222 protein-coding genes, 1 other RNA gene and 1 pseudogene (2 of these 224 cut by a window edge) are annotated in these 230686 nt (G+C 33.9%); 121 read left to right on the top strand and 103 right to left on the bottom strand.

All coding sequences use genetic code 11. The features are described 5' to 3' along the window. Together U6A24_RS14685 and U6A24_RS14680 are read right to left on the bottom strand one after the other, a co-directional pair. On the bottom strand, positions 1-981 hold the 5' portion of the coding sequence (locus U6A24_RS14685) for a TonB-dependent receptor (protein WP_324180747.1). 1641 nt of this gene lie to the left of the window's left edge; the window shows 981 of its 2622 coding nt (coding positions 1-981); the start codon lies at positions 979-981; its stop codon lies off the left edge, out of view. A 280-nt stretch (positions 982-1261) separates the two neighbouring features. Continuing rightward, entirely contained in the window at positions 1262-1780 is a 519-nt protein-coding gene (locus U6A24_RS14680) for a hypothetical protein (protein WP_324180746.1), read from the bottom strand. A 201-nt stretch (positions 1781-1981) separates the two neighbouring features. On the opposite strand from U6A24_RS14680, the gene ychF reads away from it, so the two are divergent. The 3 genes from ychF to U6A24_RS14665 all read left to right on the top strand — a co-directional run bounded on the left by ychF (position 1982) and on the right by U6A24_RS14665 (position 6468). After that, entirely contained in the window at positions 1982-3076 is a 1095-nt protein-coding gene (gene ychF / locus U6A24_RS14675; RefSeq protein ID WP_324180745.1) for a redox-regulated ATPase YchF, read from the top strand. Between the two features lie 128 nt (positions 3077-3204). After that, positions 3205-4101, top strand: a complete 897-nt coding sequence (locus U6A24_RS14670) for a DMT family transporter (RefSeq protein ID WP_324180744.1) — start codon at positions 3205-3207, stop codon at positions 4099-4101. Between the two features lie 165 nt (positions 4102-4266). Then, positions 4267-6468 carry a tetratricopeptide repeat-containing hybrid sensor histidine kinase/response regulator gene (locus U6A24_RS14665; protein WP_324180743.1) on the top strand — a complete coding sequence of 734 codons (2202 nt, stop codon included), beginning with the start codon at positions 4267-4269 and terminating at the stop codon, positions 6466-6468. Between the two features lie 50 nt (positions 6469-6518). On the opposite strand, the gene U6A24_RS14660 is transcribed toward U6A24_RS14665, so the two are convergent. Continuing rightward, entirely contained in the window at positions 6519-8963 is a 2445-nt protein-coding gene (locus U6A24_RS14660) for an alpha/beta hydrolase family protein (protein ID WP_324180742.1), read from the bottom strand. Positions 8964-9095: 132 nt separating this feature from the next. After that, on the bottom strand, positions 9096-9866 hold the full coding sequence (locus U6A24_RS14655) for an alpha/beta fold hydrolase (protein ID WP_324180741.1): 771 nt from the start codon (positions 9864-9866) through the stop codon (positions 9096-9098). 131 nt (positions 9867-9997) lie between these two features. On the opposite strand from U6A24_RS14655, the gene U6A24_RS14650 reads away from it, so the two are divergent. Beyond that, the gene (locus tag U6A24_RS14650; protein WP_324180740.1) at positions 9998-11875 is read left to right on the top strand and encodes a M61 family metallopeptidase; all 1878 of its coding nucleotides are present in this window, start codon (positions 9998-10000) and stop codon (positions 11873-11875) included. Between the two features lie 67 nt (positions 11876-11942). Here the strand turns inward: U6A24_RS14650 and U6A24_RS14645 are convergent, their stop codons facing one another. From U6A24_RS14645 to U6A24_RS14610, 8 genes are all read right to left on the bottom strand, one after another. Continuing rightward, entirely contained in the window at positions 11943-12335 is a 393-nt protein-coding gene (locus U6A24_RS14645) for a Dabb family protein (protein WP_324180739.1), read from the bottom strand. A 33-nt stretch (positions 12336-12368) separates the two neighbouring features. After that, positions 12369-14987: a TIM-barrel domain-containing protein gene (locus tag U6A24_RS14640; RefSeq protein WP_324180738.1), complete on the bottom strand. Its 2619-nt coding sequence runs from the start codon at positions 14985-14987 to the stop codon at positions 12369-12371. A gap of 3 nt (positions 14988-14990) precedes the next feature. Next, positions 14991-16097: a Gfo/Idh/MocA family protein gene (locus U6A24_RS14635; protein WP_324180737.1), complete on the bottom strand. Its 1107-nt coding sequence runs from the start codon at positions 16095-16097 to the stop codon at positions 14991-14993. A 232-nt stretch (positions 16098-16329) separates the two neighbouring features. Further along, on the bottom strand, positions 16330-17124 hold the full coding sequence (gene ppk2 / locus U6A24_RS14630; protein ID WP_324180736.1) for a polyphosphate kinase 2: 795 nt from the start codon (positions 17122-17124) through the stop codon (positions 16330-16332). A 1-nt stretch (position 17125) separates the two neighbouring features. Beyond that, positions 17126-17971 (bottom strand): polyphosphate kinase 2, encoded by an 846-nt coding sequence (ppk2, locus tag U6A24_RS14625; protein ID WP_324180735.1) that lies wholly within the window; start codon positions 17969-17971, stop codon positions 17126-17128. Positions 17972-18049: 78 nt separating this feature from the next. After that, positions 18050-19060 carry an NADPH-dependent aldehyde reductase Ahr gene (gene ahr, locus U6A24_RS14620; RefSeq protein WP_324180734.1) on the bottom strand — a complete coding sequence of 337 codons (1011 nt, stop codon included), beginning with the start codon at positions 19058-19060 and terminating at the stop codon, positions 18050-18052. Positions 19061-19167: 107 nt separating this feature from the next. Further along, positions 19168-20037, bottom strand: coding sequence for a hypothetical protein (locus tag U6A24_RS14615; RefSeq protein ID WP_324180733.1), 870 nt, complete (start codon positions 20035-20037; stop codon positions 19168-19170). A gap of 167 nt (positions 20038-20204) precedes the next feature. Further along, positions 20205-20597: a rhodanese-like domain-containing protein gene (locus U6A24_RS14610; protein WP_324180732.1), complete on the bottom strand. Its 393-nt coding sequence runs from the start codon at positions 20595-20597 to the stop codon at positions 20205-20207. Between the two features lie 133 nt (positions 20598-20730). On the opposite strand from U6A24_RS14610, the gene U6A24_RS14605 reads away from it, so the two are divergent. Continuing rightward, a complete protein-coding gene (locus tag U6A24_RS14605; RefSeq protein ID WP_324180731.1) occupies positions 20731-21621 on the top strand; it encodes a LysR family transcriptional regulator in 891 nt (296 codons plus the stop codon). A 48-nt stretch (positions 21622-21669) separates the two neighbouring features. Here U6A24_RS14605 and U6A24_RS14600 read toward each other — a convergent pair whose 3' ends face one another. The 12 genes from U6A24_RS14600 to U6A24_RS14545 form a co-directional block, all read right to left on the bottom strand. Further along, entirely contained in the window at positions 21670-22425 is a 756-nt protein-coding gene (locus tag U6A24_RS14600) for an SDR family NAD(P)-dependent oxidoreductase (RefSeq protein ID WP_324180730.1), read from the bottom strand. 87 nt (positions 22426-22512) lie between these two features. Next, the gene (locus tag U6A24_RS14595) at positions 22513-23394 is read right to left on the bottom strand and encodes an AraC family transcriptional regulator (RefSeq protein WP_324180729.1); all 882 of its coding nucleotides are present in this window, start codon (positions 23392-23394) and stop codon (positions 22513-22515) included. Between the two features lie 68 nt (positions 23395-23462). Continuing rightward, entirely contained in the window at positions 23463-23918 is a 456-nt protein-coding gene (locus U6A24_RS14590) for an SRPBCC domain-containing protein (RefSeq protein WP_324180728.1), read from the bottom strand. Then, positions 23911-24249, bottom strand: coding sequence for an ArsR/SmtB family transcription factor (locus tag U6A24_RS14585; RefSeq protein WP_324180727.1), 339 nt, complete (start codon positions 24247-24249; stop codon positions 23911-23913). Before U6A24_RS14585 ends, U6A24_RS14590 begins: the two co-directional genes overlap by 8 nt. 173 nt (positions 24250-24422) lie before the next feature. After that, complete coding sequence (locus U6A24_RS14580) at positions 24423-24977, bottom strand: dihydrofolate reductase family protein (RefSeq protein WP_324180726.1); 555 nt, start codon at positions 24975-24977, stop codon at positions 24423-24425. A 142-nt stretch (positions 24978-25119) separates the two neighbouring features. Continuing rightward, the gene (locus tag U6A24_RS14575; RefSeq protein WP_324180725.1) at positions 25120-25701 is read right to left on the bottom strand and encodes a TetR/AcrR family transcriptional regulator; all 582 of its coding nucleotides are present in this window, start codon (positions 25699-25701) and stop codon (positions 25120-25122) included. A gap of 68 nt (positions 25702-25769) precedes the next feature. Then, the gene (locus tag U6A24_RS14570; protein ID WP_324180724.1) at positions 25770-26234 is read right to left on the bottom strand and encodes an antibiotic biosynthesis monooxygenase family protein; all 465 of its coding nucleotides are present in this window, start codon (positions 26232-26234) and stop codon (positions 25770-25772) included. Positions 26235-26443: 209 nt separating this feature from the next. Continuing rightward, a complete protein-coding gene (locus tag U6A24_RS14565; RefSeq protein ID WP_324180723.1) occupies positions 26444-27283 on the bottom strand; it encodes a cupin domain-containing protein in 840 nt (279 codons plus the stop codon). A gap of 95 nt (positions 27284-27378) precedes the next feature. After that, positions 27379-28101 (bottom strand): LytR/AlgR family response regulator transcription factor, encoded by a 723-nt coding sequence (locus U6A24_RS14560; protein WP_324180722.1) that lies wholly within the window; start codon positions 28099-28101, stop codon positions 27379-27381. A gap of 209 nt (positions 28102-28310) precedes the next feature. After that, positions 28311-28652, bottom strand: coding sequence for a hypothetical protein (locus U6A24_RS14555; protein WP_324180721.1), 342 nt, complete (start codon positions 28650-28652; stop codon positions 28311-28313). A 7-nt stretch (positions 28653-28659) separates the two neighbouring features. After that, positions 28660-29073: a VOC family protein gene (locus U6A24_RS14550; RefSeq protein WP_324180720.1), complete on the bottom strand. Its 414-nt coding sequence runs from the start codon at positions 29071-29073 to the stop codon at positions 28660-28662. Positions 29074-29203: 130 nt separating this feature from the next. Further along, on the bottom strand, positions 29204-30112 hold the full coding sequence (locus tag U6A24_RS14545) for an NAD(P)/FAD-dependent oxidoreductase (RefSeq protein ID WP_324180719.1): 909 nt from the start codon (positions 30110-30112) through the stop codon (positions 29204-29206). Positions 30113-30226: 114 nt separating this feature from the next. Between U6A24_RS14545 and U6A24_RS14540 the strand changes: the two genes are divergently transcribed. Then, a complete protein-coding gene (locus tag U6A24_RS14540; protein WP_324180718.1) occupies positions 30227-30601 on the top strand; it encodes a Fur family transcriptional regulator in 375 nt (124 codons plus the stop codon). 41 nt (positions 30602-30642) lie between these two features. Here U6A24_RS14540 and U6A24_RS14535 read toward each other — a convergent pair whose 3' ends face one another. The 9 genes from U6A24_RS14535 to U6A24_RS14495 all read right to left on the bottom strand — a co-directional run bounded on the left by U6A24_RS14535 (position 30643) and on the right by U6A24_RS14495 (position 37594). Next, positions 30643-31476 carry a GNAT family N-acetyltransferase gene (locus tag U6A24_RS14535; protein WP_324180717.1) on the bottom strand — a complete coding sequence of 278 codons (834 nt, stop codon included), beginning with the start codon at positions 31474-31476 and terminating at the stop codon, positions 30643-30645. A 26-nt stretch (positions 31477-31502) separates the two neighbouring features. Further along, a complete protein-coding gene (locus tag U6A24_RS14530) occupies positions 31503-31943 on the bottom strand; it encodes a hypothetical protein (protein WP_324180716.1) in 441 nt (146 codons plus the stop codon). Positions 31944-32167: 224 nt separating this feature from the next. Then, positions 32168-33214, bottom strand: a complete 1047-nt coding sequence (locus U6A24_RS14525) for a S41 family peptidase (RefSeq protein WP_324180715.1) — start codon at positions 33212-33214, stop codon at positions 32168-32170. Positions 33215-33315: 101 nt separating this feature from the next. Further along, entirely contained in the window at positions 33316-34422 is a 1107-nt protein-coding gene (locus tag U6A24_RS14520) for a helix-turn-helix domain-containing protein (RefSeq protein ID WP_324180714.1), read from the bottom strand. A 137-nt stretch (positions 34423-34559) separates the two neighbouring features. Beyond that, entirely contained in the window at positions 34560-35417 is an 858-nt protein-coding gene (locus U6A24_RS14515; RefSeq protein WP_324180713.1) for a tetratricopeptide repeat protein, read from the bottom strand. Continuing rightward, positions 35407-36288, bottom strand: a complete 882-nt coding sequence (locus tag U6A24_RS14510; RefSeq protein WP_324180712.1) for a hypothetical protein — start codon at positions 36286-36288, stop codon at positions 35407-35409. Before U6A24_RS14510 ends, U6A24_RS14515 begins: the two co-directional genes overlap by 11 nt. Before the next feature lie 65 nt (positions 36289-36353). Next, on the bottom strand, positions 36354-36731 hold the full coding sequence (locus tag U6A24_RS14505) for a DUF2200 domain-containing protein (protein ID WP_324180711.1): 378 nt from the start codon (positions 36729-36731) through the stop codon (positions 36354-36356). A gap of 108 nt (positions 36732-36839) precedes the next feature. After that, entirely contained in the window at positions 36840-37046 is a 207-nt protein-coding gene (locus U6A24_RS14500; protein WP_324180710.1) for a helix-turn-helix domain-containing protein, read from the bottom strand. A 2-nt stretch (positions 37047-37048) separates the two neighbouring features. Beyond that, positions 37049-37594 (bottom strand): DUF2975 domain-containing protein, encoded by a 546-nt coding sequence (locus tag U6A24_RS14495; protein WP_324180709.1) that lies wholly within the window; start codon positions 37592-37594, stop codon positions 37049-37051. 824 nt (positions 37595-38418) lie between these two features. On the opposite strand from U6A24_RS14495, the gene U6A24_RS14490 reads away from it, so the two are divergent. From U6A24_RS14490 to U6A24_RS14480, 3 genes are read left to right on the top strand one after another with little or no spacing between them, the layout of a single operon-like run. Next, on the top strand, positions 38419-40278 hold the full coding sequence (locus U6A24_RS14490) for a DNA topoisomerase IV subunit B (RefSeq protein WP_324180708.1): 1860 nt from the start codon (positions 38419-38421) through the stop codon (positions 40276-40278). A 25-nt stretch (positions 40279-40303) separates the two neighbouring features. Further along, positions 40304-42952, top strand: coding sequence for a DNA gyrase/topoisomerase IV subunit A (locus tag U6A24_RS14485; protein WP_324180707.1), 2649 nt, complete (start codon positions 40304-40306; stop codon positions 42950-42952). A 30-nt stretch (positions 42953-42982) separates the two neighbouring features. After that, positions 42983-43567, top strand: coding sequence for a M23 family metallopeptidase (locus U6A24_RS14480; RefSeq protein WP_324180706.1), 585 nt, complete (start codon positions 42983-42985; stop codon positions 43565-43567). A gap of 19 nt (positions 43568-43586) precedes the next feature. On the opposite strand, the pseudogene U6A24_RS14475 reads toward U6A24_RS14480, so the two are convergent. The 10 genes and pseudogenes from U6A24_RS14475 to U6A24_RS14430 all read right to left on the bottom strand — a co-directional run bounded on the left by U6A24_RS14475 (position 43587) and on the right by U6A24_RS14430 (position 50297). Further along, a pseudogene (locus tag U6A24_RS14475) lies at positions 43587-44164 on the bottom strand (PhnA domain-containing protein). 37 nt (positions 44165-44201) lie between these two features. After that, positions 44202-44591: a lipocalin-like domain-containing protein gene (locus U6A24_RS14470; RefSeq protein ID WP_324180705.1), complete on the bottom strand. Its 390-nt coding sequence runs from the start codon at positions 44589-44591 to the stop codon at positions 44202-44204. Between the two features lie 62 nt (positions 44592-44653). After that, entirely contained in the window at positions 44654-45643 is a 990-nt protein-coding gene (locus U6A24_RS14465; protein ID WP_407654049.1) for an FAD:protein FMN transferase, read from the bottom strand. A gap of 156 nt (positions 45644-45799) precedes the next feature. Next, entirely contained in the window at positions 45800-46246 is a 447-nt protein-coding gene (locus U6A24_RS14460) for a hypothetical protein (protein ID WP_324180704.1), read from the bottom strand. A 271-nt stretch (positions 46247-46517) separates the two neighbouring features. Beyond that, positions 46518-46964, bottom strand: a complete 447-nt coding sequence (locus U6A24_RS14455; protein WP_324180703.1) for a GNAT family N-acetyltransferase — start codon at positions 46962-46964, stop codon at positions 46518-46520. A 75-nt stretch (positions 46965-47039) separates the two neighbouring features. Next, complete coding sequence (locus tag U6A24_RS14450) at positions 47040-47933, bottom strand: AraC family transcriptional regulator (RefSeq protein WP_324180702.1); 894 nt, start codon at positions 47931-47933, stop codon at positions 47040-47042. A 105-nt stretch (positions 47934-48038) separates the two neighbouring features. After that, positions 48039-48551: a GTP cyclohydrolase gene (locus U6A24_RS14445; protein WP_324180701.1), complete on the bottom strand. Its 513-nt coding sequence runs from the start codon at positions 48549-48551 to the stop codon at positions 48039-48041. Between the two features lie 18 nt (positions 48552-48569). Then, positions 48570-49376 carry a TerC family protein gene (locus U6A24_RS14440; protein WP_324180700.1) on the bottom strand — a complete coding sequence of 269 codons (807 nt, stop codon included), beginning with the start codon at positions 49374-49376 and terminating at the stop codon, positions 48570-48572. Further along, positions 49376-49750, bottom strand: a complete 375-nt coding sequence (locus tag U6A24_RS14435) for a DNA topoisomerase IV (RefSeq protein WP_324180699.1) — start codon at positions 49748-49750, stop codon at positions 49376-49378. The genes U6A24_RS14440 and U6A24_RS14435 overlap by 1 nt, the downstream gene beginning before the upstream one ends. Positions 49751-49820: 70 nt before the next feature. Further along, positions 49821-50297, bottom strand: coding sequence for a helix-turn-helix domain-containing protein (locus tag U6A24_RS14430; protein WP_324180698.1), 477 nt, complete (start codon positions 50295-50297; stop codon positions 49821-49823). Between the two features lie 370 nt (positions 50298-50667). Between U6A24_RS14430 and U6A24_RS14425 the strand changes: the two genes are divergently transcribed. The 4 genes from U6A24_RS14425 (at position 50668) to U6A24_RS14410 (ending at position 55702) form a co-directional block, all read left to right on the top strand. Further along, positions 50668-51825 carry a M14 family metallopeptidase gene (locus U6A24_RS14425; protein ID WP_324180697.1) on the top strand — a complete coding sequence of 386 codons (1158 nt, stop codon included), beginning with the start codon at positions 50668-50670 and terminating at the stop codon, positions 51823-51825. 76 nt (positions 51826-51901) lie between these two features. Then, the gene (locus tag U6A24_RS14420; RefSeq protein ID WP_211073164.1) at positions 51902-52381 is read left to right on the top strand and encodes an Lrp/AsnC family transcriptional regulator; all 480 of its coding nucleotides are present in this window, start codon (positions 51902-51904) and stop codon (positions 52379-52381) included. Between the two features lie 142 nt (positions 52382-52523). Next, positions 52524-55109 (top strand): phosphoenolpyruvate carboxylase, encoded by a 2586-nt coding sequence (locus U6A24_RS14415; RefSeq protein WP_324180696.1) that lies wholly within the window; start codon positions 52524-52526, stop codon positions 55107-55109. A gap of 80 nt (positions 55110-55189) precedes the next feature. Then, positions 55190-55702: a DinB family protein gene (locus tag U6A24_RS14410; protein ID WP_324180695.1), complete on the top strand. Its 513-nt coding sequence runs from the start codon at positions 55190-55192 to the stop codon at positions 55700-55702. A 32-nt stretch (positions 55703-55734) separates the two neighbouring features. Here the strand turns inward: U6A24_RS14410 and U6A24_RS14405 are convergent, their stop codons facing one another. Genes U6A24_RS14405 through U6A24_RS14395 form a run of 3 tightly spaced genes read right to left on the bottom strand, consistent with a single transcriptional unit; the run spans position 55735 to position 57849 of the window. Beyond that, positions 55735-56415: an alpha/beta hydrolase gene (locus tag U6A24_RS14405; protein WP_324180694.1), complete on the bottom strand. Its 681-nt coding sequence runs from the start codon at positions 56413-56415 to the stop codon at positions 55735-55737. Between the two features lie 13 nt (positions 56416-56428). Further along, a complete protein-coding gene (locus U6A24_RS14400; RefSeq protein ID WP_324180693.1) occupies positions 56429-57280 on the bottom strand; it encodes an alpha/beta hydrolase family protein in 852 nt (283 codons plus the stop codon). An 8-nt stretch (positions 57281-57288) separates the two neighbouring features. Then, a complete protein-coding gene (locus U6A24_RS14395; protein WP_324180692.1) occupies positions 57289-57849 on the bottom strand; it encodes a TetR/AcrR family transcriptional regulator in 561 nt (186 codons plus the stop codon). A gap of 89 nt (positions 57850-57938) precedes the next feature. Here U6A24_RS14395 and U6A24_RS14390 point away from each other — a divergent pair, with 89 nt between their 5' ends. From U6A24_RS14390 to U6A24_RS14365, 6 genes are all read left to right on the top strand, one after another. Further along, on the top strand, positions 57939-58361 hold the full coding sequence (locus U6A24_RS14390) for a PaaI family thioesterase (protein WP_324180691.1): 423 nt from the start codon (positions 57939-57941) through the stop codon (positions 58359-58361). A 5-nt stretch (positions 58362-58366) separates the two neighbouring features. Then, positions 58367-59455 carry a chorismate-binding protein gene (locus U6A24_RS14385; protein WP_324180690.1) on the top strand — a complete coding sequence of 363 codons (1089 nt, stop codon included), beginning with the start codon at positions 58367-58369 and terminating at the stop codon, positions 59453-59455. A gap of 55 nt (positions 59456-59510) precedes the next feature. Then, on the top strand, positions 59511-61235 hold the full coding sequence (gene menD, locus U6A24_RS14380; RefSeq protein ID WP_324180689.1) for a 2-succinyl-5-enolpyruvyl-6-hydroxy-3-cyclohexene-1-carboxylic-acid synthase: 1725 nt from the start codon (positions 59511-59513) through the stop codon (positions 61233-61235). A 106-nt stretch (positions 61236-61341) separates the two neighbouring features. Beyond that, entirely contained in the window at positions 61342-61683 is a 342-nt protein-coding gene (locus U6A24_RS14375) for a DUF2853 family protein (RefSeq protein WP_324180688.1), read from the top strand. 118 nt (positions 61684-61801) lie between these two features. Continuing rightward, positions 61802-62635 (top strand): CvfB family protein, encoded by an 834-nt coding sequence (locus U6A24_RS14370; RefSeq protein WP_324180687.1) that lies wholly within the window; start codon positions 61802-61804, stop codon positions 62633-62635. A gap of 126 nt (positions 62636-62761) precedes the next feature. Then, complete coding sequence (locus tag U6A24_RS14365; protein WP_324180686.1) at positions 62762-63739, top strand: ion transporter; 978 nt, start codon at positions 62762-62764, stop codon at positions 63737-63739. Here U6A24_RS14365 and U6A24_RS14360 read toward each other — a convergent pair. Continuing rightward, a complete protein-coding gene (locus tag U6A24_RS14360) occupies positions 63720-64145 on the bottom strand; it encodes a hypothetical protein (RefSeq protein WP_324180685.1) in 426 nt (141 codons plus the stop codon). The two genes, U6A24_RS14365 and U6A24_RS14360, sit on opposite strands and share 20 nt — an antisense overlap. Positions 64146-64294: 149 nt before the next feature. On the opposite strand from U6A24_RS14360, the gene U6A24_RS14355 reads away from it, so the two are divergent. Genes U6A24_RS14355 through U6A24_RS14345 form a run of 3 tightly spaced genes read left to right on the top strand, consistent with a single transcriptional unit; the run spans position 64295 to position 66625 of the window. Continuing rightward, the gene (locus tag U6A24_RS14355) at positions 64295-65137 is read left to right on the top strand and encodes a 1,4-dihydroxy-2-naphthoyl-CoA synthase (RefSeq protein WP_324180684.1); all 843 of its coding nucleotides are present in this window, start codon (positions 64295-64297) and stop codon (positions 65135-65137) included. 53 nt (positions 65138-65190) lie between these two features. Further along, entirely contained in the window at positions 65191-65952 is a 762-nt protein-coding gene (locus tag U6A24_RS14350) for a hypothetical protein (protein WP_324180683.1), read from the top strand. Positions 65953-66004: 52 nt separating this feature from the next. After that, positions 66005-66625, top strand: coding sequence for a hypothetical protein (locus U6A24_RS14345; RefSeq protein WP_324180682.1), 621 nt, complete (start codon positions 66005-66007; stop codon positions 66623-66625). Between the two features lie 4 nt (positions 66626-66629). On the opposite strand, the gene U6A24_RS14340 is transcribed toward U6A24_RS14345, so the two are convergent. From U6A24_RS14340 to uvrA, 4 genes are all read right to left on the bottom strand, one after another. After that, entirely contained in the window at positions 66630-69044 is a 2415-nt protein-coding gene (locus U6A24_RS14340) for an alpha-ketoacid dehydrogenase subunit alpha/beta (RefSeq protein ID WP_324180681.1), read from the bottom strand. Between the two features lie 200 nt (positions 69045-69244). Beyond that, positions 69245-72073 carry a gluzincin family metallopeptidase gene (locus tag U6A24_RS14335; protein ID WP_324180680.1) on the bottom strand — a complete coding sequence of 943 codons (2829 nt, stop codon included), beginning with the start codon at positions 72071-72073 and terminating at the stop codon, positions 69245-69247. 73 nt (positions 72074-72146) lie between these two features. After that, positions 72147-72833 (bottom strand): LOG family protein, encoded by a 687-nt coding sequence (locus U6A24_RS14330; protein WP_324180679.1) that lies wholly within the window; start codon positions 72831-72833, stop codon positions 72147-72149. A gap of 12 nt (positions 72834-72845) precedes the next feature. Then, positions 72846-75680: an excinuclease ABC subunit UvrA gene (uvrA, locus tag U6A24_RS14325; protein WP_324180678.1), complete on the bottom strand. Its 2835-nt coding sequence runs from the start codon at positions 75678-75680 to the stop codon at positions 72846-72848. A 295-nt stretch (positions 75681-75975) separates the two neighbouring features. On the opposite strand from uvrA, the gene U6A24_RS14320 reads away from it, so the two are divergent. Further along, positions 75976-76500, top strand: a complete 525-nt coding sequence (locus U6A24_RS14320; RefSeq protein WP_324180677.1) for a hypothetical protein — start codon at positions 75976-75978, stop codon at positions 76498-76500. Positions 76501-76507: 7 nt separating this feature from the next. Here the strand turns inward: U6A24_RS14320 and U6A24_RS14315 are convergent, their stop codons facing one another. Together U6A24_RS14315 and aroB are read right to left on the bottom strand one after the other, a co-directional pair. Continuing rightward, on the bottom strand, positions 76508-77221 hold the full coding sequence (locus U6A24_RS14315) for a hypothetical protein (RefSeq protein ID WP_324180676.1): 714 nt from the start codon (positions 77219-77221) through the stop codon (positions 76508-76510). A 46-nt stretch (positions 77222-77267) separates the two neighbouring features. Then, a complete protein-coding gene (gene aroB, locus U6A24_RS14310) occupies positions 77268-78338 on the bottom strand; it encodes a 3-dehydroquinate synthase (protein WP_324180675.1) in 1071 nt (356 codons plus the stop codon). Positions 78339-78506: 168 nt separating this feature from the next. Here aroB and U6A24_RS14305 point away from each other — a divergent pair, with 168 nt between their 5' ends. From U6A24_RS14305 to U6A24_RS14295, 3 genes are read left to right on the top strand one after another with little or no spacing between them, the layout of a single operon-like run. Beyond that, a complete protein-coding gene (locus U6A24_RS14305) occupies positions 78507-79679 on the top strand; it encodes a proline dehydrogenase family protein (RefSeq protein ID WP_324180674.1) in 1173 nt (390 codons plus the stop codon). Between the two features lies 1 nt (position 79680). Then, positions 79681-80061, top strand: a complete 381-nt coding sequence (locus tag U6A24_RS14300) for a VOC family protein (protein ID WP_324180673.1) — start codon at positions 79681-79683, stop codon at positions 80059-80061. Positions 80062-80080: 19 nt separating this feature from the next. Then, positions 80081-80650 (top strand): pentapeptide repeat-containing protein, encoded by a 570-nt coding sequence (locus U6A24_RS14295; protein ID WP_324180672.1) that lies wholly within the window; start codon positions 80081-80083, stop codon positions 80648-80650. A gap of 71 nt (positions 80651-80721) precedes the next feature. Here the strand turns inward: U6A24_RS14295 and pdxR are convergent, their stop codons facing one another. After that, positions 80722-82206, bottom strand: coding sequence for a MocR-like pyridoxine biosynthesis transcription factor PdxR (gene pdxR / locus U6A24_RS14290; RefSeq protein ID WP_324180671.1), 1485 nt, complete (start codon positions 82204-82206; stop codon positions 80722-80724). Between the two features lie 121 nt (positions 82207-82327). Here pdxR and U6A24_RS14285 point away from each other — a divergent pair, with 121 nt between their 5' ends. The 4 genes from U6A24_RS14285 to U6A24_RS14270 are packed head-to-tail and all read left to right on the top strand — an operon-like array spanning position 82328 to position 84295. Next, positions 82328-82771: a GNAT family N-acetyltransferase gene (locus tag U6A24_RS14285; protein ID WP_324180670.1), complete on the top strand. Its 444-nt coding sequence runs from the start codon at positions 82328-82330 to the stop codon at positions 82769-82771. 28 nt (positions 82772-82799) lie between these two features. After that, positions 82800-83459 carry a pyridoxamine 5'-phosphate oxidase family protein gene (locus U6A24_RS14280; RefSeq protein WP_324180669.1) on the top strand — a complete coding sequence of 220 codons (660 nt, stop codon included), beginning with the start codon at positions 82800-82802 and terminating at the stop codon, positions 83457-83459. 10 nt (positions 83460-83469) lie between these two features. Then, entirely contained in the window at positions 83470-83775 is a 306-nt protein-coding gene (locus tag U6A24_RS14275) for a DUF1272 domain-containing protein (protein ID WP_324180668.1), read from the top strand. 1 nt (position 83776) lies between these two features. Next, the gene (locus U6A24_RS14270) at positions 83777-84295 is read left to right on the top strand and encodes a GNAT family N-acetyltransferase (protein ID WP_324180667.1); all 519 of its coding nucleotides are present in this window, start codon (positions 83777-83779) and stop codon (positions 84293-84295) included. Here U6A24_RS14270 and U6A24_RS14265 read toward each other — a convergent pair whose 3' ends face one another. The 4 genes from U6A24_RS14265 to porX form a co-directional block, all read right to left on the bottom strand. Further along, positions 84296-84670 carry a hypothetical protein gene (locus U6A24_RS14265; protein WP_324180666.1) on the bottom strand — a complete coding sequence of 125 codons (375 nt, stop codon included), beginning with the start codon at positions 84668-84670 and terminating at the stop codon, positions 84296-84298. It abuts the gene before it with no gap. A gap of 119 nt (positions 84671-84789) precedes the next feature. Continuing rightward, entirely contained in the window at positions 84790-85995 is a 1206-nt protein-coding gene (locus U6A24_RS14260) for an alanine dehydrogenase (protein ID WP_324180665.1), read from the bottom strand. An 83-nt stretch (positions 85996-86078) separates the two neighbouring features. Then, positions 86079-86489, bottom strand: coding sequence for a tRNA (adenosine(37)-N6)-threonylcarbamoyltransferase complex ATPase subunit type 1 TsaE (tsaE, locus tag U6A24_RS14255; protein WP_324180664.1), 411 nt, complete (start codon positions 86487-86489; stop codon positions 86079-86081). 23 nt (positions 86490-86512) lie between these two features. Next, the gene (porX, locus tag U6A24_RS14250) at positions 86513-88063 is read right to left on the bottom strand and encodes a T9SS response regulator signal transducer PorX (RefSeq protein WP_324180663.1); all 1551 of its coding nucleotides are present in this window, start codon (positions 88061-88063) and stop codon (positions 86513-86515) included. A 141-nt stretch (positions 88064-88204) separates the two neighbouring features. On the opposite strand from porX, the gene U6A24_RS14245 reads away from it, so the two are divergent. From U6A24_RS14245 to U6A24_RS14190, 12 genes are all read left to right on the top strand, one after another. Further along, complete coding sequence (locus U6A24_RS14245; protein ID WP_324180662.1) at positions 88205-89434, top strand: HD domain-containing protein; 1230 nt, start codon at positions 88205-88207, stop codon at positions 89432-89434. A 24-nt stretch (positions 89435-89458) separates the two neighbouring features. Beyond that, positions 89459-90487 carry a UDP-3-O-(3-hydroxymyristoyl)glucosamine N-acyltransferase gene (lpxD, locus tag U6A24_RS14240; protein WP_324180661.1) on the top strand — a complete coding sequence of 343 codons (1029 nt, stop codon included), beginning with the start codon at positions 89459-89461 and terminating at the stop codon, positions 90485-90487. After that, the gene (locus tag U6A24_RS14235) at positions 90480-91883 is read left to right on the top strand and encodes a bifunctional UDP-3-O-[3-hydroxymyristoyl] N-acetylglucosamine deacetylase/3-hydroxyacyl-ACP dehydratase (protein ID WP_324180660.1); all 1404 of its coding nucleotides are present in this window, start codon (positions 90480-90482) and stop codon (positions 91881-91883) included. Before lpxD ends, U6A24_RS14235 begins: the two co-directional genes overlap by 8 nt. Positions 91884-91896: 13 nt before the next feature. Next, positions 91897-92679 carry an acyl-ACP--UDP-N-acetylglucosamine O-acyltransferase gene (lpxA, locus tag U6A24_RS14230; protein WP_324180659.1) on the top strand — a complete coding sequence of 261 codons (783 nt, stop codon included), beginning with the start codon at positions 91897-91899 and terminating at the stop codon, positions 92677-92679. A 27-nt stretch (positions 92680-92706) separates the two neighbouring features. Beyond that, positions 92707-93273, top strand: coding sequence for an elongation factor P (gene efp, locus U6A24_RS14225; RefSeq protein ID WP_324180658.1), 567 nt, complete (start codon positions 92707-92709; stop codon positions 93271-93273). Positions 93274-93293: 20 nt separating this feature from the next. Beyond that, complete coding sequence (locus tag U6A24_RS14220; RefSeq protein WP_324180657.1) at positions 93294-94232, top strand: UDP-3-O-(3-hydroxymyristoyl)glucosamine N-acyltransferase; 939 nt, start codon at positions 93294-93296, stop codon at positions 94230-94232. Further along, positions 94225-94632 (top strand): nuclear transport factor 2 family protein, encoded by a 408-nt coding sequence (locus U6A24_RS14215; RefSeq protein WP_324180656.1) that lies wholly within the window; start codon positions 94225-94227, stop codon positions 94630-94632. The genes U6A24_RS14220 and U6A24_RS14215 overlap by 8 nt, the downstream gene beginning before the upstream one ends. Positions 94633-94709: 77 nt before the next feature. Next, positions 94710-95582, top strand: coding sequence for a succinate--CoA ligase subunit alpha (sucD, locus tag U6A24_RS14210; protein WP_324180655.1), 873 nt, complete (start codon positions 94710-94712; stop codon positions 95580-95582). Positions 95583-95731: 149 nt separating this feature from the next. Next, positions 95732-98713, top strand: coding sequence for a M16 family metallopeptidase (locus U6A24_RS14205; protein WP_324180654.1), 2982 nt, complete (start codon positions 95732-95734; stop codon positions 98711-98713). 120 nt (positions 98714-98833) lie between these two features. After that, positions 98834-99580 (top strand): 3-oxoacyl-[acyl-carrier-protein] reductase, encoded by a 747-nt coding sequence (fabG, locus tag U6A24_RS14200; protein WP_324180653.1) that lies wholly within the window; start codon positions 98834-98836, stop codon positions 99578-99580. A gap of 144 nt (positions 99581-99724) precedes the next feature. Next, positions 99725-101755: a VWA domain-containing protein gene (locus tag U6A24_RS14195; RefSeq protein ID WP_324180652.1), complete on the top strand. Its 2031-nt coding sequence runs from the start codon at positions 99725-99727 to the stop codon at positions 101753-101755. 23 nt (positions 101756-101778) lie between these two features. After that, complete coding sequence (locus U6A24_RS14190) at positions 101779-102594, top strand: prohibitin family protein (protein WP_324180651.1); 816 nt, start codon at positions 101779-101781, stop codon at positions 102592-102594. Between the two features lie 94 nt (positions 102595-102688). On the opposite strand, the gene U6A24_RS14185 is transcribed toward U6A24_RS14190, so the two are convergent. Together U6A24_RS14185 and U6A24_RS14180 are read right to left on the bottom strand one after the other, a co-directional pair. Next, a complete protein-coding gene (locus tag U6A24_RS14185) occupies positions 102689-103231 on the bottom strand; it encodes a hypothetical protein (protein ID WP_324180650.1) in 543 nt (180 codons plus the stop codon). A gap of 13 nt (positions 103232-103244) precedes the next feature. After that, a complete protein-coding gene (locus U6A24_RS14180; RefSeq protein ID WP_324180649.1) occupies positions 103245-104171 on the bottom strand; it encodes an OmpA family protein in 927 nt (308 codons plus the stop codon). A gap of 343 nt (positions 104172-104514) precedes the next feature. On the opposite strand from U6A24_RS14180, the gene hisG reads away from it, so the two are divergent. The 20 genes from hisG to pdxH all read left to right on the top strand — a co-directional run bounded on the left by hisG (position 104515) and on the right by pdxH (position 124712). Then, positions 104515-105372, top strand: a complete 858-nt coding sequence (hisG, locus tag U6A24_RS14175; protein ID WP_324180648.1) for an ATP phosphoribosyltransferase — start codon at positions 104515-104517, stop codon at positions 105370-105372. Positions 105373-105381: 9 nt separating this feature from the next. Further along, complete coding sequence (locus tag U6A24_RS14170; RefSeq protein WP_324180647.1) at positions 105382-105801, top strand: GNAT family N-acetyltransferase; 420 nt, start codon at positions 105382-105384, stop codon at positions 105799-105801. Then, positions 105798-107087, top strand: a complete 1290-nt coding sequence (gene hisD, locus U6A24_RS14165) for a histidinol dehydrogenase (protein ID WP_324180646.1) — start codon at positions 105798-105800, stop codon at positions 107085-107087. The genes U6A24_RS14170 and hisD overlap by 4 nt, the downstream gene beginning before the upstream one ends. Next, entirely contained in the window at positions 107080-108129 is a 1050-nt protein-coding gene (hisC, locus tag U6A24_RS14160; RefSeq protein WP_324180645.1) for a histidinol-phosphate transaminase, read from the top strand. Before hisD ends, hisC begins: the two co-directional genes overlap by 8 nt. An 82-nt stretch (positions 108130-108211) precedes the next feature. Continuing rightward, the gene (hisB, locus tag U6A24_RS14155) at positions 108212-109348 is read left to right on the top strand and encodes a bifunctional histidinol-phosphatase/imidazoleglycerol-phosphate dehydratase HisB (protein ID WP_324180644.1); all 1137 of its coding nucleotides are present in this window, start codon (positions 108212-108214) and stop codon (positions 109346-109348) included. A gap of 73 nt (positions 109349-109421) precedes the next feature. Then, positions 109422-110015, top strand: a complete 594-nt coding sequence (gene hisH, locus U6A24_RS14150; RefSeq protein ID WP_324180643.1) for an imidazole glycerol phosphate synthase subunit HisH — start codon at positions 109422-109424, stop codon at positions 110013-110015. Positions 110016-110031: 16 nt separating this feature from the next. Next, positions 110032-110760: a 1-(5-phosphoribosyl)-5-[(5-phosphoribosylamino)methylideneamino]imidazole-4-carboxamide isomerase gene (hisA, locus tag U6A24_RS14145; RefSeq protein WP_324180642.1), complete on the top strand. Its 729-nt coding sequence runs from the start codon at positions 110032-110034 to the stop codon at positions 110758-110760. Between the two features lie 3 nt (positions 110761-110763). Then, complete coding sequence (locus U6A24_RS14140) at positions 110764-111282, top strand: DUF1572 family protein (protein ID WP_324180641.1); 519 nt, start codon at positions 110764-110766, stop codon at positions 111280-111282. After that, positions 111282-112037 (top strand): imidazole glycerol phosphate synthase subunit HisF, encoded by a 756-nt coding sequence (gene hisF, locus U6A24_RS14135; protein ID WP_324180640.1) that lies wholly within the window; start codon positions 111282-111284, stop codon positions 112035-112037. The genes U6A24_RS14140 and hisF overlap by 1 nt, the downstream gene beginning before the upstream one ends. Before the next feature lie 12 nt (positions 112038-112049). Beyond that, the gene (gene hisIE / locus U6A24_RS14130; protein ID WP_324180639.1) at positions 112050-112646 is read left to right on the top strand and encodes a bifunctional phosphoribosyl-AMP cyclohydrolase/phosphoribosyl-ATP diphosphatase HisIE; all 597 of its coding nucleotides are present in this window, start codon (positions 112050-112052) and stop codon (positions 112644-112646) included. 92 nt (positions 112647-112738) lie between these two features. Further along, positions 112739-115540: a gliding motility-associated C-terminal domain-containing protein gene (locus U6A24_RS14125; protein ID WP_324180638.1), complete on the top strand. Its 2802-nt coding sequence runs from the start codon at positions 112739-112741 to the stop codon at positions 115538-115540. 3 nt (positions 115541-115543) lie between these two features. Then, the gene (locus tag U6A24_RS14120) at positions 115544-116461 is read left to right on the top strand and encodes a PorP/SprF family type IX secretion system membrane protein (protein WP_324180637.1); all 918 of its coding nucleotides are present in this window, start codon (positions 115544-115546) and stop codon (positions 116459-116461) included. Continuing rightward, complete coding sequence (locus U6A24_RS14115; RefSeq protein WP_324180636.1) at positions 116462-118564, top strand: OmpA family protein; 2103 nt, start codon at positions 116462-116464, stop codon at positions 118562-118564. Between the two features lie 164 nt (positions 118565-118728). Then, positions 118729-120528 (top strand): 30S ribosomal protein S1, encoded by a 1800-nt coding sequence (rpsA, locus tag U6A24_RS14110; RefSeq protein WP_324180635.1) that lies wholly within the window; start codon positions 118729-118731, stop codon positions 120526-120528. Positions 120529-120674: 146 nt separating this feature from the next. Next, positions 120675-121214 (top strand): bifunctional pyr operon transcriptional regulator/uracil phosphoribosyltransferase PyrR, encoded by a 540-nt coding sequence (pyrR, locus tag U6A24_RS14105; RefSeq protein WP_324180634.1) that lies wholly within the window; start codon positions 120675-120677, stop codon positions 121212-121214. 41 nt (positions 121215-121255) lie between these two features. Then, the gene (locus tag U6A24_RS14100; RefSeq protein WP_324180633.1) at positions 121256-122185 is read left to right on the top strand and encodes an aspartate carbamoyltransferase catalytic subunit; all 930 of its coding nucleotides are present in this window, start codon (positions 121256-121258) and stop codon (positions 122183-122185) included. 3 nt (positions 122186-122188) lie between these two features. Then, positions 122189-122521, top strand: a complete 333-nt coding sequence (locus tag U6A24_RS14095) for a ribonuclease Z (protein ID WP_324180632.1) — start codon at positions 122189-122191, stop codon at positions 122519-122521. Between the two features lie 46 nt (positions 122522-122567). Beyond that, positions 122568-123026, top strand: coding sequence for a thioredoxin family protein (locus tag U6A24_RS14090; protein ID WP_324180631.1), 459 nt, complete (start codon positions 122568-122570; stop codon positions 123024-123026). A gap of 58 nt (positions 123027-123084) precedes the next feature. Beyond that, on the top strand, positions 123085-123990 hold the full coding sequence (locus tag U6A24_RS14085; protein ID WP_324180630.1) for a ribonuclease Z: 906 nt from the start codon (positions 123085-123087) through the stop codon (positions 123988-123990). 74 nt (positions 123991-124064) lie between these two features. Further along, the gene (gene pdxH / locus U6A24_RS14080; RefSeq protein WP_324180629.1) at positions 124065-124712 is read left to right on the top strand and encodes a pyridoxamine 5'-phosphate oxidase; all 648 of its coding nucleotides are present in this window, start codon (positions 124065-124067) and stop codon (positions 124710-124712) included. Between the two features lie 23 nt (positions 124713-124735). On the opposite strand, the gene U6A24_RS14075 is transcribed toward pdxH, so the two are convergent. Then, positions 124736-126928: an OmpA family protein gene (locus U6A24_RS14075; protein ID WP_324180628.1), complete on the bottom strand. Its 2193-nt coding sequence runs from the start codon at positions 126926-126928 to the stop codon at positions 124736-124738. 385 nt (positions 126929-127313) lie between these two features. On the opposite strand from U6A24_RS14075, the gene U6A24_RS14070 reads away from it, so the two are divergent. The 4 genes from U6A24_RS14070 to U6A24_RS14055 all read left to right on the top strand — a co-directional run bounded on the left by U6A24_RS14070 (position 127314) and on the right by U6A24_RS14055 (position 131451). Then, positions 127314-127799, top strand: coding sequence for a SixA phosphatase family protein (locus U6A24_RS14070; protein WP_324180627.1), 486 nt, complete (start codon positions 127314-127316; stop codon positions 127797-127799). Further along, on the top strand, positions 127799-129904 hold the full coding sequence (gene ppk1, locus U6A24_RS14065; protein WP_324180626.1) for a polyphosphate kinase 1: 2106 nt from the start codon (positions 127799-127801) through the stop codon (positions 129902-129904). The genes U6A24_RS14070 and ppk1 overlap by 1 nt, the downstream gene beginning before the upstream one ends. Before the next feature lie 5 nt (positions 129905-129909). Continuing rightward, positions 129910-130812, top strand: coding sequence for a Ppx/GppA phosphatase family protein (locus tag U6A24_RS14060; RefSeq protein ID WP_324180625.1), 903 nt, complete (start codon positions 129910-129912; stop codon positions 130810-130812). Positions 130813-130890: 78 nt separating this feature from the next. Further along, positions 130891-131451: a porin family protein gene (locus U6A24_RS14055; RefSeq protein WP_324180624.1), complete on the top strand. Its 561-nt coding sequence runs from the start codon at positions 130891-130893 to the stop codon at positions 131449-131451. A gap of 77 nt (positions 131452-131528) precedes the next feature. Here the strand turns inward: U6A24_RS14055 and miaE are convergent, their stop codons facing one another. After that, positions 131529-132110, bottom strand: a complete 582-nt coding sequence (gene miaE, locus U6A24_RS14050; RefSeq protein ID WP_324180623.1) for a tRNA-(ms[2]io[6]A)-hydroxylase — start codon at positions 132108-132110, stop codon at positions 131529-131531. A gap of 113 nt (positions 132111-132223) precedes the next feature. Then, positions 132224-134044 carry a DNA polymerase III subunit gamma/tau gene (locus U6A24_RS14045; protein ID WP_324180622.1) on the bottom strand — a complete coding sequence of 607 codons (1821 nt, stop codon included), beginning with the start codon at positions 134042-134044 and terminating at the stop codon, positions 132224-132226. 126 nt (positions 134045-134170) lie between these two features. Here U6A24_RS14045 and rnpB point away from each other — a divergent pair. Both rnpB and bshA read left to right on the top strand, forming a co-directional pair. Then, an RNA gene (gene rnpB / locus U6A24_RS14040) (RNase P RNA component class A) lies at positions 134171-134474 on the top strand. A gap of 65 nt (positions 134475-134539) precedes the next feature. Further along, on the top strand, positions 134540-135667 hold the full coding sequence (bshA, locus tag U6A24_RS14035) for an N-acetyl-alpha-D-glucosaminyl L-malate synthase BshA (RefSeq protein ID WP_324180621.1): 1128 nt from the start codon (positions 134540-134542) through the stop codon (positions 135665-135667). Positions 135668-135703: 36 nt separating this feature from the next. Here the strand turns inward: bshA and U6A24_RS14030 are convergent, their stop codons facing one another. After that, positions 135704-136216 (bottom strand): outer membrane beta-barrel protein, encoded by a 513-nt coding sequence (locus U6A24_RS14030; RefSeq protein WP_324180620.1) that lies wholly within the window; start codon positions 136214-136216, stop codon positions 135704-135706. A 73-nt stretch (positions 136217-136289) separates the two neighbouring features. Further along, entirely contained in the window at positions 136290-137105 is an 816-nt protein-coding gene (locus U6A24_RS14025; protein ID WP_324180619.1) for a DUF1338 domain-containing protein, read from the bottom strand. A 160-nt stretch (positions 137106-137265) separates the two neighbouring features. On the opposite strand from U6A24_RS14025, the gene U6A24_RS14020 reads away from it, so the two are divergent. Next, positions 137266-137748 (top strand): Lrp/AsnC family transcriptional regulator, encoded by a 483-nt coding sequence (locus tag U6A24_RS14020; RefSeq protein ID WP_324180618.1) that lies wholly within the window; start codon positions 137266-137268, stop codon positions 137746-137748. Then, the gene (locus U6A24_RS14015) at positions 137741-140665 is read left to right on the top strand and encodes an FAD-binding and (Fe-S)-binding domain-containing protein (protein WP_324180617.1); all 2925 of its coding nucleotides are present in this window, start codon (positions 137741-137743) and stop codon (positions 140663-140665) included. The genes U6A24_RS14020 and U6A24_RS14015 overlap by 8 nt, the downstream gene beginning before the upstream one ends. Here the strand turns inward: U6A24_RS14015 and U6A24_RS14010 are convergent, their stop codons facing one another. Next, a complete protein-coding gene (locus tag U6A24_RS14010) occupies positions 140666-141505 on the bottom strand; it encodes a UDP-2,3-diacylglucosamine diphosphatase (RefSeq protein WP_324180616.1) in 840 nt (279 codons plus the stop codon). It lies immediately after the preceding gene. A 350-nt stretch (positions 141506-141855) separates the two neighbouring features. On the opposite strand from U6A24_RS14010, the gene gndA reads away from it, so the two are divergent. Together gndA and U6A24_RS14000 are read left to right on the top strand one after the other, a co-directional pair. Continuing rightward, positions 141856-143766: an NADP-dependent phosphogluconate dehydrogenase gene (gene gndA / locus U6A24_RS14005; protein ID WP_324180615.1), complete on the top strand. Its 1911-nt coding sequence runs from the start codon at positions 141856-141858 to the stop codon at positions 143764-143766. A 3-nt stretch (positions 143767-143769) separates the two neighbouring features. Continuing rightward, positions 143770-145116, top strand: coding sequence for a GntP family permease (locus tag U6A24_RS14000; RefSeq protein ID WP_324180614.1), 1347 nt, complete (start codon positions 143770-143772; stop codon positions 145114-145116). 144 nt (positions 145117-145260) lie between these two features. On the opposite strand, the gene U6A24_RS13995 is transcribed toward U6A24_RS14000, so the two are convergent. Both U6A24_RS13995 and U6A24_RS13990 read right to left on the bottom strand, forming a co-directional pair. Continuing rightward, positions 145261-145392 carry a hypothetical protein gene (locus tag U6A24_RS13995; RefSeq protein ID WP_324180613.1) on the bottom strand — a complete coding sequence of 44 codons (132 nt, stop codon included), beginning with the start codon at positions 145390-145392 and terminating at the stop codon, positions 145261-145263. A gap of 114 nt (positions 145393-145506) precedes the next feature. Then, positions 145507-146613: a DNA alkylation repair protein gene (locus tag U6A24_RS13990; protein WP_324180612.1), complete on the bottom strand. Its 1107-nt coding sequence runs from the start codon at positions 146611-146613 to the stop codon at positions 145507-145509. 262 nt (positions 146614-146875) lie between these two features. Between U6A24_RS13990 and aroC the strand changes: the two genes are divergently transcribed. Then, positions 146876-147940 carry a chorismate synthase gene (gene aroC / locus U6A24_RS13985; protein ID WP_324180611.1) on the top strand — a complete coding sequence of 355 codons (1065 nt, stop codon included), beginning with the start codon at positions 146876-146878 and terminating at the stop codon, positions 147938-147940. A 108-nt stretch (positions 147941-148048) separates the two neighbouring features. Next, positions 148049-149377 carry a dicarboxylate/amino acid:cation symporter gene (locus tag U6A24_RS13980; protein ID WP_324180610.1) on the top strand — a complete coding sequence of 443 codons (1329 nt, stop codon included), beginning with the start codon at positions 148049-148051 and terminating at the stop codon, positions 149375-149377. Here U6A24_RS13980 and U6A24_RS13975 read toward each other — a convergent pair whose 3' ends face one another. Further along, on the bottom strand, positions 149378-150259 hold the full coding sequence (locus U6A24_RS13975; protein ID WP_324180609.1) for a LysR family transcriptional regulator: 882 nt from the start codon (positions 150257-150259) through the stop codon (positions 149378-149380). A 230-nt stretch (positions 150260-150489) separates the two neighbouring features. Between U6A24_RS13975 and U6A24_RS13970 the strand changes: the two genes are divergently transcribed. The 3 genes from U6A24_RS13970 to U6A24_RS13960 all read left to right on the top strand — a co-directional run bounded on the left by U6A24_RS13970 (position 150490) and on the right by U6A24_RS13960 (position 152746). Further along, positions 150490-151926 carry a pyridoxal phosphate-dependent decarboxylase family protein gene (locus tag U6A24_RS13970; protein WP_324180608.1) on the top strand — a complete coding sequence of 479 codons (1437 nt, stop codon included), beginning with the start codon at positions 150490-150492 and terminating at the stop codon, positions 151924-151926. 86 nt (positions 151927-152012) lie between these two features. Further along, positions 152013-152408 (top strand): hypothetical protein, encoded by a 396-nt coding sequence (locus tag U6A24_RS13965; protein WP_324180607.1) that lies wholly within the window; start codon positions 152013-152015, stop codon positions 152406-152408. A gap of 152 nt (positions 152409-152560) precedes the next feature. After that, complete coding sequence (locus U6A24_RS13960) at positions 152561-152746, top strand: hypothetical protein (RefSeq protein WP_324180606.1); 186 nt, start codon at positions 152561-152563, stop codon at positions 152744-152746. A 330-nt stretch (positions 152747-153076) separates the two neighbouring features. Here the strand turns inward: U6A24_RS13960 and U6A24_RS13955 are convergent, their stop codons facing one another. The 3 genes from U6A24_RS13955 to gcvT all read right to left on the bottom strand — a co-directional run bounded on the left by U6A24_RS13955 (position 153077) and on the right by gcvT (position 155528). Then, positions 153077-153490 (bottom strand): thiol-disulfide oxidoreductase DCC family protein, encoded by a 414-nt coding sequence (locus U6A24_RS13955; RefSeq protein WP_324180605.1) that lies wholly within the window; start codon positions 153488-153490, stop codon positions 153077-153079. A gap of 58 nt (positions 153491-153548) precedes the next feature. Then, the gene (locus tag U6A24_RS13950) at positions 153549-154364 is read right to left on the bottom strand and encodes a sugar nucleotide-binding protein (RefSeq protein WP_324180604.1); all 816 of its coding nucleotides are present in this window, start codon (positions 154362-154364) and stop codon (positions 153549-153551) included. Between the two features lie 81 nt (positions 154365-154445). Then, positions 154446-155528: a glycine cleavage system aminomethyltransferase GcvT gene (gcvT, locus tag U6A24_RS13945; RefSeq protein WP_324180603.1), complete on the bottom strand. Its 1083-nt coding sequence runs from the start codon at positions 155526-155528 to the stop codon at positions 154446-154448. 182 nt (positions 155529-155710) lie between these two features. On the opposite strand from gcvT, the gene U6A24_RS13940 reads away from it, so the two are divergent. From U6A24_RS13940 to U6A24_RS13915, 6 genes are all read left to right on the top strand, one after another. After that, on the top strand, positions 155711-156166 hold the full coding sequence (locus U6A24_RS13940; RefSeq protein ID WP_324180602.1) for a DUF3052 domain-containing protein: 456 nt from the start codon (positions 155711-155713) through the stop codon (positions 156164-156166). Between the two features lie 194 nt (positions 156167-156360). After that, positions 156361-156933 carry an RNA polymerase sigma-70 factor gene (locus U6A24_RS13935; protein ID WP_324180601.1) on the top strand — a complete coding sequence of 191 codons (573 nt, stop codon included), beginning with the start codon at positions 156361-156363 and terminating at the stop codon, positions 156931-156933. A gap of 68 nt (positions 156934-157001) precedes the next feature. Continuing rightward, on the top strand, positions 157002-157973 hold the full coding sequence (locus U6A24_RS13930; protein WP_324180600.1) for a FecR family protein: 972 nt from the start codon (positions 157002-157004) through the stop codon (positions 157971-157973). Between the two features lie 86 nt (positions 157974-158059). Beyond that, complete coding sequence (locus U6A24_RS13925; RefSeq protein WP_324180599.1) at positions 158060-161449, top strand: TonB-dependent receptor; 3390 nt, start codon at positions 158060-158062, stop codon at positions 161447-161449. A 14-nt stretch (positions 161450-161463) separates the two neighbouring features. Beyond that, positions 161464-162864 carry a RagB/SusD family nutrient uptake outer membrane protein gene (locus U6A24_RS13920; RefSeq protein ID WP_324180598.1) on the top strand — a complete coding sequence of 467 codons (1401 nt, stop codon included), beginning with the start codon at positions 161464-161466 and terminating at the stop codon, positions 162862-162864. Between the two features lie 231 nt (positions 162865-163095). Next, a complete protein-coding gene (locus U6A24_RS13915; protein ID WP_324180597.1) occupies positions 163096-165933 on the top strand; it encodes an alpha/beta hydrolase family protein in 2838 nt (945 codons plus the stop codon). A gap of 50 nt (positions 165934-165983) precedes the next feature. On the opposite strand, the gene U6A24_RS13910 is transcribed toward U6A24_RS13915, so the two are convergent. From U6A24_RS13910 to U6A24_RS13895, 4 genes are all read right to left on the bottom strand, one after another. After that, a complete protein-coding gene (locus U6A24_RS13910) occupies positions 165984-167141 on the bottom strand; it encodes a flavohemoglobin expression-modulating QEGLA motif protein (protein WP_324180596.1) in 1158 nt (385 codons plus the stop codon). Positions 167142-167225: 84 nt separating this feature from the next. Beyond that, positions 167226-168056 carry an N-formylglutamate amidohydrolase gene (locus tag U6A24_RS13905; protein WP_324180772.1) on the bottom strand — a complete coding sequence of 277 codons (831 nt, stop codon included), beginning with the start codon at positions 168054-168056 and terminating at the stop codon, positions 167226-167228. After that, positions 168049-169080: a glutathione synthase gene (gshB, locus tag U6A24_RS13900; RefSeq protein ID WP_324180595.1), complete on the bottom strand. Its 1032-nt coding sequence runs from the start codon at positions 169078-169080 to the stop codon at positions 168049-168051. Before gshB ends, U6A24_RS13905 begins: the two co-directional genes overlap by 8 nt. Before the next feature lie 92 nt (positions 169081-169172). Then, positions 169173-169745, bottom strand: a complete 573-nt coding sequence (locus U6A24_RS13895) for a hypothetical protein (RefSeq protein ID WP_324180594.1) — start codon at positions 169743-169745, stop codon at positions 169173-169175. 97 nt (positions 169746-169842) lie between these two features. Here U6A24_RS13895 and U6A24_RS13890 point away from each other — a divergent pair, with 97 nt between their 5' ends. Then, complete coding sequence (locus tag U6A24_RS13890) at positions 169843-170727, top strand: M28 family metallopeptidase (protein ID WP_324180593.1); 885 nt, start codon at positions 169843-169845, stop codon at positions 170725-170727. Between the two features lie 31 nt (positions 170728-170758). Here the strand turns inward: U6A24_RS13890 and thrC are convergent, their stop codons facing one another. Genes thrC through thrA form a run of 4 tightly spaced genes read right to left on the bottom strand, consistent with a single transcriptional unit; the run spans position 170759 to position 175816 of the window. Next, on the bottom strand, positions 170759-172048 hold the full coding sequence (thrC, locus tag U6A24_RS13885; protein ID WP_324180592.1) for a threonine synthase: 1290 nt from the start codon (positions 172046-172048) through the stop codon (positions 170759-170761). A gap of 20 nt (positions 172049-172068) precedes the next feature. Beyond that, a complete protein-coding gene (locus U6A24_RS13880; RefSeq protein WP_324180591.1) occupies positions 172069-172431 on the bottom strand; it encodes a RidA family protein in 363 nt (120 codons plus the stop codon). Between the two features lie 10 nt (positions 172432-172441). Then, a complete protein-coding gene (locus U6A24_RS13875; protein WP_324180590.1) occupies positions 172442-173365 on the bottom strand; it encodes a homoserine kinase in 924 nt (307 codons plus the stop codon). Positions 173366-173371: 6 nt separating this feature from the next. Next, entirely contained in the window at positions 173372-175816 is a 2445-nt protein-coding gene (gene thrA / locus U6A24_RS13870; RefSeq protein ID WP_324180589.1) for a bifunctional aspartate kinase/homoserine dehydrogenase I, read from the bottom strand. A gap of 338 nt (positions 175817-176154) precedes the next feature. Between thrA and U6A24_RS13865 the strand changes: the two genes are divergently transcribed. Both U6A24_RS13865 and U6A24_RS13860 read left to right on the top strand, forming a co-directional pair. Continuing rightward, on the top strand, positions 176155-177687 hold the full coding sequence (locus U6A24_RS13865; RefSeq protein WP_324180588.1) for an NAD(P)H-hydrate dehydratase: 1533 nt from the start codon (positions 176155-176157) through the stop codon (positions 177685-177687). A gap of 116 nt (positions 177688-177803) precedes the next feature. Beyond that, a complete protein-coding gene (locus tag U6A24_RS13860) occupies positions 177804-178664 on the top strand; it encodes an anti-sigma factor (RefSeq protein WP_324180587.1) in 861 nt (286 codons plus the stop codon). Between the two features lie 68 nt (positions 178665-178732). Here U6A24_RS13860 and U6A24_RS13855 read toward each other — a convergent pair whose 3' ends face one another. The 4 genes from U6A24_RS13855 to U6A24_RS13840 all read right to left on the bottom strand — a co-directional run bounded on the left by U6A24_RS13855 (position 178733) and on the right by U6A24_RS13840 (position 182119). Further along, complete coding sequence (locus tag U6A24_RS13855; RefSeq protein WP_324180586.1) at positions 178733-179671, bottom strand: leucine-rich repeat domain-containing protein; 939 nt, start codon at positions 179669-179671, stop codon at positions 178733-178735. Continuing rightward, a complete protein-coding gene (locus U6A24_RS13850) occupies positions 179664-180620 on the bottom strand; it encodes a hypothetical protein (RefSeq protein ID WP_324180585.1) in 957 nt (318 codons plus the stop codon). The genes U6A24_RS13855 and U6A24_RS13850 overlap by 8 nt, the downstream gene beginning before the upstream one ends. Then, positions 180620-181516, bottom strand: coding sequence for a site-specific tyrosine recombinase XerD (xerD, locus tag U6A24_RS13845; RefSeq protein ID WP_324180584.1), 897 nt, complete (start codon positions 181514-181516; stop codon positions 180620-180622). Before xerD ends, U6A24_RS13850 begins: the two co-directional genes overlap by 1 nt. Positions 181517-181588: 72 nt before the next feature. Continuing rightward, positions 181589-182119 carry a hypothetical protein gene (locus U6A24_RS13840; RefSeq protein ID WP_324180583.1) on the bottom strand — a complete coding sequence of 177 codons (531 nt, stop codon included), beginning with the start codon at positions 182117-182119 and terminating at the stop codon, positions 181589-181591. A gap of 223 nt (positions 182120-182342) precedes the next feature. On the opposite strand from U6A24_RS13840, the gene U6A24_RS13835 reads away from it, so the two are divergent. The 3 genes from U6A24_RS13835 to U6A24_RS13825 are packed head-to-tail and all read left to right on the top strand — an operon-like array spanning position 182343 to position 184170. After that, the gene (locus tag U6A24_RS13835; RefSeq protein ID WP_324180582.1) at positions 182343-182972 is read left to right on the top strand and encodes a porin family protein; all 630 of its coding nucleotides are present in this window, start codon (positions 182343-182345) and stop codon (positions 182970-182972) included. Between the two features lie 53 nt (positions 182973-183025). Next, positions 183026-183445 carry a type II 3-dehydroquinate dehydratase gene (gene aroQ / locus U6A24_RS13830; RefSeq protein ID WP_324180581.1) on the top strand — a complete coding sequence of 140 codons (420 nt, stop codon included), beginning with the start codon at positions 183026-183028 and terminating at the stop codon, positions 183443-183445. Then, the gene (locus tag U6A24_RS13825) at positions 183445-184170 is read left to right on the top strand and encodes a Dph6-related ATP pyrophosphatase (RefSeq protein WP_324180580.1); all 726 of its coding nucleotides are present in this window, start codon (positions 183445-183447) and stop codon (positions 184168-184170) included. The genes aroQ and U6A24_RS13825 overlap by 1 nt, the downstream gene beginning before the upstream one ends. Before the next feature lie 89 nt (positions 184171-184259). Here the strand turns inward: U6A24_RS13825 and lpdA are convergent, their stop codons facing one another. The 5 genes from lpdA to U6A24_RS13800 all read right to left on the bottom strand — a co-directional run bounded on the left by lpdA (position 184260) and on the right by U6A24_RS13800 (position 188193). Then, positions 184260-185651, bottom strand: coding sequence for a dihydrolipoyl dehydrogenase (gene lpdA, locus U6A24_RS13820; protein ID WP_324180579.1), 1392 nt, complete (start codon positions 185649-185651; stop codon positions 184260-184262). A gap of 192 nt (positions 185652-185843) precedes the next feature. After that, complete coding sequence (locus U6A24_RS13815) at positions 185844-186344, bottom strand: hypothetical protein (protein ID WP_324180578.1); 501 nt, start codon at positions 186342-186344, stop codon at positions 185844-185846. A 23-nt stretch (positions 186345-186367) separates the two neighbouring features. Next, the gene (msrB, locus tag U6A24_RS13810; protein ID WP_324180577.1) at positions 186368-186763 is read right to left on the bottom strand and encodes a peptide-methionine (R)-S-oxide reductase MsrB; all 396 of its coding nucleotides are present in this window, start codon (positions 186761-186763) and stop codon (positions 186368-186370) included. After that, the gene (gene msrB / locus U6A24_RS13805; RefSeq protein WP_324180576.1) at positions 186756-187250 is read right to left on the bottom strand and encodes a peptide-methionine (R)-S-oxide reductase MsrB; all 495 of its coding nucleotides are present in this window, start codon (positions 187248-187250) and stop codon (positions 186756-186758) included. Before msrB (U6A24_RS13805) ends, msrB (U6A24_RS13810) begins: the two co-directional genes overlap by 8 nt. A 73-nt stretch (positions 187251-187323) precedes the next feature. Further along, positions 187324-188193, bottom strand: coding sequence for an alpha/beta hydrolase (locus U6A24_RS13800; RefSeq protein WP_324180575.1), 870 nt, complete (start codon positions 188191-188193; stop codon positions 187324-187326). 175 nt (positions 188194-188368) lie between these two features. Here U6A24_RS13800 and U6A24_RS13795 point away from each other — a divergent pair, with 175 nt between their 5' ends. Further along, positions 188369-189883 carry a DEAD/DEAH box helicase gene (locus tag U6A24_RS13795; RefSeq protein ID WP_324180574.1) on the top strand — a complete coding sequence of 505 codons (1515 nt, stop codon included), beginning with the start codon at positions 188369-188371 and terminating at the stop codon, positions 189881-189883. Here the strand turns inward: U6A24_RS13795 and U6A24_RS13790 are convergent, their stop codons facing one another. The 5 genes from U6A24_RS13790 to U6A24_RS13770 are packed head-to-tail and all read right to left on the bottom strand — an operon-like array spanning position 189884 to position 193391. Next, positions 189884-190918, bottom strand: a complete 1035-nt coding sequence (locus tag U6A24_RS13790) for an NADP-dependent oxidoreductase (protein ID WP_324180573.1) — start codon at positions 190916-190918, stop codon at positions 189884-189886. An 8-nt stretch (positions 190919-190926) separates the two neighbouring features. After that, positions 190927-191634, bottom strand: a complete 708-nt coding sequence (locus U6A24_RS13785) for an aspartate/glutamate racemase family protein (RefSeq protein WP_324180572.1) — start codon at positions 191632-191634, stop codon at positions 190927-190929. Positions 191635-191652: 18 nt separating this feature from the next. Then, a complete protein-coding gene (locus U6A24_RS13780; RefSeq protein WP_324180571.1) occupies positions 191653-192438 on the bottom strand; it encodes a PhzF family phenazine biosynthesis protein in 786 nt (261 codons plus the stop codon). 1 nt (position 192439) lies between these two features. Further along, positions 192440-193039: a short chain dehydrogenase gene (locus U6A24_RS13775; protein ID WP_324180570.1), complete on the bottom strand. Its 600-nt coding sequence runs from the start codon at positions 193037-193039 to the stop codon at positions 192440-192442. Between the two features lie 40 nt (positions 193040-193079). Further along, positions 193080-193391, bottom strand: a complete 312-nt coding sequence (locus tag U6A24_RS13770; RefSeq protein WP_324180569.1) for an ArsR/SmtB family transcription factor — start codon at positions 193389-193391, stop codon at positions 193080-193082. A 259-nt stretch (positions 193392-193650) separates the two neighbouring features. Between U6A24_RS13770 and U6A24_RS13765 the strand changes: the two genes are divergently transcribed. Further along, positions 193651-194484, top strand: coding sequence for a M57 family metalloprotease (locus U6A24_RS13765; protein ID WP_324180568.1), 834 nt, complete (start codon positions 193651-193653; stop codon positions 194482-194484). A 295-nt stretch (positions 194485-194779) separates the two neighbouring features. Then, entirely contained in the window at positions 194780-195994 is a 1215-nt protein-coding gene (locus tag U6A24_RS13760) for a class I SAM-dependent rRNA methyltransferase (protein ID WP_324180567.1), read from the top strand. Positions 195995-196041: 47 nt separating this feature from the next. Here the strand turns inward: U6A24_RS13760 and U6A24_RS13755 are convergent, their stop codons facing one another. Together U6A24_RS13755 and U6A24_RS13750 are read right to left on the bottom strand one after the other, a co-directional pair. Beyond that, positions 196042-196452 carry a DUF2541 family protein gene (locus tag U6A24_RS13755; RefSeq protein ID WP_324180566.1) on the bottom strand — a complete coding sequence of 137 codons (411 nt, stop codon included), beginning with the start codon at positions 196450-196452 and terminating at the stop codon, positions 196042-196044. Positions 196453-196572: 120 nt separating this feature from the next. Next, positions 196573-197409, bottom strand: coding sequence for an OmpA/MotB family protein (locus tag U6A24_RS13750; RefSeq protein WP_324180565.1), 837 nt, complete (start codon positions 197407-197409; stop codon positions 196573-196575). Positions 197410-197734: 325 nt separating this feature from the next. Here U6A24_RS13750 and U6A24_RS13745 point away from each other — a divergent pair, with 325 nt between their 5' ends. Beyond that, on the top strand, positions 197735-198706 hold the full coding sequence (locus U6A24_RS13745; protein WP_324180564.1) for a M23 family metallopeptidase: 972 nt from the start codon (positions 197735-197737) through the stop codon (positions 198704-198706). A gap of 3 nt (positions 198707-198709) precedes the next feature. Here U6A24_RS13745 and U6A24_RS13740 read toward each other — a convergent pair whose 3' ends face one another. Then, positions 198710-199966, bottom strand: a complete 1257-nt coding sequence (locus U6A24_RS13740; RefSeq protein WP_324180563.1) for a response regulator — start codon at positions 199964-199966, stop codon at positions 198710-198712. Positions 199967-200127: 161 nt separating this feature from the next. On the opposite strand from U6A24_RS13740, the gene U6A24_RS13735 reads away from it, so the two are divergent. From U6A24_RS13735 to U6A24_RS13725, 3 genes are all read left to right on the top strand, one after another. Next, on the top strand, positions 200128-200775 hold the full coding sequence (locus U6A24_RS13735; protein WP_324180562.1) for a hypothetical protein: 648 nt from the start codon (positions 200128-200130) through the stop codon (positions 200773-200775). Positions 200776-200919: 144 nt separating this feature from the next. Next, positions 200920-201408, top strand: coding sequence for an RNA polymerase sigma factor (locus U6A24_RS13730; protein ID WP_324180561.1), 489 nt, complete (start codon positions 200920-200922; stop codon positions 201406-201408). A 4-nt stretch (positions 201409-201412) separates the two neighbouring features. Continuing rightward, positions 201413-202027 (top strand): hypothetical protein, encoded by a 615-nt coding sequence (locus U6A24_RS13725; protein ID WP_324180560.1) that lies wholly within the window; start codon positions 201413-201415, stop codon positions 202025-202027. 83 nt (positions 202028-202110) lie between these two features. On the opposite strand, the gene U6A24_RS13720 is transcribed toward U6A24_RS13725, so the two are convergent. Both U6A24_RS13720 and U6A24_RS13715 read right to left on the bottom strand, forming a co-directional pair. Beyond that, a complete protein-coding gene (locus U6A24_RS13720) occupies positions 202111-202539 on the bottom strand; it encodes a hypothetical protein (protein WP_324180559.1) in 429 nt (142 codons plus the stop codon). 110 nt (positions 202540-202649) lie between these two features. Continuing rightward, positions 202650-203012, bottom strand: coding sequence for a helix-turn-helix domain-containing protein (locus U6A24_RS13715; RefSeq protein WP_324180558.1), 363 nt, complete (start codon positions 203010-203012; stop codon positions 202650-202652). A gap of 222 nt (positions 203013-203234) precedes the next feature. On the opposite strand from U6A24_RS13715, the gene U6A24_RS13710 reads away from it, so the two are divergent. The 8 genes from U6A24_RS13710 (at position 203235) to U6A24_RS13675 (ending at position 210054) form a co-directional block, all read left to right on the top strand. Further along, complete coding sequence (locus tag U6A24_RS13710; RefSeq protein ID WP_324180557.1) at positions 203235-203957, top strand: hypothetical protein; 723 nt, start codon at positions 203235-203237, stop codon at positions 203955-203957. Between the two features lie 30 nt (positions 203958-203987). Then, positions 203988-204167: a hypothetical protein gene (locus U6A24_RS13705; RefSeq protein WP_324180556.1), complete on the top strand. Its 180-nt coding sequence runs from the start codon at positions 203988-203990 to the stop codon at positions 204165-204167. Positions 204168-204282: 115 nt separating this feature from the next. Beyond that, positions 204283-205461 (top strand): DUF2586 domain-containing protein, encoded by a 1179-nt coding sequence (locus U6A24_RS13700; RefSeq protein ID WP_324180555.1) that lies wholly within the window; start codon positions 204283-204285, stop codon positions 205459-205461. Positions 205462-205483: 22 nt separating this feature from the next. Next, a complete protein-coding gene (locus tag U6A24_RS13695) occupies positions 205484-205912 on the top strand; it encodes a hypothetical protein (RefSeq protein ID WP_324180554.1) in 429 nt (142 codons plus the stop codon). Positions 205913-205964: 52 nt separating this feature from the next. Continuing rightward, positions 205965-206315, top strand: a complete 351-nt coding sequence (locus U6A24_RS13690; protein WP_324180553.1) for a hypothetical protein — start codon at positions 205965-205967, stop codon at positions 206313-206315. 226 nt (positions 206316-206541) lie between these two features. Continuing rightward, positions 206542-207768, top strand: a complete 1227-nt coding sequence (locus U6A24_RS13685; protein ID WP_324180552.1) for a phage tail tape measure protein — start codon at positions 206542-206544, stop codon at positions 207766-207768. Positions 207769-207806: 38 nt separating this feature from the next. Continuing rightward, positions 207807-208562 carry a DUF6046 domain-containing protein gene (locus U6A24_RS13680; RefSeq protein WP_324180551.1) on the top strand — a complete coding sequence of 252 codons (756 nt, stop codon included), beginning with the start codon at positions 207807-207809 and terminating at the stop codon, positions 208560-208562. Between the two features lie 10 nt (positions 208563-208572). Continuing rightward, positions 208573-210054, top strand: coding sequence for a hypothetical protein (locus U6A24_RS13675; protein WP_324180550.1), 1482 nt, complete (start codon positions 208573-208575; stop codon positions 210052-210054). Here U6A24_RS13675 and U6A24_RS13670 read toward each other — a convergent pair. Next, positions 210051-210854 carry a hypothetical protein gene (locus tag U6A24_RS13670; protein WP_324180549.1) on the bottom strand — a complete coding sequence of 268 codons (804 nt, stop codon included), beginning with the start codon at positions 210852-210854 and terminating at the stop codon, positions 210051-210053. The genes U6A24_RS13675 and U6A24_RS13670 overlap by 4 nt on opposite strands. A 295-nt stretch (positions 210855-211149) precedes the next feature. Here U6A24_RS13670 and U6A24_RS13665 point away from each other — a divergent pair, with 295 nt between their 5' ends. The 14 genes from U6A24_RS13665 to U6A24_RS13600 all read left to right on the top strand — a co-directional run bounded on the left by U6A24_RS13665 (position 211150) and on the right by U6A24_RS13600 (position 223848). After that, complete coding sequence (locus U6A24_RS13665; RefSeq protein WP_324180548.1) at positions 211150-211866, top strand: hypothetical protein; 717 nt, start codon at positions 211150-211152, stop codon at positions 211864-211866. A gap of 7 nt (positions 211867-211873) precedes the next feature. After that, entirely contained in the window at positions 211874-212119 is a 246-nt protein-coding gene (locus U6A24_RS13660; protein ID WP_324180547.1) for a hypothetical protein, read from the top strand. A 14-nt stretch (positions 212120-212133) separates the two neighbouring features. Beyond that, positions 212134-212427 (top strand): hypothetical protein, encoded by a 294-nt coding sequence (locus U6A24_RS13655; RefSeq protein WP_324180546.1) that lies wholly within the window; start codon positions 212134-212136, stop codon positions 212425-212427. An 18-nt stretch (positions 212428-212445) separates the two neighbouring features. After that, positions 212446-212811 carry a hypothetical protein gene (locus U6A24_RS13650; protein WP_324180545.1) on the top strand — a complete coding sequence of 122 codons (366 nt, stop codon included), beginning with the start codon at positions 212446-212448 and terminating at the stop codon, positions 212809-212811. 35 nt (positions 212812-212846) lie between these two features. Beyond that, complete coding sequence (locus U6A24_RS13645) at positions 212847-213464, top strand: hypothetical protein (protein ID WP_324180544.1); 618 nt, start codon at positions 212847-212849, stop codon at positions 213462-213464. A gap of 55 nt (positions 213465-213519) precedes the next feature. Then, complete coding sequence (locus U6A24_RS13640) at positions 213520-214407, top strand: nucleotidyltransferase (RefSeq protein ID WP_324180543.1); 888 nt, start codon at positions 213520-213522, stop codon at positions 214405-214407. Beyond that, a complete protein-coding gene (locus U6A24_RS13635) occupies positions 214391-214915 on the top strand; it encodes a hypothetical protein (protein WP_324180542.1) in 525 nt (174 codons plus the stop codon). Before U6A24_RS13640 ends, U6A24_RS13635 begins: the two co-directional genes overlap by 17 nt. Further along, complete coding sequence (locus tag U6A24_RS13630) at positions 214903-215793, top strand: hypothetical protein (RefSeq protein ID WP_324180541.1); 891 nt, start codon at positions 214903-214905, stop codon at positions 215791-215793. Before U6A24_RS13635 ends, U6A24_RS13630 begins: the two co-directional genes overlap by 13 nt. 47 nt (positions 215794-215840) lie before the next feature. Beyond that, positions 215841-216989 (top strand): hypothetical protein, encoded by a 1149-nt coding sequence (locus U6A24_RS13625; protein WP_324180540.1) that lies wholly within the window; start codon positions 215841-215843, stop codon positions 216987-216989. Further along, positions 216986-218899 carry a leucine-rich repeat domain-containing protein gene (locus tag U6A24_RS13620; protein ID WP_324180539.1) on the top strand — a complete coding sequence of 638 codons (1914 nt, stop codon included), beginning with the start codon at positions 216986-216988 and terminating at the stop codon, positions 218897-218899. The genes U6A24_RS13625 and U6A24_RS13620 overlap by 4 nt, the downstream gene beginning before the upstream one ends. Before the next feature lie 33 nt (positions 218900-218932). Continuing rightward, positions 218933-220846, top strand: coding sequence for a hypothetical protein (locus U6A24_RS13615; protein ID WP_324180538.1), 1914 nt, complete (start codon positions 218933-218935; stop codon positions 220844-220846). Positions 220847-221027: 181 nt separating this feature from the next. Beyond that, positions 221028-221423, top strand: coding sequence for a hypothetical protein (locus tag U6A24_RS13610; RefSeq protein WP_324180537.1), 396 nt, complete (start codon positions 221028-221030; stop codon positions 221421-221423). A 154-nt stretch (positions 221424-221577) separates the two neighbouring features. Then, positions 221578-222432 carry a sterol desaturase family protein gene (locus U6A24_RS13605; protein ID WP_324180536.1) on the top strand — a complete coding sequence of 285 codons (855 nt, stop codon included), beginning with the start codon at positions 221578-221580 and terminating at the stop codon, positions 222430-222432. A 762-nt stretch (positions 222433-223194) separates the two neighbouring features. Further along, the gene (locus tag U6A24_RS13600) at positions 223195-223848 is read left to right on the top strand and encodes a class I SAM-dependent methyltransferase (protein WP_324180535.1); all 654 of its coding nucleotides are present in this window, start codon (positions 223195-223197) and stop codon (positions 223846-223848) included. A 21-nt stretch (positions 223849-223869) separates the two neighbouring features. Here U6A24_RS13600 and U6A24_RS13595 read toward each other — a convergent pair whose 3' ends face one another. Continuing rightward, complete coding sequence (locus tag U6A24_RS13595) at positions 223870-224745, bottom strand: winged helix-turn-helix domain-containing protein (RefSeq protein ID WP_324180534.1); 876 nt, start codon at positions 224743-224745, stop codon at positions 223870-223872. Positions 224746-224867: 122 nt separating this feature from the next. Between U6A24_RS13595 and U6A24_RS13590 the strand changes: the two genes are divergently transcribed. After that, positions 224868-225860: a YceI family protein gene (locus U6A24_RS13590; RefSeq protein ID WP_324180533.1), complete on the top strand. Its 993-nt coding sequence runs from the start codon at positions 224868-224870 to the stop codon at positions 225858-225860. A gap of 3 nt (positions 225861-225863) precedes the next feature. On the opposite strand, the gene U6A24_RS13585 is transcribed toward U6A24_RS13590, so the two are convergent. Next, positions 225864-226250, bottom strand: coding sequence for a DUF779 domain-containing protein (locus tag U6A24_RS13585; RefSeq protein ID WP_324180532.1), 387 nt, complete (start codon positions 226248-226250; stop codon positions 225864-225866). A 10-nt stretch (positions 226251-226260) separates the two neighbouring features. Beyond that, a complete protein-coding gene (locus U6A24_RS13580) occupies positions 226261-227784 on the bottom strand; it encodes an aldehyde dehydrogenase family protein (RefSeq protein WP_324180531.1) in 1524 nt (507 codons plus the stop codon). Positions 227785-228028: 244 nt separating this feature from the next. Here U6A24_RS13580 and U6A24_RS13575 point away from each other — a divergent pair, with 244 nt between their 5' ends. Next, on the top strand, positions 228029-228793 hold the full coding sequence (locus tag U6A24_RS13575) for an SDR family NAD(P)-dependent oxidoreductase (RefSeq protein WP_324180530.1): 765 nt from the start codon (positions 228029-228031) through the stop codon (positions 228791-228793). Between the two features lie 156 nt (positions 228794-228949). Further along, positions 228950-230686: the 5' portion of a M14 family zinc carboxypeptidase gene (locus U6A24_RS13570; RefSeq protein WP_324180529.1), read on the top strand. Its footprint extends 1512 nt past the window's final position; only the first 1737 of its 3249 coding nucleotides appear in the window; its start codon is at positions 228950-228952; its stop codon lies off the right edge, out of view.

The raw sequence follows: 230686 nt of genomic DNA, 5'->3' as shown, positions 1-230686 counted from the left end.
AAACCCAGGTCTAAGTGTTTTGTTTTTACTAAGGAACTCAGTCGTAAGATTGGCATAGCCTTCTTCTCCAATTTCAACTCCATAATTGGCAGTAACTTTTACAGAACCACCATCAAAATTTTGGTCATCGGCAATACGGTTGCCATCATTTTCGGTATCCAATCTATTTCCATCTGTATTAGGAGTCCCGGCAGGAAAATCTCCTTTGGCATTAGTATTATAAGCGCCATAACTAATACCTCCTGAAAATTTATTAACATTATCTTTTAAGACAATATTAATTACACCCGCAATAGCATCAGAACCATATTGTGCCGCTGCACCATCTCTTAGGACTTCTATTCTTTTAATTGCAGTTGCTGGAATAGCATTAAGATCTGTTCCCGAATTTCCTCTTCCTCGAGTACCAAAAATATTTATTAATGAAGAAGAATGTCTTCTTTTACCATTTATTAGAACCAAAGTCTGATCTGGTCCAAGACCTCTTAATGAAGCAGGGTCTATATGGTCTGCACCGTCAGATCCAGATTGTTTGTTTGCATTAAAAGAAGGAGCTGTATATTGCAAGAGCTCATTAATCTCAATTTTACCACTTTTGGTTATTACTTCCTGCATATCTATGATATCTATGGCTACAGGAGTATCAGTTTCCGTTCTTTTTGCGCTTCTGGATCCTACTAATACAATCTCTTCAAGCTGTGCACCGCTAGTTAGTTTTACATCAATAGTTACCTGCCCTTGTACAAGTATTTCTTTGTTGTTAAACCCAATATAGCTATAGACTAAAGTATTTTCAGGAGAGACCACGATACTGTATTTACCATCAAAATCTGTAGTTGTCCCTTCGTTAGTTCCTTTAATAACAATATTAACCCCTGGTAATGGAGAGCCATCTGGGTCTTTAACTACACCCGTTACGGTCTGTTGTGCATAGCATACACCCGTAATTAATACGAATAAGATTAATGTGAGTTTTTTCATGTAAAGAATGTTTATTTAAGATGATTAATACCTTAAATATATTTAAAAAGGACTTTTGTCTCATTATATTTTAACAAACTCTTTTGATTTTTTTTAAATTTTATGTAAAAAAACTAAAGGTTCTCGGTGTGTTTTTAATATTTATCTGATATTCTTAAGTAATTGATATTTATATGTAATTATACATGTAATAAAGAAGAAATGTTATGAACGAGATTTTGTTAAAAGAAAAAACCAGGCAAAATACCTGGTTCTTAGATTTTTAATTATTTCTGTCAGTTTAGTTGGCTTTATATACTGTAGTAATCACTTTGTCTGTTTTGGAGTCATATCTTTCCAAAACGAAATTTTTTTCTTTATCAAAATGACCAAGACAATTATCTTTTTCGCCCAGATTAACAATATAGTAGCCACTGCTTACGGGTCTTGCTTTTGAAGTTTTGTTTCCAGATTTACTAAGAAACGTAATTCGATACCCTTTACCATCTGATATCAATGTATATGAATCACCTGCAGTTGAAGAATGTGATTTTTGAACTTGCACCTCGGCATCAGTATAAGTAGCCGATTGATTTGTTTTATCCTCATCGCCGGGATTTAGTTCAATCTTACTTTTTTTGGTAATTACTTCTTGTTTTTTGATCACTTTTTCTTCACCATTAGCTCCTTTGATTCTAATAATCTTGGTAACCGTTTCTTTAGAAGAATTTTCTTTTGAATTCACTTCATCAGATTGGGCCAATGCAACAGTAGCATAACCCAAGCAAAGTACTGTAGTTAGAATTTTACTAGTTCTCATTGTGTTTATTTATTGAGGTGTAAAATTACAAAAAAATGAAAAAACAACTAAAGTGATTGATTTTTAGAAATGTAAGATCTTGTTGTTTTTGTTCAATCTTAATGGATATCCATTTGTATTGTACAAGTTAATACCATTATCTTTGCACTCTTAAAATTGAGCCCCGTTTATTTCGGTCTCGAAAACTTTATTGCAATTATTATGAAAGCAGGAATCGTAGGATTACCTAATGTAGGGAAATCAACCTTATTCAATTGTTTGTCTAATGCTAAGGCACAAAGTGCAAACTTTCCGTTCTGTACAATTGAACCAAATATTGGCGTTGTAAATGTTCCGGATCCAAGACTTGAAAAGCTAGAAGAGTTAGTTAATCCGGAGCGTGTAATCCCAGCCACGGTAGAAATTGTAGATATAGCCGGATTGGTTAAAGGAGCTAGTAAAGGTGAAGGACTTGGAAATCAGTTTTTGGGGAATATTCGAGAAACTGATGCTATAATACATGTGCTGCGTTGTTTTGATAATGATAATGTTGTTCATGTTGATGGCTCTGTAGATCCTATACGGGATAAAGAAACTATTGATATCGAACTGCAATTAAAGGATCTTGAAAGTGTAGAGAAAAAACTTGATAAAGTTAAAAGGGCCGCAAAAACAGGAAACAAAGAGGCACAAAAAGAAGAAGCTATTCTATTGAAATTGAAAGAAGGTCTTGAGGCCGGGGTTTCTATAAGAGCGATAGATTTTTCAGAAGACGATCATTTTGCATATGTTAAACCATTGCAACTTATTACCGATAAACCTGTATTATACGTTTGTAACGTAGATGAAGGATCTGCGGTAAACGGAAATGACTATGTAACCAAGGTCAAAGAAACTGTGGCTTCTGAAAATGCAGAGGTTATAGTTTTGGCAGTTGGAACAGAAGCAGATATTACAGAGTTGGATGATTATGAAGAACGTCAAATGTTTTTGCAAGATATGGGGTTAGAAGAACCTGGAGCTTCTGTATTGATACGTGCCGCTTATAAACTATTAAACCAGCAGACTTATTTCACGGCAGGCGAGAAAGAAGTAAGAGCATGGACTGTTACTATTGGGGCCACAGCACCTCAAGCAGCAGGCGTGATACACACAGATTTTGAAAAAGGATTTATTAGGGCAGAAGTGATAAAATACAACGATTTTATAACATATGGTAGTGAGTCTAAGGCAAGAGAAGCTGGAAAACTTGGTGTAGAAGGTAAAGGATACATTGTTAATGATGGTGATGTAATGCACTTCTTATTTAACGTATAAAGTAATAAGATTATTAATTTATTTAAATGACCTCCTTATTGATTTATTTAAGGAGGTTTTTTTATTGGGTGTCGTAATTTGGATTGGCGTAACGTGTTTCAAAAAATACGAATATCTATTTTCGGGATATGCAGAATAAAAAATTATCCACTTACGGAATTATTTTTGCCATAACAGGTATAGTTTTATTTTCAGCAAAAGCTGTTTTAGTAAAGTTAGCATACAGGTATACTATCAGTTCTGAACATTTGTTGTTATTTAGGATGTTATTTTCATTACCTTTTTATCTTGTAATAGCTGTATTTAGTAAACGAGATACCACTGTAAAGACAACTTATAGAGACTACTTGTGGATAGTTTTTTTTGGATTTATTGGGTATTACCTGGCAAGCTATTTTGATTTTTTAGGCTTACAGTATATTAAGGCAGGATTAGAACGAATTATTTTGTTTTTGTACCCAACCTTAGTTATCATAATTTCAAGAATTTTTCTTAAAGATAAGATTTCTCAACGTCAACTCATGGCTATGATGTTAACATATATTGGGGTGGTTATTACCTTTTGGGGAGAGGTAAGGTTAGATTCTCAAAACCTCTATTTAGGTGGTTTCCTAATCTTCTTAAGTGCTTTAACGTATGCTATTTATATCGTAGGAAGTGGTTGGCTAATTCCGAAATTTGGGGTAGTTGTATTTACATCTTATGCTATGATTGTCTCTTCAATGTGCATAATCCTGCAATATTTGATTTTTGATAGGGGTGATATTCTGGGATATCCTTTAGAGCTTTATATAATTTGCCTGGTAATGGCAGTTTTCTCTACGATAATACCATCTTATCTTGTATCTGCATCTATTGCCAAAATTGGGGCGTCTAATTTTTCAATTATTGCTAGTTTGGGACCCTTTTCAACAATTATACTAGCTTATTTATTTTTGGATGAGAATTTATCGCTCATTCAAATAACTGGTGCGGGGATTGTAATCCTTGGAATTTATATTGTTTCTTCTAAACCAAAATCATAAAGTAAGTATAACACTATAAGAGATATCGATATAGTTTTAAATGCTTTTTTATTATTTTTTCCCTATTTTAATCCCTTGATTACAAGTTCTCATGTATTTGGGGGTATAAATTTTTAGTAATAGAATATTCGATTTTTTTATCGAATATAGATACAGATTTATAATTTGAGGGCCTTACATATAATATTATTTTTATTCTCTTTTCTGTTTTCAGGATTCTTCATTAATGGACAAGAACAGTTGACAAAACATGCTACAGACAGCATCGAGGAACTCGTTCAAAAGTCCAGGAAACTACTTGCAGATTTTAATATTAAGGAATCTTTGGACCATACCACCAAAGTAATCAAATATGCTCATGAGATAAATAGTAACGTCGATATAAGTCGAGGACATTACTTTATGGCTTGTAATTATGAAGTAATACAAGACTTTAGTAATTCTGAATTTCACTATAACGAAGCGCTTAAATATGCTGAATTAGCAAAGGATTCGCTTTGGATAATAAGAAGTTTAAATGGATTAGGAAATGTATATTCTGAAGGTTATAAGAACCTAGAAAAAGGTACATTTTATTATAATAAGTCCCTGGAAATTGTAGAAAAAAGCAATATAAAAACTGAAAAACTGGGGCCTATATTGAACTTAGGTTGGACATATATAGACGAAGAAAAGTATGATTTGGCTTACCCTTATTTATTAGAGGCTCAAAAGTTGGCTCAAGAGTTAGAAGAAATAGGGAGAATAGTAGCAATAAATGATATCAAATATTTGCTGGGACGATATTATGCAGGAAAAAATGAAATTGAAAAAGCGAATCAACTGTTTAATGAGGTTATTAAAGCGGTAGAAAGTTTAGAAATAATATCTGTGCTTACCGACACCTACAAAGCCAAATCTGAAGCTTTTCAAAAAGTAGGCAATACAGATTCTGCTTTTTATAGTATAAAAAAGTATCTGTTTTATCGAGATAAGCTTTTAGATGAAGAAAAGATAAAACAGGTCGAGATTGCAAAAGCTAATTTCAGCCTGGATGATTTTCAACGACAATTGGATGCTACTAAAAAGGAAAAAGAGTATCTAGCCAAAATTGCCAGAAGTAATATGGTGATCAATATTATTTCCATTAGTTTGGTTTTATTATTGGCAGGCATATTTTTCTTTTATAGGGGGTATCAATCAAAGAAAAAGTTAAGTGCTGTTTTAAAAGAAAAAAATGAAGAATTACAAGAAGCAAAGACCGAAGCAGAAAAGCTTACTAATATTAAGTCGCAATTTATTTCTACTGTTAGTCATGAGCTTAGAACTCCACTGTATGGTGTAGTAGGAATAACAACATTATTGTTAGAAGAGCAAGATATTCAAGAAAAACATAAGAAACTACTTAACTCTCTTAAGTTTTCTGGTGATTATTTGCTCGATCTTATTAATAAAGTTTTGAAAATAAGCAAGATAGAATCTAATACCGAGAAATTAACAAAAACACCTACCAACTTAATTGAGCTTTCGCGCAATCTTTTACATTCCTTTGAGTATCAGGCAAAGAGCAAGAGCAACGAGCTTATACTAGATATTCAAAAAGAGCTTCCCGGAGTACTTAGTGTTGATTCACTTAAGTTATCCGAAGTTTTGATCAATTTGATAGGTAACTCTACAAAGTTTACAGAAAACGGAAAAATTTGGCTTAGGATAAAGATCCTTTCCTTAGAAAAAGATGAAATAACAATTAGATATGAAGTTGAAGATAATGGAGTAGGAATACCAGAGGATAAAAAAGAATTCGTTTTTGAAAAGTTCTCTCAGGTTGGTAGAGAATTTAATAAGTCCGAGGGTACTGGTTTAGGATTATCGATTGTAAAAAACCTTCTCGAAATGATGGATAGTGAAATCCACCTAGATAGTAAAGAAGGTAGAGGAACAAAGTTCCATTTTGATCTTACCCTAGAAATAATTGATGAAAAGGGAGAAAACGAGTTAAATCCTGAAAATAGTGGTATCAATCAAAAATTTAGAAGAATTTTGGTTGCCGAGGATAATAAGATAAATCAGATCGTTACCAAAAATCTTTTAGACCTAATAGGATACGAGTGTACTATAGTAGAGAATGGCTTTAACGCTTTGCAAATGGTTCAAAAAGAAGACTTTGATCTTATTCTTATGGATCTTAATATGCCCTATCTTAATGGAGTAGAAGCAACAAAGAGAATACGAGAATTTGATCAAACTACTCCTATTATTGCTCTTACGGCCTCAGAGCTAAGCGAAGTGAAGGAAGAATGTATGTCTATAGGGATGAATGACATAATAAATAAACCTCTGGATAAGAATGATTTAAGAAATATTATTTCCAAAAACCTATTGGGATAAAAAAAACAGGCTTAGATCAGACTGTTTTTTACTGGTAGTTAACAACCTCTTTAATGAGTTCCTTGTTGTTGAACTTTTTTCTTATTTTTTACATATTTTTCTAACCACTGATCTTGTTCCCATAATAAATGAAGTATAGATTCTTTGGCACGATACCCATGACTTTCTTTTGGAAGCATAACCAATCGCGTCGTTGCTCCTAATCCTTTTAAGGCATTAAAATATCGTTCACTTTGAAGAGGATAAGTACCTGAATTGTTATCGGCATTACCATGAATAAGTAGTAAAGGTGTTTTCATTTTATCGGCGTGCATAAACGGAGACATCGAATAATAAATGTTGGGCGCTTCCCAATAACTTCTTTCTTCACTTTGAAAGCCGAAAGGGGTTAAGGTTCTATTGTAGGCTCCACTTCTTGCAATACCAGCAGCAAACAAATTTGAATGAGATAGCAGATTAGCTGTCATAAAAGCTCCATAAGAATGCCCTCCTACAGCTACACGATCCCTGTCAATATAGCCTAACTTATCAACAGCATCGATAGCAGCTTTACCATTTGCAACTAATTGTTTCCTGAAAGAATCATTTGGTTCTTCATCTCCTTCGCCTACAATTGGAAATGAAGCATCATCTAATACAACGTATCCTTTTGTTACCCAATATAGCATAGAACCCCAAAACGGATAGGTAAACTCATTTGGGTTTGAAGTAGATTGAGAAGCACTATTTTTATCTTTGAATTCTACAGGATACGCCCAAATAATCATCGGCATTTTTTCTTTTTTTACTTTATCATAACCAACGGGTAAATAAAGTGTGCCCGATAATTCTAAACCATCCTCTCTAGTATACTTGATTACTTCTTTATGCACATTCTGAAGGCTGGTAAAAGGATTTTTGAAAGCAGTTATTTGTTTTAAACTTTGTTCTTTGTTAATATTTCTAAGGTAATAATTGGGATACTCTGTTGGAGATTCTATTCTTACTAAAAATTCTCCCTTTTTAATATCGATGGCTTTATAAATGTTTTCCACTTTGTCGGTATATTTTGACTGGTAAAGACGAGTAGTTTTATTTGACTCGATATCAAACTTATCTATAAAAGGAAATTGTCCATCTTTGGTATGCCCATCACCAATTAGATACATATTGTTATTTTCTATATTGATAACAGAATAACCATACGAATTTTTTGTAGCAACTGGTTCCCCAGGGTCATTATATCTGTCTTGATAGTTTCTGTCATAAATAATGTTTGGTTTTTGATCTGGTTTGGAAGGGTTAAAAGCATAAGCTTTAGTATTCCTTGTATTCCACCAATAGTCATATGCAATCGCAAGATTACTTTCGCTTGTCCAATCAATTCCACCAAAACGATTTATGGTTTTTAGAATAGGTACTGGATTGCTATTAAAAGGAGCTTTGAGCTGAAAGATTTCATCCCTGTAGTCTACTTTAACGCTTGGATCTCCTTTGTCTAAGGCCTCTGCCCATATTAATGTCGCTGGTTGATCTTCGCGCCATGTCATAGAACGCTTACCCGTTCTGGTGGACATGAAACCTTTTGGAAGAACCTCGATAAGAGGCATTTTGTTTATTGTTTTTATAACTTCTCCTGTATTTTTGTAAAGCTTTGTTTCTTGAGGAAATCTTCTGTATGGAACTAAATAAGAAAAAGGTTTCTGTACTTCCGTGACTAGCACATATTCACCATTAGGAGAAAAAGAAAAGTCACTATACATAGCTGTTTCTCCCCAGTCTTCTATCGTTCCATTTAGACTTACTTTTTTAATTTCGGAATTAGCTAGTTGTTCGAAATTAAACTCATCATTTGTGTTTTTTAGTAAATCTTGATATGTTCTATTTTGTGCCTTCTTTCCGTCACTAACAGTAATAGTAGGGCCTTTCGGAACCACATTATCTGTATTTATTAAAGGCTTTTTAGAAGAAGGAATAAATTTTACCAATAAAGCAGAGTTGTCTCTAAACCATTTAAATGGAGAACGCATGTTGGCATTTAAATTTGCATCTGTAATTTTATTTACCTCTCTTTTTAAAACATCCAAAATCCATAATTGAACTCCATTTTCTGTCGTATTGGTAAATGCAATTTTAGTTTGATCAGGAGACCAGTTGAAATTAGTAATTCTTGGATTTTGAGGTAACCCTTTAACTTGTACGGCTTCTTTATCAGAAAGTTTTTTAACTTTTATATTATTTACATAATTAGCACGACTAGAGATATTAGTCTTTGGATTAATTCGCAATCCAGCCAAACGCATTTCTTTTTCTGATAACTCAGAGATAGTTTTGTAATTGTCCCTATACAGAAAAATAAAGTTTTCTCCTTTTGAGTCTGTTCTAACTATTGGAGCTAAAGATACATCTACCAATTCTAGAATTTCTTTACTCGGCTTTTGGTATTCTAATTTTTCTTGTGCTTTACTCACAAATGTAGTTAGAAATAATACAAAAAGTATTTTAATGAATTTCATATTTATGCTTTAGATTTAATAGATACGAGCCTTAATCTCCTTGATTCAATATTATCAAAAAGCTATATACGATAGACCAACTTTACAAGTTTCTGAATATTTTAGGAGTTAAGGATGTATTTTATCATTTTTTTAACTCGAAACACTGTTAATAAATTTTAATGAGTTTTCAATAATCAATTCTGGTATCTCTTTGTGCGGAGTATGTCCTACATCTTTGATTAATAAAGCTGTAGACTTTCCGGTAGATTTTGATACAATTGAAGTTACTTGGTCCAAGGTGCCATATTCATCTTTTTCTCCCTGAATGATCAAAGAAGGGCATTTCACCAAGGGGAGGTATTCTTCAATATTCCATGATCGATATGATGAAGAAAGCCACGTTTCGGTCCATAATCTAAATACATCATCAGTTTTATCTCCATGATATTTGGTTAATCTTTCTCTTAAGTTTGTGACATTATATGCTTTTTTTGCTTCTTTGATTCCCCGAATAGTTACTTTTTCAACAAAAACATGTGCCCCTTCGGTAATAATCCCAAGTATCTTTTCAGGGAACAAAGCGGCAGCAAGTAAGGCAATACTTCCTCCGTCGCTGTGTCCAAAAAGTATTACTTTATTAAGGTTTAATTTTTCAAGTATTTGACCAAGAATTTCGGCTTCTTTTTGTAAATAGTTGTTATCTCTATGGTTTACTGTAAAGGGAGCGGATTTTCCGTAACCTTGTCTGTCATAGGCTATTGCATTACAGTTTGCAAATGATGCTAATTCTTTTGGGAAATCTCTCCAAAGTTCAACACATCCAAGAGAGTCGTGCAAAAATAATACACTATTCTTTTCTTTTGAAAATGTTTTAGGGTCACAAGAAAAATGTATCCTTTGGTTGTCGATTGTTAAATCCAAAAATCTTGTTTTAGAAATTAAAAAGTGCTAAAAATAAGCTAAAGTAGTTACAAAATGCATATTTTGCGCTTTCAAAATTGTAACACGCCCCCTTTTTAAGAGTTTAGAATAATAACACATAATTTGAGTACATGAAAAATACATTGGCCAAGATTTCTATTGGTTTATTGTTAGTTGGATGTGGAGTTAAGAATCCTTCAAATGATATTGCTACAAGTCTTCCTATAAAGTCCAGTATGGATTTAACCCAAGCTGAAGAAGATAAAGTTCCTGTTGTCATTAACCCTGGACGGTTTGTTCAGGACTCTGTAACGTACTTTCTTCCTAAAGTTGTTCAGGGAACCTATTCTGTCAGTGATTTCGGTAAATACATAGAGGATTTTAAAGCCTATGATTATGAAGGCAATGAGATCGCAGTAAATAATTTGGACAATAATTCATGGTTAATTCCCAATGCTACTCAACTCGATAAAATAGCGTATAAGGTTAATGATACTTATGACATTGAAAACGTAACAATTGGAACGCCATTTTCGCCCTCTGGAACAAATATTGAACCAGAGAACTTCGTGCTTAACCTTCATGGTTTTATTGGTTATTTTGATGTTTTGAAGAATAATCAATATTCACTTGAGGTAAAAGCACCTACTGCGATGAAACGAACATCGGCATTGCAGAAAGTAGCTACTGAAACCAGCGAAGACGGACTTAATACCACAGACAAATACTTTGCATCAAGGTATTTTGAAATAACCGATAATCCTATGATGTATGGTGATCTTGATGTTGAAGAGTTTCAGGTTGGAGATATTAAAATCGTTTTAAGTGTTTATTCTCCAAATAAAATACACAAAGCTTCAAAAATTAAAGAGACCGTTTATAAAATGATGGAGGCACAAAAAGAATATTTGGGAGATATTAATAGCACTCTCAGGTATGATATTTACTTGTATTTAGCTCCTTCAACAGAAAAGTCACCTACAGGTTTTGGGGCATTAGAACATCATACCTCTACAGTTGTTGTATTACCAGAACAAATGCCAGATGAAGCATTAGCTTCAGCCATGATAGACGTTGTGTCTCATGAGTTTTTTCATATTGTAACACCGCTTAGTGTACATTCTGAAGATGTGCATTACTTTGACTATAATGCGCCTACGTTTTCAAAACATTTATGGATGTATGAAGGTGTTACCGAATATTTTGCTACACTTTTTCAGGTGAATCGGGGATTAGTTGATGAAGACGAATTTTATAGTAAAATAAGAGATAAGATTCAAAATGCTAGTGAATTTGATGATTCTATGAGTTTTACTGTAATGAGCGAGAATATCATAGAAAAACAGTATGAGTCTAATTATGCTAATGTATACGAAAAAGGAGCATTAATAGGGATGTGTATCGATATTCTGATGAGAGAGGCAAGTGAAGGTAAGCGCGGGATTTTATCATTAATGAAAGAATTATCTCTGAAATATGGGAAAGACAAACCTTTTGAAGATGATAAAATTATAGAAGAGATTATAGCTATGACATATCCTTCTGTGGGGGAGTTTTTACATACTCATGTGATAGGAACAACACCTATTAATTATGATACTTTTTTCAACAAAGTTGGTTTGGCCGTTAAAGAAGAAAAAATAGAGACAAGTTATATTCAGAATGGGCGAGAACTAATATTTGCAGGAAACATGGCTACAGGAAGTATTTTCTTTACCGAACAAGTAGTGGACAATAGTTTTTGGCATGAAAATGGCGTGAAACCAAATGATGATGTATTAGAAATTAATGGAGAGAAATTAACCATTCAAAATGTAAATAAAATTTTGGGAGCTACATTAGAATGGGAAGAAGGAGATGATCTTGAAATAAAACTAAATAGAGCGGGAGAGGATGTAGTAATCAAAACAAAAATTACACAATCCTACACCTATGGAAAAAAGTTAACTGTAATCGAGAACCCGACAGAAAAGCAACTTGAGCTAAGAAAAGCGTGGTTAAAAGGTTAAAAGAGTCGTTTTTGTTTATAAAAAAGCTACCTAAATAAGGTAGCTTTCTTTTTATAGATATACTTTTTCATAATTGTTTCGAATCGTATACGAGTACTTTCCTCCACAAATTTTTATTTTCTTCAATAAATTTTTTGTGTAATGGGTCTATCTGGTACTTATCATGAGCTTCTTTGGATTCAAAAGTAATGACTACGCAATATGTGTATGAAGCATCAACTACCTCTCTTTTAGCTGTATTTGCAGGAGTCCCTAAATGGGCTGAGGTGATAAATTTGCACTGTTCGAGGAGCTCTTTTACCCCTTTTTCAAAAGTTTTTCTTTCGTCAACGTTATCGGGATTGTTAAGCCAAAAGAAAACCGTGTGCACCAGATTCCCTTGTATTTTTTTCGTTTGCGCAAAAGATGATGAGCAAAGGCTCATAAGTACAACTAGTAATAATAGATTTTTAAGTTTCATTTTCCTGTTTTTTTAAAACGTTTAAGCTACTTATTAATATTCCAGATACCCTACCATTTTTTTGGCAACCTCCTTGCGTGCATCGGGATGTTCAAGGATAAGCTTTTTCATTTCTTCAAAGTTCCTTTCAAAATCTTCAAGAAAAGATACAATATTGTTTGGGTTGTATTGAATTCTGGTAGGAGTTTGTTCTGCTGCCAAAACAGGGTTTGGTAGGGAGGACCACCAGTTTTTTCTCGCCACTTCGATTTTCATATCACCCACCATTTTTGAAACCCTTCTGAAAAGTAACTGTTTTTCATTCAAAAGCATATCTTTCTCATGTTTGTTTTCATCATAGATGATATTGATTTTTACCTCTTCATTAGTAGAAGAAAGAGGAACTTTAATCATAGTAGTAAGTTTTTGTCCGTCATAGCTCCAATAATTTTCTTTTGCCTCTTTACTATAAGGATATAAAACCCCATCAACATGTACTGATTTTGGAGGAAAAGATCGTAGTAGTTTTAGGGTATAAGTTCTTTTGTCATACATGTCAGAATATGTTCCTTTACGTTTAGAAATAATAATTTCTGTACTGTTTTTTGAGGTTTTCTGACTTACTTTGGTTGTGGCATATTTATCCTTGGTGTATTCATTTGTGGATCCATCATCTTCATAGACTATAGCTTGTCCTTGATCTCCGGGAACAACATTTAAAATCCAATCTGATACTTGTTGTTGTAAATGGGCAATTTTTGGGTACATAGGAATAATACTACCTGCTTTTACATATATTGGAATTTCATCGACAGCAAAATTTCGAGATAATACTTTATCTCCTTCAATAAGGCTCCCTGAATGCCATTCGTACCATGTCCCTTTGGGTAGCCATATATCTTTTTTTGCCAAAGAATTTATACTAGAGACGCTATCAGAAACTGGAGAAATAATCATATCATCTCCAAACAGGTATTGATATTTATAGGTATATGCTTCTTCTTTTTCAGGATAATTATAATACACGGGCCTAATAATAGAAAGCCCTGTGTCATAAGCCATTCTTGAAGCAGTATATATGTAAGGAGCCAATTGATATCGTAGTTGTACCAATTCTTTCATGATTTTAAAGTGATCTGGGTATTTCCAGAACCTACGCTCAATACTAGAAATTTTGGCACTATGGGTTCTTAAAATAGGACTAAAAACGCCAAACTGTAGCCAACGAACATATAATTCGGCATTTCGATCTAATTCACTAGATGCATGCCCACCAATATCATGACTCCACCAACCATAACCTACATTTGCGGCTGTAGCCGTAAAATATGTTTGATACTTGAGAGATCCCCAACTTATTTTATCATCCCCAGAAAAACCAATGGGGTATCTGTGATTTCCCATACCTCCCCAACGATGAAAAATCATAGGGCGATTATTACTTTGTTGTTCCATATCGGTGAAAAAAGTATAATTGAGCCACCAGGTATTACTCAATCCTGGAACTATTTTACTCTCTGGATATTGCTGCCAATCCAACCACCAAAAATCAATTCCATTCTTTTCAAAAGGTCGTAGTAAGGTATTAAAATAAGTTTCGGCCCATTTTTTATCGGCCATTTGATAATGAATGTATTTCTTACTCTCAGTATCAAAATTATATGCTTTTGCAAAATCTTGATAGGCGTCTTCCACGGGGGCTATTCCAGAAGCGGGATGTAAGTTTAAAGCAGTTTTAAGATTATTTTCATTGGTCCAATCAAGAAATTTTTCGGGATTTGGAAATAAGGAACGATTCCAACTATATCCTGTCCAGCCCAACCAATTACCAGTTTCATCCATTTTCGGGTTTTTAGTATTCTTTAACCCTCCAAAGGTTTCATGCCAGTCCATATCGATAATCAATACATCAATTGGAATATCGTACGTTCTAAAATCGGATACCAAATCTTTTAGCTCCTGATCGGAATATACCCAATATCTTGACCACCAATACCCGAGCGCATATTTTGGCAACATTGGGATTTTTCCAGCAATAGCAATGTAGTCCTTTAAAGCTTGTTTGTAATTATGCCCATGACCAAAAAAATACCAATCCTGATGTTTGTCTTCTTTTCTTTTTTGAACCCAATTCCAGTCAGATTCATCAAAGAGGAAAGAATTAGAATCATCTAGAAGCGCAAACCCATTTCTGGAAATGATTCCGTCTTCGAGCTCAATATCCTTACCGTTCCACCATTTTCCACCATTAGCGCCATCGAGTGTTCTTGTCGTTCCTTTTAAGTTTTGATTGTCAATAACCTCGGGATTCCAAGTTTTTGATTCATCATTCAGAATATATGAAATAGTTAAATTGTCTTTTGAAAAAGCTTCTGTGCCTTTTTTATACGTGAGTGTTAATGCCTTGGTAGTAATAGTGAGTGTACTTTCTGTTTCGTTTTTATCAAAAGAAGGAACTTCCAAATTTCGATTAATCACCACAAAAGATGCCTTATCTTCAAAATTAGCATTCTCACTCCATTCCATCCGTATCAGATGAGGCGTAAGCACCGTAAACCTAGCATTTCCTGCTGTTGTTATAGCTTCTGGATTTGCCACAGGATTATTCTCTTGTGAAAAACCATAACATAGATTGAAGACCAAAATGGTACTTAGGATAATTTTATTAAGCATTTCTTATTGTTTTAATGGAACAACTCTACCAGTTTTTGCACTCTCTTTAGCAGCTTCAAGGATCTCTACTACAATCATGTTATTTTCTAAGGAAGACAGGTCATAAGGAGGAAGTTCGATTTCACCTTTGACTACCGCAGCTAATAGGGCGAAAGGATCGTCCAAAGGTGTTGGACGTTCTTCAAGTTTTTCTTTTATTTCTTTATCGTCTTCGCTTAAACGATAGCGTAAATCAGATCTGTTATCACTAAAGATGTATCCTTTTTTACCATAGATTTCCATATCTTTTCTTGCAATTGGCCAGTTCCAGGAAGCCTGAATGATTCCTTGCATTTTGGGGTATTTTAAAATGACAGTAGCTTCATCATCAACTTTAGGATAAAGATCAGGTTTAAAAGTCTGGGTAATTGCAAAAACTGATTCAGGTTTTTTTCCATTGTTTAGCCAAACGATGATATTGGCACCATAACATCCAAAATCAGGTAGAGCACCACCACCATTGGCAACAGGATCTGTAAGCCAATCCAAGAATTCTTTATTGATACCTAATTCTATTGGTCCTTTATGACCGTCATGAACCACAACTTTACTCAGATCACCTATATCTCCATTTTTAACCATATCATAGGCCTTATGGTTGGTAGCGTACCAAGTAGTTTCGTAATTGGTTAATAAATGAATATTATGTTTTTCTGCAAGGGATTTCATTTTTTTGGCATGTTCTATATTTACTGCCAGGGGTTTTTCTACCATGATATGTATTCCAAGAGGAGCAAAGGTTTCAACAACTTCGAGATGGTCATAGATGGTTCCAAAAGCAGTTACTGCCTCTGGTTTAACGGCCTTTATCATTTCTTCCATGGTACTGTAGACAATATCCATAGGATATCCATGTTGTTTGGAGTATCGCTTTGCTAAATCGGTATTGGGCTCCACAATTCCAACAATTTTAATGTCTCCTCGATCGGGTCTTCCTAAGATCCAATGTACGTGAGTATGTGTTAAACCAATTACACCAACTTTCAAAGGTTCTTTTTTTGCCTGACTTTTTGATAACTGTGGAACCATGAATAATATACAGAGAATAAACAGAAGAACAATTTTTCTCATTCGATAGCTTTTTAGAGTATGATTAAGTGAAAATTACCATATACGAATACATAGATGTTTTAAAAGTAGAAAAAAATTGAAATAAGATATGTTACAATCTTAGATAAGTAAAAAGATAAGGTCAGTTTTTCTAAATTCTTAATAAAAACTGTAATACATTGAGGTTTTGTGAATACTCATTCTAGTTATGATACCTGCAATAAGGTGTTTTTCTAAGTTGAATGAAATCCCTTTATTTTTGAAAAGGAATAGTATTTAAAATATAACGTATTGCCTCAATTCTAGCCTTTGTTTTCTTATTGGCTTCAAGAATTATCCAAGGAGAATGCTTTGTATTGGTATGTTCAAACATTTTAACTTTATACTTGGTATATTCATCCCATAACTCTTGTGCTTTTTCATCTACACGGGTCATTTTCCATCTTTTCAAAGGGCTGGTTTTGATATCTCTAAACCTATATTCCTGTTCTTCTTTGGTTATAGAAAAATAGAATTTTATGAGATAGGTATCCGATTCCAGTATCATTCTTTCAAAATCATTTACTTGCCCCATAAAAGTATTGTATTGTTTTTGTGTACAAAACTTGTTTACAGGTTCAACTACTGCCCGGTTGTACCAACTACGATCAAAGAAAACCATTTCCCCGGGTTTGGGGAGTTGGTTCACATACCTTTGAAAATACCATTGTCCTTCTTCTTCTTCAGTTGGTTTAGGGAGTGCAACAATTCTGTAATACCGTGGATTAATATGGGCAGCAATTCGTCGTATAGCACCTCCTTTACCGGCAGCATCTCTACCTTCAAAAAGTATAACTATTTTTTTTCCTTTATCAATAACCCAACTTTGTAGTTTAACTAATTCTGCCTGAAGTTCTTTAAGTTCAATTTCATACTTCGCCATTCTTAGCGCTTTCTGGACATCGGTTTTTTTATCGGCAAAGAGATATTTCAAGCCGGTAGGAGAGTTAAGTATTTCCAAATCTTGTTCAGAAAAATCTATATGCGGTTTTTTTTGAACTGTTGCCATATTAAATATCTATTTGTTCGATGTATCTGTAATAACGCACAATTACATTTGGATCGGGTAACAATGTAGTTTTTGCTTGTGATTTCCCAACATAATCAAATTGAGATAATACATAACGCATGCTTTCTATACGTGCAGTCTTTTTATCATTGGTTTTAACAATGATCCAGGGACTAAATGTAATATGAGTTTTGGAAAACATTTGTTCTTTGTAATGTGTATATTTTTTCCATAATTGTTGCCCTTTCATATCGACGGGGCTAAACTTCCATATTTTTAAAGGGTTTTCCAACCTGGCATCAAACCGTTTTTTTTGTTCTTCCTTTGAAATTGAAAACCAAAATTTAATAACCTTTATTCCATCTTCATATAACATATGTTCAAATTCTGGAACTTGAACCATAAACTTCTTGTACTGATTCTTATTACAAAAGCCCATAACAGGCTCCACTACTGCGCGGTTATACCAACTGCGGTCAAAAAAAACAATCTCACCCGGGTTAGGCAATTCTTTTATGTATCTTCTAAAGTACCATTGCCCTTTTTCTTCTTCAGTTGGTTTAGAAAGAGCAACAATTCGCATCGACCTGGGATTTAAATGCTCTGTAAATCGTTTTATAGATCCACCTTTGCCGGCGGCGTCTCTACCTTCAAAAATAATAGCTACTCTTAATTTCTTTTTGGCGATCCATTGTTGAAGATTTACCATCTCGGCTTGTAAAGCTCTAAGTTCATCTTCGTATCTGAGTCGTCTTTGAATCTTAGAAATATCAATATTTCTTTGACTTGCAATATCGATTAATTGCTTTCGTTTTTTGGCATGTGTGAGATCTTCGCGGGTAAACATGAAGAAGTAGTGTTTAATGTTTTAACAGATATTAAAGTTAAAAAAAAGGAAATTAACAAATATGACATTTGTCCTTTACTATGAAATCTTTAATACTATACGATATCTTGCTTTACCGTTTTTAAGATGATCAAAAGCTTCATTCACCTTTGCTAGAGGAAACTCTTCTATAATTGGATAAATGTTATGACGAACGCAAAACTCCAGCATTTTTCTTGTAAGAGCAGGGCTTCCCAAAGGACTTCCCGAAACAGTTTTTTCTCCACCAATTAAACTAAACGCCGGAATTGCCATGGGTTCTAATACCGCTCCAACATTGTGAAAAGTTCCTTTTGGTGACAAAACATTTAAATATCCAGGCCAGTCTAAGGTCACATTTGTTGTGTTCAAGATGAAATCCAAGGAGCCATTTATTTCTTCCATTGCCCTAGTGTCTCTTGAGTTTACTACCTTATGTGCACCCATATTAAAGATTTCTTCTTTTTTTGATGGACTAGAGCTAAAAGCGACGACTTCGCAACCCCATTTGTTTAAAAATTGAACTGCCATATGGCCAAGACCACCAATACCTATCACGCCCACCTTATCGGTTGGTTTTACACCAGCCATGATTATTGGGTTGAAAACTGTAATTCCGCCACAAAATAATGGCCCTGCTTTACTCAGGTCTATATCCTTTGGTAACGGTATGGCCCAGGACCAATGACAACGCACATGATCGGCAAACCCGCCATGGCGACCTACAATAACTTCTTCTTTAGTTGGACATAGGTTATGACTCCCGCTCATACATTGATCGCAATGCATACAGGATTCAGAAAACCACCCTAATCCAACGAGATCTCCATTTTTTATGTTTTTTACATTAGGCCCAATATCAACAACTTCTCCTACAATCTCATGACCGGGAACTATTGGAAACTGCGCATTTCCCCAGTCATTATTAACCATACTAATATCAGAATGACATATCCCACAATAATGAACTTTAATATCTACTTGTTCTTTGCCTATATCTCCTAATTCATATTGAAAAGGTTCGAGTCGAGCTCCAGCTTCTTTTGCTGCATACGCATGTATAGTTGTCATAATTTCGTGATTTTAAGTTAATTTTTGTGTACAAGAAAATTACGAAATTTACATCTGTTGGAGTAGCCGTAAGGATATAAATAGTGTTAAGTATTTTTCTTAAGCAACTATTGAAACGATGGTACTAACCCTCTAAGTCCCATATCTACAATATTTTCACCAGAATCGGGATCAACATCCCATTTTCCATTTTGATTTACATCAACCCATTCAAAACTATTATTTATAGATAAAGAAAGTGTAACCGTTATGTCTTCAGACTCATTACCAGTAATCACCAGGTTTTGGTCAAAATTTCCAGTGACAACACACGAACCCTGAGGGATAGGAGAGGTAGTAAACAAAGGATTAGGGACGGTAGTTGCTCCCTCTGGAGCTTGACCGGTTTGTACACCAGTAATAGTTTCAAAACCCCAATATCCTTGAGATCTGTTGCCATTTACCGTTACAGTTTCGTTTTTTATAGTGTATTCGGTTAGGTAGTTATTAAATCCAACAAAACTAGCTACAGTACCTGTAAATGGAGCGTCATTAAAATAAAATTGCACATCATAGTTTTGATAAGACAATGAAAGCCGTACCCATTCATAGGATCCAGGAGTTATGTCCTTAAGAGATACTTCTAAAAAGACATCACCAGGAGCTACTACATTTGATCTGTTAAAGTCTATAGCACCAGCACCTCCTTTATCAGTTTCGGGAGCTTGATATACTATAGCGCCATCTCCAAGCAATGTCGTTGCATTTGATGTAAACTCTAAATAATGAGCAGAGATTGAGTTAAAAACAGGACTTTGCCCAGCATTACCCGCTGGGATATTAGCAGGAGTCCCAGTATTTCCCAAACGAACTTGTGTTGGGTCTACTTCTAATTTTATAATTAATTTGGGATCGTTATTCGATGTGTTGTCATCTTTATTACAGGATAGGAAAAGAAGTATACTTGCAAAAGCAAGTAAAAAGTAGAGTTTTTTCATGATTTCGGGTTTGGGGTTATTTAGCATCAAATCATGTTGATGAACCTCTAATATAAAAATATTTTTTAATACTACCCGATTAGTTATAATCTATGATCTGATTTTATGATCAAATACCGATTATCTCAAGACGGTATTTGATCATAAAAAGGGTTAAAGGTTAACACCTAACAAGCACATTTGATTAAAGAACCTCCCGTAGGATTTGTACCTTGGGTTGCATACCCGTCAAATTTCCACCACTCGATACCACCTATTAATTCCTTGACCTTAAAACCAAGTTTAGCCATTTTTAGAGCGCCTTTGGTGGACGCATTACACCCAATACCATCACAATAACAGATATAGGTTTTTTCTTTATCCAAATGTTGTGTGCTTTCTGTTGTCATTTCTCTATGCGGAAAATTAATAGCAGTTGGAATATGTTCTTTTTCATATCCAAAAGACTGTCTTGCATCTATAACTACAATATTTTCTTGATTTTCGAGGGCGTCAAATAAATCCGCCGGATCCATTTCATATGCCAGTTTGCTTTCATAAAATTTCGTTTGATCGTTCATAATTATTGTGTTTTATTTGGCTCAAAATTATAGGCTGAGTACTTCATGTTCCTAATTATATAGCTGAATGATTTGATGGTATAGTTGAAATATTTTCATATTCGAAATTCCCACATTATCGTAGCTTTGTGGTATGGATATCAAATATTTCAGGTTAATAAAAACAATAGCTGAAGAAGGAAATATTGCCAATTCTTCTGAAAAATTGTTTCTTACGCAATCGGCTTTAAGTCATCAATTGCGTGAATTAGAGGGGCGTTTAGAGTTTAGAGTGTTTCATCGAACCAGAAATAAGTGGAAACTAACCGAAGAAGGGCAGGAGCTATACAAAATGGCTAATGAAGTATTGAATACTATTGAACTTGGGTTTAATAGTATAAAAAAGATCACAACGGGTTCCAAAGGTACAATTAGGGTTAGTACAGAATGTTATTCTTTTTATCAGGGATTGCCAAAGTTTATTCAGAAAATGGGAGTTTTATACCCCGATATTGATGTCGATTTGGTATTAGAGGCTACGCATCAACCCATTTCAAAATTATTATTAAAAGAGATCGATATGGCTTTGGTTACTTCAAAACCGGTAAATGAGGAGTTGATAGAGATTCCACTTTTTGAAGATGAAATTTTTGCTGTTTTACACAAAGAGCATACCTATAGCAAGACTGCATATTTAGAGGCTGGTAATTTTTTAAAACTTCATTTAATTATTCACTCATTTCCATTGGAAACTGTTTCTGTATACAAGCAGTTTTTAAAACCAAACAAAATAACTCCCTTAAAGATTTCTGCCATTCCTCTTACCGAAGTCGCTCTCGAGATGGTAAATGCAAATATGGGGGTAATGTGTATGCCAAAGTGGGCCTTGCAATCTCTTAATATCTCTGACGACATTGTATTAAAAAGAATTGGAAAACACGGTTTAAAAAGAACTCATTATTTGGTGGCAAGAAAAGAAGATCAATATAAAAAGTATATTCATGACTTTATTTCCAGTTTTGAAGAAGACTTTTTAGATGTATAAAATAAAAAGGATTCATAACTTAATATAAATCCTTTTGTGTGATAATTTTTAGTTTCTACCTGCCATTACACCGCCATCAATATCCCAAATGGCCCCAGTTACCCATGAACTGTTATCGGTAAGCAGGAAATGAATCGTTTTTGCTATATCTTCAGCTCTTCCAACACGTCCAATAGGATGAAAATCATTAAAGCTTTGTAAGGTTTCTTCGATTTTGGTTTCTTCTATAAAAGCTCCGTAAATAGGAGTGACAACTACAGCTGGTGATACGGCATTTACTCGAATGTTATACTGGGCCAATTCCATTGCCAAATGTTGTGTTAACGAATGCAATCCTGCTTTGGCCATAGAGTATGCCGATGAGGGAGTAGCTTTAATAGCCTGCTTTGCCCACATAGACCCTATATTAACTATAGCGCCGCCTTCATTTTTAATTAAAATCTTAGATGCTTCTTGTGTAATAAAAAAGAACGCGCGGTTAAAGTTATGGTAGAGATCATACTCCTCTTCGGTATGCTCTAAAAAAGGTTTCGGACTAAAATACCCTGCAGCATTTACCAAATATTTTAATCTAGGTGCAAGTTCACTTAATTGTAATGTAAAATCTTTTATGGCAGTAGTGTCGTTAAGATCAAGTGCAATGGTAACTACTTTACCTAATTCAGATAGGTTTTTTTGTGCCTTAGTAAGTTTGGGAGTGTCTCTTCCGATTAAAATAACTTCAATCCCATCTTTTAATAAAAGTTCTGCCGTGGCTTTTCCCATTCCGGTAGTACCACCTATGATTAAGGCTTGATTACTCATTTTTTATTGTTTTAAGAATTAATACTGAAGCAAATTTCGGTGCATTTTCTTTTTAGAAATGGTAATCCAGAAACTGAAAATGGTAATCTAGAGATGCGTTTTCTGAAACGCTTTTGGAGTAAGTCCGGTTCCCTTTTTAAAATACTTTGTAAAATATGTAGGGTCTTCAAATCCTAGACTGTATGCAATCTCTTTGATGGATATTTTTTGATTCGACAATAAACGTTTTGCTTCCAAAATCTTACTCTCTTTTATAATGTTTGCTGGGGTGTCAAGAAGAATGTTTTTACTTATTGTAGTTAATGTTTTTGCATTAGTACCCAGTTTATGCGCATAGTCATCAATACTATAAAATGCATCTATCTGATCAAAAATCAATTTTTTAAAATTCACGGCAAGCTTATAATCTTTGGCTACATTGAAATCAATATTTGCCTCTTTTTGGCGCAGTCTTTCGATTTGAAATAAGATATTTTGAAAGTAGTGATACACTTGCTCTTTGTAATAGAGATCTTTAAATCGGATTTCAGATTCTATAAAAGAAGTAAGCAATCTAACCTTGTTGGTATCTGCTGTAGAAAGTTTGATATACCGGCTACCAATTTCATTAAAAATAGAAGCCAAAAAGCGTTCCATAATACCTTGTTGGTATTTATTAATAAATACATCGTTAAAATGAAATAGGTGCCCCTCATTGGCGGCATTATTGCAGAAATAATGGATTTGATTTTTATTTATGAAGAAAATAGAATTTTCGGGATGATCCAGTATTTCATAATCTACATAATGTCGACCTGCTTTTTTGAACCATATAATTTGGTAAAAGCTATGACGATGCGGTACCGATGCATGTTTTTGATTTTTTTCAAAGTAGGGTTTGGCATCATTGATCTCAAAATGCAATTTTGAGTAGTCATCTTTATGCAAATCATACCTTTTTATAGTTTCCATATAAGTGGGTGCTGCCATTATGTAATAAATCTAATGTACTATAAATGTTACCTTATGTTATTAAAGTCGTTTTCCTTCTTAACTATTTACAAGGTCTTTTCAACGAGATACTCGTTTAATCTTTCAAAAGTTGATCCCCAGCCATTATAGAACCCCATTTCTTCTTGCTGTTTGCAATATTCCTCGGTTGCATGCACTACATGAAAAGTAAAATTGGTTTTATTACCATTTTTTTTCAGTAGTATCTGTAATTCTACTCCTTCTGTCATAGGTTTAAAATCTGCTGATGTACGAATTTTTTCGAATTCAATGATTTCAAGATAGACTCCATTGGCAATAAAATCACTACCATCTGGCATTTTCATTGAATACTTCCAGCTACCTCCAACTTCAAAATTATGGGCTATCACTTCTGTTTTCATCCCTTTTGGGCCCCACCATTGGGCAATATGCTCAGGTTGTGTCCAGGCTTCCCAAACAAGTTCTATTGGGGCATCAAATGTTCTTTCCAGAGTCAAAGTTCGGTTGTTAAGATTACTCATTTTTGTCTCGTTTTTTGTGTTGTAATTGTAATTGATTTAAATAAACTTCAAAGGAATCTAATTTATCTTCCCAAAGTGTTTGATATTGTTCTATCCATAAGAAAGCGGGTATAAGGCTTTTGGGACGAATCAAGCAATATCGTTCTCTTCCTTTTTGGTGAATATCGATGATACCACATTCTTTCAAAATTTTTAAATGTTTTGAAATAGCAGGACGACTCACTTCAAATTTTTTGGCCACTTCATTTACAGATAATGCTTGTGCCGATAAAAGTTTGATAATATCCCTGCGAACAGGGTCTGCTATTGCCTGAAAAACATCTCTTCGCATGTTTATATGTTACCGATTGGTTACTAATTTAAGTGTAATCATTTGGTTACGCAAGGTTGTGTCGATTTTTAACAAAACTTTTTAGAATATACTTGTGGATATGAGAGCTATTTTTCTCTACTTTCTTTATTGATAATAGTGCTTCATATTTTACCGTCGTAGTTCATTCTTTCCTATTCCTTTTTTACTTCATACCATAATTCTACCATACCATCTTTATAAGCCGTAACATCTTTTAGATGTAATCTACTTTCTTGTTCAACGTAGTCAAAAAATAATATTCCATCTCCCAAAATAACCGGCATAATAGATACAATGATTTCATCAACCAATTTGGCGCGAATAAAATCTTTGGCAAGTATTGCACCGCCTACCATCCATATACTTTTGTACTTTGGTTTAAGTTGATGGTTTATAAGTTCATCAAGGTCTCCAGAATAGAATTCGACGTTTTTTTTATCTGCTTTTAGATTTCTGTGAGTTAATACAATTACAGGCATACTGCCATAGGGCCAACCTAGTTTTAGAGCATGTTCGTATGTTTTCGATCCCATGACATAACAATCGATGGTCGCAATAAATTTTTCTATATCTTCCTGACTTAATGTTACCCCTTTGCCATAATTATCAGTAGATTGAAGCCATGAAACATCATCGTCTTTTTTGGCTATAAAACCATCAAGACTAGAAACCATATGTAGGGTAACTTTAGAAGCGCTTGTTGTCATTTTATAAGTAGAATAATGAGTTATGATTCAGTTATAATTCACATACACATGAGTTGTTTGTGTATAAGATACCAAAAAATCATCTTACACTGCAACTATAGGGTGTATGAATGGTGTTTTAGGTTTTTGTAATAATAAAGACTTAATCCAAAATCGTAAGGGCACTTAGTACCATTTCTTTTAACTCTTTGCTAGAACCGCTAGTACGATTTAATACTTTGATGTCATTATTTAAGGTGAAAAGAAATAGGGCTAGTGATCTTAGATCCTTTTTATTTGATATTTCTCCATTTTCAACGCCTGTTTTTAGATGATCATAAAAAAGATCAACAAACATTTTTTGATTTTCCTGGATAATAGATGTAATTACTTCGTGGTGTGCAGTAAGTTCGGTGGTCGTATTTACTACAAAACAACCTTTTTTGTTTTTATCGGATACTGACTCTTCGGTAATAGAAAGAAAAAGCTTTTTGAATCCTTCTTTTACCGAATTTTGACTATATAGAAATGTTTTTAAACTGTTTAAAGATGTTTTTCTATACTGAGCAAAGGCTTTTAAAAAAAGCTGCATTTTATCGCCATAAGTATCATAAATACTAGCTCTATTAATCCCAAGATTCGTAACGAGATCTTGCATAGAAGTCGCATAAAATCCTTTTTCCCAAAAAAGAAACATTGCTTTTTCCAGAATTTCATTTTCGTCGAATGACTTGATTCTTGGCATAATCTTATATACAGAGCAGGTCGACATATTAGTGGAACCTGCTCTTTTTAAATATCGAATTGTTTATCTTACTTTTTATTACTTGCCAAATTTACCGAAGTTACATCATACGGGTGATAATCCGGTGTTGAATTACTAAATACTTCTAGCATATTCGGAGCTTTACCCGTTTCTATAAGTTTTACAGCTTCTTGCAAAGAAACACTGTCCTTCCATTGTGCATAGACGATGACATGCTCGCTATCAAGGCTTTTGTGGATATTGGCAGAAATGAAACCTTTTTGGTAACGCATGGTTTCAGTCATTCCTTTATTAAGTAATTTTATTATTTTTTCTTGTTGACCTTCTTTGGGTGTGATTACATTAATTACGGTTAGAATTTCGTGATCTGCATTGATAATAGCGTTAGATTCTTTGTGATTAAACGCTGTGATAGTTTCATTTTTGTTTTTGATACCAAAGCTCACAATGGTAGCGGTAATGATTATTGCGGTTAGGCTGAATAAAGCTTTTTGGATTACAATAGTTTTCATTTTTCTTATTGTTTAAATTAATATTTATATTGGAACGATTGTTCTGATATAGATCAAAAAAAATTGAATTCGATTACAGATGTATTATAGTAGAACAATCGTTCCAAAATATTGACTTGTAATTAACATATGCTTGTGGTTTATAAGTTTTTCTATTTAAATGTAACAACGAACCTTTCTCAAAAGAAAGGTTCGTTGTTACAAATCTATTATGCCCCTTTACCAAACATGATGAGGACTACTTCTACAACTTCGTCCTTATCGTTCCACCATTTATGGGCTACATTTGCAGGAATAAATACTGTATTTCCTTCTGCAACTGTGATTCTTTTACCGTCTACTTTACCTTCGATCGTCCCTTTTATCGTTACGCCTAACATTGGAAAAGGTGCGGCTTGTTCTCTAGCATCATCACGGACCTTTTCTCCTGGTAATATTCGGTACCAGGCAGTGCGCAGCCCTTTCTCATAATAGAAAACAGTAAAATTTGAGCCATGTGCCTTTCTCGTGGTTCCTTCACGAAATGGAATTATCTCTGGGAACCCTTTGGTCCAAAAATGAAATGAGAAAGCATTCAACTTACTATCATCATCTGGGGAAGGAGTAAAACCTTCCATTTCCCAAACGCTCATAGGAGTATAATCACCAGAAAATGCCTTACCTTGTGCAGTTAGAGCGTTAATTTCACGATTATAAATTGCTTTTAAAGTTTCGAACTCAATTTTGTAAACATAGGTTGGATTGGTTGGAAGTCCTTTTTTAAGAACTACTTCCCATTCATTTGACAATTTCTTTCCGGTCACTATTACAGACCAAGTACCATAATCAGGCACTTCTATTCCTACGGTACGAACTTCAGATGCGAAACGATCACTTTTATAATCATTTACATAGGATACAATAATCTCCTCAGCTTCATTATACGAAACATATTCTATTTGATTGGATAGTTTCTTTTTATTAAAGTCTCTAGAGGTTACTCCAGCAATTATATTACTTGTAAGTAAGCAATGTATTACAATTACAATTGTGTTTTTGAATGTTTTCATTTGATTAATGATTTTAAATTTTTAGTAAACAAATGAATTCATTAAAAACCATAAAACTTAGATTTTATGTGGGCTTTGTGGAGAAAATGTAAATTTTAGTGGTGAATATGCAGGAGTTCATTAATTTGCTCCGCATATTTTTTGGATACAGGGATTTCATCAAGGTATTTTTGAAGTAAGATACTCATGCTTCGACTATTTATTTTATGGATTTCAAAGTACTGGATATTGATTAGGTATTTTCTATGACACCTATATATTGGGGATACCGGATTCACAATTTGTGATTCTATGTTTTTTAAACTCGACCGAAATACTTTCTTTTTTCTCTTTCCTTCTTTTTCTAGATGTATATCTACATAATTGTCATCGCTTACAATGTACATGATTTCATTTAAGTTAAGTTGAAGAGGTTTTGCATTGGGCGCAGAAATGGAATATCTTTCATTAGAGGATAAAAGGGAAAACTGCTTGCGATTGAAATAGCTAAAAACTCCTAATGCGAAAAATGATACGGTCACAGCTATCACTAAAACTCGACCAATTACAAAAAAATACTCTGTCCAGGTAAAATCCTTAAAGCCACCTAAAAAGCTTTTATACAAAAAGATAACAGCACCAACAAACAAAATGACCCACGTGTACCATATAATTGCTTTTCCTAAGGTCCAATTTGTAAAACATCTTGGTGCGATATATGGAATAAGAAACTCAATAAAGAAAATAGATAAGAAAAAAACAATACCTAGACTAAATAAGATAAGATCAACGTACCATTCTCCTGTCTGGTTTTCGATATTAAAAGGTTTAAATAGCAAAATAAAAACACTACAAACCACACTAATCAAAAATAGCCAAAATACACTTTTGCGTTTCCTTTTAGGTCTGGGGAATGGTGTACGTAAAAAAATGTTGTTTTTTATATAACGTTGTAAGCCACACATATTACAGGAATTCTTATCTAATTTTATACTAAAGTAAAAAGTTATTATTAGTATAAGCGAAATGACTTTTGCACATTTCTCTTTTATTCTTTACCTGACAGTGGAGCAATAGTAGTAATACAGCTTGCTACTTTATTGTCGACAACTGTAATGATTTTTGAGATTCTAGTTTTAACGTTGGTTACCGAATCAATTCCTTCATATACGAGAGCTCCTTTATTATTGGTTACCACAAAATCGAGTAAATTGATTTCTTTCCAGGGGTTTCCTTTTTTCATCATTTCAATTAATTGATCTGCAGATTCTGTCTTAAAAATTCCTGCATCTAATTTAAAATAATCTTTCATATACCTTCTTGTAACGTCCCAATCAGAATGACTTTGCCAGGATTTCCAATAACTCATTATAATTTCTTCTATACTCATTTGTGTTTTATTTGTAAAACTCTTTTTTATTTACCTTCAGGGTTGTTAATTCGACAGTGTGACCATCCGGATCTTTGGTATATATAGAGTCAAAATAGTGATGGTTCTGGATCTGAAATTCCAGCCCTAATTCGATATACTTGTTTTTGACTTTTTCAAAGTTTTCATTGGTTACATTAAATGCAAAATGATCAATTTTTATGTTTTTTGAATTAAGATTAATAGGTTCATCATTTTGATTTGCAGGAAACAAAGCAACTCCACTTTTTTCAGACAACATAAAAACCGGAAATTCGCCCCATTCTTTTAATTTATATTTTCTTAAACCTAATACTTTTTGGTACCAATTTGCAGATAGTTCTATATCCTTTACCCGAATAGCCACATGATCCAAAAAATCTATTTTAAAATCATTTTTCATCTAGTACATTGCTTAGTTTTTTGTGTATACAATATACTGAATCGGAAAGGAAAAGATTAAAATTTTCTCTTTAATTCTGCTGTATCAATCACTAATACGTATTCCTATTTAATCCTTTTCTAGGTTTATTCTAAAAGTTTTCGTTGGTAAGTTCCATATTGATCGTGGCACCTACCATGTTTCCAGAAGCGACAGCATTGGCTACAGAACGCATCCTTGAGCAATTGTCTCCACAAGCATATACACCATTGACAGTCGTTTTGTATGTCATATCGGTTTGTATGTAGCCATGTTCTGTTAATGCGCAACCCAATAATTGAGGTATCTCAGAATTCTGCTCAAATGTAAGAGCGGCATAGGCGGCATCGTAATTTTCTCTACTGTTATCTTTGAAAACTATGTTTTCAATGTTCCCGTTTACATGTTCTATTTCTGAAATTTCTTTTTCAATAACTTTTATATTATGTTTCTTAAGTTTTGAAATTTGTTCTTCGGTAAAATCTGCTTCCCCTGAAGTTAAGATAGTGAGATTGTCAGTTAGGTTGTTGATTAATGAGGCTAAGTGAAACGCTTTTTCTCCGTTGGCAATGATTCCCGTTTTTTTCTTTCGTATTTCGTAGCCATGACAATAGGGACAATGGACAACAGAAATACCCCAACAATCTGAAAAGCCCCTAATTTCTGGCATGATATCCTTTATTCCTGTAGCAAAAATTATTTTTTTTGCAGTATACTCTTTTCCGGATTTTGTGAGGATAAGAAAACTTTCATCCATTTTCTGCCCCTTAATTACAGCATCTTTAAGAAATTGGATAGTCTCATACTTTAAAACTTGTGATCTGGCTTCCGAAGAAATTTTACTTGGTTTTGCGCCGTCTTGCGTTATAAAATTATGAGAATGAGGTGTTTGTCTATTACAAGGTAAGCCACTGTCAATTATTAATACATTGCGCAGCGAACGACCCAATGACATCGCAGCCGAAAGCCCTGCATAACTGCCACCAACTATTACTACTTCGAAATTATTTGAGTTAATCATATTAATTAATTTTATTAATGCGATTTTGTCGCATTAGATGATTTTACAAATATACTATCTTTTTATATTAATGCAATTCTGTTGCATTAAGTTAATTTAACTTAACTTTGTAACATGAAACGAAGAAATACTCCAACAAAAGACGCGGTACTATCTGTTTTGAAATCGTCTACCAAAGCAATGAGCCAGGATGCAATTCAAGATAAAATAAGTATTGAGATTAATAGGGCTACGATTTATAGAGTATTGAATCGTTTCTGTAATGATGGGATATTGCACCGTATCGTAGCTGAGGATGGAAAACAATACTTTGCTTTGTGCGCAAAATGTGGTGAAGATCAAAAACCACAACATCATTTTCATTTTCGGTGTATTAATTGTGAAACTATAGAATGTTTGCCTGCACCAGTACATTTCTCTATAGAAACGGGGTACCAAGTAGCGCATGTAAACTGTGTACTAACAGGAGTGTGCAAGGATTGTTCCTAAGTATGATGATTTAACCAACTCAAAAAGCCTAATTAGTTTTTTTATCTAAGGCTTAATTCCATTTCATATTGGTCGATTGGATTTTCTAATCCAATGGAAGTTAGATAATCAATTTTTTCTTTAAGTCGTTCATCAACATTATTAATTTTAATTTTACTTGATTTTTCTTTAATTGCTGAAAAAAGTCTATCCCAACCACCATTTTTATTTTGTAATAAACCAAATTGGGCCAAATAATGAGCATTCGTATTTACTATAAAAAATGATTCTGACACCTCGTTATTTATGACATGATAGAATTTGTAGGTTCCCTCTAAGATTGTTTCTTTTTGATTATCCCAGGAATATAATTCTTGATTGGGTAAATTTTTCCAAACTATATTTTTTAGATCTACCTCTTTTAACTCAACTTGATGGGGATTCTCAATTTTTATAACTCCGTTAAAGCATTTGTATTCTTTAGAAATATCGAATCCAATACTCTTGTAAGCACGAATAGCAATTTCGTTTTTTGTAATCACTTCGAGTGTGCTTTTTTCAATACTATTTTGTTTTAAGTCCCTAAGGGCATAGTCATAAATTGACTTTACAATTCTTTTTCCTCGGTATTTAGGAATGACTCCCGTCCCTGTATTAAAAGCCGTTAATATGCCATTTCTATAATCGACAGCATGAATTATAAACCCTACTAGTTTTTCTTCGTCAAACATTCCGTATGAAAGGTTGAAATCTACCTTGGCAGCTTTCCATCTTTGTTCATAATAGTTTTTGTCGGTTGGCATTTTAACATAATAGTTTTCAAATGCCAACAGGAAGCAACTTAATAGTTCGTCAAATGGTACGTTTGATAACTTTTTTACGGTCATTTTTGTCATGGGTACATTGTTAAAAGTATGCTTTGTTATTTACAGTTGTCCTTTACTTTTTCTAATGCCTTTGGAAATATTTTTTTCATAAATTCAAGATGCTCATCCAGTACGTCAATTTCGACAGAAAGTGTTATACCTTCCTTCCCTTCACTTAATGTATAAACTTCGGTCGTTCCAGACCATTTTTTTGTTTCGTGGTCCAAGGGCTGTTCTTTTCCATTTATTACATTTCCAATATGTTGAAACTTCATAATTTTGTTTGGAATATGTGTTTGGATGATGCTGTAGATACCATTTTGATCGGGAGAAAGAAATAACACTTTGCTACCTTCTTCCCAATTATCTGTAATAGCATAAGAACCTTCAAAGAATACACTTGTCCAATCACGATAGGAGTCTTTGTCCCACAGTGCTTCCCAAATCTTGGTTTTTTCGGCCTCAATATCAATTGAAAATTGTAATCTGTTGATCATTACTTTGTTATTTAAAATGATTTTATTCGAGATCCAAAAAGAATAGTAGCAGATTTAACATACGAACTATTCCGTTATTAAGATGGATTATAAATATAAAAAAAGTGATGTTGGGTTGAGTGTCAGAAGTGTTATTTTTTTATTTTTTGGCAGGTACTTTATACAATATTCAATGTGTTGGGTAAGTTCCTGTTTCTCTATGTTTTTTTGTTCACTGCTCACGGTTATTGTTTTGAGTTGATAAATTCCATAGCCATAATAATGTTCTTATCCTTTGCTAGGTTTTCAAAATTATGTTGTTTAATAACTTCTATATCAGGAATAATGGTTTTAGTAAATTTTGCAGATCTATCTGTTCCATAGCTTTCAGTAATTGCAGCCTTTGTATTATATGGTAACTCGTACAAGTCATTTGCAGTCGTATTCCCATGACTTTCTTCTCCAATCACAATCGTATTTTTACGGCCTCTAAAACCTAAAATTACAAATTCTCCTGCACTGTTTGTCATAATTCCTGATATTAGAGCGACAGGAACCTGTGATTTTGGTTTTAAGTTTGGTTTTATAGCCGTATTTATTTTATGATTTTTATATAAAGTACCATTATGCATACTGGTAAGGATTTTTACATGTTTATCAATATCTAGCGATAGGTGAGTGGTTCCATTTCCTAATAAATGATACAATCCGGCAAGCATTACATTAGAATTACCACCAATGTTTAAGCGAAGATCAATTATCCAGCCTTTAATGTTGTGGGATTGATCTATTTTTGTAATGGCATCATAAATTTTTTGCCCCGCTTGATCTAACTCTTCTCGGGTAGCATCCTTTAATAGCATTCCTGGTATAAAAACGTAACCGTATTCCTTCTCAATTACCTTTGCTTCAAAGGATTTTCCATTTTCATAAGCGTCTGCAAGGCTTTGATTAAATTGGTCATGAGATAATTGTTTGCCAAGCGTACTTTTATACCAATCTTTTTCAGAAAACAGAAGTAAATGATTTCCGTTAATGGTATCAAAAAGTTTTACTGAAATTTTTAAAGACTCTTCAAAGGATCTGCTTTTTAATGCCTTCTTTTTTATGTAAGGTTTCAAACCTAACCAATCTATATCTTTGGTATACAAATAGTTCTCTTCTAGCGCTTCAAATAATTTGTTATAAAACGTATTAATACTGTCTCTAACTGTTACATGTTCGTTTTGGCTGTGAGCACTTAACGAGAAAAATAAAAAACATAATGTAGTACCTGCAAAAATTGATTTCATGATATTATTTTTTTAATTGATGAAAACAAAACTAAAGGCACTTCTAATAACTTTTAAGAAAAACAGCAGAAAGAATGTCCTAAAAAAAAATACTGGACGTATTAGTTTTTGAGACTTGCTTTGTATTGGGTAGGCGTCAAACCAGTAACTTTCTTAAAAACAGCATTAAATGAAGATTTTGAACTAAAACCAGCATTTTCGGCAATGGCCAATAGCGTGTACTTTTTTTGATCTTCGGTTTTTAAAAGCGTTTTCACTTTTTCAATTCTTGACCGATTGACATACTCTGAGAATGACATTTTAAATGACTCGTAAATGAATATCGATAATTCTTTTTCATTTGTTTCAATTAGAGATGCCAGGTCTGACAGTTTTAGATTTTTATTTGTAAAAACCTCTTCTACATTCATCCAATGTTCGAGTTTTTGTGCTAATATACTCGATGTTTTATCTTCAATTGAATTTTGCTTTTTAAGCCTAAACGTGTTAAATAAATAGTTGGATTTTGTAAGGGACTCAAATCCTACCCAATAGATATAAATTGAATTTAAAATTAAAATGAAGGAATAGACGATCCCATTATATTGATCACCTACAATATGCACAATTACTGCTAGTATTAAGTTGAAAATTATAACAGCTATAAATACGTAAGAAAATTTTAAAAGCCACTTCCAATTTTTTTGAGAAATCTTAGTTCCTCTTATTTGAGTTTTGTATCGTATTAAAAATTTTACCGATAGGCTTAATAAAAGAAGGTTGAAAATCAAATAGGCGTATTCGTTATAGGTAAAGAACCCTGTTTTGTATACATTCCAAAAGATATCTTTATCTACACCTGTATGAAGTTTTATATACCAGTACGTTCGTAATATACCATAAAAGATAGCTGGTAAAAATAGAAGGTAATCGTATTTTGAAATGACTTTTTCTTCTTTGGATATTTGACTTTTTATAAAAAAATAAAAACCAACTGCGATAAGATACTTATATGGAAAAGGGAAAGAGGTCAAAGGAATAATCCCCAGGATCGAAATCTTCATATACATGAGTGCATATGTGAGATTAAAAAAGGATAATGAAAACAAAAAAAGAGCAAAATTATTAAATGCGGCCTTATTCTCTTTCTTTTTGAAATATAAATAGATACAAAGCAAAAATCCTTGTATGGCTCCAAAAAGAACTAGTATCGCAATTATATTTAGCATTCAATGTTTTTTTTTAAGACTTTTAATTATGAATAATGTTACAAACTTATGAATGTTAAATTATTGCCGACGCCTTTTGTCTGTTGTATCTACTTCCCGCAAGAAGCATATGCATACACAAATTGTTACCTATTGGTTTATTTTTTTATTATACTATTTAAGTAAAATTTTGCCATTTCAACATTTGAGACAGTAGAGTTTGGATCAAATATAACATTCACAAGTATTTTTGTTGCTTTTTTAAAATCTCCATTTTCATTACTAAAAATAGCTTTATTAATTAATAACACTCCTTTGGTTTCAATGTCGGGGTCTTGTGCAAGTCCTTTTTCAATAGCATTTAGTTTTTCTTCGGTTGTATCCAAAAAAAGTGCATAGTCTTTCCATATTGGGGCAAACGTATCTGCTTCATCAAGTAATTCGCGTATCGCAGACTTGTTAACAAATCGATTTATAGAACCTTCACCCGTTAAAAGTCCCTCGAGCTCAAGTAAAAGGTAATTTTTATAAACTCCCTTTTTTAGATTTCCCACTTTTTCTCTTTGTAGTGTATGTAATGCAACCTTGGTAGCATAAAATCCTTTTGGAGCAATTTCATCGGCAAGTTGATAATATTTCAAAGCATTTTCATAATCATCTTCCAAAAGATAAAGTACCGCCAAATTGTAAATAGGGTATATCCAATTTGGTGCTTCCTTATGTGCTTTTTTGAATTCTTCTATTGCTTTTTTATTATCTGTCTCTTTTTGATATTTTTTTCCTTGTTCATAAAACGAACTTGCTAATTGGGTTACATCATTCTTTTTGTAATAGACTGCATCATAACTAAATGTTTCTGTATATTTTTCTAATTCTGTCTTAGAAATTTTGTTTCCTTTATCATCGGCAAACTCAATGTTTGCACTAGTATTGATATCCAGTTTTTTTTCTGTTTTCTGTTGACAAGAAAATATTAATATCAGCAGTATTAATAATCCAAAAATTTTATTCCTCATGTATTGTTTTTTTTAATTCAGAATTTTTAATCAGCCAAGTTATGGCTATTGTATAACCAATAATTGGGGAAATTCCATACCCTAAAAGGGGGACGGGAAAGTTGCCAAAAATAGTAGATAACAATACGATACTGAAGTAAATTCCTAAGCTAATAGAAATTGATTGATTAATTCTGGTTTTAAAAAGAAAAAAGGGTAGAGGCAGTACTATCAAAGACAAAACTGCCAGGATAAATAAAACTATCCCCATTTCCCAAGTCATTGAGAGAATCCCTTCTACGTAGTCAACAGGTGGTAATTCGTCTAGAAAGAACCAAGATAAAATTGACATTAATACGGGTAAACTTAGAACGACATATTGTATTTTCTTCATAACATGCTTACTTAGAAAAAAGAGAGCGGCAATTGAAAATGCTGTCACTTTAGAAGCATCTGGTTGAAAAAAAAGTATAGTAATAACTCCTAAAGTTAGCAGTACTATGAGCCACCAATTTTTTAATCTTACTATCTTTTCTAGTTCAATCAACAATATTGGCAATACTATACTGCCGATATTCAAACTAATTATTCCAATTGATAAATATCTATGAACGTTACCCGTACCAGAGTGGATAAATGTTAGGGTTAATAATAGAATACTCAAAAGAATAACTATTGAGCTATTTGTTTTAGGTAATTTGTGGTGAGAAAGGATAAAATACGAGAATATACTTACCATGATTAATCCCGCTAAATTCTGTAGCCAAATAGAGGATGAAACATTGTGATAATACATTGTGAAAACTCCCAATACTATAGATGGCGTCATGAATAGCATTGGTAAAATTCGATAGAGGTTGTGTCTCATGTTTTTGGGGAATCCACGTTTCATAATGGCGTATAATGTTCTTGCTAAACCGGGTTTTAATGCAGTTTAGGTTTTGTTAACAACAGTTGCTACTTTTTTCCTTGACGCAAAATTTTCTCCATTTTACGACCTCTTGCCAATTCATCAATCAACTTTTCCATTTGTCTACATTGTTTGTACACTTCAAATTCATCTTCTATTTCTTCAATTCGATAACCACAAACGACTCCTTTAATCATGTGAGCGTTTGGATGTATTTTAGCTTTTCGAAAAAATGTTCTATATGTTGCTTTTTCATCAATAAGTGCTTGTAAAGCATCTTGATCAAAACCAGTAAACCAGTTAATTACTTGGTTGAGTTCTTCTTTTGTTCTACCATTCTTCTCCAATCTATTCAGGTAAAGTGGATAAATGGATGCAAATATCATATTAGCAACTTTTTCATTTTTTTCGGCTGTAACTTTCATTTTATTTGATTTTGAATTGATTGGTGCTAACGAAATATACAAAGATTATCTAGGGGAAGAGTGAGCAAAAAAGTAACAATGAACTACAGACATTGTTGTGCGTAGTTTTTATTCTTTTTTATATTCCAAAATATCTCCTGGTTGGCAATCCAAAGCTTTGCAAATCGCTTCTAAAGTAGTAAAACGAATTGCCTTTGCCTTTCCGGTTTTTAGAATGGAAAGGTTTGCAGGTGTAATTCCTAGTATTTCAACTAATTCTTTTGATTGCATTTTTCGTTTTGCAAGCATAACGTCTAAATTAACTACTATTGCCATAATTAAATAGTTAATTCGTTTTCTTCTCTAATACTAATGCCTTCTTTAAAAACATCTGATAAAAAGAACATCAAATAACCCAAAATCAGGAAGACAATTAATTCGGTTGACAAAAGATCAATTACTCTACTGGAAGTTTGCGCCCAAGCAAGAAAAGCGATATCAATAATTAACGTGCCAAACGCAAAAGCAAGAAATAATTTCCCAGCTTTTTTAAATGCTAAACTAACTTCTTGTTGAAAAATCTTGTTTTCAGCGAATAATTTTGTTGTTCTATTCAGTTGATGAAGCCCCAAAATTATAAATCCAAAAACTATAATGTAAGCAATGGCAAAAGTTAAATAAGTTGATATAGAGATTTCAACATTACTATTGGTTAAATTAACTTTCGAGAAAAAAGGTTCATCAGGTAGGCTCCATTTTTTTATTAGCTGAAAAGTCCATTGCAAATAATCAATCAGCTTCATTAATACGAAAATAATTCCGATGATGTAAATGGTATTAAAGGCTTTTATTCCTTTATCTATTTGTTTTGTTTTGTTTTTCATTTTTATAAGTGTTTGTTATTGCAAATCTATAAAAAATTATTGATAAACAATAAATAAATACTTAAAAACAGTAAAAATATTTATATTTTACTGATTATCAAAATGTTAGTTTTCTACAAACTATATTCAACGTTTAATATCCGTGTGGTAGCAGAACAAAATGTTATACCATTTTCACCAAAAAATGCTTTACCTCCGTGAGAAATAAGTTCTATACCGTTTTCGTAAAAGTCCCAGAACTCTCCTTTAAACCAAGAACTAATTCGGCTTGAGGGATTATCATCAACTTCTGGCCATTTATCATCATCAATTAGACCTAATTAAAACTTTATGATATTTGAATGCTATCCAAGGTTTGTATCGAGAGTGTTCTCATTCTTCCTTTTCAAGTTTTCTAAGAAAGTCTTTTTGAAGCTTTTTTTAGAGTTAAATTCCTTTTTATTCTTGCACTACTGTTTATAGTTTTTAACTTTTTGTTTTCTCTATGATTTTCATTTAGAAGGATTTCGGAAATTTTTTCTAAATTATTGGTTTATTTTCATTTACATTCGTTTGTAAACATTTATAAGCGTCTGTAACTACTACTTAAAGTACACAATTTTCAACCCAAATACCTTACCCGCGACCCACATCTTGATGTTACGCCTATTTAGATATGTAGTAGTATTATAACATAAAGGTAGTTCTAGATCAAATATCTTCTAATGCATTGTATACCAAATAATCAACAAAATCCGTTATGGATTTGTTAATTACTTTGTAGGAAGCCTGTTTTAATTCTGTAAGTGATGCCTTATATTAGCAGGCATTCTACCCAAAATTTTATGAGCAAGGAAACCAAATATACCGAAGATAATATACGATCCCTCGATTGGAAGGAGCATATCCGCATGCGACCAGGGATGTATATTGGTAAGTTAGGCGATGGATCATCTGCAGACGATGGAATTTATATTTTACTAAAAGAGGTTCTCGACAACTCTATCGATGAGTATGTAATGGGAGCCGGTAAAACGATCGAGATATCGATACAAGGAGATAAAGTAATAGTAAGGGATTATGGTCGTGGAATTCCGCTGGGAAAAGTAGTGGATGTAGTTTCCAAAATGAATACAGGGGGTAAATATGACTCTCGTGCCTTTAAAAAATCAGTAGGTCTTAATGGAGTGGGTACCAAGGCAGTAAATGCTTTGTCTACCTATTTTCGTGTAGAGTCTACCCGTGATGGTAAATCGGCCTCTGCAGAATTTGAAAAAGGGAACCTTACCAATCAGGATAGTCTAGATGAAACCTCACGCAGACGCGGTACCAAAGTAACTTTTGTACCCGATGATTCGATTTTTAAGCACTATAAGTATCGTACCGAGTATGTGGCCAAGATGCTTAAGAACTATGTGTACCTTAATCCGGGACTTACCATTATTTTTAATGGAGAAAAGTATTTTTCCGAAAATGGATTAAAAGATCTTCTTTCAGATAATATCAATGTAGAAGATCGATTATATGATATTATTCACCTTAAAGGTGACGATATCGAGATTGCTATTACCCATAGCAAAACGCAATATAGCGAAGAGTATCATTCGTTTGTAAACGGACAACACACCACACAAGGAGGAACGCATCAAGCAGCGTTTCGCGAGGCGGTAGTAAAAACCGTGCGAGAGTTTTACGGAAAGAACTATGAAGCCAGTGACATACGAAAATCTATTGTATCTGCAATTAGTATCAAGGTGATGGAGCCTGTTTTTGAAAGTCAGACCAAAACAAAATTGGGTTCTACAGATATGGGAGGTGGTTTACCTACGGTAAGAACCTATATCAATGACTTTGTAAAGAAATACTTAGATAATTTCTTGCATAAAAACCCAAACACGGCCGAGAGCCTGCAACGTAAGATCTTACAGGCAGAACGTGAGCGTAAAGATTTATCTGGAATACGAAAACTGGCTCGCGAACGTGCCAAAAAAGCCAGTTTGCACAATAAAAAGCTTAGGGATTGTCGTATCCATCTTACCGATAGCAAAAAAGATCGCAATCTGGAGAGTACGTTATTTATAACCGAGGGTGATTCGGCAAGTGGGTCGATCACCAAATCTCGTGATGTAAATACGCAAGCCGTATTTAGTTTACGCGGAAAACCACTGAATAGTTACAATATGAGCAAAAAGATTGTATACGAGAATGAAGAATTCAATCTTTTACAAGCCGCTTTGAATATCGAGGAATCTCTTGAAGATTTACGTTACAACAATATTGTAATCGCTACCGATGCCGATGTCGATGGAATGCACATTAGACTACTGTTAATTACGTTCTTTTTACAATTCTTCCCCGAGGTGATCAAAGAAGGACATTTATATATTCTACAAACACCACTGTTTAGAGTAAGAAATAAGAAAGAAACAATTTATTGCTATTCTGAACAGGAACGAAGGGATGCGATTCAAAAATTATCTGGTAAACCCGAAATTACACGATTTAAGGGGTTGGGAGAGATTTCGCCAGATGAGTTTGTTCATTTTATTGGTGATGATATGCGATTAGACCCTGTGATGCTCGATAAAGAAAAGTCGATCGAGGAGCTACTGTCGTTCTACATGGGAAAAAATACACCAAAACGACAAGAGTTTATTATCGATAACCTAAAAGTAGAGTTAGATACCGTAGAGGAAAAGTTATAATTTTTTAAGTGCCCCTGGGATAAATATGGATTTGGAAAACGAAAACGAAGAATTACATCACGAATCAACACCCGAAGATCACAATCCACAAGAAGTGATCACCAAAGTTACGGGTATGTACAAAGACTGGTTTCTGGATTATGCGTCTTATGTAATCCTGGAACGTGCTGTACCCGCTATAGAAGATGGTTTAAAACCGGTACAGCGCCGTATTCTTCATTCTATGAAGGACCTTGATGACGGTCGATACAATAAAGTAGCAAATATTGTGGGGCATACCATGCAATATCACCCGCATGGAGACGCCAGTATTTCTGATGCTATGGTACAAATAGGTCAAAAAGACCTATTGATCGATATGCAAGGGAACTGGGGGAATATCCTAACTGGTGATAGAGCTGCGGCTTCTCGTTATATCGAAGCACGTTTGTCCAAATTTGCTCTCGATGTAGTGTATAATCCAAAGGTTACCGATTGGCAGCTGTCCTATGATGGACGTAAAAAGGAACCAATTAACCTGCCAGTAAAATTTCCATTATTGTTGGCGCAAGGTGCAGAGGGGATTGCTGTGGGATTGAGTACCAAAATTCTTCCTCATAACTTTGTAGAGCTTATCGATGCGTCAATAAAGCATTTGCAAGGGAAACGATTTACAATATTACCAGATTTTCCAACATCAGGGATAGCAGACTTTACCAACTATAATGATGGTAATCGTGGAGGAAAAGTACGTGTACGTGCACAGATTTCACAACTCGATAAAAATACGCTGGTCATTACCGAAATACCATTTTCTACCACTACCACGTCGCTTATAGATTCAATTCTAAAAGCCAACGATAAAGGGAAGATCAAAGTCAAGAAAATCGAAGACAATACGGCTGCAGAAGTTGAAATATTGGTGCATCTTCCGTCAGGAATTTCTCCAGACAAAACAATCGATGCCTTATATGCTTTTACGAATTGTGAAGTTTCTATTTCTCCGTTAGGATGTGTGATTGAGGAGAATAAACCTAATTTTATTGGTGTTTCTGAAATGCTACGTCGTTCTACCGATAATACGGTAGAATTATTAAAACGAGAACTAGAGATACAATTAGATGAACTTCAGGAACAATGGCATTTTGCTTCGCTGGAACGTATATTTATCGAGAACCGTATTTATAGGGATATTGAAGAGGTTGAAACCTGGGAAGGTGTAATTGAAGCTATCGATAAAGGATTGAAACCTCATATTAAACATTTAAAACGAGCGGTTACCGAAGAAGATATCGTTCGGTTAACCGAAATACGTATCAAACGAATCTCAAAATTTGATATTGATAAGGCACAACAAAAAATCGAAGCCCTTGAAGCAGATATTGCACAAGTCAAACATAATCTTGAACACCTTATCGAATTTGCTATAGATTATTTCAAGAGATTGAAAACTACCTATGGTAAAGGAAAAGAACGTAAGACTGAAATTAAGATTTTTGATGATATCGAGGCTACCAAGGTAGTAATACGTAACACAAAGTTGTATGTAAATCGAGAAGAAGGATTTGTAGGAACTTCATTGCGTAGAGATGAATACGTAACCGATTGTTCTGATATCGATGATATTATCTGCTTTACTTCCGAAGGTAAATTGATGATTACCAAGGTTGATTCTAAGACGTTTATAGGTAAAAATATCATTCACGTTGCGGTCTTTAAGAAAAAAGATAAGCGTACCATCTATAATATGATCTATCAAGATGGTAGAGGTGGAGCATCCTATGTAAAACGTTTTGCAGTAACAGGAGTAACTCGTGATAAGGAGTATGATCTCACGCAAGGAAAGAAAAGCTCTAAGGTTACCTATTTTTCTGCCAACCCAAACGGGGAAGCCGAGGTAGTGACTATTTTCTTGCGTCAGGCCGGAAGTATCAAAAAACTGAAATTTGATCTTGATTTTTCTGACTTATTAATCAAAGGAAGAGGAGTAAAGGGAAACATCGTTACAAAATACAACATCAAGCGAGTAGAACTTAAAGAACAAGGAGTTTCGACCTTGAAGCCTCGCAAAATTTGGTTTGATGATACGGTACAACGCTTAAATGTTGATGGTAGAGGAGAGCTTCTTGGTGATTTTAGAGGTGAAGATCGCTTATTAATTATTGATCAAAGAGGAATTGTTAAGACGATGATTCCCGAAATGACACTGCATTTTAATGCAGATATGATCGTTCTTGAAAAGTGGAAACCTAAAAAACCTGTTTCTGCTATTTATTGGGACGGAGAAAAAGAACGATACTATGTAAAACGATTCTTAATCGACAGTCCAGAAAAGGAAGAATTGTTTATCTCTGAGCACCCTAAGTCGTTCTTAGAAGTGGTTTCTACAGATTACAAACCCATGGCCGAGATTGTTTTTAATAAGCTTCGCGGTAAAGATCAACGACCAAATGAAGAGGTGAATTTGGAAGAGTTTATTTCAATTAAAGGGATTAAGGCTCTTGGCAATCAGTTAACAACACATAAAGTAAAGCAGATTAATTTACTGGATCCTTTGCCTTATGAAGAGCCAGAACCGCTTCCGCCAGAAGAAATAGAGGTAGTAGAAGAAGAAAATGTGTCTTCTACAGATGATAGTTCAGTTTCCGAAGAAGCTTCTAATAAAGGTGATGGTGAACAACCCACGTTGTTCTAAAAGACAGAACTTTTAAAAACTCATTTTGAAATGATTACGAGTACCACAAAACGCTTTTGGGTAGTTCTACTCACTTCTATTGGATTTTTGGTGCGTAATCGTGATCTTAGAAGATGGTTTTGGATTCCTGTTCTAATAGTTTTGCTGGGTTTTTTAATTCCACAACATATGATCATTCCTGTGCAAGGAGCCACTACAAAAAACTGGGATGATAATTCTTTCTGGGCATATCCCTGGGGGACTTCCATAACTCATAAAGGAATAGATATTTTTGCAGATAAAGGAACTCCTGTTATCGCTGCGACCAAAGGTTTTGTGGTGTATACGCATGAAGGAGGAAAAGGAGGGAAGTCGGTCATGGTACTAGGGCCGAAATGGCGATTTCATTATTATGCACATTTAGATGCGATTGATACCTTTCCGTTTGCGCCGGTAAAAGCAGGTACTGTATTGGGTACCGTAGGCGATACGGGTAATGCAAAAGGAAAACCACCTCATTTGCATTATGCAATTACTACGCCTTTTCCTTATTTTAAATTACGTGATGATAAGGCTGTACAAGGATGGAAAAAGATGTTTTACCTGGACCCTGATACCTGGCTCCGGCAACAATAAGTTTTGAGAATCAAAAAGATTAAGATTTCTTAACGAACTTGGTAAGAATCACAATGTGTTGTCCATTAACACGGCCTTCAATATGCTCAGGGTTATCATGTGCCAAAGAAATATTTCTCACGGCCGTACCTCTTTTGGCTGTGAAATTGGCTCCCTTTACATTTAGGTCCTTAATCAGAACTACATTATCTCCTGCTTGCAATAGTGCGCCGTTAGAATCAATATGTTTTACAACATCCTCTGGATCATTTCCTTCTCCTGTAGTTGTGCCCACGCCATTGTGTCTTCGTCAAGATAAAGCATATCTAATAAATCCTGTGGCCATCCTTCTGATCGTAAACGATTTAAGATTCGCCAAGCCATTACTTGTACAGCAGGAACCTCGCTCCACATACTGTCGTTAAGACAGCGCCAATGGTTTGGATCCATTTTTTCTGGGTCTTCAATCTGTTCCAGGCAAGTTTGCGAAATAAGTATATGGCTTTCTATACCCTTTCCGGGAGATTTTGGAACTTCATATACTATTAGATTTTCGGTATCACCCGAAAGTTCACACGCAGCAGAGCTGCGTGCGTATAATTGTTTTTCTAAATTCATTCTATCCTATTAGGAAACTATCCCATATAATTGGGGATTAATTGATCTTTTTTTCGGCGGGAGCGGTATAATTTCCAGAAGTTTTTACAAGCTCTAAGCTTTTTTTTCCTTTCTGCATAGTCATTTTTTGAGCAGATAACTCGGTAATACTAAATTTTGATAGTATTTTATTTCCTGAAGATAAAGAAAGTGTTTTGTCTGAACTGTTATAGCTCCACGTTCCCTTAATCTCTCCATTTGGGTTAACTACTACAAAATTCCCATCTGCTGTAAACTCATACATAGTCTCAAGGCTAGGACCTGCATCGGTTAAGCTACTCGTTTGATTATATTTCCATTTTCCTACTAACTGATTATTAGTATCTTGCGCATTTATAAATAGCGTAAATAATGCTGCAAACAAGCTTAAGGTTATTGTTCTTTTCATTTTAGATTTGTTTTGGATAAAGATAATAATTTAATACCATCTTTATGATTTGGGTTATAAATTTACATTTTTTCTACTTCAATGTGATTTGAGGTGTGTATGTTTCCTTGATCATCTATAATAATGCATTCAATCTTAGGTAATTGATTTATTCTGCTTATACCCACGTCTTTTCCCATTACAAAGATTGATGTGGCTAGTGCATCAGCAAGTTCGGCTTTTGGCGCAAAAACTGTAACGCTCACAATTCCTGTAGAGGGGTAGCCGGTTCTTGGGTCAATGATGTGAGTGTACCTTTTCCCATTAAATGACACATATTTTTCGTAATCGCCAGAAGTAACAACGGCTCCATTGTGAATAGGCAATAATCCAAATGCCTGGGCTTTATTAAGAGGGTTAGTAATGGCCACTTTCCAATCTTCTCCATTAGGTTGTTTTCCCCAGGTATTCATATCTCCAGAGGCATTAATAATTCCGGCAACCACTTTGTTTTTGATTAATAGATCTTTTGCTTTATCGGCGGCATAACCTTTCCCTATTGCCCCGAACCCAATTTTCATTCCAGGTAACTTCAAAAATACAGTACGATTTTTTTTATCGAGAATAATATTTTGATAACCTACTTTAGTAATCGAGGCCTTTATTTCTTTGTCTGTAGGTATTTTAGACATGCTTCCATCAAATTTCCATATTCTATCCATTGATGCATAACTAACATCAAAAGCGCCATCAGTTAAGCTGGATAGTTTCAAAGAACGATCAATAAGATCAAATAATTCTTGGTTTACTTTTACGGGAGTAACTCCTGCATTTCTATTAATTTTTGAGGTTTGAGAATTTGGATCCCATGACGAAATAAGTTTTTCTATCCTAGATATTTCAGAAATTGCTGTATCGATATGTTGGTTTGCGTTTACAGAATCCTGAGCTACAACAGTAATATCAAAACGGCTTCCCATAAGCAAAACCACCCTATTGTATGACTGTTGCCCCTGTGATGTTTTAATCACAAAGAAAAGTAGGATAGGAGTAATGAATTTTTTAAGTCTCAATTTTGTTTCTAATTAATAGGGTAAAAGTAATTATACGAGTTGATTAACGTGTCGAAATAATCATCTTTCTTTTTAAGTAAATCAAGGTGTATGCCAAAACTAAAAGCCTCGGAGCTTATAGTTCCGAGGCTTTTGATTTTAAATTATATTGTGCTTTTACAATCCGGCAAAATTTATCGAACTTTCTAATACTTTAGAGAAATCGTAATAGTCACTTAATGCCTTTTTATTTACATGATCGATAAGAGAGTAGTTTTGTTGAATAAGAATTGTAGTAAAGTCATCGATTCGAAAATTTAACATTTTTGCTTCGACCACATCTCTTTTCCATTGCTTTTTCTGTTTTTTGGTCATGGACCCCTCTAGGATCATTTTTTCGTATTCAACAAGTTTGATGGTTAATTCTTTACATCTCTGAATCATGGATTCGTATTCGTCGATAGAATATTTTATGTTATCAACTCGAGAAATATTATTTTCTTCCTGGTCATTTACCTCAATGGTAACATTAGAGTATTCCGTTTTTGGGGCAAAATTTTCTTGTTGAGCATTTATTCCCACACAAGCCAGCCAGCAAATAACAAATAGCATACTATTTTTCATATTCCTAATAATTATTTGTTAACATTTATTATGATTTGATAACTCGAATTAAGGTGATTATATTGTAATCATATTAAAATTATCGTATTTTTTTAAGAACTTTTCGTCGAAAATCTTTTTTGTCCGATTAAATACGATATTTTTTCTTTTCAAAATTGTATTAGCTTAATAATCAAACTTTTTTATTGATTATCAGATAATTAACGTACTATTATTCTTTTACTTGTTAACACTATGTTAATTAATTGAATGTTAAAGCAGTAAGCAATCTTTATTTTACCAATAAAAGAACCTTGTCATTATATGTGTCATTACACCATTTATATTTTGACAAAACCTTTTTGGGAATTTCAAAATTGTATTCTTCATGGTTTTTGAAACCAAATTGCCAGTAAAAGTTTGCCAGGTGAGAAAATGGCAGACACCATATTTTCTTAGTTTGGTCAGATTGTGTAAGTAAATGTTTCACAATTTCATTTGCTATTCCCATTCCTCGGAACTCTTCGAATACATACATGCCGCCTAATTCGAGGTTTTCTTGATCAATATGGGTAATTCGACCAAGACCACATGCTACAGTTCCTTTGTTGGCAATGGCGATATATTCTGTATCATAATTTGAAGCTATAAATCCTATTTGCTGATATACATCGTTGATCCATTGGATTTGTGATTTTTCGGCTTTTTGTATTGTTATATTTTGATCTTGTGAAATCAAGATGTTGTTTATTGAATTCGTTTTGGATCTAAATTATTTAATTAATTAATATTGTTTTGCCATAAAAAAGTTAAATCAAATGATCGGGATCCATACTTCTTCCTCAGATTTTGGATGAAAAGGACCGTGGTACTTTTCTCCCATTACTGTGAAAATATCCCTTGTGTCTAATTTATATCCCGAATCGGGCAACCATATCCCCATAATATGATCCATAGTTTTTTGAAATGTATGTACCGTTCCTTTATGAATAAATACGGCATATTTTCCTTCTGGCAGGGTGTAAGGAAACATTTTTTTTGGTATTTCATTAAAATCTTCTACTTCTACAGCGGCCCATTTTTCGAAAATTACATCTTTGGTGAAGTTTTCTAAAGTGATATTTTTGTTATGAACTTGAATAGAGTAATACCCGGTGTCCTTATTGCTTTTGATCTCATGCCTTCTTGGCATAAACTCCTGCCACATTTGAGTGGTTTTGTCATGGGATAAACTCATTTCATCTTTTAAACCAATTAGTTTCTTTTCTTTGGAATTAATAATGCTGGGTATCATAGTTGTAAATTCTGTTTGTAAACGATTAATATCATTTGGTGATAAGGTGTATTTTTCAAAGGATACTAGGCGATGTCCTTTTTTTCGATATTTTCCCGGACTCACTTCAAAAACAGATTTAAATGCACGAGTATATGCTTGTTGTGAATCAAATCTATAATGGATTGCGATTTCTATAATAGGTTTTTGGGTAAGTAACAAGTCATTTGCAGATTCTGAAACTCTTCTTTTTCTTACATAGTCTAATACTGTTTCTCCCGTGATTTCTGTAAAAATTCTAAGGAAATGATACTTTGAATAACAGGCGACTTGGGCAATGTTATCCAAAGTAAGTGTATTTGTTAGGTTTTCTTCAATAAACACTATGGCTTTTGAAATTCGGTCTGAGTATGAGTTTGTTGTACTCTTGGACATAGCTAACTTTTTTAACTATGCAATATTACAATGAAAAGACGGTTTATTTTTGACTCATATTGCGAAAATCTTCGGGTCTTAAAAAAGATAAAAAGCAAATTAATGTTAAAGGGAAGTAGGTGTTGTTCCAGTAACCATAACCCCATGTTGAGTAAGGGTTTCAACTTTTTTGGGATTGTTGGTAAGCATTTTAACAGATTTTACCCCAAGTTCTTTTAAGATTTCTGCGGCACTTCTAAAATCCCTAGCATCTTTTTTGAACCCTACAGCTTCATAAGCTTCTCCTTGTGGTAATCCTTTTTTCTTATATTGGGCACTTTTGAGTAATGCGTAATGGCCATTTCCTTTACCTTCCTGATCCAGCCAAATTACAATTCCTTTTCCTTGTCTTTGGATTAGTTGTTGAGAAATTTCCATTTGCTCCCGACAGTCACATTCTATACTATTAAAATGATGGGCAAATATACAAGAAGAATGTACGCGACATAGAACATCTTCCTGATCTTTGATATCACCCATTACCAATGCGAAGGATTCTTTTTGTCCATCATAAAAAAGAATTTCGTGATATTCTCCAAATTTGGTTTTAAGATTTCCCTCGGCGATTTTTACGATCATAAAATTGTATTGTGATGATTATGCCTTTTGCTTTTTTACTTTGTGTTTTTTTCTTAGTTTGAAGTTTAAAAATTCAATAAATAATGAAAATGCTATGGTAAAGTAAAGGTATCCTTTAGGTATTGTACCGACTTCTGTATCAAATAGTTGAAGATGCGCTAAATGTGCTGCTTCTGCGATCAGCATAAATCCAATAAGGATTAAAAATGAAAGCCCTAGAATTTGTACAGAAGGATGTTTGTTTACAAACCTACCCACTGGGGTGGCAAACAACATCATTATCAATACCGATATTACAACAGCTATAACCATAATGATTAAGGCGTCGTTTGGATCGTCACTTAAACCATTTGTCATTCCAACTGCTGTAAGAATAGAATCAAAAGAGAATACTACATTGATCAAGGTAATTTGTACTATAGCATTAGAGAGCGTAGACGAACTTTTAGCTTCGAGTTCTTTTTCTTCTTCTCCTTTTTCATCTACTTTTTCATGGATTTCATGCACACTCTTATATAATAGAAACATTCCACCACCAAATAGTATTAATGCCTGACCGCTAATTCCTGCTTCTACCCATGGGAGATTAATATGCCAAAATGGAGCCTCCATAGCCACCAGGAGGGAGATTCCGAATAGTAAAACAATACGCATTACCATGGCCAGCATTAAGCCAATGTTGGTTGCTTTTTTTTGTTGCTTTTCGGGTAGTTTACTTGATGCAATGGATATAAAAATAATATTATCGATTCCTAATACAATTTCCAAAAACGTTAATGTAAGTAAGGCTACCCAAGCATCTGCTGATGTAAATATTTCGAACATTATTTAATTTTTTTAGCGGTTCCACGTTGTTTATTTGAAGCGCCTACCAACGCATACTCAAAAGTGTAAGTGTCTTTATCCGTAGTTAAGATTTTCATATGAATAGCTTTTTCTTCAGCCATATTCTTAGGATTCAATTTCTGAACAATGTATTCGCATTCATTAATCCAACGCACAGTCGAAGTATCTCTTTTTCCTTGGAAATAGTCAATTTCTATAGAATCATTGCGAACAAAAGTCGTTTTAACCAATTCTCCATTAAGTAAAGTTTCGAACTCAAAAGTTCCCGTATGAAAATCCATACAGTTTCGTTCTGGTAGATCACAACCAGAAAAGGCAAGAATACTTAAGTACAAGAAAGCTATTTGCTTCATATAATAATTGAACTGGGAGACGAAAATAAATTTATTTCCAGAAAGTTTATAGCCAGTTCTCAAAAAGTTGTTAAGATTTTTTCATCTGGTACGAATTAAAGGTGCCATCACTATAAAAAATAACGATACGGTCGACATTGTTGTTTTCAGAAATTATTTTCGGTATTTTTTCTTTAGAAACAAGAGGTTGAATTTCCTCTTTTTGTTCGGAAGGGGATTGAGAGAATAAATCTTGATCCGATTGCTCAATAGGAGCAGGACCCGTTTTTAAAGGGACAGAATTTTCTGGAATGGTTTTCTTTTTTTCCATAATGTTTTCAGATTTAGGAAAAACTCCTTTACCATATAATAACCATTGTAAATCTACTTCATTATAAGCCTCTGTAATCTTCATTACAAAATCTAGACTAGGTTTATTTCTTCCCGATAGAATATGAGAAATAGAAGAACGACCTACGCCCATGTAATCTGCAAAGGATGAGGCAGATACGGCATAATAATCCATGATTTTTTGTATTCTTTTTCCGAAATCTTTACTGTTTACCATTGTAAACTATTTTTAGCATTAAAACTGGTTACAAAGGTAAACAAATCTACCTAAAAGTTAGGTTTACAATTGTAAACAAGACATAATGCTATATAAATAAATAGTTTACATAAATAACATTAAATATCTGATTTATAAATATTTATATTTATTTAAAAGATTATATAAATAAATTGTTAATAACTAGATAACATTTGAACAACAGCTGTTTACATTAGTGAACAATAGAGATGAATAGTATTGTTTACAATTGTAATTTTGTTAAGTTTACATTTGTAAATCTTGATTAGGTTTACATTTGTAATTTATCTACTGGTTTGTTATGAATCTTCATTAAACTACCGTAATTTCGTAGCCTTTAGCTTGCTATATGAATTTGATTACATTAGAAAACTGGTACTCCCGGTATAGAGAAGAATCTTTGTTTGGTCGTTACATAAACCTGGATCATATAGGACCTTTATTAGAGACTTTGGCTCATAAAATAGATATTAAAGAAATTGCGCTTTCCGAAAACAATGAACCCATACATTTGGTTACTTTAGGTTCTGGTCCAAAGAAACTTTTACTGTGGTCACAAATGCACGGTAATGAAAGTACTACTACAAAAGCACTATTTGACTTAATCAACCTTCTTAATGATACAAATAATGAGGTGACAAAGAATGTTTTACAGCAATGTACTTTATTTATAGTTCCTATTCTTAGTCCAGATGGAGCCAGAGCATACACAAGACATAACTATAACAATGTCGATCTTAATAGGGATGCTCAAAACCTAACGCAAAAAGAAAGTAAGGTTCTTAATAGTTTAATTAAGGAGATTAAACCTGATTATGGATTTAATTTACATGGTCAGCGCACCATTTTTAGTGCAGGAGAAACAAATAACCCGGCTACAGTATCGTTTTTATCTCCAGCGGGCGATCAAGAACGTTCAATAACAGAAAGTCGCAAAATCGCAATGGAAGTTATTGGAAAAATGAATGTTGTACTACAACAATGTATTCCGAATCAAGTAGGGCGATATGATGATGGTTTTAATATTAATTGTGTAGGGGATACTTTAGAAAATATAGGTATACCAACAATTTTGTTTGAAGCAGGACATTACCCAAACGATTATAATCGTGAAACTACTCGCGAATACATTTTTTATTCTTTAATTGCTTCAATTCATTACATAGCTCAAAATGATATTACGGGAGAAGGTTACGAAGATTACTTTTTAATTCCAGAGAATGGAAAATGTTATCATGATGTTATAATACGGGATGTAATTCTTGAGGGAAAAAATGTCGATATTGCTGTGCAGTATACAGAAGAATTAGGTGAAAATAATGTGAATTTCATACCTAAAATTGTTAAAATTGAAGATTTAGGAAAATTTTATGGCCATAGAGAAATTATTGGTAAAAAAAGGGTGATGCGCAACGAAATCGTTACAGTAGAGATAGTTCCAGAGGTCAAGTTGTTAAAATTTTATCTAGATTCTGAATTATTCTCAATAGAATTAGCAAAAAGGTGAAATAAAATATGCAGAAACTGTATTTTTCTGTTATTTTTGCAATGTAATTAATCGGGAAAAAATAATACAAATTACTATGGCAAAATTTAAATTAGACGAAGTTGACCACCAAATCTTGGATATGTTGATTGAAAATACTCGTACGCCATTTACGGATATTGCAAAAAAACTATTGATTTCTGCAGGAACTGTTCACGTGCGTGTGAAAAAAATGGAGGAAGCGGGAATTATTGAAGGTTCTTCACTTACATTGGATTACAAAAAACTAGGGTATTCATTTATTGCTTATGTTGGTATTTATCTTCAAAATACTTCGCAAACAAAATTTGTACTTCAAAGAATTAATGAAATTCCTTATGTTACGGTAGCACATATTACTACAGGAAAGTTTAATATTTTCTGTAAAGTAAGAGCCAAGGATACAAACCATGCAAAAGATATCATTTTTAAGTTAGACGATATCGATGGTGTTTATCGTACTGAAACTATGATTTCTCTAGAAGAAAGTATTAATGATAAGAAACGTTTGATGCATTCTATCTTTCAGGAATTGTAAAGGGTTTCTTTTTAATATACAATATAGGCCCTTTGAGAAATCTTAAAGGGCTTTTTTTATACAAAGCTTATCAAATAAATTAGACTCTTCAAATAACCAGAAGAGGCTTTTATAACCACAAAACCATAATTACCACCACACAATGGCTAGAAAACCAAAAATAGATCGTTTTAACGAAAATGTTCTGGCAAAGTACCAGATTTATAACAGTATACTAATCACACTGCCGTTTGATACTGTAACAAATACAGGTGTTTTATTACCACTATTTAAAGAAGTATGCGATAAAGGATATGAAGAGAAAAAAAATCCAACAGAGATAGTTGAAAGTTTTTTTAATTTATATCAAGATAATCCATCCTTAAAAGAACGCCATGATCTTTTATTCAGATTTATTCAATACATCGAAAGACAAGTTGTGTTATTTGATGCTATTGAAGATGCGGCTTTTCCGGTAGTAAATAATATGGATGGTCGCGGAACGTTACGAAGTATTAAAGAAGAGGCTCAAGCCAAGGGGCAGTTGGAAGAGCTTAAGGATTACTTGAGCAGGTTTAAGATTAGACCAACATTAACAGCGCATCCCACGCAATTTTATCCCGGTACGGTATTAGGGATTATTCATGATTTGGATGATGCGATTCGAGATAACGATTTACCACAGATAAAACAACTATTGGCGCAATTGGGTAAAACCGCTTTTTTTAAGAAAGAAAAACCTACACCATATGATGAGGCTGTAAGCTTGATTTGGTATTTGGAAAATGTATTTTATCAATCAGCTAGTAAGATTTACAATTATGTCCAGCAAAATATTTTTGAAGGAGAAGATCTCGACAATGATCTAATCAATCTTGGATTCTGGCCAGGAGGGGACCGTGATGGAAATCCTTTTGTAACAACTGAGACTACCTTAAAAGTAGCAAAAAGGCTGAGAAAAACAATTTTGATCAACTATTATCGCGATATCAGAGATCTAAAACGTAGAATTACCTTTGGTAATCTTCAGGATAAAATAGCAGTTTTAGAAACGGCTTTGTATGATAATTTTTACTATGCCAAGACTGCAGAGCCTTTATCTGTTGATACATTGATGAATGGCTTATTAGAAATTAGAGAAGAGCTTATTAATGAGCATCAATCCTTGTTTTTGGAAGAGTTGCAAGATTTGATTAATAAGGTTAAGGTTTTTGGTTTTCATTTTGCCACATTAGATATTCGTCAGGATTCTAGAATACATCACAAAGTTTTGACAGATATCGTTGAAAAAACTACAGAGTTAGGTCTAGGGATTTTTCCCGAGAACTATAAAGACCTTTCTGGAAAAGAACAAATAGATGTACTGTCTAAGGTATCTGGAAAGTTAGATCCTTCTATTTTCGAAGAAGATATAACCCGTGCTACCGTAGAATCTATCTATGCAATCAAAACGATTCAGAAAAATAATGGAGAACGTGCTGCTAATCGTTATATCATTAGTAACAATGGGAATGAACTTAATGTAATGGAAACCTTTGCCATGATAAGGCTTTGTGATTGGGACTTACCAACGGTAGATGTAATTCCGTTGTTTGAAACTGTTCCCGATCTACGAGTTTCACATCAAGTAATGGAGTCTCTTTATAGCAATCCGGTATATATGGAGCACCTAAAACGACGCGGAATGAAGCAAACAATTATGCTTGGATTCTCTGATGGAACAAAAGATGGAGGATACCTGATGGCAAATTGGGGGATATTTAAAGCAAAAGAGGCTTTAACCGAAATCTCTAGAAAATATGATGTAAAAGTTGTTTTCTTTGATGGTAGAGGAGGGCCTCCGGCACGAGGAGGAGGGAATACAAATCAATTCTATGCCTCTCTTGGCCCAACTGTAGAAGATGAAGAAATTCAAATTACAGTACAAGGGCAAACTATTAGCTCGAATTTTGGAACATTAGATTCTTGTCAATACAATCTTGAGCAACTTTTGGGAGCTGGGGTAGAAAATGAATTGACCAACAATGAGGCCAATCTATTTTCTCCAGAAAATAAACAAACCATGCAAGAACTTGCCGATGTAAGTTATCAAACATATGTTGATTTTAAGAGTCATCCAAAGTTTTTACCATATTTAGAGCATATGAGTACGCTTAAATACTATGGAAAAGCAAATATAGGTAGTCGTCCATCAAAACGAAGCAAAAGTGCGACACTGGATTTTGGAGATTTAAGAGCGATACCTTTTGTTGGAAGTTGGAGTCAGTTAAAACAAAATGTTCCTGGTTTTTATGGTGTTGGGACGGCACTAAAGTCCTTTGAAGATCGGGGGGAGTTTGCAAAAGTTATTGCCTTATATAAAGAATCTGCATTTTTCAGAGCTTTAATTGGAAATAGTATGATGAGCCTTACCAAATCGTTCTTTCAGCTAACTTCTTATATGAAAGAGGATAAAGAGTACGGAGCTTTTTGGGATGTTATTCACGATGAGTATTTGCTAACCAAGCGTTTATTGTTCAAGCTTACTGGGTATAGTGAACTAATGCAAAATGAACCTGCCGGTAAAGCCTCGATAGAAGTGCGAGAAAGTATTGTATTGCCATTGCTTACAATTCAGCAATATGCGCTTAAAAAAATTCAGGAAATTAGCCGTTCTCAAAGCGCAGATGCAAAGGATTTAGAGATTTATGAAAAAATGGTGACAAGGTCTTTGTTTGGAAACATCAATGCCAGTAGAAATTCGGCTTAATTGATAAAGTCCTGTTAAGATAGTTAATAAATGAGGTGGGAATTATTAAATTCCCACCTCATTTATTTAATTCATTATTTATGCTTGCTCAATTAAACGAGGGAGAGTTTCACCCGTACTATGGGGCCTATATTTCTAAGGCTAAACATATTGATGTTGTTAAAGGGTTACATCATGGCAAAAAGGAGTTTGTTGATTTTGTAAATTCCATTCCACAAGAAAAATTTACCTATGCTTATGCTGACGAAAAATGGACAATTGCAGAAGTATTACAACATCTTATAGATGCTGAAAGGGTATTTGCTTATCGAGCATTACGTTTTGCAAGAAATGATAAAACTTCACTTATGGGGTTTGAACAAGACGACTACGTTCCTAATTCGAATGCTAATAATTATAGTAAAGAAGAACTGATTGCAGATTTTGAAGCTGTTCGCAATTCTTCAATTACACTTTTTAAAAGTTTTACAAATGAGATGTTGCTCAGAGTTGGAGAGGCTAGTAGTAGTGCAATGAGTACCAGGGCAGTTGGATACGTTCTGGCTGGTCATCAAGCGCATCATTTTGAAGTTCTTAAAGAACGTTATTTGTAAAATTAATTAGTAATGCGCATTTGAATGAATCGCTAAAGTATTTCTTTTAATGATGCTACATCGAGTTCATGGCCTCCGTTGTGAGTTCTAAACTCAATTTGCGGTAAAATTTGTTTGACACGCTTTTTTTCGGCTTCAACTTTTTCTATTTCAAAAAAAGGATCTTTTTCCCCGACGATATGAGTGATTTTTGTGTTTTCGGTAAGAAAAGTAAAATTTTCTTTCTTTAGTTCTTTGGGAAAACCTCCAGATACCATTATCAAGGTATCACAATTGATTTTTCGACTTGCAATCCAACGGGTAGCAATGCTAACTCCTTGAGAATATCCCAAAATAATAAAATTTAACTCTTCGGGTATTTTTTCTGATTCAACAATAGCATCCACATAACGTAAAACATTTTTGGTTTCAGGTTGTGTGTTTTCTTTGGTTAGCCAACTAGATCCGACTCTTCTGTGATCATTTCCTTTATAATATTTTGAAGGGGCCTGGGGAGCAATAAAATAATTCTCATCTTTATCAAAGCTTTCAAATAACCTAATGAAATAACGACTTAGATAACCGATTCCGTGAAAAACTAACCAAACATTTTTAGTTTTAGAGGTTAAGGAATTTAAGGTAGAAAAGGTATTTGTAGCGGTATATGAAATTTCTTTTTCTTCAGCTTGCATAGATATAGGTAAAAAAAAATCTGATTTTGAAATGATTTGCATGATAGACGCAAATTTAATTCAAATCAAACCAATCATAAACAATAGGCCATAAAATATCTTTGTTTTTCTTTCTGAAAAAATCAAAATGACCAATCGATTTTAGATTATAGTCCTTCGGTTTTAGATGTTTTCGTGTTACTTGAGCATTACTGTATACCTGATCGCCCAGTATATCAACCGATTTTCTTGGTGCAAATAGGTCATCTTCTATACTTACCAGCAACATAGGGTCTTTGATGTTTTTATAAAATGTGGTATTACTTCCCTTTGTAAAGTATAGCATAGAGTCCGGGTGCAATAGGAACTTTGCCCAATCCTTGGCAACTTGTGTAGTTAAAGGACTGCCCAGGCCAAACCATCCCGATGGATAATAGCCTAATATAGATGTGGTTACAGGAACAAATATTCCAAAATTTATTAAAATTAGGAATTGCATTCTTAATTTGAAATGTTTGTAAAAACCATATTGAGATGCAATAGTAAGATACTTGTCATAATATTGATAAGCATCACTGAATCCTAGGCTGTTACCTCCATAGCTATGACCAATAACGTACTGTTTATTATTGGGATATTCTTCTTTGGCATATTTTGATACCGCTTTAAAATCGGATGCCCAAGAAAAGTACCCTTGATCCTTCAAAGATTGAATGCTTTTTGATAGTGATCCTCCAATACCACGGTAATCAAAAGTAAATACATTACACCCGATACTTGCCAGATGCTCTGCTATGTTAAAATAAAACTTCTGTGGCACTGCAACGGCTGGGGCAAAAACTATAGTTTTATTGTTTGGAGTAGAAGGAATGAATTCATGAATCGAAATTGGATATCCGTCAAGAGAATGAATTGTGTATGATTCCATAGGTTTTATTAATTTAGAATTATCTTTTCCATTCTGGAAACAGCGTTGTTTATATATTTTAAATCATTATATACTTGAGTTAAAAGTATGCCACCTTCAATGTCTTGAACCATTTGTTCTGCTAACATTAAAGCTTCATCTGAATCGTACTTTTGTTCTAAGAGCCCTTGTAGACCTTTTATAAAATCGGTAAAAAATGATTGAATCTCTTTACCGTAGCTAGGATTGAGATGAATTGTTTCTAGCGCGGTGTTTGCCATGATGCACCCGCCATCAGATGCCTTAAATATTTTACCCATGAGTAGCTTCATCTTTTCAACTTTTTCAGGAAGAGATAAGGAGGCGCTATCAATGATTTTAAACAGGTTGTATTTAAAGTAACTATAAACGGTTGAAAGCACCTCCTTGATTAATTCTTCTTTATTGTTGAAATAATAGTAAAAATGAGATTTTTGAATACCGCAGGCCTTCGCCAATTCACTCATACTACTATTTTGAACACCACGAGTCCTTAGCATTGGGATTACCTTGCTTAGAACTTCTTCTTTGGATGTTTTTATTTTTGGCATTTTTATTGAACGTTCGTTAAAATAATGATTAAATATAGTTATATTATTTGATAGGCATTGTTTATTTTTACTTAAAATTTAAAATTTTCATGAATTTGACCCAAGAAGAAATACTTGAACAATGTGCCCAAATGTGTAAAAATACTCTTATGGAAACCTTAGAAATCTCATTTTGTGAGGTAGGTAAAGACTATCTTATTGCTAAAATGCCCGTAAACCCGAGAGTACATCAACCTGACGGAGTATTGCATGGCGGGGCGATGGTAGCATTGGCCGAAAGCGTTGGTAGTGCAGCGTCCTATATGTTTCTTAATTCTAAAGATCTATTCATTAGAGGTATAGAGATTTCTGCAAATCATGTGAAAAGTGTCCGAGAAGGATATGTTTATGCTAGAGCAGAAGTAGTACACCCTGGTAGAACAACCCAACTTTGGGATATTAAAATAAGAGATGAAGAACAAAATCTTGTCTCTGTAGTAAAACTAACCACTATTGCACTTCCTAAAAACTAAACGGTATGCGTATAGAGAATGTTTATGCTAAAATTAGGGAGCAAAAAGAGAAACAACTTCCCTTTGTTATCTATAGAAAACCGGATGCCACCCAACTTGAAGTATTATTACAGAATAACAATACGCTATATGAAATAGAGGATTATTCTTCCTCGGGGTTTGTTTTTGCCCCTTTCGATACTTCAAAAAAGGCTATTCTTAGTCCTTTTGCTCATTCTAACCGATTTAGAGTGAGTATCCCTAATAAAAATATTGAGAAAAATGAAGAGTTTTTAGCAGAGATTAGTGGACTTTCTGATACTACAAATAATCAGGTGAATCATATTCGTTTGGTAGAAAAAGGAATAAAAGCAATAGCTTTGAACGATTTAAGAAAAGTTGTGTTATCCCGACAAGAGAAGATATCGGGATTTACTTCACTTGACTCGTTACATATGTTTAGAAAACTAATTGATAATTATTCAAAGGCCTTTGTGTATTATTGGTATCATCCTAAGGTTGGAACGTGGTTGGGAGCAACTCCAGAAACACTTTTAGAAATTAAAGATGATCAGTTTAGTACCATGGCTCTTGCCGGAACGCAGCCTTATAAAATTGACAACCCTATTGAATGGGAAAGTAAGGAGTTGGAAGAGCAAGAAATGGTGACAAAATTTATTCTAGATGAATTGTCACAAATAGCAAACGACATTGTTTCTTCAAAAACATATACGCATCGAGCAGGAACTTTACTGCATTTAAGAACAGATATTAAGGCAAGACTGGTTGCAGGCAAATCTCGTATCGAAAATATTATTAATATTCTTCACCCGACACCGGCAGTTTGTGGGTTACCTAAGGAAAAAGCGAGATCTTTCATATTGCAACACGAAGGGTATGATAGAAAATTTTATACAGGCTTTTTGGGAGAATTAAATCTAGAGACTCAAGAGCAAGTAGCTTCTAATCTTTTTGTTAACTTACGCTGTATGGAAATTGTACGTGATAAGGCTATTCTATATGTAGGAGGAGGGATTACCAAGGATTCTGTTCCAGAGAAAGAGTGGCGAGAGACGGTTAATAAGACAGAAACCATGAAAAAAGTTTTGTTCTAAATTACCTTTAAAACATTGGCTTTAATTGGTATGATATTGTACTTTAGCCATTCGAATGAAAACAAGATTATATTCAAAAATTCCTTTAGCACAAACTATAGTTGCCTTATGCCAAGCAAAAGGAATCTTTCACATTGTTATTTCTCCCGGGTCCCGTAATGCACCTTTAACCATTGGTTTTAGTGAACACCCCGATATGTATTGTTATAGTATTGTTGATGAACGGTGTGCCGCCTTTTTTGCATTAGGAATTGCTCAACAGATCAAAAAACCTGTTGCGTTGGTATGTACCTCGGGAAGTGCATTGTTAAATTATTATCCTGCCATTTCTGAAGCTTTTTATAGTGATGTCCCTTTGGTTGTTTTAAGTGCAGATCGTCCTATTGAAAGAATTGATATAGGAGATGGACAAACGATACGGCAAAAAAACGTATTTGAGAATCATATATTATATTCGGCTAATCTATATTCTGAAGTAGTTGCAGAGACGAAAATTAAAGATATTAAAATTCGCCAAAAACAGCATGAAGCTCAAAAACATAATGAGCGTGAGATAAACTTGGCGTTAAATATGGCTATTGCACAAAGTGGTCCGGTTCATATTAATGTTCCGTTTTACGAACCGTTGTACGATAAACTTCAGGAGCCAACAATTACTCCTAAAAATATACCCGTAGAGCGTCCATTGCCTTACATCTCTGATAACTTGCAGTCCGAGATGATTTCTGCATGGACCCAAGCAAAACGAAAAATGGTACTCATTGGGGTCAATGCGCCAGAAATTATAGATCAAAAATGGATTGAGGAGTTGGCAAACGATCCATCCGTTTTGGTATTATCTGAAACTACATCCAATATTCATCATGAAACACATATTAATTGTATTGATCAGTTAATTACTTCATTAACCCAAGAAGAGTTTAGTGCTTTACAACCCGATGTGCTTTTAACTTTTGGCGGTATGGTAGTTTCAAAAAGAATTAAAGCTTTTTTAAGAACCTATCAACCAAAATCTCATTGGCATATTGACTCCAAAAAAGCATTCGATACATATTTTTGCCTTACAGATCATGTTAAACTAAATCCAAATGATTTTTTTTTAAGGTTTTTGCCTCAAGTAAAACCAATACAATCAGATTTTAAATCGTTTTGGATTTCGATTAGAGAAGAAAGAAGAAAAAAACACAAAGAATATCTAGAGCAAACGCCTTTTACAGATCTTAAAGTGTTTGAAACTATCTTTGGTGTGATTCCCAATGGACAAATGATCCAGCTTAGCAATAGTTCTACAGTTCGCTATGCTCAATTGTTTTCATTAAACCCTTCTTTTAAAGTATTTTGTAATCGAGGAACTAGCGGTATTGATGGTAGTACTTCTACGGCAATTGGTGCTGCGATAGCTACAAAAACGCCAACAACTTTAATTACAGGGGATCTCAGTTTTTTTTATGATAGTAATGCACTGTGGAATGATCATGTTCCTTCTAACTTCAAGATTATTATGATTAATAATAACGGTGGTGGGATTTTTAGAATCTTGCCTGGTAAAGAAGAAAGTAGTAACTTTAGTAAGTATTTTGAAACAACTCATCATCTTACTGCAGAACATTTGTGTAAAATGTTTGGGTTTGAATATCATACAGCCGATAATAATGAAGATTTGATTCGAGGTGTTAAAGAAATCTATCAAAACAATAACAAACCCCAGTTACTTGAAATTTTTACCCCTCGAAAAACAAATGACAGTACTTTAATCGATTATTTTAAGTATTTCATCTAATATTTACACTTTAAAATACTTTATGGACAAATTATTCATTTATAATTCGTCTATATTTGAGACAAGATTAAAAAATTAACTAAAAACCTATAAACATTATCATCTTATGAGTAAAAGAGACGAATTAATTGCTAAATACGCAGCCGATATCAAAGACAAAATTGGGCAAACTCCAGATATGGATCTTTTAACAAAAGTTACTATTGGTTGTGGTCCTTCTATCTACAATGCAGATGCTGCGACTGTATCTGGTAGCGATCAAAGCGAATTAGATACTGTTAAGAAAAACTTTTTGATCAAGAAATTAGGATTGTCTGATGGGCCAAAATTAGATGAAGCTATTGCATCTGTAATCGAAGCTTATGGCAAATCAAATCGTAATAAGTATAGAGCGGTTGTTTATTATATGCTAACTAAACATTTTGGAAAAGAGTCGATATATAATTAAGATACTATAATCTGTCCAAAAATATACAAAAGGTGATTCACGAAGAATCACCTTTTTTTGTTTAAATACCTAATGTAAGAAGATTAAAGAAGTATCTTTGCGCCAAATAACAAAAAAGATGCTTGATCTAGGAGTTTACAATACATTAGAAATATTAAGAGACCGTGAACCGGGACTTTTTTTGGGAGATGAAGAAGGGAATGAAGTATTACTACCTAATAAATATGTGCCAGAAGAGTTTGAGATAGGAGATAAGATCAAGGTGTTTGTGTATCTTGATAGCTCAGAACGTATAGTCGCAACTACATTAGAACCCTATGCAACAGTAATGTCTTTTGCTTATCTGAGATGTACAAGTGTCTCAGAGATAGGTGCATTTTTAGATTGGGGACTAGAGAAAGATCTTTTTGTTCCTTTTAAAGAACAAGCTTCAAAAATGCGCATAGGTAGTTGGTATTTAGTTTACGTTTATTTGGATGAAGAGACTAATAGGCTTGTTGCGTCAAGCAAAACAAAGAGATTTTTAGACAACTCTTTGGTGTTGCTATCTCCTTATGACGAAGTAGAGTTAATTGCATCACATCCTTCCCCACAAGGTTGGAACATGATAGTAAATCAAAAATATCTTGGGCTTGTCTATGCAGATGAGATTTTTCAAAAAATTACTCCGGGAGATCAGTTAAAAGGTTTTGTGAAAAAAGTTCGTCCAGACGGTAAAATAGATCTTACTTTGCAGCGACATGGTTACAGAGGAATTGAGCCTAATGCACAGCAAGTTTTGAACGAACTAAAAGCAAGCGGAGGCTTTATTGATCTTAATGACAAATCTGATCCTGAAGATATCAAAGAAGTTTTTCAGTTAAGTAAAAAAAGTTTTAAAAAAGCTATTGGCTCTCTTTACAAAGCCAGAAAAATATCTATTGAAAAGGACGGTATCCGTTTACTGGATTGAATAATAGCATAATAAAATCCTTTAAAAGAGGTTAAGTAACACAGGGGAAATTTGATAATTTAATTATTTTATTAAATTTAAAATCTCAAAACTAAATAATATCAACAACTTAACCTTTTGTCTTACATGGTAACGCTATGCAAAAAGATTGCTAAATCTAAGTGGTTTCAGAATTTTATCATTTCAGTAATTATCTTGGCTGGTATCCTGGTTGGGATTCAAACTTATGGCGAAAAAGTAGATCAATGGGCACCAATTATTGATGCTATTGATTGGGTAATTCTAATCATATTTACTATCGAGGTATTTATTAAAATTACAGCCGAGGGAAATCAACCGCAAAACTATTTTAAAGATGCCTGGAATTTGTTTGATTTCTTTATTGTAGTGGCTTGCTTTGCCGGGCCGTTTTTGGGCGATAATGCTGAGTTTTTACCTGTTCTTCGGTTAATCCGTATTCTGAGGGTTTTCAAACTGGTAACTGCTCTTCCAGAATTACAACTTATTGTGGGAGCGCTATTAAGAAGTATTCCCTCTATGGCGTATATCAGTCTCTTGCTAGGATTACTATTCTATATTTATGGAGCAATGGCAGTTTTTTTGTTTGGCCCCAATGATCCCATTCATTTTGATAACCTTCAAACTGCAATTTTGTCTTTGTTTAGAGTAATTACTTTAGAGGATTGGACAGATATTATGTATATAAATATGTATGGTTGTGATAGTTATGGGTATGGAGGTAACGAAGCCTTGTGTACAAACCCTTCTGCTTCACCAATGCTAGCATCTTTTTTCTTTGTTTCTTTCGTGTTGATCGGAACAATGATAGTGCTTAATTTATTTATTGGAGTGATTATGAATGGGATGGATGAAATGAAGGCTGAAACAGAAATAAAAGCTAGAGTAAAGAGAAAGAAAAGAGAAGATGGTACAGACCTTAAAAATGAAATACACTTATTGGTAGACAAAGTTGATGCTTTAAAAAATGAGCTAAGCTTGCTTACCCATCTTTATGAAGAAGAAAAAAATGGTAAGCATGTTTTTAACATGCATGATAAGGTGAACGGAGAATCTAAGAAAATTTTTAATAAGCCAACCCAGTAATAGGGCAAAATGCACCGCTATATAAACTAGCGTCTTTATATGCATTGTTTTTAATGTCCCCGGTATTCCTGTTTAGACTTGAGTTATAGCCATTTCCTGATATGGTAAATCCAACTTTTCTTTGATTGGTAGGTGCACCGGGAATAGCAACATTATAATTTTGTTGAATAAATTTATTTTCAGGCAATAACATCAAGGGTGTATTTTTCTTTAAATATTGTTTTCTGAGGTCTACACTCAAATCTACTTCCATTAATTGATACTTGTTGTTTATGACATCTGTATCCACCAAAGATAATGGAGCGGTTAATTGTTCTAATTCTATAGAAATAGTCTGAATAGTCCTTTCTTGTCCAAAGGATAAAAAACTTAACAAACTGAATATAAAAACTAAAAATATCTTCATAACTCTATAAATATATTACCAATTCTTGTAATTCAATCAAAAACTATGCTAAATTCTTATTTTATGAAAAAAAATACAGCGATTAACCTTTTAAAAGATGTAGTAGAATATCCTAATATTATAGTATTTTTGGATAAATAAAAAATACAATGAATTCAATACACTGGAAAACTGCAAAAGAATATCAAGATATAACGTATAAAAAATCAAACGGAGTTGCTCGTATCGCATTTAACAGACCTAATGTGCGTAATGCTTTTCGGCCTAATACAACAAGTGAACTTTATGATGCTTTCTATGATGCCCAGGAGGACACTTCAATTGGCGTAGTGTTACTTTCTGCTGAAGGTCCTTCAACAAAAGATGGTGTGTATAGTTTCTGTAGTGGCGGAGATCAAAAAGCAAGAGGACATCAAGGATATGTAGGTAATGACGGAATGCATAGATTGAATATTCTGGAAGTACAACGACTTATAAGATTTATGCCAAAGGTTGTTATTGCTGTAGTTCCCGGATGGGCAGTAGGAGGAGGGCACAGCTTACATGTAGTATGTGATCTTACTCTGGCAAGTAAAGAACATGCAATTTTTAAACAAACTGACGCTGATGTAACGAGTTTTGATGGGGGATATGGTTCGGCGTATTTGGCAAAAATGGTTGGACAAAAAAAGGCTAGAGAGATTTTCTTTTTAGGAAGAAATTATTCTGCACAAGAGGCGTATGAAATGGGAATGGTAAATGCTGTTATTCCTCATGATGACTTGGAAGATACCGCCTATGAATGGGCACAGGAAATTCTAGAAAAATCACCAACATCTATTAAAATGTTGAAATTTGCAATGAACCTAACCGATGACGGCATGGTTGGACAGCAAGTATTTGCGGGAGAAGCCACGCGTTTGGCCTATATGACAGATGAGGCCAAAGAAGGTAGGGATGCATTTTTAGAGAAAAGAAAACCCAATTTCAAAGATGTCAAATGGATTCCTTAAATTAAGGATCTGAAATATAGTTAGGAAAACAAGGGAATTAATTGTCTTACATCATGGATAAAAAAGAAGAAGAAATTCTGTCGATGCATTATCAGATTGAAAAGACTGATATCAAGCAACAAAAAATGGAGGATCGACTCATGTCGATTTCCAAAGAACTAAAAAGAAGTAAAAAGGTAAGTAACATATACTTTTCTTTTATTATTGGTCTTATCGTGCTGATGATTGCGGGGAGCTTTTATCTAATGAAGAATGAAACTTTTTTTTCATCCAATGAATCTGATGAAATTAAAAAACTACAGGTAATTAATGATTCTTTGTTAACTGAAATGGCAAAACTAAAAGCTGGTGTTTTGGAACACAAAGAAAACATAGTGCTTTTGGCCGATTCTCTGGATGCTGGTAAAGATTCGGTAACTAGTCAATCTATAAAATATGACCGACAGTACTGTTATGTTACCAGGGCTTTTAAAAGTAATGATGCAATTTTTGTAGAAGTAGATTTTATAGAATATTATGAAGGGAGAAAAGCTGTACGAAAGGCTAAAGAATATGGCGATGCGGAGTATGATTTAGACAAAAATGGGGATACATTGTATTTTTTGTATAATAATTATTATATTCATAACCAGAATTCTACATCGAGAATTTTAGAACTTGACGATAAAGCGAGGGTGAGAATTGAAAATATTAATCAAATCTCCAATGGTTTTCCATTAAAAGCCTTTCAGAAAATTATTAAAGAGAAGGCAATATTTATTCTGGAAATGAATGATGGTATTGTTTATAGAATAACCGAACAAAAACTCCTTTAAGCGTGGCGATTTTATCTTTAAAATAACTGTAACCCCGTAAACTACCCCAACAATGAAGGTTATTAAAGATGAGGATCTTTTATTTCTACATCAACAAATAGAAAAATCCGAGATCAAACAACAAAAGCTAGAAGATCTTTTGGAATTTGAGGCAGATAAGCTCAAAAAAAGTAAAAAAACCAATAGACTATATGGATCATTTTCTGTGATTTTATTACTATTAGGTATTTTTCTGGTAGCCAATGCTTTTTATTCTAGTAAATCTTCTTCAAAAACTGCTTTAAATGAAGACCAGTTTAATGAACTTTCTCTAATTCAAAATGAATTAGATGCTACCAAGAAAGAATTGGAACTCCTTAAAAAAGAAAATACCAGTATTAAAGAAATTCAAAATCTTTATCTGTATAGAAGTTTAATCAATAAAGACACTATCTTTTCTGTACAAATAAAAGCATTGAATGATAAGAAGATAGCTGCTATTTCAGAAAAGTATACCAATACTTTAGTGTATAATGATGCGTCTCTTCATAAATTTAGTCTAGGGATTTTTGAAACTTTAAAAGAAGCTCAAGAATTTAGAAGAACACTAATCGAATCTGGTTTACTTGATAAGCGAATCTTTATAATATCTTATAAAGATGGTAAACGCATTAAGATTGAAGATTTCCGATAATTAGCTACCTTAATTCTGGGTAATTTTCTGGATCTGCTTCTGTCATGATAGCATATGCTTTTTCAAAAATATCTTCGCTAGAGGGTTTGCTAAAATAATCTCCATCGGTACCAAATGCTGGTCTATGTGGTTGAGCACTTAAGGTTTGCGGCTTACTATCAAGATGTTGATATACATTTTGTTCATCGATCAACTTGTGTAAAATGTATCCTGTGGCTCCACCTGGAACATCTTCATCAATAATTAGAAGGCGATTTGTTTTGGCAACGCTTTTTACGATATCATGATTAAGATCAAATGGTATCAATGATTGCACATCTATTACCTCCGCATTTATCCCAACAGATAATAATTCTTTGGCGGCTTGTTCTACCAACCTAAGTGTTGAACCATATGAAACCAAGGTGATGTCTGTTCCTTCTTTAATGGTTTCTACAACTCCAATGGGTGTACGAGTTTCTGCCAGGTTGTTTGGCATTTTTTCCTTTAAACGATATCCATTAAGACATTCTACAATTACTGCTGGTTCGTCGCTATCCATTAAAGTGTTATAAAAACCTGCTGCTTTAGTCATGTTTCTAGGAACCAATATGTGCATTCCGCGTAACAAATGAACAAGACCTCCCATTTGAGATCCCGAATGCCAAATCCCTTCTAGGCGATGTCCTCTGGTTCTTACAATCAACGGGGCTTTTTGCTTGGCAAACGTTCTGTATCTCAAAGTAGCCAAATCGTCACTTAACCCTTGAATACAATACATGATGTAATCAAGATATTGTATTTCGGCAATGGGTCTAAGACCGCGCATAGCCATACCTATACCTTGCCCTATGATAGTGGCTTCTCGAATACCGGTATCTGAGATTCTAATTTCTCCAAATTTTTCTTGTAAGCCTTCTAGTCCTTGGTTTACATCTCCAATTTTACCGCTATCCTCACCAAAAATAAGAGCTTCCGGCACCCGATTAAAAAGTTGTTCGAAATTATCACGAATAATTATTCTGCCATCTACAAGAGGAGCATTATCATCGTATTGTGCCTTTACTTCGCTAATATTGGTAACTTTAGAATCGAATTCGTTATATAAATGATCACTATATTTTGGTTGTATGGTATTAAAGTAGTTTGTTATCCATTTTTGAAGAGTAGATTTTTCTGCAAAGTCTTCCTTGGTAATATATCTTAAAGCTTTTCTGGTTGCTTCAAGGATATCTTTTCTAATAGGGTCCTCTTTAGAAGATAATGCATTAACAATGGGGGAAATAAAATTCTTATTTGCACTTTTCTCTTCAACTGCTTTCAGTAGCGATAAGGCTTCATTTTGTTCTGATTTTATTTCAGAAAGATATGCGTTCCAAGCGCTATTTTTTCCTTGTCTAACTTCTTTTTTTGAAGCTTTTTCAATATCTATTATTTCTTCGGCAGTGGCGATGTTGTGCTCTATAATCCACTCCTTGAACTTTTTATTACAATCGTGTTCTCTTTCCCAGTTTAATCGTTCTTCACTTTTATACCTTTCATGCGAACCTGAAGTAGAGTGCCCCTGTGGTTGAGTAAGTTCTTTTACATGGATAATTACTGGAATATGTTTTTCTCTTGCCAATTCGTCTGCTGTCTCGTAAGCATCGATAAGAGCAGGGTAGTCCCATCCATTAACTTTAATTATCTCATAACCTTCATGATTTTCGTCTCTTTTAAACCCCTCCAGAATGAGTGAGATATCTTCTTTTGCTGTTTGGTGCTTGGCATGAACAGAAATACCGTATTCATCATCCCATATGCTAATAACCATTGGTACCTGTAAAACTGCTCCGGCATTTACTGTTTCCCAGAAAAGTCCTTCGCTTGTACTTGCGTTTCCAATGGTGCCCCATGCAACTTCATTTCCTTTAGTAGAAAAATTGGTAAATTCTGATACACTTTTTTCATTACGATATACTTTGGATGCCTGAGCCAATCCTAACAATCTTGGCATCTGACCCGCGGTAGGAGATATGTCTGAGCTTGAGTTTTTTTGTTCAGTTAGGTTTTTCCAGCTACCATCTTCATTCAAACTATGGGTTGCAAAATGGCCGCCCATCTGTCTTCCCGCTGCAAAAGGTTCTTTGTTAATATCTGTATGCGCATATAATCCGGCAAAAAAATGTTCAATAGTATATTGATCGATAGCCATCATAAAAGTTTGATCTCTATAGTATCCAGATCTAAAATCACCATTTCGAAAAACCCTGGCCATGGCTAGTTGGGGTAATTCTTTTCCTCCTCCAAAAATTCCAAATTTCGATTTACCGGTCAATACTTCGCGTCTACCTAACAAGCTACACTCTCTGCTAATGCAAGCAATTTTGAAATCTCTAAGTATTTGATTTCTATATTCTTCAAAGGAAATGTTGGATGAGCTTATAATTTCAGGTTGCATACGAACGACGTTTTTAGGTTTGCAAATTTAGTTAAAATACATACCAATTGCAAGGCTGAAACTCTTAAATTTATTGAGTATAATTTACTTAAATCGTGGTTTTATTGATAAATTATCGTTTTTGGTCAATAATTTAAGGATTGGTTAACAAATATTCAAAATTTTCACATTTTGAATATTTTGGTAATATTTAGTAAGTATTAATACCACTCTCGGGTAAACAAACCAATTAAAGTTTCTGGACTTAGTGTTATAATAAATCGAATTTGTTGGTCATAATCTGGTTGTGCAATTTCCCAACCTTTATTTGAAACTACAGGAAAGAATAACTCAAAATAATCGGCAACCAAACTAAGTCTCACTCCTGCATCAAAAACATACTTTGGCGATATCCCTTTGTTTTTTACTATTCCCACATCACCATAGGCATAAATCCAATTCCATATATTGGTATTGGCATTAAAAGTAGTCATCCATTGATTTGCAAAAGGATAGTCGAGTTGAGATTTAAATCCTCCTTCTGCGATAATGATTTGTTGGCTCACAAAACCGGTATCTTCACTTCGCCCAAGGTAATTAAAATCGAATAGGTAATCTGTTGGTCGATCTAATGCAAAGCTGAAAAAATCTCCATCTTTTTCGGTATCATTAAAAAGGAAAGTACCTGCGAATAGCCTCAAGTTTAACTGTCGGTTATTCAAAAAGAGCTTTCTATAGTTAAAAGTAGCAGATAGCTTACTGAAATTTTTAGATATTTGGTAGTCCAGAGTATATCCTAAGAAATTGATTAAATTAAAATCAGAATACCTGTACCGGGCATTAAAAACATTATAATCGGGTGTTTCTACCGGATTCTCTTCATCTCTTTCTCTAAATACATTTACATTTCGTAGTGAAAGTCGTTGCTTTACATTAGATCTTAGGTCTTTAGGTCTAAAGTAAAAATTGGCAGATGTCGATAACCGTCGGAATAACAAGTCTGGAGCATAACTAAACATACTTCCATTAATACCATAACGCATTTGATATAAACCATGCTCTGCAATTTGGTCACGTAAAAAGAAAGCTGCCGATCCTAATAATTTTTTGGACTTTAAACCATAGGCCGGAGAAATATTATATTCGAAATCTCTTCTAATAAATGTCTTGTTGTAAAATTTTCCTGCTAATGTGAAACCATCATAAACATTAAACTCGAATTCGGGAATAATAAATATTTGGTTATACCTGGAATCTTCAATGTCGTCTAGCAATCTAAATTGAAATGGTTTATTAAAAATCCACTTCAGATTACGGTGATTATTACGTCTGTTAACCTCGGGGATTTTTTGTTCATAATCCAACACCACCTTGGTTAGGTCATCATTAGCAATTTTGACGGTTTTAGTACCTGTTATATTTGTAACCCACGTTTTGGAAACAATATCTTTTTTTCTTAAACCAACAACAGAAATAGGCATAGCATTATTTCTTTTGTTTTTTATAGTCACTTCGATAGAATCCTTTCGTTTCTTTATAGATTTAATTTTGAAATCTATCTTTTCATTGGTTTGTATATAGTCTTCAAAAAACCATGCTACATCCTTATTTGATAAAGATTTAAGGATCTCCTTATATTTTTGTGAACTGGTAAATTGTAATACATTCTGAGAATAGAATTCTTTAATACTTTCATCTACTATATTATCATCACCCAAATAGTCCTGTAGATATTTAAAACCAACACCGGCTTTATAGGCATTTGCAATATTTTGATTAAATTTTACTAACTGATCTTTTGGAGTAGATAGTGGTTGATCCAAAAATAATCTGGCCATGTTTTTATAAGCCAGGAAATATTGATCATTAAATTTTAAGTCGGCCGCATGAAACCATCGTATACCAATTACTTTGCTCAGTTTCCCGATTATCTTCATCTCAGGGTAGAACTGCTCTGTGTAGGACATCATTAAATAGATATGGATAGCATCTCTTATCCATGCATCATTCCTTGGATTAATGATAAGTGTATTTTCAAGATATTTTTCTGTTATCGCTTTAAGTTGTTTTATTTCGTACTGAAAACCATCTGGGAAAGGCCTAAGGATATCGGGAAGTTGATTTAAACCATATACCGGGTTATTTTTATAATCACTTTCTGAAACCAGAATCTTATCGAATGGATATGGTCCTAGTTTTGTTTGTAAAAAACTTATTATTCTTTCGGTAGCAACAGACTTCATTTCTGGCATTAAGTCATTATCTTCGATATTGCTTATAAACTCAATATCATCGGCTGGAAAACTATAAAACTTACCTGTTCTTTCTATATATAAATTGACTTCACTTCTGTTACTCCCTTGAAGTTCAATGGTTTTATCTTTGTTTTCTTTAGAAGAAAGAATAGTTTCTTTTTTTAGATCACTTACAATCTGATATCCATGAGGTACTTTTACTTTGATATTGTAGTCTGAGATTGGAGCGTAAAGATCGTCCAGATTTTTGTGACTATAAACGTTCCATTGGGTATCATATACCGCTGGAATAATATACCAATACTTTAAGTTGAAATTACCATTGGGTTCATATCCATAGCGGGTAAATTTGCTACTTGCTATTTTTACCTGATACTTTAAAACAAAGGTTTGAGTTTTTCCCGGGTAAATAGGAGTGGAGCTTTGAATCCACAGAATGTCCGAGGCACCTTGATAACGGCCCCATTTTAATGATTGCGAGTTTTTATCGGTTATGTTTTGTATTAGAGTGCGTCCGCGTTCATGATCTTTTGCAAAGTAAAATCGCTTCAGGAAATCTTCAGAAAATCGTTTTCCTAAAGCTGTTGTTTTGCTTGAAAAACTATTTGCCCAATCATGAAAAAGCACCTTGTTTAATGTATCTTTTGAAGCATTTGTATATGTTATTTCTTGTGAAATAGACAATACTTTTTTTTCTGTATCAAGGACTGCATCAATAGTGATGTTATTTTGTGCCGATAGTGTAAGTAGGGCAAAAAAGGCAAATATGGTAGTATATATTCTTATAATCTTCAATTTTTACAATGTAAATATAGGAAACACTTCAAGCTGCATTTCGTATTAATAACTGATTTGACAACCATGTGTTTCAGAAATTTGGACTAAGATTATATTCTGCATAAAATTTATCTAATATTTGCAGTACTTCTTCTGGTGTGTCGACAACATGAAAAAGGCCCAAATCTCCGGGACTTATATTTCCAAATTTTTCTAGCAATGTACTTTTGATCCAATCAATTAGTCCTCCCCAAAAATCGGTACTTACTAAAATGATAGGGAATTTTGCAATTTTTTTGGTTTGTATGAGTGTCATCGCTTCAAAAAGTTCATCTAATGTTCCAAATCCTCCGGGCATTACTACAAATCCTTGAGAATATTTTACAAACATTACTTTACGCACAAAGAAATAATCGAAATCAAGACTTTTATCACTATCGATATACGGATTGTCATGCTGTTCAAAAGGAAGTTCGATGTTTAGGCCTACCGATGTTCCACCACCAAGATGAGCTCCTTTATTACCTGCTTCCATAATTCCTGGTCCACCCCCGGTAATAACCCCATAGCCATGCTGCACAATTTCTTTGGCTACGTCTACTGCCAGTTGGTAATATTTGTCATCTGTTTTGGTACGAGCTGATCCGAAAATTGATACACAGGGACCAATTTTACTCATTTTTTCGAACCCATTTACGAATTCGCCCATGATTTTGAAGATGGCCCATGAGTCATTTGTTTTTATTTCATTCCAGCCCTTATGGTGTTGTTCTCTCATAAATTGTGTAATTTAAAGTGCCAGTTCTTTTTTAAGAAACTTGGCCGTGTAACTTTTTTTGTCTTTAATAATTTCTTCAGGTGTTCCTTTGGCGATTACTTGACCACCATTTTTCCCCCCTTCATATCCAATATCAATAATATAATCTGCCATTTTAATTACATCGAGGTTGTGTTCTATAATTAAAACGGTATTTCCTTTGTCAACAAGTTTATTAAGAACCTCCATTAAAACACGTATATCTTCAAAATGAAGTCCGGTTGTTGGTTCGTCTAGAATATAAAATGTATTACCAGTATCTCTCTTTGAAAGCTCGGTAGCTAGTTTTATACGTTGAGCTTCGCCTCCAGATAACGTAGTCGATTGCTGTCCTAGTGTAATATAACCCAGTCCAACACTTTGTATAGTTTTTAGCTTTCTTGATATTTTAGGGATATGTTCAAAGAAAATACAAGCTTCATTAATAGTCATTTCTAATACATCGGATATTGATTTTCCTTTATATCTAATTTCCAGTGTTTCTCTATTAAATCTTTTTCCCTGACATGTTTCGCATTCTACATAGACATCCGGAAGGAAATTCATTTCAATCACTCTAAGTCCACCACCTTTGCAGGTTTCGCATCTTCCACCAGTTACATTAAAGCTAAATCGTCCAGGTTTATACCCTCTTATCATAGCTTCGGGTGTTTTTGCAAATAAGCTTCGTATTTCAGAGAATACACCTGTGTAGGTTGCTGGGTTTGACCTTGGTGTGCGACCGATAGGGGATTGGTTAATATCTATTACCTTGTCAGAATGTTCGAGTCCTTTAATACTTTTATAAGGCATAGGTTTTTTGACACCGTTAAAATAATATGCATTAAGAATGGGATATAGCGTTTCGTTAATAAGAGTGGATTTTCCACTGCCTGAAACCCCTGTAACAGCAATCATTTTTCCTAAAGGAATATCAATAGATACGTTTTTTAAATTGTTTCCGGTGGCCCCTTTTAATGAAATTACTTTTCCGTTACCCTTTCTGCGTTTTGAAGGAATTTCAATCTGTTTTTTACCACTAAGATAATGTGCAGTTAAGGTGTTGTGTTGTTGAAGCTCTTTAGGAGTTCCTTCACTAATAATTTCACCTCCGTGTTTTCCGGCCAACGGTCCAATATCGATAACATGATCTGCTCGCTCGATCATATCTTTATCATGTTCTACTACAATAACCGAATTACCAATATCTCTTAATTGAACAAGAGAATTGATAAGTTTCTCGTTATCTCTTTGATGTAAACCAATACTAGGTTCGTCTAGAATATATAGCACTCCTACAAGTTGAGATCCTATTTGAGTTGCTAGCCGGATTCGCTGTGCTTCACCTCCCGAGAGAGATTTACTACTTCGGTTTAAAGAAAGATAGGTAAGTCCTACATCGACTAAAAACTGAAGACGCGCATTGATTTCTTTTAATATTTCTCCAGAAATTTGCTTTTGTTTGTCACTTAATTGATTTGGAAGTTCTTTGAACCATTCTGATAGCTCACTAATGTCCATAGCGGCAAGCTCGGCTATGTTTTTTCCATTAACCTTGAAGTATAAAGATTCTTTACGCAATCGGCTTCCTTCACATTGCGGGCATTGGATATTATCCATAAAATCCTTGGCCCATCTTTTTAATGATGTAGAATCGTTATTATTGTAGGTGTTTTCTATAAAAGTGGCTACACCCTCAAAATCGATATTGTATTCTCTGGTTACACCTAGCGATTTACTATTGATACTGAATTTTTCTTTTCCTCCATACAATATGACCTGCATCGCTTCCTCAGGAATTTTTTTAATAGGATCACTAAGCTTAAAATCAAATCGCTGTGCTATTAACTCTAGCTGTTTGAAAGCCCAGTTGTTTTTTTGTGGTCCTTGAGGTACCAAACCACCATTTTTTATCGATTTAGAATCATCGGGAATAATTTTTTTAAGGTTTACCTCATAAAGATTCCCAATTCCATTACATTTTGGACATGCTCCTTTTGGAGAGTTAAATGAAAAATTATTAGGTTCTGGATTTGGGTATGAAATACCGCTAGAAGGGCACATTAAATTACGGCTGAAGAATCTGGCTTCTTGGGAGTCTTGGTCGATCACCATTAATACATCATCACCGTGATACATGGCCGTGTTAATGGTTTCCATAAGACGTTTTGAATTATCCTGATCTTCAGTAACCAAAAGTCTATCGATTACAATTTCTATATCATGGGTTTTATATCGATCAAGTTTCATTCCTTTGGTGATATCTCTTATTTCACCATCTGTACGCACTTTTATGAAACCTTGTTTAGCGATTTGTTCGAAGAGTTCGCGATAATGTCCTTTTCTAGATCGAACAATAGGAGCAAGTATATTTATTTTTTTATCCTTAAAATCTTTAAGAATAAGGTCTTTGATCTGCTCATCACTATAACTTACCATTTTTTCGCCGGTATTATAGCTATAAGCATCACTTCCTCTAGAAAATAAGAGCCTTAAAAAATCATAGATTTCGGTAATTGTACCAACGGTACTTCTTGGACTTTTACTTGTAGTTTTTTGCTCTATGGCAATTACTGGAGAAAGGCCATCAATTTTGTCTACATCTGGTCGTTCTAATCCGCCCAAAAACTGCCGAGCATAGGCAGAAAAAGTCTCGATATATCTTCGTTGTCCTTCGGCATAGATAGTATCAAAGGCTAACGATGATTTACCAGATCCCGACAGACCTGTAATCACAACTAGTTTTTCTCGAGGTATGGTTACGTCTATATTTTTTAAATTATGAACACGCGCCCCTAATACTTCAATATTTTCTTCAGATTCGACCATAAAATTTTAACCAAGATTGCAAATGTAGTTATTTGAATGCGTTTTTTGAAATTGGTTTAGTTTCTGTTTTGTTAAATACACTTTATTTTTTGAGAGTACCGGACTTTTTACAGGGTTTGGAATAAATTGTAAAACTATATTTATTTTTGTAGATATAATATAAAATAGGGGAAAATACCAGAATTACTATCGGTGTTTTACCCATTTTTTGAAATCAACTGTTTTTTTGATCAAAGGAATATTTTTCTTTCAGTTTTGATGAATACTTTTATATTTTTACAAGAAAATTATAGTAATGATATTAGGAATAGGTTCAAGAATAAAGCATCCAAAACATGGATTAGGAGTAGTGACAAATGTCACTTCAAAAATGTATTGGGTCACTTTTATCGATAATGGATTAGAAACTATTGATATCGATGATGAGTTTGAAGTAATTGAAGGGGTTGAAGACGAAGTTGATACAGTAAGTTTTTATGAAGTTGAGAAAACACTTAAAGATCTCTTGAAAAGATATAGCGATATATCTGAAATTGTTCCTATGGCGGATAAATGGAAAGGTGGAAATCTCATTATGCAACCTGGAGATCAGAATCTTGCTTCAAAAGAGCTTCCTATAGAAAAATTCTTTCATAAAATTGTAATGGTTCGGGATCGTATACGAGTTATGGAACAAAAAATAAACAGTTCTAATCTTGATGATCAGGATAAAATAGATTTACAACAATACATTACCAGAATTTATGGTAGTTTAACCACTTTTAATGTGTTTTTCAAAAATAAGTCTCAACAATTTGTTGGAGCAAGCGCAAAAAAATAAAGCATATTTAGTTTTTGTTCCAGGCTCTTAAGTTTGAAATGGGAATACCAAAGCCTAACAGCTCATGTTTTTGGGATAAATAAGCGCCACTTTCGGTAGAGGTCCATCCATTCCATGTGGCTTCAATTCCTCCAATTGGAATTATAGAAACCCACATTTGATAACTCTTGGGGACGTAGTTTTCATCAACTTTCCATAAGTAGGAATCACCAGGCGTGGTACCGCCAGTGCTGTAAGTCACCAAAAGGCCTTTGCTGGTATCTTCAAGGGTAATTAATTGACGAGTAACTCCTTTATCAAACAACTTATGTGGTGCTACAACCCAAAAAGAATCATTATTAAAATAGGCAAAAGCTGTAGTAATAAGTTCCTTCTTTTTTTCTTTCTTGATATTTTTATTTTCCAAATAACTCTTCTCAGGGTAGTTCAAATCCAAATGTACAATATAATCCTCCCATTGCACTTTAGCAGTTCCCTGTTTCTTATTCCATAGATAATGGTGTTTATTTCTAAAGCTCCATTGTATATAATCGGTGTTGAGATAGCTCTTATGTTTAACAGCTTCTTGAATCTTTAAAGCAAAATTATCTGCTTCAGTACCTGTTGTCCCTTGAGGTAACTCTTGATTAAGAGAGAAGTATAACGTAGCAATAGCAATAATTATAAGTGTGATAGTACTAAGTGCTAGTATTTTTAAGAGTTTAAAGATTTTTTTTTTCAAGATGGCAAGTTTAGATTAGTATTGATTCTAAAGTATAAAAAAAGAATTAAAGTGAACTGTAATATTCAAAAGCTTGCAATATCAATTCATCAGGTACTTTACAATTATATTTAGCATCTCCAATGGTAGTAAGCAAAACGAAAAGAATATTACCTTTCTCATTTTTCTTGTCATGAATAAGAAGTTGGCTTATTTGTTGGTAGTCAACCGGGTTGATATCTACTTTTGGGAAGGTTGCTAGTATTACATCACTTATTTGTTGAAGCTCATTAGGAGTAACAGATAACAATTTTGAGGAAATATAAGCTTCCATGATCATTCCTATTGCAATGGCTTCACCATGTAACAACGTGGGTTTTTCTGGATGGGTGAGATAAAAGGATTCAATGGCATGCCCCAGGGTGTGACCAAAATTAAGATACTTGCGTATATTTTGCTCGGTTGGGTCTTCAAAAACGATATTGTTTTTTATTATTACAGAGTCATAAATCATCTGATCCAAATCTTCAAGTTCCAATTTCGACAAATCGCTTAATTTTTCCCAATATTCTCTGTCTTGAATAAGTCCATGTTTCAACATTTCTGCAAATCCACTGCACATTTGCTCTACAGGTAAAGTGCCTAGAAATTCTGTGTCGACCAATACCATTTCAGATTCGCTGATGACGCCAACCATGTTTTTTAAATTACCAAGGTCAACCCCGGTCTTCCCACCAACCGAAGCGTCTACCATAGCAAGTAACGAAGTAGGAACATTGATGTAATTAATACCTCGTTTGTAAGTACAAGCAATAAAACCTCCAAGATCAGTTACAACACCACCACCAAGATTGATCATTAATCCTTTACGATCAAAACCTAATTCTGCCAAAGCACTCCATATACCACTGCAGGTTTCGATGTTTTTATGAATTTCACCGGCTTCAATTTCAATGATTTCGATATCATATTCTTTTTCAATTTTACTCATGAAATAGGGTAAGCAGTTTTCATGCGTATTGCTATCTACCAAAATGCAAATTTTTGAATGATTTACTTTTTCTAGATAGGCGTTTAATGCTGAATAGCATTCCTGGTTAAAATATACTATCGAATCTTTTGAAACTATTGGCTTCATATTAATGTTGAATTAGGAGCGACGAAATTAAGCAGAATTTAGATTAAAATAAACTCGCAAGTTCTATATTTGCAGATATCACAAAATATGTACTTCGTATTTGTGTAAATCGATCATATTTTTATCAAAACATCTATATAATTAAAGATTCTTAAAAATTAATTTTTAATGGGGCAAAATAACTTATTTGATAATACAGAGACTGCATTTGCTTTAAAAAGTGATTCTGAACTGGAAAGAGCTTATTTTCTTTTTAAAATGATTGCCAATGAGCCATTGGTACGCATAGGTACTGCAGTGACAAACTTTGCAATAAAAGCACATTTACCAGTGCAAGGACTTATACGAGCGACAGTTTTTGATCATTTTTGTGGTGGAGTAAGTGAAGAGGACTGTTTGCCTGTAGTAGACAAAATTTACTCAAAGAAAGTTTGTTCGGTACTTGATTATTCTGTTGAAGGAAAAGAAGAGGAAGCTCAGTTTGATTCGGTGCTCAATAAAACTATTGAACTTTTAGAATTTGCAGATCAAAAAGAAGCAATGCCTTTTGGGGTGTTTAAACCAACGGGTTTTGGTAGGTTTATGGTTTGGCAAAAGAAAACCGAAGGGACTCCAATGACTACCGAAGAAGAAAAAGAATGGGAACGTATTGAAGAACGGTTTGATAAGGCATGTAAAAAAGCATATGAATGCGATGTGGCACTATTAATAGATGCAGAAGAAAGTTGGATGCAGGATGCCGCCGACGAATTGGTAGCCAGGATGATGCGAAAATACAATAAAGAAAAGGCTATTGTTTATAACACATTACAACTATATAGGCATGATCGTTTTGAGTATCTACAAAAACTTCATGAAGAAGCTAGGGTATATGGTTTTAAAATAGGAGTTAAGATTGTACGTGGTGCTTATATGGAGAAAGAGAATGAAAGAGCCAAAGAAAAAGGGTACCTTACTCCAATATGTAAGAATAAGAAACATACAGATGACAACTTCAATACTACGATGAAGTATATTCTAAAGAACCTAAAGGATATTTCAGTATTTATAGGAACCCATAATGAAGAGAGTAGTTATATGGCTATGGAGGTGATGCGCGAACTCACTATATCAAGAAATGACCCCAGAGTTTGGTTTGGACAATTGTATGGCATGAGTGATCATATAAGTTTCAATATGGCAGACGAAGGATATAATGTTGCAAAGTATCTTCCATTTGGACCAGTAAGAGATGTAATGCCGTATTTGATTCGTAGAGCCGAAGAAAATACCTCAGTTGCCGGGCAAACCAGTAGAGAGCTTAATTTGCTTTCACAAGAAAAGAAAAGAAGAAAGTTATAGAATGAACCTTAACCAAGTCACAGTACCCTCAAAAAACGTGGCTACATCAATTGCGTTTTATAAAAAATTAGGATTACATTTAATTGTTGAAGCGTTACCGCACTACGCACGGTTCGAATGCCTCGATGGTGATGCTACATTTTCAATTCATGAAGTAGAAGAATTGCCAAAAGGAGATGGAGTATATGTCTATTTTGAAACAAAACAATTGGATCAAGAAGTAAATAGGTTAATCAAAGAAGGACTTGAATTTGATCAATTACCAACCGATCAACGTTGGCTTTGGAGAGAAGCCCGTCTTAAAGATCCTGATGGTAACCAGATCATTTTGTATTTTGCAGGAGATAATAGAAAGAATCCACCCTGGAGGTTAGAACGTTAAACCTTATCTTAATAATTATATGAATCATCCAATTCTTGATCAAACTTTTGAAAATCAAAATTTTTCTGGAAAAAAGCTTCTGGCCAAGGAATATGATAATTGTACTTTTGCGAATTGCGATTTTACAGAAGCTAATATGTCTGTGGTTACATTTTTAGAGTGTACCTTTGATACGTGTAATTTTGGTGCTACCATGTTAAAAGAAACTTCGTTTCAGGAAGTGATTTTCAAAGATTGTAAAATGCTAGGTTCAGATTTTACCAGTTGCAATGATTTCATGTTTTCTGTAAGGTTTGATCATTGTAATCTTGAATATAGCTCTTTCTCTGGTTTTGCAATGAAAAACACAATGTTTACCTCTTGCAGTCTTAAAGAAGTAGATTTTACAGATACCGATATTACAGGATCTGTCTTTGCAGACTGTAATTTGAAAAATGCAATTTTTGAAAATACAATAGCAGAAAACGTTGATTTTAGAACAGCAAAGCATTTTATAATTGATCCAGAAAAAAATAGATTAAAGAAAGCCAAGTTTAGTACAACTGGATTAGAAGGATTATTAAGGAAATATAACTTGAATATAGAATAATTCCTTTTTAATATTATCATTTATGTAATTGAGATGCATTGTTTTGTTATAAAAAATAGTCTAAAAGATTGCTATGAAATATTTTTGAAAGCGATCTCTAGTCGCTGGATAACTAATTGAATCTCTTCTTCATTTAGCGAAGCAAAACCCAAACGTATACTATTATGACCAGAATTAACATTGTCATACCTTCGCCATTCTGGGTTTAGTTCGAGATTTAGCTTTTTGGATTCTGCAACCAAATCATCCCAGTTGTATTTATTATTTAACCGAACCCAAACAGCCATGCCTCCTTTTGGAATTTCAAAATCAAAATAATTGTCAAACTTTTCTTTTAACAATAAGCAGAATAAATCCCGTCTTGCTTTGTACATTTTTAAAACCTTTTGACAATGTCGCTGTATATCTCCTGTCGTTATCATTCTTGCAAGTGTTTGTTCTAACAAACTATCTCCTTGGCGATCTATAATTTTCCTGAGTTTTGTAGCCTCTTCAATAAAATCTTTTGGTGCAACTAAGTATCCTATTCTTATTGCCGGAGCAATAATTTTGGTAAACCCACCAATATAAACTACGTTTCCTTTGTAGTCATTACTCGCAAGGGGGAGAATAGGAGCATTGCTATAATGAAAGTCATAATCATAATCATCTTCTATAATTGCAAAACGTTGCTGTTGAGCTAATTGAAGTAAATGCATTCGTCTTTCGGCCGAAAGTGTTACTGTTGTGGGATGATGATGATGAGAGGTTACATATACCGCTTCGATTTTCTTGGAGGTGCATAACTTTTCCAGGGCAATAGTATTTATACCGTTTTGATCAACAGGGATTCTTTCGATGATTCCTCCGGCATCTTTAAACGTATTGTCTGCAGTCATATAATTTGTGTTACCAACTACAATTCTTTTTCCTGAAGAAAGTAATAACTGCCCGGCTAGATAGATACCCATTTGACTTCCCCGGGTGATTAAAATGTTTTCTTCAGAGACATTAAGGCCTCTCGTTTGATTAAGGTATGCAACCAGAGCTTTGCGAAGTTCTGGATTTCCATAAGCAGAACCATAAGTTAATAGTTTCTTATGATGCGCTTTTTTGATGATATTTCTATAGACTCTGGTGATCTCTTCTATAGGGGCGAGCCGATAATCGGGAGAGCCATCATTAACTTTGAGTAACTGTTCGTTAGAATAATTATTTAAATCAGGATTTAAGTCTGGTCTGCTTTTGAAAGAGAAACCACTTTGTTGTTTTTGGTTTTTGATTCTGTTGTTGTTATCAAAATCTGTAGGTTTTACTACAGGTAGAGTGCTAGTGATAAACGTTCCTTTGGCAGGAAAAGTCTCGATCCAACCTTGAGATATAAGTTCTTCATAAGCCGAAATAACAGTTTTGCGATGAATATTTAAATCTTCAGATAACTTTCTGGAACCCGGTAGTTTTGTTGATGGACCAAGTTTTCCAGATTTAATAAACCCAATGATCTGATCACATAGCTGAAGATATAAGTTACGATTGGATTTACGATCTAGCGTAATGTTATTCTTAAACGGAAACATAACTGGACTACTTATTATTTAAAAACTGGATCATTTCAATGTACCATAAAACTATTACTTTTGATTGAAAAGTTAAAATTTTAGATAAGAAAACATTCCGTTTTAAGTACCGAAAGTGTGTATGATTATAAGGTTATTAAAGAAAACAGATGTTAAACTGCTTGTTGATTTATGCAAGGCACATGCATTGTTTGAGAAAGTGGATTATAACCCAATGAATAAAGAAAAATTATTATTGGAGTATTTTTTTACATCGGATTCGGATATTAAATGCCTTGTAGTAGAACAAGATGGTAAATTGCAAGGATATGCAACCTTTATGAAGCAATTTTCGACCTGGGGTGCCTCATTTTATATGTACTTGGATTGTCTCTACCTGAAAGAAGAGATCAGGGGAAAAGGAGTTGGCGCTAAGCTCATGGGCAAGATAAAAAATTATGCAAAGACTGAAGATTGTAAAGAGATACAGTGGCAAACACCTGATTTTAATTTAGATGCTATTCGATTTTATAAGAAAATAGGTGGGGAGCCTAAAAGTAAGGAACGATTTTCCTGGAAAATTTGATAAAAACAAAATGTATAAAAAGAAAATTATGACAGAATATCCAACTACTGAATTGAATAAAGTAAAAAGGGGGCCAAAAAGAGCAAATTATGAAGTAGATACCGTCTATTCTATATTGGATGATGCGTTTTTATGTCATATTGGGTATGTTTTTAAAGGAAAAGCAATTGTTATTCCAACAGCGTATTGCCGAAAAGAGGATAAGATATACATTCACGGATCATTAAAAAACCGCATGATGCTTAGTTTATTAGAGGCAGGTGATGCTAGTCTTACCGTAACACATTTGGATGGATTGGTTTTGGCAAGATCGGCTTTTCACCATTCGGCCAATTATAGGTCGGTAACTGTTTTTGGTGAAGTAAGAAGGGTAGATGATCCTATTCAAAAAATGGAAGCTTTGGCTTGTATTCTTAATCATATGGTTCCCGGACATTGGGATCATGTAAGGCAGCCAAACGAAAAAGAATTTAATGCAACCCTGGTGTTGGAAATAAGTATTGATACGGCATCTGCAAAGATTAGAGCAGAAGGAGTAAATGACGAGCTACAGGATTATAAATTACCTATTTGGGCAGGGGTAGTGCCTATAAAACAAGTAGCATTTGACGCTATATCGGATAAAGAAATGTTAGACGGAGTCGAAGTACCCTCGACTGTGTTGAAATATATCGAAAATAATAAATAAGATTAAGTAGATGTTAGAAATAAGACCTACATGTGAAAACTGTAATAAGGCTCTTTCAAATGATAGTGATGATGCTATGATCTGCTCATTCGAGTGTACATTTTGTAAGGATTGTGTAGATACTGTTTTGAATAATGTATGTCCAAATTGTGGCGGAGGTTTTGAAAAAAGACCTACCAGACCTGTAAATTGTTTAACTGGCAATTGTGTAGAAAAATACCCCTTGGGAACAAGAGTGGTTCATAAACCTATAAATAAAGACAAGTTTCAAAAGATTTTTGAAACATTTAAAAATATTAAACCAAACAAGAGATAAAGTGATTACTATAAGACAAGCAGTGCTTGAAGATGCAAAAGATATATCTTTCTTAGGAAAAAAGACATTTGATCAGTCTTTTGGGCATCTTTTTCTTGATAGAGAGGATTTAATTACCTATTTGGATGTTACTTTTTCATATCAGAAAATAAAAAGTAGTATGAGTAAGTCTCATAATATTTATTGGCTGGTTTTAGATCAAGAGTCTCCCATTGGGTATGCCAAGCTTCAGCTTAATTCGCCTTCAGCATTTATTAAGAATAACAATATTAGCAAACTTCAAAAAATTTACATGTTGAACGGGACTTCTTCAAAAGGTATTGGTGGCAAACTACAACAAATAATTTTTGATAAAGCTATAGAAGAGGGAAGTCAATACTTGTGGTTATCGGTATTGAAGGAAAATGAAAGAGCAGTTGCTTTTTATCATCGCAATGAATATCAAATTATAGGGGAGCATCCTTTCACAATAGGAAAACAAAGATTTGACTTTTGGGTAATGAGCAAGGAATTGTTCTGACTATTGAACGATACCTAATGAGTTAATTTTGGCAATAGAATCGCAGTTTTCAATAATCAAAGAAATCGTTTTTTCTTTTACGAGCCCTTCAATATAATAAGTACGACATGAATCTAATTTGGTGTTACTCTTGGAGAAATCTACACTGCCTTTTTTTAAAATAGAAGAAATATCTGCAGTGTCAACACTATAAGATCTCATATTTTCAAGTGCTTGTTCTGAAAAAGTTCTTTGTTTTACTCTAATATTTTTTAAAACTCTGGCAGTGGGACTATAATCACAAGAAGCTTTTTTTCCTCCTAAAAAGAAAAATAAGATAATAAGACCGACTATAAATCCTCCTAAATAATAAAATAGACGTTGTGCTAATTTCATAAAGATGCTCAAAACTTATGGTGCCAAAAGTAAGTATTTTTTGAGTTTCATGAACTAAAAGGATAAAGTTTCGAAGAAAAACTAAACTTTAATAAAATCTGTAATTAGCTTTAGAGTACTTATAGTATCAATAAATTAATATCTCTGTACGAAAGATCAAACCAATCTGCAATGGGTTTACTAGTTAAAATTCCATGATAGAAATATAATCCATTTTTTAAACCACGATCAAAACGTACAGCATTTTCGATTCCTCCTTCATCACCAATTTGTAATAAATAAGGGGTGAAAATGTTACTAATTGACAATGATGATGTTCTGGCATATCTCGATGGAATGTTTGGGACACAATAATGTAACACACTATGCTTTTCGAATGTAGGGTGATCGTGAGAGGTAACTTCGCTAGTTTCAAAACAACCTCCCATGTCTATGCTCACATCTATAATAACAGCCCCTGGTTTCATGCACTCTACCATAGTTTCTGTAACAATAATTGGGGCCCTGTTTTTTCCTCTTACGGCACCAATAACAACATCACAACGTCGTAGCGCTTTCAATAAGTTTTTGGGTTGAATAGTTGAGGTAAATAAAGGTCTTCCAATATTAGTTTGTATACAACGTAGTTTGGTGATTGAGTTATCGAATACTTTAACATTTGCGCCAAGTCCAATTGCAGAACGTGCAGCAAATTCTCCTACTGTCCCTGCACCAATGATAACAACTTCCACCGGAGGAACTCCACTAATATTTCCCATCATCAACCCTGATCCTTGCGAAGCTGTAGCACTGCTCATTAGTTCTGAAGCAATTAAAACAGCAGCGGTTCCTGCAATTTCACTTAATGCTCGAACGGCAGGATAGGCGCCATCTGCATCACGAATAAACTCGAATCCTAAAGCTGTAATTCTTTTTTTTGCAAGTTCCTGAAAATACCCCTTAGACTGTGTTTTAAGTTGCAGTGCTGAAATAAGTACCGTTTGTGGATTTACATGCTCTAATTCTTCGAGTGAAGGCGGTTCTACTTTTAATATAATAGGACAACCAAAAACTTTAGTTTTATCGTTAGTAATTTCTGCACCTGCTTCACTATAGTCTCTATCTGTAAAACTAGCTCCAATCCCAGCGTTGGTTTCTAATAGTACTCTATGTCCATGAGCGGTTAAAGCAGCTACGGCATCGGGTGTAAGACATACTCTTTTTTCTTGATAACTAGTTTCTTTCGGGATACCAATAAACAGTTTTCCTTTTTTACGTGCGACTTCTATCATTTCCTCCTGTGGTAGGAGTTGTTCTTTTGTAAAAGGAGATGTTGGTTTACTCATTTGTGTGAAATTCGGTAACTCAAATTACGAATAAAAAAGCCAAGAAAACAAATTGTATGGCTTATTTAAAACATATAAATGGATTAAACCATTTTATAAGTAAGCGCTCTATTTCCGTTATCCGAAAGTTCGATTTTAATCAAAGAAACCTGGTTTGGTAATAAATTATGTACTTTTTCTGGCCATTCTATAAAAACCCAGTTTCCAGAGTCTAGATATTCTTCAAAGCCAATATGGTATGCCTCTTCCTCGTCTTCGATTCGATAAAAATCGAAGTGATAAACCAATCCTTGATCGCCGTGGTATTCATTTACTAGAGAATAGGTGGGGCTCGAAATAACATCTTTTACCCCAAGCTGTTTACAGATCTCTTTTATTAGTGTGGTTTTTCCCACACCCATGGATGCGTCAAAGAGTACAATCTTACTTTTTACATTAGATAGTATCTTCTGTGCTACATCTGGAAGATCCTTTAACGTATATTCTATGGTCATTATTCTTAAATTCTAAAATAGACTTAACGGGGATTTAAAACAACAAAAGGTATTATCATTTCTTCTAAAGACACCCCGCCATGCTGATAAGTGTTTCTATAATAACTTACATAATGATTGTAATTGTTAGGATATGCAAAGAAGAAATCACCTTTTGCAAAAATAAAAGAACTACTCATGTTAATAGAGGGTAGATGTATGGTTTGTGGATTAATAGCTTCCAATACCTCTTTTGATTCGTATGTAAGGCTTTTTCCAGTCTTGTAGCGTAAATTTAGACTGGTGTTTTTATCTCCTATTACTTTTGAAGGATTTTTAACATTTATGGTACCGTGATCTGTAGTTATAAGTAGTTTGAATCCTAGTTGTTGCGCTTGTTGGATCATTTCTAACAAAGGAGAGTTTTTGAACCAGCTTTGCGTTAAGGATCGATAGGACTTATCATTAGAAGCCAATTCTTTAATTACTTCCATTTCGGTCTTACTATGAGAAAGCATATCAACAAAATTATAAACCACTACGGTAAGGTCATTGTTTTTAAGTCCTTTGAAGTTTGTAGCAAGCGTTTTGCCAGATTTTTCATTGGTGATTTTGTAATATTCGTGCTTTATGTTTAATCCCAGACGTTCTAATTGTGCTGTAAGAAACTCATTTTCATTCATGTTTTTACCACCCTCATCGGTATCGTCAAGCCATAAATCAGGATGTCTTTTTTTCATCTCAGATGGCATTAAACCAGAAAAAATTGCATTTCTGGCATATTGTGTTGCCGTTGGTAGAATACTATAATATGAGATTTCCTGATCCTTTTTGTAATAGTTATTTACGATAGGTTCAAAAGCTTTCCATTGGTCATATCGTAAGTTATCTATTACAATAAGCAAGGTAGGTTGGTCTTTACTAATTTCGGGAACTACCTTTTCTTTAAACAAAGTATGTGACATTACAGGACCTTGGGTATTGCCGTTAAACCAGTCAGGGTAGTTTTTGTCGATGAACTTACAGAATTGCGAATTGGCTTCTACCTTTTGCGATTCTAGAATTTCAAACATTCCTGTGTCTTCGATATCTTCTAATTGAATCTCCCAATAAATTAATCTTTGATATAACTCTGCCCATTCTTCAAAAGAATTTACCATTGCCATATCCATAGCTATTTTCCGAAATTCCTGTTGGTAACTAGAAGTCGTCTTTTCGGAAACTAAGCGAGAGTTATCAAGGTTTTTCTTTAAACTTAATAATATTTGATTAGGGTTTACTGGTTTTATAAGGTAATCGGCAATTTTACTTCCAATAGCTTCCTCCATGATATATTCCTCTTCACTTTTGGTAATCATTACTACTGGTAAGCTGTCCTTCTTTTCTTTTATTTCAGATAAAGTCTCTATTCCCGATAATCCAGGCATATTCTCATCCAAGAATACAATATCAAAGCTATCCTCATCCAAAATATCCAAAGCTTCGGTACCACTTTGACATTTGGTTACTTCGTAATTTTTCTTTTCTAAAAATAATATATGTGGTTTAAGTAAATCAATTTCATCGTCCACCCACAGTATCTTTATTTTACTCATTAAGTTTTATGTTTTATTTATCAATTCCTAAAATACGCTTATTTCCCTCTTTTAAAGAACTAATCTTGCCTTTATTTTTTTGCGAAATGTTCTTTATGAATAGCATATATGTATATTTGCTTTTGTAAAAGTACAGTAAACTTGAAAAAAAGAAATAAGCTCAAAATATTAAACGACCCAATTTACGGTTTTATTACGATACCTAATGAACTAATTTTTGATCTTTTAGAACATAAATACTTTCAGAGATTACGACGTATTTCCCAAATGGGACTTTCATATTTGGTATACCCCGGAGCGCATCATACACGTTTTCACCATGCATTGGGTTGTATGTATTTAATGCAAAAAGCAGTGAGAGTGCTTCGTTTTAAGGATGTTAGCATTTCAGAAGAAGAAGAAGAAGCACTATATATTGCTATTTTATTACATGATATTGGACACGGTCCTTTTTCTCATGCCATGGAACATAGTATTGTTAATGAAGTGAATCATGAAGCAATTTCGCTGATGTTTATGGAAAAAATTAATGACGATTTTAACGGTAGTTTAACGTTGGCTATTCAAATTTTTAAAGGAGAATATCATCGCAATTTTTTACATCAGCTTATTTCCAGTCAGTTGGATATGGATCGTCTTGATTATTTGAAACGCGATAGTTTTTATACTGGTGTTGCCGAAGGAAATATAAATAGCGAGCGCTTGATTACGATGCTTACCGTGGTTAATGATGAATTGGTGATCGAGGAAAAAGGTATTTATTCTGTCGAAAAATTTTTATTGGCTAGACGATTAATGTATTGGCAAGTGTATTTGCATAAAACTAGTATAGTAGCCGAAAATGTGCTGATTAGAGTTTTGCAAAGGGCCAAGGAGTTGGTTGAGAAAGGCGTAGAACTACCTGCTAGTAAAGCATTGACTTTTTTTCTGGAAAATAAGATTACACCAGATAATTTTACTACCGAGGTCCTGGAAACATTTGCAAAATTAGATGATTATGATATTGTATCTGCAATGAAAGAATGGATGAATAATGATGATTTTGTATTAAGAAAATTATCTTCGATGATTGTGGATAGAGACCTGTTGAAGATCAAGATTAAGAAGAAACCTTTCCAAAAAGGAAAAGAAGAAAAACTAATTAGTAAAATCTGTGAAAAATATAAAATTTCTAGCGGGGATGCTCGTTATTTTGTTTTTGGTGGAACCATCTCGAACCAAGCGTACCATCAAAACAAACAGAATATAAACATTTTATACAAGTCCAGAAAAATTGTGGATATTGTTAAAGCGACCGATGAATATAACCTTGAAGCCCTATCAAAACCTGTTACCAAATATTTTATGTGCTCTCCAAAGTACAAACATTAACACATTTTTTATACTTTTGCTAGAATGATTTTTACAGCCACACAAATTGCGGGTATTTTGGACGGTGAAGTCGAAGGAGACGAAACTGTTGAAGTATCCAAATTAGCGAAAATAGAAGAAGGAACCAAAGGGTCATTGACCTTCTTGTCAAATCCTAAATATACCCAATTTATCTATTCTACTGATGCGTCTATTACCATTGTTGATAAAACCTTTGAAGCAGAATCACATATTAAAACTACCTTAATACGAGTTGATGATGCCTACAAAGCTTTCTCACAATTGTTGGAGTACTATAATATGGTAAAGATGAATAAGTCTGGTATTGAACAACCAAGTTTTATTTCAGAAACAGCCTCATTTGGAGAGAACATATATTTCGGAGCATTTTCTTATATGGGAGAGAATGTGAAAATCGGAAAAAATGCCAAAATTTATCCCAACGTATACATTGGAGATAATGTAACTATAGGTGATAATGTTATTGTTTTTGCTGGAGCGAAAATATATTCAGAAACCGTTATTGGAAATGGTTGTGTAATTCATAGTGGAGCAATTGTTGGTGCAGATGGGTTTGGATTTACACCGAATGAGAAAGGCGAATACAGTAAAGTACCACAAACCGGAAATGTTATTATTGAAGATAATGTAGATGTTGGTGCTGGAACTACAATCGATAGAGCTACATTAGGCTCGACGATTATTAGGAAAGGAGTAAAGCTTGACAATCAAATACAGATTGCACATAATGTTGAAATAGGTGAACATACTGCCATTGCTGCACAAACCGGAATAGCAGGTTCTACAAAAATAGGTAAGCATTGTTTAATTGGAGGTCAAGTGGGAATTGCTGGACATCTTACCATAGGTAATAAAGTAAGAATTCAAGCGCAATCTGGAATTGGAAGAAATATTAAGGATGGAGAAGCAATCCAGGGGTCACCTGCTTTAGGATATTCAGACTATAATAAATCTTATGTTCACTTTAAGAACCTACCAAAAATAGTTGATAGGGTTTACAAACTAGAGAAAAAGATAAATAATAATGAGTGATGTCGTTCTAAGCAAACAGAGAACCATTCAAAAGGAAGTACAACTTACCGGTGTTGGTTTGCACACTGGAAAAGAAGTGACACTTACGTTCAAACCAGCTCCCGAAAATCACGGGTATGCATTTTGTAGAATAGACCTTGAGGGAAACCCTATTATCGAAGCAGATGCTAATTATGTTGTTAATACGCAACGAGGCACTAATTTGGAAAAAAATGGAGTAAGTATCCAGACATCAGAGCATGTGCTGGCAGCTTGTGTTGGACTTGAAATTGATAACCTTCTCATAGAATTAGATGCTTCAGAACCTCCAATTATGGACGGTTCGAGTAAATTCTTTATCGAGGCATTAGAAAAAGCAGGTATTGTTGAACAAGAAGCCGAAAGAGAAGAATATATTGTAAAAGATGTAATTTCTTATACCGATGAGGAATCTGGTAGTGAGATTATCGTGATGCCTTCCGATGAATATCAGATTACCACAATGGTGGATTTTGGTACCAAAGTTTTAGGAACCCAAAATGCATCTTTGAAAAATCTTTCTGAATTCAAAACAGAAATTGCAGATGCAAGAACATTTAGTTTCCTGCATGAGCTAGAAATGTTACTTGAACATGGCTTAATAAAAGGAGGTGATCTTAATAATGCTATCGTTTATGTTGATAAGGAGTTAAGTCCCGATACGATGGAGAAGCTTAAAGTAGCATTTGGAAAAGATTCTATAGCAATCAAACCCAATGGTATCTTGGATAATCTAACACTTCACTACCCAAATGAAGCAGCTAGACATAAATTATTAGATGTTGTTGGGGATTTAGCATTAATTGGAACAAGAATTAGAGGAAAAGTAATCGCGAATAAACCAGGGCATTTTGTGAATACTCAGTTCGCAAAAAAACTTTCCAAAATTATTAAAATAGAAAAACGTAATAAAGTTCCGCATTTCGATCTGTCAAAAGAACCTTTAATGGATATTAATAAGATTATGGATATGCTTCCGCATAGACCCCCATTTTTATTAATAGACAGAATTTTAGAGATGTCTGATAAACATGTTGTTGGCTTGAAAAATGTGACAATGAACGAGCCGTTTTTTGTTGGGCATTTTCCGGGAGCCCCTGTAATGCCGGGTGTTCTTCAGGTAGAAGCTATGGCACAAACAGGAGGGATATTGGCCTTGAGCACAGTGCCTGATCCTCAAAATTACCTTACCTATTTCATGAAAATTGATAAGGTTAAATTTAAACAACAAGTATTGCCAGGCGATACTTTGATATTTAAATTAGAATTAATTACCCCTATTAGAAGAGGTATTTGTCATATGCAGGCTTTTGCCTATGCAAACGGAAGGTTGGTAACCGAAGCAGAGCTTATGGCGCAAATTGTTAAATCAAAATAATTAAAAATAGTAGATGAATCAACCTTTAGCATATGTTCATCCAGGAGCAAAAATTGCAAAAAATGTTGTAATCGAGCCTTTTACAACAATACATAATAATGTAGTAATCGGTGAAGGAACCTGGATTGGCTCAAATGTTACAATTATGGAAGGTGCCCGAATCGGAAAGAATTGTAGTATTTTTCCTGGAGCTGTAATTTCAGCAACACCACAGGATAAAAAATTTAACGACGAAGATACTATTACCGAGATTGGTGATAATACTACGATTCGCGAATGTGTTACAATAAATCGAGGAACCGCAGATAGGATGAAAACCAAAATAGGCGAAAACTGCTGGATTATGGCTTATTGCCACATTGCTCATGATTGTATTGTGGGGGATAATTGTATATTTTCAAATAACAGCACACTTGCTGGACATATAAATGTTGGTGATTATGTGGTTTTGGCTGGTATGGCTGCAGTGCAGCAATTTTGTAGTATCGGAAATCATGCCTTTGTAACTGGTGGGTCTTTGGTTAGAAAAGATGTACCTCCTTATGTAAAAGCGGCAAGGGAACCTTTGTCATATGTTGGAATCAATTCTATTGGTTTACGTCGTAGAGGTTTTACAACCGAAAAAATTAGAGAGATACAGAATATATACCGAATTCTATATCAAAAAAATTACAATAACTCTCAAGCTGTTGCGATTATAGAGGCAGAAATGGAGGCTACTCCAGAGAGAGACGAAATATTAGAATTTGTTAAAAATTCGCAGAGGGGAATCATGAAGGGGTACTTCTCAAGTTAATTACAATTTAAAAAAAGAATAAAACTAATGGCAACTACAAGTGATATCAGAAATGGATTATGTATTCGATATAATCATGATATTTATAAAATTATAGAATTCTTACATGTTAAACCTGGTAAAGGGCCAGCTTTTGTAAGAACCAAACTTAAAAGTGTAACAACAGGAAAAGTTATTGATAATACTTTTTCTGCGGGTCATAAAATTGACGATGTGCGTGTTGAAACACACAAGTTTCAATACTTATATGCAGAAGGCGATACATATCATTTTATGAATACTGAGGATTATAACCAAATTACACTTGAAAAATCTACGCTGGACGCTCCAGGATTATTGAAAGAGGGAGAGGTAGTAACTGTAATCATAAATTCGGAAGATCAAATGCCACTTTCTGTAGAAATGCCGGCCAGTGTTATTCTTGAAGTTACGGCTACAGAGCCCGGTGTAAAGGGAAATACGGCAACCAATGCTACAAAACCAGCTACGGTAGAAACTGGAGCAGAGGTTATGGTTCCTCTTTTTATTAATGAAGGAGATAAAATAAAAATCGAAACCGAAAAAGGTACCTATAAAGAGCGAATCAAAGAATAATCATATTCTTAACTTGTATAATGAAATTTCCTCAAGCGCATACTTTACAGCAAATTGCCACAATTATTTCTTCAGAATATGTTGGGGATCCTGATTTCCCGGTTTTGGGAATGAATGAGATTCATGTAGTCACTCCTGGAGATATTGTTTTTGTTGATCATCCAAAGTATTATGATAAGGCACTTAATAGTGCTGCTACAGTCGTATTAATTAATAAAAATGTAGATTGCCCAGAAGGTAAAGCACTATTAATTTCTGATGATCCTTTTCGAGATTTTAATAAACTTACAGACTATTTTAGACCTTTCCAAAAGGCGAGTGCAATAGTTTCGCCTACTGCAAAAATTGGAAAAGAAACCGTTGTGCAACCAGGTGTTTTTATTGGAAACAACGTGGTTATTGGTGATAATTGCCTCATTCACGCCAATGTAAGTGTTTATGATAATACTATTATAGGTAACAATGTGACTATACACTCGGGGACTGTTTTAGGAGGTGATGCTTTTTATTATAAAAATAGACCCGAAGGTTTTGATAAGCTCATCTCTGGTGGTAGAGTGGTTATCGAAGATAATGTAGACCTAGGTGCATTATGTACCATTGATAAAGGAGTAACCGGTGATACCATTATAAAAGAAGGCACTAAAATCGATAATCAAGTGCATATAGGACATGATACGGTAATTGGTAAAAAATGCCTTATTGCTTCACAGGTCGGAATTGCTGGATGTGTAGTTGTCGAAGACGAAGTAACTATGTGGGGGCAAGTTGGTGTAACCAGTGCTATTACTATTGGTGCCAAAGCAGTTATTTCCGCTCAATCGGGAGTAAGTAAATCTTTAGATGCAAACAAGAGTTATTTTGGTACTCCTGCAGATGATTTTAGAAAAAAGTATAAAGAAATTGCGGCAATCAGACAGATTCCGGATTTAATAGAAAAATTGAAAAAGAATGAGTAATACAGCAAAGGATGTAGTAAGATCCTTTTATGAAACAGATTTAATACACAACTCTGAAGCTTTTTCAGAATATTTACATCCTGAAATTGAATTGTACTGGAACAGTAGCTTTGGTTTTACTAAAAAAGGTTTTGAAGATATTAAAACCATGTTTAGCGATATGGCACAATCGTTTGAAACCTTTAGATGCGAAATTAGCCATTTAATTGCAGAGGGAAATCAAGTGACCATACGATATACCTATTTTGCCAATACAATTGAAAACCCCGAAAAAGATGAGGCCATTGCACATTTTATTACAATTTGGGAACTTAAAGAGAGTAAACTTTATAAGGGATATCAAATAAGTCAACAAGGAGATAACACTCCAGAAAGTATGAAATCATTTATTTCAAAATAATTAAATTTTCATTTTAACGATAGTGATCAAAAGCTTACTTTTGGAACTTCAAAAGAAATTAAAAAAATCATAACGCAATGAGTGTTTTAGTTAATAAAGATTCAAAGATTATTGTTCAAGGTTTTACAGGTAGTGAAGGAACCTTCCATGCAGGTCAAATGATTGAATATGGTACAAATATAGTTGGAGGAGTAACTCCAGGAAAAGGAGGGCAAACCCATCTAGATAAACCTGTTTTTAATACAGTTGAAGATGCTGTACGAGAAGTAGGTGCAGATACAACAATTATCTTTGTGCCACCAGCCTTTGCAGCAGATGCTATTATGGAAGCTGCAGATGCCGGAATCAAAGTTATTATAACAATTACTGAAGGTATTCCTGTCGCAGATATGATTACTGCTTCAAATTATATAAAAGAAAAAGGATGTAGACTTATCGGACCTAACTGTCCGGGAGTTATTACTCCGGGAGAAGCAAAAGTAGGTATTATGCCAGGTTTTGTATTCAAAAAAGGAAAAGTAGGTATCGTTTCAAAATCTGGGACACTTACCTATGAAGCTGCTGATCAAGTGGTTAAACAAGGTTTAGGGATTACAACAGCAATTGGAATTGGTGGAGATCCTATCATTGGAACAACTACCAAAGAAGCAGTTGAATTGTTGGTTAATGATCCTGAAACTGAGTGCGTTGTGATGATTGGTGAGATAGGAGGGCAGTTGGAAGCTGATGCTGCCAAATGGATCAAAGAAAGTGGAACTTCTAAACCTATAGTAGGCTTCATTGCAGGAGAAACAGCACCAGCAGGACGAACTATGGGGCATGCAGGTGCTATTGTAGGAGGAAGCGAAGATACTGCAGCTGCCAAAAAAGCAATTATGAGGGAATGTGGAATTCATGTGGTAGATTCTCCAGCCGAAATAGGTAAAAAAGTTGCCGAAGTAATGGCATAGCCTTTTACTTTATAATAATATCCAGAGCCTTTTAGTATTACATTGAAAGGCTCTTCTTTTTTATAATATTTGCAGAATTTATCAATATTATAACGGAATTGGCTATTTTGCGTCCTTTAGAGTATTGTAAATAAAAACGAAATCAATCTATGAAGATTTTCAACTCAATTTTACTATTGCTAATTATTACAACATTAGGTAGTTGTAAAAATACATCCTCAGAAACAAATCCATCAAATAAAATTAAAACCGAAAAGCATACGGATGCTCAAGGGTTTAATTATGAGACGATAACTAACGACCCTACTGGCCTTAGGTTATATACTTTGAATAATGGTTTAAAGGTGTATCTTTCTAAAAATGAAGAAGAACCAAAAATACAAACCTATATAGCGGTTCGTGCAGGTTCGAATTATGATCCTAAAGAGTCTACTGGTCTTGCGCACTATTTAGAGCATATGGTATTTAAAGGTACCGATGAAATAGGGACTCAAGATTTTGAAAAAGAAAAAGTGCTTTTGCAAGAAATTTCGAATTTGTACGAAGAACATAAAAAAGAATCTGATCCTGAAAAAAAGAAAGAAATTTATAAAAAGATTGACCAAGTTTCACAAGAAGCTTCAAAGATATCGATATCCAATGAGTATGATAAAATGATTAGTTCCTTGGGGGCGCAAGGAACCAATGCTCATACATGGTATGAAGAAACTGTATATAAAAATAAAATTCCAGTAAACGAATTAGATAAATGGTTAAAGGTCGAAAGTGAACGCTTCAGCCAATTGGTACTTCGTCTTTTCCATACAGAGTTAGAAGTGGTTTATGAGGAGTTCAATAGAACTCAGGATAATGATTTCAGAAAATTGTATTCTGCAATGCTTGAAGGGTTGTTTCCGAATCATCCATATGGACAACAAAGAACAATTGGAACTTCAGACCATTTAAAAAACCCTTCAATGGTAGAAATTCATAATTATTTCGACAAGTATTACGTTCCTGGTAATATGGCTGTTGTACTTGTTGGTGATATTGATTTTGATGACACTATTAGCAAGGTTAATGATGCTTTTGGGCATTATGAAAATAAGGAAGTGCTGCATCCGGCATTACCAAAAGAACAACCAATCGAAAGTCCAATAATTAAAGAAGTATATGGACCAACAGCAGAAAGTGTTGCGATTGCTTATAGATCGGCTGGTATTGGTACCAAAGAGGAGAAGTTGTTAACAATGGCAGATATGATTCTTACCAACGGAAAAGCAGGATTAATAGATTTAAATCTAAATCAAAAACAAGCTGTACAAAATGCAGGGTGTTCTCCTACGTTTCAAAATGATTATGGATTTCATAGATTTTCGGGAACTCCAAAAAATGGACAAACGCTTGATGAAGTTAAAGATTTGATTCTTGAAGAAATCGAAAAACTTAAAAGAGGAGAGTTTGAAGAATGGATGATTTCTGCAGTTGTCAATGATTTAAAATTAACGCAAACAAGGCAATACGAAAATAATACCGCTTTGGCTTCTGCTTATTACAATGCTTTTATCCATCGCCAAAATTGGGAGGATAGAATTAAGTTTCTTGATGATTTGAAAAAAATCACCAAACAAGAATTAGTGGATTTCGCTAATTCCTTTTATAAAAACAATTATGTAGTTGTTTATAAAAGAAAAGGAGAAGACAAAAATGTGGTTAAGGTACAAAATCCTGGTATTACGCCGGTTGAGCTTAATAGAGATAAACAGTCAGAGTTTTTTAAAGAGTTTTCTAACCTGAAGACACAACCACTAAAACCTAAGTTTGTTGATTACAAATCTGCGATCAAAGAAACTAAAATGGATAATGGTCTTAAGGTTTCGTATATTGAAAACCCAAATAACGATCTTTTTAGTTTGAATATTATTCTTGATATGGGTAAGGATAATGATCGCAACGCCACTTTGGCTGCAGGGTATTTAGATTATTTAGGAACTGATAAGTATACACCAGAAGAGTTAAGAAAAGAGTTTTATAAATTGGGAATTAATTACAGTGTAAGTGCGGGGTCAGATATTACATTTGTAGGGATTTCTGGACTAAAAGAAAATCTTGATGCAGGGTTAAGTTTATTAGAACATCTTTGGAGCAATGCCGTACCTGACCTGGAAACCTATAATAAATATGTTGATAAAATTGCAAAAGCTCGTCAAGATAACAAAACGCAAAAAGGGACTATTCTTTGGGAAGGTTTACTTAGTTATGGAATGTATGGCGAAAACTCTCCATTGCGGAATATCTATACCATAGAAGAGTTACAGCGAGTGGATCCAGCAGAATTGGTTAATAAAATAAAAGAGCTTAAGAATTTTAAACATCGAATTTTTTACTACGGAAAAGATGTAGAGGCAGCAGTAGCTTCGTTAAACAAAAATCACCTGATTAATAACGAATTGGCCGATTATCCCGAAGCTACATCCTATTTGCAAAAAGAAACAGGAGGAAATGTATATTTTGTAGATTATGATATGGTGCAAAGTGAAATGATATTCTTGGCAAAAGGTTCTCAATTTGATCCAAAGAAAATGGCGGCTTCACGATTGTTTAATACATATTTTGGAAGTGGATTGTCATCAATAGTGTTCCAGGAAATAAGAGAATCAAAGTCGTTGGCATATTCTGCGTTTTCTGCATATTCGACAGCGGCCAAAAAAGAAGAGGCGAACTATGTCTATGCATATCTAGGCACACAGGCCAATAAAATGCCAGAAGCGGTGGATGCAATGATGGATTTGATGACCAATATGCCTGAAGCAGAAAGACAATTTAATTCGGCTAAAGAAGCTACGCTAAAGAAAATAGCTGCGCAAAGAATTACAAAGTCAAACATCTTTTGGACATATGAAGGTCTTAAGAAAAGAGGAATTGATTATGATAATCGTGAAGAAATGTATAACACGATTAAAAATATGACACTAGCAGATCTTAAGAAATTCTTTAACGAGAATATCAGTGGAGAGACGTATAATGTACTTATAGTAGGAAATAAAAAGGATATAGATATGATGGCATTATCAAAATTAGGTGAGGTGCAAGAGATGGATATTGATTTTCTTTTCAATTATGAAAAGAAAAACGAGGATATAAAACTATAAATTCTATAAAATGAATTCTTTATAAACCCTGTGAGAAATCACAGGGTTTATTGTTGCCTACCTGTTTGTAATTCTTATATTTGAAATTACAATAGATAACACAAAAAAATAATTGATCTAATGAATCTCTTACAAGGTAAAACAGCCATTATCACAGGGGCAACTCGTGGAATAGGAAAAGGTATAGCAGAAGTTTTTGCGCAAAACGGAGCAAATGTAGCTTTTACATATAGCTCTTCTGTTGAAGCAGCAGAAAAACTGGAAAAGGAACTAAATGATCTTGGTATTAAAGCAAAAGGTTATCAAAGTAATGCGGCTAGTTTTGATCAAGCTCAAGAACTTGTAAAAGACGTATTGGATACTTTTGGTAGCATTGATATTCTTGTGAATAATGCTGGAATAACCAAAGACAATCTTTTAATGCGAATGGGAGAAGAAGATTTTGATAAGGTTATTGAGGTTAATTTAAAAAGTGTATTTAATATGACTAAAGCTGTTCAACGTACAATGTTGAAACAGCGTAAAGGCAGCATAATTAATATGAGCTCTGTAGTTGGAGTGAAAGGAAATGCCGGGCAAGCAAATTATGCAGCTTCGAAAGCTGGTATTATTGGTTTTTCAAAATCTGTAGCTCTCGAACTTGGCTCAAGAAATATTAGAAGTAATGTTGTAGCTCCTGGTTTTATCGAAACCGAAATGACAGGAAAACTTGATGAAAAAGTTGTTGAAGGATGGCGTAATGCAATTCCGTTAAAAAGAGGAGGTACGCCAGAAGATATTGCAAATGCCTGTTTATTTTTGGCTTCTGATCTAAGTGCGTATGTAACTGGCCAGGTTATTAATGTTGATGGAGGAATGTTGACCTAATTTTTGAATTGCGATTTTCGATTTAGAGATGGTTTATTTGAAGTTTTTGGTATATTTTAACGTAAACATTTTTAAATTTTTTGCAGTGTAACTAGTTTTATGGTTTACTTTGAAGTACCTATAATCGTTTCGTAATCACAATACATGCAAACAGAAACAATTTTATTGATCATTGCAGCTTTTATAATCTCATTAATTATAGCACTATATCAATATTTCTATAAAGCAAAGAAGAGGCAAAAAAAACACCTCTTCTTTGCTTTTTTGCGTTTCCTTAGCGTTTTTGCATTATTGGTATTATTAATAAACCCATCATTTAAGAAAAATACATATTATGAAGAAAAGCCTAATCTGATTATTGCTGTTGATAACTCTTCATCTATACGTCATCTTAAACAAGATCAAAATGTTTCTCAATTTATTAATCGTATTCAACAGGATAATAACCTGAAGGATCGATACAATATCTCTTACTATTCTTTTGCTGAGGGACTAACGGATTCTTTAAACCTCTCTTTTAACCAAAGACAAACCAATATATCAAAAGCATTAGAAGATCTGGATCAGGTTTATAAGAATTCTACGGCCCCAACTATATTGCTGTCTGATGGCAATCAAACCTATGGCAAAGATTATCAATTTAGTAGCAATAGTTATAAACAAGCAGTATTCCCAGTTATTTTGGGAGATACTATTCAAGTTGTCGACACCAAAATTGAACAGTTAAATGTCAACAGATATGCGTATTTAAAGAATAGATTCCCTATTGAGGTAATACTTACATATTCTGGAGATCAAAACGTTCGAACAAGATTTGAAGTAACATCTGGGAATGCGGTCCTTTATACTAAAGAGATAGTTTTTTCTGAAGAGCAAAATTCTTCTGTCATTAATTTTACCCTGCCAGCAAACAATGTTGGAGTTCTTCAATACAGGGCTAGATTGGTTCCCTTAAGTAATGAAAAAAACAAAGTCAATAATACCAAAACGTTTGCTGTTGAAGTTATAGATCAAAAGACAAATATATTGTTGGTAAGTGATATAATTCATCCCGATTTGGGAGCTATTAAGAAAAGTGTCGAAAGTAATGAAAGAAGAAGTTTGGTAATTGCCAAACCGTCTAATGTTAAGGATCTTGATGAATACCAAATGATTATTATCTACCAACCCAATTCAAGATTTAGAGGGCTTTATGAACAATTAAATACCTTACAAAAGAATTATTTCACTATTGCAGGAGCAAAAACCGATTGGGTTTTTCTTAATCGGGTACAAAAAAAATACACACAAGAAATAACCCGACAAACCGAATACTACATCCCCAGATTTAATCCAAACTACAATGCTTTTTTGTTTGAGGATATTGGGTTTCAAAATTACCCTCCTTTAATTGGCGCTTTTGGCGAGGTGAGAATGAACGTAAATTACGACCCCTTACTTTATCGCACAATAAGTAATATAGAGACCGAAGAACCATTTCTCGTTACTATAGAACAAGAGGGGGTGCGAGAGGCCCTCTTACTGGGTGAGGGATTATGGCGTTGGAGAGCTCAAAATTATCTTGATGCAAAGAATTTTGAAAATTTCGATGATTTTTTCGGAAAAATCATACAGTACTTGGCATCTAGCAAACGAAAAAGCAGGCTTAATACTGTTTCTGAATCTTTTTATTATGGAAACTCTAATATCAAGATTAGTGCAGAGTATTTTACAAAAAACTATGAATTCGATAGAAGGGGAAACCTTAGAATATCAATTAGGAATAAAAATACTGAAGCGATCCAAACGATTCCAATGATATTGAAGAATAACTCCTATGAAGTTGATTTGAGCAATCTCACTCCTGGGGATTATGACTATACAGTCAGTGTTATTGACGAAAATATATCAAAATCTGGAAGCTTCAGTGTGTTGGAATATGATGTTGAGCAACAATTTCTTAATGCAGATGTAACAAAACTCAAAAGGGTAGCTACTAATACAAATGGGAAGTATTATTATATAAATCAAATAGACTCGTTAATTAACAATCTATTGACAGATCAACGATACCAAGTTATACAAAAAAGCAAGGAAAATGTAGTATCTTTAATAGACTGGAAATATCTTCTGGGAATCGTTATTTTACTATTGGCTATAGAATGGTTTGCCAGAAAATATAATGGGCTAATTTAAAATTAAAAACTCAAATTATTATTATGGAAAAATTACCAAAAATAGGATTGCCAATTTTAATTCTTATTATTATTGCAATTGTCTTTATTTCAAAATCTACCGTTACCATTGGTTCAGGAGAGGCAGGTGTACTGTATAGAACTTTTGGAGGCGGAGTGGTAACCGATAAACCGCCGTTGGGAGAAGGTTTTCATTTGGTGGCACCATGGAATAAGGTGATTGTTTATGAAGTAAGACAGCAAGAAGTGTTTGAAAAAATGCAAGTACTTTCTTCAAACGGTTTGGAGATCAAACTAGATGCTTCGGCATGGTTTCAACCTGATTACGCCAAGTTAGGATTATTGCATCAGCAAAAAGGAGAGAATTATGTAGCTAGAGTGTTGTTGCCAACCATACGTTCTGCAGCTCGTAGTGTAGTGGGTAGGTATACACCAGAACAGCTATATTCTAGTAAAAGAGATGCAATTCAAAAAGAAATATTTGAAGAAACCAAAAAGATTGTTGAAAACCAATTTATACAACTTAATGAGGTTTTGGTAAGAGATGTTACTCTTCCTCCAACAATTAAAGAAGCTATTGAAAGAAAATTAAGGCAAGAACAAGAAGCGCTAGAATACGAATTTAGGTTAGAAAAAGCCAGAAAAGAGGCAGAAAGACAAAAGATTGATGCCGAAGGTAAGGCAACAGCAAATAAAATACTTAATGAGTCTTTGACGGATAAAATTTTAAAAGAAAAAGGAATTCAGGCAACATTGGAGTTATCAAAGTCTCCAAATGCAAAGGTAGTAGTTGTAGGGTCTGGAAAAGATGGAATGCCTTTGATTTTAGGTAATCAGTAAGATTACTTTTAAGGTTAAATACTATAAAAAACGATCATTTGTGATATTGTTACAAATGATCGTTTTTTTAGAAAAATGTTTTTACATTAGTTTATTACTTTTTCAATTTACTAGCTTGTTTGGTCCAGTTATCTCGTTCGATCCTACCTGGAAAAAACTTAATTAAAGCTGTTACGGTATCAATGTCTTCCTTTGTAAACCTGCTTATTTGGTCAAATGTATAAATTCCGATTCCGTTTAACTTTTCTTCAATAAAGGGACCAATTCCGCTTATTAATTTTAAATCATCTTTTTCAGAGGCGTCTGCCTTACCAAAACTATCGAAATTAAGTTTTGGAGGGTCTTTTGTTTCTTCGTTACCATTGGTAACTGCCACGCCACCATGATCTCTGGTTTTGATGGCCTTAATCTCGTTATCGGTATTAGAATCATCCGAAACTTTGGGTGTTGAAAAAGTTGAGTTGGCTTTTGTATTTGTCATGTTTCTAAGCTTTGTGTTTTGCCTTTCACATTCTTCGAGCTTAGATTTATATTTATTTTTGAGTGCCCATCGTGATAAAAACCATCCTAGTAAAAAAGCTAGAATTAATAATAGTAATAGACACCACCAATTTGCTTCGTTTAAAAAATCTAACATAGTTGTAGTTTATTTAGTTTACAGTTATTTCTATTCTTCTGTTTTTTGCCTTATTTTCCTCGGTATCATTAGGGACTATAGGAGAGGATTCACCTTTTGAGGAGGCTATTATTTTATCTCCTTCAATTCCTTGAGAGATAAGGTATTTTTTTACATTATTAGCTCTTTCTTGTCCAAACCATAAATTGGCTTCCTCGTCACCAACATCATCAGTATGACCAATGATTTGTATTTTTTTATTTGGATATTTACTCAAGTAATTCTTGAGCTCTAATACGTAGTTAACCAATTGAGGATCTGGTTTGAATGTTTTTTGCGCAAAATTTGAATAAAGAGTTCTATAGGCAACGCTTTTTTCTATTTCGGCAATCCGGGAAGTGTCTAAAGTGTTGAAATTTAGCAATATACCCCCTTCGTAAATTCCATTTTCTTTATAACTATAATCAATAAGTTTGGGTTCTGTCACTATGCGATTGGGATTAATTCCTGCTTTAACAAGGATGTCTTTAATAAAGTTCGCCCTAGATAAACCGTATTCTGATTTGTCCTGTCGTTCAGAATAATTTTCATAACCTTGAATAACTAGTTCTTGATCTTGATTTTTGCCAAGGTAGTCAACAATTTGATTTTCAAAGCCTATTAATGAGCTTGGTATTAGAACATCACCATTAGAGTTGTTGATTTGAAGATTATCTGAATAAGAGAATAACTCTTGATCATTTTTGTCTTTTACGAATAAGCCAACAATGTTTTCACGAATACTGACAATGCTATCTTCATAGGCTTTTTTTGACAGAGCTTCTGTATTAGAATCTTTCTCTTCTTCAACAATAGTTGGATCTTTATCGGTGCTTTTTGCACACCAATCGCAGGAATAATACCACCATATTCCTAACCATGCAAACAGTAAAAAAATAAGTAGTGAGATGAAGTTTTTCATATAGTATTGATTAGTGTTAGTTACTTAAAGTTATGAAAATCATTTATAATCAAGCTATTAAGAACTCCAAATTCATAAAATTTATTTAAGAAAAAAGATTAATTGCAAAAAAGTAAGTTGAAATGCTTTTTGAAAAAAATAATTTTTATAAATTCGCAAAGTATTTAAAACGACAATGAGAAATTTACTTATACATCATCACCATTCTTACATTTTCGCTCAGGCGTGGTAGGTATGGTATGTGTATAATACAACTATAAATGATAACCCGTTTGAGAAGTTCAAACGGGTTTTTTGTTTCAAAATGGCTCGTTAACCAATCAAACACAACAACGAAAACAACATGTCAAAAATTAAAATTGCTATCCAAAAAAGTGGCCGACTTAATGAAGATTCGGTCAAGATTTTGAAAGATTGTGGTATTTCTATTGATAACGGGAAAGACCAGCTAAAGGCGCAAACTCGCAACTTTCCTATGGAAGTTATGTTTTTACGAAATGGTGATATTCCACAGTATTTAAGGGATGGAGTGGTAGATATCGCAATTATTGGAGAAAATGTTCTTATCGAAAAAGGGAAAGACATCTCTATTGCCGAGCGTCTTAACTTTTCTAAATGTAAAGTTTCTCTGGCGGTACCAAAAGATTTTCAATATAATTCTATAGAAGATCTCGACGGTAAAAAAATAGCGACATCTTACCCAAATACGGTTAATGAATATTTGGGTAAAAAAGGGGTTAAGGCGGAGTTACACCAAATATCAGGATCCGTAGAAATAGCGCCGAATATTGGATTGGCAGATGCAATTTGCGATATAGTCTCTAGTGGTAGTACATTGTTTAAAAATAACCTTAAGGAAGTTGAAGTAATGCTTACTTCAGAAGCAGTATTGGCGGTTTCTCCAAAAATATCAGATGAAAATAAGAGGCTTTTAGAAAAACTACAGTTTAGAATTCAAGCAGTTTTAAAGGCGCGTAACTCTAAATATGTTTTACTTAATGCTCCCAACAATAAAATAGAAGATATCGTTAAAATCTTACCAGGAATGCGAAGCCCAACTGTATTACCACTGGCAGAAAAGGGATGGAGTTCTATTCATACTGTTGTGGAAAAGAATAAATTCTGGGAGATTTTGGATGAATTGAAAGCCGAAGGAGCAGAAGGTATCTTGGTGTGTCCAATTGAGAAAATGGTACTTTAAATTTTTGTTATGTATTCGATTCAATTAATACCTAAAGAAAAATTAGAGATTATCTTGCCATTTCTAAAGTTGTTAAGCCCCAAGAGATCTATTAAAACTTTACATGAGCGATTAATAGAGATGATCTCGGAAAAGTATGAATGCGTTGGTGTTTATGATCAAGATAAACTAATTGGGATTTCAGGAATGTGGTTTTTAACCAAATATTATATAGGAAAGCATATAGAACCCGATAACGTTTTTATTCTTCCAGAATATCAGGGAAAGGGAGTAGGAAAACTTTTGATGAATTGGATTTTCGAATATGCAAAATCAAAAGGTTGTAAAGCTTCAGAATTGAACTGTTATATAAATAATAAGAAGGGACAGAAGTTTTGGGAGAATCAAGGTTATGAACTTATTGCTTATCACTATCAAAAGAAAATATGAACAAAATATACAATCCAAATAGAAAAGACTGGTCAAAATTGCTAGAACGACCCACGAAGACTGTTGAAGATATAGAGGCTACGGTGCTTACCGTTTTTGATGAAGTAAAATTAGAAGGTGATAAGGCAATCAGCAGATATACACAAAGATTTGATCAAGTTGAACTGAAAGAGGTTATGGTCTCTTCCTCAGAAATTGAAGAAGCAAAGCTATTGGTGAGCAATGAGCTTAAGAATGCTATCAAAGTAGCCAAGTCAAATATTGAAAAATTTCATGCAGCACAAAAAACAGAAAAAGTTTCTATTGAAACTGTAGATGGAGTTTCATGTTGGCAGGAGAAAAGACCTATTCAAAAGGTAGGACTTTATATACCTGGTGGTACGGCACCTTTGTTTTCTTCAATTTTAATGTTGGCAATACCTGCAAATTTAGCTGGTTGTAAAGAAGTTGTATTATGCTCACCACCTAATAAAGAGGGCAAAATAAACCCGGCTATTCTATATACAGCAGACCTTTGTGGTGTAACCAAGATTTGTAAAGTTGGTGGTATCCAGGCAATTGCCGCCATGACTTTTGGTACCGAAAGTATTCCTCAGGTTTATAAAATATTTGGTCCGGGAAATCAATTCGTCACTGTAGCAAAACAATTGGCAACCAAGTTTGGTGTAGCAATTGATATGCCTGCTGGTCCCAGTGAATTGTTAGTGGTTGCAGATGATACCGCTAATCCTGGTTTTGTAGCTTCAGATCTGTTGAGTCAGGCAGAACATGGTAAAGATAGTCAGGTTATTTTGATTACTACTTCAAAGGGAATAATTGAAAAAGTAGAGCAAGAAGTTGAACAACAACTTTTGGACTTGCCAAGAAAAGAAATTGCAGAAGCTGCCATAAAAAATTCAAAGCTTATCTATGTCGAAAATGATCAAGAAGCTTTAGATATTATTAATGAATACGGACCAGAACATTTCATTGTTTGTATAAAAAATGAAGAGTATTATGTAGAAAATATAGTAAACGCAGGATCTGTTTTTATAGGAAATTATACACCTGAAAGTGCCGGTGATTATGCATCGGGTACAAATCATACATTACCTACAAATGGATATGCCAAGCAATATAGTGGAGTAAACCTGGATAGCTTTATGAAATCAATGACATTTCAAAAAATATCTAAAAAAGGAATCAAAAGTATAGGTAATGCTATCGAACTTATGGCTGAAGCCGAAGGACTACAGGCTCATAAAAATGCAGTAACATTACGATTAGAAAGTTTAAAGGATGAATAATACACAGTTCGATATAAGACAATTGGTTAGGGATAATGTGTTAGACCTAAAACCATACTCCTCTGCAAGAGATGAGTATGTAAGCGATGGGACAAAAATGATTTTTCTGGATGCCAATGAAAATCCATTCGAAAATGGAGTGAATAGGTATCCCGATCCGCAGCAAAGAAGTCTTAAACAGATTTTGGCAGAGCAAAAAGAAATTTCAACAAAAAATATCTTGTTGGGAAATGGTAGCGACGAAGTGCTGGACCTAATCTTTAGAGCTTTTTGTGAACCTAAAATTGATAATATTATTACGCTGCCACCAACGTATGGGATGTACAAAGTGTTGGCCAACATCAATAATATTGAAGAAAAAGAAGTGCTTCTTTTGGAGGATTTTCAACCTGATGTTGAACAAATTCTTGATGCCGTAAATCCAAATACGAAAACCATTTTTCTTTGTTCTCCTAATAATCCAACGGGTAATTCCTTTTCAGAAAGTAGTATAGTACAAATTCTTGAAAGTTTTAATGGTTTGGTAGTAATCGACGAAGCTTATATTGATTTTTCTGAAAAGGAAAGCTGGTTGAAGAAAATCAATGATTACCCCAATCTTCTGGTTACGCAAACTTTATCCAAAGCCTATGGTCTTGCAGGAATACGTTTAGGTATTTGTTATGCTTCAGAAGATGTAATTAATATTTTAAACAAAATCAAACCTCCTTACAATGTTAATGAGCTTACACAGTTAAAGGCGCTAGAGCGTGTTCTTAATCAGGACCAGGTAAAATTAGAAATTTCTAAAATCCTAACAGAGCGAGAAAACCTTAACACTGTTTTAAAGGAAATCCCTTTTGTAGAAGAGGTCTATAAAAGTGATGCTAATTTTATTTTGGCAAAGGTAGATGATGCAAATAAACGATATACACAATTATTAGATATGGGTATCGTAATTCGCAATCGTACAACACAACCTTTATGTAAAAATACACTTAGGTTTACGGTAGGTACAGAAGCCGAGAATAAAAAGTTAATAGAAGTTTTAATACGATTATAATTGTCATTCCGGACTTGATCCGGAACCCAAAAAAAAAAGTTTAATTTAATAAGATTTCAGCCTTCGCTGGAATGACAGAATAATGAAAAAGAAAGTATTATTTATAGATCGAGATGGAACGATCATAAAAGAAACAGTAGACGAACAGATAGATGCATTCGAAAAAATGATATTTTATCCTAAAGCATTTACATATTTAGGAAAAATAGCCCAAGAATTGGATTACGAATTAGTAATGATTACCAACCAGGACGGGTTGGGTACGGATTCTTTTCCCGAAGATACCTTTTGGCCAGTTCATAATTTTATAATAAAATCTTTTGAGAACGAAGGAGTTGTTTTTGATAAAGTGTTTTTGGACAGAACATTTCCACATGAAAATGCTAATACCCGAAAACCAGGTACAGGATTATTAACCGAATATTTTTCTGATGAATATGATCTCGAAAATTCATTCGTAATCGGAGATCGTTTGACTGATATGGAACTTGCCAAAAATCTTGGATCCCAAGGGATTTTTATTAACGATAATACAAATCTGGGTACGGGCGAAATTACGATCAAAACAGAAGAGTTAAACGGTCATATTGCTTTAGAGAGTAATGATTGGCAAAAAATATACGAGTTTTTAAAACTAAAGGATCGCGTTGCCGAAATTTCAAGAAAAACAAATGAAACTAATATTTATATCAAATTAAATCTAGACGGTACAGGTAAAAGTAATATTAGTACCGGATTGGAATTTTTTGATCATATGTTAGATCAAATTGCTCGCCATGGACAGATGGATCTTGATATCGAGGTAAAAGGTGATTTAGAGGTTGATGAACATCATACTATAGAGGACACTGCCATAGCTCTAGGAGAGGTGTTTGCAAAAGCCCTGGATAACAAATTGGGAATAGAACGATATGGCTTTTGCCTTCCTATGGATGATTGCCTGGCACAGGTGGCAATTGATTTTGGAGGAAGAAATTGGCTGGTTTGGGAAGCAGAGTTTAATAGAGAGATGATTGGGAAAATGCCTACTGAAATGTTTTTTCATTTCTTTAAATCATTTACAGATGGAGCCAAAGCAAACCTGAATATTAAAGCCGAAGGAACCAATGAACATCATAAGATTGAAGCGATCTTCAAAGCATTTGCAAAAGCAATCAAAGTAGCAGTAAAACGCGATCCCGAGAAAATGATTTTACCAAGTACAAAAGGAATGCTTTAACTAATTATGAATTTAGAAGAATGAATTACGAATAATTACTTTGTAATTCTGAAATCGTAAATCTGAAATCAAAGTGAAAATAGTCATTATCAATTACGGAGCCGGAAATATTCAATCCATCAAGTTTGCTATACAACGTTTGGGGTATGAAGCAATTTTAAGTAATGATCCAGAAGAAATCATAACTGCCGATAAAGTAATATTTCCAGGAGTAGGAGAGGCGAGTAGTGCAATGAAAAAACTTAAAGAATCGGGATTGGATACCTTGGTTCCAAAGTTAAAACAACCTGTTTTAGGAATTTGTTTGGGAATGCAACTCATGTGCAATTATACAGAAGAAGGCAACACTACAGGTCTAGGTATTTTTGATGTAGAAGTGGTACGCTTTAATCATGGCGTAAAAGTTCCTCAAATAGGTTGGAATCAAATAGAATCGTTGAAATCACAATTGTTTAACGGTGTCAATGAAAAAGAATATATCTATTTGGTGCATAGTTATTATGCGACCGTAACAAGAGAAACTGTAGCGCAATCTAGTTACGGCGTAACCTATAGTACAGCATTACATAAGGATAACTTTTACGGAACTCAGTTTCACCCCGAGAAGTCATCAGACGTGGGAGAAAAAATACTAAGTAACTTTTTGAATCTACCAACTAACAACTAATAACTATCAACTAAGCATGAGAATAATACCAGCCATAGATGTCATAGAAGGGAAATGTGTTCGTTTGTCCAAAGGGGATTACGATACAAAAAAAATATATAATGAAAATCCGCTAGAAGTGGCTAAAGAATTTGAAGATCACGGAATTCAATATCTACACTTGGTGGACCTGGATGGGGCAAAGTCTAAGCATATTGTGAACCACAAGATTTTAGAACAAATAGCTTCACAAACTAATCTAAAAATTGATTTTGGAGGAGGACTAAAAAGCGATGAAGATTTGCGAATTGCTTTTGAAAGTGGGGCCAATCAGATTACCGGAGGAAGTATTGCAGTAAAAGATCCAGAAACTTTTATTTCATGGATACAAAAGTATGGTTCAGACAAAATAATTCTTGGAGCAGATGCAAATAATGAGAAAATTGCAGTAAGTGGTTGGCAAGAAGAAAGTGACAAAGAACTGATTCCGTTTATACAGGACTATCAGAGAAAAGGTATTTCTTATGTGATTTGTACAGATATTAGTAAGGATGGGATGCTACAAGGGCCATCTTTTGATTTATACCGAAGAGTTTTATCTGAAACAACAGACTTAAAATTGATAGCATCGGGAGGGATATCTACTTTTGATGAATTACCGAAGCTGGAAGAATTAGGCTGTGAAGGAACAATAATCGGAAAAGCTATTTATGAAAATAGAATTAGTTTAAAACAGCTAGAAAACTATATACTTAAAATCTTATAAATAATGACAGAAGAAATAGCTAACGAGTTTAAGGAACAAATTATTTATCGGCTTGATGAAAGTACCAGGATGGTAACGCTAAGTTTGGATCAACTTTTAGAAAATGATATTTGGAAAAGACCTAATCAAAGTTCGAATAGTGTAGGAAATCTAATCGTACATCTTTGTGGTAATATAACACAATATGCTATTTCATCTTTGGGAGAAAATGAAGATAAACGAAAACGTGATGAAGAATTCGCTGTAGACGATGCATTAAGTAAAACCGAACTCTTGAATAAACTAAAGCTCACTGTGGAAAAAGCCAAGAAAATAATCAAAAAGATTTCTGTTGAAGAGTTAATGCGAAAGAGAGAGGTGCAAGGATTTAGATTTTCGGGTATAGGAATAGCAATTCACATAACAGAACATTATTCATATCACACGGGACAAATTGCATTTTGGACAAAACAATTAAAGGATAAGAAAAGTTTAGGATTCTATGATGGAATCGATTTAAACATTAAAAACGAAAACAAGTAATGTTAACAAAAAGAATAGTGCCCTGCCTGGATATCAAGAATGGACGCACAGTAAAAGGAGTAAATTTCGTTGATTTAAGAGATGCTGGTGATCCGGTAGAGCTGGCCGATATCTACTCCAAAGCCGGAGCAGATGAATTGGTTTTTTTGGATATTTCGGCTACTGAAGAAAGACGAAAAACACTAGCAAATCTTGTACTTCGAGTGGCCGAAAAAGTAAATATACCTTTCACAGTTGGAGGTGGTATCTCTTCTGTAGAGGATGTTGATATACTTTTGCAAAATGGCGCAGATAAAGTTTCAGTAAATTCATCTGCCGTAAAGAATCCGCAATTAATAAACGATTTGGCCGCAAAATTTGGAAGTCAATGCATTACCGTTGCTATTGATGCAAAACAAATAGACGGGGAGTGGAAAGTACATTTAGTAGGTGGTAAAGTGCCTACCGAACTTAATTTATTCGAATGGGCAAAAGAAGTAGAAGAGCGTGGAGCAGGAGAAATTCTTTTTACTTCTATGGATCATGATGGTACCAAGGATGGTTTTGCGAATAAAGCGTTGGCCAGATTGTCAAAAGAACTTAATATTCCTATTATCGCTTCAGGTGGTGCCGGAGATGTAAAGCATTTTGTAGATACGTTCAAAGATGGAAAAGCAGATGCGGCATTGGCTGCAAGTGTTTTTCATTTTAAAGAAATAGAAATTAATGATTTAAAAAAAGAGTTAAGGAATAATAATATTCCGGTACGATTATAGATAAGGATAAAAATGAAAATAGACTTCAATAAAAATGGAGATGGCCTTGTCCCTGCAATTGTTCAGGATGCCAATACAAAAAATGTTCTAATGCTTGGATACATGAATCAAGAAGCATATGATAAAACCCTACAGACCAAAAACGTTACTTTTTACAGTCGGTCCAAGCAAAGATTATGGACAAAGGGAGAGGAAAGTGGTAACTTTCTGAATCTAGTGGATATCAAAAATGATTGCGATAAAGATACGCTTTTGATTTCGGTAAATCCCGTGGGTCCTACTTGTCATACAGGATCCGATACTTGTTGGAATGAGAAAAATGAACAGTCTTTCGGTTTTTTATCAGAATTAGAAAATGTTATCAAAAATCGTAAAGAGAACCAAAATGACGAAAAATCGTATGTTGCATCCTTATTTCGAAAGGGAATTAACAAAGTAGCCCAAAAAGTGGGAGAAGAAGCAGTAGAAGTTGTAATAGAAGCAAAAGATGATAATGAAGAGTTATTTCTAAATGAAAGCGCAGATCTATTATTTCATTATTTAATACTACTACAAGCAAAAGGGTATACACTTAACAACATTGTAGAGGTTTTAAAATCAAGATCTTAAAAAAACATTGACTTTTCAACTAAATCTTTAGTGGAAAGTAGGTGTGGTTTTAAATGAATTTTATATTTTCGCTATTCTAAAACCAATAAATTTTGAAAATAAGGCTTAATCGGCTAGGGATTTTGGGGAATGAACTAGCTATTTCACTTATTATTCTCTTTTCTTTTTTTAACTCGCATGCTCAATGTGATTTGGGAACATTTGTTGTTGAGCAATGCGACATGGAAAATGTAGATTTTGATAGTGATACCAATCCAGATGGAATAATAAATCTTTATGCAGAATCAGGTATAGTAGCACAGGTAGGAGATGAGTGGGAGTCGGTAGGAACCGAACCTGCATCTTTTGCTTTGGATCCTACTTCTGGTAATTTGCGATTGTGGAAGCTAAGAAATGCTTCTAATCAATATCTTTTTGAACTAAGAAATAGTTCTTGTACAACCCGAAGAGCTTTTGTTAATCTCGTTTTAGGTCCTTATGCAGGAGTACCAGCCACAACTGGTTTTTTTCCGGTTTGTGATGAAAACGATGAGTGTGCCGATGGAATTGAGGTAGACATTGATTTGTTTGATACATTAGAATCTAGAGAGGGGGAAGCATTGCCTCATCTTAACGGAGTTTGGCAGTATACAGGAAGCCTGCCAATGACCGATTATATATTAGAAGGTTCTATTTTTGGAGCAACAATTGAAAATAACGGAGGTTTCCCTATAGATAGTGAAGATTTTACATTTACCTATACAGTTGGAGGAGTAGGAACATGTGCAACAGAGTCTGTAGATGTTAAAATTACATTGGTAAGGCCTGTTTTTGCAGGATTTCCATCAGAGTATAATATTTGTGAAAGTGATATTGACACTTGGGACAGAACAATTAATCTTAGGGATGATGAATACCTTTTACAAGAAGATTCCGATGGTGAATGGACTGTTGATAATGACCAGATTACTAGTGCTTCAGATTCTGAAATAAACCTTAAGGATGTGTATGATGCATTTTTGGCATCTCCATCGTACTTTCGTGGATTCGGGTGTGTGTCTTTTTCATATACGTATACTGTTACCAGTAGATCTCCTATTTGTCCCGATTCTCAGGCAACAATTGTATTTAGAATTTTTGAGGAGTTAAGACAATTTACACAACCTGATTCGCCTGAAGAAATTTGTCCAGCAACAGATTCAAGGCAAGAGTTAGATTTATTTTCTTTAATTGAGTTTCAGCCAGGTTTTGAATACCGTGATGGGCTTGAGGATGAGGATTTTGTTTTTTGGACTTTTGAAAGTGGTCCGGCTGGTGGAACAGATTTAAACTTGCAAGAGAATTTAGACAATGGATCCCCTTCTGAAAAACATAAAGGTACAATTGATATAGGTAGTGCAATACCAGGTAGATATCAATTTAGATATACTGTAGTTCCTAATACATTGTGCACTGCATTTGGAGATGAGGTTATCTACGGTGGAGATATTTGTAGTCCCAGTATTCGATCTTTTAATCCTTGTTCATTAGTTTCTACTATAGTAACCATAGATGTTTTAGAGTTTGATTATGCAGGAGAAAATACTTCGGGAATTAACCTTTGTGAAACCGAAGGAGATGGGCAAATAAGTCTTCGAGGTTTATTAAATAGTAATGGAAATACTATTGTTGAAGGGGTTTGGACAGATAATAATAATGGAAATGTAGTAGTTGGTGATAATCTCGACATCTCTAACATTGCGGGTAGTTCACAAGACTTTCAATTTACACATACGACTTCTAATGCATCTGGTTGTCCTGATATTGCGGTGTTAGAGTTTACAGTATTCCGCGAGCCTAATGCCGGAGAAGATGCCACAGTTTCTGTATGTACCGATGATCTTAGGGTCACGTTGTTTGAAGCGTTGGGAGGAAACCCAGATGATACCGGAACGTGGTTTGGTCCTTTTGGATATGTTACAACTGATAATGTAGGGGAGTTCAATCCCGATGATGATACGCTTCCTATTTTAGGACCCGGGGAATATGTGTATAATGTTCCTGGGAATGAGGGTTGTCTTACTGCCAACCAAGCCGTTGTTACTATTATTTTGGTTGATCCCGTAGAAACAGGTGAAAATATCAATGAAACATATTGTAAACAAGATGGTAGGGTGAATTTGTTTTCGCTTTTGAACAGAGACACTCCTCGCACAGGAGTTTTTGAGGATACCGATAATACAGGTGCGCTATCTGCAGAAGGTGTTCTGGAGTTTGAAACATTAACAAACGAAATTTATAATTTCAGATATGTTTTGGCAAATGCGGCACCCTGCGATGAATCCTCTCTTACTGTATCGATTCAGATTATAGATTTACCAGAACCCAATGTTCCTGATCAAGAGTTTTGTATTCTCGATGCAGCCAGATTAGAGGATATAGAAGTTGATGTGTTAAACTATAATTGGTACAACACTTTGGAAAGCGAAACTTCAATTGTAGACAATCCACTACTTCAAGATAATCAAGTGTTTTATATCGCTACTGTAGATGCAGATGGCTGCGAGTCAGAACGAGTGCAAGTTTCGATAAACATTCTTAATACAGGAGAAAGATCCTCAGCAGGACAAATATGTACCCTGGATTTTCAGGATGGTATTTCACCAAATGGAGATAATCAAAACGATACATTTGATTTGTTTATAGAAGGGGTGTATAATATTCCTGATGCCTTTCCTGATTTTGAATTAAAAATTTACAATCGATATGGTAGCCCTGTATATGAAGGTAATGTGAATACCGAAGAGTTTAGAGGAGAAAGCAATACATCGGTACGATTAGGAGATGACCTCCCTTCGGGAACTTATTATTACATCTTCACACCAAATTTTGAAAATAATTTACCAATACAAGGTAGTTTTTACTTAAGCAGATAAACCATGAAGTTAAATTTAATCTTTATAATTACCATAGTTTTCTGCTCGGTAACATTTGCACAGCAGGAACCACAATATTCTCAATATATGTATAACATGAGCACGGTTAACCCTGCATATGCCACAGGTCAAAGAGGGTTAATTTCTACGGGGCTTTTGTATAGACAGCAGTGGACCGGGATAGAAGGAGGTCCAAGAACAGCTAATGTTTTTGGTAATATTCCGGTAAGTGAAAATATAGAACTCAGTGTTAACTATATAAATGATAGAATAGGAGACGCCATTCCTGTAAACAATGATTACTTTAATATAGACTTTGCATATGTTACAAGAATTTCAGATCGTGCAAGGTTATCTTATGGTTTAAAAGCGGGTATCAATAGTTTTAAAATTGACCCTTCTGGATCAAATGTGGCCAATGATCCAGCATTTTCTGATAATACCGCGACAACACAATTAAATATTGGTGCTGGTGTATATTTGTTTACAAGCAATTTTTATGCGGGTGTTTCTTCACCTAATCTATTGCCAAGTGATGTAGATCTTGATGGTATTGGTGTTTCTGAAGCCAAAACACATTTATATGGTATTGCTGGATATGTCTTTGATTTTATCGATGAGGTACGATTAAAACCGTCGGTGGCTCTTAAACAAGTGATTGATTCTCCATTAACTTTTGATGTTTCTCTTAATTCACTTATTTACGATAAATTCGAGTTAGGAGTGTCTTATAGATATACAGACTCTTTTATAGCTCTGGCGGGGTTTAGTATCACGCAAAGCCTTAAAGTGGGGTACTCTTATGATTTTAGTGTGAGTGACCTTAGCGGGTATAACAATGGAAGTCATGAAATTGTATTGTTGTACAACTTTGATCTTTTAAAATTTGGTAATAAACATACTTCTCCAAGATTTTTCTAAATGGTAAAAACAAAATTAATACTGGTATTACTGTTAGTAACACAGATGGCCTTTTCTCAAAAGAAAAGTAGAGCAGCTCGTTTTTTTGAACAAGGAGATTATATAAATGCAGCATTGCAATATGAAGAAGATTTAAATAGAGAAGGGTATTCAAAAGAAATCTTAGAGAATATAACTACTTCATACTACAATACATTTCAATTTAGAAAGGCATATAGATATCTTAAGTATTTAACATCGGGTAAATTTTATAATCGAGATAAATCATATGATAATCGCTATAATTTTATGATGTATCAAGTGCTTTCTGCTTTGGGAGAATACGAAAAGTCTATAGAATTTTTGACACTGTATTCTTTAAATGACTCTGAAGAAGATTTTAGTAAGGTAGAAGCTATAGAGATTATTGAAGATTTTAAATTAAAAGATGATGATTATACTATAGCCAAAGTAGAATTTAACTCTGATGCTTCAGAGTTTGGGGCCATAAAAAGAGATAGTGTAGTTTATTTTACTACAGATAGAAGTCCTCATAGCCCATTAGATAAGGATTACAAATGGACACATCGTCCTTTTTTGGATATTTATAAAATTACAGTCGATAGAAACAATAATCCGGTTTCGGATATTGAAATCATTTCTAAAGAAATAAACTCTAAACTTCATGAAGGTAATTTCTGTTTTACCCAAGATGGAAACACTATATATCTGTCAAAAAGTAATTCCGAAAAGGGTAAAAAGAAATTTGACAGTATCAAAAACAACGCAATACATCTATATAAGGCAACCAAAGTAGATGGAGTTTGGACCGAGCCAAAAAAACTAGAGTTTAATAATATAAACTATTCTATCGAACACCCATCGCTGTCAAGTGATGGAGCTAAACTCTATTTTGCCTCGAATATGCCAGGAGGATATGGTGATTTTGATATTTATTATGTTGATGTAAACCTCGATGGTACTTATGGGAAACCGATTAACCTGGGAGCAACGATAAACACAAAAAACAGAGAGCAATTTCCATATATTTCAGAAGAGGGACACTTGTTTTTTTCATCAAATGGCCATTTGGGATTAGGAATGTTGGATGTTTTTGTGTCAGAATTAAGAAGAGGAGAGTTTACACGTCCCATAAATCTAGGAGCGCCTATAAATTCAAGTTTTGATGATTTTTCGTTTTCATATTATAATAAAACAGATGGATTCTTTGCCTCTAATCGTAAAAATGTTGGCGATGATATCTATTCGTTTTCTCAAATTGGAGAGATTTTCCCAAGAGAATATATAACAAGATTCGAAGTAAGAGATTTTGCTAGTGATAGTTATATAGTTAATTCAGATGTTGTTTTGTACAACAATGACAATAACGTTGTCTATGAAAGTCAGTTAGATTCAATAGCAGGATTTGATATTAAATTATTTCCTGGTAAATATAATTTTAAAGCAGCTGCAGAGGGTTACAAAACCAAAACAAAACCAATTGCCGTAAAAGAAAAAGACCAGGCAGTATATGTGATCTATTTAGATCGAGAAAAAAGGAAAGAACAAGATGTTGTTACAAATGACTCTAATGATAGTGAAACGAATAGAGTAACAGATAGTAGTAATGTAACCGACGAGACTAACATTACAAACATTTATACCGAAACAAATAAGAAGAAGGAAGAAGAAATTACCAAAACCAAACTGAGGGAAATTCTTATTGCTGATAAAGATGGGCCGCCGGTAATAGAAAAAAACGGAAAACTTTATTTTGAAATGCCACCTATATATTTTGATTATGATAAGTGGAACATACGTGCCGATTCTAAAAAAGTGTTGGACGAATTGGCTGTTAAGTTAGAAAAGTATAAAACGGTTTATATCAAAATAAGCTCGCATACAGACAGTAGAGGAACCGATTCATATAACCAGGTATTATCTGAAAGAAGAGCAGAATCTACTCGTAATTACCTGGCTTTGATTGGTTATGTAAATGCACGTAGAATGCAGTTTGTAGGATTCGGGGAATCACAACCTCTTATCAATTGCGGTGATAAGGTATGTACCGAAGAAGAGCACCAAACCAATAGGAGAAGTGAGTTTGAAATTATAAAGTTTTAATACTACGTAAACTTTTGTTTTCTAATAAATTAAATTGTACTTTTGCACTCCTTTTTAGCGAGTAAGAGAATCTAAAAAGGATAAAAGTATATTTTAATTTTAACGCTTCTGTATAATTTTTGCTTTGATTCTCAATAATATACAGGATACAAATTTTATCTTCAATGTCTGAAGAAACAAAAAACACAGATGTTCAGGAAGCATCTCCACAACAGGCTAATCCTGAGCAATTTTTAAAAGATTTTAACTGGCACAATTACGAAGAAGGAATTGATCCTATCGAAGACTCTAAACTTGAAGAGTTTGAAAAGTTAGTTGCTGAAAACTTCGTAGATACTCTTAATGATGAGGTAGTAATGGGAACAGTAATCAATATTACTGATCGTGATGCTATTATCGACATTAATGCAAAAAGTGAAGGGGTTATCTCATTAAACGAATTCCGTTATAACCCAGATCTTAAGGTTGGTGACAAAGTAGAAGTTTTAATTGATGTTCGAGAAGACGCTACTGGTCAGTTAATCTTATCTCACCGTAAAGCTCGTGTAATCAAAGCATGGGATAGAGTAAATGCAGCACATGATTCTGGTGAAATCGTAAATGGTTTTGTAAAATGCAGAACCAAAGGAGGTATGATCGTTGATGTATTTGGTATTGAAGCTTTCTTACCAGGTTCTCAAATAGATGTGAAGCCAATCCGTGATTATGATGCATATGTAGGAAAAACAATGGAATTTAAAGTGGTAAAAATTAATCACGAATTTAAAAACGTTGTAGTTTCTCACAAAGCGCTTATCGAAGCAGATATCGAAGAGCAGAAAAAAGAAATTATTGGTCAATTAGAAAAAGGTCAAGTATTAGAAGGTACTGTTAAGAATGTTACTTCTTACGGTGTATTCGTTGATCTTGGAGGAGTTGACGGACTTATCCATATTACAGACCTTTCTTGGTCAAGAATTAACCATCCAAATGAGATCGTTGAACTTGATCAGAAATTGAACGTTGTAATCTTAGACTTCGATGAGGCTAAGACACGTATCCAGTTAGGTCTTAAGCAATTGAAACCTCACCCATGGGAAGCTCTTGACAAAGAACTTAAAGTTGGTGATAAAGTAAAAGGTAAAGTTGTTGTAATTGCAGATTATGGTGCGTTTATCGAAGTTGAAGAAGGTGTAGAAGGATTAATTCACGTTTCTGAAATGTCTTGGTCAACACACTTACGTTCTGCTCAGGATTTTGTAAAAGTTGGAGATGAAGTAGAAGCTGTAATTCTTACCTTGGATAGAGAAGAGCGCAAAATGTCACTTGGTATTAAGCAATTAACTCCAGATCCATGGACAGATATCACTTCTAAGTACCCTGTAGGTTCTAAGCACTCTGGTATTGTGCGTAACTTCACAAACTTTGGAGTTTTCGTAGAGCTTGAAGAAGGAATCGATGGTCTTATTTATATTTCAGACCTTTCTTGGACTAAGAAAATCAAGCACCCATCAGACTTTACTAATGTCGGTGAGACTCTTGATGTAATCGTTCTTGAATTAGATGTTGAAGGACGTAAATTAAGTCTTGGCCACAAGCAAACAGAAGATAATCCTTGGGACAAATATGAAACTGAATTTGGTGTAGGAACTAAGCATACTGCAAAAATTGCAGATATTGTTGACAAAGGAGCTACTATCGAATTTAACGAGGATATCGTTGCATTTGTGCCATCTCGTCACTTAGAGAAAGAAGATGGAAGCAAAATAAAGAAAGGTGAAGAAGCAGAATTCCAAATCATTGAATTCAGTAAAGAATTCAAACGAGTGGTAGCATCTCACACTGCTTTATTTAGAGAAGAAGAAGCTAAAATCGTAAAACAAGCGGCTAAGAAGGCTGCTGCAAGTTCAGCAGAAAAAACTACGCTTGGTGATATCGATGCATTAGCAGATCTTAAAGCTAAAATGGAAAAAGGCGGGAAGTAATTCTTGTACTTTTTTACAATAAATAAAAGACCATTCATTTTGAATGGTCTTTTTTTATGTTTATAATTCTCAAAACTTATAGGTCTACTCATATATAAATTCTAATTTTTCATTACTTTTGTATACCAAATATCCATTTGGAGATTATGAGTCAAAAATTACTACTTAGTGCAAAGGAGATAGATATTATTCTGCACCGTTTGGCTTGTCAATTAATAGAAAATCATACGCATTTTAAGGATACAGTGCTTATAGGTGTCCAGCCTAGAGGTACGTTTGTAGCCGATAGGATCAAGCAGATTTTGGTGAATGATTATCAGATCAAAGACATAAAGCTTGGCTATTTGGATATCACTTTTTATAGAGACGATTTTAGAAGAGGAGAAAAACCTTTAGAGGCCAATAAAACACATATTGATTTTGTAGTCGAAGACAAAAGAGTTGTTTTTATAGATGATGTGTTGTATACCGGCCGTAGTATTCGAGCAGCTTTAACGGCGGTACAATCTTTTGGAAGGCCAGAAGAAATTGAATTATTAACATTAATCGACAGGCGGTTTAGCAGACATTTGCCTATCCAACCAAATTACAGAGGGAGACAAGTTGATGCCATAAACCAAGAAAAGGTGAAAGTTCATTGGGTAGAGAACGAAGGTGAAGATGCGGTATATTTGATGAGTAAATAACCTTGAACCATATTTTAGGAACGATAACTTAAAAAATTAAAATGAGCGAATTAAGTGTAAATCACTTATTGGGAATAAAATACCTTAATAAAGAGGATATTAATCTAATTTTTGAAACTGCAGATCATTTTAAAGAAGTGATCAATAGACCCATCAAAAAAGTTCCCTCGCTAAGAGATATTACAATAGCAAATCTGTTCTTTGAAAATAGTACACGAACCAGACTTTCTTTTGAATTGGCTGAGAAAAGACTTTCGGCAGATGTAATTAATTTTTCGGCTGCATCATCTTCAGTAAAGAAAGGAGAAACTCTTATTGATACCGTAAACAATATTCTCTCTATGAAAGTAGACATGGTGGTGATGAGACATCCTAATCCAGGAGCTGGAGTTTTTCTTTCTAAGCATGTTGATGCTAGTATCGTAAATGCAGGAGATGGAGCGCATGAACACCCTACTCAAGCTTTGTTGGATTCATATTCAATTCGAGAACGATTAGGAGAAGTGGGAGGTAAAAAAGTGGTAATAGTGGGAGATATTTTACACTCAAGAGTGGCGCTGTCCAATATTTTTGCCCTAAAATTACAAGGAGCTGAAGTAAAAGTTTGCGGTCCAAAGACTTTAATTCCCAAATATATCGAAAAATTAGGAGTTCAAGTAGAAACAGATCTTAGAAAAGCACTAAATTGGTGTGACATTGCAAATATGTTGCGAGTGCAGAATGAAAGAATGGAAATTAGTTATTTCCCTTCTACAAGAGAATATACACAACAGTTTGGGGTAAATAAGAAAATATTAGATAGTCTGGATAAAGAAATTGTAATTATGCACCCAGGACCCATCAATCGTGGAGTTGAGATCACGAGCGATGTAGCTGATTCTAATCAAGCCATTATATTAGATCAGGTTCAAAATGGAGTTGCAGTGAGGATGGCAATTATATATCTTTTAGCTTCAAAAATTAAACGGTAATTTATGATTTTTAATAAAGAAGGTTCTACGACTATAATTACACAAGAAAAAACAACAATTGTTGAATTTGTTAAAGGTATCGAAGATAGGTATGAAACACTAAAGAACGATAATATTATCGTTAACCTGTTTTCCTTGGAAAAGATTTCTATTGATGATATTAATGAGTTTTTAAGAATTTCAAACACTCATAAAGCCTCAAAAAGGTCTTTCGTAATTGTAACAAACAAAGTGTCTTATGATGAAGTGTCTGATGAAGTTACAATCGTTCCCAGCTTGCAAGAAGCCTATGATTTGGTAGAGATGGAAGAAATAGAGAGAGACTTGGATTTTTAGAAAAAAAATTCTGTAATCCACACTACCTTTTTACGTCTTATAGTATATGAATATACGAGCCCCATTTATTGTTATGTTATTTTCTGTGCTTTTTTTGAACAACCTAGCAGCACAGGATTGGAAGTATGACTTAGACGAAGCCTTGACGTTGGCAAAAGAAAAAGATCAAAAAGTTGTTTTGTTTTTTACAGGATCCGATTGGTGTCCTCCATGTATAAAATTAGAAAAACATGTTTTGTCGAGCGATAAATTTGCCAATTTTGCCCAACAGAAGTATGTTTGGTTGAAAGCCGATTTTCCGAGACGGAAAAAAAATAGAATCCCAAAAGAGCAAAAGATCAAAAACAAAAAATTAGCAGATCGCTATAATAAGAAAATGATTTTTCCGGTTATTTTGGTGCTTAATAAAGAAGGAGTGGTATTGGGAGCTACTGGGTATCGTAGAGATCTGGATGTAGAAGGGTATATATCATTGCTTCGTACTTTTGATACCTTTGGAGAATAAAACTTCAACAACGTAGATTTGAATAACTATTTATCACTAATATAACTTATAGGAAAAATTGAAATTAACAGTTTTAGGTTGTTATTCTGCAACACCCCGTACGTTTACAAACCCAACATCACAGGTTCTGGAAATTAATAACCATATCTTTTTGATTGATTGCGGAGAAGGAACCCAGGTCGAATTGAGGCGAAACAAAGTGAAATTCTCAAGAATAAAACACATTTTTATTTCGCACCTTCATGGTGATCACTTTTTTGGATTGGTAGGTTTGATATCTACATTCAGGTTGTTGACCAGAGAAACACCACTCCATATATATGGCCCAAAGGGAATAAAAGAAGTAATTACATTGCAGCTTAAACTTTCTAATTCCTGGACCAATTTTCCTTTGCATTTTCATGAACTTACCAGTAAAGAATCCAAGATTGTTTTTGAAGACGAAAAAGTAACGGTTACCACTATACCTTTACAACATAGAGTGTACTGTAATGGTTTTTTGTTTAAGGAAAAACCGGGAGATCGAAAATTATTGATGAGTAAAGTGCTTAATTATGATATAGATAAGGCGTATTATCGTTCTATAAAAAAGGGTAACGATGTTACTCTAGATGATGGTACCGTAATTTTGAATAAAGAACTAACCGAAGATCCAAAACCTGTAAAAAGCTATGCATTTTGTAGTGATACCAAGTATGATGAAGATAAAATATCAATAATCAAGGGGGCTACGGTATTGTATCATGAGTCTACATTTTTAGAAAGCCATCAATATTTGTGTGAAACCACTGGACATAGCTCGGCCAAAGAAGCGGCTACAATAGCCAAAAAGGCTGAAGTAGGAACTTTGGTTTTGGGGCATTATTCTACAAGGTATGATAATATTGAATTGTTTCGAGAGGAAGCAAAAACTGTTTTTGATAATGTAGAAATCGCCGATGATGGTAAAGTTTTTGATTTCTAAATCGAATAAAACTCTTATTTTTTAATGACTTTACAATCTTAAAATAGGTAAATTGCACTTTATTTTTTGACGTTATGAATAGAGATCTCACCAATTATAGAAAATCTTACGAGAAAAGCTTTTTGGAAGAAAATAACTTACCAGATTCTCCTTTTGTGTTGTTTTCAGAATGGTTTAAAGAAGTTGAAAATGCCGGTGGAGTAGAAGAAGCTAATGCTATGACTTTAACCACAGTTGGATTAGACGGTTTCCCCAAGAATAGAGTAGTGCTACTAAAAGGTGTAGATGAAGATGGGTTCGTTTTTTATACCAATTATACTTCAGAAAAAGGGAAGGCTATTTCAGAGAATAATAAAGTTTGTTTATCATTTTTTTGGCCAAACTTAGAGCGACAAGTAATAGTCAAGGGTACTGCCAAAAAAGTAAGTGAAGAGAAGAGTGTTGCTTATTTTCAATCGAGACCCAGAGGCAGCCAACTTGGCGCATGGGCTTCCAATCAAAGCAAAGTAATCATTTCCAGAGAAATGCTAGAAACGCGAATAGCTTCATTAGAAAAACAATATAAAAATACTGAAATTCCTAAACCTTCATTTTGGGGAGGGTACTGTGTCGAACCTTATTCATTTGAGTTTTGGCAAGGCAGACCAAACCGTTTGCATGATAGAATACGGTTTTTAGTGTTAGAAAATGAAAAATGGCAAATTAGCAGGCTTGCTCCTTAACTCTTAACTTAAAAACTAGGTAGCTACATAATCACAAAGCTAGACCTCCTGTTTTTTTGATATTCATCTTCAGAGCAGTCTTGACCATCTTTACAGTTATTTACAGGTCTACTTTCTCCATATCCCATATAGGAAAGGATGCGGTTTTTGGATATGTTTTTACTAATTAAGTAATTATATATAGACTCGGCTCTTTTTTGAGAAAGATCCAAATTATACATTTCACCACCACGACTATCAGAGTGAGTTTCGATTTTTATAACCATGTTAGGGTACTCATTCGTCATTAGGTTAACCACTCTATTTAGCTCAATTTCAGCCTTTTTGGTGATATCCCATTTATCAAAATCAAAATAAATTTCATTAAGATTGATAAGGTCATTTATAGTTTTTCCAATCTCAATGTCTGAATTTAAAGAGGTTTCAGGAGATTTATTTGTTTGTACAATATCACCAGGTTTTATACCTCCACTTTCTGTATTATTCGATTTTTTAGTCTTATCAAAATCACCAGGATTAACTTGAGCAATACGAGTGTCTAATTTCTTTTTGGGTATAGCTACCAAACTACTAGCATTGGGGCAGTTTAATTCACTAATATCAATAGCTAGTTTAAATTGATAGTAATCAGGTAAATCACACTTGTTTATATGATTGTATCCTTTAGAATATTTTATAGTTTCATTTAATGAACCATTAAATTCTGCTGTGACAGGTTGATCTACAACCATGATATCATCGATAGTCTCAATAGACTCGCAACTAGTATCGACTATTACATTGTAGCTTATCTTAAAAGGTTCGCTATCGGTTTTAACCATTTTGTTTGGTACACTAAAACTTAAAGTTCTAGTCTCTTCATCAAATTTTGTTTTTATCTTTTTTGAAGGGAGTTCCAATGACTTTTCTGAAAAAATTACATTCTTTGGCAGAATATCTTTGATGACAGTGTTTTTTGCATCATCATTACCGTCATTGTAAACTGTTAAGTTGTATGTTATTTGTTGCTTAGGTGCCAGAACATCCTCTGGGTGTACATAGGTGTTATCGGCATATTTTGACCTTTTTATTATATGAATTGCAGGTTCATAAATATCAACACTAAAAGCTACCGCCATTACAGAATATCCGTCATTATCCGTAGATAATCTAAACTTAGCTTCTGTTTGATTATTTCCGATAATACTGTTTCGTATATTTTTTATTTCAAATAAATCAGCATCATAACCTAATGTATTCTGACTGGCAGGAACACGGGTTTTAACATTTCTGCCATTTTCAGTAATATTGGCATTAAAGAAATTGTTCATTGGGTTCGTTCCATCAGCCAAGCTTTTGTATTTGTTTGTTTCATTGGACATCACCTGAAATCGATCCCCTCTTATTCCTTTATCCCCTTCAAAAGCAATTACCCCAATTTTTCCATGCACGGCTCCGTTTGGAATGGTCTGGAAGTTATCAAAAGAAAAAGCTACGGGTTTTGCTCTGGAGTCTATATTTACAAAACCGTCGTATACATAAAATCTTTTTCTTGGCTTAGTGTCATCTTCATAAATTACCACCATAGTCCATCCTCCAGTAAGTCCATTACCAAGTTTTGGATCGTTATTTACTTCTGATGTTGTAGCGGGGATATTAGCGAGCGTATAAGTTCCTAATGGATTTTTAAGGCTTAATACTTCTTTGGTAATATCTTTATAGCACGAATATTGCTTAAATAAAGATTTTTCGTCATTATAATAATCATGAATTATTTCTCCATCAGTTATAGTAGAATATGTATTGTGTCCAGGGTATTTAATTTTAACAGAAGTTATATCATGTTGGCGATTTTCATCCGCATAAGCAGCAGTCCAATATAGGCCTACATGTTTAATAGAATTACATTCTGCATCGATAATAAGGTCGGCACTACTTGAGTTAAATGTAGTAGGATCATTATCTATATCGATAAAACCCATTTGAAATTGATTATTCAACCCACCATCATTATAGCTCTTGTTAGGATCAAAAATCCCAGAACCATCATCATTACTTACTTTACCCAGAATTGTATTGGATACAAATTTAAAATCACCTCTAAAAGTGAACTCTGTCCTTTTTTCTAGAGGTACCTCTACTTGGCTATATACTGAAGAATATATTAAGCATATAATAAGTAGGTTTATAATTTGAAATCGGGTAAGATTTCTTTTTTTCATCATTTCTTTTTCCACTTCTTGTCTTTTTTAACCCTAATTGATTATGATAAATTTGTGCTCATAATGTTGTTGGGGAAACATTGTGATTTGAGGGAAAACCGTAGTGTAAATTTAGATTTTAACATTTGATTTTTTAAGAAAAAACATAATTTTTCGATGTAAATATGTTTTTTATCGATTAAAATCATTTATGTATCAGCTTCATTTTCATTAAATTATCAAATATGTTTAGATTTATAAGTACTGCTTTTCAATGGGTTTTCTAGTTTAGGTTCGAACTAAAAAATAATTTGCTTTAGCGCCTTTAAATTATTTTTGTATTCTAATATTTAGATTTGTGAAATCGAATGCTTAAACTTGTATTATATAACTCCGTTTCGGTAAAAATAGTATCCAATTCATGAAAACTTTGTATATGATCAGACATGCGAAATCCTCGTGGGAGTATGATGTTTCTGACGATAAAAGGCCACTTAATAAACGAGGGCTAAAAGATGCGGATTTGATAGGTAAAGAGCTCCAAACAGTAGTGAAATCGGTAGACAGGATTCTTTGTAGTCCAGCGGAAAGGGCGCATGCTACCGCAAAAATTATAGTAGGCTACTTGGATTTTTCTGATTATATATTCGATTTAGAACCAAGACTTTATGATTTTGGAGGTAATCATGTTATCGAAGTTATTAAGAGTTGCGATGACTCTGTAGATTCATTAATGATTTTTGGGCATAATCATGCATTTACTGCCATAGCCAATCTATATGGAAGTGAAAAGATTGATAACCTCCCAACAGCAGGAGTTGTTGTAATTCAATTTGATGTAAACAAGTGGAAAAACATCGATGTAGGAAAAACCTTATTAAAAATTTTCCCTAAATTTTTAAAATAATGATAGAAATTGCTACTAATCAATATATTAATAGAGAATTAAGTTGGTTGCAGTTTAATGCAAGAGTACTTCAAGAGGCGGCGGATGATTCGGTGCCGTTATTAGAGCGATTACGATTTATAGGAATCTTTTCTAACAATCTCGATGAATTTTTTAAGGTTCGCTATGCTACTATAAAAAGAATAGATTTGGCTGGTAAGGATGGAAAAAATGTTCTTAAAGGGACCACTGCCAGTGATTTATTAGAGAAAATAACCAAAATTGTTATAAAGCAACAGGCAGAAAGTCTTAAAACCATTGAGACTATTTCAAAAAGACTTAGGGAACATAATATTTTCATAGTCGATGAAAATGAGGTGACTCCCGATCAGGATGCATTTATTCGCAATTACTTTATTACCAAGGTAAGTCCTGCTTTGGTAACTTATATATTAAATGACTTAGATCAATTTCCGCATTTAAAAGATAGTGTGGCCTACCTGGCGGTAAAGTTGGTGTTAAGAGATAAAGTGCCTAAAGAAGGTAGGATCTCAAAGATATTACAACAAACCACCAAAGAGAGAATATATGCTTTGATAGAAATCCCAAAAGATACCGATCGTTTTGTCGTATTGCCCGAAAAGGACGGCAAACAATTTATTATCATACTTGATGATTTAATAAGGTATTGTATGCATATCAACTTTAGTATTTTTGATTATGTACGAGCTTCTGCACATATGATTAAGATTACAAGAGATGCACAATTAGATTTTGATAATGACCTAAGCAAAAGTTTTATTCAAAAAATATCAAGCAGTGTTAAATCTCGTAGAGATGGGGAGCCTGTAAGATTTGTGTATGACAAAACAATAGAAAAAGACACCCTTGAATTTTTAATGGATAAAATGGGTGTTGATAATATGGATAGTATTATTCCTGGCGGTAGATATCACAATCGCAGAGATTATATGAATTTTCCTGATTTGGGAAATAAAAACCTTGTATATCAACAAATAAAACCACTGGCTATACCTGGGCTCGTTTTACAAGGAAGCCTTCTTGATAAAATTGCTAAGAAGGACTTTTTACAATATACTCCTTATCATACATTTTCATATACTGTTAAATTTTTGAGAGAGTCGGCAATCGACCCCAAAGTAAAAAGTATTAAGATTACAATTTATAGGCTGGCCTCTATTTCTCACATAGCCAGTTCTTTAATTAATGCTGCCAAAAATGGAAAAAAAGTTACTGTTCAAATCGAATTGCAGGCTCGTTTTGATGAGGCCGCCAACATACGATATGCCGAACAAATGCAACGAGAAGGGGTAAACTTGATTTTTGGAGTACCGGGATTAAAAGTGCATTGTAAAGCTTGTGTAATAGAAAGAGAAGAGAGAGGAAAGCTAAAAAGATATGGTTTTATTAGCACAGGTAACTTTAATGAATCTACTGCCAAAATATATACCGATTACACTTTGTTCACTACAAACGAAGCTATTTTAAAAGAAACCAATCGAGTTTTTAAATTTTTCGAAATAAATTATAAAATCAATCGCTATAAGCATTTACTGGTTTCACCACACTATACCAGATCTTCATTAGTGAAGCTAATCAACAAAGAGATAAAGAATAGTAAATTAGGATTGCCCGCCAAAATACGTTTGAAATTAAATAGTCTAAGTGATTATGACATGATCGATAAATTGTATGATGCAAGTAGAGCAGGGGTAAAAATTGACCTTATTGTGCGCGGTATATGTTGCTTGATACCTGGTATTGAAGGAATGAGTGAAAATATTAGAGCAATAAGTGTTGTAGATAAATTTTTAGAGCACCCCCGATTATTTATTTTTGAGAACGGAGGAGAACCAAAAGTATACATTTCTTCTGCAGATTGGATGACGCGTAATCTTGATAGAAGAGTAGAGATCTCCTGTCCTATCTATGATGAGGATATAAAGTTAGAACTAATAGAAACTTTTGATATTAGTTGGAATGATAATGTAAAAGCTCGAAGACTTTCTCAAGACCAGGATAATGCATACATTAGAAACGATAAAGAAAAAGTTAGATCACAAGTTGCTACTTATGATTATTATTTACAAAAACTAGGAAATTAATTATTTTGTTGACTATAGAAAAATATGGAGCCATTGATATTGGTTCTAATGCCGTAAGATTATTGATAAGTAGTATCCATGAAGAAGAGGGACAGACTACTCGGTTCAAAAAAACGAGTCTTGTTCGCGTTCCTATTCGTTTGGGAGCCGATGTTTTTAAGACTAAGAGAGTATCTGATGAAAACATTACAAGAATGATAGATACAATGCATGCTTATCACCTCTTAATGAAGACACATAAGGTGGTTAGATACAAAGCATGTGCTACTTCTGCAATGCGTGAAGCAGAAAATGGAGAGGAAGTTGTAAAACTTATTAAAGAAAAAACTGGAATTCAGATCGATATTATTGATGGTAAAGATGAAGCAGCCATTATTGCAATGACAGACCTTAATGATCTAATCAATACTGATGCTACCTATTTATATGTAGATGTAGGAGGAGGAAGTACCGAGTTTACATTATATCATAATGGAAATATGATAACCTCACGATCTTTTAAACTTGGGACAGTAAGGCTTCTTAATAACCTGGTTTCAGGTGATGTCTGGACCGAAGTAGAACAATGGATTACAAAACATACTTCAGAGTATTCGAGAATTTCTTTGATTGGGTCTGGTGGAAATATCAATAATATTTTTAAGAATAGTGGAAAAAGCGCGGGCAAACCTCTGTCTTTTTTATATCTAAGTTCATATTACGAATTGTTAAATTCATTAACCTATGAAGAAAGAATATGGCAACTTAACCTAAATCAAGATAGAGCAGATGTAATTATTCCCGCCGCTCGTATTTATCTTTCAGCAATGAAATGGAGTGGAGCCAAAGATATTTATGTTCCAAAGATTGGGTTATCAGATGGGATTATTAAGTCATTATATAATGAGAAACTTAAGAATCATAAGTAAGTTTTGTAAAATCTGTATATTTACAATAAAAATTACCCTAAATTATTTAATACCAGAAACTAACCTAAAAATTTTACTATGAAGAAAATTTTACTTCGTATTACCTTCTTTTTATTTTTTTTAAGCATTTGTGTCAATGCTCAAGAATCTTCATATGGTGTACGACTCGGTGCCAACTTAAGTTCAATTAGTTCAGATGATATAACAGATGATCTGGAGGATAGCAGATTCGGGATCGTAGTTGGATTCCTGGCAGAATTCCCAGTAAGTGAAAAAATAAACATTCAACCAGAATTTCAATATTCTGCACAAGGTAATGATGATGAATCATTAAGAGTCGATTACCTACAATTGCCAATATTTTTGAAATACAATTTTAATGATAGATTTAATATTCACATTGGTCCACAGGTAGGTCTTAAAATATGGGAATGGGAGCAAGATGGGGTAATAGAAGCCGATTTTAATACTTTTGATTTTGCAGCCGTAGCAGGACTAGGTGTAAACCTTACAGAAAACTTTTTTGCCGATTTAAGATATGGTTTTGGTCTTTCGAACATTATTGATGACGAGAATATTCCAGGAGATTTTGAAGGAAATAGTAGAAATATTCAGCTTTCGTTCGGGTATAAACTATAACTCGAATAATAATAATAATAATAATAATGAAATAAGAGTATAAAAAAAGCTCACTAATATTAGTGAGTTTTTTTGCTTTATCCATGAATTGTTTCTTTATTTCCCAAGTTTTTCATAATCTCGGCTTCATAGTCTAATAAATCCTGCCATTTTTGATCTACTTCTTTGCGATCTCCGTATTGACGAGCAAAATTTAGAAACATCGTATAGTGATTAGCTTCACTTACCATCAAATCTCGATAAAACTTAGATAATTCTTCATCTTCCAGTTCTTCAGAAAGTAATTTAAAACGTTCGCAGCTTCTGGCTTCAATAAGTGCGGCATACAATAATCGATGCACTAATTGAGTCGTTCTACTTCCACCTTTAGGAAAAAAAGTTACTAATTGTAATACATAGTCATCTTTTCGGTCTCTGCCAAGTACCCAACCACGTGCAAGAATTTTGTCATGAACCATTTTGAAATGGCTAATTTCTTCTTTTACAAGTTTTGTCATTTCCTGTACTAGTTCTGTATACTCTGGAAAGCTAACAATAAGTGAAATAGCTGTTGAAGTTGCTTTCTGCTCACAATAGGCATGATCCGTTAAGATTTCTTCGATGTTTTTTTCAACGATATTAACCCATCTCGGGTCTGTAGGGAGTTTTAAACCAAGCATCTTTCTTAATATTTTTATGTGGCTAAAGAATCAATTTTTACAAAGATATTATAAAAATTGCCACTGCTTTAAAGCTAAAAGCCTGGAATTTCTGAGTTTTCATTAATTTGCTGCTATAAATCCAAATCAAAATCCGTTCGTAGTTTGTCTATAAGAGGGTTTTTCTCTTTTAACTTTTCATATTTGTCCTGAGGAGTAAATGCATATTTTTTTGATGCCTCTTCGTTGACCGTGATAACCAACTCTACACTGTAATTATTTAGTTTTTTGTACATAAATTGAAACAGTCCGGGTAGGGCAGTTTCAAGATCTACTTTCATGGATTGATTTGGTAATTCAAGATGAATCTTTTCCCCTTTCATTACAGGGATATTCATAGCGAACATAGATCCAAGGATTCGTTCCCCTTTCTTATCTTGCATTTTACCATATTCAATCCAAGCACCCTGCATTTCAGATTCCGTAAAATCCTCCATAGGAAGGTTTTTAGGATCGACCACATTATCGACCTTTTTTTCTTGATGCTCCTTTTTCTTTTTTATACTGCTTAATGATAAGCCTGAAGTTTTTCGGCCTTTGTTAATTACAATAGGTTTTTTTTCTATCGTTTCCGGAACTTCAGAAACAATAGCCTTTTGTACAACAATCTCTTGAATATTTGTAATATTTGTAGGTGCTGTTATGTTGTTTTCAACAGTTTCTACATACGGTTTTTCTTCATCAACCTTTTGTTTTTCAACTATAGATGTTGGTTCATTAGGCTTTTCAGAAATTCTCTCTTTTGCTTTGGTCGAGATCTTGATAGGTTTGATACCTTTTTCTTTGAAATACTCGGGCGGAATTATGTAGGGTAGGTCATTTTTTTTTTCTCCGTCTTGTTTAACCAAGATAGAGGCAAGTTGCATCAAGCATAATTCTACTAATAATCTTTGGTTTCGACTAGTTTTGTATTTCAGATCGCAATCATTGGCAAGTTCAATAGCTGTGATTAGAAAGTTGTGGGGAGATTTTTGAGATTGCTCCAAATATTTAGTCTTTGTCTGTTCACCAACTTCCAAAAGATTAATGGTAGCAGGATTTCTACATACCAATAAATCCCTGAAATGAGATGCCAAACCTGAAATGTAATGATGTCCGTCAAACCCCTGTGATAGGATTTCATTAAACTCAAGTAATAACTGCGGTATGTTGTTTTCCAGAATTAAATCGGTCGACTTAAAATAAGTTTCGTAATCAAGAACATTAAGATTTTCTGTAACTGCTTGTCGGGTAAGATTTTTACCACTAAAACTTACTACACGATCAAAGATCGATAAAGCATCACGCATGGCACCATCTGCTTTTTGTGCGATAATTTGTAAAGCATCTTCATCTGCTGTAATACCTTCCTGAGCGGCTACCAGCATCAAATGATTTTTGGCATCGGTTACTGTGATTCGCTTAAAATCAAAAATCTGACATCGTGATAAGATGGTAGGTATAATTTTATGCTTTTCGGTAGTGGCCAAGATAAAAATGGCATGCTTTGGAGGCTCTTCTAATGTTTTTAAGAATGCATTAAAAGCCGCTTGAGATAGCATATGTACCTCGTCAATAATATATACTTTATATTTTCCTACTTGTGGAGGTATGCGTACCTGGTCAATAAGGTTTCTAATATCATCTACCGAGTTGTTTGAAGCGGCATCAAGTTCGAATATATTAAATGCAAAATCTTCATCAGGGTGTTCGTTTCCGTCTTGATTTATGGTTTTTGCCAAAATCCTTGCACAGGATGTTTTTCCAACTCCTCTAGGGCCAGTAAAAAGTAATGCCTGGGCCAGGTGGTTATTTTCTATAGCATTAAGCAGCGTATTGGTAATAGCTTGTTGTCCCACAACATCCTTAAAGGTTTGGGGTCTGTACTTGCGCGCCGATACTATAAAATGTTCCATCGATACAAAGTTAAAAATTGAAGACAAAAAATAAATTTTAGTTGGGGATATTTATTTTTAGTTATTAACAGTCAGAAATAACCTCATATGCTTGACTTTTGTAGTAGAATTATTATACTTTTGCACACAGCAGATCACCTTATCGCGGCTTTTGGCCGAGGAAAGTCCGGACACCGCAGCGCAGTATAGCGGGTAACACCCGTCCGTCGAAAGACGAGGACAAGTGCAACAGAAAGAATGTACAGGTAATGCTGTAGTGAAATCAGGTAAACTCTATACGGTGCAACGCCATGTAAACCAACTTTTGAGGGTTGCGCGCCCAATGTTGGAGGGTAGGCGGTTAGAACCATTAAGTAATTGATAGTCTAGATAAATGATAAGGGCCCCAACTTGTTGGGGAACAGAATCCGGCTTATGATCTGCTTTTTTTAAAACTACTTTAACAATTGCCAATACTATTTTTCTTGTACCTTGTGCAGCAAAGAAAACGAATAAATGAAAATTGCTATTGTTTGTTACCCCACATTTGGAGGAAGTGGGGTGGTTGCAACAGAATTAGGTATTGCACTTGCTAAGTTAAATCATGAAGTACATTTTATTACCTATAAGCAGCCTGTAAGACTTGATTTGCTCAATCCTAATATACATTTTCACGAAGTAAATGTACCTACATATCCTCTTTTTCATTACCAACCTTATGAATTAGCATTATCTAGCAAATTGGTAGATACTATAAAGAAGTATAATATCGATCTTCTACATGTTCATTATGCTATACCTCATGCATATGCTGGTTATATGGCAAAAAAGATGTTGGCCGAAGAAGGAATATATGTGCCCATGGTAACAACTTTACATGGTACTGATATTACTTTGGTAGGTAATCATCCTCATTACAAACCAGCTGTTACTTTTAGCATTAATAATAGCGATATTGTTACTTCAGTTTCCCAAAGTCTTAAAGAGGATACATTGCGTTTGTTTGATATTAGAAAAGATATCCAGGTAGTGCCCAATTTTATTGATGTAAGTCACCAAAAAACAGATTTCACAGATTGTCAACGTGATGTAATGGCTGCGCCTGAAGAGCGTATTGTTACGCATATTAGTAATTTTAGAGCTGTTAAGCGTATTTCCGATATTGTAGATATCTTTTATAATATTCAAAAAAAGGTGCCGGCAAAATTATTAATGGTAGGAGAGGGACCCGAACGAAAACCGGCCGAAATCAAATGTAAAGAGTTGGGAATAAAGGATAAAGCTATTTTCTTGGGTAATAGTAATGAAATAGATAAAATCTTGTGTTTTTCAGATCTGTTCTTATTGCCTTCAGAAAGAGAAAGTTTTGGACTTGCAGCACTAGAAGCCATGGTAAACAAAGTTCCAGTAATCTCAAGTGACGCAGGAGGAATACCTGAAGTTAATAAGCACGGTGTTTCTGGATATTTAAGTAAAGTGGGTGATGTAAAGGAAATGTCTGAAAATGCGATCAAGATCCTGGAAGAAGATCACATTTTGGAAATGTTTAAGTATAACGCGTATAAAGAGGCCGAAAAATTTGATGTAAATGAAATCGTTCCTAAATATATTGCTTTATACGAAAGTGCATTAGCAATATCTTAGGAACGATTTTATTATTATTATGGTTTATTTGTTGTTTTAGAATAAGTATCTAACACCAAATCCCCAATCCATTTCTAAGTCATCTGTAGCATCGTCAAATCCAATTTCTGGTCTTAGATCAAATGAAACGTGCAACGGAATATCAAACTTATATTCTATACCTACTGTTCCTGCAATAAAGAAGAAAAAATCGTTATCATCAGAGCTCACTCCTGGGATATCAGGAATATCGGTATCAACATAAGCAAGAGATGCTCCAGGTCCTACATACCAATTTAATCCTCCATCAATATTAAATACCCAATGGTATAAACCGGTAAGCTTGTATAGGTCTACATCAATTCCTCCGTCATCATCACTTCTCCAACCAAAATCAATCTCAACTCGATTATCATTACTTACCGCTCTTTGATATGAAGCTTCAATACCTATACCATTATCGTCATTGCTTCCTAATCGAAGACCTATGGCATTTTTAGATAAGTCTTGTGCTTGTACTGCACCAATGGCAGCAAAGAAAAAAGTAAGTACTACTAAGATTTTTTTCATAATAAATTTGGTTTATTGTTAATAGCCCAAATATAACGTTAGATATTTACTTTTAATATATATATGGTTTTTTTTAAGAAGTTTTTTGCAATTCCATATCGGTACTCTCAAAGATTTTATCTGCAGAATTTGCTACAAATCCGGTAAACAGACTACCGTCTTCTTTTGCGTAACGAAAAGCAAATTCATAATAACATGAAGTAATTTTTCTTGTCTTTTCTTCAAACGCTACATCTATGGTATCTGCCAAAATGCTCGATTGTTCTAGGTATAGAGAAGAATTTCCCTTTATCTCACCACCAGAAGTGTTCATTTTAAAACCACAAAGTTTTAAAAACTCATTCACTTCAGATAGCGTATCAAATGACTTTAATTTGTTTACATCTACTGTGAAATGATTGGAACAAAAACCATTAACATACATCCATGCGGCATATTCAGATTCTGCAAGGAATTTTTCATAAACAGCGTATACCGGTTTTTCCCACACTCTTCCTTTTAATACAAGATCTTCGGCTTCAAACACAGTGGGGTTCACTTGATCTAAGATTTTCTGAATACTAGAATGAAGTGCCAGAGAAACTTCTTCAAGAAGCAACTCGCTAATAAATATTTTTGGAGCATTAGCATCAGTTTTATGCTCGAAGTGTTTGGCATATAGTTTTTTTGCCTTAAAATGATATTCTCCTTTGGCTTCATATCCCATTGTAAGAAATGGTCTTGAAAGTACTTCGATGTTTACGCGTGGATCATTAAAGGTACGTAGAGCAATATGGTCATTGAAAACAGTATCTCCTTTATTCTCGAATAACGTCTTAACTTTTTCTGCAGAAGGGGTTATGGCGGTATAATTTTGCCAAAGTTGTTCAAAAAAATATTTAGAATCCATTTTAAATGTGTTTTAATCTGATACAAAATTATTATTTTTGACTGTTATTTTTTATTTTAAGTACTTAATTAACTATTATATTGTATGTTTTATGTTAATATGACTACTATGCTTTTTGGAGATACAAAATTGACATTGGATCTTTTAATTTTTTAGAGTTATGCATCATTTTGATTATATAGATCAGCAAATATTACTACAAATACGAGAAGATGCCCGAAAACCGTTTTCTCAAATTGCCGACGAATTAAAAATATCTAACTCTTTGGTTCATCAGCGAATTAGAAAACTTAAACAGCGCGGAGTAATAGATCAGGCAGAGTTTATTGTGAACGAAAAACAAATAGGGTTTAGGACAAAATCTTATGTAGGCATTAAGCTTAGAGAAGCACGATACGCCGAGAAGGTTGTTGAGGGGTTAAAAGAAATACCAGAAATCCAGGAATGTAATTATGTTTCGGGTAATTATGCGATTTTCATCCTTATTTTTGCATATGACAATCAACATTTAAGAAAGATCTTGTACGAACAAGTACATCAAATAGATGGTGTAGCTGGAACCGATAGTTTTATTTGTTTTGATACCAACTTTAAAAGACCTGTGTCTTTGGATGCTATCGTAAAGACGAAAAAATATGATTAATACTGCAATACTTACCTCTTTTTGTGACGAATTAGAAGGTGAGATAAAATTTGATACGCTTAGTAAATCACTTTATGCGACAGATGCATCTGTGTATCGAAGAATTCCTTTGGCTATTGCTTTTCCAAAATCCAAATTAGATATTCAGAAGTTAATTCAATTTGCGAATAAATATAAAGTTGGGCTTATCCCAAGAACTGCGGGTACTTCTTTGGCAGGTCAATGTGTGGGAGATGGGATTGTGGTAGATGTATCAAAACATTTTACAAAAATCATTTCTGTAGATGTTGAAAATAGTACGGTCACGGTGCAACCCGGAGTAATTAGAGATGATCTTAATCGTTTTTTGGAACCCTATAGACTGTTTTTCGGGCCAAATACTTCTACATCAAATAGGTGCATGATCGGAGGGATGGTTGGTAATAATAGTAGTGGTACGACCTCAATTCAATATGGAGTTACGCGGGACAAAGTTTTGACGATGAATACCATTTTGTCTGATGGAAGCGAAACCATTTTTTCAGAAATTACTAGCGAATTATTTCATAAAAAACGAAATACAGAGAATCTCGAAGGAAGAATTTATCAAGAAATTTATAAACAGCTTTTACCGGAAGCAGTTCAAAAAGAGATCAAAGAGAATTTTCCCAAACCAGAAATCCATCGCCGAAATACGGGATATGCAATTGATGAGTTAATAGATACGCAAGTCTTTTCAGATAATTCTTCGAATTTTAATATGTGCAAATTACTTGCGGGAAGTGAAGGTACATTGGCTTTTACAACCCAAATCACATTGCAACTGGATAAATTGCCACCACGTGAATCCCTTATGGTTGCTGTACATTTTAGCACAATTGATGATTGTATGAAAGCCGTTGCTCCTGTAATGGAACATCAGTTATTTACTTGTGAAATGATGGATAAAACCATTTTAGATTGCACAAAAAATAATATAGAACAATTAAAAAACCGATTTTTTATTGTTGATGATCCAGAAGCTATTTTGATGTTAGAGTTGCGTAGCGATTCTGCCGAAAGTTTAGAAAAAAAGAAAATTGCTTTGCTGAAGACATTAGAAGAATCAGGACTTAGCTATGCAAATCCTATTTTATTAGGGCAGGAAATTAATCAGGCTCTAGAACTACGCAAGGCAGGACTTGGTTTGCTGGGTAATATTGTTGGTGATAAAAAAGCAGTTGCCTGTATTGAAGATACTGCTGTGGCTATATCGGATTTAGCAGATTATATTTCTGAATTTACGACAATAATGAAATCCTATGATCAGCAGGCGGTGTATTATGCCCACGCTGGTGCGGGAGAACTTCATTTAAGACCTATCCTGGATCTTAAAAAAGATGAAGATGTTACATTGTTTAAAAAAATAACCGATGATGTCGCTGAACTTGTAAAGAAGTATAAAGGATCAATGAGTGGAGAACACGGTGACGGAATTGTGCGAGCGGGCTACATCCCTTTCATGATAGGAGATAAAAACTATGCTATTGTAAAAGCCATAAAGGAAGCTTTTGATCCTAATTATATATTTAATCCTGGGAAAATTGTCAACGCTTTTGGAATGACCGAAAAGTTGAGATACGAAGTTGGCAGAAAAGAGCCTGTAATTGATACCTTGATGGATTTTTCTGATTCTTTGGGAATTTTGCGAGCGGCCGAAAAGTGTAACGGAAGCGGAGATTGTCGTAAATCGGTTGAAGCCGGAGGTACTATGTGTCCAAGTTATCGTGCAACAAAAAATGAAAAAGATACTACTCGAGGCAGAGCCAATGCCTTACGTGAGTTTTTAACTACTAGTGACAAAAACAATAAGTTTAATAATAAGGAATTAAAAGAAGTATTTGATCTTTGTTTAAGTTGTAAAGGATGTGCTAGCGAGTGCCCATCAAATGTGGATGTAGCATTACTCAAATCGGAGTTTGAGTATCAATACCAAAAGAAGAATGGAATTTCTTTGAGAAGCCGATTATTTGCTAATAATAATCGACTTAATGAGTTAGGAAGTATAACACCAGGAATCACTAATTTCTTTTTTAAAAATGCATTTACTTCGGGACTGTTAAAATCTTCAATGGGAATTGCAAAAAATCGCCAGTTACCATTGTTAAGTAAGCAATCCTTACGAAGGTGGTGCAAAAAGAACATAGAAAAAAATCAACCTGCAAAGCCAATAAAAACAGTTTACTTGTTTATAGATGAATTTACAAATCATCTGGATACGCAGATAGGAATTGATACTATCGAATTTCTAACTGAACTAGGATATGAAGTAAAAGTAACCAATCACAAGGAAAGTGGACGAACTTTTATTTCAAAAGGACTTCTTAATCAGGCAAAAAGGTTGGCAAATTATAACGTTAATATTTTTAAAAATATTATTTCGAGTAAAACACCTTTAATTGGTATAGAACCGTCTGCAATTTTAAGCTTTAGAGATGAGTATCTAAGATTAGCTGATAATAAAGAAGATGCAAAATTATTAGCGCATAATACATTTTTAATAGATGAGTTTTTAGCTACCGAAATTAAAAACGGAAACCTGTCTGCAAGTCAGTTTACGAAAGAGGCTAAGACAATTAAGCTGCATGGTCATTGTCATCAAAAAGCATTGTCCAGTATTCATAATACTTTTCAACTACTCAATTTGCCAGAGAACTTTAAAGTAACTATTATTCCTTCAGGTTGCTGTGGTATGGCAGGTTCTTTTGGGTATGAAAAAGAACATTATGATATTAGTTTGCGTATTGGCGAACAAACCTTGTTTCCATCTGTTAGAAAAGCAACAGGTGATACTATTATTGCCGCCGTTGGAACCAGTTGTAGGCATCAGATAAAAGATGGGACTGGTCGTAATTCAAGTCACCCAATTAGTATTTTGCGGGCCTCATTAAAGGTTTAATCAGATCTTTTGTAAAGAGGTAATGTTGGCAAGGAGTATCTCGGGATTTATTACCAGTTCTTCTAAATCTTCCTGGGTTTCTGGGTAGGTTTCTTGTTGTTCTTGCTGGTAATACACAAGTTTCCATTTTTGATTATTATATTCTAATGAAGTGAGGTTTTCTATCCAATCTCCTGAATTAAGATAAGTGCAAGAACCATTTTTATCGGTATATTTTCTCATTTGTGGTTGATGAATGTGTCCACATATTACATAATCATACTCATTTTTCACGGCTAATTCGGCAGCAACATCTTCAAAATCATTAATATACTTTACTGCCTTTTTTACACTGTTTTTAATTCTTTTGGATAGAGAGAACTTTTCTTTACCTATTTGTACCAAAACCCAATTTATAGCCTGGTTTAACAAAATAAGCATATCATAACCCCAACCGCCTAGCTTTGCTAGCCATTTTGCATTTTGTATTGAGGCATCAAAAACATCACCATGAAAGAACCACGCTTTTTTACCATCAAGTTCTAGTACCAGTTTGTCAACCAGCTTGAAGTCTCCAATTTGCGTATCGCTAAATTTCCGTAGTATTTCATCATGATTACCAGTGATGTAAATTACTTCGGTACCTTTTGAGGCAAAAGAGATTACTTTTTTGATGATTTTAAGGTGAGCTTTGGGAAAATAACGCTTCCTAAACTGCCAAATATCTACAATATCTCCATTAAGAATAAGGGTATTTGGTTTAATGCTGTTTAAATAATTGAGAAGTTCTTTTGCTTGACATCCATATGTTCCCAGATGAACATCTGAAATAACTACAAGATCAACAATGCGTTTTTTCATAAAAACAAGTTAATTACACAAATAAAGCATTATTATGGTAAATTAGTATTAAGACATTATGAGAATATTGTTATCTCTATTTGAATTATTTGAATTGATATTGTTGAAATGTTAACAAGCTTTTTTTGTGTTTAAATAGTTGGTAATTAGGTTTTTAATTAAGGTGTCGAGATTGCATAATCTTTTTTAAAACCTTTATAATTCTTTAAACTATCTTAACAATTGATATAGGTTCTTGTTTTGTCTTGAAGTATACTTAAATTCATATCACTTTTTAATAAGTTCTTTTTGACTTTGTTATTTAATTAGGGTTAATCAAATTTTAATAAGCATGAAGTAAAACTTTGATATTGGGGAAAAGAATTATATATATAGTTTATGGTGTGTCTGGTTGTGGAAAAACAACAGTAGGAAAAGAATTGTCAAAAAAACTGGCAATACCTTTTTATGATGCCGATGATTTTCACTCTCAACAAAATAAGCAGAAGATGGCCACTGGAATGCCGTTGGACGACAATGATAGAAAACCCTGGCTGTTAAGATTAGCTCAAGAGATTGGCAAATGGCATATAAGTACAGGAGCGGTATTAGCCTGTTCTGCATTAAAAAATTCTTATAGAGATCTTTTAGAATCTATTGATTCTAAGTATATTCAATGGATTTATTTGCAAGGAAGCTATGACTTAATTGCTCAGAGACTTCAAAAAAGACAAGATCATTTTTTTGATGCTACATTATTAACATCCCAATTCGAAACCTTAGAAAAACCGTTTAGAGGAATAATTGTTAATATAGAAGATATTGTAGAAAATATTATAGATAACATCATGATGATATTAGATGGTACCAAACAAGAAATTGGATTGATAGGCCTTGGTATAATGGGGAAAAGTTTGGCTAAAAACTTGATTTCCAAAAATTTTAGAGTTTCGGTGTACAATAGACAGGTTAAAGGTAAAGAAGTAGATGTAGCTCAAAATTTTGTTAATGATCACCCAAATGATAATGTCTTGGGCTTTGATGATATTCCTTTATTTGTTTACTCATTGGCTAAACCCAGAGTAATAATACTTATGGTAAATGCTGGTAAGGCCGTAGATGCTGTAATCGATGAATTGTTACCTTATCTGAATCCTGAGGATTGTTTAATAGATGGTGGAAACTCCCATTTTAAAGATACCGATCGGAGAATTTCAAAACTTGATAAACTAGGAATAAATTTTTTGGGAACTGGAATATCGGGAGGAGAACAAGGGGCATTAAAAGGTCCTTCTATGATGCCGGGGGGAAGTAAAAGCGGATATGAACTTGCAGGAACGTATTTAGAATCTATTGCCGCAAAGGACAAATTTGGGAACTCTTGTTGCTCGTTTTTGGGCTTAGGAAGCTCAGGACACTTTGTTAAAATGGTCCATAATGGGATTGAGTATGCAGAGATGCAACTAATAGCTGAGATATACCACTTGTTAAGATTTTACGTTGGAAAATCTCCCAAAGAAATTGCCACTATTTTCGACTCATGGTGCAAACAAGGAAAAAAATCATATTTGCTAGAAATTACGGCCAAGATTCTTAGAACAAAAGAAGGTAATGAGTATTTAATTGATAAAATTTTAGACAAAGCTGGTCAAAAAGGAACTGGTAGTTGGACCATTACAGCTGCTCTCGAAGAAGGGGTAGCTATTTCAAATATTTTTGATGCCGTTGCTGCACGTTCTTTGTCTTCACAGAAAATGCAAAGAATAGAAGCAGCAAAAGCTTATTCATTGCAGGATAGTAATGTACCCCCACTTAACATAAATTTGGACTATCTTGAGAAATCCTTTGAAATTGCCAATATATCTAATCATCATATCGGATTTGATTTAATCCAGAAGACTTCAAAATCGAATAATTGGCAACTCAATTTGTCTGAAATTGCAAGAATTTGGACTAATGGTTGTATAATTCGAAGTGAATTGATGGAAGAATTATCACTTTTATTTGGAAAGGAAAATGATACAGAAATACTTATGTTTCCTGAAATAATAGATAAAGTGAAACCAGGCATAAGTGCTCTTGCTAATATTGTGGCTTTGGGTCTTTTGGCTCAATGTTCACTTCCGGTTTTATCTTCAACCATAAATTATGTACTTACTTATACTTCAAAAAATACATCTGCAAATATGATTCAGGCACAACGAGACTTTTTTGGTGCCCATACTTATCAAAGAATTGATAGGCCTTGGGATCAATATTTTCATACAAACTGGAAAGAATAAATTATGGATTATCAATTAATAGTTGCTGTAATTGTTGGCATTGCTGCTTTGTTATTCATGATACTCAAACTACGTATACAGGCATTTATTGCTTTGTTAATTGTCTGTATTATAGTGGGATTGCTTTCCGGGCTCCCTGTAAAAAACGTAATAACAAGCATTAAAAATGGAATGGGTAGTACTTTGGGGTTTGTTGCTACTGTTGTTGGTCTTGGAGCATTATTTGGCGGAATACTCGAAAGTTCTGGAGGAGCAGAAGGTTTAGCAAATTACATACTTAAACTAGCAGGTGAACGTAATGCTTCCTGGGCATTGATGATTTCAGGTTTTGTTATTGCGATTCCTGTTTTTTTTGATGTAGCTTTCATTATATTAGTTCCTATTTTGTACGCAATAGCCCAAAGAACAAGAAAGTCTTTATTACTATATGCTATACCGTTATTGGCTGGTTTGGCAATCACACACAGTTTTATTCCACCAACTCCTGGACCAGTAGCTGTAGCCGATATTTTGGGAGCCAATTTGGGTTGGGTAATAGTTTTTGGTTTTGTAGCTGGTATTCCGGCGGCTATTATTAGCGGGCCAATATTGGCAAAGTATCTTGATAGGAGAATGTTTGTTCCGGTCCCAGAGCCAGGAAAAGTAGTAAACATAAAAAAGGACAGCTACCCTAATCCATGGCACATTATTATGATAATAGCATTGCCCATTTTTTTTATTATTCTTAAGACGGTTTTACTTGGTGGTTCGAATAAAAGAATTGAGTTTCCAGAGTTTTTGACAGAGCTTATTTTTTTGCTTGGGCACCCGTTTACAGCTCTTATTATTGCAAATCTAATTGCATGGTATTTTTTGGGTATAAAACGTGGTATTACCAAAGAAGAATTGTCTAAAATATCTATGAAATCTTTTCGTCCTGCAGGAGCTATTATCCTGTTAACGGGTGCCGGAGGAGCTTTTAAACAAATTTTGGTAGATACAAAAGCCGGAGAATTGCTTGCATCATCTCTACAAGATTCAAATATCCATCCGTTGGTTTTTGCTTTTATAGTTGCTGCTTTAATTAGAGTACTACAAGGCTCTGCGACTACTGCTATGATAGCGGCAGCAGGGATTGTGTCACCAATAATATTGGCAAATAACTTTGGTGCAGCCCAAATTGCTCTTTTTGTTATATCGATAGCCTCTGGCGCAACTATATTATCTCATGTAAATGATAGTGGTTTTTGGTTGGTTGGTCAATACTTGGGGCTAAATGAAAAACAAACTTTTAAATCTTGGACAGTGATGACAACTTTGATAGCAATTACTGGATTGTTAATAGCTGTTCTATTGTGGTATATTACCTAAAATGATTCCGACTATGATGTAAATTTGTCATTAATCAATACGAAATGGAGTATCAAAAGAATGTAAGCATGGGTTTTTGATAATCAATTATAAAAAACATAGAAAAGAACATTTCCCTTCTATGTTTTTAAGTTTTAAAAAGAACTATTTATCATCATAACATTCTATTTCTGTGTCTTGCGTATCAAGACATAGATCCTTTTTTCCAAAAATAACTCTTTGTTGTTTTTTTTCTAAAACTTTAACGTCGTGCGATTCTAAAAAATCTTTAAGCATAATAATTGATTTTAAGATTAATACATGATTTATATTCATTTATTAATGTATGTAAAAATTATTATTGAAAATAATAAGGGATGTTAACTTTCTTTAAAAAATAATTATCAAGTGTTAAGGTTTCTGAAGGGTGAAATCCAGTTTGTCAACTTCTTTTCCATTGATGATTAAAGATACTTGATGATGTCCATAATATAATTTACGAGTCGTAATTACCCTGAAAGGTTGTTTTCTGTTAATTTTTGAAATGGAATTGGTTAAATATTCTTTCTCACTAATTTTAAAAACCTTTCTAGAGAGACTTTTATTGGCTTTTTGATAATAGATGCCATATTCTAATCTTATTTTTGACACTTTTTTAGACCTATTTCTAAGCTCAAATGAAAATTCAAGAGATTTCCCAATCTTGACTTTTGGAGTAAGAATCTGAAAGTTTGAAATTTCAATGTCCTGGATATCACCAAAACCAAACAATTGCATGATTTTGTTGTTCCCTTCTTTTAAAAGAGTTCTGCTGGCATGTTTTACAAGTTTATCGGTCTCAATAGATTTTCCTTTCCATTTTTTAACCAAACTGGTAACTATACTGGGATTATCTTTTGAGATATCATTTAAATTGTTGGCAACGCTTCGTCTTACCATTTCTGATGGGTCGTTTTTTAAATTTTCTAAAATTGGAATAATAGACAAAGGATCTTTTTTGAATTCTGGAAGCGCTATTGCCCATGGTAGTCGTGGTCGAGAACCTTCTGAGGCCAATCGTCTTACCATTAAGTGTTCATGTTGTGACCATGACAATAACTGTGAAAGCATTTTATCTTGATATTTAATGATAAATGGTCTCACTGCAAATTCACAACTTGTAAATTTGGTAATTTCTTCCATAGCCTTAATCGAAGTATCATAATGATTTAGTCCATATTTTTCAATATAATCCGGTAAAAACATATGTTCAAAAGAGGTACTTTCTTCTTTGGTTTTTAGTAATTGCGAAACCTTCACCAAAATAGCTGTAGCCACTTCAAAATCTTTTGGTAGATGATTAAAAAGTGTAGCAGAAATATGATACATTCTTTGTTTCAACTCTTTTTCAGGCCAATCATCGGTATAGATGTCTGTAAGAAATTGACGTTTGTCGAGCGGTGAATATACTTTGGTCAATGTTTGAAGAAAACTTTCAAAAAAAGACTCATTATAAACATTTTTTAGAGGTTCAGGCATTTAGAATGTTCTATGGATTAAATTATTCAAAAGTAAAGATGATTTGTGACAACTGTATGTCAGTAGTACGTTTGGATTTTAGAAAAAGAAAAATTGAATACCATTTGTGAATTCAAAAATGTTTGAAAATAGTATTTACTTAAAAAAAGAGTAGTTAATCTGAAATTGATTCAATTTTCATCGTGTAAACATTGGTTTTTCTATCATATTACTATCAAGTTTTTGAAGATTTACAATTACATTTGTGCTAAAATTTGCATTCATGGCGGGAAATACTTTTGGAAATTTATTTAAACTAACCACTTTTGGAGAATCTCATGGGGTAGCTATTGGTGGCGTAATTGACGGCTGTCCGGCAGGAGTAAAGTTAGATCTTGAAGCAATTCAACAAGAGTTGGATCGCCGTAGACCGGGTCAATCGGCAATTGTGACACAACGTAAAGAACCAGATATGGTTGAGTTTTATTCGGGTATTTTTGAAGGAATTACCACAGGAACTCCAATTGGTTTTGCCATTAAGAACGCAAATCAAAAGTCAAAGGACTACTCACATATCAAGGATTCGTATCGCCCTTCTCATGCAGATTATACCTATGATCAAAAGTACGGAATTAGAGACTATAGAGGAGGAGGGAGATCATCTGCCAGAGAAACTGCAAGTAGAGTAGTGGCAGGAGCAATTGCAAAACAGGTGCTATCTGATGTAACTATTAATGCGTATGTGAGTGGGGTAGGAACCCTGAAACTTCAAAAAAGGCATACAGAGCTAGATCTTTCGTTAACCGAAAGTAATATTGTACGTTGTCCAGACCCCGAGATGGCTACACAAATGGAACAATATATTAAGCAAATTAGAAAAGAAGGAGATACTGTTGGTGGAATAGTTAGCTGTGCAATCTCAGGAGTGCCCGTAGGATTGGGAGAACCTGTTTTTGATAAGCTTCATGCCGAGTTAGGAAAAGCCATGCTTTCAATCAATGCTGTAAAAGGTTTTGAATATGGTAGTGGTTTTGATGGAGCAGCGCTGAAAGGAAGTCAGCATAATGATCTATTTAATCCTGATGGTACGACCAAAACAAATCTTTCTGGTGGAATTCAAGGAGGAATATCTAATGGAATGGATATTTATTTTAATGTTGCGTTCAAGCCTGTTGCTACCATTATGCAAGATCAGGAAACCATTGATAAAGAAGGCAATATAGTGAATATGCAAGGTAAAGGAAGGCATGATCCTTGTGTTGTACCACGAGCGGTTCCTATTGTCGAAGCTATGGCAGCCCTTGTTTTGGTAGATTATTGGTTGATGAACAGAACGATCAAGAAGTAATAGTAAAATTGAAAAGTTAATAATTACGGTAATCTTAATAGGGTTACCGTTTTTTTGTTTTTAATTTATATCTTCGGGGCTTTTAGGCGTAATAATTAATAAATTCACATGAAGAAAATTGCACTGCACTGGAAGATAATGATAGGAATGTTACTGGGTATAGTATTCGGTTTCATAATGACAAGCGTATCTTGGGGAAAAGGATTTACAGGAGACTGGATAGGTCCTTTTGGTACAATCTTCGTTAATCTTCTAAAACTTATTGCAGTACCTTTGATTTTGGCATCACTAATCAAAGGGATTTCCGATCTTAAGGATATTTCAAAATTTAAAACTATAGGAGGGAGAACCATAGTAATTTATGTTATCACTACTATTATTGCTATTACCATTGGATTATTAATTGTAAATATTATCAAGCCGGGAAATGGAATTACTCCAGAAACTATAGAGAAACTTACTTCAGAGTATGCCAGTAGTGCAAAAATATCAGAACGAATTGCCGAAGCAGGAAGGCAAAGAGAAAGTGGGCCTTTACAATTTGTAATTGATATGGTTCCGCAAAATGCTGTCGCTGCTATGAGTAACAACAAATTGATGCTGCAGGTTATTTTCTTTGCAATTTTTCTTGGGATAAGTATGTTGTTAATACAACCTTCACAATCTGAACCATTAAAAAAGTTCTTCGATAGTTTAAATGAAGTAGTTCTAAAAATGGTTGATTTAATTATGTTAACTGCGCCTTATGCAGTTTTTGCGTTATTGGCAAATGTTGTGGTGACATCAGATGATCCCGATATACTTTTGGCATTATTGCGATATGCCGCTGTTGTATTTTTTGGGTTGCTGTTAATGATTGTGTTCTATTGCCTTTTGGTTTCTTTAATTACAAAAAAATCGCCAATTTGGTTTTTAAAAGAAATAAGCCCGGCTCAGTTGCTTGCTTTTTCTACTAGTTCAAGTGCAGCCACGTTACCCGTGACCATGGAAAGAGTAGAAGAACATATAGGGGTTGATAAAGAAGTATCTAGTTTCGTATTACCCGTAGGAGCCACAATTAATATGGATGGAACCAGTTTATACCAAGCTGTTGCCTCTGTTTTTATCATGCAGGTTTTGTGGCCCGAAGGTCTTACTTTTTCTAATCAAATAACCATTGTATTAACAGCATTATTAGCATCCATAGGTTCTGCAGCAGTTCCTGGTGCAGGAATGGTGATGCTTGTAATTGTTCTTGAAGCTATAGGTTTTCCATCGGATAAATTACCCATTGGTCTAGCTTTAATTTTTGCTGTTGATAGACCATTGGATATGATGCGTACTGTTATCAATGTTACGGGAGATGCTACTGTTTCTATGGTCGTAGCAAAATCGGTTGGAAAATTAGGTGTTCCTCGAGTAAAAGAATGGGATGATCACTATGAGGAAGTAAAATAACTAACCAACCTTCCAGTTCTTAAGTAACTCGAAGAGGTCAGGATATTCTGTTTCTCTTTCTGGGTTCCATATCATCGTAAGTTTTGCTTTTTGCTTTATGTTTTTTAGTTCAATGCTCCTTATCGGAAATTCGTGTCCCTGTAATGAAGATGCAGGTTCGAGAGATATTCCTAATCCAGCTTCAACAAGCCTGAAACTGGTGCTGGCAGAATCAGTTTCGTGAATAATTTTGGGGGTAAACCCTGCATCCACACAAATTGATTCCAAAATATGAACATAATTTGGTCCGTCTGAGACCGTAGGGAAAATAAACTCTTCTTTAGCAAAAACAGAGAAATCTTTGTAGTTGTCTTTATGCACAGGATGGTTCTCTGGAAGTAGTATTACAAAATTATCGATATGCAATACTTTACTTTTTAAGTTTACAGGAACCATGGGATTCGTAGCAAAACCAATATCCAGGTCGTTTTGTTGTAGTGCCAAATATTGGTCACGATTATTCATTTCTTTTAAGATTGCTTTAATGCCTGGGGAACGTTGATTAATCGTCTTTAAAATATCTGGCAGTATGGTTTGCATTACAGAATGAGTAAAAGCAATTCGTATTTCACCTGCCTGACCATTATGTATATGAGCTGTATGCTTCACCATTCTCTCCGATTGAGAGATTAATTTTTTGGCTTCATTAATAAAATAGATCCCCGCTCGTGTGAGTTTTACATTTCTCTTATCTCGTTCAAATAAAGTGGCCCCGATTTCTTCTTCCAATTGTTTAATTTGACGACTTAACGCAGGTTGGACGATATTCAGTTCTTCTGCGGCTCGTGTAAAGTTCAGTTTTTCAGAAAGTAACAATACATTTTTAAGTTGCTGAATATTCATTAATCAAAATTTATTATTAATTAATCAAAATTAAGTATTTTTTATTATTAATATTAGTGTTTATTTTTGAAGCGTTTAGATGTTTATTTTATCCAATGCGCATCTATGGATGATTCTTGATCAAGATTGGTCAGCCTACATTTTTCATGATAAATTGAATTATGTCCTTTTTGTAGGCTGACGTTTTTGGATCATTTTGATTAAACTTTGAACTATTAGATACGAATCTTATGGAAAAATTAATACATGAATCTGAAATGCTTAAAAAGGTCTATGACCCTTCAGAGTTTAGAGCATTGGGGCATCAAGTGGTCGATTTATTGGCAAGTCATATAGAGAACGTTCAAACCAATAGAGAATTTCCTGTACTTCCATATAGAGATCCTGAAGAAGAGTTGGATTTTTGGAAAAAGGATTTTTCCTCACAAAATGGAGTACTTGATACATTTAATGAAATTCTTGATCATTCGATCAATGTTCATCATCCAAGGTATATTGGTCATCAAGTGAGTGTTCCTGCCTTAGTTTCTGGACTGGCGGGGTTGATGTCTGATCTTCTTAGTAATGGTACTGGTGTTTATGAAATGGGAATGGCAGCAAATGCTATTGAAAAAATCATTACTGATCTGGTTGCCAAAAGAATTGGGTATGGCAGGGACACTTCAGGTTTTCTTACTTCTGGAGGAACACTTGCAAATCTTACGGCTTTATTGGCAGCGCGTAAGGCTAAAGCGCCTACTGCCGTATGGGAACATGGGCATAACGAAAGACTAGCAGTTTTGGTTTCTGAAGAAGCACACTATTGCATCGATAGGGCGGCAAGAATTCTTGGTATGGGGAGTGATGGGATTATCAAAATACCCGTGGATAAACATTTTAGAATAAATACTACTGTATTACAAGATCATTATGATAATGCTGTAGCCAATGGTTTTCATGTAATAGCACTTATCGGTTGTTCTTGCTCTACTGCAACTGGGTCTTATGATGATTTACAAACTCTTGCCGATTTTTCAGAACAACATAATCTTTGGTTTCATGTTGATGGAGCCCATGGAGGAGCGGTTATCTTTTCAAATCAATTTAAACATCTGGTGAATGGAATATCAAGAGCAGATTCTGTTGTAATTGATTTTCACAAAATGTTAATGACTCCTTCGCTAAACACAGGGTTAATCTTCAAAAAGTCTGAAGATGCCTATAGGACATTTGAACAGCAAGCCCAGTATTTGTGGGATTCGCAGCATACTCAAGAATGGTACAACTCAGGGAAAAGGACTTTTGAGTGTACCAAATCAATGATGGCTATAAAAACCTATGCAATCTTAAAAGCTCATGGTGAAGAGGTTTTTGGTGAAAACATTAATCGATTGTATACTTTGGCTTCTGCATTTGCGAAAATGATAGAACAAACAGAAGGTTTTGAGCTTGCCTTATCGCCCGAAGCCAACATAATTAATTTTAGATATATAAATACTGGTAGAGAAGATGTAAACATTTTGAACTCTAAAATTCGACAAGGTTTAATTAAATCCGGAAAATTTTATATTGTTCAAACAAGAATTAAAGGAAGTATTTATTTACGAACAACGATCATGAATTCATTAACTCAAGAGTCTGATCTCGAAGCTTTGTTAACCGAAATAAAGAGAATTGCTCAAAATTAGCCATGAAGCTTGTTAATTTTTTGCACAACCAATACCAAAATGATTCATTTTCAGTTATATAAGTATTGATCAACATATTAAACTACATGATTCGTTATACTCTTTTTGTTTTTTTCTTTCTCATGCTCTTGAGCTGTAGTAATGATGATGATAGTTCTTCAAGTTCTGAATTAAGTGGAACATGGAGTTTGATTAATGTGAGTGGAGGCTTTGTCGGGCTTGATCATGACTTTAATACAGGCATTGTGGTTTGGGTTTTTAATGAATCAAGTAATACTGTATCCATAACCAATAACAATACAGATGATTCTATTGAAGATTTGTTGCCAACAGGAACTTATGACTATTCTATTGAAACTGTTGGAGAAAACCGAGAATTTATCCTAGACAATATAAATCGAGGTAATTTTGAAATTATGGACAATCAATTAACTATTAATGAGCAGTTTAGGGATGGTTTTAACTTCACTTTTATTCGTTAAGTAATTTGATTTTGACGAATTCCGGACTAGTTTAAAGATGAAAAAGGGGTATTTTCCCCTGATCATTTCTAGGTAAACTCCCCTTATTTTGAAGAATACTTATCTATACATTTGGTGTATCACTTTTATCACGCTAATAAACACCAAATATTATGAAACGGCTTTTACTACCCATTGCACTTATTGCTTTTGCGATAATCTGTCTAAGTATAGTTCATATTGATAATGTCAATAAACTAGATCAACAGTCCAAAGAATTAAGAAAAAAACATCAAACCAATGAAAGTTCTGGAATCGAAGTGAATAACTCTGCATCAGAACTGCCCAAAGTGAAGTGAAGAGCACAACATGATTCTATTAAGGAACTATAAGTAGAATATGTATACTTAAGCTTTTAATCTTTTTATGTCATATAATGAGTTACGAATTCTAAATGGATAGTTACGAATTCTAAAGAAGCAAAAGAAAAGTATCTAAGTACTATTACTTTTGTACCATAAAAAAAGTACGGTTTTTTTTGCCTCGTTATTGACCCAAAATAAAAATGATGAAAAAGATTTTGGTACCTACAATCTTATTGTGCTTTGCTATCGTTTGTCTTGGTTACATTCATCTTGATAATATGAACAAGATTAAAAACAAGACAAACAAAATCTCGAAGTATGAAACTACTGATCAATAAAAAGAGCTTTTAGTTCTGGAGTAGGGATCATACAATTATCTTTTTTGCCAAACCATTTGTAGCGGTTTTTGGCAACAAAATCATAAACCCAATCTCTTAGAAATTTGGGTAAGATTAGGAAAATAGAAAGAATAGGATAGACACCAGACAGCTGCCTTGCAATTTTCAAGGCAGCTGTCGATTTATGATAGTAAGCTACAGACGGATCTATAAGTAGAATAGAGTCTATTTTTGAAATATCGATATTCCTTTCAGAAATTAGTTTTTGTCCAACTTCACTTTGTAAAGATGCATACCTGAAAATATCCTTTTTGTCACGTTTTATGACAAAATTTATGGCTCCATTGCACAAATTACATACGCCATCAAATAATATTATCTTTTTTCCCTTTTCAATCATAATACAAAGATAATGCGAAATGTCATTTTTTATTTAAGAATTAGGAATTTGTTAAGAATCACTTTATTATTACTGATTCTATAACTTGCTGCGTTGTAATTTGTAGATTTTTTGGCAATTTATTATCTCGAGGTAATACAGCTAAATATCTATCATTATTAGAATCGAAGACTTGTTTAAAAATAGGATCTTCTAGCAGTAATGTATCACAGATTTCTCTAATCAAATCAAAATGATAAATAAGATCTGTGCTGCCTAAATGATAGACTCCTTTCTTATTTCGATTGATGATATAATGTAATTGTTGTGTAAGCTTTGATATAGAGGTAGTATTAATTATTACATTGGGAAATACTTCGATTGGAGCTTTTAGGTCGTACAGGGTTTTAATTTCTTGAACTCTGGGTGTATTGGACCCAAAAACCATTGGCACTCTTGCTATTACATATTTGTTTGAGGGGAGCCGCATTAGAGCATTTTCGATCTTAATCTTAAATCTTCCAAAAATACTGTCACTCAAAGTTTTGTCATATTCATATGAAGGATAGTTACTAAATGAATCAAATACATTGGCGCTAGAAATGAATATAAGTTTACTTCTGTTTTTTGTGATCCATTTTATAATTCTTTGATGAGCGTCCAATTGAGAATTAAAATTTCCGCGTAGCGCCGAAATAATGATGGTAGGTTTAAGATTATCTAGTAAAATCGATATGTCTTCGAACTCCATATCATATTGAAAGAATTTTTGATTTTTTTCAAAGAAGGTATTATCAGTTTTATATGTACCATATGTATCAAAGTAAGAATTTAACTCTTTGTAAAGAGCATTTCCTATAAAACCACTGGCCCCTATGATTAAGATTCTTTTCAAAATTATTATATAAAAAAATTAAGTTTCAAGTATTACATGAATGCTCCCTTGAAACTTAACTATATTAATTTTATTGTAAAACTATCCTTTATAAAAAGGTAATTTAACTACCGTTGCAGGAATTGCCTTTTTTCTCACCTGTATATAAATCTTACTACCGGGTGATGCAAAAACAGGAGGAACATATCCTAAACCAATTCCTTTTCCTAAAGATGGAGACATTGTACCCGAGGTAACAATTCCTATTTTATTTCCATTTCCATCTACAATATCATAATCATGACGAGGGATTCCACGTTCGTCAAGTTCAAAACCTATTAATTTTTGTTTAGCACCGTGCTCCTTTTCTTTGGCAAGTGCTTCAGCATTAATAAAATCTTTAGAAAATTTGGTAATCCAACCTAATCCAGCTTCAATTGGCGAGGTAAAGTCGTTAATATCATTTCCGTAGAGGCAGTAGCCCATTTCTAGTCGTAATGTGTCCCTGGCAGCTAATCCAATAGGTTTAATCCCAAAATCTGCACCAGCTTCGAGTACTTTGTCCCAAATTTGCTTTACTTCAGAATTCTTGCAATAAATTTCAAAACCACCACTTCCGGTATACCCTGTAGCAGAAATAATAACATGTTCAATACCTGCAAAATCAGCTACTTTGAAGGTGTAGAATTTTAGAGCCTCGAGATCTACAGAAGTAATGGATTGCATTGCTTCAGCTGCCTTTGGCCCTTGAATAGCAAGTAAAGAATAATCATCAGATAAATCTCGCATCTCGGCATTCATATCATTGTGACTACTTATCCAATCCCAGTCTTTCTTTATGTTAGATGCGTTTACAACTAAGAGATATTTTTCGTCTGCAATTTTATAAACGATCAAATCGTCTACAATTCCTCCTTTGTCGTTGGGGAGACAACTATATTGTGCCTTACCATCAACAAGTTTTGACGCATCGTTTGAGGTGACTTTTTGAATAAGATCTAAGGCATTGGGACCTGTAATTAAGAATTCTCCCATGTGAGATACATCAAAAACACCAACGTTGTTTCTAACGGTTTCGTGTTCAATATTAACACCTTCATAAGAAACTGGCATGTTAAATCCAGCAAAAGGTACCATTTTTGCTCCCAAATCGATATGGGTTTGTGTTAAGGTAGTATTTTGCATAATGCGATAATTTACTGTGTTATCAAATTGAGCCCGAAAGTAAAAAACTTTGACCTGCTATACAATCCTTTCTGTCCATAATCTTGATAAATTATCAGTTTTATAACATAAATCTAAATACACTTTATAGCTTTAATAAAAATGTCATAGAATTAATTAATATTCCTAACTTTAGATCATACTTGTTTTTAAAAATTTGTAATCAATTAATCTTTTATTTTGATGATATGCCTGTAGGATATTCTGGAACAACTTTGGCGAAGAAATTGGGAATTAAAGAAGGGAATGTAATATTGTTATATAACCACCCCAAGTATTACTTTGATCTTTTTTCGGATTTACCTCAAGGTCTTATTTATAAAAATGAGATTACCCCAGAAAGTTGTGATTTTATACATGTTTTTTGTGCAACATTTACCGAGCTGGAAAAAGTAGCTGGCATTTATAAAAGTGCATTAAAAAAGGACGGTATGCTTTGGATAAGTTGGCCAAAAGGTACTTCAAAGATTGAAACTGATTTAAAAAGAGAGCCCATTCGAGAATATCTTATTAGCATAGGTTTGGTAGATGTAAAAGTAGCTGCTATAGATGAAGATTGGAGTGGCTTGAAGTTTGTATATCGATTAAAAGATCGTTAATCTTTCTGTTTTTTACAAAGTTTATAGAGCTTTGGGATTACATGATAGAGAGGTTTTCTTCTTCTTATAATCCTTGAAAATTTAAATTTTACAAGATATTATTCTATAAGAATCAAATATTTATTATTAAATCATTGTTGTTAAAACGTTAAAGAAATAAAAAATATTTACCTTTATATTGAATTATCTTGTAAGTGAAAAGGGAAATACAAATAACAAATTGTTTCTTCATTAGAAATATTAATGAGGGAAATGAAGATGCTTTTAAAATTCTTTTTGACCTTTATTATGGTAAACTTCTGTTTTTTGCGCAAAGCTATACTTCAAGCAAAGAGGATGCCGAAGAAATAGTACAAGATGTATTCGTAAAGGCTTGGAAGCATAGAAAGAAAATCTCAACGAATATTAATGGATATTTGTTTAAGATAACTAAAAATGCTTGTCTCGATTATTTGAGATCAAAAAAATATAAATTAAGTAAAAGTACTAATACACTTCAGCTTGAGGCATTAATAAACCACAATGCACTTACCGATAAGAATGCTACTTCTATTATAGAAAAAGAATTAGAACAAAAAATACAAGTTGCTATTGATTTACTTCCGACAAAATGTAAAAAAGTATTTGTTAAAAGTAGAATAGAAGGACTCAAAAATAAAGAGATATCTGACGAATTGGATATTTCAATAAAAACAGTAGAAAATCATATGTCTAAGGCAATCAGACATATGCGATTCCATTTAAGGGAGTTTTTATCACTTTTCTAAAAATAATATAGAATGTATTAGGGGTATTATGCATATAGCTCGTCTTTATATATATAAGACCGTAGTAAATGCAAGAAAAAGACCTAATAAAATACATTAAAGGGGAAACCAATCCCAACGAATCAAAATCTATAATAGAGTGGATAAGAAGTGATGGAAAGCATCAAAAACGTTTTAACGTGCTAAAGGCAAAATACATTGCTTCTCATCTTGATTCTTTGAACCATATAGATACAGATTTACCATATAAACGCTTTTCTAATAAGAATAAGAAGAAAAAGATATATTATTATCCTACTGCAGCGATACTAATTTTATTACCACTATTTGCATGGTATTTATTTACATATTCCGAAAACAACACCCTAGTAGATACCAATAATCTATTCCATTTTGATACCAAAAATATTGTAACAAAATATGGAGATCAAGAAACTATAGTTTTGCCAGATGGTTCTATTGCAGTTCTAAATTCCAATAGTAGGTTGACATATTCTAAGAAATTCTCTGATTCTACTAGGACAGTTACACTAGTGGGTGAAGCTTTTTTTGATATTAAAAGAGATACTACGAAACCGTTTATTGTAAAAACAGAACATCTAAATGTTAGAGTTTTGGGAACTTCGTTTAATGTAAAATCCTATCCCAATGATGAAAATATAGAAACAACCCTGGTTACGGGCAAAGTAGAGGTTCTTCAAAAAAGTTATAAATCTCCTATACTATTAACTCCTTCTCAAAGAGCAATTTTTGATAAGAGGAAAAATGATATCGCAATTGATAACGTAGATACTCAAAAAGCAGTTGCTTGGAGACAAGGAAAATTGGTTTTCGACAAAACTCCATTGAAACAAGTGGTATTAGATCTAAAAAGAAAATACAATGTCGAATTTGTCATTGAATCTGATTCTTTATTAAACTACAAATATACAGGTGAGTTTGATAATCTCAGTTTAGAAGAAGTTTTAAAGCTTTTTAAGCTTTCATCGTCAATAAATTATAAATACAAAAACAATAAAATTATGCTTAATTCAGAATAGGATAATAAAAAGAGGATGCGGCAACATCCTCTTTAAAAGGTCATTTAATTAAACTCAGAATAGAATAATTAAAATCATACAAAATTATGAAAAAAAAACATTCTGGTGTTTTCTGGACTAGAAAACACCTATTAAGAATTATGAAAATTTACTCGTTACTCATCTGCATTACTATTTCGAAGTTATTTTCATTTAACAGTTATTCGCAAAATATTTCAATATCACTGGAAGAGGTTTCATTGAGAACCGCTATAGAAAAAATTGAACAAAGCAGTTCTTATCATTTTTTTTATAATAATAACCTCATAGATGTTTCAAAAAAAGTATCTCTTAATGCTAAAGATGAAAAGTTAAATAAAGTACTTATTAATCTTTTTAAAGAAACAGGAATAGATTTTAAAGTCTACAAGAATCAAATCGTTTTGTTCCCAAAAAATAGGAAGACATCGGGAAAGGAGATAAAGAAACTATTAGAATATATTGAGAATCATAAAGACAAACAGGTCCAGGTCAATCAAAAGGTCATTGATAACAATTCAATACAAAACCTGGTTAAAGGAGTCGTTCTCGCAGAAGACGGCTTACCATTACCTGGGGTAAATGTAATTGTAAAAGGTACGAATAGAGGGACACAAACTGATTTTGACGGAAATTATAGCATTCAGGCAAATAATGGGGATGTGTTGATTTTTTCTTATGTGGGATACGTTACTCAGGAATATAGTATACTTGACAATAAAGATGTTAATATAACTTTGATAGAGGACATTAGTTCATTAGAAGAAGTTGTTGTAACTGGATATGCAGTACAACGTAAATCCAGATTAACCGGTTCTGCTATAAATGTAAAGACTGAATCAATTAATGCCACTCCAAGAGCTGCTATACAAGAAAGTATCCAAGGTAATGTTCCTGGAGTATTGGTTACCGCCGCTAGTGGACAGCCAGGAGCCACACCGAATGTTAGAATTAGAGGTGTTGGTTCTTTTACTGCCTCTTTCCCTTTATATGTTATCGACGGTATACAGACAAGGGATGCTTCAATTATTACTTCTCTTAATCCAGGAGATATAAAGACGCTCTCGGTACTTAAAGATGCAGCGGCTACTTCTATTTATGGTACTAGAGGTGCTAATGGAGTTATTGTCATACAAACTAAATCAGGAGAACAAGGAAAACCGATTATTTCATATAGTGCCCAAGCAGGTTTATCTACTCCCACAGTAGCCGACCGTTTTAAGCCTCTGAATACTTCTGAATTACAAGAATTACTGGTAGAAGGAGTTCAAAATGCAGGAATAAGAGATAATGGTAATGATGCACTTACTTATTTAACGGATAGAGGTTTTAATCCAGATGTCAATACAAATTGGCTTGATTTATTGACTCAGGATGGTTTTTACCAACAACATGATTTGTCAATAAGAGGAGGATCTGAAAACACAAAGTATTATATCTCTGGCGGATATTTTAATCAAGAAGGAGTTATAATTGGTTCTCAGTTTGAAAGAATGAATTCGAGGCTAAAATTAGATCAAAAAATAAACAACAAAATCACCATAAGTGCCAATTTATCTTATAATAAGAACATTTCTGATTTTAGACCAGACGGAGGAGCTTTTGCTAACCCTGTTCGATCAATATATAGAATACGACCAGATATTTCACCGTTTAATGATGACGGCACTTTTAATTTTGACTTTAATAGTACTCATAATCCCGTTGCCCAAGCCGAGGCAGAGACCAGAAGAAATATTACCCATAGAATTCTTGCCGGTATGGATTTATCATACAAAATATTCAATGGGCTTTCTTTTGAATCATCAATAAATATGAATCAAGGATTTAGAGACGATTATATAAGACAACCAGCAGGTTTTGGAGGAGCGCGACCTGTAGGAAGAGGGAATCAGGACTCAGACTTTTTATTCACCTGGTTGTTCCGAAACATGTTGCGATATAATTTTGTGAAAGGAGATCATGATATAACAGCTTTTGGTGGGTACGAATTGCAAAAAACAAGAAATAAGTTTAGCGATATTCAAGTTGAAAACATACCAGATGGTTTTGGTGATCTAAATGCAGGTAGCTTACCGGTACAGGCCTCTACCAATAGGAGGCAAAGTGGATTAAATTCTGTGTTTTTCAACGCAGAGTATGCCTACGGTGAAAGGTATTTAATAAGTGGGTCTCTTAGACGCGATGGAAGTTCTACATTTAAGGATGATAACCAATATGGTGTTTTTTGGTCAGTAGGTCTTGGTTGGAATTTGGCCAAAGAAAGATTTATGGAAGACGTTAACTTCATCAACGATTTTAAAATTAGAGGAAGTTACGGTGAGAATGGAAATGACCCTATTGCCGGTAATGAGAATTCTAATGATCCAGATGATAATCCTTATGCAGTGTTTGATCTTTTTTCGATTAATGATTACGATGGAAGCCCAGGATTATTCTTTTCAGATTTGGGAAATCCTAATTTGAAATGGGAAGTGAACAAGCCATTAAATATCGGAATTGATTATTCATTATTCAATAATAGAATACAAGGGAGTTTTGATTGGTATCAAAGGGAAACTACAGATCTTATTAGGGCACGACCTATTTCATCAGCAAATGGTGATGTAGATATTGTGCAAAATATTGGTGCCATGGAAAATACTGGAATAGAATTACAAATCACTACACGTAATATTGTAAGTGCTAATAATGGTTTTAGCTGGACTACCAGTTTTAATTTTACAACTAACGAAAACAAAGTGACCAGACTTGCCGGTGATGGAGAACCAATAATTGGAACCACTCGTATTACGGCAGTAGGTGAGGATTTTGAAACATTCTACCTCCCTCGATATGCCGGCGTAGACCCTGATAATGGTGAGGCTCTTTGGTTTATTAATGATGAATCTGATGCAACCACAAATAATTATGGTGATGCAGAACAGGTCATTATTGGAAATGCTACTCCAGATTTTTATGCTGGCTTTAGAAATACAATTAGCTACAAAGGGATTTCGTTAGATTTTCAATTGTATAGCGCATGGGGTGGTTTGGTATATGATACCTGGAACAGGTTTACCAATAGTGATGGGTCCAGAAGACTTGCTTCTACAGGAAATGTGAGCAGAGGGACTTATGAACGAAGATGGCAACAACCGGGAGATATTACAGATGTACCTGCATTTGTATATGGGAATCGACAAACAGGTAGATCGTCTCAACCTTCTAGCAGATTTGTTTATGATGGGTCATTTATAAGATTACGAGATGTAACGCTGGCGTATTCATTACCTTCTAAAAGTATCCAGAATATCGGACTTTCTTCGGCTAGAATTTATGTAAAAGGAAACAATTTGTATACCTATATTAAGGATGATCGCCTAGAAAGAGATCCCGAAGCTGGATCTGATGGTAGATTAAACCAAGAGATTCCAATTTCAAGAGCCCTGTTTTTGGGTGTAGATTTAACCTTTTAATATTAAAAAATATCATGAAAAATAAAATAATGTATATTCTGTGGTCAGTAACTTTTATACTAAGCTCTTGCGATGATACTTTGGAACAGCAATTTTCTGATAATGTAGAGGTTTCTGATGCCATTGTAGATCTTAATTCATTAAATCTGGCTGTAAATGGTTCGTATAGCTTATTTGCTGATACCGATTTGTACAATCGTACATTGATGTTACTTCCTGAAATCTTATCAGATAATGCATTTATAGATGCTTTTGATAACACAGGGAGATACCTGGATTTTGATTCATATACAGTAAACGATAACAATAGATTTATTACTCCCACATGGGAAGATCTTACGCGTATAATTGCTTCCACATCAATAATTATTAGAAATGCAGAGGCATTATCTTTTCCAGAATCGGAACAGGAAGATGCAGAACAGTATATAGGAGAAATGTATGCGCTTAGAGCTTTGGCATTTCATAATTTACAACTGTTATTTGCGCAACCCTATAATTTTACTGCCGATGCTTCTCATTTGGGAGTACCTATTCCCGACTTTGAAACTTTAGGTGATGGTGGTACTATTCAAGAACCTGGAAGAAGTACAACTGCTCAAGTTTATGAGCAAATTGAAAGTGATTTACTAAGTGCAATTGACTTGATGAGGTCAGAATCATCGCCCAACAGGATGGATGTTCATGCGGCCAGGGCATTATTGGCAAGGGTATATCTTCATATGGAAAATTGGACTGGTGCTCGCGATAATGCAACCAAGGTCATTGATGATAGCGGAAACTCGCTCCTAGAAAATCAGGAATACAGTGCCAGTTGGGCTTTAGATAGCAATAGAGAAACATTGTTTACATTGGTTAATAATGAAACTGATAATTCAGGAACAAACTCTATTGGGTATTTTTATCTTACTTACGAAGATGCTTTTGCGACAGAGGATTTTGTAAATACACTAAGTGATAGTGATGTTAGAAAAGAATTATATCCTAGAGATGGAGATGTGAATTTGGTGAGAAAATTCCCAAGGGTTCAGGTTCAGGATGATAATATTCAAGTATTGAGACTTTCTGAAATGTATTTAATAAAAGCCGAAGCACATGCACAATTAACCGAGGATGTACAAGCACAAGATGCCTTGGATGCTATCAGACTAAGAGCAGATCCCGGTGCTACAGCCTCTACAGAAACAGGACAAGCGTTGATTGATAAGATTATTTTAGAGAGACGCAAAGAATTGGCTTACGAGGGATTTAGATTATATGATCTAACTAGATATGGTATAACGTTTAATAAATTTCAGCAGGATGGGGACCCTATTCCTATTTCTGCACCAGAGAATCTAACAATAATGCCTATACCAATTGATGAGATTAATGTAAACCCTAATATAGCGAATCAACAAAACCCCGGTTATTAAAAACAAATTTGGGTTGGCCTCTAATTCAATAAAATGAGTCCAATTGTGATACTCCTGCTGATTGGACTCATTTTTAAAAAGTGTAATTAAGAAAAAATAATGGTTAAAAAAGATATAAAGTATATTTATTAAAGGCCTATTTATGATTTAAGAAGATTATTTTAGCCAAAAGATTTTGGATTTAGTTTTGATTTCTTTGCTAAATACTAGATCCAATTTAAATTTTTCACAATGACCTATAAATCAATCACACTATTACTATTTTTTACATCTACATTATTTTTTGGACAAAAAAAAACAATCACCCACAATGATTATGATTTATGGAAAGAGATTACTGATATAAAAATATCTGATAAAGGAAAATTAGTTGTTTCTACAGTAGAAACTTCTACTAAAAGGGGAGATGGGTATGTCGAAATTTTTAACACACAAACGAATCAGAAAACTACTTTCTTTAATGGGTATGATACTTCTATTTCTTTTGATGAGCGCTATGTGGTTTTTAAAAGAAGGCCTGAATATCAAAAACTTAGAAAGGAAAAAAAGAAGAAAATCAAAAAAGAAAATCAGTCTAAAGATGCATTATTTATTTATGATGTATATAATGATGATATCTATGATTCAATTCCCCGGGTAACAAAATATAAATTACCAAAAAAATCAAATGGTTGGATGGTTATAGAGAAGTTTAAAAATAAAAAAGATAAGGACTTCTCAGATACAAAAAAGAAAGATACATTTAATCAGAATGTTTCTAGTAGTTTCAAACAAAAATATGGACTCGTTTATAATTTTAAAACAAAAGAGCGTGATACAATTCTTAAAATAAAAAATTTTGTTATTCCCGAAAAAGGAAATACCTTTTATTATTCTACTACAAGTAAGGAAAAAAAAGAAAAGGAAGCAAAGAAAGCAAAGAAAGGAAGTAAAGCAAAAGAAAGAGACCTTGGCGTATATAGCTATAACCTTGAGTTGAAGTCAAAAAAGGTAATTGATACTGGTAAATATTTGTATGAAGGTCTATCCATTAGTAAATTGGCAAATCATTTTGCTTTTCTTACTGTTAGGGACTCTACAGCTTCAGATTCTTTAGAGTATGAATTATATCATTATCATAATAATGTATTAAAAAAACCGATAGAATCTTCTGGAAATGATCTTAAAAATGATTGGAAACTTAGTGGAGGGCAAACTCCCTACTTTTCTGAAAATGAAAAAAGACTATACTTTTACTCAAAGCCAAAGATGCAATATCAAAGGGATACAACTCTTTTAGAAGAAGAAATTCCTCAAGTAGATGTGTGGCATTGGCAAGACAAACTGATTCAGCCCGAGCAAAAATCAAAATTTAAAGAATTAGCTTCAAAAGCTTTTTTGTCATATTATGATATAGAAAAGAAATCTTTCATTCATCTACAGGATGAACAAATTGATGATTTAATTTTTGACAAGAACAGAGAGCAAAAATTTATTTTAGGGGCCAATCAAGATCCATATGATATACAACGTTCATGGAGTAGCCCATGGACTCGTGATTTTTATGTTATTAATACCATTACAGGGGAAAAACGTATGGCTTTAAAAAATACCGCATTGGCCCCTATTTTATCCACAGATGGTAGGTATGCCTTGTATTTTGACATTTATAAACAACATTGGTTTTCGATTAATTTAAGCACTTTAAACAAAATCAATCTTACAAAGGATATAGATGTTCCACTTTATAATGAAGATGATGATCGCCCGAAATTACCATATCCTTATGGTTTCGGAGGATTTGATTCTAATGGTTATGCGCTGGTTTATGATAAATTTGATATTTGGAGGATTGCCCTGGATGGAAAGGAAAAACCTAAAAATATTACGAAAAATGGTAGGGCAAATAAAATAGAATATAGAACCGAAAAATTAGATCCTGAAAATGAGAACAAAGCCTCCTACATAAATAATACGCTATTAATTACCAGTTTTGATAAGTCAAAGAGAATCTCTGGGTTATATGCATTAAAGAAGAATAAGTTAATTGAAAAAATAGTGCCTAGCGAGTTTCTAATAAAGAAATATAAAAAAGCAGAAAATGCTGAGGTGTTTGTATATAGTAAAGAAAATTTTAATACTTTCCCTGATATTTATATTTCTCGAGATGGCTTTAAAAACCATAAAAGAATTACAAATGTAAATCCACATCAGAAAAATTTTAAATGGGGTAGTGCCAAGCTTTTTTCTTGGAAAGCGTTTGATGGAGAAGAATTAGAAGGGATTATTTACAAACCTGAAAATTTTGATCCAGCAAAAAAATATCCGCTCATAACATATTTTTATGAGAAGAGATCAGATACTTATCATAAATATTATGCTCCTCAACCAAGTGCTTCAACAGTCAATCCGGTTTATTTAGTTAGTAATGAATATGTTATGTTTGTTCCAGATATCGTTTATAAAGAAGGTAAACCCGGCCCTAGTGCTTATAATTGTGTTGTTTCGGGTATAGAGGCATTAGAGAAATTAGGATATATCGATTCTAATAATATTGCTATACAGGGGCAAAGTTGGGGAGGGTATCAAGTGGCGTATCTAATTACGGTTACCAATAAGTTTAAAGCAGCGATGGCCGGTGCACCTGTAAGTAACATGACTTCTGCTTATGGGGGAATTCGATGGAAAACAGGGCTTAGTAGGGCTTTTCAATATGAAAGAACACAAAGTAGAATTGGAAAAAATCTTTGGGACGGGTTTGATTTATATGTAGAAAATTCTCCTTTATTTGGTATTCCAAAAATAGAAACACCACTATTAATGATGCACAATGATAATGATGGAGCCGTACCTTATTATCAAGGGATAGAAATGTTCATGGGAATGCGAAGATTACAAAAACCAGTATGGTTACTTGTATATAATGATGAAGAACATAACCTTAAAAAAGTAAAGAACAAGCAAGATTTGTCAATCAGGATGATGCAGTTTTTTGATCATTACTTAAAAAATAGACCCGCCCCTGGTTGGATGATTAAAGGTGTGCCACGAACTCAAAAAGGAAAAGATTTTGGATATGGGACTAACTAAAATGTTATTATAGCTATACAATTAAATCAATCTATAGATAACATTTTTTCTTACTTTAAATTTCTAAGGATAAAATCCAGTTTTGTATTTGTATTCAGGTTTTGATCAAAGGAGTCTGTAATATGTTTGCTTGTATGAGCCAAACCTAATTGCTGAAGTCGTACGATACTATCTTTGTTTTCTAGCGTTACTTTTCCTGTTAATAATGGATTCATATCTTGACCAGAATGGTAATAATCATAGACTTTTTTAAGCCCCGTAAGATAGAGGTAATCTTTAGTAAAACCACCACCTCGATGTACTCTTAACGTTACTTGCCATGCTGTTTCACGATCTAGTTTGTACTGGCTGTATAATAAATCAAAGGTACCTTTAAAGTCATAACCCTTAATCAAGCTATCGGCAGCTATAACTCGATAAGCAAGTTCTTTCATTCTTCGCAATGTAAGGCAACCTGACATATATTCACTAAACACGGCAAGCCCCTCTTGTGTTTCAGTATTATTAACAAAACCGTTAGAAAAAATTTTCAACGGTTGGCTTTTTCCATTAAAAGTCGTTACCATATGAACACCAATCTCATGATTGGCCAATACCATTAACTCATTATCATTAAATCGGTAATTCTTTTTTAATACCAACGTTTCTGAAGCATTGAGCACCATTGCAGAAGCAGAGATATGCGTAGATTTTTTGATATTGAACTGAAAAGTATAACGCTTGGCAAATTCTCTGAAATAAGTTTCTGCATCGTTTGCAGAATGCTTACTCCCTGTAGTGTTTGCATGTGACTCATCTTCAAAATGAAGGATGAAACGTGCATTTTCTACATCTCTCTCTTTTGGTGTTCCAAATACCTTAAGTGAGTTATAATAAAAGTCTTTCCCGGCACCTATTGTTTCAATACATTGAATTAAACCAGAGTATTCATAAATAATACCCTGATACAATTTCCTGATTTTATCATCAGTAATGTTCTCTAGTCGTTGATTAAAAAATAATCGCTGTAATTTATATGGATTAAATTTAATTTTTCGATACTTAAAAGAAGGGTTCTTCCTGTATTTACTGGCGAAAAAAAGCTTTTTTTCCTGTTCAATATTTAATGGGTTTAAATAATTAAGAAGCTCAATATTCTTAACCAATTTGTCAAGGTTTTGATCAATTTCAAAAAGATCACTATATGTTTCTACTACACCTTCAATCATTATCCTTTTACTTCTTATAATTTTGTTTGCAGGAAGCACAAACTAAGTGTAAAAAATGGAAATTAACAAATAGTATTGTATTTCTTAGTTTATAAATTGATCATAAAACGTTTTTGCATGTAGAGGAAGTCTTTTGTTTAAACCGTTTTGTATAGAATGAACGACTTCTGGATACATTACGTATTGTAGCTCATTACAATAAATCTTTGAAAACTCTGTCGCCAGTACCAATGTGTTCTTGAAATTCTTGGTAATGTACTTTAGAAAATAACCATTTCCTTGAAATGTGTCATTAATTCCAGAAGTGGTTACAATATTATGAGGTAATTTTATGCCAGATAATGTAGAACACCATGAATCTGCAAAAGATGAATATCGGATATTATCGATATTAGTTGTTCCTAGATTAATAACAGGCACCTCACGATTCCAACGTCTCCAGTTATAAGAATGAATATCATAAACAATAGCGGCTCCATATTTGGATTCAATTTTTGAAACTAGGGCATGTACCACTTTATAAAAGTTATGATGTTTTTCCAAGGAACGATTCTTAATATCGGATTGTAAAGGTTTTTTCCATAATTCCTTGCCCCATGCGTCTTCATAAATAGCTTTGTCTGGCGATCTATTAAGATCATATTCAAAACGCGAATCACATCCTGCAATGACTATAGGGTGATGTTGAACCATTTGTTTGGTAGCCGGATCTTCTTCATACCATCTGTCATATTCTGAATGTAAGCAATTATCCCATAATTCTTTACGAAATTGGTGTCCATCATGCACAGCCCCACAAATATAATGAGCATATGAATCTATCTTTAATGTGAAAGAATAATCTTCAGAAACGGCATTAAAAGGTTCTTCGGTATTTATTTTACCGATTATTTCTTTGATAGATAACCTAAGCATCATCGACCGTTTTTCTTAGTTTGGCTTTTCTGTCGAACCTGCTTACGCGTTGTACCACTTTATCTTCGATAAAGTCGATCACCTTTTCTTGTAGTCTTACTTTATATTTTTTATTGATATATGTAATCCCACCTGGACTCATAACATTTACTTCTACAAGCATACCATTGATAACATCGATTCCAACAAAATACAAACCATCTTTTATGAGTTTAGGTCCAATTTTTCTACAAAGCTCTTTTTCTTGTTTGGTAAGTGAATGTTTTACAACCGATCCACCCGCAGTTACATTGGATCTATGATCGTCTTCTCCTGGAATTCTTCTCATAGCACCAATAGGTTTACCATTAAGTATTAAAATTCGTACATCTCCCTGGTCTGCTCCTTCAATGTAATCCTGAAGAATCACATAATTTGTAGAGCCATCTTTATTATCTATGTAAAAATCAAGTAATGACCGAATACTAGACATGGCTCGTTTTTCAATCAAAATAACTCCCGAACCACCAAAGCCATTAAGAGGTTTCAATATCATTTTATCATTGGGCGCTTCTTTGATCATTTTAATGAGATAGTCCTTGTTTTTGGTTACATGCGTTTTCGGAATAAAATGAGTCTCGATATCATCAAAAGCTGCAGTGTATAATTTGTTATTGGACCTTCGAATCCCATCGATGTCATTCATAATAAATACATCATCTTTGACAGAATCCAAAAAGTTCAACATGATCATGTCTAAAGGAGGATTACTACGTAAGATAATTACATCGAATCCAGCCAAAGGCAGCATTTCATCCCTAAATGTAGTCTTGGCATAAAAAGACTTAAGAGAAGATGATACTCTTTCGGCCCTGTTGATAACTTTACAAAAGGAAAAGGTAACGCTGTCCCTTATTGTAAGATTAGAAGGAGTGGCAATGGCAACACCATGTCCTCTTTTTGTACATTCATGAATTAAAGTTAACGAAGTGTCGTTTTCCGGGTCAATTTCTTCCCAGGGGTACATTAAAAAGCAAACATTCATTACAGGTGATTTTTTGATGTAAAAATTTACGTTTTTTATGGGAAAATCAAGAAAAAAGTTGAAATAAAGTTTATGTGTTGCAAAGTAACCGTTTAATCACAATCCAAATCAATGCTTATTGTATTCATTTTTTTCCAAATTTGGTGATCTAAAGTTTGGGGAGAAAGATGAAATAATACTAAGTGTTTGTTTTCATTATAGCAATAACTGGAACTAACCTTAACATTTAGATTTACCTCTTTTTTTGTAGTAAAAGAATCATAGGTTAATATTTTTCCTACGAACAGAGAGTCATTCACTTTTTCAAAAAATGCTTTGGTTTTAGTGTCTATTTCCGATTTCGGAGTAGCATGTGTCAATCCGTCAAAATAGGTCTCCAATTCTGCTTCGAGTTTTTTTGAAGTTAGCTTAGGATCCTGATCGATTTCCCATAAAAATACATAAGAAAAGTGGTCTTCGGCATCTTTTTTACCCCAACCAGGTGAAAAACGTATGTGTTCTAACCCCGAATATGATAAAGAAGGGGCAAATTCTAAAGGAAATTTAATAATTTCACTTCGCCAATCTTTTGGCGCCAATAGTAGGTTTCCAGAGGTCATATTGTCAAAACAATTGGAAAAAAATAATAAAATAAAAAAAAAAGGTACGGTTTTTGTAAAATTCATAATTGAAATATTATTTTAGTAATAAAAGTAATAAATTGTATTATTATAGAATTTTCCTAAATTTGTGTTAAATACCATGGAATACAAAACCTACAAAATGAATTATTATAAAACACTTTTACTAGTATTTCTTCTCGTTGTGCAAGTAGCCCCAGCGCAAACCGAAGAAGATAGAAGAGAAGCCGAGATTATCAATATCGAGCGGGATATTGTGGCCAAATTGACAGGTCATGAACCCATTAAAGGAAAGAAAAAACTTTCTAGCAGATCAAGCAATTCTGAAAGAAAAGCTGCTGCCGACTTTTTATTCAATTCCTTAAAAGAAACGGGACTGAAACCTGAAAAGCATACATATAATGTAAAGGATAAGAAAGGAAACCAGTATGCAGGAAATAATGTTTTTGCCGAGATTCCTGCTACCAATGGTAATGATGAATGGGTAATTATATGTGCTCATTATGATACTGTTGAAAATAGCCCTGGAGCGGTTCATAATGCTACCGGAGTCGCTATCGCATATTATGTTGCAAAGAAAATAGCCGAATTGCCAACGCGCAATAAAAACTTTATGGTTGTATTTTTTGATCATTGGAAAAGTAATATGATTGGTACCAGACTATTTACCAAAAAACTACAAACAGATGGTTACAATGTACATTCTATGCACCGAGCTGATTATATGGGATGGGATAATGACGAAGACAGAGCTATAGAATTATTAGCATCAAATATAAGTCTAGAGTCCCTGTATCGAATAGAGTCTCCTGTACCTGTGTACAAAAGAACAGTGGCTACTCCAGAAAGTAGATTCTTTTCTAATTTCGGTTATGAAACAGTGACTTTAACAGCAGAGCTTAAGAATGCAGATAATTCTCCTTTTGTTCGTCAAAGTGAAGACAAGTATACTACTGTAAACTTTAAGTATCTTGCGTCTACTACAGAAATTACGTATAAAGTGATGAGAGCATTAGCTACCCAATAAACTTTTACAAAGTATAGTTTTAAAAGAGTTCTTACTTCAGTAAGAACTCTTTTAATTTTTCATAGCTATCGATACGAATGCTTCTCTTTTCTTTATGCATTACTTTTTCAATCTGAGGAGGAATTTCAACTCTGGTATCTAGTGTTTTCTCGACTACATCCAGAAACTTAACTGGATGCGCGGTTTCTAAAAATATACCATAATCATTTCCGTTTAGCCCTTGTTTTTTTAAACCCAAGTATCCTATAGCACCATGAGGATCTGCTATATATCCTGTTGTTTTGAACACTTCTTTCATAGCACCCCTGGTTTGATCATCATCAAAGCTATAAGCTGAAAATGATTTTTTTAGTTCCTGGAAGCTATTATCAAAAAGCTTTTGAATTCTAATAAAATTACTTGGATTACCCACATCCATAGCATTAGAAATTGTTGCTTTTGATCCTCTTGGTTCATATTGTTGGGTGTCAAGATACCTCACCACCGTATCATTTATATTGGTCGATGCAATGAAATGCTTCACTGGTAAACCTAGTTTGCTAGCCACTATACCAGCACAGATGTTTCCAAAGTTACCACTTGGAACAGAAAATGTGATATCCTTTTTTTTACTTTTTACTTGTTTGTAAGCAAATAGAAAGTAAAACAATTGTGGCAACCACCTGGCAACATTAATTGAATTCGCAGAGGTTAACTGTTTATGCTCAGTTATACTGGTATCCAAGAAGGCAGTTTTTACCATATCTTGGCAGTCATCAAAAACTCCGTCTACCTCTAAAGCTATAATGTTTTGGCCCAAAGTGGTAAGTTGTTTTTCTTGTATCTCACTTACCTTGCCCGAAGGATACAAAATAACAACATCTACACCTTTTACACCTAAAAAGCCATTGGCAACAGCGCCTCCTGTATCCCCAGAGGTTGCTACCAAGACCGTTACATGATTTTCGTTATTTCTATTGAAATACCCCAGGCAACGTGCCATGAAACGAGCACCCACATCTTTGAAAGCCATTGTTGGGCCATGAAATAACTCAAGCGTACCTATATTTTCTTCAACTTGTACTACTGGAAAATCAAAGCTTAACACATCTTCAAGAATTTCTCTCAGCTCTTTTTCAGGAATTTCATCTCCAACAAATTGTTTGATCGCCTGAAAAGCAATTTCAACATTGTCCAGATTTTCGATGGTATCAAAAAAGGAAGCGGGTAGAGGGGTTATTTTTTCGGGAAAGTATAATCCTCTATCTGGTGCAATTCCCCTAATGACTGCTTCTGAAAAAACCACTTTTGAGGCATTGTTATTTAAACTATAATACTGCATTATTTAGATTCTTAGTCTTGTTAAACGATTGCAGAAAATTCTATTTCTACTAAAATATCTGGTGAAATTAATTTTGAAACTTCAACCATAGTGGCGGCAGGTTTTATCTCTTTAAAAAACTCGCCATGAGCTTTGCCAATATTCTCCCAGTTTGTGATGTTAGTACAATATATTCTTGTTCTTACCACATTGCTTAAATCTGCATCAAGCTCTTTTAGTGCTTTTTCTGCAATTTTGATAATAGCGATTGTTTGCTCATATTCGTTGGCACCCGGAGCGGTTGTACCAGCAACTTCAATTACATTGCCAACCTTTACAGCTCTTGAATACCCAACAATATCTTCCCATTCTGCACCACTGGAAACTTTCTTAACTTCTTTCATGTTACAGTTGTTATATTAGCTTTATACCTTGATTATTAATTTTTGAAACATGGATCTCAAAATCCAACCCAGTTTGATTATAAACACTTCTTATGGCATCAGCAACATTATTCGCTGTTTCCTCACCTTTACTAAGCGCAAAAATAGAAGGGCCAGAACCCGAAATACCACAACCCAGGGCTCCTTTTGCAATAGCTGCCTGTTTAACAGATTCAAATTCGGGGATCAATATTGATCTTAGTGGTTCAATAATGACATCTTCAAGACTACGACCAATAAGTTTGTAATCTTCAGTATATAATCCAGCGATTAATCCACCAACATTTCCCCACTGCCGAATAGCTTTTTTTAAGGAAACATTATTTTTAATTACCGACCTGGAATCCGAAGTTTTTACTTCTATCTGTGGGTGTATAACTGTGATCATTAAATCTTTTGGCGTGTTTAATTTGATTACATCCAAAGGATCATAGCTACGTACTAGTGTAAATCCACCTAATAGAGCAGGAGCCACATTATCTGCATGAGCATTGCCACTAGCCAATTTTTCACCTTCCATAGCAAAGGTTACTAGTTCATGTGCAGTAAAAGGATTACCCAATAGATGATTAACTGCCCAAACCGCTCCGGCACTACTTGCGGCACTACTACCAATTCCGCTTCCGGCTTTGATTTTTTTATAAATTTCTATGGTTACACCAATATCTTTATTGTATACATTTAATAAAGCTTGAACCGCTACGCCAGCTACATTTTTCTCAGTTTCCAACGGAAGATCGGCTCCTTCAATTTTAGTGATTTTTACTCCAGGATCAGAAGTCAACGAGACAATCATTTCATCTCCAACAGTATCCAAACAGCATCCCAGCACATCAAAACCACAAGAAAGGTTGGCGACTGTTGCCGGAGCAAATATTTTTAGACTTTTATCCATTTGCCTTTATTTTTTTCCTATTCTAATAATATCTGCAAAGATTCCTGATGCAGTAACATCGGCTCCTGCACCTGCACCTTTTACAATCAAAGGCTGTTCGGGGTATCGATCAGTATAAAATAATACAATATTATCGCTTCCTTCAAGATTATAAAATGGATGATCTGAAGGGATATGTTGTAATCCTACTTTTGCTTTTTCGTTTTCGTATTGTGCAACATATTTTAATCGACAATCCTTTTTGTCTGCTTCGGAAAGTATATCGCTAAAATGATTTTCATATTTCTTAAGAGATTCAAAGAAATCTTTTACACTTGCGGTATTCAAGCATTCTTGTGGCAAAAAAGAATCGTTTTCTATATTGTCTAGTTCCATTACTTTTCCGCTTTCACGAGCCAGGATTAATATTTTACGAGCAACATCAACTCCACTTAGATCGATTTTTGGATCAGGTTCTGTATATCCTTCTTGTTGGGCTTGCTTTACAATATCGTAGAAAGAAGTCCCTTCTTTATAATTGTTGAAAACAAAATTAAGGCTTCCCGAAAGAACCGCTTGTATTTTGTGAATATTATCTCCAGAAGCTATCAAATTGTTAAGTGTATCTATAATAGGAAGTCCCGCCCCAACATTGGTTTCATATAAAAAAGATGCATTAAACTTACGAGAAAGATCTTGCAGCTCTTCATAATTACTATACTCATCTGCACAGGCAATTTTATTACAAGTGACCACCGCCATGCTTTCGGCAAGATAGTTTTTATAAATTTTTGCAATATCTGGATTGGCTGTGTTGTCTACAAAAATAGAATTACGAAGGTTCATTTCCTTTGCTTGCTCAAAAAACTGTAAGGCATTCGCTTTTTTACCTTTTTTTAGAACATCTTCCCATGAATCCAGGTTAATTCCATTTTCGTCAAAAACCATTTTCCTGGAGTTGGAAAGGCCTACTACACGAATTTTAAGCCTTAGTTTGTCCTTTAAGTATTTCTTTTGTTGTTCAAGTTGTTCCAGAAGTTTACTTCCTACATTTCCAACTCCGGTAACAAAAAGATTAAGTTGTTTTGTTTTAACTTCAAAGAATCGTTCATGTAATGTATTTAATGCCTTTTTAATATCTTTTTTCTCTATAACTACCGAAATATTTTTTTCTGAAGCCCCTTGAGCAATCGCTCGAATATTTACATTGTTTTTCCCTAATGTGCTAAACATTTTACCGCTTAGTCCTTGGTGGTGATACATATTATCACCAACAAGGGCCACAATGGCATTGCTGTTTTCGATTTTTACGGGTTCTAATTTATGTTTAGAAATCTCGAACTCGAAGGTATTATCTAAAACTGTTTTGGCTTTTTCTGCGTCCAACGCTTCAATTGCCAAACAGATAGAATGTTCTGAAGATGCTTGAGTAATAAGAATTACATTGATGTTTTCTAAAAATAACGCTTCGAATAACCTTTTTGAAAATCCGGGAATTCCAACCATTCCACTTCCTTCAAGAGAAATAATAGAAATGTCATCGATGTGACTAATTCCTGTAACGGGTTTTTTTCTGTCTGATACGGTTCTTGTAATGAGTGTTCCTTTATCCTTAGGTTTGAAAGTGTTTTTTATTAAAATTGGGATGTCTTTTTCAAGTACGGGATGAATGGTAGGGGGGTAGATCACTTTGGCTCCAAAATGAGAAAGCTCCATGGCTTCTTGATAGGAAATATGATCTACGGGTTTTGCCTGCTTTACCAATTTAGGGTTTGCAGTGTACATACCACTTACGTCTGTCCAAATTTGAAGTTCATCGGCATCTATTGCTGCAGCCAAAATCGCCGCAGTAAAATCAGAACCACCTCTTCCCAATGTAGTTGGTTCGCCATCCTGAGTTCTGGCTACAAAACCTGGAAATAAACACACCTGATGATTATTTTCTTTGGCAAAATCCTTAATTCTGGAATTTGTTTCTGTATAGTCAATCGCTGTTTTTGAATTAACATGCTTAATAATGATATCGCGAGAGTCTTTTAATTCTATATCTAATCCTTTCACTTTTGCAGCTTCGGTAATAATGTATGATGAAAGTAGTTCACCAAAACTGGAAATCACCGCTGCAGTTTTTTCTGAAAGCTCACTCAATAGGAAAACCCCTTCGCATAAAGATTCTAAAGCATTTAGTTCTGATTTGACCTTACTTATTACAGCACTTTGCGATACAACAGGAATTAAAGTTTTAACTGCATCCAAATGCCTTTTTTCTATTTCGGCAAGAGTATTTTTATAGTTTTCATTGTTTTCAGAGGCTTCTTTGCCTGCTAGTAAAAGTAAATCTGTAATTCCACCCATCGCTGAAACCACGACATACAAAGGTTTCTTTTTAGACTGATTCTTTATGATAGTAATTACGTTTTCTATGGTGTTTGCATTTGCAACCGAAGAACCTCCAAATTTTAGAACGTTCATAATATTTTATTTTAATTAATGCTAAAGCTTTCTTCCGGCAGTTTAAACCTTATAAACTGCGTATTTTTTCTGGTGGTGATATACAATTGAATTAACCCCTAAGGGTAATAATAGTTATAGTACCCATAATAGAAGTAATCCCAGATACGGTAATTGTTCCTAAGGTGATCAATAAAGCCGAGATGAAAATGGTACTAAACATTTGGTTTGCTTTACAAATATGTGTTCAAAAGTATGATTTTTTATTTTTTAGAAAAATTAAATTAATACTATCCTTAAACTTTTGTTAATTCAATAATTTATAAGTTATTTCGTTGTAAAATTCCTAAAAAAATCAAATGAAAGTATTATCTGCACAACAGATGCGTATGGCCGATGAGGCCACGATTACATTAGAAAAAATAAGCTCTTTAGACCTGATGGAGCGAGCAGCTACAAAAGTGTTTGATTTAATTCATAACAGACTACAAGGCTCACAGATTCCAATTCATGTTTTTTGCGGTATAGGAAACAATGGAGGAGACGGTTTGGTAATTTCCCGATTATTGATAGAACATGGGTATAATGTAAGGACGTACATTGTAAATTTTAGCGATAATAGATCTAAAAATTTCCTTACTAATTATGATCGTCTCAAAGAAGTAGCAGACGAATGGCCAGTACAACTTAAATCAGAAAAAGATTTTCCTAGTTTGCAACCTCATGATATGGTTATCGATGCAATTTTTGGTATTGGACTTAATCGTCCTTTGGTAGCTTGGGTTATCTCTTTAATCAAACATATTAATAGTACAAGAAGCTTTACGCTTTCGATAGATGTTCCTTCTGGTCTATATGCAGATAAAGCACCAGATGATCCCAATGGAGTGATATTTGCCGATACAACAATTACTTTTCAACTTCCAAAACTTGTTTTTTTCTTACCGCAAACAGGTGTTTATTCGAGAGATGTTGAGATTATAGATATAGGGCTTAATCAAAGCTTTTTACAGCAAACTCCTGGTGTAGCGGACTTAATAGGAAAAAATGAGGTATTACCCTTGTATCGTTCCAGACATAAATATAGCCACAAAGGAACTTTTGGACATTGCGTATTGGTTGGTGGTAGTTATGGTAAAATAGGGAGTGTAGTTTTGGCAACTAGAGCAGCTTTAAAAATAGGTGCGGGGCTTGCTACTGCTTACATCCCAGAATGCGGTTACAATGTTTTGCAAAGTACAGTTCCAGAAGCTATGGTCATTGCTGACGATGACGACGAATTATCCGAGATCAAAATAGATTTTGAACCTTCTTCTGTTGGAATAGGAATTGGACTTGGGACAAACTCCAAAACTATAAAAGCTTTTGCAGGGTTTTTGAAAGGGAATAAAGCTCCAATTGTAATTGATGCCGACGGGATAAATATTTTGGCAAAACATCCTGAATTCTTGGATCACCTTTCTACCCAATCTATACTTACACCGCATCCTAAAGAACTAGAAAGATTGGTTGGTAAATGGAAAGATGATTTTGAAAAGATCGATAAGGTTAAAAAGTTTTCGGATCAATATGATTGTATTGTTCTCATTAAAGGAGCAAACTCAATTACTGTATATAAAGAGCAACTTTATGTCAATAATACGGGTAACCCCGGAATGGCAACAGCAGGTAGTGGCGACGTACTCACAGGAATTATAACAGGCTTGCTTTCTCAAGGTTATAGCCCCTTGCATGCTTGTGTCTTTGGTGTCTATTTACACGGAAGTTCGGGAGATTTGGCTTCACAAAAAAATGGTTTTGAAGCAGTTCTGGCTAGCGATATCATTTCCAATATAGGAAGTGCGTATTTGGAGTTGTTTAGAAAACCTGAAGTTCCTGGTCAGAATGCATAACCAATTTCATTTTACGTTTAAAATAATTATGAATTTTTATACAATTTCCGAATAGTTTCAGAGTTATTTTGATAGCAATGAAACTCATTTTTATGTATAATTTAAAAAGCAAAATGATGAAAAAGAAAATTTTGGCTATAACAACTTTAGTTTTAGGTGTTTTTGCTATATCCTGTTCTAGTGATGATGGACCTCCAACATCTAATCTTACATTAGAGATTATAGGTTTACAACCACTTACTTCAGGAGCAACTTATGAAGGTTGGTTGGTTGTTGAAGGAGAAACTCTTTCTATTGGAAAATTTAATGATGTTTCTAGCTCGATTACTATTCCGGTAGTGGCAGAGAGGCTAGAAAACGCTACAGAGTTTATTTTATCAATAGAACCACCAAATGATAATGATCCCGAACCTTCTAAAACTAAATTGCTAAGTGGACTGTTTTCGGGTAATGTTGCTCAAGTTAGTGTAAATACCGTGATGCAAGATTTTTCTTCTATTTCTGGAAAATTTATAATGGCAACACCAACAGATAATGTAGCTGATAATGATGAATTTGGTATTTGGTTCGAGGACCCTAGTGGTATACAGGCTGTTCCAGGATTAGATTTACCCATGTTGGTTGATGGTTGGAAATATGAAGGGTGGGTAATCTTTAATAACATCCCTGTTACAACGGGTACGTTTAGTGATGTAGACACTTTTGATGATGCTTCTCCATTTAGTGGTAATGTGCAATCGCCAGGTTATCCGGGTGAAGATTTCCTGAATAGTGCTCCACAAGGTCTTACTTTTCCACAAGATGGGGATGTAAGAGGGAAGACAGTAGTCATATCTGTAGAACCATTCCCGGATTATGATCAGGCAACCCCATTTTTTGTAAAGGTACTAGAAGGGACTGCACAACAAAATGTGGCTCCGGCGATTAATAACCTAACCGCAACCAATACTCTTCCTTTTGGTAGGGTTGTAAGATAATTAGGAGTAAACGAGTAAATGAATATATAAAAAACCTTCAAACATATGTTTGAAGGTTTTTTATATATTCATTTTTGTTCGAAAGAAAGTAAAAAGAATCCTTTAAAAAGTTGTTTTGCTTTTTGTTTCTCTGGTTTTAAAACGGGATTGTTGTCCAAAATTAGACCGGCAAGAGGATAACTTTCGGTTTCGTACACTTTAGGTATTGTGGTAATATCGTTATTATTCATATGTACCATAAATAACGCAGGCATTTTTGTAAAAACTCCAGGAAGTTCTTTAAACTTATTATAGCCAGCATGAACAACCCAGGTTTTCATTGTGGACATTGCTTCCGGAAGTTCTTGTAGATCGTTGTGGTCAATGTATAAGAATCGAATTTGATTAATTTTTCCTATACTATTAGGGAGTTCTGTTAGTTGATTATGATCAATCCACAAAGAATATAAATTAGGGAGTAGACCAAGTAACTCATAGTTTTGGTTACCTTTTAATCTATTGTGTGATAAGTTGAAATCTTTTAGTGACTCTAATTTAGTGATATTCTTTGGCAAGGTCTTTATGTGATTACCTTTAAGGTTTAAAAATTCTATAGGTAGTTCAGCAATTTTGGTAAGCGTATTTTCTGTATCCAGATTGGCATTATATGCTAATGATAGTTGTTTGAGATTGGAGAGTTTTCGTATTGTATATGGAAGTTTTGATATATTCAAACTATCTAAAATTAGAATTTCAAGATTTTTATGAGATACTAGTTTTGGTATCACCTTTTCTAAATCTAATTTAGGATTCTTACTCAGATTAATCATTCTAAGATCCTTAAGCTTTGAAACGGAATTAGGTAATGAGTCTAACCCCTGATCACTTAAATCTAAGCGATGTATAGATGTATCATTTTGAGGAACACTGATATGGGTTTTACTGTAAAAGTTGGTGTAGGTGGCGCAGCTATTGGCAAAAACAGCAATAATAACTAATAATAGGTAAATCGCTTTCTTTTTAATCATTACTAACTTCTTTTAAAAAGGCATCACCTGTAATTTCGATATATAATTTGTCTTTTGTTTCCACTTGCCATGGAAACCGAGGATTTAGTCCCAAACCATCATGCAATTTATTTTGAATATAAGCTCCTGCTTTTTGGCTATTTGTTCCCAATTTTAAATGAACAGAATAATAGTCTTCTTGATAAGTACCGTAGCCATAAAGATTTCCATAAAAAAGATCTTCAAAAGGAGGTAAGGTAAACCAAACATTTTTTCGGCCATCATCAGAATTTATAGGATTTCTGGGAGATAGGCTATAATTGGGTCTAGGGGTAAACAGATCAATGCCTAAACCCAATTGATAGATGGTTATGGGGTCATGAATTTTGGTAAATCCAATATTCAGGGATCCTGTGACACCATAATCCGTTCCAGAACCTTTAAACCAACCGATCTTAAAATCATTTAAAAACGAAAGATGAATGTTATGATTCGAATTACTAAATCGCATATACAATGCTCCACGTTTCAATCCATAGGATTTTAGTGACTTCGGCAAAACATCTTTACTAAAACCAAAACCCAGCCCATTGAAACCTCCCTGTCCCGATGGATTATATATAATTGAGGTGTTCATATTTGAAACCGAAGCTCCCAGTAAATTTGTGTTCTTTCCGATGCCGCCAAGAGCAAAGAACTCATAAGAGTAGGCAAGTCCAGATGTTTTTACCGTGTGTCGTTTTAAAAATTGATACGTAGCAAAAGAAATTCCACTTTCTAGGGAGATATCTCCATAATTAATTGCACCAAATCCAAAAGCACCAAGTTTTAGCCATTGGTTTTGGTTACCTAATGTAATTTGAGCATTTAAGAGAATGCCTCCATCAATATTTATTTGTTGCGAGTATGTAGTACAGTAACTTAAGAATATAACGATGAAGTAATATGGGCTTAAGTTTCTTTCTCTCATTATCTTCTTGGGTGAAAATTGTTCATAACTTCGGTTAAATGACTACGATCTACATGCATATAAATTTCTGTTGTAGTAATACTTTCGTGCCCGAGCATAAGCTGTATTGCTCTTAGATCTGCTCCATTTTCCAATAAATGGGTTGCAAAAGAGTGCCGGAAGGTGTGTGGACTTACTTTCTTATTTATACCAGCTTTCTCTACTAAACGTTTAATCATGGTAAAAATCATAGCCCTTGTAAGTTGACTACCACGTCGATTTAGGAATAAAGTGTCTTCATGCCCTTTTTTAATAGTAATATGATTTCTAATCTCGGAAGCATAAATATTGATGTATTTTTGGGTGGTTTCTCCAATAGGTACGAATCGTTGTTTGTCACCTTTACCTGTAACACTAATATACCCTTCATCAAAAAAAAGGTTAGAAAACTTTAACTCCGTTAATTCTGTAACTCGCAAACCACAACCATAAAGTGTTTCTATAATAGCACGATTACGTTCGCCCTCGGGTTTGCTTAAATCAATTTGCGAAATAATTAAATCTATTTCTTCTACAGATAATGTGTCTGGAAGTTTTCTGCCGATTTTAGGAGATTCTATAAGTTCCATGGGGTTAGATTCTCGATAATCTTCAAAAACCAAATAATTAAAGAAACTTTTAAGTCCAGATATAATTCTTGATTGTGAGCGGGCATTTACCAACTTGGCCGTCTCAAAAATGAATTGTTGTAAGGTGTCTTTTTCTATAGCAATAGGAGAGACTGCGATTTCCGAACTTTCTAAGAAAGAAAGTAAACGCTTTAAATCGAGTGAATAGCTAATAATAGAATTTTCAGAAAGTCCTCTTTCTATTCTTAAGTAATGTACATAATCTTTTATAGCATGTTCCCATTTCATTAAAGCTAATATATAAAAGAAAAACCATCTCTGAAAAGAGATGGTTAGATGTATAATTAAGATTTCGACTTCTTAGAAATGTAGAGCAAATCCAACATTAAACTGAAGATTACTTTCCGCGTCTGCATCTTCATTTAAAGTGGCATTGTAACGAAGACCGGGCTCGATGCTTACATTATCACCCAAGAACCAAGCATATCCAGCTTGAATACCAAGATAAGACGGATTTTCGTCTGCATCTTCAATACTCAGTCCAGCATAACTTAGCTCAACAGGTATTTTACTCATGATATAGTATTTTGCACCTATTTTATAAGTAAAAGTTGATAATGCACCTTCTTCACTGCTATCAGCATAACCTAAACCGGCTTTAATTGCTAAATCATCCATTACAAAATAACCACCTTCTAAACCTAGTCCCCAATCTGTTTCTCCATCCCGTGACCTAAGCCCAAAAGCTGTATTACCGTTTCCAGGAGCTCCAAAGCTAGTATTAGCTTCAATAAGCCATTTACCTTTTGCTGTTTGTCCAGTATCGCCATCTTGGGCGTTCGCAAATGTAAAACTTACTACTGCCAAAGCAGTTAACATTAGTTTTTTCATAATAATTGTTTGTTTAAAGTTGGGACTAAACTATGGAAATTACATGTATAAAATGTTAAATAAATCTGAATTTTTTGCATTTCATCGATGAATACAGTTTGATATCGGTTTTTTTCTTCTGAAAGACAAGGAGTTGCTAAATACATTTTATTATTAAATAATTGATGGTTGAATACCTGAAGTTGAAAAAATAAAATTACTTTTGAGTAGTTTTATATGTATTATGAAAAGAAACTTTTTTTTAGTTATAGGCTTTTTAATGGTTGTTTTTGGTTCATTTGGACAAGATGAAGATCCTTTGTATACAAGGGCAGGTTTCAAAGTAGGATTGAACTATGCAAATGTTACCGGTGATTTGGATGATACAGATGCAAGGGTGCGTATGCACTTAGGAGCGGTTATAGAGTTTCCTGTGTCCCAACGCTTTTTTGTACAAACTGAGGTATTATATTCTGCTCAAGGTTATACGATAGAAGAGGGAGGGGTGGAAAATAAGATAAGCTTGAATTATCTTACTTTACCTGTTATTGCAAAGTATTATTTTACTCCACATTTTAGTTTTGAAACTGGGCCTAGATTGGCTACTTTGGCAAGTAGCTCACAATCAGAAGGCGAAGAAACTGATGAGTTTTTTGATACGTTTAATGATTTTGATTTTGGATGGAACTTTGGTGCAGGGTATAAGGCCGAAAGCGGACTGTTTTTTCAGCTACATTATACTCTAGGGTTAAATGAAGTTATAGATACAAATGTTGTAGATGTTTCTGTAAACAACTCTCTTCTTCAATTATCCGTTGGATATTTGTTTAAGACCAAAAATAACAGAAGACAGCAACCAGCTGTAAAACAGTAAATTGATTTGTAATTTAGAGTTCTCACTTACTGCAAAACAAATAGAATGTATAAATGAAATTATTAATAATAAATGGTCCAAATCTTAATTTACTAGGTAAAAGAGAACCTGGTATTTATGGGAATCAAACTTTTGAGGAGTATTTTGCTAGGTTACAAGAACAATTTTCTGGAGCAAAACTTACGTACTTTCAATCAAATATCGAAGGAGAAATTATCACAGAGGTTCAAAAAGCCGATGATCACTATGATGGTGTGATTCTTAATGCAGGAGCGTATACGCATACATCGTTAGGGATTGGAGATGCTATAAAAGCAATTGGCACTCCAGTTATAGAAGTACATATTTCTAATACCTTTGGGCGAGAAGAGTTTAGACATCAATCTTATATTTCGCCAAATGCAAAGGGGGTTATTCTTGGGTTTGGATTACAGAGTTATGAATTGGCTATTCAAAGTTTTTTGAATAAGTAATGTATAAAACTTATTTTAATTGGAGCAGTGGCAAAGATTCTAGTTTGGCACTTTATAAGATACTTCAGCAAGGAGAATATCACATTTCGAAATTGATTACTACTGTAAATCAGGATTATGAACGAGTATCCATGCATGGTTTACGAGAAGCACTTTTGGACGAGCAAGCCTCGAGTATAGGTATTGCATTAGAAAAAATTAAACTACCTGCAATGGTTTCAATGGATCTGTATAATGAGGTGATGAAGAAATCTGTAGAGCGATTACGAATTGAAGGGTACTCGCATTGTATTTTTGGCGATATCTTTTTGGAAGATTTACGTGATTACCGAGAAAAGCAGTTAAAAATAGAAGGTATAAAAGCCATTTTTCCTCTTTGGAAAAAAAACACACGTGATCTTCTCTTAGAGTTTATTGATTTGGGGTTTAAAGCCATTACTGTTTGCGTAAATGCAAAATATCTAGATGAATCCTTTTGTGGAAGAGTATTGGATAAAAGTTTTATGAATGATTTACCATCAAAAGTAGATCCTTGTGGCGAAAATGGAGAGTTTCATACATTTGTTTTTGATGGACCCATTTTTAATAAACCTGTTGATTTTGAAATAGGAGAGAAGGTACTTCGCAGTTATGAACCTTCAGATGATGATGATTGTTTTGTAGATGATGATAACGATAAAAACTGGGATACTTCTTTTTGGTATTGTGATTTAATACCAAAATGAAATATGAATTAATTTTGAAATAAAAACCCCAAAGGTTTTCAAAACCTCTGGGGTTTATTTATATCTTACTTAACCAAAACGTTTGTTTTTTATAAATGAATCACTTCATCATACGCATCTGCAACAGCTTCCATTACCGCTTCACTCATAGTAGGATGTGGGTGCACCGCTTTTAGTACTTCATGTCCTGTAGTTTCTAACTTTCTACCCAATACAGCTTCAGCTATCATATCGGTTACCCCGGCGCCAATCATATGGCAACCTAACCATTCACCATACTTTGCATCAAATATTACTTTTACAAAACCGTCTTTTGTTCCTGCTGCACTTGCCTTACCTGACGCTGAAAATGGAAACTTACCAATTTTAAGTTCATAACCAGCTTCTTTGGCTTGTTTTTCTGTCATCCCAACGCTCGCGATCTCTGGAGAAGCATAAGTACATCCGGGGATATTACCATAATCAATAGGTTCTACATGCATTCCAGCAATTTTTTCTACACAAGTAATACCTTCCGCAGAAGCAACATGAGCAAGAGCAGGACCAGGCACTACATCACCAATGGCATATATTCCTGGGATATTGGTTTGATACCAGTCATTTACTACAATCTTATCCCTGTCTGTAGCAATTCCTAATTCTTCTAATCCAATATTCTCGATATTTGTTTTGATACCTACGGCAGAAAGTACGATGTCGGCTTCAAGAGTTTCTTCACCTTTTTTGGTTTTTACTATAGCTTTTACTCCATCACCACTTGTATCGACACTTTCTACGGAAGAATTTGTCATTACCTTGATTCCGGCTTTTTTGAAATTACGCTCAAATTGTTTTGAAACTTCTTCATCTTCCAACGGAACAAGATTAGGCAAGAACTCTACAATAGTTACCTCGGTACCCATTGCATTATAGAAGTGTGCAAATTCTACTCCAATTGCTCCAGAGCCTACAACAATCATTTTCTTTGGTTGTGATTTTAGCGTCATTGCTTCTCGATACCCGATTACTTTTTTACCATCTTGTGGTAAATTGGGCAGCTCTCTTGATCTTGCACCAGTAGCAATGATAATATGCTTTGCTTCATAATCAGAAGATTTTCCATCGGTATTTGTAACTGTAACTTTATTACTAGCTTTTAGTTTACCAAAACCTTCTATAACATCAATTTTATTCTTTTTCATTAGAAATTGAACCCCTTTGCTCATTCCTTCTGCAACGCCACGACTTCGTTTTACTACGGCATCAAAGTCTTTATCAAACTTTTCTACAGTAAGACCATAATCTGAAGCATGCTTTAAATAATCGAATACCTGTGCACTTTTTAAAAGTGCTTTGGTAGGAATACACCCCCAATTTAAACAAACGCCTCCTAGGCTTTCTTTTTCTATAATTGCAGTTTTAAAACCTAATTGAGAAGCTCTAATTGCGGTTACATACCCACCTGGGCCACTTCCTAAAACGATGATATCATATGTGCTCATAAATTCCAATTTTTTGAAGTCACGAATTTAAGCATAATTCGGCTAACCAAAAAAGGAATTGGGTATTCACTAACAAGAAGATTTCTCGAGTTATCAGGAATAAAAAAACACCATCATAAAGATAGTGTTAATTTTTTATGTTTTTTGTAGTAAGATTTCGAATAAGGTTGTGAAACTACAATTACGAATGTCTTAAAATTCTAATTTTAATGCAGATTGTACAGCTTTGAAATCTTTTAAGTCAACATTAGTATTCTCTGCAAAAGACGAAGGTACAATAACTATTCTAAAATCTTGATTGTCTGTAATATCAGAATCCAGAGCATTTAAGTCATCACTTTCAAGAAAGATTTCTATGCTAGCGATATTAAGCTGGGCATCAAAAATGAAATTGAACTGATACTGCGCAAATCCTCCTCCATCAAAGAAAAGTGTTCTTGGCAGTGGTTCCCATACGTCGGCTTGTTCTGCCGCAGATCGTATAGGATCCAAAACATAAACCAATGCAACATCAGAGTCGAATACATCAATATTATTGGGAACTATCGCTTCAATAGCAAAATTGTTTGCTGCATTAAACGTTGTTGTTATTTCAAAAGTACTCCCTATTGTATCAAAATCAGTATCATCATCGTTTGAACATGAAGCAAATAATATGGTTGTAAAACATAGTAATAAGAAAATCTTTTTCATGAGTGTTATAATTTATTTGTGATTTATTTTTTGTTAAAGTTTATACTTACAGAATTTACACAATAACGTTGGCCGGTATCTGTTGGTCCATCATTAAAAACATGCCCCAAATGGCTTCCACAATTGGCACATACTATTTCAGTACGAATCATGCCATGCGAAGTGTCTCTTATGTACTCTATACTACCTTCAATAGACTTGTCAAAACTTGGCCACCCGCAACCAGATTCGAATTTGGAGTCACTTTCAAACAAAGAAACATTACATGCCATACATTTGTAAGAACCATCTTCAAAATGAAGATTATACTGTCCTGTAAACGGTCTTTCCGTTCCTTTTTGTCTTAGAATTCTGTATTGTTCTTCCGATAGCTGCTCCTTCCATTCAGCTTCCGATTTCTCTATAGGATATTTATTCATCTTTCTTTTCTTTTGGCACAAAAACAAGCGCATCTCCATTTATACAATGTCTCATTCCTGTAGTTTCTCTTGGACCGTCATTAAAAACATGGCCCAAATGCCCTCCACATGTGTTACATAGTAATTCTGAACGGGCATAACCTAATTTATAATCCACATCCTTTTCTATACTACCATCTATTGCTCTGTCAAAACTGGGCCATCCTGTGCCACTATCAAATTTGTGTTTGCTCTCATATAATGCAGTATTACAAGCGGCACAATGAAATGTTCCTAATGCATATACCTTATTTAATGGGCTAGAGAATGGTCTTTCGGTACCTGCTTGCCTTAAAATGTAATATTGTTCTGAAGTCAGAATTTTTTTCCATTCGGCATTTGTTTTTGATACCTGATATGTTTTTTTCTCTTTTTTTGTTTCTTTTTGAGCATTTCCTGTACAACTGATAGCCAAAACTCCTATGAATACTAAAAGTATGCGTTTCATATTTTTTTATTTAAAGTTACTTAAAGTTTTAGGTAATAGTCGTAGAAATATGTTAAGAATAACATATCAATAACTATTCCAAAATAAATTTTGCAACATCAGATATTACGTTGGTATCGCCAAGGATTTTTCGATGCCCTAGTTTTTCGGTTAGTATAAGTGTACCATTTTCTAGAGCATCAATTATCTCGTGAGCTGCACTATAATGAACATCTACATCGTTTTTGTCATGAATTACCAGGGTAGGTATTTTGATTCCTGCTGCAGAAACGGCTCCCGAATAATTATTGAGATCTTCACCATATCTATTATCAAAATATGATTTAAGAAGCTGAGCAACTTTTTGACTTAGTTGAAGGTTTTTTGCAAAGTTTTGGGTAACTGCAGTAATGCTATTTGCAGTTCCTATAATAACAAGTTTCTTAATATTTAAACCAAATTTAGTGGTTCTTAATAAAGACATTCCGCCTAATGAATGTCCAATAGCGGCCTCAAATGGTCCATAATGCTTTTCCAGGTAATAAATGGTTTCCAGAAAATGGGGTAGTATGGTCCTTTTGCCCGGAGACTTACCATGAGCTGGAGCATCAAAACTAATTGTACTATATCCATTTTCTAATAATTTATCTGCAATTTTTGAAAGCTGTGTACCACTTCCAGACCATCCATGTACAAGTAATATTTTCTTTTCTGATTGCCCGTAGTGATACACCATCACCTCACGATTAATCTTTTTTATACGAATCAGTTCTTTTTTACTCTTTTCATACATTGGTTTTTCTCGGTTTGGCATTTCATAACTAAATGGAGTTAGAAACATTCTAGCAGCAAATCGGGAAGCCAGAAAAGGAGATATCCAGTTTAGTATTTTTCCGGTGTAGAGTATTGGTTTTGGAACCAGGAGAGCCTGAACTGGAATTAAATCTTTATCAGTTTTATTCATTAACAATAATTAGATTTTGGTTCTCAAAATTAAAGGAATACGAGGGTTTTCATCATAGAATTATAAATAATTAACATTTAATATAGGGGTGGTGAAGAAATATATTTGTCGAATTGTTTCATAGAACCTCTTAAAGTGCTTAATTTTGTAGCTTATTTTTAAGGAGGGCTCACCATTGTCACACATTCAAATAGAAAAAAAAGAACAAAAGGTTCTTTATGATTATCAGAAACGAGACATCGACAAGATTTTTGGTCGTGTTGAAGAGTTTCCGGAAAGTTATAATCTTTTATATCAGCTTCCAACAGGAGGCGGTAAGACTGTAATTTTTTCTGAAATAGTAAGACGCTATATTGAAACCACCAAGAAAAAGGTAGTGGTTCTTACGCATAGAATAGAGCTTTGTGGTCAGACTTCGAATATGCTTTCCGAGTTTCATGTGAAAAATAAAATCATTAATAGTTCTGTTAAAGAGCTATATGATCAAGGGGAGTATATGTGTTTTGTGGCCATGGTCGAGACACTCAATAATAGACTTAATGATGATCAATTAGAACTTCATGATATCGGAATGGTGATTATCGATGAAGCACATTATAATTCTTTTAGGAAGCTCTTTAAGTTTTTCGAAAAATGCTTCATTCTTGGAGTTACGGCTACTCCTTTAAGTTCGAATATGAAGCTTCCGATGAAGGATAATTATAATGAGTTAATAGTTGGCGACACCATTAACTCGTTAATAGGAAATGGTTTCTTGGCCAAACCCGTGATATATACTTATGATGTTGGTTTAGGTTCCCTGAAAATTGGAATGAATGGTGATTATACTGTAAAGTCATCAGAAGAACTGTATACAAATATGGTGATGCAGGATAAGCTTTTAAAGGCTTATGAAGAAAGATCCAAGGGTAAAAAAACCTTGATTTTTAATAATGGGATCAATACATCAATTTATGTATGTGATACCTTCAAAAAAGCAGGGTATCCTATAAAGCATCTTGATAACACCAATAGCAAACAAGAAAGAGAGGATATTCTTGCCTGGTTTAAAACCACAGATGATGCTATCCTTACCTCTGTGAGCATTTTGACAACTGGATTTGATGAACCTACCGTTGAAAGTATTATACTTAACAGAGCAACAAAATCATTAACATTGTATTTCCAGATGATCGGAAGGGGCTCCCGAATTTTACCCACAAAATCGCAATTTACGATTGTAGATATGGGTAATAATACAGCAAGATTTGGTTTGTGGAACTCTGAAGTGGATTGGCAATCAATATTTAGGTCGCCAGATTTCTATTATGATAATCTGGTTGGTGATGAGGAAATTGAAAGAAATTTTAAGTATGTAATGCCAGAGGAGATCAGAAAGGAATTTGCCAAATCTACCGATATTGAATTTGATATAGAGGAAGAATATGCAAAGACTAAAAGGTATAGCCTGAGAAGCCTTACTGTTTTGGAAAACTCAATAGAGCAACATGCCAAAATGTGTGTCGAAAATAGTGAGGACGTTTTTGATGCTCGTATTCTTAGTAGGTTGCTGGATAAGGATATTGAATTTAGAGTTAAAAGGTATTCATACTGCATCAGTAAGAGCACAAAGAATTATCGAGATTGGCTAGAGGAGGACTACAAGCGAAAACTTAGGTCCAAAATCAATCAATTATTCATGGATGATTAACTAAGCCTTTACAATAAGTTTACCCATATTTTTTCCATAAAATAACATGTTCAATGCATTGGGGAGATTCTCAAAACCTTCTACTATAGTTTCTTTATACTTCAAAGAGTTGTTTTGCACCCAAGGAGTCATTTCTTGAAGCATCTCATTCATTCTATCATTATAATCCCGTGCCAGAACTCCTTGTATAATTGCTCTTTGATATAATATTTTATGTAAAAATCTAGGTCCTAATTCAGGATTATCCAAACCTCCTGAATATTGGGATATTTGACCGCAAATAATGATTCTGGCTTTTCGATTTATGAGCTCGAATATTGCATCTGTTATATAGCCTCCAACATTATCATAGTAAATATCAATTCCATTAGGACATAGTTTTGATAGTTCCTTTTTTATTTCTGGGGTAGAAGGGTACTGTTTATAATTGATTACTTCATCAACACCAAGAGTTTCTTTTAAATACGTTGTTTTTTCGTCAGACCCTGCTATACCAACTACTGTGCATCCCTTTATTTTTGCGATCTGTACGACCACTTGCCCGACAGCGCCAGAGGCACCCGATACTACAACTGTTTCCCCTTTTTTAGGTTTTCCTGCTTCAATCAATCCAAAATACGCAATACGGGCAGGCATTCCTAAAATGCCCAAAGCTGTGGTGACCGGGACTTCTTTTGGGTTTAATTTTCTAAGACTTTGAGTTTCTGTAATCGCATACTCTTGCCACCCCGTGTATGATACTACCCAATCGCCAATCTGCAAAGATGAATGGGGATCTTTAATTCCAATAATTTTACCAACCACAGCACCTCCTTGAACTGTGTTTAGCGGGTGGGGTTCTTCCCAGGTTTCTTTTTCAGATTGTTGAATGCGCATATATGGATCTACACTAAAATATTCAGATTTTAACAAAGCTTGCCCTGGCCGTAAACTTGAGCAATCAGTAGTAGATGTTTGAATCTTGTAATGAGATTCATCTACTAGTTTTTCTGGTCTTTTCGAATAGATCCACTGTCTGTTTTTATATTTTGTCATCTATTTTATTACAATTTAATTTGTTGGTTTTCTAAAGCTACATCTACGGCATTTTCTGCATGAATTTTTGTAGTATTGAATGTAGGGATATTTACATCTTCTGGTTTAATAAGTAAGGGAAGTTCTGTACATCCCAGGATTATTCCTTGAGCTCCGTCATGAATTAAATCGTTGATTATTCGAATTAACTCTTCTTTTGACTCTGTACGTAGTATTCCCAAAACTAATTCTTTATAAATGATATGATGTATGATTTCTCTATCCTTGGAATCGGGAATCATAACTTCAATTCCGCTATCATTCAAAGTGTTTTTATAGAAATCCTTTTCCATTGTAAATTTTGTTCCCAGAAGCGCTACCTTTTTCAAGTTTTCGCTCACTATAGCGTCGCTTGTTGCTTTTGCAATATGCAAAAAGGGAACAGTAGTGTTCTTTATTATTTCTTCACTACAAAGGTGCATGGTGTTTGTACAAAGAATTATCAAGTCTACTCCTGCATTTTCTAATTGTGTGGCTGCTTTTACCATTGCATTGGTTAAACTGTCCCAATCATCATTATGTTGAAGTTTTTCAATTTCACTGAACTCTACAGAATTTATGATACATTTTGCTGAGTGAAAGCCTCCTAATAACTTATTTACTCTTTTATTTAATAGCTCATAATACACAGCTGTAGATTCCCAGCTCATTCCCCCAATTAGTCCAATAGTTTTCATATGTGTGATTTTTTTAGTTTATATTTCAATTTCTCCAATTAGATACGGAACCGAGTAACCACTTAGGTACACTCTGTCTCCGTTAAGTCTGCAATCTAGTTCTCCTCCTCGTTTTGATAGTTGAAGGGCTTTTAGATTATGTTTATTTAACTTTTCTGCCCAAAAGGGAACCAGAGATGCATGGGCAGAACCAGTAACCGGGTCTTCAGGAAGTACATCTGCATTTGCATCAAAAACCCGAGATACAAAATCTGAATCTTTTCCTTTTGCAGTTATTATAATACATAAATAAGGGAGTTCCTTCAGTAGTTCGAGTTTAGGATTCTCTGTTAGTACTTCTTCCTCAGAAGAAAGAGTAATAACCAAGTCTCTCGCTGCAAAGGCTTCCAAAGGTTGGGCATTCAGGGCTTTAAATATTTCTTTAGGAATTTCAATTTGTTCTGGAGGTCTAGAAGGGAAATCCAGAGTTATTGAGCCATTTTCTTCCTTTTTTGCCTTTAAAACCCCACTTTTTGAAGAAAAAGTAACTTCTTTGCTGTTTTTATCAAGATAATTAAAGATCACATAAGCCGAAGCAAGTGTTGCGTGACCACATAAATCAATTTCGGCATGTGGCATAAACCAGCGTATTTCGTATATGTCATCTTTTTTTACAAAATAACCTGTTTCTGCCAAATTATTTTCGATAGCTATATTTTGTAACGTTTCATCATCCAGCCAATGAGGTAGGTGACATATGGCTGCAGGATTTCCGCCAAACAACTTTTTTGTAAAAGCATCGATTTGATACATTGGAACTTTCATACTAATATTTTTTTAAGATTTGACCCGTGATTTTTTCTGTTAAAGTTTGTTTATAAAGTTTAATGGCTTCTTCAATAACAATGGGGTAGTAGCCTGCAAATTTCTTATCAGTAGGAAAATCGCCTGCGATTGCCCCTGGAGCTACGACATTAAGTCGAATTCCTCTATCCAATTCATTTGAAGCAGAATTTACAAAACTATGTATACCGCCATTTACCAGAGATAAGGCTACTGCATTGGGTTCATAATGTTCTGCCAGAATACCTGTGGTGAGCGTAATAGAACCATTATCAACTAAATGTTCTTTGGCAATATGCACCAAATTCACTTGTCCCATAAGCTTACTTTGTATACCGAGGTAATAATCATCTTCTGTTAGTTCTGAAAGGGTTTTCCAACTGGCTGTTCCGGCTGCATTAATTACGGCATCGAGTTTAGGTAGTTTTTGAAATAATAGATTAATACTTTGTTTGTCTGTAATATCTACTGGGTACTCTTGATTATTTCTATGTGCGCCGTATACTTCATATCCATCATTTTTTAAACTTTGATAAATTTTTGATCCAATGGTACCAGTTGCTCCAATTATTAAGATTTTCATAATTATATATTTAGTTTTATAAATATGTTATTGTAAATTTTTAGAGTTCTCTGTGAATAGTATCCAAATACTCCTTAATTACCTTTTCATTTCTTTTAAAATAGGTCCATTTGCCATGTCTTGTCGTTATTAATAGGCCAGCTTTATGCATACCAGATAAATAATGAGAAATGGTTGGTTGTGATAATCCCGATTTATCCTGAATATATTGACCACATACACCATCTCTAAAATGTCCTAATTCTTTGTGAGGAGGAAAATTTGCCTCGGGATCTTTAAGCCATTTTAATATATCCAAACGTGTGGCATTCGAGAGAGCTTTATTTATTTGTAGTATTTCTTTATCAACCATGCGACAAATATACATATTTAGTTTTATAAATATGTTTTGATTGATTGTAAATTGAATTTTATATATTTTTTAGTTCAAAATAACAGTACGAATTAGATTAATAATGAAATGTTAAATGCTTATTAATTACGGTTTTACCGCATTTAACATGTGTAATTATGTGTTTTGACGATATTTAACATTTTTAATATTGTGTAGGAGAATTATTTAATTAGTTTCGACAGAAATTAAATAATCTCAACTTATTATGTTTAAAATTATGAAAAAAAGTAAATTCTTATCTATTTGTGGAGCTGCGATATTCTCGGCTTTTTTGTTTGTTTCCTGTGAATCTGAAAATGAAGAAATTTTAGTTGACTCTTCCTTGGACAAGGATGTACTTCTAAAATTACAGCGGGCCCATTTCAGTACAGAGAATGCCCGTATTATTGAATTTATGGGGGAGAAAGGTGTTGCGGTTGAAGATATGTTTCTAACGTTTGATCAAATCAATGAACTATCTCAAAATGTCGTTGGCCCTCATGAAAAACAATATCGTACTACTAATTTGGTAACAGGGTTGCCACGAGTAATAAAAGTAAGTGTAGATCCAGATCTAGGAACTTTAGGTTCTGATGCTTTGGATGCAATGATTGATATGTATAATGCTGAAAATCTTCAGTTGACCTTTGAAAGAACTACTTTTGGGTTAAAAGGAAAGAAGAAAGCAGATATTGAAGTAACAGAATTTTATGAATTAGAATCTGGAGGTTTTATTACATTGGGTAGAGCTGCTGGTTTTCCTAATAGAAAAGGAAATCCGGCAAAAGGATTTGGAATAAATAGCCGTTGGTTTGAACTTCTTAATCCATCATTAGCCGAGGTAACTGGTACTATGGCTCATGAAGTTGGACATTGCATAGGTTTTCGTCACACAGATTATATGACGAGAGAAAGTTGTGGACAAAATGTTAATGAAGGTAATGCTGGGGTAGGAGCTATTCATATTGATGGTACTCCTACTGTTTCTGACGCTACTTCTTTGATGCAAGCTTGTGGACCAGCAGACAGGTTTAATCAAAATGATATTACTGCTTTAAATGTACTTTATTAATACATAACCGTTTTATTATTTTAAAAGCTGCCTTTATGGTGGCTTTTTTCACTAATTTATAGATGTACATTTTTTTTTGTTAAAATTATGTAACAAAATTGAAACATAAACGTCTAGTAAGTAAAGAGCTAAAGGAAAATTTGTAATCATATAGATAACAAAACTTAGTTTTAACGATACATTAAAGAGCGCTTATCTTGATACTTCTTGGGATAGGTGCTTTTTTATTTATATGCCAGGAATTAATTTCTTTGATTTTTGAGGATTAATAAAAATAATAGTATTCTTGCGATCTATGAAGTTTGTCGAGGATATAGAAATAAAGAGACTAGCCATTAAATTGAGGCCATCAGGTGAAAAAATGGTTAAAAAAAAGCATCCGTGGGTTTTTGAAGATAGTATTATAAAACTTAATGCTAAGGGAAATGCAGGAGATTTGGCCATCATTTATGATTCAAAGAAAAATAATTTCCTGGCGTGCGGGTTATATGACCCGTATTCTCCGATTCGTATAAAATTGATTCAGTTTAAAAAAACAGCTCAAATTGATGAAGCGTGGTTCTTGAAAAAGATTAATGAAGCATATCAAATTCGAAAACCTCTCTTGGAAACAGATACAAACAGTTATCGATTGTTATTTGGTGAAAATGATCATTTTCCTGGTTTTATAGCCGATGTGTATGATAAGGTACTCGTTATAAAGTTATATTCTCATATTTGGTTTCCTTATCTTAATTGGATAATCCCTCATTTGATTACCGTTACTGATTGCAGTACGATTGTTTTAAGGCTAAGTAGGCTTTTGCAATCAAAAGGCAATACCTACGGTCTTAAAGATGGTAATATTATTTATGGCGAGTTAGATAATGAGGTTGTTGTTTTTAGAGAACATGGAGTACTTTTTTCGGCAAACGTAATTAAAGGCCATAAAACAGGATATTTCTTGGATCATAGATATAATAGGAAAAGAGTAGGGGCGTTGGCAAATAATAAAAGCGTATTGGATGTTTTCTCTTATGCCGGGGGATTTTCAGTGCATGCTTTAACAGGGGGAGCAAAAGAAGTAATCAGTTTGGATATAAGTAAACATGCTTTAGAAATAGCAAAACAAAATGCTCTTCTCAATAAACATGTTGGAGAGCATAAAGTTATAGTTGCAGATGCTTTTGAAGGCCTTCAAAAATTAATTGATCAACAAAAGAAATTCGATATTGTTGTAATTGATCCTCCTTCTTTTGCCAAAAGAGAAAATGAAATTTCAAGAGCAAAAAAAAGCTATGCAAAACTTGCAAAGCTGGGTGCTCAATTAGTTACTGTAAATGGAATTCTTGTTTTGGCCTCATGCTCCTCTAGAGTAGTTGCCCATGATTTTTTTGAGATTTCTGAAGAACAAATAAACAATTCAGGTCGAACTTTCGAAGTTTTGGAAAAGACTTATCATGATATTGATCACCCTATAGGATTTCTGGAAGGAGCTTATTTAAAGTGTGGTTATTATAAGTTGTCATAAAAAAAGCAATCAGATATTCTAATTGCCTTTTTATAGTTTTTATCATTTTAATGTCTTCCAAAGACGTGAACTTTGGCGCGTTTTCTAGATAAATTTTTGGTATCGTAAAAGAAAGTAATATCTCTTATGATTCTTTTATTTCCTTTAAGATCGATTACTCTTGTGGAACTTTTTCTTGAGAAATTATGTCTTAACTGAATTTCTTCTTTTTTTCCATTCCCATACTGTACTACCATTCGATGCATATTGATAGCGCCTCCGGTAACTTTAACTTTAAGCTTTGTAAAACCACCTTCCTTGGCAGTAACTTTTATAACATCTCTGTCTAATCTATAGTTAACTTTTCTAGTACCCAGGTGATCCCATTGCCTGATATTTGAAGTGAAACTACTAGTAACTAGTAATACCGTTAACAAGATTGTAGCAATTGAAAATCGTCGTAATGTTATGTTTTTCATAGTCCTCATAATATTTTGGTTTCTATTAGGACTATATAAGTATTAAAAGGTTTAATCTGTATACATAAAAAAGGATGTACCTTAAAAAGTACATCCTTTTCAAAATAATAGAATATATAGTTAGTTAGAAGCGGTTAGCATCGCAAAAAACTTGTCCATATTTGGTAGCAAAACAATCTTTGTACGTCTGTTAATTGCCATATTCTCTTCAGAATCATTTGCAACCAAAGGGTGGTAGCTACTTCTTCCCGAAGCAATTAATTTTTCTGGAGCCACATCATATTCCTTTTGCAGTTTTCTTACAATAGATGTTGCTCTTTTTACACTTAGATCCCAATTATCCTGAACTACAGCAGTACTAATGGTTCTTGGATCAGTATGACCTTCAACCATTACATCTATGCTCTCTTCAGAATTGATTACATTGGCCAATTTTTGTAAAATTTCGTTGGCCTTGTTACTCACTCTATAGCTTCCTGTTTTAAATAGCATTTTATCCGAAATCGAAATCATCACAACTGTATTATCAATGTTTATTGAAATGTCTTCGTCTTCTTTCAAACTATCATCCAAAGAGCTTTTAAGATTGTGCGAAACCGCAAGATTCATAGAATCTTTTAATGTTTTTGCTTCCTGAAGTTTACTTGGATCTACATTTGCCAAAGTTTCTCTCATTTTTGCTTTGGTGTTATTAGAAATGGCAGCGATATCATCTACCATGACCATTTTATCATCACCAGCTTCTTTTAGAGAATTAATCTTTGCATTATAATCTGCAACTCGCGCTTCAATTTTGGCAAATTTATCCTCGAGTTCTTCCTTTTCAACAACTGTTTTTTGCAAGGTGCCGCGAGTATCTTGTAGTTCTTGTTCTAAAGCAACATACTTTTTCTTCGACACACATGAGGTCATTAAAATGGCCCCTGACAATGCAATAAATGTGAACGTTTTTTTCATGGTTATTTAATTAATTATTACGCTATTTTAACTTTGGCATGCCTCATTTATTGCTTACACAGATATTAATTTTTTCACATCAATTTCTTAAAAAATGTTAACGTTGTTTGTTAAAATTAATTTCCCGTAAATTATCTACGCGAGTACTATAAGTATGTTTTTTTTAATTCGCTGTGTATCAAAAAAATACTATAAAAATGAAAACATAGTGAATAAATATTTTTAAACAAATTGTTGATTTATTGTAACAACATATTATTTTTACGGTCATATTGTAGAAAATAGATACTGGCCCAGATCTACATTAATTTTCTAAGATTATCATATGTTTTTTATAAAAAGAAGGCACGTATCTTTTATTATTTCGTTTTTATCCTGGTTTTTGTTTTGTATTCAGGGAGCTTTTGGTCAACAAAACGATAGTGGTACAGTGGTGTATTATGAGAACTTGTATATAGAAGGTAAAACTTTTTACTTACCTGTATTTCAAGAAAAAAATCAAAACTCTAAGGAAGGGGGTTCAATTTCAGATAAACATTTTGTTGATTTCAGTTCGAATTGGAATAATAAAACATTTAACCCCTATAGAGGAGAAAATATCAGTTTTCCTTTTCAATTAAATTTTGATACTCAGAAATTTGCTTCTCCAATAAGTCGAAAGATGGTTGTGACTTCCAGATATGGATGGAGGAGGGGAAGACCACATCGAGGAATAGATATTGACCTTCGAACGGGCGATAGTGTAAGGTCTATATTAGATGGAAAAGTGCGGTATGCAAGATATCATGGAGGACATGGAAAGACGGTAATCGTACGGCATAATAATGGGTTGGAAACCGTATATGCGCATTTGTCTAAGTTTTTGGTGAAGGAAAATGACGAAGTTAAAAAAGGGCAAGTGATAGCAAAAGGAGGGATTACAGGTAATGCGAGGGGTAGTCATTTACATCTTGAGGTTCGATATCATGGAAAAAGTATAAACCCAGAGTACTTGTTTGAATTTACTGATGAGACAGAAATAAGGTCTAATGTTGTATTTGTTACTCGTAAATGGACAACACCTCATTATCATCGTTCGACTAGAAAAAGTAATATCATAGTGCATACGTCTGAAGAAGATATAGCATTGCTTCAAGAACAGCAAAAAAAAGTATATACCGTTAAACAAGGTGATACTTTATATCGTATTGCAAATACGCATGGATTGCCTATTTCAGAAATTTGCAAAATTAACTCGATTCGGAAAAATTCGGTTTTACGTGTTGGGCAACAAATAATAATTAGTGCTGCACAATAGTCTTTAACTATGTACAGGGTTTTCTATGTGCTTGTTAATGACCTCTAATAAATGATTTTTATTGTAAGGTTTTAGAATATAATCATTCAGCCCGGCATGAATTATCTGTCTGTTTAATTGGGTAATATCAACAGCTGTCAATGCTATAATAGGGGTTTTTGGGTCAAATTCACGTATGCGTTTTGTGGTACCGATCCCATTAAGCTTAGGCATGTTAATGTCCATTAAAATCACATCGTAGCGATTTTCCCTGACTAATTCAATTGCATCAAAACCATTATCAATTGTGGAGCAGTCAAAATTCTCTTTTGATAACATTTTATCGGCTACCAAAAGATTCAGCTTATTGTCATCAACAATTAAAGCTTTTAACTTTTTGTCCCGAACTGTCGAGTCGGCGGTTTTATCTAAATCCTGAGGTTCTATTACTTTTTGTATTTTAAAATCTACCACAAATGCGTATTCAGAACCTGCTCTAGAATTATTTTGAATAATCACTTCACCTTTAAGAGCATCGGCAAGTCTTTTTAATATTTTTGAGTTTAATCCCGTACCCAGATAGGATTTCTTTGCTTTCTGAACATCAATAAATTCTCTATAAATTGATTTTTGATCTTCCTTAGATACGTCATATCCATCATGATTTACCTTAAAAGAAAAAGTACTTACGGCATCTTTGTTCTTTATTAAATTGACAGAAAAATAAACATTTCCATTTTTCGTAAACCTCAAGGCGTTGCTAATAAGGTTCATGAGAATTTGAGATAAAATAGCGGGATCTCCAATAACTGCCGAGTTAATTTCAGGATCAAAATTGTAATGTAAAGTATTGTCACTATTTTCGGTAGCGTAGCTAAATGACTGTACTAGGTTCTTTGTAATTTGTTTTAAATTAAACGATACATTTTGAGCTCTAATTTCCTCAGAATCTAAGTAATTTACATGAAGTACATTATTGATTAATGTTAATAAGTAATCCCCAGAAAATTTAAGTGATTTTAACTTTCTGTCTTCCTTGAGTTCGGGATGTTCTTCTGCAATCAGGTTAGTGAGTCCCATTATACCGTACAGCGGTGTCCTAAGTTCCTGGCTCAGGATAGAAATATAATCTTGCTGTAAATGCAACTGTTTTTCTGTCTCTTTCTCTAAAGCAGATATTTCTTTGTTTCTTGAATCAAGAGCTTTTTTTGTATCTAAATATTTGTATAACAAAAAAAGAACGACAGCCAGAAATATGCCTCCGATTATATAATTAATCATAGCTCCTTTTTTATGACACAAATATAAGACTTATCTTACAGGTATGTACTCGTAAATCTAGCAAAAAAATGTAATGAATAAAAGATTTTAGAGACTATTAATACATAAAAAACCTATTTATATTTATCTTTAGCACAATTATTGTAGTAGTGTAGAGTGATATGAGAATTAAACTGTTTTTATGTTTTATAGCTATTATTCCTATTTGGGTCAATGCTCAGATAGAAAGCACTACTTCATTGCGTATTGATAGTGAATCGGATCTTAATACCAATGATTATAGCTTATCTGGTGAATTGTCGACGTCTGAATCTAAAAGTAATTTTGGCTTATATGAAGTTCCAGAGCATCTTGAAGATTATGCTCGCAATAAAAAGCCTTTTAGCATGGAAAATGATAACGGTTTTTTAAAACCTACGGCAGACGGAACTCCAAAATGGTTCAAGACAGAAAAAGAAATCAAAGACGAATATTTAGTTGATCAATTTTTAGGAAACTTCAAAAGCGGAGCAAAGTTTGTTATGTTGCTTTACAGAGATCACGGATCCATTGATGGCGATTTGGTACGCATTTTTTTAAATAATGATGTCATTAGAGGTAACGCTTACCTGTCTGGATCATTTAAATCAATAAAAATCAACTTGGTTAAAGGTTTTAATACAATTGATATTCAAGCACTTAATGAGGGAGAAGCTTCTCCCAATACTGCTGAATTTCAACTATATGATGATCAAGGAAACCTTATAACGAGTAATGAGTGGAACCTAGCCACCGGGGTAAGGGCTTCTTTTACAGTGATAAAAGAGTAATCTTTTTCTTTGCTTTATATACCTAATAATGCATTTTTTTTCTCTCCATAATTACCTCCGTAAATACTTTCAAATCAAATTTCACATTAAAAAGTGTGATTTTTTTTCTTTATTCTATACTAACAGAGAAAACAAGGATATAATATGAGTAAAGAAACCGAGTTTACTCACATCATTAAAGCACACGAAGGAGTTATTTTTAAGATAACTACTGTTTATACCAATAATCAAGAAGACCAAAAGGATCTTTACCAAGAAATAGTTTATCAATTATGGAAATCCTATGATAATTTTAAAGGAAACTCGAAGGTTAGTACCTGGATGTATCGAGTGGCTTTAAATACTGCTATTACCAGACTAAAAAAGGAAAAACGAAAAGGCGATCAAATAGGTATTGATAAAGTAATCATGAAACAAACAGAACAGTACGATACTGAGTTTGAAGAACGATTGAAAGTTTTATACGCGCACATAAATGGTCTTAATGAATTAGAAAAAGGATTGATGTTGTTGCTCTTGGAAGGTAAAAAGTACGAGGAAATATCATTAATAACTGGCTTGTCTGCAAGTAATGTAGGGACAAAAATCTCGCGGATTAAGCAAAAGTTGAAAACACAAATTGTAAAAAAGTAAGGTTATGGAACTAGAAGAGATGCAAGAATTTTGGGCTCAAATGAGCAATAAAATAGAGAAACAAAAAAAGTTAACTGATAAAATGATTATTATGATGACACAGGAAAAATATCACAGAAAATTAAATAAAATCGCTTATCCGGAAACTATTGGAGCTGTTATGTGTTATGCAGTGGCTTTATTAATATTGATAAATATAGGTAAACTTGATAATTGGTATAGTTTGCTTTGTGGAGTTTTATGTTTGTTGGTACTGATTGTATTACCTGTTCTTTCTCTGGGGATGATACATCGAATTAAAAACATAGATATTGCGGGTAATAGCTATAAGGATACCTTGTTAGAATATGCAAAACGAAAAAGACGTTTTCAGAAATCAATGAAATGGAGTTATTATCTTGGCTTTGTCTTAATGTTTGCGATTATGCCCGTAACCACAAAAATAATTAAAGGAAAAGATCTTTTTGAAGGAACAAAATCTATTTGGCCTTTTGCAGTTGCGATTCCATTGGCGATTCTATTTTTTGTATATTTTTCAAAATGGGCCATAAAATGTTACAACAACAATATTAACTCTGCAGAAAACCTAATTAAGGACATTGAAAATAATAAATCTTAGATTCGGTATTTAATCTTTTATAAAAATAAGAAAAGGACGATCATGATCGTCCTTTTTGTTTTATTAGTCCATTCTATTATTTTTTAAGATATCCAGTTGTTTGATTTAGAGTATTTAGAAAACCAAACTAAAAATATTGATATTATAATTACTACTATGGGCATGATTACTCTATCACCAGATAGCTCGATAAAATCTTGAATAAAGAAGTTATAGGTTGCTTGCGCAACTACTGCGATAAGCGAAATAAGCAATAATATAAAAGCCCATTTTCTTTTAAGTAATAATCCTATACAACCCAAAACACCCAAAAATACAGATGTGGCAAAAGCAGCTGTAACCCAAGCAGGGATATTGTTATAAAAGTTTTGATCAGCTTCTGGTAAAGCTGCAAGAGCTTCATCGGTTATATAGGCTTGACCCAGATAAGCCATAACGCCCATTAAATTCCATATAAGCGCAATAATACTAACTACCCAAAACCATTTGGGTATTTTGTTTGTGGTTTCCATAATTTATTGATATTAAGTTGTTTTGTAATAACAATGTAGACAGAAACCGAGTAAAAAACAAATAGACTAGTGATGCCTATTCCAAATAGATATCCGTTTTTTTGTGTGACTTAATTTGTAGACTTCAATGATGGTTTACTTTCTATAGCTCCTTTTTCTAATTTTTCTAATCTTTTTTTTATGAGGTCTAAGTCGCTGGTCAAGGCAGAAATGTCAATATTCTCAAGTTCTTTGTTTTTAAACATTTGTTGGCTCATGTTAAATAAATAATAAGGGTTAACTTCAAAAATTTCAATGATGCTTTTTAAAACATCATAACCGGGCTTGGTTCTTTTTCTGCTGCCATCGGGTTGTAGCCTTCCACTTGTAATGCTGTCAATAGTGGTGCTTGTAACTCCGATCTTAGAAGCAAAAGAATTGTTCGACAAATTTAATTCCTCAATTATTTCCTTAATGATTTCGTGAATTTCCATTTTATTAGCGTGACAATAATTTAATAGAAATATTCTGTAAAATGTTTTTTATTTCCGTAATATGTTGGTATATTTATGGGGTAAATATCTTCTTATAAAAGTATTTAAAATTTATGAGTATTTGACACTTTTTGAATTAAAATACTGAAAAGAAAGAAATTATATCTAGCTATTTAAAGTAAGCTATAAAATGAAAAGAATTAAACATAAACTCTTAAAGCCATGATACTACAACAATATTATGAACAAAAAAAGGATAAAATTTTAAGTATTGTTAATGCAGACAGGCCTAAACGAAATGATAAAATTCAAGTTGGTTTGTATAGCGATAGTATATTTCGAGGTGGTGATGAGGAAAGAAACCCTGTAATAATGTTTAAGTATAATGAGGTGGTTTGGAATACTTCTTCAGAACAAGAGTATAAAGCCGATGTTGAGTTTAGTATTTATATAGTATTGAACAATAAGTTTGAGAGAGATTATATAGAAAGTTTTGAATTAGCGCAACAAGTGGATCAGGCAATTCTTCTTCATCCCAATAAATCAGAAATCAGACAAAATAAAGAGGATATAGCAAGTGGTGTAACCGAAATAGAGTTAATTACCAATTCTGGTTTCAAGATAAGAGAGGGACAGTACACGGTAGAGGAAGATCATTGGGAAAAGAACAATTTTTATATCTGGGAGATTAGCTATAAAACCACGCTTGTCGAAAAAGAGTATAAAAAGAAATATACTATGCTCACGAATAAATTTTTTACCAGAGGAGATTTAAGAAGGAGAGAAGAAGAGGTGAGAAAGAACCTAAGGAAGCTTGGATACGATCTGGATGACTATAACCAGGTTACCTACAATGGTAAGGACCTGTTGGTATTTAAAAATGTTAAGGAACAACTAGAAATCAATAAACAAAAGAATGTTGATTTAACAGAAAGCAAGAGTTAGAAATTCAATCAAAAATCACGTTAGAATATTATGAAAAGAAAAAATGACTTACTAGAAAAAAGAAGAAGGTTTGTTCAAGATTATGTGTTGCAAAATCAGCATAAGCAAATGAAGCTTATTGTCGCCGAGCTTTCAGAGCGTTTATTCCTTTCAGAACGCACAATATATAATATCCTAAATCAAAGCCCAATATTGAGTGAGGTAGCATAAATTACTGAAACTACTGTATTTGTACCTTTTGTTTTTAGTTTTTTTTCTACGGCAAAATTAATTTTAACACATATAGTCTGTAAAAAAGAGAATTATAAACTAAAAAGAAAATATTATGGGTGTTTTATTTAATGACGTAGTCATAAACAAATTATCTGGAGGACTTGGTCGAAGAACACCAGATCAGGATATGGTTTCTGGGCTACTTTTTAATGGGTTAGATACTTCTGAGCTGGAGGATGAAAAGTTGCATAGATTGGCTTCTTTGGATGATGCCAAGGCGTTAGGTATAAATCAGGATTATGATTCAGGTGGTGAATCAGCTTATTATCAAATTTCTCAATTTTTCAGAATGAACCCTTCGGGAGACTTATTCTTGTACAAGAATAAGGATGCAACGTCATTTGCTGACCTTGTTAGTAAGGCTGAAACGATGTTATTGCAAGCTAATGGTGAAATTCGTCAATTAGCTGTTACTTATAATAAGGATATAACTTTTGATCAAACTTTGAATGCAGTAGCCGCCGCAAAAACCATTACTGATGCTGCTTTTGATAATCACAGACCCGTAGAGATTATTATTGAAGGTAAGGGTTTTGATGCTTCAAAAAGTCCTGCAGACCTTAGAGGTTATGGAGCTTCTAATGTTTCTGTTATGGTAGCTATGGACACTGAAAAAGCAAAAGAAGATACGTATAGTAATACTGCTGCTGTAGGAGTTTTATTAGGTGCCATTTCAAGAGCTAAAGTGTCCGAAAATATAGCATGGATAGAAAAATTTAATCTCACTGGTGAAGGTTTTCGTTCTGTAGGTTTTATTAGAGGTAAAGAATTACCTACTGAAGGAGCACAAAAAACATTAGATCAGAATAAATATATTTTTACACGAACTCATATTGGTATAGCGGGTATTTACTTTAATGATAGTCATACCTGTACAGAACCCACATCTGATTTTACCTATATAGAGGCGAACCGAACTATAAATAAGGCAGCACGTATTGCAAGAGCTTCTTTACTACCTAAGGTAAATGCACCTGTTTTGGTTGATCCAGAACTTGGGACACTACCACCATCTGTTGTTAAGGGGTATGAAACATTGTGTAGATCAGCATTGGAACGTATGGTCGCTAATGGCGAAGCGTCTGAAATTGATGTGTATGTTGATCCTTCTCAAAATATATTATCCAGTTCTTTATTACAAGTAAAAATTGAAGTGATACCTACAGGAACTGCACGACGAATAGAAGTGAATTTAGGGTTTAAAAACCCTTTTGGATTAACAACTGCATAATTAAAAATTAAATCAAGTAGAAATGACACAAATACCATTAATAAACGGTCAACGTCATAGTTGGTCTTCGATAGAAGTAAATGTTTTAGACAGAATTGTTACCGGGGTTACCGCTATTAGTTATGATGATTCCCAAGTAAAAGAAAATCATTATGGATCGGGTGATATGCCTGTTTTCCGTGGTAGAGGAAAATATGAAGCAAAAGCTTCTATGACCTTATATAATTATGAGGTGGAAGCTATTCAACAGGCATTGCCAAAGGGAAAACGCTTACAGGATATTCCTATTTTTGATGTGAAGGTAAGTTTTCTGGATGATGCTTCTAGCGATGTGGTTACACATGTTATACGCAACTGCGAATTTAAAACGAATAAAAGGGATATGAAACAAGGAGATACAAAAATTGAAGTCCAACTGGATTTGATAGTATCTCATATTGAATGGAATTAATAGGTTCATTTTTAATTATTGAACATTTTTAAGTAGTAATAAAAACAAGAATATGGATGCAACGGTAGAAATTAACAATAGCACAAAAGTTATTGATGGAAATATAACGGAAGCTCAACTACATACCTGGAAAAATAAATATGGTAAGCTTGTTAAAGTCGAAGTAGAAAATGATGAGGGAGAAACTAGGTTTGCTTATTTCAGAAAGCCTACGATGGCTACAAGAGCTGCTGTTTTACAAACGTCAAAAACAGATGAGTTTAAGGCATTAGAGGTGCTTTTTAAAAACTGTTACCTGGGTGGAGATGAAGAAGTAGTGCAAGATGATGATCTTAAACTTTCTGTAATTACAGCTTTTGCAGATTTAACGCAACCAAAAGCGGCAAAGGCAAAAAAGATTTAGATCCTTTTCTTCTTTCAGAAAAAGAGGGAGAGGACGAACTTTTAAAGGCAGCAGCGTTAATACGGTATTATTTTAAAAATGACCCGTATAAACTCTCTGATGAAAATTTTTCAAGACAATTGGGAGAAGCTTTATGGCTAAATGATTATTTAGACAGAAGGCGTGAATATGTTATTTCTAGTGCTTTGACTAAGGCGTTTGGAGAAGAGTAATATTAAACAAATCCATGGATAAAGAAAGTATAATGGGTTCCGCATCTTACGACGCAGCTATCAATTCCCTAAGGAATATGACTGCCACTTATGATAAAATTATTACCAAAATTGGTGATGTAGAAGTCACTCATGAGCGGGTTTTTAAAGCTATTGAATCAAGTACAGAAGCAGTGGTCTCTGCTACAGAAACTGTGACTAATACTGTAGAAGTTGCTTCGGATAAGGCAGAAAAAGCAGTAGATAAAGCAGAATCCAAGTACGATAAGTTTGCTAAGAAATTAGGTGGAGGGAAAGTAGCTAAAAGTCTGGCTTCAGTATTCAAAAGTGTCGATAACACTATTGAAGGTATGGATATGGGCAGTAAAGGTATTGAAAAACTAAAAGGAGGACTCGAGGGATTGCAAAAAATTGTGCCTATTAATGAAAACACAATTGGCCTATATAATGGCCTTTCAGATGCCATCGGGATGGCATCTGTTGCTCAAGGAATTTTAAATTCTGTCATGGCAGTGGCAGAGGTTGTTCAATGGGCATTTAATGCCGCTGCAGCTGCAAATCCTGTTGGGCTAGTCATTGCAGGAGTGATCGCCTTGGCTGGTGCTGTTATTTATGCCTGGAATAATTTTGAAGAATTTAGAGGAACTATAGTAGGAGTTTGGGATGTACTGAAGTCCTTTGGATCAGTAATACTAGATTTTGTCATCACCAGGATTAAAGAATTAATTTCTGGATTTAGTGGCCTTGGTACCGCAGTAATGAAATTTTTTGAAGGAGATTGGGATGGTGCCGTAGCTGCCGGTAAACAAGCTTTGTCTGACTTTACAGGGGCAGAAAGTGGAGTCAAACTGGCGGTTGGGATTGAGAAAGCATGGGACAAGATGGATGAAACTTATGATGCCGGATATAAAGTAGGTGCAGACGAAAGTAGTAAGCTTACTCTGGATGTGTTTCAAGGAATGGAAGTTACTAAACTCTTTCAGACAGAGGATGGTACAATTATGAAGCGTAAGCATGATGTAGGACCACAAATTGCTTTTGAAAAGAAGGGAGATTTATCACCTAAGGGAGGTGGTGTTGGAGGAGGGCGACAAATAAGTGTTGGGTCCTTAATTGATACACTCAATATTAATGTGACGCATCTTAAACAATCTTCTGCAGAGATTCGAGAAATCTTAAAGAAACTTCTTCTCGAAGAACTACAAAATGTAGAAAGAGCCCAGGAAACCAGGTATACTTGATGAAGTCTGTCAATATATAATACACTAATAGAATAAATATGAGTTTTACCTATAATATACCAAATCTAATTAATTCCCTGAAACTTAGTCAAAAAAGAAGTGTAGTACGTAATGTGTCAAACATTTTAACGAGCACAAATATTGGCGACTACACTAGTAGTTTACGAAGCTTAACCGAAGAGTATTTCTTTGAACCGCTTAAGGACCTTACTGAAGTGGATGAGTTTTTGATGGCAGGAGGCTCGTTTAATTTACCTGTATTTGCTCCTTTGGTGATCGAATTGACAAAAGAAGATATCGTAGGCGGTCTCAAAGGGGCGGCCGGCGAAGTTGCTACTGGAGAAACAAGTTTGGGTGGTGGATTGTTAGGAGCGGCTTTGGGATTTCGTATCGATGGGGTCTCTATAAGTGTAAGTCGATCCAAAAATATTGTTACGACTGCGGTAAACGGTAGAGATTATACTGTTAAAGAGTTCATTTCTAATGGAGATCATGAAATTTCTGTTAATGGTATTTTGGCATCAACTGGTAATGGATATCCTGTAGGTCAGGTAGTACAATTACGTAAGATTCTAGAAAAAAACACAACCCTTAAGGTAATTAATGCATTATTACAACGTATGGGTATCTTCGAGATTGTGGTTACCTCATATGAGTTTCCTTCTAATGACGGAATCAAAAACATTCAACCTTTTACCTTTACGGCAATTTCTGAAATACCCCTTGAGGTAGAAGAAGGCCTAGGGGGGCAGGCTAAAAATATAGCTAAAAATATAGCTTCAAGAATTATATAGTATAATTGTTATGTATAGATTGAATTGCGAAATAACTATTGGTACATATGTTTTTAGAGAGGTACACGAGATAGAAGTGATTACTTCGTGGCGTACCATTACAGATACTGCGACAGTTAAATTGCCAAGAAGAGCTAGATTTGTTCGAATTAAGGATGAAAACAACAATTCTGATAACGAAAATAAAGAAACCTGGGAAGTTACCAAGTTAGTTAATGTTATTAAGTCTGGAGATGAGGTCACTATCAAACTGGGGTATAATGATGAAATAACCCCAGTATTTATAGGATATGTTCGTGAAATAAAAGGTAGAGTACCTATAGAGATTACATGTGAGGATGTAATGCTAAAATATAAGGGATTACGACATCGTTGGTCCAAAGATAATGCTCTGTTAAAAGATATTAGAAATTTCTTTGCTAACCCGTCCGAGTTTGTTTCGGATTCTGCTGCTTATGCCGAACGCTTAAAACAAGGAGATTTATCCTATGCCTTCGAATTTGAAACGGATGAGGGCACAAAGCTGGAAGATTCTGAAATTGGTCTGGGAGCAGTAGCGTATGATAACCTTAGTTCTATACAAATTTTAGAAAAGCTAAGAGATGATTATGGTATTATGAGTTATGTAAAACCTGGTGAACGTTCTGAAGAAGGTTTACCAATCATGGTAATTGGCTGTAATCCATACAATATGAAGACAGAAGTCACTAAGGATAAAAAAAATGAAAAAGTATTTCATTTTTATGGTCCCAAAGGCAACGTAGTAGAAGATGAATTGGTTTACCGTACAGAAGAAGATTTCCCGCTTACTGTAAGCTATGAATTTCACTCAAAACAAAATGTTGTAATTAGTAGTAATGACGAAATAAAAGACACCACAGGTACAAGTGTGTCGAGAGGAAACAATAGTAATACAGCAAATACAGGGGGAAATGGTAATAATAGTGATACGTCAACAAAAAACATTAATGATATACCTCAAACCAATATTATAGATACTAATATAGCCAAAGATCGTTTTGGTAATCGTGGAGAAGTAAAAAGGTTTAAGTACTTTGGTCCTGAAAAAAACTTTACAAGTTTCGATGCAGATTCGCAAAATGTTGAGAAGGTAAGAGAAGAAGTAAAAAATTTGGCATATAATAAATTGACTTCAATTGTATATAATGGATTCAGGGGGAGCATGACTACGTTTGGCACCCCTCTGGTAAAACATGGGGATATTGTAAATCTTAATAGTTTTTATGATGGGATGCTATCCAAAGAATTGGTAGCCGATTTAAAAGAAAAAGATAAGACTACCAATATAGAAGATATTGTTAAAAATGGATTAGATTATTTTGTAGATGGGGTTACCTACCAATTCGGGGTAGAAGGGTTTCGACAAGTCATTGTTTTGGGGAAAAGGTTTGATGTCAAAAAGCCTGAAAACACTACTTCTAAACAAAAGCAAGAAACTAATCTAATATTTTCGAGAAGGGATACACCCTAATTTTTGTTTTGATTACAATATTTTCTGTAATTGAAAAAATCCAGACCTATTAGCTCTCTTGCAGTGTTAAAAGAAACAAGAAACATAGAAGTATTATACTCTTTTATTTCTGGTTGTTTTATAAATTCTGATGGATATTCTTTTCCCGTATGTTGATTTACCGCAACAGGTTTTGATTGGCTATAACGATCTCTATTGGTTGCAGATCGATTTTCATAAATAAAATAGGTTTTTTTTGAATATCTATTACTTTTATTGCTATAATATTCAGATTTGTAGGTTTGATATGGGTATTCTGAACCATCTCCTACCCAGCGTATATGAAGCTTCTTTCTATTACTGTTTTTATAATAATAAGTTTCTTCTTTTTTAATGTTTCCTTTTAATCCCCAATTAAGTTTATAGATCAATTTTTCATTTCGCTTTATTTGAAAACGTCTATACATGTATCCTTTACTTTTATAGTCAAAATAACCTATTATTTCTTGTCCTTCTTTGTTATAAAAGTTAGTAATATCTTGCTTTACTTCTTTTCTTAGGTTTACTGTATCTTTAAAGGCATGTTTTATATACAAAGAATCTTCTTTGGTAATGCTATTTAAAATGTCATTTTCAAATTGCTCAAAGTCTGCTTGTCCACATTTTTTTGTTAACCCCAGCATATCAGCCACCACACTATCAGGTTCCATCATTTTGTATTTATCAATAAGTTCCTGTAGATAATGTTTTTGCTTGGTTTCCTGCCCATATGTAGTTAGGGCTATAAGGAATACTATAAGTAGACTATATATAGTTTTCATAAGTAGGGTATTGTTTTCAGTTTTTATTTCAAAACACATGCCAAAAATACGAATTGTTTTAATGCATTATGTGATAAACCGTTGTAAAACAATAAGATTTTGTTTTTAAAGAAAGTCTTTTCAGCAATAATCAATGTAAGAAACAGATTATTTATAATAAAATATTGCAGCTACTGCAACAGGGTGCCAAAATGCTTTGTTGCATGATGTTAAAATTGTTACTTCGTAATAGTAATCTTTATAAAAAAGGGCTTGCTACAAAGGTAAACTCATAATTGTTTTTGATTTTATAGGAATGAGCGAAATCGCAGACATTATTAAAACCATAGCTTCAAAAAAGAATCGTATTAGTACTTTTCCTGCTATAGTGGTTAAAAATGAAATCGGCGATAATAACTATACGATTTCTGTGCGTAAAATATCAGATGTTGTGGAGTATAATAATATAAAGCATGCATTAGATAAAGGAACGTACAATAACCCAACTGAAAAAAGTAATGCTGCTGATTATTTTGATGTATTAGAATATAATAATGTACGACTTAAGGCTTCGATAAATGAATATGATGAGGGTATTATTGTAGTGCCTCGATTAGGTAGTTGGGTATTGGTGTCTATCATAGAAGGAATAGAAACTAATGCCTTTGTATCCCAATATTCAGAAGTTGAGAAGGTACTAGTGAAGTTCAAGAAGGCTTTAAAAGAAGGAGAAGAGCCCTCTGATGATGATTCCTATATTGATCTTAGTGTTACTCATGAGTTTGTAGATATTAAGGTTGGAGAGCTTACTCAGGTAAAAGTAAATAATGAATCTTTTGAGGCTGTAACAGATAAAGCGAAGATAAACCTGTCTACAGATGGCCTTTTTGTTCAAAATGACAAAATCGACTTGCTTACTACCTTACAAACTTTTGTTGACGAAGTAGCAAAGATAGTAGTAGTACAAGGTACGGGCCCAAATATTGGTAACCTGCAAAAGGTAAAAACAGATTTAGGTGAAGTTTTAAAATAATAATAAAATGCCATTAGTTAAAACCACACTTGCAGCGGCGATAAAAAAAGCATTAATAGACGCATCGAAGTTGCCTGAAATTGACCCTGGTAATGATAATCAGGCAGATATAGAAAGTATTATTGATCAATCCAGACAGAAAATGGCTGATGATATTGCTACGGCAATACACAATTACATACTTGCGGGTGATGTAAAGACTGCCGTAACTACAAGTGCAGGAGCAGGAACCGGAACAGGAAAAATTACTTAGAAAAAGAATAAAATATGAAGGATTTTTTGATAGAGGAAGATATCATTATTGAAGAGGGAGATTTTAAGATTGGTGAATCTGATCAACAGCATATCTCTCATATTTTGTTAGCTCAAAAGGGAGAATATAAAGAGCATCCACTTCTAGGAGTCGGGATAGAACGTTACCTAAAAGGTGATAATACGATCAATAGGTTGAGATTGGAGGCAGAAGTAGAAAAGCAATTAACATATGATGGTTTTAATGTAAAAGTCTTGGATGTGTCTGATATGAGTAACATCACTATTGACGGAAATTATCTGGAATAATTATAGTATTTAAAATATATGGAGTCAGTTACAATACAACATAATCAATCACTATTAGATATTGGATTGCAGGAGTACGGAACACCTGAGGCTATATTTGAATTGGCATTACAGAATGGTTTAAGTGTAACCGATGAACTATCAGTTACTCAGGAAATTGAACTTCCTAGAATAAAAAAAATTGACCTGCAAAGGCTTAGTTATTATAAGCGTAATAATGTTGAGCCAGCTACATCATACAACGGTGATCTTGAAATCGATTGTGAAGGTATTGGTTGTATGGTAGTTGGATATGATTTTATTATCTCAGATGATAGTAGTATTAATCCTGTTGATATAGGAGAGGGTGGGATTAATTTTGACGAAGTCGATTACGACAGTTAGATTATAAACGAAGAAAATTACAAAATTATATACTTGTGAAAAGAGCGAGAGAAATATTAAAGACTTTTTTTGAAACGGGTGACAGGCCTACAGAAAATCAGTTTGGAGATTTAATAGACAGTTATTTTCATATTGACGATGGGGCCATTATTACTGGTATCATTGTAGATGACAATGGGAATACCTGCATTAAGTTATCTGATGCTAGCGAAATTAGAATCCAAAAACAAGATGATACTTTTGAGATTGCTCAAATAACAAATTTACAGTCAGAACTAGATAGAAGGGTAATAAATATTCCGGGTAAAGTACTAACGGATGTCAACTTTACAGTTGAACTATCTAATAAACTAGCGAATCTAGAAAACTACATTCCCCCAGAAATGGTTTCAATTGGATATGTTGAAAATCTAACTGAAGAATTAGAGAGTATTCGCAATGCAATTGATACTAAAGAAGATAGAGGTGTTCAAAATAATATTGTAGTTACTGTAGATTTGGGGGTAATACAATATGATGTTTCAAGTGATCCACTACTTGCTGTGGCAGAAGCAATTAATAGTTTAGATCCTCCCATAGAAGTTAGAGAAGAAGAGAATGTGATTTTTGAATTTGATTTGGAGGAAAGGTTTTTTGAATCTGAAATATCATAAACTTTGTGAAATTTGGTCATAGTTTTTTTAATGAGATAGCTTTAATGATAAGATAATGGCAAGAAGTATAAATGAGATACAACAATCCATGTTGGATCGTTTAACTAGGGTTCCCGAGTTAAGCACATTGGAAATCTTAACCGATGACGAACAAAAAAGCATTGCGAGATTAACATCTACATCGCGTGTTTCTATTTGGAGGTTATGGATTTATATAGTAGCATTTGCTATTTGGGTGTTTGAGCGCTTATTTGATGTGCATCAACAGGAGATAGAAGAGTTGATTAGTTTAAATCAAATAGGAACGGCTCGCTGGTATAGAAAAAAAGCTCTAGATTTTCAATTTGGTTTTTCGTTGGGTGAAAGTGATGTATATGATAATACCGGGGTCGAACAGTCTAAAGTATTGGCGAGTAAAATTGTAAAGTATGCCGCTGTGCAAGAAGTAGGTAATGTGCTAGTCATAAAAGTGGCAAAAGAACAAGGAGGAGATCTCGCCCAATTAGATCAAGAATTAGAGTTGCCGGCATTTAGACGCTATATGGAATTAATTAGGTACGCCGGCGTAAGAATTAATGTAGTATCTCAACCTGCTGATACGCTTAAACTTATTCTCAATATAGCTTACGATTCGCAGGTGTTAGATGAAAACGGAATTAGGATCGTAGGAAAAGAAGGGGAACCGGATGAACCCGTAAACGCTGCTATACAAGATTTTTTATACAACTTAGAGTTCAACGGTTCATTAATCTTGAGTAAACTTGATGATCGACTGCAAAGGATAGATGGAGTATTGTGGAGTAGTATTGTTGAAGGATCGGCAAAATACGGTACAAAGGATTACGAATTGATCAATGAGACCTATACAGCTCAAGCAGGTTATATGCGTCTGGATGTTGACAATACTATTGTAAATTATTTACCGGATGGAAAGCAGGAATAGGATATATGAAATAGATTATAACAAAATGGTCGTTGATTTGTTGCCAATTGTAGGGAGAAAAGTTGCTCATGTACAATGGTTACGATTATTGGTGTATCCTCTATATGAGCTATTGTTTACGTTCAAAAAGTTTAGAAAACAAGCAGCTTATAAAGTTTTTCATAATGGTCAGGTGGTTTATTTACAGAAAGTATTAAATGATTCATATGACAAAGATCTAAGAAGGATCAAAATTATAGGAGGAAGCTTCACTAATTACACATTTGTCTATGAAGAACAACGAGAAGAGTATCTTTTTGTGGATTCGAATACACCCAATGAAGGTGGGGTTTTTATTTATGATGGTAGTGCTTTTGAGACTAGAGATGTAAGTTTTGTAGTACTAGTGCCAAAAAATATCGCTCCCGAAAATGAAGTGGCACTTAATTCTTTCATTCTAAGAATGAAAGCATTGATTGATTATTATAGAATAGCAAGTAAAACATACAAAATACAATGGATAGAGTAATATTTGAAGAAGGTGGTTTTGGGCTTACCACCAAAACATTCGAGTTTTTACAATCAGCTCCTAGTGATGCCATAAGTGCTATTGGTAAAACTTTTGGAAATCATGCAATTATTGAAGGCGTTGAAAGAAATGGAAGCAATGTAAGCGGAGGAACCATTTTTGTAAACGGAGAATATCTTCCTTTTGCTGCTGGACCATATAATACCAAAGTGTCTATATATGAGATCAGAGAACCTGCCAAATACAATTTGGATATTGATATAGATGGAGTATTAGATGATAAAGATGCCTATGTAAAACGTTATGCTAAGTGTGGTGCAGATGGGATGGAAAGTTTTGATTTCTCTAGACTTAAACCTTATTATTTTAATTTTTTAAGTTTTTTACGGAAAGTACCTTTACCATTTTCTGGCTCTATTAATAGTGTTCCAAAGGGATTTCAGCTTTGCGACGGTACCAATGGGACTCCGGATTTAAGAGGAATGTTTTTGGCTGGATATGACCCAAGTGATATAAGACAAAATCAAATTGGTGAAAGGTGGGGTAGAAAACAAGTTACCCTTACGGTAAATGAGTTGCCAAGCCACAACCATACGGGTTCTACAGGAGGTGGAGGAGGACATCGTCATGGGTATAAGGATGCTTTTTTTGCAGAGGCCCATGCTATTAATCCGCCTTACAAGCTTGAAGGACCTAGAAATCACCCAGGTTCAAATGAAGGTAGAGATTTTGATAATTATGCTTATTATAAGGATCGTACAACCAATTACGAACAAAACCATACACATTCTTTTACCACTAACAATAGAGGTGGTAATAGAGCCTTTGATATAAGGCCTCCTTATTATACAGTGGCATATATTATGTTTGTTGGCTAATAAGGAATATGAATACATAAATAAATTTTAGAAATAGTAAAGAAATTATGAGAAAATATAGTTATTTCTTAAAACTTGGAAAAGGTACATATGGAGTAGGTGGATCTGAAGTTACTACGGAAAGTTTATGTGTTAATGAAATAAGTTATGAAGATGAAATATATGAGCTTAATAATAAAAACAGTTTATTAGAACGTAAACAGAAAAACTTATATGATACGGTTTTTTATAATCTTGTTTTTTTTACTAGAGACTTATTAGAAGACTATTCTAATAATAGTACATATAATACAGAGTTAATTTATATTTCTTCTTATAATAACGAAAAAGGGCAAACTTTCTATCGTCTTTTAGTGGATAAAACCAAGATTAATATTGATTTTAATGGTTGCTCTATTTTTTTAAAAGCAATTGAAATAGAAGAAGGTGCCATGCTTGCACCCATTAGGAGGGGGGATGCATCAAAGGCTGAGGCTTTACCAATCGAAGGAGTGAGAACATCCCGAGATGCAGGACATTTGCAGTCACAATCCCGGGCATCCATATCTACAAATTACAATCAATTTAGAGTTATTGATGGGGCACAACCTGCATACGGAAATTATATTGCATACGATTTGGAGTATACTTTGTACCTATATGGGTCAAGAGCAACATATATACCTAATAATACTTCATTTTACCTAAATTATCAAAGAGAAAGTGTTAATCGAATAGAAAAAATAGTTGGAGGAAACTTCTATCAACTAACCTCGTTGGATAATGGAAAAACACTCTTTATTGATAACGCTGTTAATGATTTTGAGATAGATGTTACCTCAAGCGAATTCACCTCTGGAACCGATGTGGATATTCTTCAATTAGGTTCTGGAAAGGTTACGTTTAAAGGCAGTGATCTAGTTTCTGTTCATATCCCTGAAGGGACGAGTAATCAAATTGCTGGACCAAATCATCAGGTAAAAGTGTTCAAAACAAAAGATAACGAGGTACATGTTACGGGATCTTTAACTACAATTGCAACGGACGGAATAGATATTAAGGGGGCTATTACGCTTGAAGAAACTAGTCCAAATTCAGTTGTCAAAGTTTGGAGCGGGACAGAACAACAATACAATGCCCTTAGACCAAAAAAAGAAGATGTACTGTATTTTATTGTTGAAGAGGTTATTCCTCCAGAACCACCAATGACAGTATGAGTTTAGAAATAGGAAACATAAAGATATTAGATCCTAGACTGGGGTCTACTCCGGTTAATAGAGTTTATCTTGGGAATAATTTAGTATATGATCGAGTAAGAGATATTGAACTATTTTCTACAAATAGTAAGGCTACTAACTTTGCTTTTAGATACAGTAACCAAATTTCGGGAGCGAAAATGATAGTCGTTAATGATGATGTAAATTTGGCGCAACGAGATATTAGGCCTGGGTCATCACTTTGGGAAACTTTTGATTTGTCTGAAAATAAAGGTGAAGCAAAGTTCATATTCACAGATCCCAAGAATCTTAGACGATTTACCTATCTAGTGGTACAGAACTTTCCATTATCTAATGTAAATCTAATCCCTCTTTGGAATATTACCAATCTAAATTTCTATAATAATAGTGTCAAAGCTTTAAATGTTACTAATAACACTAAGTTGGTTAATATTACTTGTTATTTGAATGGCTTAGAAACATTAGATATCTCTCAGAACAGATTACTAACACAATTAAATCTTCAAAGAAACAAGTTAACCTCTTTGGATATAACTAATAATTCCCAGGTTGTAAGTATATATTTAGATGCTAATCAAATAAAAAGTATTGATACTAGCCTTAACTTGGATATTCAAAATCTTAGTCTGTCCTCGAATAAAATAGAAAGTATAGATGTTTCTAAAAATTTAAAGCTAAGATTCTTAAATCTTAGCACTAATTCGTTACCATCCATTGATGTAACTAAAAATATCAATCTTGAAAATTTTAGTTGCGGACAAAATAAATTAACCATTATAGATGTTACCAAGAATATAAAACTAAGATCATTTAATTGTCATCGAAATCAGCTTACCAATCTGGATTTAAGTAATAACCTGGAGTTAACCCATCTAAACTGTCACGAAAATTTATTTACACAACTTGATCTAAAAGTGAATACCAAATTGCAAAGTTTATACGTATATAATAATAAGTTAGAATCACTTGATTTGACAGTTCATAAAGAACTTATTACGTTGTACACAATTAATAATCCCATTGGGAATTATGATATCAGTAATAATCTAAAATTACGACTTTTTTATTGTAATAATAACCAGCGTACTGTTCTTGATGTAACAAAACACCTAGAACTCGATAATTTTAATTGTAGTAATAATGAACTTGGAGTATTGGATGTGAGTAAAAATACTAAGTTAAGATACCTTTATTGTAACTCTACAGGTTTAACAGAACTGGACATCAGTAATAATCTCGAGTTGCAAGGTCTAGGGTTTTCGATAAATCAGATTACAAGTATCGATGTGAGTCCACATGTAAAATTAAGAACGCTTCAATGTAGTAATAACCCTCTAGAGGTTTTGGATGTGACAAGTAACGTAGAGATGACTTATTTACAGTGTGGAGTAACGCAATTAACTAACCTAGATGTTTCTAAAAACACCAAACTAACGCACCTTTATTGTAATAACAATCAACTTTCAGAGTTGGATTTAACCAATAATACACTTTTACGCTATCTTCAATGTCAGAGTAATTTATTAACATCTCTCGTTTTAAATACTAACTCGAGTTTAGAATGGGTGTATTGTAATAACAATAAGCTTGCTGTTCTTGAAGTTTCAAAAAATACAAAACTTACGTTGATTTCGTGCTATAATAATCTTTTGACCAAGCTTGATATATCAAAAAACGCACTTGTAAACAATGTACATTGTTCTAATAATCAGTTAACCGCACAGTCTGTGGATGACATCATTATCAATTTGGATAATCATGGTAGATCTAATGGTTATCTCAATTATTCTGGTAATGAAAATCCTACCGCTTCAAGTTTAATAGCCTATAATAACCTAAAAAATAAAAGTTGGAATATAATTGGAAATGTACCAGGGGGAGTAATATAAAATAATATACGTAGTCTTAAATAACCTTTTAGCGTGAGTTTAGCAATAGGTAACATAAAAATACAAAACCCCAGACTTGGAGAAAGACCAGTTAATCGTGTTTATCTAGGGGAGAATCTGATATATGATCGAGTAAGAGATATAGAGTTCTTTAAAACAACAAGTAAAGCCAATAACTTTACAATACGGTATACAAACACTGAAGAAGGAACACTTATTTCACTTTTGGATAATAATACAACCCTGGAACAACAAGAAGTTCCCACCGGTTCTCGAACACTGATTTTTGATCTCTCCAAAAATACCAATATAGCTCGAGCAATAATACGTGATAATAAGAATTGTCGAAGAATAAGCTCATTAATAATACAACGATTTCCTTTATTAGAAATTAACCTAAAAGACTTCTGGAACATCACAAATATTAACCTTTATATAAATGAACTAAAGGAATTAGACCTAACTAATAATAGAAAATTAAGGTCATTGTACTGTAATAATAACCTATTGTCAGTATTAGATCTATCAAATAACATAGATTTAGTTCAGATTCAATGCCAGAACAATCGCCTTACAACTATAAATATAAACAACAACCCAGAGCTTACAACTGTATACGCAAGTGGGAATCAATTAGAGACTTTTGACCCTACTGCCAATGATAAATTGGCTAACTTGTACGTGCCAAACAATAAACTGAAATCAATTGATTTTTCTAAAAACTCTGAGTTAAAAGCAGTAGGGATAAATTCGAATCAACTTTCTACAATTGATATTACTAACAATATATTATTGGAAACCATTAACTGTGGTGTTAACCTTCTTCAAACCTTTGATGTTACAAAAAATCCTGCGCTTAAAATACTTAGTTTCTATAGAAATGAAATTACCGCAATTGATTTAAGTAATAATCCAGAGTTAACACATTTAAACTGTTATCAAAATAAATTAACAGCGTTAAATATAAGTGCAAACACAAAACTCCAATATATTACCGCCTATTACAACGATCTACAATCTATAGATGTTACACCTCACAAAGAACTTTTAAACCTTAATACAAGTTACAACCCTTCTTTGGGGAACTATGATATAAGTAATAACTTGAAATTAAGAGTTTTTTCCTGTATCGGGAATAATCGAACCACTATTGATGTATCTAAACATCTAGAGCTAGATAATTTAAACATAGGAAATAACGACATCAATACCCTGGACGTTAGTAAGAATACAAAACTAAGATATTTATATTGTAATACGGCCAAATTAACCGAACTCGATGTTAGCAATAATTTAAGTCTTATAGGTTTAACATGTGCTGGAAATCAAATCTCGACTTTGGACGTAAGTAAGAATGTAAAACTTACGAACTTAAATTGTCATAGCAATATTATAGGTACTCTTGATGTTACAAAGAATATAGAATTGGCAAATATTCATTGTGGCGCAAACAACTTAACGTCTTTGGATATTTCTAAAAACCCAAAAATTTACTATTTGTATTGTAATTCAAATCAGTTAACCGAATTAGATATCAGTAATAATCCTTTGGTAAGATATTTTCAATTTAATAATAATCAGATTTCAAATATCGATGTAGCCGATAAAGAGGCTTTGCAATGGTTTTATTGTAACAATAATAAACTTGCAGAAATTGATGTCAGTAATAACTTTAAACTATCAAGATTTACATGTGGAGGAAATCTTTTAACTGCCCTGGACATCTCCAATAATAAAGAACTCACAATTGTTGGTTGTAATGATAATCAATTAAACGCTGCGGTTATTGATAAAATCATTATAGATCTTGATAAATTCGGAAAATCTAGCGGGACACTTAATTATTCGGGTAACGAAAACCCTACAGCTGCCAGCCTAGATGCTTACAATAACCTGAAAAGTAGAGGTTGGAACATTAATGGCAATATTCCTGGGTCAACTACATAAACGGTAATTTCTTACTAGATCGGGCTTGATAAGGTGTAATAGACTACTAAACAAATGTTATCAAAATTATAAAAATGTCACCTATATTAGATTATTGTATATTTTCGTGCCTCGATTAATTTTAGAAAAGATAATATCACTTCACGAAAGAATTGATTAATGACGTAAATAAGAGTGTAGGATGCCAGAATTTATTAATGAAGAAGAGCTAGTTAAACGATATAATCTTGAAATCGGAAAGGTTTTTTTCTTTGAAAATTATCTTATTATCGAGGTTGCCGAAGGAATTTGTTTTGATCATAATAAAGCAATCGAACTTTCCAAACTTACAAACGTACACTTCGAAGGTCGACCTTTTGGATATATTTCTCATCGTATCAACTCGTATTCTCTTGAACCCACAGATTATATGAAAATAAAAGAAGTTTTTCCTAATTTAAAAGCTTTTGCTGCAGTTGTTTATAATCGATTTCAAGCAACAAGCGTAAAAATAGAAAACATGTTCTTTCAAGACGGGATAACCACTTTTGAAGATCTTGAAACGGCTAGAAGCTGGATTAAAGAGCAGTTGATTTAGGGGTACTTTTTTTTCCTTTATGATGTAAGTTTTTTTTGAGTACTATTCAGTATTTGTTACTCCTTTAAAGAATAATGCAATGGATGTATTATACATGTGTAATAATATCAAAAAAAGTATTGCCTAATTATTAAAAATGCAATATTTTGTGCGCATGGAAACGATAATGAATTATTTTGAGACAATACCTTCTTCTCACCGAAGTATCATCTTGGTAGGAGGGATAGCCTTTTTTTGGTTGATAGAATACGCAGCACCGCTATTCAAGTTTAACTATAAGAAATTCAAGCATGCCTGGCCCAATATTTTCTTTACCCTTACTACTATTGTTATAAACTTTGTATTGGCCTTTATTTTATTAAAAACCAGTGATTGGACGGTTGCAAATAAGTTCGGGATTATACAATGGCTCGATCTACCACTTTGGGCGACAGTACTTTTGGGTGTAGCACTTTTGGATCTTATTGGAGCATGGTTGGCGCATTATGTGCAACACATGATAAAACCGTTATGGATGTTTCACCTAATTCATCATACAGATAATCATGTCGATACTACTACTGCCAATAGACATCATCCTGGTGAAAGTGTAATACGATTTATTTTTACGACGCTAGGAGTATTTATTGTTGGTGCTCCAGTCGGGATTATTATGCTGTATCAGTCCTTATCGGTTGTATTGTCACAATTTAATCATGCAAATATCTCGTTACCAAAAAGAATAGACGATATGATAAGCTGGATAATCGTATCGCCAGATATGCATAAGGTACATCACCACTATGTATTGCCGTATACAGATACGAATTACGGAAATATTTTTTCTATTTGGGATCGAATTTTTAGTACGTTTGCCAAAATACGAAATGAAGATTTGGTGTATGGAGTTGATACGTATCCAGATGTTGATTCAAATGCTAAGATCAGTAAATTGTTGAAGCTACCTTTTGCTGGATATCGCGCTCCAGAGGGATCAAAATTCGAAGCAGATACTAAATTAGATAAATAAGTATATCTTTATAAGACATTAAAAAAGGCCTGATTTATTATTAAATCTGGCCTTTTTGTTTAGGGTCAATGATCAATTGGCTTAGAAAGCGTAGCGGTTTGGTCTAATTCGGATGTGATATTCGTAGTCATGGCCACTTTGAGTAAAACCTAAGAAGGTATTGCGTTTTCGACTTGTCTCTTTTATTCTCTTTTTGATATTTTTTAATGTTGTCATGGTAGATAGATTTTTTGATTGATGAATGTTTTATGTTATCTGTAACGTCTTTTGCTGTTCCAGATATAACCGTTGGTATTTGTGGGTTTGCTCGTGATTTGATTGCTGTTTAATGTTCTCATAATTTCAGATTGTTTTTTTGATTGATAGAATTATATTTTAATTATCTGTAGCGTCTTTTACTGTTCCAGATATAACCGTTGGTATTTGTAGGTTTGCTCGTGATTTGATTGCTGTTTAATGTTCTCATGATGTATGTTTTTTAATTGTTATATACCTACTAGACGTTCGAAAATTAAATTCGTTACAGTACTATGTATAAAAAGGTACTATTTTAACAAATATTAACAAATTTCACCTTTAAAATAGGGGATGTAGGCAAATATTAACATATACTTTATTCGTTCAATAACCTTAAGAAGTAATGTGAAATCCTAATAATAGTTACCAAAAACCCAAACTTTTCATAAAATAGATACTTCCGATTTAATTAAAAACTAATTTGAAAACAGTAAAAATGAATTTCATATATAAACAAGGGAAAGCATGAAACAACAAATTAAGGTTTTATTTTTTTTATTCTCGGCCTTATTGATAGAAAAGGGAATGGCACAATATATCGAGAATGATTGGGAAGAAAGAGATTCCTGGATGGACGTACCAAAGATATTTGATTTGGCAGGTGTCAGATCTGGTAGTATTGTTGCAGACATAGGATGTCATGAAGGATATTTAAGCATACATATGTCCAGAAAAGTTGGAGAATCTGGTAAAGTATATGCCGTAGATGTGCGACAAGATAGATTGGATAAACTTGATAAATATTTGGAAGATAGAGATTTGAACAATGTCGAAACAATATTAGGAGATTATGATAACCCAAAGTTACCACTGGAATCATTGGATACTGTGATAGTCATGGATACGTATCATGAAATGGATGATTATATGGCTATTTTAAATCATATAAGAAGATCCTTGAAACCTGATGGAAGAGTCGTGATTATCGAGAAGTTTAAAAGCCATATGCGTAATAAAACCAGGTCAGAACAAATGAAAGCACATACATTATCCATAAAATATGTAAAGTCTGAATTAGAGAAGGCTGGTTTCTCCATCATTAAAGAGGTAAAGGATCTAGGTAATTGGGAAAATGAATCCAACAAAAGGATTTGGGTTTTAGTTGGAATCGCAAAGTAATTCGATATTTTGTGTTTTTAGCTACATTTCCATTTTATAGCCGACACCATGCACATTGGTTAATTTTATTGATGAATCCAGGCTTAGTTTTTTTCTAAGCTTTGAAATAAACATATCTAAACTTCGTCCAACGATTACTCCGTGATCTTCCCATACTTCTTTAGCTAATTTTTCACGTTTTACTACTTCATTAGGGTGTTTATAAAAAATCTTAAGTAGATCAGTTTCTTTAGTGGTTAAGGGAATACTTTGATCTTCAAATTTCAAAATCTGTTGGTCCATATGAAATGTATATTTTCCAATTTTTGTAGAATCTTTTAGTTTTTTTTCGGATGCTTTATTGTTTTTTCTGGATAGAATAAAAGATCCAGAGATAAAAATGATCAACAAGCTAAGCGTTGTTATAGGATAAATGCTTTTACCTATTTTGCTCGCTTCTTTTGGTACAAGCAAGATTCGAATAGTATAGCAATTGATTGGAAGTATACGACCAGAACACGGAATAAGAGTATCAGAATTTGTTTTTAAAATTTGATAACTATACACCACATCTTTGGTTTTGCAATGTTGCACCTCGATAATGTGATCGGTTACTAAGTTTGATTTGTTTATGATCGAGTTAGTAATTGCGGCCAAAGAATCAGGGTTGATTGATAATTCTTTTTGAAAAGAAATTTCAAACTCATTTTCATCTATCTGCTTAATAGGTAGTACTAGGGATATAGAATCTTTATTTGCTAATAATAACCTATTACCAATTTCTCGAAGAATTATCTTTGCTTTTTCAGGATAATATGTTTCTTTTTCTTTTTCGACAAAACTAAATAGTATCCATATCGATAACACGATTATCAATATTGCTGTTACTCCTGTTTTAGCTCTATTTATAGTGTGCATAAGATCTTAAACAATAAGTTTTACAAATAAATTACACTTTTTTTACAATTGATTTATAATGTTGACATAACTCGAAATCTATATTTAGCATTCAAATTAATTTTCAACAAAATAAAATAAATATGAATAGTAATGGGTATTGTCTTGTTAAGAATTTTGTAAAGCTAAATATTACAACTTTACTTGTGTTATTAATTTTTGGTTGCTCGGATAAGAATACGGAGAATAGCGATTTTATAACTACAGATTCGGGACTGCAATATAGAATTTTGAAAAAAGGAATTGGCACTTTTGCAAAAAAAGGAGATGAGGTTCTAATTCATGAAACCACGAGTTATATCAACGATTCGTTGGTGTTTTCATCAAAAGAATTACCAAACCCAATCAAAATACTCGTTGGGGGCAATCAAGTGATTAAAGGTGTCGACGAAGGAATTCAGGGTATGCAAAAAGGTGAAATCCGAAAACTAATAGTTCCGCCTTCTTTAAGTAAGAGAATAGGCAATGTTACTTTTCCTCATCCCGATTCTACATTGGTATATGAAATAGAACTCATTGATATATTTGCTAAAAAAAGTATAGGACCAAAAATACTAGTAGAGAATCTAGCTATTGATATTGAACAAAGTGTGATCAATTGGACTGCTTTTTATGCTTTAAAACTGGATAAACATTTTGGAACAGTAAAGCTATCTAAAGGTGAGTGGGTAATTACAAATGGGATGCCTACAGGAGGGAAGTTTTACATAGATATGAGCACTATAGTGAATACCGATGGGAAGTATAATGAAATGTTAATTGATCATCTTAAGAATGAAGACTTTTTTGAAGTAGAGGTATATCCTATTGCAAAATTAGAGATTGTTAATATGGATAATTCAAAATATCCCGTAGTAGACATTGATGCTGATCTTACTATAAAAGGCATAAAGCAACCTATTAGTTTTTCGGGTAAATTTGGGTTTGAAAATGGGGTAACTTTATTTACGTCACAAATTTCTATAAATCGTACTCGTTGGAATATAAAATATGGTTCAGGAAGCTTTTATGACAATCTGGGAGATGATGTCATTTCGGATGATATAGAATTTAACGTTTTAGTATATACTAGATAGCTTTTATATAGTTTGTGTGACTTCTCCTTTGTGGATGGGACTCAAATTTTTGATTTCGTCTTCAGAATACATTCTTGATTTGGTGACAAACCTCAGGCCTAAAGGGATTTCAAGAGAAAAACTTGCCCCACGGCCTTTTACAACATCTATTGTTAATTGGGTATGTTTCCAGTATTCGAATTGATCATTGGACATGTAGAAGTCGCATCCATGAATGTTTCCAAGCCACACATCGGTTTCATTGATCATCAATTCCCCCTTTTCAAAACACATTGGGGAGGAGCCATCACAGCAACCTCCGCTTTGATGAAACATCAACTCCCCGTGTTGCTCTCTTAGGGTATCGATAATGGCCTTTGCAGCCTCAGTGATTTTAACCCTTGCAATCATAGCTTACATTTTAAAAAAAGCCCATCGGCTCTTTATCATACGATATTAGCATGTTTTTGGTATGACGATAGTGATTAAGCATCATTTTATGGTTTTCTCTACCAATACCAGACTTTTTGTAACCTCCAAATGGTGCATGTGCAGGATAATGATGATAGCAGTTTACCCATACACGACCTGCTTGCACTGCTCTTGAGATTTTGTAAGCTTGATGCATATCTCTGGTCCATACTCCTGCACCAAGTCCATACAAGGTATCATTGGCAATCTCAATAGCTTCGGCTTCATCTTTAAAGGTGGTAACACAGGCTACAGGACCAAAAATTTCTTCCTGAAAAACCCGCATTTTATTATTTCCTTTCAGTAATGTTGGTTCGATATAGTATCCTTTTTCTAATCCCTCAACATACGCTTCATTACCGCCGGTAAGAACCTCGCACCCTTCATCTTTTCCAATATTGATGTAATTCAATATTTTCTCGAATTGATCATTTGATGCTTGCGCTCCCATCATCGTTTCGGGATCAAGAGGATGTCCTAGTTTTATAGCTTCTGTTCGTGCTACAACGCGTTCTATAAATTTATCATAGATACTTTCTTGTATTAGAATTCGGGAAGGGCAAGTACAGACTTCACCTTGATTTAAAGCAAACATTACTGCTCCTTCAATAGCTTTGTCAAAGAACTCGTCATCAGCTTTCATAATGCTTTCGAAGAAGATGTTTGGAGACTTTCCGCCCAATTCTAGTGTTACTGGGGTGATGTTTTTTGAGGCATATTGCATAATCAATTGTCCGGTAGTTGTTTCCCCGGTAAAGGCAACTTTATTAACTCTAGGGCTAGAAGCAAGTGGTTTGCCTGCTTCAATTCCAAAACCGTTAACTACATTAAGTACACCTGAAGGAAGAATACCTTCAATAAGTTCCATTAAGATCATAATACCCACCGGTGTTTGTTCTGCAGGTTTCAAAACAACACAGTTTCCGGCAGCAAGTGCAGGAGCAACTTTCCAGGCAGCCATTAGTATTGGGAAATTCCAAGGAATAATTTGCCCAACAACACCAAGGGGTTCCTGAACATTTAAGCATACAGTGTCTGAGTCTAATTCACTTACAGAACCTTCTTCAGCCCGGATTACTCCAGCGAAGTATCTGAAATGATCAATCGCCAAAGGAAGGTCGGCGGCCATTGTTTCTCTCAATGCTTTACCATTATCCCAGGTTTCCGATCGGGCAAGGACTTCCTGGTTTTCTTCCATAATGTTAGCGATTTTTAACAAGCAGTTACTACGGTAAGTTGCAGAAGAATTGTTCCATTTGGGAGCAGCTGCCCATGCAGCATCGATTGCCAACTCGATATCTTCTGCAGTTGATCGTGCAATTTTTGTAAAACTTGTTCCGTCTACTGGAGAAATATTGTCAAAATATTCTCCTTTTACTGGTTTGGTCCATTTTCCACCAATATAATTGTCGTATTTGTCCTTAAAGCTAGGGCGTTCCCTCTTGCTTTTAGGAGAGGCTTGTGAAATACTCATAATAATTTTGAATTAAAGATTTTAAAGTAGTGACATGTGCGTTTTTGTCAAAAAAATATAACTTTCTGACAATGAAGGGATCTATCTTTAAATATACGGTATTTTAATGAAAATCTCTTACGGTTCTTAGTTAATATTATTGAGGTTTCTTAAGCAATAATTTCGCCCATTTTGAATGAAGCCTTTTAGGTTTTGTATTATTAATCAAAGATTCATTTCTTACTTTTATAACTAAACAACTATCATGATAAATATTAATCTAAAGGGTAAAACAGTATTGCTGACCGGGGCATCTGATGGAATAGGTAAAACAACGGCAGATTTTTTAATGAAAATGGGGGCAAGGGTGGCGGTCCATTATAATTCTAATCAGTTTTCGGCCGACGAACTTGTAGAAAGGTATCCCCAGACCAATTCAAAAACATTTAAAGCAGATTTATCTATTGAAAAGGAAGTAGTTAAACTATTTGAAGATGTAAAGCTTGCATTTGGTAAAATAGAAGTTATAATACTAAATGCAGGAGTGTTTTTATCACATCCAATTACCGATGATTATGAGGACTGGTACTCCATTTGGAAAAGAACTATAGATATTAATCTTAACGCTGTAGGACTACTTACAAAACTTGGTCTTGATCATTTTTTGGTCAATAACGAGGGGCGGTTTGTTTATGTTGGAAGCAGAGCTGTTTTTAGAGGAGAAACAGAGGAGTATTTGAGCTATGCTGCATCCAAAGGAGGAATTGTTTCCCTGGCCAGAAGTGTCGCTCGCTCTTTCGGAAAACATAATATCAAATCGTTTATAGTTTCCCCAGGGTTTACGCGAACACAGATGGCCGAGAATTTTATTAAAGATCATGGAGAGCAAAAAATACTTGACGAAATAGCATTGAATACATTAACTACCCCAGAAGATATTACACCCATTATTGGTATGATGTGTAGTGGGCTTATGGATCATGCGACAGGAGCTACAATAGATATCAATGCTGGAAGTCATATACGATAGAGAAAACAGATGTAGTATAACGGGTTAAGAAATTTACTTATGATATGTGGTTATAAATTGAACAAAATCAAATGTTTCTGTTAAATTTATGTTATCTTTAAGAGTATTTTTAAAGTTAAAACCAACATTAACTCAATTTAAATTACTCTTAAAACCATGAAAAAAAGTATTACCCTTTTGCTTTTGGTACTATGTATCATGGGCAATTTTTTATTCGCACAACAAACAGATCTTCAACGGGCAAAATCTTATCTTAATACCAAGGGAGAGGTTATTTTTACTTTTAGTATAGAAAACAAAGCAGAACTAACTGCTATAACCAAAGAATTATCAATTGTCCATTATGATGACATCACAAAAATCGTCAAAGTAATGGCAAACCAACCGCAATTTGATTCTTTTTTACAAAAAGGAATATCTTTTTCGGCTTCTGCCCAGGACAATATCATAGGCTATAGGACTATGACTTCAGATATACCTATTGGTAAAGCGACAACTTTTCCGCTTACAGCGTATCCCACGTATGCAGATTATATAACAATGATGAATGACTTCGCCACAAATAATCCTGCCATTTGTAAAGTTGAAAATATTGGGGCAACAACCGAGGGTGATAAATCTATATTATTTGTAAAGCTTTCAGATAATGTAAATAGTAATGAACAAGAACCAAGAGTAATGTACACATCGTCCATGCACGGTGATGAGATTGCTGGTTATCCTATGATGTTAAATCTTATTGATTATTTGTTGGGTGCATATAATGATACAAGTCATCCGCGACACGCCGAAATTAAAAACCTGTTGGATAATAATGAGGTTTGGATAAACCCATTAGCAAATCCTGATGGTACTTTTAGAAATAGTCCTACCAACACCTCGGTGGCCAATGCTACACGTGGTAATGCCAATAATGTAGATCTTAATAGAAATTATCCCGATCCAGATGATGGTCCCAATCCAGATGGAAATGCTTATCAAACCGAAACATTAGCATTTATGAATTTTGCAGATACCAAGCATTTTGTCTTATCAGCCAATTTTCATGGTGGTATAGAATTAATCAATTATCCATGGGACACTTATGCAGGAGCACATCCCGATGAAGATTATTTCATTTATATCTCTGAAGAGTACAGAGATCTTTGTCAGGCGAATAGCCCTGCAGGATATTTTGATGCCAGAAACAATGGAATTACCAACGGTTATGCTTGGTATGAAGTACAAGGTGGGAGACAGGATTATCAGATTTATAATCACAAAGGACGAGAGGTAACCGTTGAGTTGTCGAATGCCAAGACCCCTCCCGCAAATCAATTAGTTAATTTTTGGAACTACAATCGAGATGCACTTATCGCTTTTCTAAAACAAGTGAATTATGGAATTCGTGGAGTAGTTACAGATGCAGTTACAAATCAACCTATACAGGCAAAGGTCACTATTGTAGGTAAAGAGAGTTATGAATCCTGGGTACCTACAGAATTACCCGAAGGAGATTATTATAGACCAATAAAAGCCGGAACGTACAGCATAATATACGAAGCAGACTGTTATGAGCCTTTAACAGTTACTGGAGTATCCGTTAATGATTATGAAAGTATTGTAAATGATGTTCAATTAACTCCAATTGCTGCTGTTGCACCATCGGGATTTTCTGCTACCAATGTACAATCTGTTTCGGCAACTTTGAGTTGGCAGGCGACTACAGGTGCAACCTATGATGTTCGCTATAGAACTATTGGAAGTACTAGCTGGACCCTGGTCTCTTCAAATAACAATACCATAAATATTACAGGGTTAGCACCATTAACTAATTATGAAGCGCAAGTACGAAGCAATTGTGCAGGTGGTAACAGTTCTCCTTATAGTACATCGGTTAATTTTTCTACAACC

Origin of the sequence: Aquimarina gracilis, from assembly GCF_035285365.1 — a bacterium.
Classification (GTDB): domain Bacteria; phylum Bacteroidota; class Bacteroidia; order Flavobacteriales; family Flavobacteriaceae; genus Aquimarina; species Aquimarina gracilis.
This window is presented reverse-complemented; position numbering and strand designations above follow the sequence as displayed.

Excerpts from the sequence above, each read along its gene's own strand:
- U6A24_RS13745 (WP_324180564.1), top strand. The coding sequence starts at position 197,735 with ATGTTTTTTATAAAAAGAAGGCACGTATCTTTTATTATTTCGTTTTTA.
- U6A24_RS13905 (WP_324180772.1), bottom strand. The coding sequence starts at position 168,056 with ATGCTTAGGTTATCTATCAAAGAAATAATCGGTAAAATAAATACCGAA.
- U6A24_RS13860 (WP_324180587.1), top strand. The coding sequence starts at position 177,804 with ATGAAAAAGAAAATTTTGGCTATAACAACTTTAGTTTTAGGTGTTTTT.
- U6A24_RS13740 (WP_324180563.1), bottom strand. The coding sequence starts at position 199,966 with ATGATTAATTATATAATCGGAGGCATATTTCTGGCTGTCGTTCTTTTT.
- U6A24_RS14025 (WP_324180619.1), bottom strand. The coding sequence starts at position 137,105 with ATGGATTCTAAATATTTTTTTGAACAACTTTGGCAAAATTATACCGCC.
- U6A24_RS14605 (WP_324180731.1), top strand. The coding sequence starts at position 20,731 with ATGGATATCAAATATTTCAGGTTAATAAAAACAATAGCTGAAGAAGGA.
- aroC (WP_324180611.1), top strand. The coding sequence starts at position 146,876 with ATGGCGGGAAATACTTTTGGAAATTTATTTAAACTAACCACTTTTGGA.
- hisD (WP_324180646.1), top strand. The coding sequence starts at position 105,798 with ATGAACAAAATATACAATCCAAATAGAAAAGACTGGTCAAAATTGCTA.
- aroQ (WP_324180581.1), top strand. The coding sequence starts at position 183,026 with ATGAAATTATTAATAATAAATGGTCCAAATCTTAATTTACTAGGTAAA.
- U6A24_RS14680 (WP_324180746.1), bottom strand. The coding sequence starts at position 1,780 with ATGAGAACTAGTAAAATTCTAACTACAGTACTTTGCTTGGGTTATGCT.
- U6A24_RS14045 (WP_324180622.1), bottom strand. The coding sequence starts at position 134,044 with ATGGAACATTTTATAGTATCGGCGCGCAAGTACAGACCCCAAACCTTT.
- U6A24_RS14535 (WP_324180717.1), bottom strand. The coding sequence starts at position 31,476 with ATGACAAAAATGACCGTAAAAAAGTTATCAAACGTACCATTTGACGAA.
- U6A24_RS13800 (WP_324180575.1), bottom strand. The coding sequence starts at position 188,193 with ATGAATAAAACTGATAAAGATTTAATTCCAGTTCAGGCTCTCCTGGTT.
- U6A24_RS14670 (WP_324180744.1), top strand. The coding sequence starts at position 3,205 with ATGCAGAATAAAAAATTATCCACTTACGGAATTATTTTTGCCATAACA.
- U6A24_RS14090 (WP_324180631.1), top strand. The coding sequence starts at position 122,568 with ATGAATATACGAGCCCCATTTATTGTTATGTTATTTTCTGTGCTTTTT.
- U6A24_RS13850 (WP_324180585.1), bottom strand. The coding sequence starts at position 180,620 with ATGAGAGAAAGAAACTTAAGCCCATATTACTTCATCGTTATATTCTTA.
- ppk2 (WP_324180736.1), bottom strand. The coding sequence starts at position 17,124 with ATGGCAACAGTTCAAAAAAAACCGCATATAGATTTTTCTGAACAAGAT.
- uvrA (WP_324180678.1), bottom strand. The coding sequence starts at position 75,680 with ATGGTCGAATCTGAAGAAAATATTGAAGTATTAGGGGCGCGTGTTCAT.
- lpxA (WP_324180659.1), top strand. The coding sequence starts at position 91,897 with ATGAATCAACCTTTAGCATATGTTCATCCAGGAGCAAAAATTGCAAAA.
- U6A24_RS13955 (WP_324180605.1), bottom strand. The coding sequence starts at position 153,490 with ATGATTGAAAAGGGAAAAAAGATAATATTATTTGATGGCGTATGTAAT.
- U6A24_RS14405 (WP_324180694.1), bottom strand. The coding sequence starts at position 56,415 with ATGCAAATCATTTCAAAATCAGATTTTTTTTTACCTATATCTATGCAA.
- U6A24_RS13875 (WP_324180590.1), bottom strand. The coding sequence starts at position 173,365 with ATGGATAAAAGTCTAAAAATATTTGCTCCGGCAACAGTCGCCAACCTT.
- U6A24_RS14120 (WP_324180637.1), top strand. The coding sequence starts at position 115,544 with ATGAAGTTAAATTTAATCTTTATAATTACCATAGTTTTCTGCTCGGTA.
- U6A24_RS13725 (WP_324180560.1), top strand. The coding sequence starts at position 201,413 with ATGGAACTAGAAGAGATGCAAGAATTTTGGGCTCAAATGAGCAATAAA.
- U6A24_RS14585 (WP_324180727.1), bottom strand. The coding sequence starts at position 24,249 with ATGCGAAGAGATGTTTTTCAGGCAATAGCAGACCCTGTTCGCAGGGAT.
- U6A24_RS13770 (WP_324180569.1), bottom strand. The coding sequence starts at position 193,391 with ATGGTTGATAAAGAAATACTACAAATAAATAAAGCTCTCTCGAATGCC.
- U6A24_RS13785 (WP_324180572.1), bottom strand. The coding sequence starts at position 191,634 with ATGAAAACTATTGGACTAATTGGGGGAATGAGCTGGGAATCTACAGCT.
- hisB (WP_324180644.1), top strand. The coding sequence starts at position 108,212 with ATGAAAAAGAAAGTATTATTTATAGATCGAGATGGAACGATCATAAAA.
- U6A24_RS13720 (WP_324180559.1), bottom strand. The coding sequence starts at position 202,539 with ATGGAAACCACAAACAAAATACCCAAATGGTTTTGGGTAGTTAGTATT.
- U6A24_RS13600 (WP_324180535.1), top strand. The coding sequence starts at position 223,195 with ATGAAACAACAAATTAAGGTTTTATTTTTTTTATTCTCGGCCTTATTG.
- U6A24_RS13760 (WP_324180567.1), top strand. The coding sequence starts at position 194,780 with ATGAAGTTTGTCGAGGATATAGAAATAAAGAGACTAGCCATTAAATTG.
- U6A24_RS14505 (WP_324180711.1), bottom strand. The coding sequence starts at position 36,731 with ATGAAAGTTACAGCCGAAAAAAATGAAAAAGTTGCTAATATGATATTT.
- U6A24_RS14400 (WP_324180693.1), bottom strand. The coding sequence starts at position 57,280 with ATGGAATCATACACAATTCATTCTCTTGACGGATATCCAATTTCGATT.
- U6A24_RS14370 (WP_324180687.1), top strand. The coding sequence starts at position 61,802 with ATGCTTGATCTAGGAGTTTACAATACATTAGAAATATTAAGAGACCGT.
- U6A24_RS14470 (WP_324180705.1), bottom strand. The coding sequence starts at position 44,591 with ATGAAAAGAACAATAACCTTAAGCTTGTTTGCAGCATTATTTACGCTA.
- U6A24_RS14300 (WP_324180673.1), top strand. The coding sequence starts at position 79,681 with ATGAACCTTAACCAAGTCACAGTACCCTCAAAAAACGTGGCTACATCA.
- U6A24_RS14030 (WP_324180620.1), bottom strand. The coding sequence starts at position 136,216 with ATGAAAAAAATCTTAGTAGTACTTACTTTTTTCTTTGCTGCCATTGGT.
- U6A24_RS13890 (WP_324180593.1), top strand. The coding sequence starts at position 169,843 with ATGAATTATTATAAAACACTTTTACTAGTATTTCTTCTCGTTGTGCAA.
- menD (WP_324180689.1), top strand. The coding sequence starts at position 59,511 with ATGAAAACAAGATTATATTCAAAAATTCCTTTAGCACAAACTATAGTT.
- U6A24_RS13840 (WP_324180583.1), bottom strand. The coding sequence starts at position 182,119 with ATGAAAAAACTAATGTTAACTGCTTTGGCAGTAGTAAGTTTTACATTT.
- U6A24_RS13825 (WP_324180580.1), top strand. The coding sequence starts at position 183,445 with ATGTATAAAACTTATTTTAATTGGAGCAGTGGCAAAGATTCTAGTTTG.
- U6A24_RS14660 (WP_324180742.1), bottom strand. The coding sequence starts at position 8,963 with ATGAAATTCATTAAAATACTTTTTGTATTATTTCTAACTACATTTGTG.
- U6A24_RS14390 (WP_324180691.1), top strand. The coding sequence starts at position 57,939 with ATGAATTTGACCCAAGAAGAAATACTTGAACAATGTGCCCAAATGTGT.
- U6A24_RS13965 (WP_324180607.1), top strand. The coding sequence starts at position 152,013 with ATGATTCGTTATACTCTTTTTGTTTTTTTCTTTCTCATGCTCTTGAGC.
- U6A24_RS14495 (WP_324180709.1), bottom strand. The coding sequence starts at position 37,594 with ATGAAAAACAAAACAAAACAAATAGATAAAGGAATAAAAGCCTTTAAT.
- U6A24_RS14460 (WP_324180704.1), bottom strand. The coding sequence starts at position 46,246 with ATGAAAAATAGTATGCTATTTGTTATTTGCTGGCTGGCTTGTGTGGGA.
- U6A24_RS13690 (WP_324180553.1), top strand. The coding sequence starts at position 205,965 with ATGGATGCAACGGTAGAAATTAACAATAGCACAAAAGTTATTGATGGA.
- U6A24_RS13605 (WP_324180536.1), top strand. The coding sequence starts at position 221,578 with ATGGAAACGATAATGAATTATTTTGAGACAATACCTTCTTCTCACCGA.
- U6A24_RS14435 (WP_324180699.1), bottom strand. The coding sequence starts at position 49,750 with ATGAAGCAAATAGCTTTCTTGTACTTAAGTATTCTTGCCTTTTCTGGT.
- miaE (WP_324180623.1), bottom strand. The coding sequence starts at position 132,110 with ATGCTTGGTTTAAAACTCCCTACAGACCCGAGATGGGTTAATATCGTT.
- U6A24_RS13710 (WP_324180557.1), top strand. The coding sequence starts at position 203,235 with ATGATACTACAACAATATTATGAACAAAAAAAGGATAAAATTTTAAGT.
- gshB (WP_324180595.1), bottom strand. The coding sequence starts at position 169,080 with ATGAATGTTTGCTTTTTAATGTACCCCTGGGAAGAAATTGACCCGGAA.
- U6A24_RS14365 (WP_324180686.1), top strand. The coding sequence starts at position 62,762 with ATGGTAACGCTATGCAAAAAGATTGCTAAATCTAAGTGGTTTCAGAAT.
- U6A24_RS13655 (WP_324180546.1), top strand. The coding sequence starts at position 212,134 with ATGAAGGATTTTTTGATAGAGGAAGATATCATTATTGAAGAGGGAGAT.
- gcvT (WP_324180603.1), bottom strand. The coding sequence starts at position 155,528 with ATGCAAAATACTACCTTAACACAAACCCATATCGATTTGGGAGCAAAA.
- U6A24_RS13750 (WP_324180565.1), bottom strand. The coding sequence starts at position 197,409 with ATGAAAAAAACGTTCACATTTATTGCATTGTCAGGGGCCATTTTAATG.
- U6A24_RS13910 (WP_324180596.1), bottom strand. The coding sequence starts at position 167,141 with ATGATTGAAGGTGTAGTAGAAACATATAGTGATCTTTTTGAAATTGAT.
- U6A24_RS13620 (WP_324180539.1), top strand. The coding sequence starts at position 216,986 with ATGAGTTTAGAAATAGGAAACATAAAGATATTAGATCCTAGACTGGGG.
- tsaE (WP_324180664.1), bottom strand. The coding sequence starts at position 86,489 with ATGACCATAGAATATACGTTAAAGGATCTTCCAGATGTAGCACAGAAG.
- U6A24_RS14280 (WP_324180669.1), top strand. The coding sequence starts at position 82,800 with ATGACAGAATATCCAACTACTGAATTGAATAAAGTAAAAAGGGGGCCA.
- hisIE (WP_324180639.1), top strand. The coding sequence starts at position 112,050 with ATGAAAATAGACTTCAATAAAAATGGAGATGGCCTTGTCCCTGCAATT.
- msrB (WP_324180576.1), bottom strand. The coding sequence starts at position 187,250 with ATGAAACGCATACTTTTAGTATTCATAGGAGTTTTGGCTATCAGTTGT.
- U6A24_RS14590 (WP_324180728.1), bottom strand. The coding sequence starts at position 23,918 with ATGAGTAATCTTAACAACCGAACTTTGACTCTGGAAAGAACATTTGAT.
- U6A24_RS14375 (WP_324180688.1), top strand. The coding sequence starts at position 61,342 with ATGAGTAAAAGAGACGAATTAATTGCTAAATACGCAGCCGATATCAAA.
- U6A24_RS14450 (WP_324180702.1), bottom strand. The coding sequence starts at position 47,933 with ATGTCCAAGAGTACAACAAACTCATACTCAGACCGAATTTCAAAAGCC.
- hisC (WP_324180645.1), top strand. The coding sequence starts at position 107,080 with ATGAATAATACACAGTTCGATATAAGACAATTGGTTAGGGATAATGTG.
- U6A24_RS14610 (WP_324180732.1), bottom strand. The coding sequence starts at position 20,597 with ATGAACGATCAAACGAAATTTTATGAAAGCAAACTGGCATATGAAATG.
- U6A24_RS13990 (WP_324180612.1), bottom strand. The coding sequence starts at position 146,613 with ATGCCTGAACCTCTAAAAAATGTTTATAATGAGTCTTTTTTTGAAAGT.
- U6A24_RS13585 (WP_324180532.1), bottom strand. The coding sequence starts at position 226,250 with ATGATTGCAAGGGTTAAAATCACTGAGGCTGCAAAGGCCATTATCGAT.
- U6A24_RS13920 (WP_324180598.1), top strand. The coding sequence starts at position 161,464 with ATGAAAAATAAAATAATGTATATTCTGTGGTCAGTAACTTTTATACTA.
- U6A24_RS14565 (WP_324180723.1), bottom strand. The coding sequence starts at position 27,283 with ATGAAAACATTCAAAAACACAATTGTAATTGTAATACATTGCTTACTT.
- U6A24_RS13775 (WP_324180570.1), bottom strand. The coding sequence starts at position 193,039 with ATGAAAATCTTAATAATTGGAGCAACTGGTACCATTGGATCAAAAATT.
- U6A24_RS14420 (WP_211073164.1), top strand. The coding sequence starts at position 51,902 with ATGGCAAAATTTAAATTAGACGAAGTTGACCACCAAATCTTGGATATG.
- U6A24_RS14525 (WP_324180715.1), bottom strand. The coding sequence starts at position 33,214 with ATGAAATCAATTTTTGCAGGTACTACATTATGTTTTTTATTTTTCTCG.
- sucD (WP_324180655.1), top strand. The coding sequence starts at position 94,710 with ATGAGTGTTTTAGTTAATAAAGATTCAAAGATTATTGTTCAAGGTTTT.
- msrB (WP_324180577.1), bottom strand. The coding sequence starts at position 186,763 with ATGAATAAATATCCTATAGAGAAATCGGAAGCTGAATGGAAGGAGCAG.
- aroB (WP_324180675.1), bottom strand. The coding sequence starts at position 78,338 with ATGAAGCCAATAGTTTCAAAAGATTCGATAGTATATTTTAACCAGGAA.
- U6A24_RS14180 (WP_324180649.1), bottom strand. The coding sequence starts at position 104,171 with ATGAAAAACTTCATCTCACTACTTATTTTTTTACTGTTTGCATGGTTA.
- U6A24_RS14600 (WP_324180730.1), bottom strand. The coding sequence starts at position 22,425 with ATGAGTAATCAAGCCTTAATCATAGGTGGTACTACCGGAATGGGAAAA.
- U6A24_RS13625 (WP_324180540.1), top strand. The coding sequence starts at position 215,841 with ATGAGAAAATATAGTTATTTCTTAAAACTTGGAAAAGGTACATATGGA.
- xerD (WP_324180584.1), bottom strand. The coding sequence starts at position 181,516 with ATGAAATGGGAACATGCTATAAAAGATTATGTACATTACTTAAGAATA.
- U6A24_RS13755 (WP_324180566.1), bottom strand. The coding sequence starts at position 196,452 with ATGAAAAACATAACATTACGACGATTTTCAATTGCTACAATCTTGTTA.
- U6A24_RS13835 (WP_324180582.1), top strand. The coding sequence starts at position 182,343 with ATGAAAAGAAACTTTTTTTTAGTTATAGGCTTTTTAATGGTTGTTTTT.
- U6A24_RS13575 (WP_324180530.1), top strand. The coding sequence starts at position 228,029 with ATGATAAATATTAATCTAAAGGGTAAAACAGTATTGCTGACCGGGGCA.
- U6A24_RS13685 (WP_324180552.1), top strand. The coding sequence starts at position 206,542 with ATGGATAAAGAAAGTATAATGGGTTCCGCATCTTACGACGCAGCTATC.
- U6A24_RS14350 (WP_324180683.1), top strand. The coding sequence starts at position 65,191 with ATGGATAAAAAAGAAGAAGAAATTCTGTCGATGCATTATCAGATTGAA.
- U6A24_RS14570 (WP_324180724.1), bottom strand. The coding sequence starts at position 26,234 with ATGAAAACTATTGTAATCCAAAAAGCTTTATTCAGCCTAACCGCAATA.
- U6A24_RS14215 (WP_324180656.1), top strand. The coding sequence starts at position 94,225 with ATGAGTAATACAGCAAAGGATGTAGTAAGATCCTTTTATGAAACAGAT.
- U6A24_RS13855 (WP_324180586.1), bottom strand. The coding sequence starts at position 179,671 with ATGATTAAAAAGAAAGCGATTTACCTATTATTAGTTATTATTGCTGTT.
- U6A24_RS13925 (WP_324180599.1), top strand. The coding sequence starts at position 158,060 with ATGAAAAAAAAACATTCTGGTGTTTTCTGGACTAGAAAACACCTATTA.
- U6A24_RS14285 (WP_324180670.1), top strand. The coding sequence starts at position 82,328 with ATGATTATAAGGTTATTAAAGAAAACAGATGTTAAACTGCTTGTTGAT.
- U6A24_RS14195 (WP_324180652.1), top strand. The coding sequence starts at position 99,725 with ATGCAAACAGAAACAATTTTATTGATCATTGCAGCTTTTATAATCTCA.
- hisF (WP_324180640.1), top strand. The coding sequence starts at position 111,282 with ATGTTAACAAAAAGAATAGTGCCCTGCCTGGATATCAAGAATGGACGC.
- U6A24_RS13930 (WP_324180600.1), top strand. The coding sequence starts at position 157,002 with ATGCAAGAAAAAGACCTAATAAAATACATTAAAGGGGAAACCAATCCC.
- U6A24_RS14260 (WP_324180665.1), bottom strand. The coding sequence starts at position 85,995 with ATGAGTAAACCAACATCTCCTTTTACAAAAGAACAACTCCTACCACAG.
- U6A24_RS14575 (WP_324180725.1), bottom strand. The coding sequence starts at position 25,701 with ATGCCAAGAATCAAGTCATTCGACGAAAATGAAATTCTGGAAAAAGCA.
- U6A24_RS14115 (WP_324180636.1), top strand. The coding sequence starts at position 116,462 with ATGGTAAAAACAAAATTAATACTGGTATTACTGTTAGTAACACAGATG.
- ahr (WP_324180734.1), bottom strand. The coding sequence starts at position 19,060 with ATGACAACTATACATGCGTATGCAGCAAAAGAAGCTGGAGCTCGACTC.
- U6A24_RS13640 (WP_324180543.1), top strand. The coding sequence starts at position 213,520 with ATGGCAAGAAGTATAAATGAGATACAACAATCCATGTTGGATCGTTTA.
- efp (WP_324180658.1), top strand. The coding sequence starts at position 92,707 with ATGGCAACTACAAGTGATATCAGAAATGGATTATGTATTCGATATAAT.
- U6A24_RS13970 (WP_324180608.1), top strand. The coding sequence starts at position 150,490 with ATGGAAAAATTAATACATGAATCTGAAATGCTTAAAAAGGTCTATGAC.
- U6A24_RS14385 (WP_324180690.1), top strand. The coding sequence starts at position 58,367 with ATGCGTATAGAGAATGTTTATGCTAAAATTAGGGAGCAAAAAGAGAAA.
- U6A24_RS14235 (WP_324180660.1), top strand. The coding sequence starts at position 90,480 with ATGAGTGATGTCGTTCTAAGCAAACAGAGAACCATTCAAAAGGAAGTA.
- U6A24_RS14510 (WP_324180712.1), bottom strand. The coding sequence starts at position 36,288 with ATGAAACGTGGATTCCCCAAAAACATGAGACACAACCTCTATCGAATT.
- U6A24_RS14425 (WP_324180697.1), top strand. The coding sequence starts at position 50,668 with ATGAATTTGATTACATTAGAAAACTGGTACTCCCGGTATAGAGAAGAA.
- U6A24_RS14490 (WP_324180708.1), top strand. The coding sequence starts at position 38,419 with ATGAGCAAGGAAACCAAATATACCGAAGATAATATACGATCCCTCGAT.
- pyrR (WP_324180634.1), top strand. The coding sequence starts at position 120,675 with ATGAGTCAAAAATTACTACTTAGTGCAAAGGAGATAGATATTATTCTG.
- U6A24_RS14440 (WP_324180700.1), bottom strand. The coding sequence starts at position 49,376 with ATGTTCGAAATATTTACATCAGCAGATGCTTGGGTAGCCTTACTTACA.
- U6A24_RS13980 (WP_324180610.1), top strand. The coding sequence starts at position 148,049 with ATGAAGAAAATTGCACTGCACTGGAAGATAATGATAGGAATGTTACTG.
- U6A24_RS13665 (WP_324180548.1), top strand. The coding sequence starts at position 211,150 with ATGAGCGAAATCGCAGACATTATTAAAACCATAGCTTCAAAAAAGAAT.
- U6A24_RS13705 (WP_324180556.1), top strand. The coding sequence starts at position 203,988 with ATGAAAAGAAAAAATGACTTACTAGAAAAAAGAAGAAGGTTTGTTCAA.
- U6A24_RS13790 (WP_324180573.1), bottom strand. The coding sequence starts at position 190,918 with ATGACAAAATATAAAAACAGACAGTGGATCTATTCGAAAAGACCAGAA.
- U6A24_RS14410 (WP_324180695.1), top strand. The coding sequence starts at position 55,190 with ATGCTTGCTCAATTAAACGAGGGAGAGTTTCACCCGTACTATGGGGCC.
- U6A24_RS13595 (WP_324180534.1), bottom strand. The coding sequence starts at position 224,745 with ATGCACACTATAAATAGAGCTAAAACAGGAGTAACAGCAATATTGATA.
- U6A24_RS13895 (WP_324180594.1), bottom strand. The coding sequence starts at position 169,745 with ATGAATTTTACAAAAACCGTACCTTTTTTTTTTATTTTATTATTTTTT.
- U6A24_RS13610 (WP_324180537.1), top strand. The coding sequence starts at position 221,028 with ATGCCAGAATTTATTAATGAAGAAGAGCTAGTTAAACGATATAATCTT.
- U6A24_RS13695 (WP_324180554.1), top strand. The coding sequence starts at position 205,484 with ATGACACAAATACCATTAATAAACGGTCAACGTCATAGTTGGTCTTCG.
- U6A24_RS14140 (WP_324180641.1), top strand. The coding sequence starts at position 110,764 with ATGACAGAAGAAATAGCTAACGAGTTTAAGGAACAAATTATTTATCGG.
- hisG (WP_324180648.1), top strand. The coding sequence starts at position 104,515 with ATGTCAAAAATTAAAATTGCTATCCAAAAAAGTGGCCGACTTAATGAA.
- U6A24_RS14530 (WP_324180716.1), bottom strand. The coding sequence starts at position 31,943 with ATGATCAACAGATTACAATTTTCAATTGATATTGAGGCCGAAAAAACC.
- U6A24_RS14430 (WP_324180698.1), bottom strand. The coding sequence starts at position 50,297 with ATGGTAAACAGTAAAGATTTCGGAAAAAGAATACAAAAAATCATGGAT.
- U6A24_RS13715 (WP_324180558.1), bottom strand. The coding sequence starts at position 203,012 with ATGGAAATTCACGAAATCATTAAGGAAATAATTGAGGAATTAAATTTG.
- U6A24_RS14615 (WP_324180733.1), bottom strand. The coding sequence starts at position 20,037 with ATGAAAAAACTCTACTTTTTACTTGCTTTTGCAAGTATACTTCTTTTC.
- U6A24_RS14485 (WP_324180707.1), top strand. The coding sequence starts at position 40,304 with ATGGATTTGGAAAACGAAAACGAAGAATTACATCACGAATCAACACCC.
- U6A24_RS13660 (WP_324180547.1), top strand. The coding sequence starts at position 211,874 with ATGCCATTAGTTAAAACCACACTTGCAGCGGCGATAAAAAAAGCATTA.
- U6A24_RS14650 (WP_324180740.1), top strand. The coding sequence starts at position 9,998 with ATGAAAAATACATTGGCCAAGATTTCTATTGGTTTATTGTTAGTTGGA.
- rpsA (WP_324180635.1), top strand. The coding sequence starts at position 118,729 with ATGTCTGAAGAAACAAAAAACACAGATGTTCAGGAAGCATCTCCACAA.
- thrC (WP_324180592.1), bottom strand. The coding sequence starts at position 172,048 with ATGCAGTATTATAGTTTAAATAACAATGCCTCAAAAGTGGTTTTTTCA.
- U6A24_RS14020 (WP_324180618.1), top strand. The coding sequence starts at position 137,266 with ATGCATCATTTTGATTATATAGATCAGCAAATATTACTACAAATACGA.
- U6A24_RS13880 (WP_324180591.1), bottom strand. The coding sequence starts at position 172,431 with ATGAAAGAAGTTAAGAAAGTTTCCAGTGGTGCAGAATGGGAAGATATT.
- U6A24_RS14305 (WP_324180674.1), top strand. The coding sequence starts at position 78,507 with ATGGGGCAAAATAACTTATTTGATAATACAGAGACTGCATTTGCTTTA.
- U6A24_RS13730 (WP_324180561.1), top strand. The coding sequence starts at position 200,920 with ATGAGTAAAGAAACCGAGTTTACTCACATCATTAAAGCACACGAAGGA.
- ppk2 (WP_324180735.1), bottom strand. The coding sequence starts at position 17,971 with ATGTTTACCCGCGAAGATCTCACACATGCCAAAAAACGAAAGCAATTA.
- porX (WP_324180663.1), bottom strand. The coding sequence starts at position 88,063 with ATGAGTAAAATAAAGATACTGTGGGTGGACGATGAAATTGATTTACTT.
- U6A24_RS14595 (WP_324180729.1), bottom strand. The coding sequence starts at position 23,394 with ATGGCAGCACCCACTTATATGGAAACTATAAAAAGGTATGATTTGCAT.
- U6A24_RS14190 (WP_324180651.1), top strand. The coding sequence starts at position 101,779 with ATGGAAAAATTACCAAAAATAGGATTGCCAATTTTAATTCTTATTATT.
- ppk1 (WP_324180626.1), top strand. The coding sequence starts at position 127,799 with ATGATAGAAATTGCTACTAATCAATATATTAATAGAGAATTAAGTTGG.
- U6A24_RS14320 (WP_324180677.1), top strand. The coding sequence starts at position 75,976 with ATGATATTAGGAATAGGTTCAAGAATAAAGCATCCAAAACATGGATTA.
- U6A24_RS14500 (WP_324180710.1), bottom strand. The coding sequence starts at position 37,046 with ATGGCAATAGTAGTTAATTTAGACGTTATGCTTGCAAAACGAAAAATG.
- U6A24_RS14360 (WP_324180685.1), bottom strand. The coding sequence starts at position 64,145 with ATGAAGATATTTTTAGTTTTTATATTCAGTTTGTTAAGTTTTTTATCC.
- U6A24_RS13590 (WP_324180533.1), top strand. The coding sequence starts at position 224,868 with ATGAATAGTAATGGGTATTGTCTTGTTAAGAATTTTGTAAAGCTAAAT.
- bshA (WP_324180621.1), top strand. The coding sequence starts at position 134,540 with ATGAAAATTGCTATTGTTTGTTACCCCACATTTGGAGGAAGTGGGGTG.
- lpxD (WP_324180661.1), top strand. The coding sequence starts at position 89,459 with ATGATTTTTACAGCCACACAAATTGCGGGTATTTTGGACGGTGAAGTC.
- pdxR (WP_324180671.1), bottom strand. The coding sequence starts at position 82,206 with ATGTTTCCGTTTAAGAATAACATTACGCTAGATCGTAAATCCAATCGT.
- U6A24_RS14265 (WP_324180666.1), bottom strand. The coding sequence starts at position 84,670 with ATGAAATTAGCACAACGTCTATTTTATTATTTAGGAGGATTTATAGTC.
- ychF (WP_324180745.1), top strand. The coding sequence starts at position 1,982 with ATGAAAGCAGGAATCGTAGGATTACCTAATGTAGGGAAATCAACCTTA.
- U6A24_RS14635 (WP_324180737.1), bottom strand. The coding sequence starts at position 16,097 with ATGAGAAAAATTGTTCTTCTGTTTATTCTCTGTATATTATTCATGGTT.
- U6A24_RS13635 (WP_324180542.1), top strand. The coding sequence starts at position 214,391 with ATGGAAAGCAGGAATAGGATATATGAAATAGATTATAACAAAATGGTC.
- U6A24_RS14170 (WP_324180647.1), top strand. The coding sequence starts at position 105,382 with ATGTATTCGATTCAATTAATACCTAAAGAAAAATTAGAGATTATCTTG.
- U6A24_RS14345 (WP_324180682.1), top strand. The coding sequence starts at position 66,005 with ATGAAGGTTATTAAAGATGAGGATCTTTTATTTCTACATCAACAAATA.
- pdxH (WP_324180629.1), top strand. The coding sequence starts at position 124,065 with ATGAATAGAGATCTCACCAATTATAGAAAATCTTACGAGAAAAGCTTT.
- U6A24_RS13675 (WP_324180550.1), top strand. The coding sequence starts at position 208,573 with ATGTATAGATTGAATTGCGAAATAACTATTGGTACATATGTTTTTAGA.
- U6A24_RS13580 (WP_324180531.1), bottom strand. The coding sequence starts at position 227,784 with ATGAGTATTTCACAAGCCTCTCCTAAAAGCAAGAGGGAACGCCCTAGC.
- U6A24_RS14580 (WP_324180726.1), bottom strand. The coding sequence starts at position 24,977 with ATGACAACAAGCGCTTCTAAAGTTACCCTACATATGGTTTCTAGTCTT.
- U6A24_RS13865 (WP_324180588.1), top strand. The coding sequence starts at position 176,155 with ATGAAAGTATTATCTGCACAACAGATGCGTATGGCCGATGAGGCCACG.
- U6A24_RS13765 (WP_324180568.1), top strand. The coding sequence starts at position 193,651 with ATGAAAAAAAGTAAATTCTTATCTATTTGTGGAGCTGCGATATTCTCG.
- U6A24_RS14445 (WP_324180701.1), bottom strand. The coding sequence starts at position 48,551 with ATGATCGTAAAAATCGCCGAGGGAAATCTTAAAACCAAATTTGGAGAA.
- fabG (WP_324180653.1), top strand. The coding sequence starts at position 98,834 with ATGAATCTCTTACAAGGTAAAACAGCCATTATCACAGGGGCAACTCGT.
- U6A24_RS13780 (WP_324180571.1), bottom strand. The coding sequence starts at position 192,438 with ATGAAAGTTCCAATGTATCAAATCGATGCTTTTACAAAAAAGTTGTTT.
- U6A24_RS14000 (WP_324180614.1), top strand. The coding sequence starts at position 143,770 with ATGGATTATCAATTAATAGTTGCTGTAATTGTTGGCATTGCTGCTTTG.
- U6A24_RS13915 (WP_324180597.1), top strand. The coding sequence starts at position 163,096 with ATGACCTATAAATCAATCACACTATTACTATTTTTTACATCTACATTA.
- U6A24_RS14395 (WP_324180692.1), bottom strand. The coding sequence starts at position 57,849 with ATGCCAAAAATAAAAACATCCAAAGAAGAAGTTCTAAGCAAGGTAATC.
- U6A24_RS14185 (WP_324180650.1), bottom strand. The coding sequence starts at position 103,231 with ATGTTAGATTTTTTAAACGAAGCAAATTGGTGGTGTCTATTACTATTA.
- U6A24_RS14205 (WP_324180654.1), top strand. The coding sequence starts at position 95,732 with ATGAAGATTTTCAACTCAATTTTACTATTGCTAATTATTACAACATTA.
- U6A24_RS13670 (WP_324180549.1), bottom strand. The coding sequence starts at position 210,854 with ATGAAAACTATATATAGTCTACTTATAGTATTCCTTATAGCCCTAACT.
- U6A24_RS14515 (WP_324180713.1), bottom strand. The coding sequence starts at position 35,417 with ATGAGGAATAAAATTTTTGGATTATTAATACTGCTGATATTAATATTT.
- U6A24_RS14645 (WP_324180739.1), bottom strand. The coding sequence starts at position 12,335 with ATGAAACTTAAAAATCTATTATTACTAGTTGTACTTATGAGCCTTTGC.
- U6A24_RS13975 (WP_324180609.1), bottom strand. The coding sequence starts at position 150,259 with ATGAATATTCAGCAACTTAAAAATGTATTGTTACTTTCTGAAAAACTG.
- U6A24_RS14540 (WP_324180718.1), top strand. The coding sequence starts at position 30,227 with ATGAAACGAAGAAATACTCCAACAAAAGACGCGGTACTATCTGTTTTG.
- U6A24_RS13700 (WP_324180555.1), top strand. The coding sequence starts at position 204,283 with ATGGGTGTTTTATTTAATGACGTAGTCATAAACAAATTATCTGGAGGA.
- U6A24_RS14330 (WP_324180679.1), bottom strand. The coding sequence starts at position 72,833 with ATGAGAGAACAACACCATAAGGGCTGGAATGAAATAAAAACAAATGAC.
- hisA (WP_324180642.1), top strand. The coding sequence starts at position 110,032 with ATGAGAATAATACCAGCCATAGATGTCATAGAAGGGAAATGTGTTCGT.
- U6A24_RS14070 (WP_324180627.1), top strand. The coding sequence starts at position 127,314 with ATGAAAACTTTGTATATGATCAGACATGCGAAATCCTCGTGGGAGTAT.
- U6A24_RS14545 (WP_324180719.1), bottom strand. The coding sequence starts at position 30,112 with ATGATTAACTCAAATAATTTCGAAGTAGTAATAGTTGGTGGCAGTTAT.
- U6A24_RS14220 (WP_324180657.1), top strand. The coding sequence starts at position 93,294 with ATGAAATTTCCTCAAGCGCATACTTTACAGCAAATTGCCACAATTATT.
- U6A24_RS13735 (WP_324180562.1), top strand. The coding sequence starts at position 200,128 with ATGAGAATTAAACTGTTTTTATGTTTTATAGCTATTATTCCTATTTGG.
- U6A24_RS14355 (WP_324180684.1), top strand. The coding sequence starts at position 64,295 with ATGAATTCAATACACTGGAAAACTGCAAAAGAATATCAAGATATAACG.
- U6A24_RS14340 (WP_324180681.1), bottom strand. The coding sequence starts at position 69,044 with ATGCAACCTGAAATTATAAGCTCATCCAACATTTCCTTTGAAGAATAT.
- U6A24_RS14480 (WP_324180706.1), top strand. The coding sequence starts at position 42,983 with ATGATTACGAGTACCACAAAACGCTTTTGGGTAGTTCTACTCACTTCT.
- thrA (WP_324180589.1), bottom strand. The coding sequence starts at position 175,816 with ATGAACGTTCTAAAATTTGGAGGTTCTTCGGTTGCAAATGCAAACACC.
- U6A24_RS13630 (WP_324180541.1), top strand. The coding sequence starts at position 214,903 with ATGGATAGAGTAATATTTGAAGAAGGTGGTTTTGGGCTTACCACCAAA.
- U6A24_RS13680 (WP_324180551.1), top strand. The coding sequence starts at position 207,807 with ATGAGTTTTACCTATAATATACCAAATCTAATTAATTCCCTGAAACTT.
- U6A24_RS14550 (WP_324180720.1), bottom strand. The coding sequence starts at position 29,073 with ATGAAAAATGATTTTAAAATAGATTTTTTGGATCATGTGGCTATTCGG.
- U6A24_RS13815 (WP_324180578.1), bottom strand. The coding sequence starts at position 186,344 with ATGAAAAAGATTTTCTTATTACTATGTTTTACAACCATATTATTTGCT.
- U6A24_RS14555 (WP_324180721.1), bottom strand. The coding sequence starts at position 28,652 with ATGAGTATAGAAGAAATTATAATGAGTTATTGGAAATCCTGGCAAAGT.
- U6A24_RS14015 (WP_324180617.1), top strand. The coding sequence starts at position 137,741 with ATGATTAATACTGCAATACTTACCTCTTTTTGTGACGAATTAGAAGGT.
- U6A24_RS14055 (WP_324180624.1), top strand. The coding sequence starts at position 130,891 with ATGAAGAAAATTTTACTTCGTATTACCTTCTTTTTATTTTTTTTAAGC.
- U6A24_RS14640 (WP_324180738.1), bottom strand. The coding sequence starts at position 14,987 with ATGCTTAATAAAATTATCCTAAGTACCATTTTGGTCTTCAATCTATGT.
- U6A24_RS13960 (WP_324180606.1), top strand. The coding sequence starts at position 152,561 with ATGAAACGGCTTTTACTACCCATTGCACTTATTGCTTTTGCGATAATC.
- U6A24_RS13650 (WP_324180545.1), top strand. The coding sequence starts at position 212,446 with ATGGAGTCAGTTACAATACAACATAATCAATCACTATTAGATATTGGA.
- U6A24_RS14095 (WP_324180632.1), top strand. The coding sequence starts at position 122,189 with ATGATTTTTAATAAAGAAGGTTCTACGACTATAATTACACAAGAAAAA.
- U6A24_RS14295 (WP_324180672.1), top strand. The coding sequence starts at position 80,081 with ATGAATCATCCAATTCTTGATCAAACTTTTGAAAATCAAAATTTTTCT.
- U6A24_RS14275 (WP_324180668.1), top strand. The coding sequence starts at position 83,470 with ATGTTAGAAATAAGACCTACATGTGAAAACTGTAATAAGGCTCTTTCA.
- U6A24_RS14010 (WP_324180616.1), bottom strand. The coding sequence starts at position 141,505 with ATGAAAAAACGCATTGTTGATCTTGTAGTTATTTCAGATGTTCATCTG.
- U6A24_RS13995 (WP_324180613.1), bottom strand. The coding sequence starts at position 145,392 with ATGCTTAAAGATTTTTTAGAATCGCACGACGTTAAAGTTTTAGAAAAA.
- lpdA (WP_324180579.1), bottom strand. The coding sequence starts at position 185,651 with ATGAGCACATATGATATCATCGTTTTAGGAAGTGGCCCAGGTGGGTAT.
- U6A24_RS14100 (WP_324180633.1), top strand. The coding sequence starts at position 121,256 with ATGAGCGAATTAAGTGTAAATCACTTATTGGGAATAAAATACCTTAAT.
- U6A24_RS14415 (WP_324180696.1), top strand. The coding sequence starts at position 52,524 with ATGGCTAGAAAACCAAAAATAGATCGTTTTAACGAAAATGTTCTGGCA.
- U6A24_RS14520 (WP_324180714.1), bottom strand. The coding sequence starts at position 34,422 with ATGCTAAATATAATTGCGATACTAGTTCTTTTTGGAGCCATACAAGGA.